Source organism: Methanosarcina acetivorans C2A, assembly GCF_000007345.1.
Lineage (GTDB): Archaea > Halobacteriota > Methanosarcinia > Methanosarcinales > Methanosarcinaceae > Methanosarcina > Methanosarcina acetivorans.
Genome location: NC_003552.1, coordinates 4,671,388 through 4,902,073, shown reverse-complemented (window position 1 = coordinate 4,902,073; position 230,686 = coordinate 4,671,388). Strand labels below are relative to the sequence as shown.

The following is a 230,686-nucleotide window of genomic DNA, read 5'->3' as shown; positions in this document are numbered from 1 at the left end:
AGAGCCCCAAAATCTGTAGACTTTTTCCGTCACTCTCTCGAACTCAAGACAAAACCAGTTGGAAAACTGCCTGTCCATATGATATACGATAACACTTACCTCTTCAAGACAGAAAAAGAAGCTGTGAAATATAAAGAAGTCCTCCCCGAAAACACGCCTGCTGACACGGTACTTGCAGGGGAAATCGGGATTACAAATCAGGCCGCAAAGAGGATGGGAACCATAGGAGTAAGACTTGTAGACGATGATCTCTTCGGTCCTACCGGAGAAAAGTTTTCCTCAACGAACATTATCGGGCGGATACTTGAGCCCGAAAGGCTCATTGGCATCGAAGAAGGAGATGCGATATATGTAAGTGAAGTCGTGCGCAGGAAAACTGATGAACAGGAGAACTGATAACCCGAATATTTGAAATATACTGAATTATATAAAAAGAGATATAAATTAGTTGAATAATGTATGAGAAACTATTACATAAGCGAAATAATGTACCTGATACTTGAGCGGATTCACATGTTCGGATTTATCGCAGGTGAAGTCTCCCGAAGTTGAGGAGAGACAGAAGATGACAGAAATAAAACAAAATGAGGTTACAAAGTACATTGTAATCAGTTCGGATATAGTGCTGCCTGCGGATGCAGCTATGAAAATTTACGAGTCAGAGTATCCGGTCACCGTAAAGGAAACTTGCTTCGGGCTTATTGTAACAGGCCCGGAAAAGGACGTCCTTGCAGTGGTAGAAAAGATCCGGCAGCTGGACAAAAATCATATTTTTATAAAAGATAGGGGATTCCCTGCAGGCGATGAGAGACGCTGCCGAGCAACCAGGGGTGGTGGTCCGAGACCGGGATTCCATTTCCTCAGGGAAGAAGTGGGGATGCTCCCTGCCATAGGTGCTGCACTTGACGAACTGGACGCTAAGGAGCCCGTAAACGAAAAGCATGGGGAGAAACGCAGGCTTAAAGTCTCGGATCTGGAGAAAATTATCGAAGCGGAACTTTCGAGGTGAATTTTTTGGCAAAGGTTTTCATTTATCCTGTAAACAGTCTTATCCTGGCTGACCTGGTTGAGCGTTTCGGGCACAAACCCCTTACCATGATGAACCAGGTGCGAGAAAAAGTTACAAACATCAGCCTTGATTCGCCCCCTATTAATATCACTCCCGAAGACCCTAAAATAGGACTTCGTTACGCTGCAGTTGAAGTGCCTCCCGGAGTAAGAGGCAGGATGACCCTCATAGGCCCCCTTATCGAGGAAACCGAAGCTGCAATCATAGTTGAAAATCCACCTACAAACTTCGGCTGCGTGGGCTGTAACCGTACAAACGAACTGATGAAATATCTGGTTCGCTCAAAAGAGGTCCCTATTCTGGAAGTCAGGTATCCGGAATCGACTGAGGATGCACGGGATTTCGTAAACAAAATCGCAGCGTTTCTGAAGTCCCTGCCTACAGAAAATACCGGGGAAGATGAAAAGGTGGAAGAAAAAGAAACGATAGCAGAGGAGGGTGAAAAATGAGTGCCGATGAAATCGGAATTGTCAAGATTGCCCTTGTATCCTGCGGCTCTGAGTATTCAGGGGTTCAGCCCGAGTTTGAAGCGGCTGCAGCCAGAGTAAATGCAAAATTCATTTATCCCGAAATCGATGTCGCGTCCATAGATACAATAGGCAGGGATTTCGGGCTTGAAGTTGCAAGCGGAGACCTCAGGCTCATGATGGCAAGGGCAAAGGCCGTTGTTGAAGGCCTGACAAAAGTAGACGGGGTCTTTATCACTACCTGCTTCCGCTGTGCTGAAGGAGCTATTGTTAGAAACGAGGTCCGAAGATACATCCACAAGCACTCCGATGTCCCTGTAATCAGCTATTCATTTACTGAACGAACAAGTGCAGGCACCCTGCTTACCCGGCTTGAAGCCCTTACCACGGTTGCCAGGCGCAGGCATCTCCTTGCCAGGGAGGTCCAGGCAGGACTGACGGCCGGGATCGATTCGGGGTCAACCACCACAAAAGCGGTGATCATGAAAGACAATAAGATCATAGGAAAAGGCTGGGTACCCACAACAAAAGTCCTTGATAGTGCTGAAAAAGCCTACTCCCAGGCCCTTGAAGAAGCCGGGGTTTCCAGAGAAGAAATCCAGGCTCTGGGGACCACTGGATACGGGCGTTTCCTTATCGGGAACCATTTCAACGCCCAGCTTGTTCAGGAAGAAATTACCGTCAACTCAAAAGGAGCTGTCTACCTCGCAGACAAGCAAAAAGGCTCTGCAACGGTCATTGATATCGGAGGTATGGACAACAAGGCAATCTCGGTAGAAGACGGAATTCCAGGCATGTTCACAATGGGAGGAATTTGTGCCGGAGCTTCGGGGCGTTTCTTTGAAATGATCTCAAAGCGGCTCGGCGTGGATATTACGGAACTTGGGGCTCTTGCAGTCAAGGGTATGCAGGAAAATGTAAGCATGAACAGCTATTGCATAGTCTTCGGTATCCAGTCCCTTGTAAACTCCCTTGCCCGGGGGGCTACCCCTGAAGATGTCGCAGCTGCAGCCTGCTACAGTGTAGTAGAACAGATCTACGAGCAGCAGTTGCAGGAAGTGGATGTAAAAGAGCCACTGATCCTTGTAGGCGGGTCCTCCCTTATCGAAGGAGTCCCAAAAGCTCTTGGAGACCTTCTCAAGATTGACGTCCTCGTGCCGGCAAACTCCCACCTGATAGGGGCAGTAGGGGCAGCACTTCTTGCATCCGGCTACGTGGAGGAGTGAGGTAAAAATGGATTCGCTTGAGACCTTTGTTGTCGAGTCAGCAATTGAGTCGGAGCAGGAGTTTTACAGGAAGATTATCGAGGATAACCTTGCAAGTCTCAAGCTTGCCCCCGCAATCGGACGAATCAAGGTAGTGCTGAGACCTGAGGATTCACTTTTCCAGATGGCAATCATTCTCAGAGATGTTGGCACCAGGGTTACGACAATCGACATTGCTGATGTGGAAGCAAAACCTGTTGCCGGGGAAGTAATGATTTCTATCAAAAAAGAGCAGTACATTCCGGAACTGCTCGTGAAACTCTGGGAGCGTTACGGAAAAGCGAATATCAGCCAGCCGGACCGCTGGACAGTATCCGTAAGCACGGATAAACCGGCAGAGGAGGCGGCTTTTCTTAAGGAAATGATGGTTGCAGATCCCAGGCACAGGCTTCACGAAAACCTTGTGGAGTTTGCGATTCGTGCTACTCCGGAAGGTTTCAGGGTCCGCTATCATCTCTATAAAGGTAATCGGTTTGTTTTTGTGGCATCTGAGGAAGCATTGAAGCATGAATGGATCGAAGAAGCAGGAGCAATGCTCGAAGAACTGATGGAAGGAGGGAAAAAGTAAGATGGTTGTACTCCTACCCTATCTTTATACCGGCGGGGTCCATAAGCACGGGCTTTTGATCGAATTGATGGAAGACCTTGGAGGCTACATAATTCAGAAAGTAGTTACCGGGACGGAAGTCAATCTTATAATGCTTATCCCTGAAAAAGACCTTGATATTGTAAAAAAACTCGCTGGCGAATTGCTCGGAGTCCTGATAGAAGCCCCTCTTACAGGGGTGGAGATTGCAGTTGTTTCCCCTACCCTTGCTTCCCACCACCTCCCGCATTCGGCCTGTGATGTGGCAGAATACCTCCGCCACCCCGGAGCCAATACCAATATGATAGGGCTCGCCAGGGGAATGGGGCGCAGGGTTTCCCTCTCAATGGACTACGAAAGAAAGCTCATTAACGAACACGATATTGCGGTTTTCTCCTTCGGGTCTTTCAGTGACTGTATTACAAAAAAGAAGCCGAAACTCTTTGAAGGCATTGAGATCCCAATCGCGGTTACCGGAGGGCCTACTGAATTGAAAACCGAAGATGTCCCCGGGGCAGACCTCTATGTCGGAAATATCGGGAGAGTCTCTCACAGGTTAAGACGGACCGAGGAGATTGAAGCGCTCGATAAACTCAACGAAGGGGTTTCAAAGATTGCTTCGGATATTCGCAAGCAGCAGGCAAAAGACCCTCTTGCGGTACTTCCTGCACGGGTCATGAAAGAGATCGAAAACCAGGTTCCGGAAATCCAAAGAGTCCTCTCTCCTGCCCCTCTCACCCTTCAGCTTGATGGACTCAGAGTCAAACTACCGTACGATGAGTTCCATGAGAAAATTGAAAAGCTGGAGTTTGATGAAGGAGTCGTCCTTTCCGAGCTTGCAAATATTACCAGATCAAAAATGAAAAATTATATATTGATAAAAATCAAATCTAAGTCTGACGTTGGTTTTGCAATTTGACCCGGATTCTTGAGTTAAAATACAGCCACTTTACATTTTTACTGGGTTTGTGCCTCTTCACTCATCCTTTAAACTGTAAAGCTTTTCCCGGAAAACGGCGTCTGACTCGGTTTCTACTTTAATGTGTGTGGTGGTTTCTTATGGAACTTGAGGATATTGTGGAAGTTTTAAAAAATGACCCCGAGAAAGTCATCCCGGAACTTCTCGAGGATGTCCGGAAACAGTACGGGGAAGTGCCTTATATTATGAACTTTATGAAAGATCTCCCTGAGATCTTCATCCCGAAAACTATTTATGATAACTCCATCATGCGAGAGTTCAAAAATCTCGATCCGGAAACCGTGGAACTTATTTCCATAGGTGTAGCCTCTGCCCTCCGCTGTGGGCATTGCCTGAAAATGCATATAAGAATCGCAAAAAGAAAAGGCATCCCGAAAGAGAAAATATTTTCTGCAATAATGATAGGGGCTTCCCTGTCCAATGCAGCAGTACTTGCGGAAAGTACAAGGGCTCTTGCATCCGAATTCCCCGGGGATGAAAAGGGAAGCGAAGAAAACGAACATTGCTGTGATCCTGATTGCGAAGTATGCAATATCGCCGGAGCAAACATCAAATAAACAGCGTCAATTCAACAGCGTCAATTCAACAGCATCAATTCAACAGCATCAATTCAACAGCATCAAAATGCCGTAGATTGAACTTTTTCAGGCTCACTTCTTAAAATTTCATTTTAAATTTAATTTTTAAAAAATGTTTTTTAAACTCCAGTTCAAACTAAAAGTTATTTTACAGCCTAAATTCCGGTCCAACATATTATTAAAGTTCAGTGAGTTAATGTACTTATAATCTTAAAGCTTATTTTTTTGACAGATATTTTTCGGGCTTTAATTACGCGATTCATAAGGCTTTAACATGATTAGCAAATTTTATCGGATTCATAAGTCTTATCGAGGCTCATTAGTCTTTATGGAGATTTGTAAACTTTTATCGAGGCTCACCTATAACTAACAAAATATGCATGTACAGCAGTTTTACCTTGTATAAATCGTAACCGAATATAATCATAACTGAAAATAAATTAATTACCTATAATGGAGGTCCTTTTTCATTAATCGAAAAAATATTCCTGTAATCACTTTCTCTACTATCTTATTGCTGATGATATTATTTTTGTCCTCTCCGGCAGCCGGGGAAGATCAGGAGAAGATTCTTGACAAGCCCTGGGATCATTCCCCTATTACAGTGTACATCGACGACAGTAATACCCCTCTTCATTACAGCACCACCTACTATGAACAAATAGAAAAGGCTCTTGCATACTGGGAAAACGGGGGAAACGGTAATCTCGAGTACAGCCCTGTTTTTGAGGTTATCGACTCCGAAGACGCTGACATAAGAATAAGGTGGGTGGAGAACCTGGAAAATGTCGAAGGAGCCCCTTCGGGTGTAGCGGGCTATGCAAAGCCCAGCATTTCCGGAGACCGTTTCGAAGAAGTGGATATAGTCCTTGAGGTTGGAAACTACCAGGGCAGGGGCTGGCGGCAGTATGGGGACGCAACCATGTTCACCATTGCAAAGCACGAGCTCGGGCATGCCCTTGGGCTCGGGCACAGCAATGACCGGGGAGATATAATGTATCCCGAATATGAACTCCGGGATAATGTGAACCCCATTTTGCTGAGTAAATATGGACCCATTCTGCGGGTAGCAGGTTTGGTAGCCCTTGTAGTTCTCATCTTCCTTGGCATAAGCTGGCAGTACAGCCGGAGAAAACGAAAAAAACTTGAAGATAAATACTTCAAATGAGAGTTGAAACTGGGGCAGCAGATCAAACGGGCGGATCAGAAGGTTTTTTGTTTTCAAGAGCAAATCTTCTGAAAAAGTCCTTGAAATAAGCAGGAAGCGTTTCCATTTTGAGAATACTTTCCAGGGAGGTCCAGGCATATTCGATATGTTCAGAACTCAATTTAACTTCAGACATAACATATCCCCCATTAAAGACAATAGCAATAACTTTTTTTTTCGTGAGTTCGAAGGTTACCTCTCCCGCAATTTCTCCTGGAAATATTGAAATTCCGGTTTCCTCCCATACCTCACGTACAACTGCTTCTTTTAAAGTCTCCTTCAGGTTTACCTTTCCGCCTGGCAAATCCCATTTTCCGGGATTGGTGCGGGAGTTTTCCGAGCGTTTGAGCAGCAGGAATTCCCCTTTCTCATTCTGGACAAGGGCGTATACAGAAATGATATAAGGTTTCTCCAGATTCATGTAGTATTATCTAAGATTCCTCTGTCTTAAAGTCTGGCTTTTTCAGGATCTTCACAGTAAAGATCTGATTAAAATTTTCTTTTAATTGATGCTTTAAGGAAAATATTTCTATAGAGTGGTTAAAAACTTAAAGGAAAATGGTAATATCTCCGAAACAGATGAAAACGAATGGAAAAAGAATTATAATCTGAAATCCGGTTAAAATAAATAAGAAACCGGCTCAAAAAAGTAGAAAAAAGATGCATAAAAAGGGATTAATATGGCTGGCTGGACAGGAAAAACAGTATATGTGGATCTTAGCTCCGAAAAAGTTACCATCACCGGTACCGATGAAAAATTAATCCCCATGTACCTGGGGGGCAGGGGACTTGGCGTAAAGTTGCTTTCCGAGCTTTCAGATCCTGATATTGATCCTCTTGGACCTGAAAACCCTCTTATTTTCACTACCGGCCCGCTTACAGGCCTTGCTCCCATGGCTTCGGGTGCAGTCCTTACTTCGAAATCCCCTCTCACAGGCACAGTATTCAGCTGGAACACAGGCGGGGGCTTTGGGCGAGAACTGAAAAAAGCCGGAATCGATGCCCTGGTCATTAGTGGAAAAGCACAGAACCCTTCTTATGTGGAGCTAAGGGGAGATGAGATAAAAATTATGTATGCTGGCCAGCTCTGGGGAAAAAATACCGAAACATGTACTGAATCCTTGAAAAGTAAAGGAAGCGTAGCCTGCATAGGCAGGGCAGGAGAAAAAGAAGTTCTTATCTCTTCTTTTGTCCTTGATTCCGCTCACAGCGGAAGGGGGGGACTGGGAGCTGTTGCAGGCTCAAAGCTGCTGAAAGCTGTGGTTGTAAAGGGAGAAAAAGAACTTTTGCCTGCCAGGCTTGAAAAGTTCGAAGAGCTTGAAACAAAGATGCTAAAGCTTTTTGATGCAAATCCAGTGCTTTCCAAAGGGCTTGCAAACTATGGCACATCTGCGCTTGTAAAGCTTCTGGATTATATGGGGCTTATCCCCTGCAGAAACTTTTCCGGAAAGGGCACTCCTTTTGCAGACCTGTTCTCAGGAGAGTATATCAAAGCCAGCTTCGAGCTTGAGAGAGAAAACTGCCCTGCCTGTCCCCTGGGCTGCAAACGGAGGATAAAGAAAACCCGGCAGCTTCTTCCTGACTACGATTCTCTCTGGGCTTTCGGGTTCAACCTTGAAAACTCAGACTTTGATTCGGTACTCCGGGCAGACAGGATCTGTAAGGATTACGGGTTTGACCCTGTATCCGCCGGGTCCGTGCTTGGCGCCTGTGCAGAATTCCAATCCGGGAAAATAGAACCCAGGGAACTTGAAACCTTGCTTTTGGGAATCGGGGAAGGAAATGAACCGGGAAAAGGAGCCAGAAATTACCTCTCGGCCCGGAAGAGGGAAGACCTCAGTATGGATGTAAAGGGGCTCGAGCTGGGAGGATTTGACCCGAGGGGGATTAGAGGACAGGCCCTTGCTTATGCAACCTCCTGCCACGGCGGGGATTACCTTACAGCCTTTATGGTCGGTCCCGAAGTGCTTGGAAAGCCTCTGCTCCTTGACCGCCTCAGCCTTCGTGGAAAAGCCGGAATCTTACAGGTTTTTGAAAACCTGACTGCTGTGCTGGATTCTCTTGTACTCTGTTCGTTTTCGATTTTTGCCATCAATGAAGAGCTCTGTTCAGCTCTCCTGCGAGCGGGGGCAGGGCTGGAAATCGCTCCTGCGGAACTCCTTAAAGCAGGAGAAAGAATCTGGAACCTTGAGAGAATTTATAACCTGAAAGCAGGTTTTACACGGAAAGCTGATACCCTTCCGGAAAGGCTGTTTGAAGCTGGCAGCGAAGAGAGGGTGGATGGAATTCCCAGGCAGGAGTTTGAAACTGCTCTTCAGGAGTATTACCTTTATCGTGTCTGGGATCGAGAAGGGGTGCCTTCTCCGGAAAAACTGATGAAACTTGGACTCGACTGTTGGAAATAACCAAAAGCAGGCTTCGGACTTTTGAATGTACTGCAAATTCTCAGGAATGATGTTTCTTTAAGATTTATTAGTTCCCTTTAAGATTCCTTTGATATTCCTTTCAGGCTCTTTAAGATTCCTTTAGATTCCTTTTCAGGTCTTTTCCTGTTCTTTTAAATCGTCATATTTGATGTTTAATAAATAATATTTTCCTCAAATTAAGAGAAAATCGGCTCTTCGCTGTTTTGTATGGGTAATTTAATATAACGCAATTAAAATATAATTTAGTAATCACTTCTTTTATTCATATAATTGCAGGAGTTTGATCGACCATTTACAACGAACTTTTTCAGAAAGCTTTGAATATCGAAGATCCCTGGTACATTAAGGATATCGATTTTAATCCCGAATTAAAGCAACTTGATATTTGGATCGATTTTAAAAAAGGATCTAAATTTCCTTGCCCTAAATGTAGTGGTGCGAACTGTTCCATCCATGATACTATTGATAAAGTATGGCGTCACCTCAATTTCTTTGAATATAAGACCTATTTGCATTGCAGAGTTCCAAGAGTTAAATGTGATGACTGCGGAGTTCATCAAATCGAAGTTCCTTGGGCTCGTAAACAAAGTGGGTTTACTCTTCTTATGGATGCTATTATCATAACACTAGCACAAAGCATGCCAATATTAAAAGTAGCTATAATGCTTGATGAACACGATACAAGAATTTGGCGAGTCATAATCTATTATGTCAAGAAATCACGAGCAAAAGAGAACTTTTCAAAAGTTTCAAAAATTGGTATTGATGAAACTTCGTTTAAAAAAGGACATAAATACGTTACTATAGTAGCTGATATCGAAAAATCAAAGGTTATGTATGTTTGTGAAGGAAAAGACTCTTCGACTCTTACCAGATTTAATAAGGACTTAATAAATCATGGTGGGAAACCCACCATGATTCGATCCATTAGCTGTGATATGTCACCAGCCTTCATTAATGGAATTTCAAGTGAATTTCCAGATGCAAAAATTACGTTTGATAAGTTCCATGTAATGAAAATGATGAATGAAGCAGTTGATGAAGTTAGAAAACAGGAACAATCAACGATAAAAGAATTGAAGAATAGTAAGTACTTATGGCTCAAAAATGAAGGGAATTTGAGTGAAAAGCAAAAAGAAAGGTTTCTAGCTCTTAAGAATCAAAAACTGAAAACGGTAAGAGCATATAATGTAAAGTTAAGTCTTCAAGAGTTTTGGGATTCTAAAAATAGGAAAGAAGCTACACAATATCTCAAAAAATGGTATTTCTGGGCAACTCATAGCAGGATAACTCCAATAACTGAAGCAGCAAATACGGTCAAAAAGCATTGGGATGGGATATTGAATTATTTCGACTCAAAGATAACAAATGGAATCCTCGAAGGAATTAACAGTATTGTACAGTTGCAAAAAAGAAATGCAAGAGGATTTAAAAACATACAATATTTTATTAATATGATCTATCTAAAATTAGGAAAACTTAAATTTGGGTTACCCACATGAAATAGCGAAGAGCCAGAAAATCTCACTATTTCGGCAAATTCTCTCTGAAATTACGCTCGGAAAATCAAAATCTCGCATAAGCGTTATATACTGTAGGATAATTAATCGTATTAGTTCTCGACCTGTGAGGTTATACAGGTATTCAGGCAGTAACTACTTTCGAGCTTTTCTATGCAGCGCAGTTAAGCAAAGTATGGATGAACGGGTAGACAGGCTTAAAAATTAGAACAGCCTTCTTATACCACTTCTCCGGAATTTACCCTGAAAAATTCGGCAAATCCGGTATGACGTTTACAGCTTATATAGACATTTCTTAAAACGTATGGGAGAATCACTATGAAACAGCAGGTAGAAGTAAAGGATCTTAAAGAAGGGAAATACGTAATTATTGACGACGAAGCATGTGTTATAAAGAGCATTTCCAAGTCCAAGCCCGGGAAGCACGGCGCTGCAAAAGCAAGGGTTGAAGCTATCGGACTCTTTGACAACCAGAAGCGCTCCTACATCGGTTCCGTTGCAAACAAAATCTATGTCCCGATTGTGGAAAGAAAGAGTGCGCAGGTAATCTCAATTACCGGGGACATCGCCCAGCTTATGGATATGGGAGACTTCTCAACCTTTGAGATTGTAATCCCCGATGAATACAAAGACAAGGTAAAAGAGGGCGAAGAAGTTTCATATATCACAGCCCTCGGAAAGATCAAACTCGACATAAGGACATAAACCTTTTAACGGCAGTGAAAACTCAGGTCAATAACCTGAGTTCTTTTTTTAATAACTAATTTACATCAGGTCAGAGTATGTTTTTACCCAATTCCTTTATAGATGCTCTCGCAGACTATGAATCTGCACGCTATGTTATTTTCGGCGTACCTTTTGACAATACTTCCTCGTATCGTGCAGGTAGCCGCTGGGCTCCGGATGCGATGAGGCAGGTTTCCGCAAATTTTGAGAGTTATAACCCGACTTTCGACATTGACCTTGTGGACCTTCCGATTTATGATGCCGGAAACCTGGAAACCTCAGCTTCGGTTGACGAGACCTTAAGGGATCTTTATGAAGATGTAAAGGGCCTGCTGAACGACGGGAAGCTTCCCATCATGCTTGGAGGCGAACATTCCCTTACCTATTCTACGGTAAAGGCATGTGCCGAGTTTGCAGGAGATGATTTCGGAGTCCTTATCCTTGATGCCCACTTCGACCTCAGGCAGGAGTACAGGGGATTCAAACATAACCATGCCTGTGTGTCCAGGAACATTCTCGAGCAGGTCACGAAGAACCTCGTTTCCATAGGCATAAGGAGCGGCCCGGAAGAAGAATGGGTTTTTGCCAGGGAAAATAACCTGAAATACTACACGGCAGATGATGTTGAGTCAACAGGCATGGTCGAAGTCCTCAAAGAAGCAATTGAATGGCTGAACTGCAGCCAGCTCTACCTTTCCCTTGATATGGATGCAATAGACCCTGCTTATGCCCCGGGGCTCGGCACACCTGAACCGTTTGGTCTCAGTGCCCGGGACGTCAGGACTGCAATAAGGACACTTGCTCCTTTTTCAATGGCTTTTGACATTGTTGAAATTGCCCCCGAATACGATTCGGGACAGACAGCCATGCTCGGAGCAAAACTTATGAGGGAGTTCATTGCCTCCCATGCAAAAAGCTGCACTAAAATATAAGCTGCGTAGAATGTGAGTTTTAGAGCATAAACCTGGAAAATTATCTGGCTTTGCAAAACTCCTACAGTGGCTGGTTAGTAAAACGGTTGCTGTTAGTAAAGTGGTTGCTATTGGTAAAGCGGTTGCTATTGGTAAAGCGGTTGCTATTGGCAAACAGTTTCATCTTTTTGTAAAAATATGGTAGAAAAGGATGAAGTTTCCCATCCCGGGACTTCTCCAATTCGACAGCGTTTAATTCGACGGCGTTTAATTCGACAGCGTTTATTCTAAAAAGTGACTCTGTCACATTCTTTTATCTTTACTATGTACGCCCGCTTTCCGCAGATGTTTTTCAATTTTCAGGATTTTTCATGCTATAGTTTTTTCTAAAAACTACCCTGATTATTCAAACGTGCGTTTTTGAAATGTTCACACATTTCGATTTCGTGTCTCCATCGAAAGCTCCCAACTTCCATTTCATGAAGAGTCGGTTGAGAAAATAATTGCAGATTCTGAAGTTATTCTCCAAAAACGATGGCGAGAAATGTTATTCTCCAGGGAATATCTGCGGAATGTCAGATACACGCCAGATAGCTATGATCTTGTCTATTGTTATGTGCGTGTTTTTTCCGTTCTTTTCAAGAGTGAGCACATTGTCTGCGCAGGCTTCCACCTTTCCATTAAAAATGTCGGGATCTCCACAGTAGACATCCACAACTTCGCCGAGAAGATGCTCCACTATAAAAGACTGCATTCCTTGTACCTCGTGTATTTCATGTATCAAATTTCGATTCTGCTAAATCCAGATCAGTCCCATCTCGGGTACGAATTCTAAAAATACCTGACACCTAAGCAAAAACCTACCCAAGTAAAAAGCCCAGGCTAATTCATCAGTCCTGAGAGTCGTTCAGCTTTAACAGGGTTCAGAAAAAGACCATTAATGTCTTTTCTCTTCCCCCTTTTGTCCCCGTTTATACGCTCTTGAAATTAAGGTTTTAAACTTACTGAGCCCACAAGGCAATAATCTTGTCAATGGCTATATGTGTTAGTTTTCCTTCACTTTCGAGAGTGAGTACATTATCCGCACAGGCTTTTACGGTTCCCCTGAAAATATCTGGCCCACCACAGTAAACATCTATGGCACTTTCGAGGTAGTGCTCCACTATAAAAGATTGCATCATATTTGTTGACTCCTGCTGATATTCTTATTTCTGATAGCTGTTTTTTCTTGTCTATTATCTGTCTACCATTGCTTTAGATATATCGGTTGTCAAACCGAGATCCTGGAAACAGACATCTGTATTTAAGGTTGTCAAACCGAGACCCTGGAAACAGACATCTGTATTTAACTATCTGTTCATTCCTTATAAATTTATTTAAAAACTAATTTTGATTTTCCAGATGCGTTGGCTTTAAACCCCGGTTAAGAAAATTAACTTAAGTACTGAAATCTTAGTTCTTTGCAAGATCGCGGTTTTACCAAAAATAAAATCCTTATTATATGGTTTTTTCTTCAGGTTTATTTGCGTGGAAGAGCTCGGGAAAGCTAAGTTTAGCTGGGAAAAATATTATAATGTCTATTTTTGCGAAAAACAGGGTAAAAACTCAGTAAATACTTAAAAAAATAATTTTTACTGCTTTTCCTGAAAAACCGGAGTTTCTATGTACAAAAAAAGGTTATATATCTTTATTCTCTTGTTTTCTCTTCTGAGAGGTCTTTTTTCTCAGGTAAAGTCCTTCTCTGAATTCTGCAATTCTTTTATATGGTAATGAATTAAGGAATAAGCCCTTTTCAGGGCAGCTCTCATTTCTCGTTGCTCTCATAGAGAAAGATATCTTCAACGCTTGCTTTAAAGAGTCTGGAAAGCTTGAATGCAAGATCGAGAGAGGGATCATACTTTCCTTTCTCAATAGCATTTATCGTCTGCCTTGTTACTCCCACCTTTTCCGCAAGGTTTTCCTGGGTAAGGTCATGAATTGCCCTGTAAACTTTAATATTGTTCTTCATCTCAGCCCCCTTACTTTTTCTAAAGTAAATATGAAATCAGATGTATAGTATAAAAATTCCTTAACTTGGATACTCCGGAAATCCGGCCTGTTATCTTCAACCTCCGTATTCCCTGTTGTAATACATATAAAGCAAGCCATAAAGCGCAATAGCCGCACAACTTGCATATGCCATGAAAAAACCGAGATTTGTGTAGCCCGGATAAGTGTTCTTCATTGCTATAAGGGCTGCTCCTCCGACGGCAAAGCTGAAAACTACTACCTGGAAGGTAATATAGGAAGCTTTCTGGCTGACCTGGCGAACACGCTCATCTTCCACAACACCTTCCACTCTGCTTTTACATAGATATATAGCAGCTGCGCCTGCGAAGAAAATACATACTGCAAGCACCGGGTTTCCTATAGAATATGCAAAACTTAAAACTGCTCCCATAAACATTACAATCAGGAACAAAATTATCGTGAATTGATTCCTTTTCATTTGAATAATCTCCTCATATATTTTTCAGTTATAATTACCTCAATTCTGCGTAGTCTCTTTGTCAACTTTCAAAGACATAATGTAAATATATCTCTACAATATGTAATGTTTATTTTACATTGCGTGGAATAGTTGATACACTATTTATATGTGTCGGAACAAAGAATATTAAAAAATTCTAAAAAATCGGTTTCAAGTGTAAAATTCAGATTGCTGCCTTTATGCGTGTACAGTACTTTTTCATTGTCAGAATCTAGAATCTATTTTTTCAGGTCTTTTGACTTCATTTCAAGGAATGTATTTCTCTAGGGGAAAGGAAATTGAACCGTTTCCTTTGGTCATGCTGAATAATATTTATCTATACCAAATAAACAATTTTATAAAAAATTGAAGTTTCAACTAATCATATTTGAAGGTTTTAATCATTTAGCAGTCCCTGAATAATCTTTTATGTTTTCCTGAGTATTTATTCTTACAATGGAAATAATTTATATAAGATCAACTCCTTATTATAATCGTGGAGGATAAATTTCTAAAATATACTGAAATCGCATTTTGTATTACTGTCATTGTACTTATTCTGATTTCCTGCAGTAGTACGTCTGTTTGATATAAGTTAGCAAACAGATCATATTGCAAGCATATTTCTGCAAATTGATAATATCTCTGGAGTTACGCTTCTTTTTTTATAAAAATAATTGATTTCTTGCTCTATTATACAGGAGTACTTAATTAACACCGGAAAAAGGATTAATACCGAATACAGGACAATACCGGAATACAGGATTATACAGAGAGCTAAAGTATTTGTGAGAAAAAGCACCTTCTCACTCTTTCTCCTCAAAAAGTTCTCTCAGTTCCTCAAGCCTTTCAGGGGGGCTTATTACGAGCAGGATATCATCGGACTTTAGTTCGGTTTCAGCTCTCAGGTCATAGATTAGCTTATGGTTTCTGGAAATTGCAAGGACAGAAACTCCATACCTCTTGCGGATATTAAGGTTCCCGAGGGTTTGGCCGGCAGCACCCGAGTGTTTTCCTACCCTTATGCTTCGGATCTCTACTTCAGAAAAGTCAAGGGAAAGTTCGCAGAGACTTTTCCGGCGCATTTCAGGGCTGCGCAGTATCCTGTAGTGGTCTGCCCGAAGCTGCTCCCCCATAGTTTCAATTTCGCTGAAAGGGACCATGTATCTGTGGAGTACCCTGGAAAAGAGTTCTATGGAACTTTCAAACTCGTCCGAGATGACCTCATCCGCGCCGAGGGAGTAGAATCTGTCGAGTTCGCTCAGGAAGTGTGTTCTTGCAATAATATGGATTTCCGGGTTCAGTCTCCTTGCCGCTTCAATGATCCTCTGTGCGCTTACAGGGTCGCCTGCGGTTATAACAACCGATTTTGCAGTCTTTATGCCTGCATGTTCCAGTACGGCTTTCTGGGCTGCGTCTCCGTACATAATAGGCTCTCCTTTTGACTTTTCCTTCCTTACGGTGTCCGGATTTATGTCGATTATGCGGTAGGGGATCAAAGCTGCCCGGGCAGCGGTTGCAACGTTTCTCCCGTTGACTCCATAACCTATTATGATCAGGTGATTTTCAAGCTCTTTTTCCCTTTTTTGCTCTAAAAACCCTTTGTACCAGCCGGATTTCAGCACTTGGGGGAGAGGAAGCTCCTGAGCGAAAGCCGCAGCTTGGGGGGCCATGCTCATGATGAAAGGGGTAAGTACCATGGAAAGCACCGCCACGTCCAGGAACTCCTGATAGATTTCTGTGGAGAGGAGTCCGTTTGCAAAACCGACACCGGCAAGGATCAGGGAGAACTCTCCTACCTGAGAAAGGGAAAAGCCTACCAGGATCATCGTATTCAGGGGGAAACCGATAAGGAAGGTGCTCAGGGCATTTACAAAAGCCTTGAGAAGCAGCACCGCAAAGGTGGCAGCAAGGATCAGGAATAAGTGCTGCCTCAGGATGTCCAGGTCAAGCAGCATCCCTATGGAGATGAAAAAGATACTCATGAACATATCCCTGAAAGGGATAACATTTCCAAGGGCCTGGGTAGAATACTCGGACTCGGAAATAATCAGCCCTGCCAGGAAAGCCCCGAGAGCGAGGGAGAGCCCTGCCATGGAGGTCAGCCAGGCAACGGAGAGCCCTATAACCACTACGCTCAGAAGGAAAAGCTCACTGTTGCGGGTCCGTGCCACATGATACATAATAAAAGGAACAACATACCTGGCGCTGAGCAAGGTGAGCAGGACAAGTCCCAGGGCCTGAAGGATAAGCTTGAAAAAGCCGTTTTCTTCTCCTGAAACGCCTGCCAGGACAGGAGTAAGGAGGATAATTACCACTGCAGCCACGTCCTGGAAGATCAGGATTCCCAGTGAAGTTCTTCCGTGGGCACTGTAGATTTCTCCCTTTTCCTGCAGGATCTTGAGGACAATTGCCGTGCTACTCAGTGCCACCAGCGCCCCCAGGAAAATAGAAGTTTCCCTGGAACTTCCCAGTAGGACGAAAACAAAAGCAACAGCAAGAGTGTTAATTGAAAGCTGAAGCCCGCCCCCAAAAAGTACGATTCGCCTGAGCTGCAAGAGGTCGCGTAGGGAAAACTCTATCCCTATGGTAAAAAGTAGAAGTACGACTCCTATTTCAGCCAGTAACTCTATTTCTCCGCTCTCTTGAATCAGCCCTAACCCAAAAGGTCCTGCAAGGATGCCCGCAAGTAAAAATCCCACCAGCGGGGCAATCTTCAGTCTGGAAAATGCAAAGACCACAGGGATCGAAAGCCCGAAAATTATCAGGAGGTCCCTCAAAAGCAGTGATTCCATCAATTATAGATTGACTTTTCAATTAATATAAATTTCATTGGTGCAAAGTGGAGGCACTTCGGCAATGGGATATTCCCGGCAATGGCAGAATTCATTCGAGACATATTCGAAAAATAAGGGTAAAAATGGATTTTTGGAACACCAAAATCCTTTTTTGCCTCCTGGTACTTTAAATACCTCCTATTTGAAAATTAAAATGGGATTCTGGCCTTTATTTCCTTTAGAAACAATTTTTCTTTCTACAGGAGTGCTAAAAAAAGAAGTAATTGCTTTTCTTCCTTTTTAATGATATATGTCTTCTTCAAAGGGGGTAGAATCTGGAATACCAGAAGAATTGTAGTTTTAACAGAAGATAAAAGGATGGGAAAGGACAAAATTAGAAATTCTCTTGAATAAGGGGAGATTTTTAAGAATTATTTTCCGAAAATAAAAAACGTTGAAGCTCCTTTTGGCAAAAAAGTATTTAATAGATTAATTAAATCTTAGCATTTACCAATTAAAGACGCATTTTCTTTAAATAAGCTGGAAAAGACTGGATTTAATTTCCTGAACAAAATTCCATGTACTATATTCTGGACATCTGTCCCTTGATTTTTCTTCCAGCTTTCACTGAGGTTTAACCGTGAAATCCAAAATTAAAACCTGTTTTAACGCAGGCGAAATAGAATTTTCAGACTGGAAATGGCAGTATAGAAACAGAATCACCACTGTCGAAGAACTTGAAAAACTGATCCCGCTTTCGGACCCGGAAAAGGCGGATATTAAGAAAGCGCTTGAGGTTTTTTCAATGGCAATATCTCCTTACTATGCTTCTCTTATTGATCCGGAAGACCCGAAATGTCCCATCCGGATGCAGGCCGTGCCTCTCTCAGCCGAACTTCAAAAATCTTCCTGGGAACTTGAAGATCCTCTATGTGAAGACCTTGATTCGCCATCGAAAGAGAGTTGCATAACCCACAGGTACCCGGACAGGGTACTTTTCCTTATTTCAAACCGATGCGGGATGTACTGCAGACACTGCACCCGCAAGCGCAGGGTTGGCAACAGGGAATATGATTATTCGGAAAAAACAATTCGGGAGGGGATCGAGTACATCAGGGAACACCCTGAAGTAAGGGATGTTCTGCTTTCTGGGGGGGACGCCCTGCTTGTTTCCGATGAAAGGCTGGACTGGCTCCTGGGGGAACTTTTTGATATTCCGCATGTGGAAATTGTAAGGATAGGCACGAGGGCGCCTGTCACTCTGCCCCAGCGCATAACTCCTGAACTGTGCGAAATCCTTGGAAAATACCCTTCGGTCTGGCTCAACACCCACTTCAACCACCCAAAAGAGATCACTTCCGAAGCTAAAAAGGCAATGGGTATGCTTGCCCGTGCAGGGATTCCCCTTGGAAATCAGTCCGTACTCCTCAGGGGGGTAAACGACTGCCCGATGATAATCAAAAAACTCTGTCACGAACTCCTGAGGATAAAGACCAGGCCTTACTATCTTTATCAGTGTGACCTTTCCTTCGGGCTGGAACATTTCAGGACTTCGGTTGCAAGAGGCATAGAGATCATAGAGATGCTCAGGGGACATACCTCAGGGCTTGCTGTCCCTACTTTTGTGGTCGACGCTCCCGGAGGGGGAGGAAAAATCCCTGTCGGACCCAATTACCTGATTTCAAGTTCGGATACTGGAGTCACCCTCCGGAATTACGAAGGGGTTATCTGCATGTACCCTGAACCTGCAGAATACTCCGCAGCATGCCCGCAAAAATGTTCCATCTGCGATAAGCACCCCGAGCTTAAAAGTGATACCGGTCTTGCAAAACTCTACGATGAAGAAAATGACATAATCGCTCTTGAACCGGAAGGCCTTGAAAGAAAACAGCGTTTCTGAAAGGAAAAGATTTCGGAAAAATAGGTTCTGGAAGCAAAAAATGTATTTAAAAACTAAGGAGGGGTAGCTACGAAAAAAAACGTTCCCTTAACGCTCGAGATCCATGAAGAGCTTCCGGGTTACTGGGAAAAAGCAGAGTTTAAGGTGCCAGGGGCAGGGGCCGAACTTGTAATTGATTACTATAATCAAAGAATAAAAGTCATGGAGTTTACCGGGCTTTTTGAAGCGCTCTCCGGAAACCTTGAAACTCTTGCCGAAGCCAAGGAAATGGGAAAAATAATCGTATACACACCCCCGAAAAAAGGAAATGATGTCCGTGCCTGCGGATGTGTAGAGGAAGGAATCATCAGAGGATATTTTTCCGGAATGGACTGCCATATTTTCTCAAGCTACCCGGAAAGCTCCAGGGGAATTTCCTTCCAGAAGGAAAAAGAAGACCAGATCCTCAAAAATTGTCTGAGGAAGAAACGAGAAACCGGGAAAAGGCGGCAAAAAAAAGGAGGTTCTCGGAAAATGGAAAGCTGGAGGCAACAAAAAGAGAAAATATGCCTTCCGGAAGGGTATATACTCAGACTCGCAGTCCAGGCGGACGCTTCTGCAATGGCAGCTCTTTACAGGCAGGAATTTCAATTATATCCAGCTCCCCTGCACATGGAAAACTACCTGCTCGAAACCATGGATTCCAACGTCCTTTACCTCCTTGTGGAAAGGCACGGGGAAATCGTGAGCCTTGCCTCGGCAGAAATGGACCCCGAAAAAGCGAGTGCTGAAATCACCGACTGCCTGACAGTTCCTTCCGAAAGAGGAAAGGGATTGATGAAAGAGCTTATCAAAGCTCTGGAAGAAGAACTTTCAGAAAGAAACTTCCTGAGCTCCTATACCCTCTGCCGGGCTTCTTCTCCCGGCATCAACTCCGCCTTTGCTTCTCTTGGCTATGCCTGCACAGGCCGGCTAGTGAACAACTGCAGGATAGGAAAGGGATTTGAGAATATGAACATCTGGGGCAAACTGCTGAAATAAAAGCCTGATAATTACCTGTAATTTACCTGAAAAAAGGGCTTAAGGAGAAAGGTTGATTTGCTGTTGAAGTTGCTCTACTGTTTCCTTTGCAGCTTCTTCGGCCAGGTATTTCCTGTAAGCTTTTAAAGACACAAGCCCTTTTGTAGAGTCCTGCAGGTTCATATCTCCATGTATCAGTTTTTCCCCTTCTCCTGAGCCTTTGTTTTCAAAGATCACCGGCTCATTTCTTTCTTTGAATTGTTCAAAATATTTTGTGTCCTCTCCCGTAGAGGTATAGAAGAACAGGAGCTTCAGATCCGAAGAGGCGTAAAAAGGCGTGTAGAGTCCGTCTTTACTTACATTCACCAGAAGGGCTTGAGAGTCATATTTTTCCTCTACTGCACCAGCTATTGACACCTTCATGCCTGCTTTTTCCAGTTCCGCCTTAAGGCTTTCCCTGAAAGATTTCGAAATGGAATCGTCCCCTTCGACGTAGAGGTAGATTTTTCCCGGAAAGTTAATCATGGGGTCTCCCGAGGAGTAGGCACTTACCCTTGAATTTGTCTGTATCTTACTCTGTGCTGCCTTGAAGTCCAGGATATAAAAGGAAGAAAAGACAATTGCAAAGGCGAGTATGGAAAGGAGGATTTTCTTAGTTCCTGTGTTTTCTGCCATCTCCCTCAAAATTGGGTGTTTATCTTTAAAAAGAAAATGGATCAAAGGAAGTTCCGGGTTTGAACAGGGAAACGAGATTTTCAAAATTGGATACGGAAAATCGTGAAAAAGACCCTGAAAATAAAAGTGCGAAATATTATGTTAATTCGGGAAATTGTGTTAATGCGGAAAATCGTGTTCAAAAAGGAAAATGAGGATTCAGGGTTAAAAATCCGAGGATAGAACCTCCGGAAGCGCCCAGAATCCCGAATTCAGATAAACAGGGTAAACAGCACATAGGACACTGTCATCATTGCAAGGGAGTGCTTGAGCCCAGAAGATATACTCCCTGAGCCCATTTTTCCTGCAACCATCCCGGAGCCGAGACCCTGAAGGAGAGCTGCGTGGAAGAAGAGGAGGGTGTACTCTTTCAGATCAAAGCCTCCCATGGACATTGCCGGGTTGCTGGAACCGTCAAGGGCAGGGAGGAAAAAGGCTGCAAGTACGTATACTATGACCAGGAAGACGCAGAAAGTCACGAAGATGATGAAGACGTAAATGAACATCTCGGCAGAACGTTCCTTTTTGAGGTTTTTCTCAATGTCTGCATCATCCGCAACCGTGCTGATGACCTTATGGATGTCACCTGTTGATTCGCTCGCCTTGGCTATAAGGGTCAGGCTGCGCCGGGTCATGTTGGTTCGGATCCTGGCTTCAAAACGTTTCAGGGCTTCTTCGAGGTTTGAGTTCCAGCGGATATCCGCAACCGTGCATTTGATTTCGGATCTCAATTTTCCCATATTTGACTGGGCTGTAATGGCAATAGCATCGGCAAGCAGAATCCCTGTCCCGTTGATACTTGCAAGTCTTTTGAGGAACTCCGGGACCTGATCCTCAATCTGCCTGATCTTCCTAACTTCTAGTTCGTGGAAGATTATGTAAGGAATGAAAAGGACAAGCAGGGTTACAAAGATATAGTCATCAAGGGTAGATGCGGTTTCAATAAACCCTCCCTCGTATGGCATTTGTTTCAGGAAAGCCGAAGCAAAGTACCCAAGGGCGATTGGGACGCTTATTACAAAAGCGTATACCGGTCTGTCAAGCATAGTTTTTATGGGGTGCAGGATCACATTTTTGACCCTGTTCACCTTTTCATAAAACGCCATCTTTTGGAGCAGTTCCTCGTCCCTTTCTGTCCATGGTTTTACCCTGACATCGCTGAAAGAATCCGACTTAATTCTGGATGTTTTTTCCTCAGGCATCTTTTCCGCATCCCCTGTAAGCATGTCCAGAAAGACCAGGAAGATAGCTGTCCCGAAAGGAATTGCTCCGTATACGAGGATATAGAGGTTGGTAGCTCCTCCGTTGTCAATCATGTTCATGACCACGAGAATGACCATAAGAAACAGGGGTCCTACAACGAATACTGTAATATAAACCTCTGCCAGGAGCCCGAGGGTATCAAGGAAACGCTTGTGTTCCTTATTGGCATTGGATTTATAGAGGTCAGTCTTATTTTTCAGGTAAAGGGTAATGTCTCCTCCACCGGAGACTATTGAAATCAGGCCGTCTACAAGATCTTTGAACTGTTCGGAAGGTGTCCGGTCGGCTGCATTCCATAGGGCGTCCTGAAGGTCTTTTCCGAAATATTCTACATCCCTTATGATATTTCCGAACTCGTGCGAAGCAGTCCCGTAGAGGTGAGAATGCTTCGAAAGCGATTTCATGATGTCAAAGATAGTCATGCCTCCGCCCCTCTGAAGCACATAGAGAAAAGCTGTTGCATGGGGCATTGTTGCATTGATAGCCCGCTTCCTGCTGTCGGCTTTCATGGGAGGGTATGCCATAATAAGCCCGTAGGTAAAGGCGGCAATCATCGAGAAGAAAATGAGCCCGCCTACAATTGTAAGGATGAAGGGGAAATGGGCTTCAATGAGTACAGGAGCCTCAACTACCCTTGTTACCCAGCTCGAGATCCCAAAGGTTGAAACAATACTTTCCGGGGTGGTGCCTTTGAAGAGCTGCTTTCCGATCAGTAAACCTGCAAGCCCTCCGAATATTCCCGCAAGCAGGGAATATAAAATTGCGGTTGAGACGTACTGTTCCACAGGCAGGGGAATCTGAGACTGGCGAAGCTTTATCCTGAACAGGGCATACCTGTCTTCGTTCTCAAGGATTTTTTCTCCGAAGATCCTGAATGCCAGAGTATTTATAGCGTTCATGGATACCCCTTTAACTGTGGTGCAGTACCATATCCCGCAAGGTATCGCTTCCAACCGCTTCCATTACAAGCTGCGGGTTTGTGGCATACATGTGCACTATCAGGGAAACGCTCACATAGTCACGGATCTGTTTTACTGTCAGGTAGGCAAGGATCTGTTCTCTGTTTTTAAACTCAATAAAGAGCTTACTAGGGTTCCAGCCCCTTGCTTTCATGATCTCATTGAGCACATAGGAATCCCCTGCCCGTTTGAAGTTATCATGAACCGGCTCCCAGCGGTAAAGTTCATTGATCCTGAGACTTCCTGACCTTGCATCAAGGCCTGTGATCTCCACAATTGTTTTGTTTCTCCTTACCCTCGTCTCATTAACATAGGTCTGCATCTGGATACAGATGACTCCGAGGGCCTGCATCATCACATGCGGGACATTGATAGGTTCGTTTTCAAGCCTGTTAACCACGGTCTGCACGTCGCTTGCATGCATTGTTGAATAGGTGGTGTGCCCTGTTGACATTGCCTGGAAAAGGGTCAGAGCCTCTTTACCCCGAACCTCACCCACAAGAATATATTCCGGACGCTGCCTGAGGGCGGCTTTCAGGAGTTCGTACATGGACACTTCGCCTGTCCCCCCCACAGTAAACGATTTCCTGGTTGCGCCTGCGATCCAGTTTTCATGGTGGAGCATGATCTCCCTGGTATCTTCAATGGACACTACCTTTGAAAGCCTCGGGATGAAGAGAGAAATCGCGTTCATAAGGGAGGTTTTTCCTGAAGCGGTACCTCCTGCAAAAAGTGCACTGATGTTGTTTTCAATGGCAATCCAGTAGTAAGCCATCATCTCGATGCTGCATGTCCCATACCTGATAAGGTCAATCGGGGTTATGGGGTCTCCTTTGAATTTACGGATAGTGAAGGAACTGCCCCTTGTTGTGACCTCTTTTCCAAGGGTTGCCTGAATCCTTGAGCCATCCGGAAGAGTTGCATCTACAATCGGTTCTCCTATGGAGATATGCTTGCCACTCCTCTGACAAAGTTTAACTACCAGAGAGTCCACTTCTTTTTCCCCAAAAAGGATATTGGTCACGATGTTGTTGTGCTTCCTGTGGTAAAGGTAGATCGGGATTTCAATCCCAGAACAGGAAATATCTTCAATATTCGGGTCCCTAATGAGCGCATTTATCCTTTCGTATCCGATGAAATTTCTCCTGAGGAAATACATTATCTTATGAATCGAGGAAACTTCCAGGGTGCTGTAATACTGGTCCAGAAGTCTTATGCCTCTGTTTATGAGAATGACATCCTTTTCCTGTCCGGATATCGTGTCTTCCTGAGTAAGCACATCTTCCAGATTGTCCCGGACCCTCTCAAGAACGGCTTTTTCATAGGTGGTGAGAGTGGGCTCAACGACATAATAGTATTTCATTTCCAGATTTTCGATTATGCTGATAAAGGCGTAAGGTTCCTCTACCCAGTAGCGTTCGATTTCAGTAAATCCTGCAGGAATTTCATATTCAAGGAGCGGGCCGCAGGTTTCAGGATCATATGGAGGAAGAACCCTGAGCTCTTCATCTTTCAGGCCCCGGACGATCTCTGCAAACTTCTTTTTTGCTCCTTCCGGAGTTTTTACTTCATTAAAGAACTCTTTAAGCTTGTCACTTAATTTTTCGCCTTCCTTGATCCCGGATATGTCACGGCTAAGATCCTTCATGTTCCCCAGGAATCCAGATTTTTTCTTAATTTTCGCTTTCTGGGGAGCCTTTTTTATTTTACCTGAGCTCCGGGTTTTTTTATCTTCTCTTGTTTCCCGTTTACTCTTTAACTCCTCAACCCTACCTTCATGATCTGCGCCTTTCTGGTCTTGAGTTCCGATTTCAGGAGGGAAAATCCCTTTCTTTTCGGTTTCAGGAATAAGTTCAACTTTCTTTTCAGGGACAGTTTCTGGAGAAACCGAAGGTTTTGGCTCAAGGGCAACTTCGGAAGAACCGGAAGGTTTTGTTTCAGGCTCAGAATTTTCCCCCAGAGTTGTGGTTTTTTGAGTTTCCGATACTTCTACAAACAGAGGAGTTTCCGATACGAATTTGCTTGTCGATTCTTCATCTGACTCAATTTCCGGAGAATAACTCGTAAATCGAACATTTTCAAGTATGGGTTTGGTTTTTCGGGTTTCAATCTTTATTTTCATGTCAGGAAGGTCAGTATTCTCTTTTTCAGTATCTTCACCCCCCGCACGATTCTTCATCCAATAAGGGTAGCTCTGTTTATGTGGGGTTCTTTGAGTACCTGAAACTTCCTGAAGAGTGTTTTCCTTATCTTTATTTTCGTTTTCCGTCTGAAGGCTGTCAGTGTCAATTACATTCGGAGTATCTTCATCAGAAGTCCTCTCGACAGGTACATGTAGAAGACTGGACTTTCCTGCCAGAATCTCTTTTCCCCCTCCTTTCTTCATACCATTGTCTGGTTTTTCTGAGTCATCCGGAGATTTCTCATTTTTGGAAACCATAGAAGTCTGCTTCCCAAGGCTTGTCCCCTCACAAAATCCTCTATAGTATAAAATAATATATTGACTATTGTTTAAATTCATTAAGTAAGAATTGATAACTCTCAAATATTATTGATTATATTACTTAATCCTTTTGTGGACTTGTGTAAAGGCTTTTTTTACCTTTTTTTGGCATATAAAGGCAGTATATTGGATATTTAATTTTATCCATAAATAAAAATATCTTTCAATAGTATTACCCTTTTTATTAAAAAATTCTATTTATTTAATATTATTTTTATTCTGTTTTCCGATTGTTATTTGAAAAAATATACTATGTTTTGCGTTTTGAAAACACAAAAATTGATGTTCTAAAAAAGAAACCAGAAGAGGCGAAAAAAATGAAAATAGGAAAACTGAGAGCTGGTTTGGTGGGAAGTGAAAAAATGAATGAGTTGGGCGAAGAAATGGAAAATTGGATTAATGGGAAGTGAAGAAATGAAAGTGTTGGGTGAAGAAGAGATGGGAAAAAACCGTAAACTGGTAGGAATGCAGTTTTTCAAAGGAGTTTTATCCCTGATGAAGTTATTTCAAATCTTATCGGATTCAGACTGAGGCATGTCCTTCTCATTTTAGGGATCCTTATGTAGCGCTCAATATTCCCTGTGTAGGGATTTTCGTCTACCATAAGTCGGAGAGAGCCACTTACCGAATAGTTGGCAAGGTTATGAGTCATCTTGCAGGCGGTATCGTCCATGACAAACATTGTCGTGCAGTCTCCTCTGGTGCTGAGGATAAAGTTCAGGGCATCAAACTGGTCCCTGAAGTCCTGAATGGAAAGCCTCAGGGTAAAAACACCGATATTGTCAATCACCACAACATTGGTTCCTTCGGGCACATAATCTGAAAGTGTGGGTAATTCTATCTCCAGACCTTCGGGGGTGAATCCGAATTTTGAGGTCTGGATCTTCTCGGAACGGTTCTGAAAAGACCGCTCAATTGTGAGCTGACCATTTTCATAATATTTAGTAAGCCCAAGCCCCAGCATTTCTGACAGATCCAGAATATCTTCCGGAAGTTCTTCGGTTGCGACCAGGACGCATTTCTTATCCTCAAGGCATGCTCTGTGCAGAAAATGAATGGTAAAAGTGGTCTTGCCAGTTCCTGTATCTCCGGTTATGAGAAGAACCCTACCCGCAATGTATCCTCCGCCGATCCTTTCGTCAAGTTCAGGTATACCTGATGATATCCGTTTCATTGTTTTGACTCAATCCATTTCTGTAAAATTAACTTAAAAAAACTGAATTTTGAGTTGGTGGTATAGGGTGGAAAATGAACTTTTATTTACAGAGTATAAGGCGAAATCTTATTTAAAATTTGCATACAGATAAGTGAGAAAAATACAGGTCACAACAGAAAATGATGTACAGAGTATAAAATCCTCAAAAAAAGAAGCGACGAGAGGGGGACTCGAACCCCCGCGATGCAGGGCATCATGGGATTAGCAATCCCACGCCATACCGGGCTTGGCTATCTCGTCATTTCAAACTTTAGAAACGCGTCCCCTAAAATGCATTTCATATATTTAACTTTTTCCGGAGAGAAATCCTTCAAATAAATTGTTCTTCCAGAAAAATTACAGTTCTATTATAATACAAGGCTCTTGAAAAATATTAATTTATGTGCTTAGTGATGAGCACACCGCAGGTCGTTGTATCTGGGAGATTTCAGTAGACTGGAATCTCTTCTCCACCCCGCGACCCCGCAAGCGACGGTTGCCCACAGTGAGTCTGCTCCCTTCCGGGCCTCGACCGGTTTCCGCAGTTAGGGTATGAGGACCTGTTTTCCAGCAAGTCCACATACCTGCATCATCCAAGCAGGACGGGGTTTCTCAGTTGAGATCACAGGCTGGAATCCCTTTGACGCATCTTCCATTGGCTTCGTCCCCCGCATATCGGCGATTTCGGGTTACAGGTAACGCCGGGCTACCCGGACTAGCTCATCAGCTATACAAAGAGATTATTCACTTATAAAACTATCCCTCCCGATATGCATTTTAAATCCCCCGTAAAAAACACACTATGACCCTTGAAAAACGAAAAAATCGTCTCCGGAAGGTATTATTTTATAAATATCTCTTAAATATCAGGAAAAGTAGGTTGGAGCACCTGCCAAACTTTAATTATATCTACTGATGAATAAAACGCCTTATTTATTTATACGTCGTTTTTCAAAAGTAATAGGTACATAAAATTCCAAACGGCTTCCAGTATGTTAAACCATCCTGTAAAATAAATCATTGAGGGGAATTTGTATGAGATATGGAGTTGCAATTGACCTGGGAACTAGCGGGTATAGGGCTCAGAAGATTGACCTTAATACCCAGGAAATTAAGAGAACGGTTATAACATTGAGAAATCCCCTTCCCGGAGCGAATGTGATGGATCACATGGACTTCGCAATCCACTACGGGCAGGACCTTGCGCACGGGCTTTCTATAGATGCGGTAAAGAACCTGCTTCAGGCTCTTGACGTGCAAAGCGGAGAGCTTGATAGGCTTTCAGTCTGCGGAAACCCTATCCAGCTATCCATTTTTCAGGGAATAAGCATTGAAGACCTGGCTTATGCGGGGGAACGGAAGAAAAAGAAGTACCATATAGAGGAACAGAAAAGGAATGCGAGAATCGTACCAAGCAGCGAAATTCCCGGACTTGAGGAATTTAACTGTGAAGTTGTAGTCCCGCCTGCAATTAAACATGAAGTCGGAGCCGATGCCCTTGCTCTTATTGTTAAATCGGGCATGCTTGACAGCGACCAGGTTTCGATTGCAACTGATTACGGGACAAACGCCGAAATGGCGCTCAAGGTAAAAGACATTATATACACCGGTTCAGCAGCTGCAGGGCCTGCTCTTGAAGGGCAGCAGATAAAGCATGGGACTCTTGCCTCTCCTTTTGCAATTTCGGATTTTGAATTCGAGGATGGAGCATTGAGGAATTATGTATTGAACGAAGAGATGAAGCCCGATCCCGGAGATCTCGTAGACCCCAAAACCGGAGAAATTCTTGAAGCAGGGCAGATCCAAGCAAAAGGAATTACAGGTACGGGAGTTATTGCCCTTATCGAAAAAGCTCTGGGTCACGATCTGGTTGTACTCCCGAAAATCAAAACTCCAGACGAACTAATTCACCTGCAGAACAAAATAACTTTCTCGGAAAGGGACCTGAAAGAAGCCGGGAAAGCTATTGGTGCAATCCGGGCAGGACATATTACGCTTTGTGCGACTGCAGGTATAGAACTTACAGATATTGATGCAGCGTATATGGCAGGCGCTGCCGGCACATATATGGATGCTAAAAAAGCCCAGAAAATTGGTCTGATCCCCTACTCTACGGGGAACATTGCTCAGCTCGGGAACACCTCTCTTGCTGTTGCGAGGGAAATTCTGCTTTCGGAAGGAAGGCTGTGGGAACTTCAGGACATTGCAAGCCAGATAATAGGCACTCACATAATGTTTGCGACTGCCCCTGAATTCCGGGACGCCTACGTCCTTGAACTTGCATACTGGGAAGAGGGAATGCCCTTTAAAATGTTTAAAAAATACCTGAAAAAGAAGAGTCTTCCGTCACTTGATGACCCCATAGACAACCCTGTGGTGGATAAGCGCGTGGAAAGGGATATCCCTGTCCTTGGGGAAGAAGGTCTGCATGTACTCGAAAGAGTCGGAACCTATATGACCATGGTTGTTGACTGTCCTGAGTGCAAGAAATGCATAAAAGTCTGCCCTAACGATGCCATTACAATTGACGAGGAAAACAGGATTATGATAAGTACCGACCTCTGCGAAGGTGCCCACTGCCAGAAATGTATCCGGGCCTGTCCGCCCGACAAATTTAACTGGGCGAATCTGGAGGTCTTTAAACCTGAACAGGAGGAGTAAGAGAATCCGGATGTCATGGATCAGGACTCAGGTCCTTTTGATATGAAAAGCGTTCTTCTGTCCCGGAACATCGTTATACAGAGTAATGCTGATGCGCGAGTCTATATGGTGGTATTTTAAAGTAACGTCCAGCATTACTCTTGTCATTCATAAATATCGGAAAAAATGTCTGGGACGAGAATCGTTCGTGGTCGGCAAAAATAATAAAGCTTTCAGATTCTCGGACAGGAGAAGCTCTGACAGTGAACGTATGTATATGGATGTATTTTCATATTGGCTCGGAAAGAAAGGGATAAACAGTAGCCAGATTGGTTAATAATACGAAATCCCATTTACTCAAATCTCAAGAAGGGCTGAAAAAACGAGCGAAAGAAAACTCCTGTCTGCGAATTTTAAGTATAAGTGAATCCTTACTTCTTAACAAAAAAGAAGTTTTGGATGGTTGTGCACAGAATAAACACAAATTATATAAATAACCTAATCCTATGGAAATATTGAGGCATCTAATCCACTTTCACACCGAAAATCATCTACCACATCTAGCCCAAACAGATTTTTTAGTTACGCAACGCCGTTTTTTAGATGCCTCACTACCACACAGAGCAACGTTGTCTGGGATACAGAACCATCATATATAAATATTTATATCTTTTTTTTGAAATAAAAATATGGTTTGCGAGCTCATTCCCCAGAGAAAGTGAATTTTGCACTTAGTTAAGCATTAAAGCTCCTGTAAACTCAAAGCTTTAATATCTTTTCTAAAAATCCCCCCTACTTTTTTAATTACATTCAGGTCAGGGCATCAGGAGTATCACTTATAAAATGTATTAGGACTACCGTTTAGGAGTAGTGACCAGGAATAGTTCCCAGGAGGAGTAGCGCCCATAAGAAAATATTCACATGTCCACAAAATCTTACTGTACATCTGCTCTGCTAATTCGGACTTCTGGAAGATTTTGGCCGGAAATGTATCTGAAGTAACCCCCCTCCAGAAAGAATTCCCAAACGGATCTGAAGTAAGCCGGAAAGTCCACGTTTGGACTGTAAGTTGAATTGTATCTAAACGATGAGATTTTAACCGACAGGCAGTTTGGATAAAAACTTTGAGGGAGATTCTGAAAAGAAGGAATGGGGGAATGAATTCTTTAGAAAGAATCTGGAGTCAAACTAGCACAAATTTTATAAATAACCTCTACGTAGGAGTTAATGAGGCATCTAATCCACTTTCACACCGTAAATCATCTACCACATCTAGCCCAAATAGATTTTTAGTTACGCAACGCCTGTTTTTAGATGCCTCAATCACCCAATTTGGATGAAGCTTTTGATGAAGTTCCCTAATAATGATTAAATTCTTCTGATATAAATATTTATATTTTATATCGATTATAATTATGTGAGGAATCAATAGTTTTTCTGGCTTTTACCAAATCGTCTTTATTTCTGTGCTTCTAAATTTCGCTTCTTTCCGGTCCGGAAAGAAACGGAAAAAAGAGAGGAAGAGGTCAGAGGGAATAAGCTTCACGAAGTCTTACAACGAGCGCTTCGACCTGTTCTACAGCTGTTCCTATATACTTATCGGGATTTACGAGTTTTTCGATATCTTCTACACTCAAGTACCTTGAAACGGAAGGAGTATCCAGAAGTACCTGTTTGAAGTGCTGCCCCGTCTCATGGGCTTCCATAGCCGAAGTCCTGACAAGCTCATGGGCTTCCTGCCTGCCTACACCCCTTTTTGCAAGTTCGATCATTACAGCTTCGCCCATGTTCAGGCCTCTTAGCAGGTCCAGGTTCCTGCGGATATTTTCGGGATAGAACCTGAGATTCTCAAGCACACGGATCCCAAGTTTAAGGATATGGTCCGTAAGCACACAGGCTTCCGGGAAGACGACTCTCTCGCAGGAAGAATTTGTAAGGTCCCGTTCGTCCCAGAGGGTGTTGTTAAGGAGTTCAGGTTCAACCATTGCCCTTACGATCCTCGCAAGCCCGCAGATCTGCTCGGACTTGATCGGGTTCCGCTTGTGGGGCATGGTAGACGAACCCACCTGCTTTTTCCCGAAACTTTCCTCAATCTCGGCGATTTCACTGCGCTGCAGATTCCTGATTTCGATGCCGATCTTGTCCAGGGTCGTAACAGTATTTGCCATCCACATCACAAATTCGGCATGCCTGTCTCTCTGGATTATCTGGTTTGAGACATCCACAGCCCCGATTCCGAGGTGCTGCATCGTAAGTTTCTGGATCAGGATTCCGGACTTCCCAAAAGCTGCCTGAGTTCCGACAGCCCCGGTCATCTGCCCCACGGTAGCTCTCGGAGTCAGCTCGTAAAGGCGGTCAAGGTGTCTTGAAATCTCGGAAGCCCAGATTGCAAAACGGAGCCCGTATGTTGTGGGAACGCCTATCTGCCCGTGTGTCCTCCCACAGCAAACAGTGTTCTTATGGGCTTCTGCCTGGTTTACCAGCACCCTGAGCAGGATTTTGAGTTTATCTTCCAGAAGGTCGATTGCGTCCTTTATCTGGAGCGCGGTTGCTGTGTCAAGGATGTCGTTTGAAGTGGCGCCGAAATGGACCCACTTTCCCGCATCTTCCCTGCACTTCTCAGAAATCGCAACAACAACAGCCATCATGTCGTGGTGGATCTCGGCTTCGATTTCGTCAACTCTTTCCGCCTTTACGGAGGGAACGCATTCGGAGATAATCTCAGCCGCTTCTGCCGGGATAAGTCCCATATCCGCTTCTGCCAGAGCAAGGGCTGCCTCGGTCTGCAAGATCTTAGCTAGTCTGTTTTCCTGACTCCATACGTATTTCATTTCTGCTGTACCGTACCGGTATTCTATCGGATGAATTGCCACATCGATCACCTTCCTGGAATCGGGAATTTTATTTTATCCCGGGTCTACCTTTAAACCTTAATTTCTCTTGGTTTTTTAATAGTTTTAATTCAGTTTTTTTTCCTGAATACCCTCAACCTAAATTATCCTTTAGGTTAAATTATCCTTAGCCTTCCTTTAGGTTAAATTATCCTTAGTCTTAAATGATTTCTGGCAGTGTGGAATTCCGGTAGTAAGTTCGTTTGAAGAACTTTCCCAAACGTGATACTGGTTAGCTTAATGTTTCGTTATCTTTCGGAACTGCCAGTATTATCAATATCACTGCTGTTAATAAGTACAATCGCATTACTGTTCCGCAGCCGTAGTTTTCAGCCTGAAGGGTACGGAATAACAACAGAACCAATAAATAAATTTTGAGTATACAGGATTGGGAAAAATCCGGACATGTGAAAGAGAAGAGCAGAAAAGGTAGCAAACTAGCAGGTAGCGTAATTTTTTGATGAAAAACATTATATGTCTTAACATCCTTTAAGCGGGCTATATACCGTATCAATATTAAAAAATAATAGCAGGTGACAAAAATGGCTCGTTTTCCAGAAGCTGAAGAAAGGTTACTTAACAAAAAAATCTGCATGAAGTGTAATGCCAGAAACGCCATAAGGGCAACCCGCTGCAGAAAATGCGGCTACGGTACTCTTCGCGTGAAATCCAAGGAATCCAAGGGAGCATGATCTTTTTTGCAGGTGGAAGCACACCTCCAGAAGATTATTGATCAGGACGGAAAAGTTCATCTTACCCTTATCGACCCGGCTTCCCAGACGCCTGAAAGAGCTGCCGAAATCGCTCTTGCAGCAGTTGAAGGTGGCACTGATGCTATCATGATAGGGGGCTCAACCGGAGCGTCGGGAACCCTATTAGATGAGACTGTAATAAAGATTAAAGAAAAAGTAAATGTTCCTACCATCCTTTTTCCGGGAAGTTCGGCCGGGCTTAGCAGTTACGCAGATGCCGTATTTTTCATGAGCCTCCTGAATTCCAGAGATCTGGGGTATGTGATCACAAACCAGGTACTTGGAGCTCCGCTTGTATACAAAAGCCAGATAGAGCCGATTTCCATGGCATACCTTGTGGTCGAGCCCGGAGGTACTGTCGGGTGGGTAGGGGACGCAAAACTGATCCCCAGGAAGAAACCTGATATTGCTGCGGTCTATGCCCTTGCAGGCAAATATCTCGGCATGCACTATACCTACCTGGAAGCAGGGTCCGGAGCCGATGCGCCTATCCCCCCTGAAATGATCGGGGCTGTCAAAAAAGTACTCGGAGAAAACAAGCTGATTGTTGGCGGCGGGGTCAGAGACGCAAAAACCGCAAAGCTTTGCGCTTCTGCAGGTGCGGATATGATCGTCACCGGCACGATTGTTGAAGAAGTAAAGGATGTAGCGGCAAAGGTGGCTGAGATCGTATCAGCTATAAAAAGCTAAATTCCTGTAATATGAAATCAAGGTGTGCTGCCTGCTTTTAAGAGTCCTATAGGAAATTCTTAAATTCAACTGTTCTTTTTTAATTTCTTTTTATTTTTTCATGTTTTTCCTGGGGAGCGTAAGCTTTCGCTCCGTTCTGAACCTTATTTTTACGAATCTTTGCAAAAAATGGAGGTCATTTCAGAGAGAATATTTGAGACGGTATTTCAGAGAGGATATCTGAGAAAATATTTCATTTCTGGTAAGAATATAATAATTGCCTTCCATAAGAGATTATGGAAAATGGTTCCTTGTAATAATAAATAAGCATAAGGAAAACAGAACAAAGAAGAGGTAAAAATATGGAAGTCAGAGAAGAAGTCCATGAACAGATTCTTGAAATCCTCAAAGGTGCAAAATTTCCAATCAACTCCCTGGAGGAATTAATTGCCGCCTTACCCGAGGGGTTGGACACCACATGCAGTATAGGAGGTGTTGAAGTCACCGCAGCTGAGGCGAAAAGTCTGATTACTGATAAAGATTTTCCTTTCAAAAATGCAAAACAGGTGGCAGACTTAATGGTTGAAAGAGCAGGGCTGTAAACCCTATCTTTATTTTCTATCTTGTTTTCTACGGTTCTGGAGATGGTTGTCCACTATTGCTTACCACTAAATGGCTGATATTCTGTTCCTCCGTACTACTCCATTTCTCAGCTATACTCCGGATTATACTTTCCTCTCAAACTGCCTGTTTTCGATAGGCTTTTCTTTTCCCAAACTTTTTATTTTGGAAACTATCTTTATACTTAAGATTTAATACCTGTCCGATCGGAAATTTACAGGCAGCCGATTGTAATAAATAGTTTTAAAGGAAATACTTGCTCCTATTTTAGTATCATGTTCTACTGACGCAAAGGGATCTGAAAAATGCAAAGGTTCGGCAAAGGCAAATTTTCAATGGAAGAAATATTATCAAGGCCTGTAGAACCTATCGGGGTTCCGGCGTCAACTTGCAATCAATACTAAGAGGTATGATTATGCTCAGGATTTCCAATCTGGTAAAAGATTATGAGGTGCGTTCCGAAAAAAGAAGGGTTTTGGACCATATCAACCTCACGGTGGAGGACGGAGAGATTCTCGGAATCACAGGTAGAAGCGGAAGTGGGAAATCGACTCTGCTCCGTATTATCCGGGGGGTTGAGCCTTTTGATGAAGGAACTGTGGGAGTCGATGGAGAAACTGTGACTCCTGAATCGGGACTTGAAGGAGAACTGCTCCTGAAAAGCGTAACTGCAATACACCTCCAGCGAAATTTTGGGCTCTGGAACGGGCCTGCGATAGAAAATGTAATACGGAAACTGAATTACCTTCGTGTAGGGCATGAAGCCCTCCCTCACAATGAAAATCAGGAGTATGACGATCTCTTTGTCGAGGCTATGGAGTACATGAAGCTTGTGGGACTGGAACATAAAGCCCTCCACTCGACCAATCTTCTCAGCGGGGGAGAAAAGCAGAGAGTTGTAATGGCAAGACAGCTTGCTGCAAAGCCGAAAGTCCTTCTTCTGGACGAGCCAGTAACAATGACCGGACCGGATACAAAGCAGGAAGTCCTTGATGTCATAAAGAGCCTGAAGGAAAAACTGAATATCCCGATCATAGTGGTTTCCCACCTCCCTGAAATCCACGCCTATCTCGCAGACCGGCTTATCTTTCTCGAAAACGGGAAAATCGCAGCCGACGGAGATCCTTCCTGGGTTCTTAAAAACTTCCTTCGTGACATGAAACCAAAGAAAGAGCTTTTTGAGCCCGAAACTAAGGAAACCTGCATTAAAGTAAGGGACATCTCCAAACGTTATTCCATTATCCGGATGGGGGAAGTCCTCAACATCAAAGACTTTTCTCTGGATGTTAACAGGGGAGAGATTCTGGCATTTATCGGGCCTTCCGGAGCCGGAAAGACAACTATTATGAAGTTGATGGAAGGGCTTGTCAAACCAAAAAGCGGATCAGTCGAGTATTTATGCAAGGGGGACTGGGTGGATGTTACCGAGTACAGCAAGAAGCGCATGGAACTCAGGCGGATCATGAGTGTTATGAACCAGGAATTCTCAATGTCCGTAAATTCCACAGTCCGGGAACAGATCCGCTTCAGGCTGAGTATGAAAAAACAGGGTGCAATTGAATACGCGAGAAATAAAGCCAGGGAAATGGGGCTTTTGGATGAGACCCTGGATACTATCTACCGCCTTCCCGATATGCCTGAAGAGGAAAAGACTACGGCACTCAGGGAGCTGAACCTCAATGATACGGTTTACTTCGAACTCTTTCCGTCTATTCCGGTAACTGATGTCGATATCTACGCAAGGCCGGTCTTTGAAGCTCTCGACCTGCCAATGGAAGTCCTTGATAAAACTCCTTACCAGATCAGCGGAGGAGAACACGTCAGGGCTTTTATTGCCCTGAGCCTTGCAACATCTCCCGAATATCTTATGCTTGACGAACCTTTCGGGGACCTCGACCCTGTAACCCTCAGGGACGTAACAAATTCCTTAAAAAGGATCAATGAACTCTTCGGCACGACCATTGTGCTCGTGAGCCACCACATGGACTTTGTCCGGGAAGTTGCCCACAGAGCGGTATTGATCGAAAACGGGGCTCTTGTAATGGATGGAAAACCGATTGAAGTCTGCCAGGAGCTGATCAACAGGAGTAATGCCCCTTACATGGAACACAGCCTGGAAGACCTTGTTGAAGGCAAACTGGAAATCCAGTAAATTTGGGAGTTAATCCCGGACTGCTTTCTTCTTTTTTCCCTTTTTTCTTACTGTCTTTTGCCTTTTTTTTCCTTATTTTCTCATTTCTTTTCTTTCCTTATTTTCTCACTTCTTTTCTTTCCTTATTTTCTCACTTCTTTTCTTTTTCTTATTTCTGACATTCACTCCTAAGTCGATCCCACTCCTCATTTCCGAATTTTATGTACAGGCTTGGAGGAACGAGTGTTTTCTCCAGATCTTTTATTGTTTTTTCAGAAATTGTTTGGGTTTCAACAAGCTCTTTTCCGGCGGATCGGAGCAACTTTTTGTATTTGCCAATCAGAGGTTTTAGCATGATATTTTTCTGGCCCCTGAAAATTTCCCCTTCTCCCCTGTAGATCTCTGCAATCAGTTCGGTGTGAAAAGTTCTTGCCAGCCGCTTGAAATAAAGACTTACTACTTCGAAATTTGTCTGCCCGGGCAGCCCGGCATTTGAAATCACAACAAATTTCGGATACTTTTCATAACGTTTGGAATGCCTGTAGTTGCCTTTTTCGTCCTCCTCAAAGTGAGGCAGAAGAACAGGTAAAAGCCTATCTATGAAAACTTTCATTACAGATGGAACGTTGTCAAAATACACAGGGAATGCAAAGACTACGATATCCGAGGCCATAAACCTGGGACGCAGATCGTCCATGTCGTCTCGAATGATACACTCCCCGGGTGTTTTTAGCCAGCACTCAAATTTTCCCGTGCAGTATCTGATTTTCTTTTCGAAAAGGATAATATTTTCAGTTTCCACCCCGGCTTCTTCTGCTCCTTTCAGAAACTCCTCAACCATGAGGAGAGTATTTCCTTCTCTGCCCTTATGGCTCCCACTGAACACTGTTACTTTCATATAATAACCCCCCATATTGTCTCAAAAAAGTAAAACCTATGAGCCGTTTTCTCTCCAGCTCAAAATTCAAAATTATTCCTCAGACCTTTTATCGGCACCTACAAAGAGAGCCTTCTTCCTAACTATTATTCTCGTTTCTGTTATCATTAATGTTTTCACCGAACTTTTTTCCCACACACCAGGCTCTGCCCAGATGCTCCCCGATTCCCCAGTAGTTATTATCATACATGGAAAAGACGATCGGTTCGATTTTTTCTATATCAGGGATTCCATTACAGAGATATCGATCTTCTGCATAACTCTCCACAATCTCGCCGATGAAAACCTCGTTGGTCCCGCCGAAATCCAGGGTGTCCGCAAGCCGACATTCAAGGTTTACAGGGCATTCCCGGATCATTGGAGCTTTTTCAAGCTTTCCATAGAAAGTTTTGAAGATGCCGGATTTGTCTGCCTTTTTCCCGGAAACTATACCACAGTAATCCGTAACTTCAACCATATATCTGGAAGGGATATTTACGCTGAAGCAATTGTTTTCTCTGATTCCTTCATTTGTATAGTGCATTTTTCCCAGAGTAACTGCGATCATCGGAGGACTTGCCTGAACGATTCCGCAAAAAGCAACCGTAAGGTAGTTTGGTTTTCCGTTCACATCGGCTCCCACAAGGGTAGTGGGCATGGGATAAAGGAAATTCTTGGCTCCAATGGCTTTTTTCTCTCCGGTTTCCATCCTTTCATCCTCCGCAAAGCTTCATAAGCAAAAATTTGAATCCGTTTATTTGAATCCTCTTTATAGAACGTCCCTTCCATTAAGTGGCAGAAGAACACTTTAAAAAATGTATTTTTTATATGTATTCTTCCGATCTGTAATTAGTATTCCGGTTTTTACAGTTACATATATTAAGATATAATTATTCCGGATATAAATGCCTTTATGGACGAGGACAAAAAACGTTTGAGGAAAAAACTACTCCACTAAAGAGACAAAATAGAAGGAGTAAAATACACTGAGAAGGGAAATTTCTGAACTCTCTATTTAATCTCTAATTCAAACTCTAACTCAAACTCTAACTCAAACTCTAACTCAAACTCTAACTCAAACTCTAACTCAAACTCTAACTCAAAATCAAACTCAAACTCAAACTCAAACTCTAACTCAAACTCTAACTCAAACTCAAACTCTAACTCAAACTAAAAAATCTAATTCTTCAAGGTTTGTTTTCACTCATGTCTCAATGCATCCACAGGAGCCAGTTTTGCCGCTTTGTTTGCCGGATAAACTCCAGCTGCAACTCCTACTATGACTGCAACGAAAACCCCTATCTCGAAGACGTAACCGGGATACAGGAAAGGTAGTCCAAGGGCTGTTGTGATTATATAGGCTCCCCCAATTCCAACCGCTAATCCCAGAAGCCCTCCGAAGAGGCTGAGAATAACCGACTCGATAAGAAAGAGGATAAGGATGTCAGTGCTTGAAAAGCCAAGGGCTTTCATGAGCCCTATTTCACTGGTGCGTTCAGTAACCGTAACAAGCATTATGTTCATTATCCCTATAGAGCCCACAAGCAGGGAGATGAGAGCTACTGCAACAAGGAAATTTCGCAGGGTATCAGCAAGCTGGTTTGTTTGCTCAAGGACATCTGCCTGGTTAAAAATGCGATAGGGTTTTGCGTCCTCGTCATCAAGATCCCTTGAAGAGACTCCGAAGTTCCGCGCAAGCCGCCTGTCTACCTCGTCTGAGACTTCTTCCACGTCCTCGATGTTGTCGGACATGGCAAAAAAAGCCGAGAAATCATCTTCTTCGAGCATCTGGTTGATGGTTGAAACAGGGATGAAGATGCTCACATCCCTATCAATTCCCCCTCCTACAAACGAGGTGTTCAGGCTCTTAATGATGCCTTTCACCTTGAACGTTCTGGTCATAGTCTCACCCCCTTCAAGACGCAGGGTAATATCTATTGAACTTCGGGCAGAGATGTTCCGGTCGAATTTTTCATTTGCAACTTTGGAGCCAATAGCTGCGGAAAAGGCGTCCTGGTCTCTTATGAAACTGCCACTTTCCATAGTGATGTTAGCAGTATCCTCATAATCTCCAGTTACTCCTACGATGTCGATATTTTTCTTCTGGGAGAAGTAGGTTGCCACCCCCAGTTGCTGTTTTATGGGGGAAACTCTGCTGATTCCGGGAGTTTTTTTGATTATTTGAAGTTCATTGTTGTAAAAAAGGTTCGGTTCCTGGCTGTAAATAATAATAAAATTGGAACCCTGAGCATTTATCTCCTCTTCAAAGAAAATATTGAAACTTTCCCCAAGAGATATGTTTGCAACTACAGCCGCAATTCCTATAACAATGCCGAGGGTTGTCAGACCTGAGCGGAGCTTCGCACTCGCTATGCTTCCGAGAGAGATACCGATAGCTTGCCTTACCTTCAGCATACGACCCACTATTTTAGAATTCACTTAAGCTCTGAATTAAAGTTCGTTCAGGCATGGAACTTAAGGATCTCTATCACAGAGATCTTCAGCCCTGGGCAATCACCCGTTGGAGCTACATTCCCAAAAAATTCAGCAAAGATTAATTTATAAATATATTCCGAAAGATATTCATATTCTGGTATACCTAAGTAAATATCAATGTACAAATATAATACCTCATTGTTGGAAGAAAAATAATAGCTTATTTTCGGAAGAAAAGGGAGATTTCTATGGGTGCTTTACTCCAGGATATTCTTATGTATAGAGGGGTTAACCGGGTAAACTTTCTAACATTGAATATTAGAACATTTCTTATATATGCTGATGTTATATGATAGAAAATATAAGCATATGTATGAAATATTAAAAGTTAAGATGAAATAATAGATGAAAGTGAAATTTCACTTTAAATATTTTAGATACATTTCCCAGGCACTTTAAACCAGATTTAGAGTGCTGAAAGTTGTCATTTACACCTCTAAGCCTATACTTGATACCCCATTAAAAATCCCGAATGTGCGCTGAAAGGTGCACTATTATACAACACACGGAGGGGGAAGATTCTGATAAAAAATACTGACAAATACCCCGAACTTTTTTCAAGCATTCCACAGAGTGCCCAGCTCTCTGCCATATATAGTGATATCGATGAGCTGACAGAACTGCTTGTTGCCTATTTCAAACAAGGGATTGAAAAGGGAGAGCGCTGCCTCTGGATAGTCCCGGATTCGCTGGCATCTGAAAGTGCAAAAAATGAACTTGAGAAGGAAGGAGTGGATGTAGGGAAATACATTACTTCGTCTCATCTGGAGATTATGCCGGCAGGCACACTTTCTGAAAGTATCCTTTTGTTTGAATCTGCAGTAAAAGAACTTCTGAAAGAGGGGAGTGGGAAATCCTTTTCTGAAGGCTTTTCCGGGTTCAGAACAAATCTCGATGTTAAAGGGACCGAAAACCCCTTCAAAGCCTGTTTTGAAGGGTTAGAAAAAATCCTCGAAGATATCAGTCAGGGTAATGGAAGAAACTTCACATTTCTCTGCACTTTCCCGCTTGAAGAATTATCAGGCAGTGCACTTCTTGAGCTGGTGGAGGAAAAAGGTGTTTTAGTTAATAGAAAAGGCAAATGGGAATATCTGGTAAATACCTGCGATGTAAACGGGCAAAAAGAACTGGAAATCACTCTTCTCAAGGCAAAAAAAGATGCTGAAGCCACAAACAGGGCAAAAAACAGTTTCATTATGAATATGAGCCATGAGCTTCGGACTCCTCTAAATTCGGTAATAGGCTTTTCTGACCTGCTGCTGGAAGGAGCATTCGGGCCCCTGAATACAAAGCAATCAAAGTATGTTAACAACATCCTGATTAGCGGGAAAAACCTGCTGGAAATTATTAACAACCTGCTTGACATCTCAAGGCTTGAAGCCGGGGAAAAGACCCTCAAATATGAGAATGTGGACATTGCAAGCCTCATAGGGGATGTGAGAATGAGTCTCCTCTCGCCTGCCTCGGTTAAGAGGATAACTGTTGAGCTGAAAATAGACCCTTCTGTGGGAAATGTTCGGGCCGATATAACAAAGCTCAGGCAGATCCTGTATAATCTGGTCAGTAACGCCATAAAGTTCACTCCAGCAAAAGGAAAAGTTGTCATCAGTGCCTGTAAAAAAGAAGGGGTTCTTGAAGTCAAGGTTTCGGATACCGGAATAGGGCTTTCAAAGGATAGCCACGAAAAGATATTTATGCCCTTTACACAGGCCGATTCTTCCGCAGCCCGCGGATACGGGGGTGCAGGTCTCGGGTTATACATTGTCCGGAACTTCGTAGATCTTCACGGCGGAAAAATCTGGGTTGACTCGGAGGTCGGAAAAGGAAGTATATTTACCTTCACCCTTCCGGCAGAATAGGAAAATATCCCTCTTTCGGGGAATAATCCGAAAAAGAATAACTCTTCACTTAAAGGGAAAAATCGAAAAAAACTGACTCTACCCCTGAAGCCGGGAATTGACATCCGGGAATCAAATTGAAAACCAGAAGATCAAACTGGAAACCAGGAAATCATATTGAAATTTAGAATCCCAGCTACTTAAAAAACAAGCTGAAATTAAAAAATCCTGCAAAAAGAACCATGGCTGTAAAGGTAGCATGCAGTTGATGCTGCCTGTACTCCCAGGTTCTTCAGCAGCTTATCTGTTTTTCTGTTGCCTTCTTCTGTAAATCAGTACCCCTCCGGCAACAAGGGCGACAATCAGGATACCAGTTGCAAGCAGGCCTGAACTGCCTCCCTCATTTTCCTCAACCGGTTGAATGCGAAGATTGCTTACCAGATTTTCATGTTTGTTTATGCCGTTGCTGTAACTTGCAGAAAGGCTGAGGTTTATCGGTTCAGAGTTCCCTCCTATGTTTTCCGAAGCCGGATCTGCTATAGCATCAAACTCTATTGTGAAAAGCTCGTCAGAGTCCATTGGCCCGATGAAATATTCGGCGGGATAAAAATTTACACCTTCAGCTTCAGGTTTTATACTGACAGAGTTAAGCTCATTGGGGTGGGTGTTTGCTACATCAAACTCGAGGGTAGCTTCGCCGTTTACCAGTTTAAGTGGTTTTGAAGGGATGACCTTTACATTCGAAGAGTCAACTTCAAGCGGAATATTCTTCCGGCTGTTGTAGTCAAAAGAATTGCCTTCAATTGCAAGTTCAAGGTTGTGAGTCCCTTCATTTGCATCCTCGGAAACCATAACGTTAAATGTCAGTCTGATGCTATCCCCCGGACCAAGAAGTCCCATCTCTTCATAGGGGGCATCAAGCACAATTACTTCTTCAGACAGCGGCCTCAAAACTGCAACCTGGATCCTTGCATTGGTATCGTAGTCACTTCCATCGATGGTAACTGTGGGTGTAGTAGCTGTATTTTTAAGAGTTACCGTAACGGTGCCCCTATCTCCGGGCATAAAGACTTCGGGAGAAGAAACGATTTCCGCAAGCTCAACGGTTCCTTTGCTGTCAAAGGTCTCGGTCCCTATCCTTATATCAAAAGTTTTCTCACTCCAGGGGCTTGATTTATCTATCCTTGTCCGGATGTCAATTGTCCTGACCCCTTTCTGAGCGTTCTTGTCCACGAAAAGGTGAAACTCTTTGGATGCAAATTTTTCGGGAGCAAGAGCCCCTACATTCTGCACTGCGTTTTCCTCGGAATCAAGGGTAAATGGATACTCGGGGACTATTTCTATCTCAACATCTTCTGCTCGTTCTCTACCTACGTTTTCTACCTGAACTGTCAGGTCCAGATACTGCCCTATTTTAGCAGGGTAAGGGTTTGTTTCAACTATTGTGACTTTCAAGTTTGCGCTTGCAGTCGCCGCAGAAGCCGGAGTTGCAAAAATAAATGAGACTAAAAGCAGAAATATAACAGCAAAAGTAAACGGGGTTTTTTGTCCTCTCATTTTTATTCATCCTGATTGAATTTCTAAAATTAATTATTCAGGGTTCTCTGGATTACTCTGGATTACTCCGAGTATCCTGTCGGGGCATTATGTAGAATCATGACTTATCTGGCTTATTCCAGAATAATTCCAGCTCATTTTCCCAATCTTTCTGATCTGTTCCGAATTATTCTTGTTTATTCCGAATTATTCTGGACTATTCCATCTTTTACGAGTACTATTCTGTCAGCATACTTTGCAATCTCAGGGTCATGCGTAATCATCACGATAGTCCTGCCATCTTCATTAAGTCTGGTAAACATGCTGAGGATTTCGCAGCCTGTCTTCGAGTCAAGATTTCCTGTAGGTTCATCCGCAAGGAGGATTGCCGGGTCATTGATCAGAGCTCTGGCAATAGCTACTCTTTGCGATTGCCCTCCTGAAAGTTCTCCTGGCTTATGGTGCATTCGGTCCTCAAGTCCGACCATTTTAAGAAGGTCTTTTGCCCTCTTACGCGCATTCACCCCCTCCCTGGTGTTAGCGTAGGTTGGCAGTTCAACATTTTCAAGAGCGGTAAGCCTTGGGATCAGGTTGAATGTCTGGAATACAAAGCCTATCTCAAGCCCCCTGAGCTTGGCAACTTCCTTATCGGATAATGTATTGATATCAAGCCCTTTAATTATGATCTTTCCTTCTGTAGGTCTGTCAAGAAAACCTATAAGGTTCATAAGGGTACTTTTTCCTGAGCCTGAAGGACCCATTATAGCAAGAAACTCTCCTTCCCATACTGTAAGATTAATGTCATGGAGAATTGGAACTTCCATATCTCCCAGAGTATAACTCTTTTTTACATTGATTACCTCTATTACCGGGGTTCCTTTATGGGGATTTCCTCCTCCGCTCCCTCTTTCCGGGCGACTTGAACGGGGCAGTTCGCACTTAATGTGGTCTTCATCTGAATTTCCCCTATCTGGAGTTTCATCAGAGGCAAGCAAGTTTTCTTCCGGAGGCATCTCTTCTTCATTTCCACTGCTTCTGCCTGCTTCCGGATTTGAATCTTCGGGAGAAGAAACTTCATGATCGAGTATTTCAGTTTTCATGTCCACTTCGCCATTCTTCTAACTTTAAATATATTATCCCACTGAGTGCTACACAATATCAATATTTCTTGGTTTTAAGCTTTAAAATGTTTGTTATCTATTTATTTTTATAATCTAAAATCTGCAAAAGAATTAGTTCTCTGTATTCAGTTTTTTAAGGTTTTCGATCCTTTTCTCATGTTTGCTTCGAGGCTTGAACAGAGCTCTATTGTGAGTATGAGATTTTTTATTTTCTTATTTTGTGTCAGTTTATATGGAGCTCATCCCAAAACCTATTTTATCCCTGTATCGGTCAAAATTTCAGAATTATTTTCATTATCTGTGACTCGATTGACTATTTCAGATTCAAGATTCGGAGAGCCGATTTTGAGTTTTGGGATAAGCTCATTGATAAAAAAGCTGAAAAATAGCTGAAAGAAAAGCTGAAAAATAGCTGAAAAGAAAAATTGGAATACAAATACTGGCAGCATAACAACTGGACTATGAAAAAGTTAAAGGATGCTGAAAAAAGAAATATGAAGATTAAGGGTCATTTCTTTGAACAAATCCCTTACTCATACCTTAAAGCATCCACAGGATTCATGTTTGCAGCTTTCCTTGCGGGATACAGCCCTGCTCCTACACCTACAAGGACCGAAACCAGAATCCCGATTTCAATCAGCTTGAAAGGAAATACCGGTGGAAGTTTGAGGGCTTCTTCAATGATGTAGGCTCCAAACCCTCCTATTGCAGTCCCCATCAGGCCCCCGAAGACGCTTACCATCACGGATTCAAGCAAAAAAAGGGATTGAATATTGGAACTGCTGTAACCTACGGACTTCATGATCCCTATTTCTCTCGTACGTTCGGTAACTGTTACAAGCATGATATTCATGATCCCTATAGAACCCACGAATAGTGAGACTAAAGCAAGGACGAGCAGGAAGGAACTTAAGGCATCTCCCAGTGCTCCGGTCTCTTCAAGGACATCTACCTGGTCGATTATGACATAGGGTTTTGAGTCGTCATTCCCGATATCCCTTTGAGGAATTCCGAAGTTCCGGGCAAGCCTTTTATCCACTTCATCCGAAACAGTGCCGATATTTTCAGAGCTTTCGGCCATCGCAAAGAGGGCTCCATAGTCTTCTTCTCCGGTCATCTCATTCATGACTGAAATAGGGATATAAACTATCATGTCCGTACTGCCGTCTCCACCGAGAATAGTTTCTTTTGAATCTTCCAGAACCCCTTTAACTTTGAAGCTTTTTTCTATAAGGGTGCCGTCTTCCTGTCGGAATGCAATATCCACAGTGCTTCGATGTGAGATACTCCTGCCAAATTCTTCTTTTGCAAGGTCATACCCAAGAACGGTAGAGTAAATATCCTTATCAGTCAGGAAACTTCCTTCTTCCATCTCAATTCCCTGGATTTCCTGAAAGTCCCCATTCACTCCCACGATGCTCACGCTTTTAGTATCCGAAAGATAGCTAATTTCTCCAGACACTGTTTTCCTGGGAGAAACTCCGGAAATTCCTGGAGTATTTTCAATCATTTCAAGTTCGCTGTCATAAAATATGTTAGGCTGGTCGCTATATGCAATTATAAAATTTGAGCCAACAGAGGTGACCTCATCGGTAAAAAATTGGTTAAAGCTGGCTCCAAGGGATGCATTTATGATTACTGCTGCAACCCCTATCACAATTCCGAGTGTTGTGAGTGCAGACCGAAGCTTGGAGCTGCTTATACTCCCGGAAGCAATGCGAGTAGCCTGTACAAATTGTATCATATTTTTCCCCCGCAAATATGATATTTAGCAAATCTTCATCTGCTTATTGTTTTTTCTTTTTATATATCAGGAAGGCTGCAGGGATAAAGACTGCAATAACTCCTCCTGCAATTGCAACTGTAGAATTTGTTTCAGCAGGCATGGAGTCAGGTTCAAGTTTCAGGTTTCCTGCAACATTTTCGTGCCTGTTAATCCCATTGTTATAGGTTGCAGTTACATCCATGGTTATGGGTTCTGAAGCATCTACATCCGAGGAATCATCTATCGTTGCGTCAAACTCTATTGTGAAAAGCTCGTCAGAGTCCATTGGCCCGATGAAATATTCGGCAGGATAAAACTTTACACCTTCAGCTTCAGGCTTTATGCTGACAGAGTTAAGCTCGTTGGGGTGGGTATTTGCTACGTCAAATTCTACGGTCGCTTGCCCGCCCACCATCTGGAGTGGCTTTGAAGGAATGACCTTTATATTTGAGGAGTCAACTTTAAGCGGAATGTTCTTCCGGCAACTGTAGTCATAAGAGTTGCCCTCGATTGCAAGTTCAAGATTGTGAGTTCCTTCACTGGCATCCTCTTCGACCTTAACATTGAAAGTCAGTTGGATACTGTCTCCCGGGCCCACAAGGCCCATTTCATAATATGGAGCTTCCAGATTCGTTATTCCATCAGATAGAGGTTTTAAAGTTGCAGCCTGTATTCTGGCATTGGTATCATAGTCCTCGTCATCGATAGTAACTGTGGTTGCGGTGGCTGTATTCTTAAGGGTTACTGTAATGGTACCCTTATCTCCAGGCATAAAGACTTCAGGAGAAGTAACGAATTCTGCAAGTTCAACTGTCCCTTTGCTAGTAAAGGTCTCAGTCCCTATCCTTATATCCACAGTTTTCTCACTCCAGGGCTTGTCCTTTTCGGTTCTGGCGCGAAGATCAATTGAACGAGTTCCTTTCTGGGCGTTTTTATCCACATACAGATAGAACTCCTTTGTAGCAGTTCTGCCAGGATTGAGAGCTCCAATGTTCTGCACGGCATTTGCCGTGGAATCCAGACTGAAAGGATACTCAGGGACTATTTCTATGTCAACGTCGTCGGCTTTGTCTCCTCCGACGTTTTCCACCTGTACGGTCAGAGTCAGGTATTCTCCTATCTTTGCAGGATAAGGATTTGTTTCAACGATCGTTATTTTCAGATTAGCACTCCCTACAGATGCAGAAGCTGGAGCCGCAAAAACGGAGGCTATAACGAGTAAAGAAAAAAAAGCCGCAATAATACGCTCTTTAATCAATTTCATGTATTCCCCACCTTAATTATATTTAATTTCCCCATCTTTTACTAGGACAACCCTGTCAGCATATTTTGCAATTTCAGGGTCGTGTGTAACTATTACTACTGTCCTCCCCTCATTGTTCAAATCCATGAATATCTGGAGGATCTCAGAACCCGTTTTCGAATCCAGGTTCCCGGTCGGTTCGTCAGCAAGGAGAATTGAAGGATTATTGATGAGGGCCCTTGCAATCGAGACCCTCTGAGATTGGCCTCCGGAAAGCTCTCCTGGCCTATGGTGCATGCGGTCCTGTAATCCCATAAGTTGCAGGAGTTCCTTTGCACGTTTTTGCGGATCGTTGCTCCTTGAATTTGCAAAAGTAGGAAGCAAAACATTCTCAATAGCAGTCAGACGAGGAACAAGGTTGAAAGTCTGAAAAACGAACCCTATCTCAAGCCCTCGGATTCGGGCTAGTTCTTCATCTGACATTCTATGCAGGTCCCTCCCCCTTATAAGGATCCTCCCTTCTGTCGGCCGATCAAGACAGCCTATCAGGTTCATAAGAGTACTTTTTCCCGAACCTGATGGGCCCATAATAGCTAGAAATTCTCCTTTTTCGATTTTCAGGTTAATATCTGAGAGTACCGGAACTTTCATGTCCCCAAGCACGTAACTTTTCATGACATTGGAAACCTCGACAACAGGAAACCTATCCCTAGGTAACCTATCCCCAGGTAACCTATCTTCAGGTAAACTATTCTTGTTAATGTTCGCATCCCCCCAATTTTACTGAGATATGATCAGAAAAAATCACTTTGAATTATCTCAATTATTTCTACTCTTATGTAAGAAAATCCATTTTAATCTATGCTCTGTAAATTTCTTTCGAAAGATTCCATTCCAAGTCCAGTTGCTGTCGATTTTTTATTGTCAGCCAGGGCTTTTAAAAGTGAACTTTGAAATTAAGCACTGGATACATTGTTTTAAACTCTTGGGCGACATTTAGTTTCAGACATGATTTGTATTAAAATTTTCAAGCATAAAAATAGGCATATTTTTGAACAGTAAAAATGGACAACAAAAATCGAATTTGGAGATTTTTTCTGGGAGCATAAGGCATTTGAAGAAAATTTATGTTCTCACCCCGATCCCTATCTATGTTATTTTTAACTGCTTTATCTCATACATCAGTTGTAATACTTGATGGAAAAACCGCAATCTCTAAATCAATCAGTTCCAAAAAGTTCTTTCTCGAGCTTGGATAGGCATTCAAATATTTAGATTGAGACCCAAACTATGGTGAAATATTCAAACACATAACAGTATAAAAAATATATACTATGTTATGAATTTACTTCCCTCTAAATCTTTAAGAACTATTATTCGTAAGGATATGTAATTCTATTCAACTTATATAATTTGTTATATATAGCTAAATATAGCCACTGCCAGATAAAAATTGGAACTGTAGATCCCGAAAATCAAGGGAATTCTTCTTAATAATCTCTCTAAGTGGATGACAGAGTGATGAGCTTTGGATGCTTGATAAAGAGGATTATAAGAAAATGTTTCAAGGAAGTGTACTCAACGTGGAGTATACAGGTATTGGCGTGGGGAAAATATGAAATTCGGAGGGAATAAACATGATCTTTGGACTCGATCTCGGCATTCTTTTTGCGATTGTTTTTGAGTTTGATCTCGGTCTGCTCTTCGGCTGGTAATCGCAATTGTTAGATTGAATTATAGTTCAGTCTATGGTACAGATGATGAAACTGGATAATTAAGAAACAAAAGAGGTAATGAAAATGTTCTTCAGTCTTGTATATTCACAGGTCATAAAATACTACGAAGCAACCTGCTTTAAACTTGTCTACTGCATCTAATCAGGTTACATCGTAAAATCATTGGGTCTCTGCCTGGACATTTGTCAAGGATGTCAGGAATTGTTTCTTAGCAATTTCCTTACAGTCCCGATTGCAGAAGGCCGCGTATAACGGGGAATGAACAAAATACAGGAAATGAGTGGAGGGAACTGGAATGTTCTTAAGTATTTCATATTCTCAGGTCATAAAATACTACGAAGCAACCTACCTCAAACTTATTTATTGCTTCTAATCAGGTTACATCGTAAAATCATTGGGTCTCTGCCTGGATGTTTGTTAAGGATGTCAGGAATTGCTTCTTAGCAATTTCCTTACAGTCCCGATTGCAGAAGGCCGCGTGTAACGGGGAATGAACAAAATACAGGAAATGAGTGGAGGGAGCTGGAATGTTCTTCAGTCTTGTATATTCACAGGTCATAAAATACTACGAAGCAACCTGCTTTAAGCTTGTCTACTGCATCTAATCAGGTTACATCGTAAAATCATTGGGTCTCTGCCTGAATGTTTGTTAAGGATGTCAGGAATTGTTTCTTGACAATTTCCTTACAGTCCTGATTGCAGAAGGCCGCGTATAACGGGGAATGAACAAAATACAGGAAATGAGTGGAGGAAACTGGAATGTTCTTCAGTCTGGTATATTCAAATGTCATAAAATACTACGAAGCAACTTGCCTCAAACTTGTCTACTGCATCTAATTAGTATCAATACTGATTAGTATCAATACTGATGGAAAATCAAAAATAAATCGTATAAAGTTGCCTGCGTTTCAGGCAACTTTATCTTTGCAAAAGAAGTCTATAATTGTTCCTTTTTTACTTTTCCTATATTTTCCTAAATATTTCCTATATTCAACCGCTTTTTTTACTTTTTTATGGCTTCTACTGTTTTAATTCACTCTTCTAAATATAAGCAAACTTACCTGCACAAAATTTGGAATTGCATCATAAAGCATCAATTTTAGGAAGAGATACAATATTTTTTAGACATTATAATTTTTTGAGAACCATTATGGGGGAGGAACTGAAGTAGTTTGATGAAATAAATGTGATTCATTGATAGTGTAGTTGTTTGCTACAGTGAAATGGTCTGTCTCAAAATATTCAAACACTATCATTTGTAAGGAACAGTCGTTCTTTACATTATATATAAATTCATAATCTACCTTTATATTGATACTTGCCTTGGGCTTAAAATTAGATATACCAGTCTTAATAAAGATAGACTATCTAATATATGGGCGTCAATCTAATACAAAGTTTCTAGCTATGGAATATGAATTCCATAAAGCCCTTAAGCTTTTTAGCTAGATATCTCTGCAATTGTTTGATGTCTACTACAGTTCAAGGAGAGGTGTCTGGGAGTATAAGCGAAATGGGGGGCTGGAGAAGAGAACCGGTACATCACTGAAAATTGGGGGTCAGTGTCAGTTTAAGAGCTTATCTCAAAACTATGATTTGTTCTTTGAATCTTGGAGTTTGGAGAACCGGTCAAATTTCAGTTAGTGAAGATAATCTGAAAAACTTCAATAATTTGAATAAAACAGGTTTGGGATCAGCTCTACGGGAAATTGTTTGGAACGAGGACGAACAGAATTCCAGGAGTGGAGGGAATTATAATGTTTTTCTATTTAGACTACACAAAGATAACTTTCTATATAGAGGTAGTAAAGCTGAGAATAATTTATCTCAGTGGCTATGGAGCCCTTGACAGGTAAGCTTCATGTTTGAATGTTCAATGGTCAGCCTTTGAATTATGGGGCAGTACGCTTCAGAGCGCCTACTAAATGAAGGGTGGAGGCATCCTTGCTGTCCCATTGGAAACGGCAGTCCAGAACAATCTTACGAGATTAATTGTTCGGAAGAAGAAGTGAATAAGCATAGAACTTCAGCCGGAATAAATCTTGAATAGGGCAATTTTCCTCCTTGGCTTATAACTCAACCTGGAGATTTATTTCGGTTGAAGAACCAAAATATTTAGGGCTGTTAACATATCAAGACTGTTAACAAATCAATTATGAATCATGAAGAGAGACAGATTGATATTTATTGAATCATGAAGAGAGACAGATTGATATTTATTGAATCATGAAGAGAGACAGATTGATATTTATTGAATCATGAAGAGAGACAGATTGATATCTATTTTATATTTTTATGAGGTAACTTTTCTGAAAAACAGATAGCTTTTCCTGAAATCTTCTTTAGGCTGTTCCTGATAACAGGTGAATATTATTTCCAAATATTCGAAATTTCAAAAAAATAAGAAAAAGAATAAGTTTAAAAATGGAAAATTATTTTTTCGTATTTCTTGGTCTGCTGGGATTTCTTGGTCTGCCGTTGCTACGCCCGTTGTTAGAACCTTTTAGGCTTCTTCCTTTTGATTTCTGGGCAAGTTCCACAAAGGGTTTTCTGCCTCTTCTTTTGTTTTTAAAGATTTCGAGCAGAGCTTCAGCCTGGGCAAAGGGCAGGGTTACAAAGGAGAAGTGAGGGAAAATCTCTGCATCCCTCACTTTAAGTTCGCTGTCTCCAAGTTCTTCCTGAATAAAGTATGAAAGTTTTTCCGGACTCATGCCATCGGCTTTTCCCATGGCTATGAAGAGCCTGGTTTTTCCTTTCCTGTCGACATAGGAGCTGGGGCTGGAAATCTCCGTATACATACTTTCGTCGAACTTTTCTTTGAAAGTGTATTTCAAAAGGGCAGCCAGGATTTTCTCTGCGGGGTATTCCTCAAGGAGCCTTTCACTCATTTCGAGGCAGTCCCCGTATTCTTCTGTCTTTATGGTCTCTTCGAGTTCGGCTTTTACTCTCGCCCTTTTGGCTTTAATTACATCTTTTATTTCGGGGATGCGACCTTTCTTCATTTCGGACTTTGAGGTCTTTTTTATGTAAGTGAGCCGCCTGAACTCGGTGGATGTAACAAAGGTGATAGCAGTTCCCTGTTTGCCTGCCCTTCCGGTCCTTCCTATCCTGTGCACGTAAGACTCAGGGTCCTGGGGCAGGGAATAGTTGATAACATGGGTCAGATCCATGATATCGATACCTCTTGCTGCAACATCGGTTGCGACAAGAACGTTTATCTTCTGCTTCCTGAACTTGTTCAGGATTTTTTCCCTTTCCTGCTGGGAGAGGTCTCCGTGCAGGGCATCGGCTTCATAGCCTCTGTCGCTGAGTTTCTGGGCAAGCTGGCCGGTGTCGGTCTTTGTCCGGCAGAAAACGAGCCCGTAGAATTCGTCTTCGATATCGATGATTCTGCTGAGAGCTTCAAACTTGTCGTTTTCCTGAACCTCGAAATAGATCTGTTCGGTCAGCTTTGCTGCAAGCTCCTCTTTCTCAATTGTAACATGCTCGTAGTTCTGCATATACTTCTTGACGATTCCAAGAATTGGCTTTGGCATTGTGGCTGAAAAGAAGAGCATCCTTTTATCAGGACCTGTTGCCTTTAAGATTTCCTTAATATCGTCAATGAAACCCATGTTCAGCATTTCGTCAGCTTCGTCAAGTACGAAATACGCGATATGTTCGAGGTCCAGGCTCTTTCTTTCGAGGTGATCGATGATCCTTCCGGGGGTCCCTACGACAATGTCCACTCCGCTCTTCAGTACGCGGAGCTGCTGGGTCATGGACTGCCCGCCGTAAATCGGCACGACGTGAAGCTTTTTGTCTCCTTTTATGGAGTTGAGCTCCTCTGAAACCTGAATTGCAAGTTCCCTTGTAGGAGTCAGGATTATTGCCTGAACGTATCCTGATTTTTCAGGGATTTTTTCTATAATGGGGGCTCCGAAAGCGGTTGTTTTTCCTGTTCCTGTCTGAGCCTGTCCTATAATATCAGATTCTCCTTTCAAAAAAAGAGGGATGACTTTTTCCTGAATCGGGGTTGGTTCTTCGAAACCTTTCTTTTTGAGGGCTTTCAATGTACTGTCCGAGAGCCCAAGCGCCTTAAATTTTGCTAATTTTTCCATGTACTCACTCTAGAATTTACAATTATTTTTTACAGGTCTTGCAGACTGCAAACCTGTTATTTACATGCTATCTGCCGCATACCCGGCAGTTCCTTTATGGAAAAGCCCACTTATCAAAGCCGGTTACATGATACCGCTGAAAACAGGTAAACACGCCGTACAAATGGTTATCTCCCCGGGATGCGCAAGTTGCCTAAAAGCCAGGGAAATTCCGAATTAATTTACATAAACTTATACAGCAAAAAAATGGATTTCTTGGATAAGTTCCGGACAATTTTGAATTTTTCCCCGTGATACAGGCAAATGAGTAATTAGACCGCGATCTTTTACTCCTGTGGATACTCACTACACCCATTCCCTGTATATAATTCTTTGCTACCTTTCAGGCAGGAATCTCCCGGAATGAACGTAAAATCCGGGGAAAATCCGAAATTGAAGATTTTGTGTTCGGAATCAAAAAAATGTTGTATTTTAACGTATTAATTCCCATAGGTCAGGGCTACTCAGTACCAGCCTTTAAGATGGAGCTCGTCTGTCAGCATTTCCTTCAAAAGGTTCAGCCTGTCAATGGAGTTCCGGATCTGCTCTGGCTTATCCAGCAGCTCTTCACAACCTGTTTCTTCCTGAATGGTCGTAATCCTCAGGAGTTCGGCAAAATTTACGCATTCATCCAGAAAGCTGTTGAACAACCTGCGAGCCTGTACGAAATAATCCGAAGTCCTGAAGTCCGGCTGGAGGGTTTTTTCGTATTCCGCTCTCTGCTTCATCTCTGCAGCCAGTACCCGGGCTTCAACATAGTCCCTGGCGTTCAGACTATTTCCCAAATTCTGCAGGGTTGTTCCTGTTTGCTGGATAAAATACGCAACTTCAAAAGCCCACTGCTTGTCATAGTTAGTTTCAGTTCCGGAGTTAAAAGAAATTGAATTCATCTGCCGGGTTCATCTCCTGTTACGTCTTTATTTTCAGCCTCTGATAATAATAACCTTTCTACTTTGCCCAACCGGGTTCTACCTTTTACTGTTGGATGTTTCAGGAATACGGATATATTTTAATACTTGCACATGAATTTTTTTCTTAGAATTGGGTGCGGAATACAATGGAACTAAAATACGTTGTCAGGGAAGGTGAAATTTCGGATCTGCACAAAGTTGTGGCCCTTTACAGGACTGTTGCATCCCGTTCAGGTGGAATCGCAAGGGAAGCCGATGAAGTTACAGAAGCATACGTCAGAAGCTTCATTGAAAAAAGTCTTGAATCGGGTATTATCCTGACAGTTGAGAACCCCGAAAAGCCTGACACTCTCATTGCAGAGGTCCATACTTATAAGCCCGGAATAAAAGTTTTTGCCCATATCTTCAGTGACCTGACAATTGCTGTACATCCTGATTATCAGGGAAAATGGATAGGGAAACTTCTCTTCGGGACCCTTTTGCAGGAAACAATATCAAAGCACTCTGAGGTAATGAGAGTCGAACTTCTCGTAAGGGAAAGCAATAAAAGGGCTATTGAATTCTATGAGAAGTTCGGTTTTAATATTGAAGGCCGGCTTGAAAACAGGATTTGCGATAAAACAGGGAAACTGGAGGCGGATATCCCTATGGGATGGACCTTTTCTGCATGCTGGCAGCAGGTTTGAAAGACTGTGGGAGCATGAGATAAATCTGCCTTCTCTTTTTAACTTCCACATTTTTTCTGATATTTCTTTTCATCAATTATTTTTGATACCCATCCACGGGTTTTTAAGGTCTGATCTTCAATATTATATGCAGGAATTAATTAAGGATTAGGAATTTATCGAGTTAAGGAGGCAGGACAATGGAAGACGAAAAGAACACTTTGCCAGAAGGAGAACTTCCTGAAAAAGAGGAATCAAGTTCTGAAATGGACGAACAGGAGGATAATGAAGACCTTCTGTACACGCACAAGCCCGAATCTCGCGGCAATGAAATGCGCTGGAACACTACTTTGTGCAGAAGACCCGGGCGTTGACCCCTCAAAGGTTTCTTGAACCTATTTCGGGTCTAAAGGTTTGAGTGCCGACTACTTTTTAACGTCTATGTAACGTCCTGGCGCAACTTCTTTGTGTAACATCGGTTGTGTAACTTCTTCTTGTGTACTACTTGATACATATGTTTAGAACCTATTTATTCTATTTTCACTTCAACCCGGAGGAATTTAAGTGTCATTTTTAAACGAAATGTTGCCTGAAACTGCTGAAGCTTTCGGGCAGATGAGAAATTCAATTTTCAAAGACGGTTTTCTTGACCTCAAAACAAAAGAGTTGATCGCCATTGCCTCTTCGGTGCTCATGCGCTGTCAGTTCTGTGTCGATGTACACTCTCAGAGGGCTGCTGCTGCGGGAGCTGCAAAAGAAGAAATTGCCGAAGCCATATCAGTTGCAATGTTTGTTGCTGCAGGGTCACAAATTGGATGGACGAACGTGTATGGTGAAAATGTATACGATAAGATTTTTGAAAAGGATGGAGAAGAAGAGGACTGCTGTTGTTGCTGTGAGGATTGAAGTCTTTTATCTCCGAAATTCATTTTTTTATTTGCAGTTCTTCGTTGATCTATTGCTTACATGTTTTTATTCCTTTTTTTCTCCTGCATTTGTTTTACAATCTTCAATTTGTTTTACAAGCTGCAAAATATTTGCGAATTCAGGTTTCAATCTGTAGAACCGCCATTTTGAACTGTTATAGGCTTCGACGATCCCGCAGTTTTTCATAATTGCCAGGTGATGAGAAACCAGGTTCTGCCTCTCGTTTAATTTAAATCTCAGTTCACAAACACAGTGATCTCGCTGAGATAGAAAATAAGCAATTTTCAGTCTTATCGGATGCCCGAGAGCGCTGAATACTTCACTGGCTTTTTTAATGTCATTGTCCAGAAAATCTACTTCCTGGAGCATTTTCTCTTCCCATTCCTTTTTTTTCTCGGGGTCTGCAGGGCAGCAATAGCTCATAAATAAAAGAAGTTAAGTTTTCTAAATAAGGATTTTCATAGCAGTTCTGTCTGGTCTTAAGTGTTTTCTTATTCTATTTTCGATCTTTTCCAGAGCCTGGTTTCATTTATATTGATAGGCTTTTTCAAACTTCGCCTCTTATCTGTGAAAAGTATATTACTGTGAAAGTTAGCACTCTAAAAAGAAGAAACTTTTATTCGAAAGCTATAAATATTTCTGTACAAATGAGTGAAATTAGTTCTCTTATCATCTTGAAATCACAAGCCTATTAGCTTAAAAACTAAAAAATTATGCATTGTAAGGCTTCTATTGTCTGGAGAATAGGTATAATTTAAGCAGGACTTTGAGGTATAATAAGCATGTCGAAACCAAAATCTGTCTGGGAAGAGTTCTTTACAGGTAAGAGAAGCGGTGGCCACAGGTCTTCGGCTGAGGAGTTCATTTCCAAGGAGGCCAGGGAAAAACTCTTCCATCTGGATGGAGGGAAAACACTTCTTGACTTTGGTTGTGGGGCCGGTGAGCTTCTGGTTTATTATGCACTCGAATATGAAAGGCTTGTGGGTGCCGATTTTTCCGAATCGATGCTTGATGAAGCAAGTAAAAGAATCAGGGCCAGAAAGTGTGAAAATATAACTTTAATCCTTGCTGACGATAAAACTGTCTGGGAAAAGCTTGATTTCTCCTTTGACCGAATAACTGCAGCCGGAGTGATCCAGTACCTCACATATGAAGAAGTTGATAATTTTATTTCCAATGCATCTGAGCATCTTAATAAGGGAGGTAAAATAGTACTTTTTGACTTACTGGACCCTCGCTTATACCCGTTATGGAAAATAGGGTACTTCTCACGAAATTTTGGGTGCCGTACACTCTTTTGCAAAATAGGATTTGAAGCTTTCACTGTTGTATCCGCGAGCTTAAAAAATCGCCCGAGAGATATTCTAGGATATGCTCATAAACCCTGTACGATAGAAAAGATTGCAAATAAACACGGGTTTAAGATGGAGTATGTGCAGTCCATGTATTACGAGTACAAATACCATGCAATAATGTCTCGTGAGTAATAATGCACTACTGTTGCACTACTATTCAATAATATTTATTGAGTATGGTTATTTCGATTGACTAAAATGATTTCTTTCCGAACTATTCATTATTTGTTCTGTTGGAGGAACTGGTATTTCCCGTGGCACAGTTGATCCCGAAAATCCTGAGAATATTGGTCAGGGTAGTATCACTCTGTTTTTACAGGATTACTCTAAAAATGACAGTATTCCGAATAACGTATTCATAGCCAAACTTCACGGGAATAAGCCTTATGACCGGTTATATTCAGCAATTTACGGGACGCTGAAAACGCAGGTTCTTTCTAATGATTTTTCAAATGGGCTGAAGTATAAAACTACAAAAGACCCCGGTTTATCTCCCTGCGGCTTGTTTCCAGTTGCGGATGCTGTTTTCGGTTCTGGAATAAATAGATGCACGGGAAACTTAGTGAAATATCCAGATATCCACAGGTTTTGTGAAGCTTCTGCTTTTCCGCCTATCCACTACCAGGGACAGCCAAGGCAAACAGGGTCGCTCTACATCTGCAGGCTTACCCCAATGGTTAAATGTACTTATCAGATTTCGATAGATATAAATACGGACAGTCTTCACAATTTTATTGAACTTAACAGCCCGGGTTCAAAGCTGGCAATTCAGGAGACAAATAACGGGATTATATTAAAAAGTTATTTTGAAAGCTCATCCGGTGATATCGGATCTGAAACCATATTTCTGGGGGATTCCGCAGAAAAGCTTGATTTTGAAATTACGTTTGACGGATGCAGCAAGACAAACACGATATTCGCAAAAGACGGAAAATATATCACGACTCCTTTTTATAATTTTGAGAGGCAAAGGCTACCGTATATTGATTTCTCAATCGGGTATCTCAGGTTCACATCTTTTCTCGCTGGAAAAGGAAAATACCTCGATGTCAATATATACCGCATAAGCCAGAGAGCAGACCGAAAATTCATAACCGCAATCGGAGACCGCACTCTTGTTCCTTTCGGGCTTGACGGGCCTCATGTAAGAAATACTACTGAGAAGGGTATACGCTACCTCAACAGCAAAAACAACAGAGGCACAATCTGGTTTGATATAGAGCTTCTTGAGCAGTGCAGTGAGTCAGACCTTGAATACCTGCGCGATCTGGTTGTTAATTGTTCCTGGGATGCAGGAGTACACTACTCTGAAGAATTAAACAGCCTTCCTCATGAGCAGGCCTGTAAAGTAATGGATGAAGGATACTCATATGTTTATGAAAAAATAGGAAGGAAGCCGACAAGCTGGTGTTCCATGAGGAACCGGGACAATATTACACACGCAATTTATGCATATGAAAATCTGGGGATGTTCTGGAGAAACGGAGCTTCGGGAATTCATGCGGAAAGAGATATTGGAAATCTGGATGATGATACCTGGGCATGGTGGGAGCCGGCATTCGGGGCAGGCATGGTTTATCCGGCTTTCACCCACGAACTCGACTTGGAGCCAGCTATAAAATACTCAATCAGCCGCTCAAAATTCCAGAACTGGGTGGATAACTACAATTCAAATAAGATGACCATAGTATCGTTTTTCGAGTACAATCGGATCGGTCGCAATACGTATGATGCCAGTTTTGACATTTTGAAATACACAGAGAACTTTTTCGTGTTTAGTGCCCATACAAAAGGCTTTGATGCTCTGGTAAATGTAAATATAAGTGCCGGAGAAAACACTAGGGTCTGCGATAATACCTTAGAACAGTTTCTCAGTTATAAACTCGAGCAGGATAAGTCAATTACGTTCCGGGTTAAAAACAATCATACTTACAGCGTGTATCTGGATAACGCTGATAAAGAGTGTGATTGTCCCGTAGACTAATATTATCCGTAGACTTATGGCAGTTCCAAGGTATTTTTGCAGACCCTGGTGGTTTGCAGGCAGATTTTTGTTGCCTGACTCCACTCATCCATAAGTTCAGGTATTATTGAATTCGATACTGATACTTCCGGCTTTTTTTGCCAGGGACTTTGCCATAAACCCGCTTTCAAGCTTGCAGAGGTTAAGTACGGCGCAGGGAACCAGGCAGTTTGAGGAACACTGCGCTTCCTGCGCTCTATCGATCACGTAGTTGTTTTTGATATCTAGGGTTTCCATCATGGGAATCTCCATATGCGAAAACTTTTTTATTTTCTCACAGGGGGTTTCGATGTCCACAATAATCTTATCCCCTTTCATACTCCCCCTAATTTTGTGTGTAAAACCGCAGATTGTAGAGTTTACTGTAATTTCTGTCAAGTGCTTGTCTCCTGATGTTTTTCTCTAAGAGCGTGTCTTAAAATTCAATTTGATTATACAATTGGGATAGGACTCATGTATTTGGATTGAAAAACGGTAGAATTGAACCGTTAAATGTCTAAAGTTTAAATTTTAACCATGATGTCTAATGCATTTGATATTATGCATCGAGCGAATAAGTAAGATCTAATTAATTTACGGAGTAAACTTAAGATCAACAATGCGTACTACCCAAATGTAGAAATGATTTGAATTTTAAGACAGCCTCTAAGAGTTTTTCTAAGCAATTTTAGTGTTGCTTTTATGTTCTCTATTATATTCTTGTTTTTCTATTTTCCTTTTTATTATTTTTCTCTGTTTTTATAGCGCAAGTAAGGTCGAGAGGACTCGAATTAGATTTGAAAGTCTCTGATCTAATTAGGCACTTGCTTCTTTATAAAATTCCTCTGAATCCGTTCTGATTTCTTCATAAAATGATGAAAATTTCCACCCGGAGGAAGTTTTATCCTGCTTTTTTCATCAAAAACGCACATGAAATTCTCTGAATAACAGGCACAATAAATGAAAGGTAAAGTACTTTCATATCGTGCGACAAGAAGTTATGTCATGAATTGCTAAGATGCTGCCCTTTCCATTTGGGGTAACCCTACCAGAATGTGCGTCATCAGTAATGATGGGGTGCAAAGCTTCTGGGACAATGTGAGAACCTCAGAAAATCCAATTCAGATAACTTGCTAGGGTAAGGGTTCCATGGGGAACGTAAAGTGAACCATTGTAAGAGTCGTAAAGTACGGCAAGCGAAATTGGATTGATACGCTTGGACCAAAATGGTACGAAATCAGGCTTTAACGGTTGGTATGACGTTCAAGCAAATGGACAAATGGTTTCCGGCTTATAGATGGCCCCTAAAGAACCCATAATTATTCATGACATAGAACTTGGTAAGCCCTATTTGTTCCCTTCAAAAGGGTAGGAACTTCGTAAGGAGCAACAACGACAAAGAGGGTAGAGGATTCAGTAAAAAGCGAATGCCAATCTTTAATGGATTGGATAGGGGTTCAAACTTTGCCCTGATCCGAAAGGATGCAGACTTACAGATGGTGTTTTCTTGTGTGAACGGAAACAAACTCACGAGTGTAAGATACTCAAAGACACCAATAGGTGAGAGGCTTACAGACATTAATGTTAGTGGGCTGTTATCCAGAATCACAAAATCAGTTATGCAAAATAACTGATGCCTGATGCAGAAAGGGTTTGAAAACACTCGAGCCGTATGAAGGGAAACTTTCACGTACGGTTCCTGGGGGAGAAAGGAGGAGTAATCCTCCCGACTTACCCGACAAACAAACATGAAATTCTTCAGATAGCAGATACAAAGGAATGAAAGTATTTTTCAAATCCCAGTATTTTCATTCCAGGGGATTGTCAGATAATTTCTTTCCCTGTTAAAGAATAAACAACTTAAAAACCCAAATATTCGATTCTTTCAAGTTGTCGCGATCGAAAAAAACAGGTACAGCCCGGAGTCGGTGACAAAACTGAATTTCTTTGAAATTTTTCCGGTATGTATCTGCTCATATATTTGCTATGACCCTCTCAAGCCTTTCTTCTATTTCATCTGCGATTCCGATCAATTCCTTGTTTTCCACAAGCTTGAACATTTCCTTCGGCCTGATTGCTGAGACAACGGTTTCATCGCCGTCTGCATACACGATGACATTACAGGGTAGCAATAGACCTATGTTCATTTCACCTTCAAGGGCATTTTTTGCAAATGGCGGGTTACAGGCACCAAGAATTATATAATCGGTGAAATCGTAATCCAGTTTTTTCTTTAAGGTTTCTTTTACGTCGATCTCGGTGAGAACACCAAAGCCCTCCTTTGCGAGTTCTTTCTTTACCTTTGCAATCGCTTCATCGTATCTCAGATTTGTTCGGGTTGTTATGTCATACATGCTAGGTTCCCCATACATATTCAAAGATATGCTACTTACGTTCATTTTGATTCGCAATGAATCAACTTCATTTTGCCCCATATGTCAATTGGATAAGGTAGTATATAGATTTTAAAATCGGCTCTGTAACTAATTGAAGTGTGGTGACACTTTTTCATTAAATATAGGTATTCAAGTTTTTTTGACTTTTCCCGGATTTTTTGATTCTATTCAAATTTTTTCGGGTTACTTTTACAGGGTTTTTCTCTCCATTTCTCTTCTATTATTTTTCTTTTCAATTCCCGCTTTGAATATCAATGAAAATTGATATGCGACTTTCTGTGTTTTATAAACTGAGATTGTAGAATTGAGTGGAGGAATAAAGTGCCATTCATGAACGAAATACTGCCTGATACTGCCGAAGCCTTTGGAAAACTGAGAGATTCTATCTTTGAGGGTGGAGAACTTGATCGCAAGACCAAGGAACTTATAGCCATCGCCTCTTCGGTCCTTATGCGCTGCCAGTACTGTGTTGATGTTCACTCCCAGAGAGCTGCTGCTAACGAGGCAAGCAAAAAGGAGATTGCAGAAGCCATTGCAGTTGCCATGTTTATAGCAGGGGGCTCTCAGCTTGGCTGGACAAATGTTTACGGTGAAAACGTATATGATATTGTGTTTGGAGAGAAAAAGCCTGAGGAGGCTGAAAAAGAGAAAGGGTGCTGCTGCGGAAACTGGAGACGGAACCAAAGAAATAGCTGAACCTTTAAGTTCAGATTCAGCAGTTAGCGACTCGTTAGCTTAATCTCTACTTTTCTGCTTTTTTTCCTCTTCTTTTTTCTACAAGAGCCTCTTCAGAATCTGAATTTTTCCCTGTTCTTTTCCATGATCTTCACAAGAGAAAGCATGACAGGAACTTCCACAAGGACTCCCACAACGGTTGCAAGAGCTGCTCCTGATTCCATTCCGAACAGGATTAAAGCCACCGCCACCGCCAGTTCAAAGAAATTACTGGCGCCGATGAAGGTCGAAGGCGCAGCTTCCCTATAGGGAATTTTCAGGTATTTTGCTCCTGCATACCCGATCCCGAAGATCAGGTAAGTCTGCAGTACCAGAGGGATCGCGATCAGGAGAATATGCAGGGGGTAATTTATGATGTTGTCCCCCTGAAAGATAAAAATAAGAATCAGAGTTATTAAAAGGCCGGCAGGGGTAACCCACTGGATTTTTCGGATTAGCCGGTCTTCAAACCAGGTAATACCTTTTTTCCTTATCACTACCTGCCTTGTCAGCACGGCAAGGCCGAGAGGAATTGCCACATAAAACAGGACCGAGAAGAAGATTGTCATGAGAGGGACCGGAAAATCGGTTGTGACCCCAAGGAGAAACTTCCCCAGTGGAGCAAACAGCACCAGAATAATAAGGTCGTTTACCGAGACCTGAATCAAAGCATAGTTAATATTGGCTCTCGCAAGGTAAGTCCAGACCAGAACCATAGCCGTACAGGGAGCAAGCCCGAGCAGGATCATACCTGCGATATACTGCGCTTGGAGGTCAGCAGGGATCAGGGCTTCAAAGATCATGCGCATAAAGAGCCATGCCACAAAAGCCATTGTAAAAGGCTTGATTGCCCAGTTTACGATAAGAGTTAAAAGGAGAGGCTTTAAATTTGCCTCAACATTCAGGATTTCTTCAAAATTAATCTTCAGCATGATGGGATACATCATAACCAGAAGTACGAATGCTACCGGAATTGAGACATTTGCAATCTCAATGCCACCAAGGGCGTCCGCAAAACCTGGAAAAAGGTAACCAATCGCAGTTCCGACTAGAATACAGACTGCAACCCAGACCGAGAGATATTTGCTGAAGAAATCAAGCTCCCTTTCCTCCTCTTCAGGCATATGCTTCTCCTTCATCCCACTCTTCTTCTTCGAACTCTTTGCTTGCAGGGACGATCAGTACGGGCTTTGTAGTCTTCCGGAGTACGTTTTCGGCCGTGCTTCCGAGTAGAAGGTCCGTTAAAGTTCCCTTTCCGCGGGCAGTCAGCATTATCAGGGTGACATCTTCTATGTCGGCAAACTTGACTATCTCATCGGACGGGATGCCTTCAACGACAAGGTACTGGCTTCTTATACCTTCAAGCCGCTCCTTTATTTTTCGGAGCTTTTCCTTTGCCTCTTCTCTCTGTTCATCCAGCAAGTCCATATCTTTTATGTTATCTATTACATACAGGAACAGAACTTCTTTCACGATCCCTTTTAATTCCTGAAGCTGTTCTATTGCCTTCATTGCCTCTTTTGAAAAGTCGAGAGGTACAAGAATCCTGGAGAACGTCGCCCGGCAGGTCTTCTCATAAACCTCCTTTCCTTCTTTCATAGCTCCATACTTTTCAACCAGCAATATTTTCTTTGAACTGCGCGCTATATATTCCGTAGTTCTTCCGAGAAGCTTCCCCTTTATGAAGCCTTCAGTGGTGGCTCCCATTATTATTGCATCAACCTCTTCCCGGTCTGCGATCTCCGTAATCGTCCTTCTGACGTCTCCTATCACTACCAGAGGTTCGGTTTCAAGTTCGAGTTCCCTGGCAAAATTTGCATAATCTTCAATCCTGTCTTTTGCATTCCGTTCAAACATAGGGGCAAGCCCCTGGCTTTTATGTATGTCAACTACATGCAGCAGGATAACTTTCTTCAAGCCGGCGTTTTTAAGTTCCCCTATGCAGCCGAGCAAATCTTCCGTTTCGATGGTAAAATCCGCAGGAACAAGTACTGTGTTTATCATCTGCTGACAAGGCCCCCCTTTCGCTCCAGTTACTTTCCAGGGCTTACTTTTCTGCACCCTGTAGCTTTCTGCTGACTTCAGTTTATAATTATGGCTTTATTACTAATAGCTTGATGCACCGAAGTAAAAAAAGAAGATCTGTTTTTAAATGGGGTGGCATTTCAAAAGGAGAACGATTCTCAAAAGAAGGATCGTCTTCAAAATAAAGAACTTTTTTAAGCGAAAAAATGCGGGAATAAGCTTCTGCCCAGAAATTCAAGATATTAAGGGTTCAGAGCCGTATCCTTAATCCTAAGAAAAACCTCAGACTTCATCAAAATCGATACTGAGGCTTCCTGCTTTTTTTGCCAGGGACTTTGCTATAAAACCGCTTTCAAGCTTGCAGAGGTTAAGCACTCCGCAGGGCACCAGACAGTTAGAACAGCATTTTGCCTCTTTGGCCCTGTCTATCACATAGTTATCCTTGATATCCATGGTTTCCATCATGGGAACTTCAAGATGCGAGATCTTCTTTATTTTTTCACACGGAGTTTCGATATCCACAATAATGTTTCCGCCTTTCATGCTCCCGCGGAGTTTGTGTGTAAAGTCGCATATTGAGGAGTTGACAGTAATTTCAGCCATATGAATACCTCAATTCGTTTTTGATTTCAACTTTCAGGTATCTGGACAGCTATTAATTAAGCCTTTCCCATACTCCTGTGTCTTCATGGTAAAATAACTCCAGTCCTGGTCTGCCCGGTTCAGAGTCTTCATTCAACCCATTTCCGGATTTCTTTTTCATCAGGGACTTTGCCTGCAAGCTTAACTTCTCCATCAACCACGACTGCAGGAGTTACCATCACACCGTAGTTCAGGATTGTTTCAATATTCTCAACTTTTACTACTTCGGCTTTCTTTCCGGTTTCAGCAAGGACTTTCTCGATAGCTTCCTTTGTTTTCTTACATTTTGCACAGCCTGTACCAAGGATTTCAATCTTCATATTTTTCACCTTCGTTGATTTCAGAATTTTGATTTTAGAATTTGGATTGTAGGATTTGAGGTTCAGGATTTAGGGCAGAACAACATTAGCATTGTCCAACGTTGGTGTTACAGCAGTATGTTAAACATGTATCCCGTAAAGATGATCGAAAGCGCCACAATTGAAACAAAGATTGCAATCAACTCCTTCTTCAGCACCTTTTTGAGGATAACCATTTCAGGCAAAGATACGGCTGTGACCGACATGAGGAAGGCCAGCGAGGTTCCTATGGGGAGCCCCTTTCCAATCAGGCTTTCCATAATGGGGATCATGCCCATGACGTTTGAGTACAGGGGGACCCCGATAAGGACGGCAAACGGAACTGCAAGCAAATTGTCCTTCCCTGCGTATTTTTCGAGGATGCCTTCCGGAGCATACCCGTGGAAGATACCCCCAATGCTGACTCCTATTATCACGTAAATCCAGACCCTTCCTACGATGTCTTTAACACCTTCGAAAGCAGTTCTGGCTCTCTCTTTCACAGTCATTTTTTCTTGTTCGGATGCCTGTTTTCCGACTTTTATTTTGTAGACGAATTCTTCAACATATCTTTCAAGCTTCAGGAAGCCGATCATATAGCCTCCGAATACTCCGAGTACAATCCCCGAAACGACATAAATTACAGTTGCTTTCAAGCCAAGGGTTGCCCAGAGGACGGCTACGGCTGCTTCGTTTACCAGAGGGGAGGTAATCAGGAAGGAAAAAGTTACTCCAAGAGGAACCCCTGCCTCCACAAACCCGATAAAGAGGGGCACTGAGGAACATGAACAGAACGGAGAAACCGTTCCTATCAGAGAAGCTATCAGGTGGTAGCGAAGTCCTTTCTTTCCCCCGAGCACCTTTCTGGTTTTTTCCGGGGTGATATAAGTCCTGAGGTAGGAGATCGCAAAAATCATCACGGAAAGCAGGACGAAGATTTTTAACACGTCATATATGATGAAGTTGACACTGGCTGCAAGGTGAGTAGTCGGTGCAATCCCGAAAACCTCGTATGTCAGTTTGTCTGCAATCCATTGCAGAGGATAAAAGATATCAGCCATTTTAAGTTCCTTCCTTTCTGTTTATTTTTGCTCGTTTTGGATACTCAGTTCTCATCCAATTGAATCAATATATATTGATATATTGTTTTTTTGATATAAACCTGTCGCTTTGATGAAGCTTTTTATGAAAATACTTGAGTCAGGACCCGAATCTCTTATCACAGCAAAATCTCAAAATAGGTCGGGTTCAATATCTTATTCTATATATTCCGTATATTCTGAATACAAAAAAGGACTTTCACAGTAAGCTGGGAGAAAATTTTAACTGAGGTTTTAAAATGGTTATATGTTCTATCTGCGGGAAGGATGAATATTCGTTGCTGAAAGTAAAGCACAGAGAACTTGGCACAGTAAAGCTCTGTTTTGAATGCTGGGAAGTGGAGAGAGGAAACCAGAACATTCTTCCTTCATGCAGGGGCGACTGTGACTGTTGCCGTTATTAATCCCGATCTTGATCTTCCCCGGCACATACGGGCTCGTATGGAATTTGGTACGTGGGAGTTGATATGCGGGATGGGATTGATGCGGGAGTTGCCTGATTATTGGAACGGAACTGAAATAAGGACTGAAAAATAGTAAGGATCCATAAAAAGGTCTAAGAAATGGAAACGGGCTGAAGGACAAAAAGGACTAAATTATTAAAAAAACTCCAAAAATGGCTAAATTACTAAAAAAGCGCCAAAAAGGACTAACGGACTGAAATGAAACTTATTCTTCTACTATTTTCATAATTTCCCGGATTTTTTCATTATCTATGGAATAAAGCCTCATTTTTCCGTCCTTTCTGACCTTAATGATGCCCCAATCCTGCAGTTTTGCCAGGTGCATCGAGGTGTTGGACTGGGTCTTGCCTATGAGGTCAGGAATCTCACAGGCGCATCGCTCCCCTTTAAGCAGGACCTTGATGATTTTGTACCGCGTTTCTTCACTTAAGGCTTTGAAGAGCTGTACGTTTTCTTCATCGCTCATATCAATGAATAATGATATGTTTGGATATATAGTTTTCTGAATTTTGATTGGTGGAAAATCGGTGAATTTTAGCAGAAGATGAAATCACAATATAAATTACGATAAAATGAAGGCAAAGATAAGATGAAAATTACGATAAAATGAAGATGAAAATAAAATGAAAATAAAATGAAAATAAAATGAAAAAAGGTTGGGATTATTCGGACTGCAGGATCTCCAGAACTTTTCCAAGGACTTCTGCGACCTCTTCGTCCTTAAGATCCCTGTCTTTTGTTTTCTTAATTCCGAGGTCGGAAATTACTATCTGGCGGTCAACCCTGAAACCTGCCAGTTCCATGGTTTTGGTTGCGCAGTTTACCGGGCAGCCGTCGATGGTCATAATCCTGTCGGAAGATTCGGCGGATTTCATGAGTCCGGGAGCTCGAGCACCTATACCTACGGTACACATCAGGTTTCCTATTCCCTGTTTTTCGAGTTCGATTGCAATTTTATTTGAGAGCTGGCCGACATTTGCCGCTCCCACACAGGGGAAAATTGCCACATTTGCCGAACCACACGCACATTTTGTTTCTTCTGCCATTTTTTTCACACTACCTTAATCTGGTTTTAATTCTCAATTTTAATCATCGATTTCGATTTTCTATTTTAATTTTCAATTTCAATTTGGATTTCTATTGGTTTTTCAGGCCGTTTTGTTGTCTGTTATTTTGTAATCCATTTCTTGATGTCTTCTACACTCGGGACCTTGCCTGCTATTTTAACATCGCCATCAATCACAAGGGCAGGGGTGACCATGACCCCGTATTCCAGGATTTTGTCAAAGTCTTCTACCTTGACGATTTCCGCATCCACGCCCGTTTCTTTAACGGCTTTTTCTGCCAGTTCTTTGGTCTTGTTACACTTTGCACAACCTGAACCCAGTACTTCGATTCTCATTGTTTCACCTTGTTAATTTGATTCTGTTAATATGGTACTTTATATAGTAGCTTTATATGGTTATTTAAAACTCATTAGGACTCTATCTTATTTGATTCGACCGAACTCCCTTCATGCGAACATGCTCCCGAAAACGTAGCCTGAAAAGGTTGCAATCAAAACTACAAGGCAGATGTAAGTCATGCCTTTTTTTACGCCCATTATCCTGTTGATCACGATCATGTTAGGAAGGCTGAGTGCAGGGCCTGCAAGGAGCATGGCAAGGGAAGGGCCTGCCCCCATTCCGAGCAAGGTCAGGGCTTTGATGATTGGCACTTCCGTGAGGGTTGAGAAATACATAAGGGCTCCTGCTATGGAAGAGATGAAGTTTGAAGTCAGAGAATTTCCGCCCACAAAAGCTGCTACATACTCTTTGGGGAGCACAACGACCGCAATCCCTGCGAAGAACACTCCCAGCAGGAGCAGGGGGGTAATTTGCTTTATCAGGAACCAGGTTTCTCCCATCCAGCTGTTGATCTCTTCTTTTGAGAACCACCTGTATGAGAGATATGCAGTAAGTCCGATCAGGGGAGCCCAGGCAAGTATCTGGAACGTGTACTTCCAGCCCCAGGAGGACATCAATTCTGGGGCTATGAGGACGACGATGAGCAGGACGAAAAGTTGAACGCTGTGTTTGTGCTCTGCTTCTCCGAAGGTTTTTATGGGCTTTCTTTCCGTGTCTTTCCTTTCATAGGCAAGAGACATTATTATGCCCACAAGTACGGAAAGGGTCACTGCTGCAAAAGCCCGTGCTGCTCCCAGGTCATATCCCAGGATCTTTGCAGTGTAGACAATTGCAAGGATATTGATTGCAGGGGCCGAAAACAAAAATGTGGTTGCAGGGCCTATACCTGCTCCTCGCTTGTAAATTCCTGCAAAAAGGGGAAGGACCGTGCAGCTGCAGACCGCAAGTAAGCAACCTGAAACCGCAGCTACCGTATAAGAGACATATTTGGGGGCATCCGCTCCGAAGAACTTCAACACCGATTCCTTGGAAAAGAGGGAGGCAATCGCACCAGCCAGAAAAAAGGCCGGTACAAGGCACATCAGCACATGGAGCGCCAGGTACTCCTGCACGGACTGAAGCCCTACTGATATGAGATAAGTGAGATAATCAAGAGTCATTTTTCCACCAGGGAGGATTTTCCAGATTTATCCTGTTATTTCAAATCTATTTGAAAAAACCTATATAAAATTTCCTATTTCAAATATATTTGAAATAATTTTCCTTTCCAGTCTATATTCACCCTCGTGTTTTCAACTCTTTAAACCCAGTTTACATTCTTCTGGAGTTTAAGAGCTGATGTTGCTGTTTATTCTCTTCAAAACTGCTGTTTATTCTTTTAGGGCTGTTGTTGTTTATTCTCTTCAGAACTGGATTTTCGGTAAAACGGCTCCCTTGACATTTATGGTCTGATAGACACCTTGATAATTCTTCTCGAAGTCTCAATTATCTATTACTGGCCAAGAAAGGAGGATGCTGCATGATTGAGCTGGGAGTCTCCCTTTGTCCTTTTTTCCTGGCCGCCCTGTTTGAAATAAGAGGCGGATATCTGATCTGTTTGTGGTTAAGGAATAATATGAGAGCAGTATTCGGGCCTCTGGGTAGATTGATGTTAGCTGTCTGCGGAATCATTCCAACCTTTCAGCCATCACATTTCGGCAGAGTTTATGCTGCACACGGAGGGATTTTCATTGTTTTCTCTCTGATCTGGGATCTTTTTGTCGATAAGAAGATACCTGACAGATATGATCATAGGGGTAATAATAACGTTTGTGGATGTTTTCATTATGTTTTACGTCTCTCGCTAATAGGTCGATACAGTGTCATCAGCTTCTGTAATTTTCAGACTCCCCGGCAAAGAATATCTGATTTCTTTTTGTCAAGATCCATAAAACACAATTTTTACCTTTTCTTCTGTAACCAAACCCTCGGTAATTATTTCGTCTAACTTCGGCCTGATCTTAGCAATATTTTCTTCTGTATCAGCAACTTCAATGAGTATTGGCAGGTCGGTTGATAAGCGAAGTATAGAGGTCGTATGAATGTAGCTCTGTTTCCCAAAACCTGTAATTCCTCTAAAAACAGTTGCTCCTGCTATTCCTTCTTCTTTAAGCATCTCAACTATATGCATATATAGCGGCTTGCCTTTGTGTTTATCAGACTCTCCTATGAATATCCTCAGTAGTATTGCTGACGACTCTTTTTTCATTTAATCCCCCTCAGGTATGCGGCTAAATTCAAGGCTGAAATCTTTCCTAAATATACTGCAAATATGGAAAATAATACCGTTGCCACTATATTCATTGTTAATTGCATTAATTTTGAACTTTCTAATAATCTGAATGATTCGTAACTAAATGTTGATAATGTTGTAAAGGCACCTAGCAAACCGATTGTCAGGAGTATTCTTGTTTCTTCGCTAAACAGTCCTTGGTATTCAGAAAGATACATGACCAAACCTAAAAAGAAACTCCCCACGATGTTTACAACCAAAGTACCTAACGGAAAATTAACAAAACTGTTCTGCACCCACCCACTTAAGGAATATCTCAGGACGGCGCCTATAAAACCACCTATGCCTATTAATAGAATTGTATACATGTCAACACCATGATAGTTGTGTAGAAGTCATCAGCATAAGCGGTTTTGACAATTATCAGGGTGGACCTCATCACCATTGTTACAGAGGTTTAATGATGGTGAAATAGTTTACGCAAAAATAATGGTCTGTACAAAACTTTACTCTTTCTCTTTGCTTATGCAAATTTATCTCTAACTATGTCGTGCTTAAGGCTTGTAGCTTTCCATTTTTATAGAGTAGAGATCTTTATCTCATAAAAACCGAATAAGGCGGAAAGAATCAAACATGGTTCAGCTATTCAAATCAATAGATTTCGGAATGATAACTCTGAATAGGTCGAAAATGGAGTATGGATTAACCTGGTAAATCCGTATGAAAGAGAAAGCTCTTATGTTGCGGAAAATATGTGCCTTCCTGTTGAACACATTAAAGCTGCCCTTCTTGATGAAGAAGAACATGAAAGAATAGAAGTCGAGGTGATGCACTGCTGTGTTGATAGATACTCCTGTGCCAAATCTCCTAATTTCAAAACTTTTTATTTTCCTCTTCCTTTTCGAATAAATACTTCCTGTTTATAGAATCCTTACCTTTTGCCTTCCTCACCCTTCTCTTTTTCTTCTTTCTTTCCTGTTCTCTCCCTTTCTTCTCCGCATCTGGTAATTTTTAATTTCATATTCTTGTGATTATTTGCTAATAAAAACGAAATATATATGTATTACAATTAATTAAATAAGAAAAGTAAGGTATTTTATGTGAATATTTTTGTTTATGTACTAATTTAGCCCGCGACCCCGATGCGTATCATATTTTCCGGAGCAGTATATTAGATGACTGAATATACGAAACTGCATAATATTTTCAAAAGGATAGGGTGGGAAGAAGTTGAGGGTTTTTCTGAGCTGAATAAAATCTTCATTATTGCGTCACTTGCACAGGACACACCGCTGATGTTTCTTGACGAACCCACCACAGCCCTTGATTTTCAGAACCAGATGCATATCTGGGAAATCATGTGTGAGATCGCAGAAGAGGAAAAAGCAATCCTAGCCTGCAGCCACGATCCCAACCATGTCGCGTGGTTCTGTGACCGTGTAGTGGTCATGGCTGATGGCACTGTTATCTCAAATGGCAAGCCGAAGGAGGTCATTACAGAAGAGGGGCTGGGCAGAATTTACGAAAATACCTGTACTGTCCGATCAATGGCTGACACTCAGATGGTTATTCCCCTCTGTATTGCTGCCGGCGACTGCAGTGCTTCGGAAAAAACGACGACGATCTGATAAAATGACAATGATCCATATGCTGCTCACGAATTCAAGGTCAGCAGCCAAGTTATACAGAGTCTGGAAGGAGAAAAAAGAAATGGATATTCACGAGATTGACTGGAACGAGGTCTGGAAAGACCTCCACGAGCAGAACCTTTCCAGAAGAAGGAAAGGAGAGTGTGCATCAATATGGGAATCCCGGGAGAGTGCCCTTGAATTTCTCGAGCGTTCAAACAAAAACCCTCAAAGAGTTGCCAAGGTCTTTTCCGATCTGGGAGTAGGACCTGCTTCCAGAGTGCTTGATGTCGGAGCCGGGCCTGGAACCCTTGCAGTGCCTCTTGCCTCCCGCTGTGCCCACGTGACTGCCGTGGAACCTGCTGCAGGCATGGTTGAGGTCATGAAGGAGTTCGCCCAAAAAGAAGGGGTTGAGAACCTGGAGATCGTTTCAAAGCGGTGGGAAGACATCGACCCTGCAGAACTTTCGGGTCCTTATGACGTCGTATTTGCTTCATACTCCCTGGGAATGCCGGACATCCGTGCCGCCGTGGAAAAGATGTGTAAACTGGCAACAAAGCGCGTTTGTCTCTACTGGTTTTTGGGAAGTTCCCCCTGGGAACAGTGGATGATTGACCTCTGGCCAGCCCTGCACGGTCAGGAATACCGTTCCGGGCCAAAGGCCGACGTGCTTTTCCATGTCCTCTATGACATGGGAATCTACCCGAATATGGAAACGTTACAGTTGTTGTATACCCGCACATTCCCCGACTTTGATGCGGCTGTCGAGAACTTCAAGCGGGAATACCATGTTGAGACAGATGCCCAGGAAAAAATACTCAGGGAATATCTCTCTTCCGTCCTGAAGAAAGAAGGAGGCGAATTCGTTCTTTCCGAAAATTCAATGCGCGTAAAACTCTGGTGGGAGGTGGACCAGTGCGCTTAATTCCCTTTTTTGCCCTCGTCAGTGTACTCCTTACAGCTCTTCTTGTCTCGGGATGTGTCGACACTGCGGAAACTTCTTCAAGTTCCGACCTCTCTGATTCCTAACTCTCCAGTTCCGCTTCCTCTGGCCCCGATTCATCCACTCTGGTGCAGTATCGCACGGTTACCGACATGCGGGGAAAGGAGGTCGTTATCCCCTCAGAACCGCAAAAGATTGTTGCCATCAGCAGGTCGTTAATTGATACCACGATGTATACCTTCGGGGTAGAAGACCGGATCGTAGGAGGTAGCGTGTATGATAAACCGCTTCAGACGGGCCAGTACGTGTGGAAAGGAACCGATTATACGGTGAACACCTGAATAGGTAAAATCCTCAACCCAGGGCTTGACAACGTTACGAATGTGGGAGGTTTCGGTGTTTCCTATGGTCCTCCTAACGTGGAGACAATCGCATCCCTCAACCCTGATCTCCTCATTCTCCGGTGCCTTGAGGATCAGGACGAGAACACGGAGAAGTTTCTCCCAGATAGAGGCATAGAGGCGATGGAGAGGCGATGGGCATCTCTGTTGTGGTGCTGAAGTACCTTCCTGTTACGAAGAACCCAGTGTGGAAACCATGTACTAAGAAATAAGGCTACTGGGTGATGTTTTTGGAAAAGAGGACGAAGCAGAAAAGATCGTGGAGACTGTCAGTTCGCATGTGGAGTTCATTCGCAGCCGGACGGCCGATATCCCTGAGGAGGAGAAAAAATGGGTGCTGTACTTCGGCGCTCCTACATGGGCTAAAGACAAAGGTGGGGCAGGTTACGCTTTCGGCTCAGGATCAACCGAGGTGGCTATGATGGCAGAAATTATCAATTCCTGCAGCGTGTATATCGAACCCGGCATGAACATGGTTTCCGCTGAGCAGATACTTTCCCTTGACCCGGACAAGATCATTTTGTGCACCTGGAGTGGATACCACCCGCGCCAGCTCTATGAAGATTCCCAGTACAGCACCATCCAGGAACTTCTGGCACTCCGGGAAGTTTACTCTCTCGCAGCCACACCCTGCAAATCCGAAAGGCTCGAATTTCCGATCAACCTGATGATCGAGGCAAAAGCCGTTTATTCCGGGTGCTTTTCCGACGTGGAACTCGAACCCTGGATACGGGACTATCTCGTTGAGCTCTACGGCACCAACGAAACCAAAACGGATGAACTCATGGACGCTCTGATGCTGGAATATCTGGAGATTGTCTGACTCTGCTTCCGAATTACGGTGGCAATAATGTCCGGAAAATTAAACCTTGATCATCAGGTTCTGAAAATTGCTTCGGAAAGCAATGTTGGGAAATCAGGTCTGGTAAAAAGTTTGTGAAATTTAGCCTGCAGTTAAGGAATGGGAAGTAGAGGGGGAAAATAGAGAAAAGAATACTTCATTCTTCTCTACTTTATTCCGTTATCCATTTCCTGATTTCTTCAGGGGCCGGCATCTTGCCTGCGACCTTGACATCCCCGTCAACCACAAGGTCTGGAATGATCATGATTCCGTAATTAAGGATCTCATCAAAGTCTTCACCTTGACGACTTAGGCATCCACGCCAGTTTCCTTTACGCCTGTTTTTTGTTAAGTAATTAGGTCAAATTTGAAATATGTTCTGCATTGCTCATGTCACCAGGCTTCCGTAGATCAAACCCGAAAAGGTTGCGATCAGCACAACCAGGGAGATATAGAGTGCCGCACACTTCGGCTTCATGATCCTGTTGGTTACGATCATGTTTGGGAGGCTGAGGACCATGCCTGCAAGGAGCATTGCCAGGGAGGGGGCCTTTTCCCATGCCGAGCTTCGACGCTGCTGTTCATATCAATAAAGGCATCCGTGTATGAGTGTGTTTTTATTTCCCCGCTTCTTTTTTCGCCTCTTTTGCCACGTTTTTAATCATTTCCCCGACCATCGTTGCTTTTTCGCAGTGAGACGCTTCTTTTGGTTTGCAGTTTATGAGGACGCTCATCAGTTTGTCCGCGGTCTTATAAAATTTCATATCTTCGAGCCTGACCAGAACGTCGGACAGGTTTTCGCTAAATTCCCTGCATTTTTCGTGGTCGCAGACTGCCTGCTCGTGCAGCCGGCTCACCCGTTCCAACTCCTCGATAACCTCACGTGGGAGCTTTTCAGCCATATAAAACAGTCCTGTACGGTGAACTTATATTATTGAAACTTTTTATCTTCCGGGCTAAGGTAAAAATACACGTTAGAACCTGTAAAGTCCGTTAAATGTTTTAAAAATTGCAGTGCCAGTCAGCACTTATTAAAATGTATGATGTCAATTATTTAAAAAGTATATGCCTGCCTGCAGTGTTCCATCAGATCCTCGATAAAAGCCGCATAAAAGTTCTCCGGAACTGTAATTTTTCTTCTCCCTTTTATTGCTCTGGCTTCGAGGTCTTCCTGACAGGCGTAAACTGTGCACCCTGGCAACTCCTGTATTCCTGAAAGCAGGTGATATACTCCGTCTCCTGCAAGGTAGAGCCTGGCATTTCCTGAGCGAGCAGCCAATTTGAGGCACAGCTCCGATCGTGTACTGAAAGGAGGTTTTGTCAGCAGGAATACATCATGTTCTTCTCGTTTCATATTATTGCTCCCGTCTATACTTAAGCAAACCCCTGTTTTCCCTGTCGATAGATGTCGATTTTTAATGAGTCACTTCTTTAAAATAAGATCACACAGTCCGAGTTTTCCATTGCTTCGAGAAAGTCCTCTTCATCGGCAAGTTCGATGGTCTCTATCAGGGTTTCCTCAAAAAGTCCCCTCTCAACCAGTGAGGGTTCGTGCACAAGTACTTTTAACTCTCCATACGAATAGAGAATATCCGAAAGGTTCGGCAAACCAAGTTCTGTGCTGTCCTGCCCAGCAGTTACAAGATAAACCCCGTCTCCGTAAAGGCCAAGAGTCACATCCATCCTGTCAAGGCTCACAGCAGCCGCATTCAATGCTCCAAAGGCTTTTTCACTGCCGTATGGGGCGGCATCCAGCAGATAGAAAACTGATTCCATCGTTTAAACCTCGTTTGTTCAAACCTCGTTTCGGTGAGTTTATCTTGACAGTGAGATTACTCTATCACTCTTGCTCAGCATTTCAGAGAGTTCATAAAGACTGGAGATTTTTATTCCGGGAATGTAGTCTCTGCAGTTACTTTCGTTCTCAAGGCCTTCTTCTGCAATATAGCCTCTTGCAGCGGCACATCGGGCACATGCTCTGATTACAGCCCCTTTCTCTGCGAGTCCGATGAAAAGTTCGCCTGCGTTAGTAAAAAAGGAAGGTTTCTGGCCTTTTTTGGGGATGTGCACCGCGTCCAGGTACAGGAATATGTTCACCTGATATTGTTTAAGCGCTTCTTCAGCAAGTTTGAAGGCAATTTCAGCGTATTCGGATATATAAGGGCCACCAGTAAGCACTATGGTCAGCGTCTTCAAAATTTCCTCCAAATAAATAATGTTTATTATTAGGGTTTAGATGTAATCGGCCAAAACCTGTAGACGCTCCTGATTACCTGTGTATTCCGGTTCTTTAAGGAGTGTACACCTGTCCAGAGCTACCTGTCTGGCCATAAGCTTGATGGCAAAGCTGTAACACCCCTGTTCGCCGCACTTGCCACAGTTGGTCTGGGGCAGGTATTTGTACACCTCAGTGAGATCGACTTTTACCTTTTCCCTGGGGGCTGGAGCTACACCTTTTGCAATAGCTTCATTGATAATGCTCTTCAGGCTTTCAAGTTCTTCTTTAGCTTCATTCTCGTTTTTAATCATCCTGATAGAAACTTTTCCACTACCGTAAATAGTTATGATAATTTCTCCCTTTTGAATTATCAGGCTGTCTTTTCTATCCGAATAATTACTTCTGGGAAAGAGGGGCTCAAGGAGTTTCAAGATTCCACCCAGCGGTGGAGTCATATTCGCACTCACTCTGAGTCTTGAGGAATCGGCCATACAGGGCGAAAGCTGTCTGATCCTTGCAATCTCTATTGGTTTTGCCTGAGAGAATTCTACAGTTTTCTCCTCAACCTTTTCTGTTTTATTCTTAAGGAAACTCTTGCCATATTCGCTTAGCTTCACAGTTTCTTCTTCTAATTCAATCAGGCCTGCCTGTTGCAAAATCCTGAGGTGAAAGTCAAGTGTTTCCTTCCCGATTATCTCTCCTATTTCCCCGGTACTTCTACAGCCGTTTGCCAGGAAGTTAATTATCTTCCTCCTGGTACCGTTGGCCATAGCAAAATTTACGAGTTTTGTCTCATTCGGGTTTTCCGACACCTTTAACACCTGCTGAAGCTATTTCTGCTAGCAACCTCTTATGAAGCTATTTCTGCTAGCAACCTCTTATGAAGCTATTTCTGCCAGCAACCTCTTATGAAGCTATTTCTGCCAGCAACCTCTTATTATGGCATACAATTCACAGGCTTCGCTCCAGTCCCTGCCTCCACAATCCCTGAATTAAATTTGCCTGCACCGATAAAACAGAATAAATTTTCAGGTAATTTTAGCGTACTTGGAATATAAGGACTGCCGGTCAGCACTATGGTTAATGTATTCAAAGAACCTCGGTTAAGGTGGTATTTTTCAAGTAACTGCAGTTCAGGTACCTGTAACTCAAATATATGCACTCAGAACCTGAAGGTGTTCGAGGTTGGTTGCATAGCCTGGTTCTTTGAGAGGCATGCACTTTTCCAGGTTTGTTTCCCCACTCATGAGCTTTATGGCAAAGGTGTAACAGCTCTGCTCACCGCACTTCCCGCAGTTGGTCTGAGGCAGGTATTTGTAGATCTCCATGGGTTCGACCCTGACTTTTTCTCTGGGAACCGGGGCTACACCTTTTGCTATTGCTTCATTGATAATATCCCTGAGGTTCTCAAGGGCCTCTCTGGCTTCATCCTCGTTTTTAATCATCGTCATGGTGACTTTTCCGGTGCCGTAAATAGTAGTAATAATTTCTCCTTTTTGCGTTATCAGAGCACTTATTCTGTCCGAATATCTGGCTCTGGGAAAGAGGGGCTCAAGAACCTTCAGGGTTCCTCCCAGAGGAGGAGCCATATTTGCGATTACCCTGAACTTTGAAGAGTCAGCTATGCAGGGCAAAAGCTGTCTGACCTCAGCAATCTCGACCGGCTTTGCCTGTGAGAGGTCTGCATTTTTCTCCTCGCCTTTGTCTTCCTTCCCTTTAAGGAAATTTCTGCCATACTCACTTAGCTTTACGGTTCCTTCTTCGATCTCTATCAGGCTCGCCTGCTGCAGAACCTTGAGATGAAAATCGAGCATTGTCTTCCCGATCTCCTCTCCTATTTCCTCCGTACTCTTCTCACCAGCCTCCAGGAAGTTCATTATCTTCCTTCGGGTGGCGTTGGACATTGCATTATTTACCAGCTTTATCTCGTTCGGATTTCCCGGCATCTTTACCACCTGCAAGAATCCTGAAAAATTTCCCCGCATTTTTTCCTGGTGCTCAGCGCTATCAGGTATCGTGAATCTCAAAAATAAAGTCAAATTCTTCTAATCAGTATGGAGCCCTCAAATTTTTCCAATCAATTATGGAAGCTTTAAATTCTTCCAATTGGTTATGAAGTCCTCTAATTCTTCTATTTAATTATTGGATTCACTTATTAAAAACCCGAAAGCCGGATATCAAAAAAGATTGATATGAAAGTTGAGATCAGCTTATTTGGCATGAAAGTCCATGCATACTTTCATTTATTGTGCCTGTAATTCAGGAATTTCATGTGCGTTTTACCTGTTCTCTATTTTTTCCTTTTCATATTGTGTCTATATGCAGCTTATCTTATCTGGCTGTACGAGTCTTCTCAAAAGAATCCTGGAAAGGTTGTTAAACCACTCAGTAACTAGTACATCGATTCCAAATTATGGGAAGAATTGGACTTTGAAATCAGCACTGGTCAATGTTTTTTCTATGAGAAAACCACAAGCGGACAAGAATAAACACGAATTGAAAATATTTGTGTTCACTTGTTTTTATTCATGGTTTATTGAGGATATATGGAATCGATGTACTAGTTTTCTATCAGTTTTATCTTTTCAGAAAACAACCTTGCCGGGTGATTCATGGGCAGGGATGATATTTTAAATATCTCACCTTTTTGTTCATTTTCACTCAGTCTACCTTTCAAACCTTCAAGGTATTTCATGAATTCTTCAGGGTCACTTTCTCCTTCAAATTTGATTATCAAAAGAGTGACCGGGTTAGTAAACGGCACTTCATAGCCGGTTTCTATGTTAGGGGGCATGAAAAATAAAGAGCCTTCCTTCATATGGTAGCGTTTTTCTCCACTATTAAGTACCCATTCTCCTTTTGCTGTATATATAATGCTCTCAGTGGGGTGTGTATGGGGCTCACAGTACTGATCCGGATACATAACAATGTAATGCGCCGAACCCTTGTTTCCGGAGATCAAAGGGCCAATTTTGCCCTCGAGTGTCTCGACACCCGGAGAGTTTTCTATCGAGTCCAGAACTGTCAATTTTTTCATGTTCTTCACTCCTCTTCGAAAATTCGGATCTCTTTCTAATTTTTTCTGCCTGGAGTATTACAAATTTAGATATAAAGATTACTAATCTTTACTTTTTCATTCTTTGTGGTGATTAAATTTTTAGAAATTGTATTAAATAGTAATCTTTTTAAATTAACTAATAGCACTATTAATTAAAAAATAAAGGAAATAGCTACTATGAATGTTAAGTTCTCTTTCCATTTAACTCTTCTAATTATGTTTGCATTAACTGTCGTTTTCAGTGGGTGTATTTCTCAAAGCTCTCCTGAAGAAACCTCAATTAGCGAGGAAAAAAATACCGTAACGGTTCAAGATTCTGCTGGAAGATACGTTGAAGTCCCATATCCTGTAGAGAAAATTGTGGTTTTATGGGATAATCCGCCTGAGGAACTACGCTCCCTGGGTGCAATTGATAGAATCGTTGGAATCGATGCGGAAACAAAGAAAAAAGTTGACAGTGGTTTTTTCCCTGAACTTGCAGATGTGCCGGTTGTTGGAACCTGGGACGAACCTGACTACGAGAAGATAGCAGAACTCAATCCGGATGTCGTCATCATGCTATCGAGTTATCCTCCTTTACCGGATGATGTTCAGAAGAAACTGGAGCCTTTTGGGATTGCCGTAGTCGGACTGGATTTTTATATGGTGGATAGCTGGGAAAGAGAGGTCAGAACCCTTGGATTCATGCTTGGTGAAGATGAAAAAGCCGATGAATACATACGCTTTTTCACTGACGAATGGGCAATGATAAAAGAGCGGACAAAAGACATCCCTGATGACGAAAAAAAGAAAGTTTACTTTGAAGGGCTTGATCCGTATTTGACCTACGGTGGTGCAGATTACGGGTGCGGGATTCCCGGGATGGTTAGAGCTGCTGGAGGAATAGACCTCTTCCCTGAAATATCAGCTTACTCTTTTGAAGTTGATCCGGAAGAAATTTCCCTGAGAAACCCGGATGTGATCCTGAAAGGTACTGCTTCGGGATATTTGAGTAACGCATCTGAGTTTTCGGAAATTCAGCAGGGAGTGGCAAGCAGGCCGGAACTTACGAATACGAATGCTGTAAAAAACAGTAACGTATTTGTTATAAGCTGGGAAGTTGCAGCAGGTTCCAGAAAAAAGTTTGGCCCGATGTATCTTGCAAAAGCCCTATATCCGGAAAGGTTTGAAGATTACGACCCCGATCTTGTAACTCAAAAATATTTTGAAGACTATCAGGGAATAAATTATCAGGGGATTTATTTCTATCCCAGCCTGAACGCCAGCCTGAACGAAACTGAAAATACAGATCTTCAAAATGTTTCCGAAAGTTAAGCCCGGTGTCTGATCATCAAAGATTTTCATATCCGATCATGTCTATAAAGGAAGAATATGCGAATCTGTCATTAAAAGAAGAATATTCGGGCTTTATTGCACGGAAAACTTCATTCCTTCTTGCCGGTTTCATATTTCTTTTGATATTAGTTACGTTTGCAGTTACAGTCGGAGCTGCTGAACTTGGCATGAAGGATGTTTTTTTTGCAATAACCGCCCGCTTTTCTTCCCTGAATGTCAGCGACTTTACTTATGGAGTGGTATGGCATCTGCGGCTCCCTCGCCTTTTCCTGGGAGTTGTTGCCGGAGCCGGACTTGCAGTATCAGGCTGCGTTATGCAGGGGATTACACGAAATCCTCTTGTGAGTCCTTTTACAATCGGCATATCCTCAGCAGCAGCTTTCGGAGCTTCATTAGCGATATTTTTGGGTTCAGGGCTTGCCAGCGGAGGGCAGCTTTTTGTAGTGGCAAATGCTTTTGTTTTTGCTCTTGTTTGTGCTTTCTCGGTTTTTGGGCTTGCAAATCTGAGAGGTTCTTCACCTGAAACCCTGGTACTTGCAGGCATTGCAATTTCGTACCTGTTCAGCGCTCTGGCAGCTGTCCTTCAGTTCTTTGCATCTGAAGAAAAACTGATGGCAATGGTTCACTGGAGCTTTGGTTCTCTCACAAATTCAGATTGGGATTCGATTGCAATCATTTCATGCACAATGCTTTTTACTTTTCCGGTTCTTATGAGATATTCCTGGGACTTAAATACCATAATGCTTGTTGACGACGGTACTGCAAAAAGTCTTGGAATTCACGCTTCAAGGGTCAGGACAACCCTTCTCATAATATCATCATTAATTACGGCCACGATAATATCTTTTACCGGGATTATCGGTTTTGTAGGCCTTGTGGCTCCCCATGTAACTCGTTTTATTCTCGGAGGAGATCACAGGTTTCTTTTGCCCGGCACCTGCATTGCAGGTTCGATTCTGGTGATTATGGCTGACATTACCGGAAGATGCCTTATTCCTCCGATAGTCTTTCCACTGGGAGTTGTGATTTCTTTTGTAGGCGTTCCCATGTTCGTATACCTTCTGATAACTGAAAAAGAGGAGTTCTGGAAATGAAGGAGAAAAATATCTCATTTTACGGCGAAGTCAAGCTTTCGGGAGTTTTAAGGTATCCTGAGAATGGGCTTGAAGGAGAATGTTTTCCTGCCGTATTGCTGAATCACGGTACACTGGAACAGGACAGGGATGGCAATACTCTCACACATCCGGATGGCAGGAAAGTTCACAGCAAAAATTTTTTCCTTGAAATGTCCAGGCACCTTTGCAGGGCGGGCATTGCAACGTTTTCATGGGATAAAAGGGGAGTGGGAGGAAGTGAGAATGGAGAAAAAGATAGCTTATCTCTCGTAAAAGATTCAAGAGCAGCTCTCGATGCATTGAATGCTCAGGATTTAATCGATGCAAACAGAATTGCGGTTTTTGGGCAGAGTGCTGGAGTTTATACAACCTGCCTTCTTGCAAAAGATGACACCCGGCCAAAAGCCTACATCCTATCAGGAGGACTTTACAGAGACTGTAGTGAAATGATTGCTTTTAATTATCTAAGGCCTGTGGAATATGCCAGAAAAAGTCCTGAACAACTGAAATGGGTTGAAGAAAATGACCTTTTTGGGCTGGTTTTAGGTCTGAATTTATCGTTGAGGAAAGAAGCCATGAAAGCAGGAAAAAAAGAATATACGGTAGCATACAAAGGGAAAAAATGGATAATACCCCTGGATACGCTGTTTTTGAACCCCGATTTTGCTCCTCGGAAACAATTTCGTCACATCAGCAGACCTGCACTTGTAATTCACGGAGAACACGACCTTAATGTCCCTCTTGAAGATGCATATATGATTGAAAGTGAACTTAGAGGTCGGTGTTTCCCTATTGAGCTTGTTATAATCCCGGGTGCTGATCATAGCTTTCAGAAAGTACCGGAAGACAAAGAGGAAAGACTCAAGGAAAGGATGTCTCTTGACTGTTTTAAAAGGCCTTACAATGAGGAATATTTCAGGGCGCTTGTGAGGTTTCTTAGCAGGTATCTTTAATGCCCGGGTGTGAACTTCAATGCTGGAGCTGAAAAATCTTTCTTTTGGGTATAAGGAGAAAAAAACCCTGAAGAACATCAATATGCATGTTAACTCAGGAGAAGTTGTTGGCATCATAGGACCTAACGGAAGCGGGAAAAGTACGCTTCTCAAATGCATGAACCTTATTCTGAAGCCCAAAGGACATATCCTTCTGGAAGGGGCAGAACTTCAAACTCTTAACCTCAAAGAAATTAGTAAGATAATAGGTTATGTGCCCCAGAGCATTCAGGTTTCCTCCTTTCCGATAAAAGTTTTTGATGTCGTTTTGCTTGGAAGAAGACCGTATATTAGATGGAACGTTAGGGACAGAGATCTCGATTTTGTTTCAGAGATCTTTTCTTTATTAAACCTGGACGATCTGAGCATGAGAAATTTCAATGAATTGAGTGGTGGAGAAAAGCAAAAAATCCTTCTGGCAAGGGCTCTGGCTCAGGAACCTAAAATCCTTCTACTTGATGAGCCTACAAGTAATCTGGATGTGAAACATCAACTTGAAATAATGGATGTCATTCGAAATCTATCCCGAGAGAAATCCCTTGCAGTTGTGATTGTTTTGCATGATCTGAATCTTGCAAGCAGATACTGCGACAGACTCGTTCTGCTCAATTCGGGACAGGTTTTCGCAACGGGAACACCTGAAGAGATTCTTATTAACTCCAATATAAAAACGGTTTATAATGTAGATGCCGAGATTAGTTATAGCAAAAAAACAGGGTCAATTACAGTCCTTCCGATTTCATGATTTAATTTTCATAAAATCTCACAACAAGTGAGTAAACATAAAAAATAGTCTAATCCCCATACTCTGCCTGTGAGAAGCTTTCATCCCCGCAGCTTACTGCGGGGAGTATTAAACTGAAATAAACCTGTTATAAAAGGCTTTTTCTTCAGGAACTTCCCTGTTAGGCATCATTCACTATGTATGGAGATATCCTCATTTTAACAGGTTATAGGATTTTATCAGTGAATCGCATCGTAGGCGCATTCGCCATGCATTGAGATATCCAGCCCTGCCAGCTCTTCTTCATCCGAAACTTTGACCGGAGTTATTACGTTTATGAGCATCAGCATAATGTAGGTAAATATAAATGCATAAATTGAAGCACCTAAAACAACTGAAAGTTCTTTGATAAAGAATGCAGTGCCACCGTAAAACAGTCCGTCGGCTCCTACCGGATTTATGGCAGTTGAAGCAAAGATTCCAAGTAAAATTGTCCCTGTTACTCCTCCTATTCCGTGAACACCCCATACATCCAGGGCATCATCCCATTGCATCCTGTTTTTAATATGTACTGCAAAGTAGCAGGCAATAGCTCCGAGGATGCCCATTAATGCAGCCACATGCATGGAAACAAGCCCTGCTGCAGGAGTAATTGTCGCAAGCCCTGCAACAGCTCCGGTCATAAGCCCAACGAATTTTGGTTTTGTTTCCCTTAACCATTCTATTATCATCCAGGTAATAGCTGCAAAAGAAGCTGCAATGTCGCTGTTCAGGAATGCAAGGGCTGTAATCCCGTCCACATTGAGTTCGCTGCCTGCATTAAACCCGTACCATCCGAACCAGAGAAGTGCAGTTCCGACAGCCATTAAGGGGATATTATTTGGCTTTGAATCCTTATATTTCCTCGAGCCTACATAAAACACTGAGGCAAGGGCTGCAAATCCGGCTGTCGCATGAACCACGATTCCACCGGCAAAGTCGATAACCCCCATTTCGGCAAGCAGGCCGCCTCCCCAGACCATGTGTACAAAAGGATAGTAAACAAAGAGCTGCCAGACGACAAGGAAAATAATGTAAGCCTTAAAAGTAATCCTGTTTGCAAATGCTCCCGTAATCAGGGCCGGGGTAATGATTGCAAACATCATCTGGTAAGCTACGAAGACGAGCTCGGGGAACCCGGCATCTCCAAACATATCCGTCGGGGCAATCCCGTTCAAGAACATTTTGTCCAGGTTTCCTAGGATTGCACCTTCTCCTCCGCTGAAGCAGAGAGAATATCCTACGAAAAACCATAAAATGGTTGTCAGCCCGAGAGAAACAAAACTCTGCATCATTATTCCTAAAATGTTTCTCTTACAGGCAAGTCCTCCGTAAAAGAATGCCAGACCAGGGGTCATGAGCATCACAAGACTTGTCGCAAGTAGCATAAAGCCTGTTGAACCAGTATTTATCATCTTTTCATCCCATCTTTTTTTATATGATAACTAGGAAGCCTCAAATCCCTTACCCCCTTCCTACTTTATTCTACTTAATTTTTTCGACTTTCTCAAATAACTATATAAGCATTAAAATAATTCTCAAAATATAACTAGTTCAAAAAAGGCTGAATAATACCGAAAAGACAGAAAAAGATCAGGAAAAGCCTGGAATAATTGACTATAGGAAAACTCATTAGATTGACCAAAAAGGTATTAGTTTCAAGGAAGATGTCTTGGTTTCATGAAGTTGATCCTTTTCTATCCATGAAACCGAATTAAAAATCAGAAAGGTACAGGTGGGTTTACCTGTACTCAAATGTTATATGCTGCTTCTCCGTGTTGTGTCCGGTCAAGCCCGATATTTTCTTCGCTCTCGCTTACCTTGAGCCCGATCGTCTTGTGGAGTACAAACCCGATGATAAGGGTGCAAACACTTGCGTAAACAAGCGTGGCAATAACGCCTTCTACCTGGAGCATCAGTTGCTCGGAGTTGCCGAGAAGGAGTCCTGAAGACCCTATGCTTGCAAATACGCCTGTCAGAATTGCCCCGCTAATTCCGCCTACTCCGTGGACTCCGAAAGCATCAAGAGAATCATCATAACCTAATCTTCCCTTGAGCATTACAGCCTGGTAGCAGATAAAGCTTGTAACCACACCTATCGGAATTGCTGCCATGGGGGTAACAAACCCTGCAGCCGGGGTTATGGCAACAAGCCCTGCCAGGACGCCTGTTGCAAATCCGAGGGCAGTAGGGCGCCCCAGGTGGATCCATTCCAGGGTCATCCAGACAAACCCTGCAGCTGCGGGGGCTACGAGGGTTGTAATGAATGCGAGGGCTGCAATTTCATTTGCAGCAAGAGAGGAGCCGGCATTGAACCCGAACCATCCGAACCAGAGGAGCCCGGTCCCCAGAAGAGTCAGGGTGACATTGTGCGGTTTTATCGAATCTATGCCGTACCCTCTCCTCTTTCCAAGGAAGGTCAGAATTGCCAGTGAGGATATGCCTGATGTTATATGGACTACCGTTCCACCTGCAAAGTCAAGGGCTTCTCCTGTGAGGAACCCACCGCCCCATACCCAGTGGCAGACCGGTGCATAGACAATGAGTCCCCAGAGGGCGATGAATGCGATGTATGATTTGAACTTGACACGTCCGACAATGGCCCCTGAGATAAGGGCAGGGGTAATTATTGCAAACATTCCCTGAAAGGCAATAAATGCATATGTGGGAATTGTCCCTGTTACCGAGTAAGGGTCAATTCCTTTCAGGAATACGTGTTCCAGGCTGCCTATGAAACCGTTTCCGCTCCCAAACGCAAGCGAGTAACCAATTATTACCCATTCGAGAGCCATGACACCCATTGCAACAAATGAATGCATCATGCTGCTCAGTACATTCTTACGCTGAACCAATCCGCCATAAAACAGTGCGAGCCCTGGAAGCATTAATAATACAAGGGCAGAGGAAATCAATACCCATACGGTATCTGCTGCTACGATTGCCATTTCTATCCACCTCAAATAGCAACAGGTCCGCTTTCGTCCGTACGGATCCTTATAACATCTTCAAGCGGGAGTACGAATATCTTGCCACTTCCTATATGCCCTTCACTGCCCTTTGCTCCGCTCTTTATCGCTTCAATCGTAGGATACAGGAATTCATCGTTTACGGCAATTTCAATCTTGATTTTCTCAAGAAGGTCTGCTTCAAACTCCATCGCCCTGTATATTTCCAGCTGCCCTTTTTGTGCACCATAACCCGAAACCGAAGATACTGTCAACCTATTAACTTCAACTTTCTGAAGTTCTCGTTTGACCGCATCAAGCTTTTCAGGTCTTATCATTGCAATTATGTACTTCATCGCGACCACCAACAGGTACCCTCTATCCCATTTCATAGTATTTAAGAATATTGTAATTGATATTGATTATTTATGTAGTTTGGAATGACATCCACAAAACATGCGAAATTTTCCTCATCTAACCCGGATATCAGCTTTTATGTTGCCTGAATACCTCTTTTTCAAGCCCTTTCCATCAGAGAACTTTTATTCCTTCAAATCAAATCCAGAGGTATGTTCGGAGAAATTGGAACTGTAAGAAACGAGGCAGATGAAAGTTCCCTGCAAATTCTCTCCCTTTTCAGGGAAAGCATAAGTGAAGTCCGCCTTAAAGAACCTGAATCCGTATCAGCGTATTTCAGCCAGGACTACTCCCATTATATTGTGGTGCATACTCCCCTGAATTTCCGATTCCCTGAAAAACGTGAGGCATGGAACTTGCGTTTTTGTCAGGGTGTCGGAGTTTCGGTTGTGGAGCTTGTCGTAGCCGAAACCGGGAGCGCTTACGTGCGGGGTCTGATGGCGGTTAACGGGTCAAAGATCTTCGCTATCCTTCCCTTTACATCAATTGATGCAGATAAAGCAAAAAATGCGAAGTTCCCTGAAGATCGCATGGCACAAGTGAGGGCTCAGGTGCTCCCTTCCGTGTTTCCCGGAATAAAAGGAGAAACCATCCTTGATATCGGTAGCGGTTTCGGAACCCTTACAATGGAGCTTGCAAAAAACAACCCCGAATCACAGGTTTACGGGATCGACATTCACGATTCTCTCACCGGGCAGTCCCAGATGAATGCAGAAGTCCTTGGGATCCCCAATGTGCAGTTCAAAACCGGAAGCGCCTATGCCTTGCCTTTTGAAGGGGACTCTGTGGATGCTGCTACCTGCTTTTTCATGCTCCACCACCTTGATGACATTAAATTCGCACTTTTCGAGATTAAACGGGTGCTGAAAAAAGGCGGATTATTAACTGCAGTCGAACCGCTTGCGCATCAGCACCATCACGGTCCCCAGCTCTCGGAAACCGCCTGGATAGAGCTTTTTGAGGATGTGGGTTTCAACGCGGAAAGTGAAACTCCGGAAGGTGCAATCGTTCTGAAAGCTGTAAAAAGAGGATAACCAGGAAAAATAATATAGGTTAGGAGAAAACAATTTCAAAAATGGAGCGGAAGGCTTTCCAGCATACAAATCTGGATCTTGTGATCTTTCAATTCATTTTCACACTTCTCCGACCCCTCTCACGTATCTGCTCCTCTGTGAAGAGTCGATTTTAAAGTTTTGTGACTTATTGAATCAGTACATTTTTTACTGTAGATGTGTTGTATTTTTATTCAGACATCTGTGTACAATATTTTAGGTTATTTTGTAAAAACTGTTTATAAATTCCACAGTAAGACTTATCTACTTCTTCTGTGCACACATATGAATCCTTTTTATACATAGCACATACCGATATGTATTCGCATTTGGTATCAAATAGATCAATTTTCCCGAATACAGTGTTAAAAAAACTCATGTGTAGTTATACCTTCACAATATATTTATACACTTCTCTCTGTATCCCCTCATAGTTCATTATATAAGACTTTCTTCAGGGAAGGGGGGACACAAGCCCTAAAAGGTTGCCCGAAATGTGAGCAGGAACCTGGATATTGTACGCTCCAATCTTCGCCATTTCTCTCTCAAAACAGGCATCCCTAGCAAATGGTGATAGATATCAGTATTTAGTATCGATATTTATACGTTGATAGCAGACTTTTTTCATGTCGCGATCTCCACGGTACACGAATTTCATCCTTATTGCAGTTATGCTTGGGGCGTTGCTTCCAGCCGCCGGATGCCTTGAAGAACATGAAGTTGCATCCGCAGGCCTGAGCAGCGCTACGATGTCTGTCAACCTGACGTACTACACAGAACAGCTACCTCCATATAACTACATGGAGAACAGTATGCTGCAAGGCCTCTCCGTTGATCTCCTTGAAGAGATTACAGAGAAGATGGGGAAGAAGGTGACACGGGAGGAGGTACACCTGGTCCCTTGGACTGAGGGATATCAGGCTGCTCTTAACGGGAATAATACTGTTCTCTTCAGCATGGCAAGATCCCCCGAGCGGGAACAGTTCTTCAAATGGGCCGGGCCCATCTATTCTGACAGATACGTTCTATTTGCCAAGCGAGACCGGGGGATCACAATAAAGAACCCTGAAGATCTGAAGGGATACAGGATCGGGGTGATCGCCGACGATATCGCGACCCGGCAGCTGCTCGATATCGGAGTAAACCAGAGCCAGATCGCGCCCGAAAGCAACGTGTCCGCAATCATTGCCGGACTTGAGAACGGGGACATCGACTTATGGGCATGTCCCGAGGACGCAGGCAGGTACTTTACCGAAGAGCTAACCGGGAGCTATTATTCCTATACGGTTGTGTATCAATTAGAAACTCAGGATCTCTACTATGCCTTCAGTAAAGACGTGCCTGATTCGGTCGTCCAATCTTTCCAGCAGGCACTCGATGCCGTCAAACGGGAAAAAGACGTTGAGGGCATCAGCACTTATGATCGAATCCTCGGGAAATACATTCCATCGATCGGCCTTGCCCGACTAAATTACCTGACCGAAGAATGGGCTCCTTTCAACTATCAGGAGGACGGGAATGTCACCGGTATTTCTGTCGAGATACTCGAGGCGGTCTTCAAAAACATTGGCGTAAACCGCTCAAGGGCAGATGTCCGTATTGTCCCCCTTGCGGAAGGTTTCCAGATAGCGCAGAACAACACCAGTACGGTGCTTTTCTCAATCGTCCGCACCCCCGAACGTGAGCCCTTCTACAAGTGGGCCGGACCTTTTACCAGGGCAAATTTTGTTCTCTATGCACCGGTGAGCAGTAATATTACAATATCCTCTCCGAAAGATCTCAACCAGTACCGGATCGGTGCTATCCGGGCCTCAATCGAAAATGACCTCCTCGCCAGCCAGGGTGTGAACGAATCGCAGATCATCAATGGTCAAACCCCTGAAGACCTCTTCCGGATGCTGGAAGAGGGCCAGATCGACCTGTGGGCAACGGGGGACCTCGCCGGCCGACATCAGATGTTACGTACTGCAGAAGATCCCAACGCGTATGAGATCGTGTACACTCTGAGTGAGAACGACTTCTACTACATCTTCAGTAAGGATGTCCCGGACACACTTGTCAGCGCTTTCCAGCAGGCTCTCGATACAGTACGAGATCAGAGGGACGAGCAAGGTGTCAGTGATTATGAGCGGATCATCTACCGGAATCTCGGGGTCGGATGTGCCCCGCAGACATTTACTGATGACACGGTGATGGAGCTTGTAAACACAACTGTCAAAGCAATCGAGAAGAATGCTTCCGATACTTTCCGGCGCATCAATGCCGGCGAAGCTCCGTACCGTGACTCGAAAGATCCGGGCCTCTATGCCTTCGTCTACGATACGAATTTGACCATCGTTGCTCATGCGGACAACATTCAACTTGTCGGCACGAATTTCAGGGGCAAGACCGATGTTACCGGTAAACCGTTCCGTGATGAGATTTTAGAAGGGGCACTGAAAAACGGGACTGGATCGGTGGATTATGTCTATATGCATCCGGTCCAGACGAACCTGTATTATAAGACCGCCTACTACAGGTTGACCCGGGGAAGTGATGGGAACTCCTATATTGTCTGTAGTGGCAATTACAAGCTGTGCCAGAACCAGTCGGAAGCAATGCCTGCTAATAACTCCACCGCATCTCCTGAGGAACTTGCTGCATTCGTCGAGAAAGCCTTCGAATATGCGCATGAAAACGGACAGGAAGTTGCTCTTCGTGAGTTCAACAACCAGGCCGGGCAATTCGTTGACGGGAAATTCTATATATTTGCATACGACACAAACGGCACCACGCTGGCTCTCCCCTTCCAGCCCGAGATCATCGGGACTAAGCGGTGGAACGTCACAGACACTAACGGCACCTTATTTATCCAGGACCTGGTCGACACTGCTCAGTCCGGCGGAGGCTTTGTCCGATACTTTTATGCAGACCCCGCAGATAACTTCACTGTCAAACAAAAACTCAGCTACGTAATGATGGTGAACCAGAGCTGGATCATCGGGTCTGGCATTTACGATCCGCAGAAGGATTCGGCAATCGTGAGGGCAGGGACGGATCCACAGGTAAGAGAGAACCTTAAATCCTTTGTTGGGGAGGCAATTGAGTATGCCAATACAAACGGAAAGGATACCGCAATCGAGGAGTTCAACGACCGGAACGGGGCGTTTGTTCGCGGCAATCTCTATATCTATGCCTTCGATTATAACGGAACGACCCTGGCGCTCCCCTATCAGGCCCAGCTGATCGGAACGAATCTATCCGAACTCCAGGATCCCTACGGGGTGAATTACACCAAAGTCGAGATCTTCATGGCTCAACAGGGAGGAGGGTTCCTGTTTTACCATTACTATAACCCTGCCCGCAATATGACTCTTGAACCAAAAATGAGCTACGTCCAGAAAGTCGACGATACCTGGTGGCTCGGAGCCGGGACTTACACAGAGGATCTGAACCGGATTACCAAACGAGATTAACCAGCAGTAGATTGTAGACAGCGCTTATTTCCGGGGTCTGATGGCATTAATGAGTCAAAGGGCTATGCTATCCTTTCTATCTGTATAAATAAACACAGAAAAAGAAAAAAAAGCAGAATTTCCTGAAGCCCTGTGGCCCTTGTGAGGGCACAGTTTTTTCCTGCTTTATTATTTCCAGACATAAAAGGAGAAAACATCCTTGATCTCGGCAGCGGTTTCGGAAGCCTTACAATGGAACTTGCAAAAAACAACTCGGATGAATGCAGAAGTTCTTGGTGTGCCGAATGTGGGTTCAGAACAGGCAGCGCTTATACCCTGCCTTTTGAGGACTATTCGATCAATGTCACTACATGCTATTTCATGCTCCATCACCTGGAGGATGTTAAGTTCGCTCTTTTTAAGATCAAGAGAGTGCTGAAAAAAGACGATCATTAATTGCAGTTGAGCCGCTGGCACATTAACATCACTATGAGCCCCAACTCTCGGAAGCTTCATGGATGGAGCTTTTTGAAGATGTGGGTTTTAACACGGAAAGTGAAAATCCGGAAGATGCAGTTGTTCTGAAAACCATGAAAAGAGAATAGTATTGAGAAAAGTATGTGAGAGCGACAAATCCGGTTCAATATAGCAATCAGGTTTTTGGTACTGTGGAGTCTACAGGGAATTAGAGTTTTTCCAGCTAGGGTTGAGCTTATAGATTGTTCATCCCTCATAGACTAGACAGTAATCGGAATAGAAAAGTTCTAATATTTATTCGTTTGAAGTTCCAATGAAAGTAAAACTGCCCATAGGCACTCTGATCTCTTTTTTTGCTCTGCTGTCTGCATTAGCACGGAGCATATCGGCAGCATCTAAATATCGTTTATGGCTATGATCAAGAAGCCATGTCATACACACCTCTACTGAGGCACCTTCGGGAAGGAGTTTACCATTGGGAGTGTTTATCAGGACTTTAAGATCACCTTGATAATTAGCGGGTACCGTGGCTTCCATTAAGGCAGTTTGGTATTTTCGTGAGATTTTAATACCATCACTTTGTATGCACTGTAATTTTGAATCATTACACTTAAGAGCTACTACTGTGCCTTCTGGCACTTTATTACAGTGGGCTTCAAAAGCAAATTTTTCCGGTTGACTATCTTGATTATAGAACTTAAGTGTTGACTCAATAGATTTTTGTGGATCTACATTATGCCATCCGGCTGCCCCATTATGTCTAATCCAGGTTGCGGTATCCCAGTTTGAATTAATGCTTTTTAAGGGATCGTTTTTTGTAAAGAAATCAGACGTTATCGCAGCAATGAGACATAAATGATTTGTAGTTTTAGGAGTAAAAACAAATGCTTCACTAACCCCACGAACACCTTCAGCCATTGGTCCCGTTTTTCCTCCCAAAAGCAGTATATCCCCCTCTTTAGCGCTTTTGGCATCGGTCAACATTTGTATCCAAGAGCTAGGAGGTGCATTAAATCCAGCTTCAGTATAGAACAACTGTATTTGTGGATTTGTAATGTCTCCTTTGAAATTTAGGTTTTGACAACGAACATAGATATAATTTTTATCAACTTGCGGTGTTTTCCAATATTCATTGTTCCAATTATTTATCAACGCATCAGTTGAAGGAACACGTGTATTTTGGTTACATACTACGTCAATACTCAAAGTATAACTGCTTGCTACTGGAATTGTCCCCGAGTCGGAAAAATTCTTCCGCACCAATATGCCCTTCCATAGAGACATGGCACCACTAGCATACCGGTTAGCCAAATCACGATCAATTGCTAAACCTTGCACCATGTTTTTAGCGAGCATAACAGGATCCATAAATGTTCCGTTCCAGTATGTATCCGCGTATACTCCACTCATAACATTTGCAATATCTTGAAAAGTTAACCGTGCATCCATACGATCATGAATAGCATACATTGCTTCTGAGTCGTTTAGAGGGTTATCAGGGTCGTTATAATACTGAATTGCTGCATCCCACATTTGTTTAATGGTTTTTATAGGTGTAGCACCCACTAAAGTATTTTTAACTTTTAAATCAAGTTTAAGATCTATCATTCAAAATTCACCTCTTACGTTATAACCTAAGTCTAAAGTTCATCTATGGCAATGTTTTCTGCGAATTCGCTCTACGTAGTGTGCACAGATTTTATCACAAAACCTGTTCATTTTTCAAATCTCGTGGACACTTTATCAGTGTAGAGTTTCTACTCCGTCATTTTAGAGGATTTGTAATTTTATAGAATAATGAACACACTGCCTTATGCGAGCGTTTTGTGAATATAGCTAGAAACATATACACATGTAAAAATAGGTTATCTGCATATCGTATGTCCGGGATGTACATGAAAACACTAATGAAGCGAATAAGAGGAATAGAATCATGAGGTGTAACATTTGAAAAGACGCCGCGTTGCCACCACCATTTCAGAGAAACATTGGGGATTATTAAAAAAGCACGCAGAAAAATTTGAAACACAACAAAAAGCCCTGGAACTAGCATTGGAATGTCTGGAAAACAATTCAAAACAGTGCCCGGAATTAACTCTTGAACAAAAATTTTGGCTGGGTTGTGAATCGATAGGTTCGGTTTGTTGTGTCCAAAAAGGAGCTTTAAAAATACTGATGGAAACTGCCAATTTTGAGCGATTTAAGGAATATGTGACAAAAAACAAACCCATAGAATGTGTAGTAGAGTTCTTTCTTCAGAAGTCTCTTAAGGAGTGCAGTCTGAAAGAAGTTGTAGATGGGCTAACGGTTGTTTTTAGAACATCACACCTGTTTGATACAGTAGACTGCAAGGACAATGGCGACTACTATTTGCTGGCACTAACTCATAGTCTGGGTCTTAATAATTCTAAATTAAATTTAACAACATTCAAAAGTTTATTTGAATCATACGGAGTCGATACCGAGAGTAGAATCTCCGAAAATACAATTTTTATGAAGGTATTTAAAGATAAATAGTTCGTAACTGGTGGCGGATCGAAAGACAGTTCGGCACCCGAATCCGCCGGCTCTTACGCAGGTATCTGAGTGTTTTTCTTCTCAACCCGGGTACGTTTGCAGTATTATGAGGAGTAAAACGATACATGTCAGCCCTGTTTCAACCATGAAGCCCTCCACGCAGGTTACTCGAAGACCGAGTTTTCTCCCGAATAGGGCGATATTTGTCGGAAGAGACGTCTTAACATAACCAATTCCAAGGTGTAGTACCCGGGCAATGAAGAGCATCTCAAGACACTGAAGAACGGTTATTTGTTCTATTACGACTATTGTGCCAGCTGCCGAAAGGACGGCTATCTGACTCAAAAAGCTTGCTGCAAATACAATTACTGCAGCATCCGGCAGTCGAAGGGGGTTCATGAGGGGTTGAAGCGTCTCTGCCGAGTACTCTGCCAGGCCCAGGTTAAGGATGATAATGAATAAAAATGTCGTTGGAACCAGGACAAGGGCAACCTTTCCGAACTCATGAAAACTTTTTTGAAGTACAGCTCCTGCTCTGGCTATGCACCCGGTTTCTTTTTCCTTCTCTTTTTCCTTTTCCTCTGAAATGGACAGTTCGGTATTATCTCCATGTTCCGAAGGATTTTTAAAAAGAATTTTTCTACCTATGAATATTCCGGCAACTGCAATACCAGCGAAAACCAGAAGTTCTAAAAAGAGGAGCAGCAATCCGATTTCATAACCAAGTACTGCGAGTGCAACAGGTGCTTGAAAAAATATTGCACTATGAAGCCCTTTTGGTAGCTGAGCGATCAGGACTGTCACAATGACGTCCCGCTCTCCGAGAATCCGCTTATGAAAGAAGGAAGAGAGCATGCCCATTCCCGACCAGGAGTTTAAAAAAAAGAAGGTGAGCACAGAAGAGCATGTTTTTGGAAGGCGGGCCATTTCCGTGATAGACGCCATGGGGATGCTGGTGTATTCTAGATACCGGGTTGCCCTCAGGAGATTTGATAGAAAAAAGCCGATAAATATCATCGGGAGCATTATCGAGAATAGCTTCATAGCTTCGGAAAAAATTAGGGAGTAATCCATATCCGGCTCCTCAAGAGGGGCATTACACTCTTAATTTAATCAGTCTTAATTTAATGAATGTATGGAAATCCGGAAGTTTCAATCCTCACTGACCGACCTGCAGGCAACCTTATGGATACCGCCTCTTAACCGGACCTCGCCAATCCGGCATTCCTGTCTGGCTGCTGTGCACCTCCCCGCATACGGACAACCTTCATCCGTGGGCTGAGATGCCTCAGGGTTTTGATATTCTGTTGTTTCACCACAAAAAGATGAGGCATTAATAAGTTCCTCTGTGTAGGGGTGCAGAGGGTTCCGGATCACGTCATCTGTCGGCCCCTCCTCTACAATCCTTCCCCGGAGCATCACCGCAATCCGGTTACACATCCATTTTACAACTTCAATATCATGGGATATGAGCACACAGGGTATCGAACGTTCTTTCTGTACTTTCTTTATCAATGTGAGAATTTGTGCCTGTACAGATAGATCAAGGTTTGATGTGGGTTCGTCTGCAACGATCAGTTTTGGGTTGAGACTAATTGCACGGGCAATGACTATTCTCTGAATTTCACCACCGCTTACTTCATGAGGGTAGCGATTCAGGATTTCCTCACGTATGTTCATATTCTGAATGATTTCCTGTACGGTATCTTCGATCAAATCTCTCTCCCCGGAGAGCTTCAGACCTTCCACAAGGGAATCTCCAATCCGCATCCTTGGGTTAAGCGAGGCTCTTGGGTCCTGAAAGATCATCTGGAGATTTGGCCAGTATCTCTGCAACTCTGATCCCCTGAGGCGTGTGATGTCGAGATCGCCAATTGTCACTCTTCCTCCTGTTGGATCCAGCAGGCGTACAAGCATCTTGCCCAGGGTTGTCTTTCCACACCCACTCTCTCCCACAATCCCGAAAATTTCAGTGCCCTTAATTGAAAAGCTCACATCCCTTACAGCATGCACTTCTTCCCTGTGTATTAAAAAACCACTGGTGTAGGTCTTGGAAAGGTGTTCAACTGCAAGCATAATGACACCGAACTCCCCTCTTCTCTCCGCATATGTTCTCTCCTCGTATATCCGGATGGTGCGTTGCACACTTCTCTTTTGCATATGGGCACCGGGGATGGAAACGACATCCGGTCGGGAGTTGTATCAGGCTCGGACTCATACCCGGTATCGAGTACATTCCCCTTGAAGGCATCGAAGACATCAAGCCCTGTGTGTAGGGGTGCCTGGGGTTGTCGAGTACGTCCTTTGCAGGCCCCCTCTCAACAATTTCACCTGCATACATCACCGCAAGATTTTCACAGATCTGTGCCGCGCCGATATCATGGGTGATCAGCAGGAGAGAACGCCCTGCGGTAATGCGATCTATCAGCTTCACGGTTTTGTTCCTGAGAATCGTGTCCAACCCGGTAGTTGGCTCGTCTGCGATGAGGAGGTCCGGATTTTGTGCAATGCCAATCGAGACCAAAACTCGCCTGTTCATCCCTCCTGAGAGTTGATGCGGATATCTGTTCGATACCTGCGGATCAAGTCCAACCGAGCTAAGGAGATCGAAAGCTTTCCGGTAGAGTTGTTTTTTATCCCGGGAACCTCCATTTGGTTGTATTGCTTTCCGAATCTGGCCCTTAATTTTCATAAGAGGGTCAAGGGAGGAGAGCTGTTGTGGGATCAAACCGATCTCTCCACCTCTGATCTTAACCATCTGGTCCTGCCCTGCACCCAGCAGATCTTGATTGTGAAAAATTATCTCCCCGGATACTCGTGCATTATATGGGAGGAGCTTTAGTATGGTCTGGGCAAGCACAGACTTGCCGCATCCGGATTCTCCTATAATGGCCATTCTTTCCCTTTCCTTCAGGTCAAAATCAAGGCCGTTCACTGCCTGTACCGGACCATTTGCCGTGAGAAATATTGTATTCAGATCTCTGACACGTAGAATGGGCTCTTTGCCTGTTTCACTGGTAAATTCAGACGATAAGTTATCCATGTTCTCTGTTCCCGTTCATTGAAAATCAGTTTTCTCTGCCCTCATCGGATCAATTCTCTTTTTCAACCAGTTACCCAGGCAGTTGAATGAGAGGACTGTAATAATGATGCACAGTCCCGGGAAGATCATCGTCTGCGGTGCGGTCTCCATAAAAGCGATACTTCCCTGAATCATCGCTCCCCACTCCGGGGTTGGGGGCTGGGCCCCGAGGCCGAGGAAGCTCAGGCCTGTGATATGAAGAATTGCGGATCCCACATCAAGTGTGGCGAGGGCAAATACAGGGGAGAGTACATTCGGGAGCACATGTTGCCTGATAATGTAGTATGAATTTCCCCCCATGAGCCGAGCTCCTTTGATAAAATCCTTCTCTTTTACCTGGAGGACAGATCCCCGTATAATTCGTGCATAACTTACCCACCACATCACCGAGAGTGCGATTACTATGTTGAAGAGTGAAGCCCCAAATAATCCGACCAGAGCTATAGAAAGGATTGTCCCCGGAAATGCCAGGAAGAGGTCTACAATACGCATGATGGTTTGATCAATAACACCTCCAAAAAATCCGGCAACTAAGCCTATGAAGGTACCGAGTATGGCACCGACGGCAACTACGGAGAGGGCAGTTACCAGCGAGGTCTGTGCCCCATAGATCACCCGGCTAAGAATATCCCGACCGTGATGGTCTGTTCCAAATGGGTGGTCTACTCCTGGTTTTGCAAGTCGGTTGTCAAGATCTACAGCATTCGGATCATGGGGGGCTAATGCACCTGGAAAGATAATCATTACTGCAAAGGCAAAGAGAGCCATACAGCTGATGACCACCTTTATACTCATACGTGAGGACTTGATCTGTAGGTAATGACAGCTCTGTTCTCGGTGACTGCTCTGTCCTCTTCCATACAAGCTGTTACCCATGAATGTTTCCTCCCGGTTTCATCCTTGGATCGATGCACACATACAGAATATCAACGAGAATATTGACGATCACAAATATCAGAGCTATAAGGAGCACAAATCCCGCAATGACAGGATAGTCTCTGCTCATTACCGATGTCAGAAGAAAGTTCCCTATTCCTGGCCACCCGAAAATTTGTTCGATGATCACAGTGCCGCCAAGGAGTGTTCCGATGTCGAGTCCTGCCTGGGTAACAACAGGGACGGAAGCGTTTCGAAACGCATGTTTCACCACAACCTCTCTTTCCCTCAGGCCTTTTGCATAGGCTTCGAAGACATAGTCTTCGGAGAGGGCGTCGAGCATGCTCTCTCTTGTTATCCTCAAAATTCTTGATATCTGGAGAAAACCGAGGGCCATTGTTGGAAGGATAAGGTGTTGTATCCCTCCATATCCGAATGAAGGGAGGATATCAAGATGGATCGAGAATATGAGGATGAGCAGCAGTGCAAGCCAGAAAGAAGGTATTGAGGTTCCCATCGATGCGATGAAGTTGCCAAATAGATCAACCGGGGAATGTGGCCTCATGGCTGACAATACACCAATGCTGGTGCCCACTACCAGTGCAAGCATCATCGCCGTCACCGCAAGGATGAATGTTGCCGGAAAACGGGTAGTAAATTCTTCCAGAACCGGATCACCTGTTCGGAGGGATATACCAAGGCTTCCGGAAAACAGGTTTGTCATCCAGGCAGCGTATTGTTTTAAGAAAGGTTGTTCAAGCCCGTGGCCGTTCATGAAAAGTAAAACAGCCTCTCTTGTCGGCTCATTTCCGGTTTCCTGTGTTAAAATGATCTCGGCCGGATTTCCCGGTGCAAAGTACATTATCGAAAATGCGAGAATTGATGCAAGAAAGATGGTTAGAAGGGCCCATGGTATCCTTCTTGCTAATAAGATAGGTATATCTCCGGCCATAATACACCTTCTTAAGGTTCGATACTAACCGTACTCAGGTCGAGTCCGTAGATCGAAGCAGAGAACGTGAAGCCTTTCACAGCCTTTCTATACGCAGCGATTTTCTCAATGTCATACAACGGCATACAGGCATACTTCTCCTGAATATACAGGTATGCGGCGCTATAATCTTCATCTGCACCGGTAGCGATGGCTGTTTCGATCAGCTGGTCGAGCTCAGCATCATGATAAGATACCGGCCATGACCCCCAGGTAGAGTGATACTTTCCGGTAAGCGGTCCTTCGGGCAGCCCGGGAACTCCCCAGCTGTGGTGCAGATACATGTCATAGTTGCCCTTTTGACGTTCTTCTCCTGCGGCACCGCTTTCAAGCACAAGGATATCCACTTCGACCCCGATCTTCTTCAGCTCACTCTGGATATAGACGGCAATCGAGTCGGAGTTTGCTTCACCCTGCGGAACGATATAGGTAAGTGTCAGTTTCTGTCCGTCCTTTTCCCGAATTTCATCGGCTCCGGCAACTACCCATCCTGCCTGGTCAAGGAGGTTCTTTGCTTTCTCCGGGTCATAGGTATATTCCGTCCCTGCAAGGTTGCTGGCCCATGGGTACGCAGGGGATACAACCGAATACGCAGGTTCTGCAGCGCTGGCGAGGAGTTCTTTAACCATCTTATCCCGGTCAAGCCCGAGGTTGATCGCCTCCCGGAGACGAATATCACTAAGCGCCCCCTCTTTACAGTTCAGTTCCACAACCTGATATCTTCCGTAGGACTGCTTTTCGACGATGATATCCGGATCGTTCATCATCTGGGGGATCTGCTCATATGGGACCGTTGAATGGTGGTCCGCCACTCCAATTATATCCACATCACCTGCACGCAACGCCGATACACTGGCATAGCTATCAGGAATTACCCGATAAGATATCCGGTCAATTAGCGTTCCTTCACCTGAGGCCGGATCATGTCTCACAAATTCTGCACTCTGTGCCTTTACATAGTTCTCAACCTCGAACTTCCCTGTCCCGATAAAGGATACGATCTCTCCATCGTTACTCCAGGCAGGTTCGACCGATGTTGGTGCGATGACATGGCTGTTCGACTCCGATGAGAGCGATTTGATGAAAGCTCCATATGGCTCTTTCAGAGTGACCTGTATTGTATGTTCATCGACCTCACTTACATCGGATATCTTTGAGAATGCGATATCGTTCTTCCTTGGCCCCTGACTGCACCATTCCAGGAACCATGCAGCAGAACTCGCGTTCCATTGCGTCCCGTCGTGGAACTCTATTCCCTTATTGAGTTGGAAAGTATAGGTTAATCCGTCATCAGACTCGTTCCATGAACTGACAAGATGGCCGGGAATAGTTTTTCCATTGGCATTGATGTCGAGGAAGACATCATACACATTCATCTTCATCTCTATTCTCGAATCAAAATCAGCGGGTCCGGCAACGATAAGCGTCTGAATGTTGTCTTCTTGGACATTGTCTTCTGTCTGAGCACTCTGTCCTAAACATCCCGCAGTGATAATCATCGCTCCGACAAAGCAGCAGAGTGCCAGGAATCTCAGGGGTATAAAACTTATTCTCTTCATCTTCAATCCTCTTTTGGTTTTTCAGCTGTGTAGCAGAACTGACCGTGCCCATGTGAAATTCTATATGGGTAGGGCATACGTCGGCTTTTCAGGGTTTCAATCTCGTGCATGGGCTCGGCGAAGACATGAGAGTATCCGACAGATTTCAGAAGGTCTAAAATGACTCCGGGTTTTACACCCCCGTTATATGGAAGGTTTACAGCCTGTCCTTTACTTCCAAGAGTGCGCCAAGGATTCCTTCTCTCTGAGAGGAGTATCCAGAGGTTCAAAACCTGTTTCTGGAGCGCATCTTCTCGCTCGTTGCGAGGCACGTGAAGGAAAAAGCAGAGCTTTCCTCCGGGCCTCAATACCCGCATCCATTCACGTACTGCAATATCCGGATGCGGAAGTGTCCAGAGAACCGCCCTGTTGACGATGGCATCGAAGGAGTTGTTTTCAAAACCAAGTTGTTCGGCATCATCCTGATGAAAATCGATTGATAATCCTCTCTCTTTTGCCTTGGCAGACGCACGAGCGATCATCTCCTCGGAGAGATCGATTCCCACAACCTCATACCCCATATCGGCAAGCATTAGTGAGAGAAAACCTGTTCCTGAACCAATATCAAGGATTTTTTCGGCATCATCCAGCTTTGACCTGAGGAGCCCCTTCCATGCTTCTTCCTCCTCTTTGCTGGCAGTATAATGGCCAGGAGATTTATCGAATGTTTGAGAACGATAATTCCAGAAATCTCTGATTATCTCTTTGTCTTCGTTCATCTGTCACCCTCCAGAAGGTTAAAAGTAGCTATAGTTGCAAGCTGGCCCCGGCCATAATACCCATTAATTCTCCTTTCAGAGTCTCCATGAATCAATATCTGGGGGCTCTGGGAACCTGTGCTAAACCTCTTTTTGTTCATCCAGTTCGACTGTTGTGATGCTCTCATGATGAGCATTAGAAGCGTGGATTACCCTGAGTCTTCCCTGAGAAAAATAGCTTACCAGGATAAGAACCTCAATCCAGGCATCTTCCGGGTTTCGGTTGTTATATCGGTCTCCATAATCGATCTCCGGATGGCATATACACTTCATTTTCGCCTCTTCTCAGGCCTATCAGTTTATAATGTGCTCATTTCAGGCTACAGATCGATATCCCTGTCTTTAATTTGCATCACGTTTATGGTACTATATATTGTCCTTTTCATGTTACTATTTGCTAAGTTAGTGACTTAATTGTATTCTTAGTATAAGTTACTATTGATTTTGTGTTACTAAATATTATTTTTACAACTCTATTTATTAATTGAGCTTATCTGGTCAGATTTTAATATCTATAATCTAACTTGACAATTTCATGTACAATCCTCTGAAAAAAGATTTCACATAGAAAAAAAAACACTGATTTAAAGTGCCAACTTTTGTTTGGCACAAAAGTACGTTTTACACGCTTTGCAATATCGTCTATGCAAAAAAAGCAAAGGAATTTGCAATCTTTCTGCGGGAAAGGGTGCTCTCCTTTTTCAGAAGTAACAAGAACTACCTCTGTATACAGAATAGGTTTGTACAGGTTATGAAATTGTAATTTTGTTCCAGAGTAACTCACTGTTATAACTTATGAATCAATCTTCTTGAGCGAAACTTACCGGTTTCTCTCCTATATTATTTCTCTTGAGCTCAGCGAAAAGAACCTCATACTTCAGAGCCGCAAATCTCAAAACTGATGTGGATTCTTGTGAATAAATGTGGGTAATTATGAATAAATATGGTTAGTATGAATAATTATAAGTTAGTATACTTAATTATGGGCTAATATGAATAAATGTAGATTAATATAAATAAATATAGGTTGCTATGAATGGATGTAGATCACTGTAAATATATCTAATTACCAGAAAACTTCGATTTCCTTGATCTCAAATCAAAACTCAAAGAAGAACTCTACTACTCTACTCTCCCATTCTAAATTTGTCCTCTTGAGCGAAGCGTAGCGCAGCGAAAAGGACTGCGGGCTCCCGAGTCGCAATTCGGGCGAGTCGCAATTCGGGCGAGTCACAATTCGAGAGTCAGAAGATGATCATATCCGAGGCTCTGAGCCTGACCATGCATTCGTCGCCCGTTCCTATTTTCAATGAGTCAAAGATGTGGTTTGCAACCTCTACCTTCAGGACGTCTTCGCTGTTTTTGAGAATAAGAGACATGACACGGCTGGTGCCTTTGTTCACCACGTTCATTATTATCCCATCAAAGAGATTTTTCCTGTCTTCCTGGCGGATAACGTGCATATTTTTCCTGTCCACAAGCTCGATATTCTCGGGCCTGATACCCCAGCTGACTCTGTCCCCTGCTTTGCGTTCTATATAAGGGGCGGTAATTTCCGTTCCGAGGGACCACAGGAAGGTGCACTCGGCTCCGTTTCCGTGTCTTCCTACCACGGCATTATCAAAGAGGTTTGAGAAGCCCACAAGTTCGGCCACATAACGGGTTTTTGGGTGGTAGAATATGTCCTCAGGGGTACCTATCTGCTGTACCCTGCCGTCTTCAAAGACTGCCATCCGGTCTGCCATGGTAAAAGCCTCGACAGGGTCGTGGGTGATGAAAATTACAGGAATCTTGAGTCTTTTCTGGATATCCCTCAGTTCTTTTCTCAATTTAAGGCGGACTACGGTGTCCAGAGCTGAAAAGGGCTCGTCCAGGAGCAGGACTTCCGGGTTTGGGGCAAGGGCCCGGGCAAGGGCAACTTTCTGTTTCTGCCCGCCTGAGAGCTCATCAGGGTAGGCAAACTCAAGTTCTTCTATCCCCACAAGGCCCAGCATCTCGTTTACCCGATCTGTTTTTTCCATGGAGCTCAGGCCTTTTAATCCGAACTCGATGTTCTGGCGCACGTTCATGTGCGGAAAGAGGGCATTTTCCTGAAACATGTACCCTATTTTCCGTTTCTGAGGGGGCAGATTCACTTTTTTCCTGCTGTCAAAGTACACGGTACCGTTAATCTTTATAGTTCCTGCGTCCGGGTTCTCAAGCCCTGCAATGCAGCGGAGAGCCGTGGTTTTACCTGAACCGGAACACCCGAACAGGACCACAAAATCGGAATTGGCATCAAAGCTGCAGTTCATTGAAAAGCTGGGGTTTTCACCTTTCTTTTTCCTGTTTTTCCTTCCGTAGAATTCCTTTTCAATGCCAACTTCAACAGTCATTCCCTACTCTCACCTTTTTTCATCGTTCTCCCAGTTTGCTGGTGGCTGCAATTGTTATGAATGACATGACAACAAGGATAAGCACAAGCAGGTTCGCGAGCTCATTATTTCCTGTCTGGTACGCTCCGTAAATAGAAAGAGGCATGGTGCTAGTCTTTCCCGGGATATTTCCTGCAACCATGAGGGTTGCTCCGAACTCTCCTACGGCCCTTGCAAAACTCAGGACGCAGCCTGCAATAATGCCTTTCTTTGCAAGAGGCAGGGTTATGAAGAGTGCAGTTTCGAACTCATTTCTCCCGAGAATACGGGATGCTTCCTCAACGTTCCTGTCTACTGCCCCGATGGCTGCGGTGGTGGTCTTTACCATCAGGGGCAAAGATACTACAAAAGCTGCAATGGCTGCTGCCTGCCAGGTAAAGAGGATTCCGCTCCCCGTAATTTTGGAGAAAATGCTTCCTATAACTCCGTTTTTTCCCAGCAGGATAACTAGAATGTACCCGGTTACCGTAGGGGGAAGAACCATTGGCATGGTAACCATAACGTCAGCTAATCCTTTCCCCGGAAACTCCCTTTTTGCCAGTACATAAGCAATTAAAATTCCCAGCGCTGTCACAAAGAGGGTTGCAATGACGGAAATCTTGAGGGTTAATAGAAGTGGTGTCGCGATTATTTGAAAGATTTCCATCAAATCCCTCCCTTTTTTATTGTTTTTCCGGCTCTGGGAACCTTAGATCGCTTTCTTTTTTCTCATTCACATTTACTGTTTTTCATTCTCTATCAGGAGTTTCTGAATTCCGGGAGGCATTACCGGAAGACGTTATGAAGCTGAAAAGCCTTATTTGACGTGATCGGAAGTATCAGCTTTTTGTTTTCACTCTCACTGCGCTTCCTCTATGCAGTCATCTCCTGCTCCCTGACCGGCATATGCAGCCGGTTCTACCTGTACAGGTGCGGTGAAGGTGTCAGTAGCTTCAAGGATGGTGTTTGTGATCCTGTCCAGAAGTTCCAGGGCTCCCCTGTATCCGACAGTAAGGATACGCTGTGCTCCTACCCTGTCGTGGATTGGCAGGCCAACCCTTACAAGGGGGATATTGCGTGCCTTGGCAATGTATCTCCCGTTTGAGTTCCCTATCAGGATTTCAGGGCTGCATTCACCGACAGCATCATTGAGGGTGTCAAAGTCAATGCCGTTCAGAACCACAGGTTCCAGTTCCGGCCTGATCTCTTCAAAGATTTGTTTTATTCTCTTTTCAAAGTCCCGGCTTTTGCTTCCGGTAGCTACCAGGACGGGGTTAATCCCGAGTTCCAGCATGAAAGTCGTCAGACTAAACACAGTGTCCGGGTCTCCGTAGACTGCTGCCTTTACTCCGTAAAGGTACTTGTGCACGTCCACCATGGAGTCGAGGAGTCTTCCCCTTTCTTTCTGGTATTTCTCAGGGATTGGGCAGCCAAGGATGCGGACCAGTTCCGTAAAGAAAAGGTCGTTGTTTAAGAGTCCTATGGGTATGGGCACATTGTGTCCGGGAACCCCGTGGGAAGCTTCAAGGTATTTTACAGCCAGATTCGTGCTGACAATCCCCAGACCTAGGCTTGCTTTGCTGTTGGGCATGTCAGCAATCTCGGAAAGTGGAGTGCCTCCGGGTGCTATTTTGGGGAGTTCTTCCCCCAGGGGCGCATCAAAGGTCTCGGAAATGTCCGGGAGGAAGATGTAATCCCCTGCAGTCTCTGCAAGGATTTCTTTGAGTTCTCTCACATCAGCCGGGGAGATGCTCTCAACCGGGATAAGGTTGAGTTTGCCGTTTGAAGCTTCTATCGCATCAGTTTCTTCTTCCATGTCAGGCTTTTTTGCTTCCCTGACATTTGCCTTTGCCTTTTCTTTTTCCAGGATTTCCGTATACTCCATAATCTCCATGTTTTCCATGCAATCCATAAGCTCGACGTCTTCCGGGCTTTTCGATTCTTCCGGGCTTTCAGGCTTTTCCGTAAACTTCCTGACAACGGCGTCCAGGGCTTTTATATAGCCGCTTACATGGCTTTCCCCGTAGCTGGGGGTGGAAACGGGTATGATTATGATATCTTTTTCGAGATCGTCTCCGATCCCTTCTTCCTCTTTAAATTCCCTGATTATCGCAGGGACATCATCGCCGATTGTTTCGGCAAGACAGGTGGTTGCAACGCCTATTACTTTCGGTTTATATCTGTTGATGACGTTTCTAAGTCCCTTCTTCAGGTTTTCCCTGCCCCCGTAGACTGCTCCTTTTTCGCTGAGGGAGCTTGAGGCGATATCTACAGGTTCCCTGAAGTGGTGGGCAAGGTGCAGACGCATATAGGTGCTGCATCCCTGGGAGCCGTGGTAGAGGACCATGGTGTTTTCGACCCCTTTAAAGGCAAGGGCACTTCCCATGGGCTGGCACATTACACAGGGGTTCACGGTTGCATAGTTTCTTTTAGTCATTTTATTGCCTCCTCTATACCTCACTCTCAACTGCAACATCTGACCTGGAGCGCAAAAACTCCGGTTTCAGGGCTGCACCTTTACACTTCTTTACATACGGTTTTTCGGAAGTTTTTTCTTCAACGGTGGCTTTTTCCTGTCCCAATTCTACAGTGGCTTTTTCCGGTTCCACAAATTCGGGCTCAAGGGTCCTCTGCCTGACTGCTTTCCAGACAGGGCTGTTAATCGAGGCATCCACTTCCTTTGCGAAGTTTACAAAGCCGTCAAAGCCTTCGAACTCCACCACCCTGTCGTGGTTGAAGTCGCAGAAGGCAACTCCCAGCTTGTATGCGATAAACCTCTCTTTAACGCCTGCAACCATCAGGTCGGCTTTCTGTTTCACGAGTAAGTCTGCAAGTTCCAGGGGGTTTGCATCGTCCACGATGACCGTCCCGTCCCTGACTGAATAGCTGATCTGCTCATAGTCTTCCTTTTTCCCGGTCTGGGTCCCGATGATTACCACTTCCATGCCGAGTTCCGCAAAACCTTTGATAAGCGTGAGGGCTTTTGCAGGGCCTCCCATATAGATGGCGGCCTTTTTCCCTTTGACTCTCTCTCTGACCCGGGAAATTTCAGGCATTATCCGGTTCGTTTCGGTCTCCAGGATTTCTTCTGCTATCTTTTTCATCTCTTCGGAGCCAAAGTATTCCGCAGTCTTCCGAAGAGCAATGGAAATATCTTCGATTCCGAAGAAACTTATGGTCTGGTATGGAATCCCGTACTCTTTCTGCATCCATTTTGCAAGGTAGGTCATTGACCCGCTGCACTGGACGAGGTTGAGGTCTGCTTCCGCTGCCCTTGAGATGGATTCGGCAGTCGAATCCCCGGTCATGGAGACTATGACTTCGATTCCCATCCGTTCAAAGAGAGGTTTGACGAGCCAGACGTCCCCGGCTACGTTGAAGTCTCCGAGGATATTGATCTTTGGCCTGTTGACTTCAGGACCTGCATCGGGCTTCTTTACTTCCGGTTTTTTGATAAGCTGCTTTAAGGCGTCGCAAGCAGCCTTGTATCCGTCAGACTTGTTACCTTTGAAGCCTTCGGATTTTACAGGGATTACCGGGATATTGTGCTTTTTACTTGCTGTCTTGCAGACCGATTCCAGGTCGTCTCCGATAATTCCTACAATGCATGTGGAATACACGAAAATGACCGGAGGATGGTAGATGCCTACCAGCTCGTCGATCGCGTTTGAAAGTTTTTTCTCTCCTCCGAAGACAACATCGATCTCCTTCATGTCCGTACTGAAACTGCTGCGGTTAGTTTCGACCCCGCTGGACTTTGCCCCTCTTATGTCCCAGGTATAGCCTGCACAGCCTATAGGGCCGTGGACCAGGTGGACTGCGTCGGTTACGGGGTTTAGGACAACCCTTGCCCCCGAATATACACATGCCCGCTGGCTGATGGCTCCTGCAAGAGAGTTATTGTCGCAAGCAAGGGGAATTACATCCCCCTTTTCCTGCTTTCTGGTGATGTACGGTTGCCTTTCTTCGAGAGTATCCACTATCCCGGTTAATTCTTTCATCTCTTTCACTCCCCTCTGCTTCTGTTTTCAGAATTGCAGCGGCGGTTTTCCACTTTTTCAAATTTTTAATTTATCAGTTTGTATATCATCTCTGAGATGTGTTCAGATCACTACCTTTATATTCAGGCTTCTCTCTTACTGGATGGTTTCAAGCAACCAGTCAGGTGCGTCTCTATCTTTCCTGTCAAGCAGGGTATTTCCTATGCGCTCCACCAGTCGTGCAGCTCCAGCGTACCCCATGATCGGGAAATAGTGCAGGTTTGCCCGGTCCATAATCGGGAAGCCTACTCTGACCAGGGGCACATCCTCTGCCCTTGATATGAATTTCCCGTATGTGTTGCCGATTAGGAGGTCCACGGGCTTTCGCTTGATGATCTGGTGGAGCATGAAGAGGTCCCCTCCCGAAATGATATCGGCGTCCGGGTACTCGGAACCTATGAGTGCTTCGATTTCTTTTTCAAATTCAGAGTTCTGAGTGCCGGTGAGCACCACACTAGGTTCCATGCCCATTTCCAGCACAAGGCTCGTGAGGCCTGAAAGTATATCAGGGTCACCGTAAATGGCTACTTTCTTTCCGTGGTAATGGGGGTGGGCGTCAGTCATCATGTCAACAAGTCTTCCCCTCTCGTCTTCAAGTTCGGGGGGAATCGCTACGTTGGCAAGTTTTGCTGCATTCATGATGAAACGATCGGTGTTTCTGATCCCTATGGGGGTGGGCCCTATTTTTGCCGGGACTTTGTAGCGGCTTTCCAGTATCTTTGCTGCAGCCCCGCCTGCCATCCTGCAGAGGGCAATCGTCCCGAGGGAATTTGCGGAATCTTCTATGTCTCCTATCGGTGTCCCACCTTTGGGGTAGAAGGTATGTTCTTTTGTCAGGGGCGCATCAAAGACGTCAGTGGTGTCCGGGAAGACAATACTGGAAATTCCCATTATCGAGAGTATGCGTTTGATTTCCCTGATGTCTGCAGGTTCTACAAAGCCGGGGATGATGTTAAGTTTCCCGTTTGGCTTGCTTTTGCTGGCAAAGGTGGTTACGAAAGACTTTACCATGTTGTCATAGCCGGTTATGTGGGTACCGACATAACTTGGAGTGGAAGCTGCACAGATTTTGATGGACGGGTCAATAAGCTCTTCAGCGCTCACATCTTCTAAGATGACTCCAACATCGTCTCCAATAGTTTCTGCCACGCAGGTAGTGTGAATGGCGATTACTTCAGGCTGGTATACGGTTGTAAGGTTGACGAGAGCTTCCTTCAGGTTTGCAGCTCCTCCGAAAACGGCGGTTCCTTCGGAAAAACTGCTGGTAGTCGCCAGTGCAGCTTCTCTGTAGTGCCTGCTCAGGCACATACGCAGGTAAGAAAGGCAGCCCTGGGATCCGTGGCTGTGGGGCATGCAGTTGTGCACACCGAGAGCCGCATAAACGGCTCCTATTGGTTGACAGATTTTTGCAGGGTTGATGGTGATGGCTGAACGTTCCACTTCTTCACATGGGGTATAATCAAGCATTTTTTACACCTCTTTACTTTTTTGTTTTTACTCCGCTCCTTCACCTTTCCACGGCGGGTTTATGAACCTCCAGGTGGGGCTGTGAATAGCCATATCAATATCCCGTGCGAAATTCAGGACTCCGGAAAAGCCTGTGTAACGTCCGCTGTAATCATAGGAGTGAATTTGCCTTGAGGGGACTCCTATTTTCTGAGCCCAGTACTTGTCCTTAATCCCGGAACAGAATATATCGGGTTTGAGGGCTTTTACGAGGAATTCGGTCTCATGGTGGTTAAGGTCGTCAACGACAATAGTCCCATCCTTCATTTCGGGGAAAAGTCCCTCGTAGTCCATGAGCCCGATTTTCTCTTTCAGTTCTGTAATTCGTTCAGCGTTAATGGAAGGCTTGAAGTTTTCTTCTCTTTCGTAATGTACATCCTCAAGAATGGACCCAAGGGCTTTTTCCTTAATGTGGGGAATGATCTGTCTACCTTCATAGTCATCCCTGTGGGCGAACTGGTAGCCTGCAACAACAACCTTCATGCCGAGTTCTTCAAAGAGGTTTATATAGTGGTGGCTCCTTGAGCCTCCGGCATAGATGAAAGCGGTTTTTCCCTGGAGTTTTTCCCTGTATCTTTCGATTTCATCCGCGTATTTTGCTTTTTCTTCAGCAATAACTTCTTCTGTTTTCCGGGTAAGTTCTGGGTCGTCAAAGAACTCTGCCATTTTTCGCAGGGATTTTTCAGTTCCTTTCGTACCGATGTAATTTACCTTCAGCCATGGAACTCCGTATTTTTCTTCCATCATCCTGTTAGTGTAGTTGATAGAACGGTGGCAGAGCAGGATACTGAGTTTTGCCTGATGGGCCTGCGAAATTTTGTGGAATGATCCGTCTCCGGTTAAACTTGAGATAATTCTATATCCTATTTTTTCGAGGATTGGCTTGATTTCCCAGAGGTCCCCTCCTATATTGTACTCCCCGAAGATGTTTATGTCAAAGGGAGTGGGGTCCTTGATATCCTCGGTCCCTATCAGGTGTTCCATCAGGGAGTTGCTTGCAATGTGGTGGCCTGCCGACTGGCTGACTCCCCTATATCCTTCACAGCGGGCGGGGATTACCTTGATTCCATGCTCTTCTTCGGCTTCTCTTGCAACAGATTCGATATCGTCTCCGATAAGCCCTACAGGGCAGGTTGCACAGATTGTGATAGCGCCCGGATTGAAGATTTTTACAACCTCATCAATGGCTTTTTTGAGCTTTTTCTCTCCTCCAAAGACGATATCGGTTTCCTTCATATCCGTGCATACGGAGTAATTCATATAGTTGTCTTCGCCTTCTTCTGCCTTTGCAAGGTTTCGCCTGGTACCCCAGGTGAAGTAAGCACAACCTATGGGGCCGTGAACCAGGTGGACCATATCCTTTATAGGCCCGAAGACCACACCCTTGGTCCCTGCAAAGGCACAGCCACGGTTTGTGAGGATTCCGGGAATTACTTTATCGTCGGCTTCAATGTGCTGTTCGGCGGCACAGTCCCTGACAACTATGTGTTTTCTTCTGTCCCTGGCAGCTTTTTCCGGGAGCACCTTCAAAATGTTGTCAACAATCAGTTGTTTGTCTTCAATTTCCGCTCCCATTCTTACATCAACTCCTTGCTTATGGTCGCTTCACCGCTTTCTCCGGTTCGGATGCGGATTGCTTCAGTGATGTTTGACACGAAAATCTTTCCGTCTCCTGCATTTCCGGTCTGGTTAACCTCTATGATTTTCTGGACCACTTCGCTTACGTTTTCATCATCCACAACGACGGTGAACATACGTTTTGGAATGAAACGAATGCAGGTCTCGGCTTCCTTTTCCGGATCTGGTAGTGGTGGATTAAATTCAAAGCAGAGCCCTCTTTGTTTTCCGCGGCCCATGACCCTTCTTACGGTAAACGAAGGAAAGCCGCATCCAAGCAGGGCATTCTTTGTTTTCTGGACCTTGTTCATCCTGATTATTGCCGTAATTTCTTTCATGGGGATTTCCCTCCGAAAAGCCGGTTTTAAAGCCCGGCTTTTCCCGTCCTTATGGTGTATGCTTCTTCCACGGGGTTTACGAAGATCCTTCCATCCCCATACTTCCCGGTTCTTGCAGCTTCCATTATGGTCTTTATAACTTTGTCCTTGTGTTCGTCTTCGACTACCATCAGAAGCATGGTTTTCTGCAATTCGTCATAGTGGATGTCTGCAATGTGAATCCCTTTTTGCTTCCCTCTTCCGAAGACTTCCATTTTTGTAAGGGAAATACAGCCCTCTTTTTCCAGGCACTCGACAACCTTTGATTCCATTCCCGGTCTTATGACTGCTCTTATCATTTGCATCGTTTTCATCTCCTCTGGGTCTTAACAGTTACAGCTCAACGATTCCGAATTCTACCATCATAGCTTCTAACTCTTCCATCGGGAGTGGGGTTGGAACCACGAGTTTGTTGTTGTTCTGGACGTTGTCTGCAAGGGTGAGGTATTCCTTTGCCTGGTCGGATTCTCGATCAAAGTCGATTACTGTCTTTCTGTTGATTTCTGCCCTCTGGACGATGTTGTCTCTGGGCACGAAGTGGATCAGGTGACTTCCCAGTTTCTTTGCGAATGCTTCAAGGAGTTCACGTTCTCCATCTACTTTCCTGCTGTTACAGATGATGCCTCCGAGACGGGCTCCACCTTTAGCGAATTTGGCCAGACCTTTGCAGATATTGTTTGCTGCATAAATTGCCATCAGTTCTCCACTGGCCACGATGTAAATTTCCTTGGCTTTTCCTTCGCGGATAGGCATGGCAAAACCACCGCATACAACGTCACCAAGCACGTCGTAGAATACATAGTCAAGATCGTCAGTGTAAGCTCCCAGGTTTTCGAGCAGTCCGATGGAGGTGATAATACCTCGGCCTGCGCATCCTACCCCCGGTTCAGGACCCCCGGATTCTACACATTTGATGCCTCCAAAGCCTGGCTGCAGAACAGTATCAAGGTCGATTCCTTCGTCACCTTCGCTTCTAAGAGTGTCAAGTACGGTCTTCTGGTTCAGGCCTCCAAGCAGCATTCTGGTAGAGTCTGCTTTTGGGTCGCACCCTACAAGAAGAATATTGTTCCCCATAGTCGAGAGGGCCGCAGTAAGATTCTGCGTAGTAGTTGATTTTCCAATGCCGCCCTTTCCATAAATTGCTATTTGTCTCATTTTTTCCTTGCTCCTTTATTTTCGTCGGCTACCGGAAGCCGGTAACCGTTGTACTATCTAATTGTATATATAATTAACCCTTGATTTAAGATACTTATTTGTTGACTTTTTGCTTGCTTTTTAATAATTATTGGTTCACAATTCGTCTGAATTGCGGTGCTGAATTTGGATCATGGGGCTCTTTCGAACTTCCAAAATCCCTTCTTTTTATGTTCCAGTTCCTTCACCCCGTTATGCTCGGAAGACGGTAACCGTTGTACTATGTAGTTCTATTTAAATCTTTCTACACTTGGGCATGTTCCTTCTTTCTTATCTATTTGCCAGACAGAATTTTGAACCTTTATTTTGAGGGTTACACTACCTGATTGTGGGGATTAAAACACCTGAAACAGCACTATTCGTTTCTTGGCTTCAGGAAAGGATTAATAAACAATTCCTCAGTAAACTGCAAAGACTAAAAATAAACAACAGTGAGACCTTTTCATGATTCCAAAAGCCTCTTACGATGTCATCGTTGTGGGTGCGGGCCCTTCAGGTTCCACCGCTGCCCTGCATTCCGCAAAGAATGGGGCTTCTGTCCTGCTTCTCGATAAAAAAAGAGAAATTGGAAACCCCATCCAGTGTGCCGGTTTTCTTCCGGATGCCTCGGAAGTGCAGGCCCTGCTGCCTGAGGCCAAGCTGCCTGAAACCCTGAAAAACTATCCCGACTCCTGCGTACTGCAGCATATCAAAACCCAGCGGATCATCCCCCCAAACGGCAATGTAAAAGAGTTTGCCGTCCGGGGCAGAGTCCTTGACCGCCGCCGCTATGACCAGTTCCTGGCTGAGCAAGCTGCTGCGGCAGGGGCCGAACTGATGGCAAAAACCAGGGTGACACGGGTGGAAGGTACAAAGGTTGAAACTTCAGGGGTCTTCGGGAAACATATCCTGAAAGCAAAGGTGGTTATTGGAGCTGACGGCCCTAATTCTCTTGTCGCAAAATCAAAAGGTCTTGCCATGAAACCCGAATCAAAGGAAACCTCTGTTGCCCTTGAGTACCAGGTCCGGAACGTTGATATTGACCCGGACGCCCTTGAGATGTATTTCGGAAAAGATTATGTCCCGGGCGGTTATGCATGGATTTTTCCGGAAGGCGAGAGGCGGGCAAACGTAGGAATCGGAATCCGAAGTGGAATGGCCGAAAAAGGGATTTCTGCAAAAGATTACCTTCACCGTTTTATGCGGGATCACCCTCTAGCCGCCCCGAAGCTGAAAAACGCTATTATAATGAATGTCGTTGCAGGCATTATTCCCATAAATGGAGCCCCTGCAAACACTGCAACCGAAGATACTCTGATCGCAGGGGATGCCGCCGGGCATATCATCGCAACAAACGGTGGGGGGATCCCTCCTGCAATGATTGCCGGAAAAATTGCGGGAGAAACTGCAGCTGAATTTGCCGCCGGGAAATGCAAGCTTGAAGCTTACGACAGGCGCTGGAGAGTTCAGTTTGGGTCGGCTCTAGAAACTTCGGTACAGGCGAGACAGATCATGGACGGGATCATGAAATCTGATGCTCTGATGAATGCGGCTTTCAAGTTTATTTCCCCTGAACAGATGAAGGTCATGCAGTGCGGAAAACTTCCCGGACCTGTAAAACTCGGGCTTCAGGCCCTGAGCCGCGGAAAAAAGTAATGGTGGTTCTGGCAGTCAGGCAAAATCAGCCCTTCAGGCAAAATCGGCCTGTCAGGGAATTTTTCCGGAACACTTTTTCGTTTTTTAACTTTCTGTTCCCTCAGCTTTAGGTTCTTCTCCTTTCTCCCCGTGAGTTTCCGATGAGCCTTCTTTCTCCTCTTCAACCGGCTTTTCTGCTGCCCCGATCTTCCTCAATTCTGTTTCTGCATCTTCTTTATTGTATTTTGCCTCCGGATAGTTGGGTCTTATCTCAAGCGCTTTGTCAAAAGAGGCAATGGCTTCTTCATACTGCTTGAGCATCACAAATTCAAGCCCTCTGAGGTTCCAGGCTCCTGCAAAATCGGGCTTTAAAGCCAGGACTTTATCGAAGTACTCAATCTTCTTTTCAGGGTCAGTTTCAGAAACAGCAAGTCCGTACCATTCTTCTACGGTTTTTCCTTCGAGTTTCTTTTTGAACAGTTTGTCCAGAAATCCCAATAGCATCACTTCCCATTAAATATATGCGGGGTCGGTAGAAATAGCTGGTGATGCTTATCGACCCCATATTTTAAAAACAGATGTAATGAGATAGTAAATATACTGAAAAGAGCGTTTTCCCTGCTGAGTTGTTGTGGAAATTCCATGCCGGTCGGGATTCTTATTATCTCTTTTTTTAGGTGGGTTCAGTCGTCCAGGAGGTACAGGGAAAGGAAATATTTGTGTAAAATCAGTGCCTGTAAACAGGATTTAATGGTAAATGTTTATTTTCCTCCGTGAGCGAGTTTGATGGAGGGGTCTTTTTTGTGTCCTCTTATGTCGCTTCCGCATGGAGGCGGATTTTTCTGGATTTTGTTTTTCTTCGAGGTACCGGATTTTCAGTTTTTTTCATCATGTTCCCGGTTTTAATTCGGTTTCCTTCATCTTTTTTTCCAGATTTTTCCTGTTATACTTTGCTTCCTTGTACTTTGGGCAGATTGAAAGAGCCTTGTTGTAGCATTCCATGGCTTTTTCATACTCTCCCATCCCGGCATAGGCGTTTCCGAGCACGGTCCAGCCGCCTACGAAATTCGGTTTTAACTCTACTGTGTTTTTGAAGTATTCTACCTTTTTCTCAGGGTCTTTTTCCATTGCCCCGAGTTCAAACCAGTCATGAGAATTCTTACCGTCTATCTTTTTCAGGAAAATCTTTTCAAAGGAACTGGAAAGTCCCAAAGCCTCACCTCATTTTTCACTATTTTTTTATTTGTTCTCTTTCTATATTTATTCAACCCTATTTTTCAACCCCTCTGGTTTTTCACTTCTAATGTATAAGGTTTCTTATATTTCTCTGGAACAGGATTCTTTGATTTTTTGAGCTCTCTGTAGAAAAATATATAAGGTTCCAGAAAGATTCCCGAAGAAACTATCAGATAATAGCTGTCAGAAGATAGCTTCCGGAGAAATGATTTCAGGAAAAAAGTAGAAAATTGAAATCAAAAACAAAAAAGTTTGAAATGAAAGTTTGCCTGCTTATATTGAAAGCAGGGCACTTTCATTGTAAAGGCTTTCAAAGTCCGAGCTTATTTCCAGTTTTGTAATGTTGCCCAGGGTAGTTACGTTGTATGCCACTCCACGTTCGCTCGAGTTTGCCTGATAAACTGCGATCTTTTCATCTACTTCAGGTTCAGGGTTAAGGTAGATGGTTGTCTGCACGTAACTTCCGTCATCCAGCTTTTTGAGATCCATGTAATACTGTTCTGCAGGAATATCCGTGGAATTTGTTTTTGTGACTACTTCTTGGTAGATGCTTCCTTCCGGATCCGCCTGGCTCAATATCTGGTCGTATTCCGAGCTGGAAGTTGCATTTCCTTCAAGGACGCTGATGACGTTTGCCACACTCTGGATGGGGCCTATGATTGAGGGGCTTCCGACAACGTTCCAGATGTTGTAGGTCCCGTTTGTCCGGTCGAGGATCTGGTACCCTTCATATGGCATTGTCGATGTGTTCTGGAGGGGTACGTCAATTTTCTGCTCAGGAATCTGGTGCAGCTCAAAACCGCTTTCATCGGCATAACTTGCTCCGTATCTCTTCGTAACATCAGCTCCATAAGAGAAGGAAGCATTCATGGTCTGTCCGTTTCCGAAGATAGCTTCCAGGGGAGTTCCTTCGGTTTTTTGAAGGTCGACATATATCGCATTCGTCACTCCTTCAGGTGACATTTCCAATCCGTCGATAATGGAATTAAAATCGTGCTGGACGTGTTTGCCTGGGATCTGAGAGAACTGGACTGTGACATAATCTGCTCCGGTTTCCGAAGTCGTTACGTCATTATCATCGTTTTTATTATTGCCCGTAGCCGTGAAATATATCATAAAAGCTGAGAGAAACATTGTTAAGGCTAGGAAGATAGCCAGATATTTCTGGTTTTTTGTTGCAGGATCCTTTCGTTTCATAAATGAAACCTCATAACATAAGGTAAATTATTCTGAATGTAAAAAACACACATGGTATCTAAATCTATTGTCATAAAAAAGTTTTCGCATCCTATTTCCGAAAAATGAAAAAACTTGTGGGATTAATTGGAATCCTAGTCCTAAATTTCCTTTTTAAAAGGCTCGATTTGAATTTCCGTTCAGTCCAGAGTCAGGATCTTGAGCATGTTTGTGCCTCCTGGTTTTCCGGAAGCAGGTCCCTGGGTGAAAACTACGAGCTCTCCGCTTTTTGCAAATCCCAGTTCCTTTGCCTTTTCCGTGGTCTCCGTTTCCCAGTTTTCAGAGACTTCTTTTACTATTATCGGATAAACCCCATAGGACAAGGCAAGGGAGCTACAGGTTTTCGGGAAGCGGGTGAAAGCCAGGATCCAGGGTTCAGGCTTGAAGCGGGAAAGCCTGCGCGGGGTTGCTCCGCTTCGGGTTGGGGTGAGTACAACGGCTACAGGAAGCTTTTGCAGGGCTTCGTGTACCTGGAGAGCGATTACCTCGTCCACTGACATTTTCTGTGCCGTAATTCCCTTGAGCATTGTGTCAAGTCCCCACTTCGTTCGGGAGCGCCAGTTTTCTGTTGTTTTTGCAATTTTTGCCATCATCTCCACAGTTTCCACGGGATAGTTCCCAACTGCGGTTTCTTCCGAGAGCATGACCGCGTCCGTCCCGTCAAGGATGGCGTTGGCAACGTCTGTAGCCTCCGCCCTTGTAGGCCTGATGTTGTCGGTCATGGAGGCCAGCATGTGGGTTGCAGTAATTACGGGGATGCTCAGGAGCTTTGCACTCCGGATGAGTTCTTTCTGGACCGAAGGTACTTCTTGGATAGGAATCTCAACTCCCAGGTCTCCTCTGGCAACCATCAGGGCATCGGTTTCCTCAAGGATCTCTTCTATATTCTGGACCGCCTGGCTCCGTTCGATTTTTGAGACAACGTATACAGGTTTTCCCATGGTTGAAGCAAAATTCCGGACTTTTCGGATATCTTCGGCTTTTTCCACAAAAGAGATGCTGACTGCGTCAACTTCTTCGTTCAGGGCAAACTCAAGGATTTTGAAGTCATGTTCCGTCACAGAGTCCAGGTAAATTTTTGCCCCTGGCAGGTTCAGCCCTTTATGGGAGTAGAGTTGTCCTCCGACCATAACTTCGCAGACTACATCTTTTCCCGAGATTTCCAGGCAGAGGAGCTGGATAAATCCGTCACTCAGGTAGATAAGGCTTCCCGGGGAGACGCTCTCAGGGAGCTGTTTGTAGTTGACCGGGATGCGGTCCTCGCTTCCAGAAGTCTCGTCAGTGGTAAGGGTTATTCGGTTCCCTTTATGGAGCATAAGCGGCTCTTTTTTGAGCTTGCCTACGCGAATTTTCGGGCCTGGGAGGTCGGCAAGGATAGCAACTGTCCTGTCAAGCTCTTCTGCAACCTTTCGGACCCTCCGGATAACTTTTCCGTGGCTCTCGAAGTCTCCGTGGGAAAAGTTAATCCTTGCAACGTTCATTCCCGCAAGCACCAGTTTCCTGAGGACTTCCTCGGAGAAGGAAGCAGGGCCTATGGTGCAGACGATCTTTGTTTTATGGTCAGGGATTTGCATATTTTCACGGCCGTTTATATTCACGTTTATATTCACTGCCGTTTTTAGAACTGTTATTTTCGATTGTTATTTTTAGCAAACTTACGCTGCTTATTGCTGCCTGCTTACTTCCCCCTGTAAATCTTCAGGGCTTCTTCAGCGCTTGTGTCTTCCACGGTTATGGCGTAGATTGCGTTGCACATGCGGACAGCTTCATCCAGGGATTTCTGGTGGATGTTTCTTCCGGTTGCATTCCCCTGAGCCCTGGAGATGTGGATCTGGTCGTGGAGCTTTTTGAGGAAAGCTTCGGCTTCATCGCTTGAACCGCCAGCACAAACAACTTTTGTGCGTCCGGCTGCTTTGATGGCTTCTTTGAAAATCTCGGCGGATTTTTCTCCTTCCTTTTTCGGGTAATTGACCTTTACAAAGTCAGTCCCGAGACAGGCTCCTACTCCTGTTGCCCCTGCGATCAGGTGCGGGTCCTTTTCGTCTTTTACGGCAGCTCCGCGGGGATAAATCCAGAGTACTGAGACCATCCCATGCTGATGGGCGTCGTAAACTACCTGGGCGGCCTGCACAAGCATTTCGGCTTCATACTCGCTGCCAAGATAAATTGTATACCCGACCCCAAGGATATTGAGCCCGCTGTTTTCCTTAAACTCAGCTACCTGGTCGACATCATACCAGAGGTTGCTGAAGGGATCTGCTTGGGAAGTGCCAACGAGATGGGTCTTGGAGTTCACCTTCACGAGATAAGGGACGTCTTTATAGTCCATGCCATAGCGGGCAATCAGCCCGAGCTGGGTTGCAAAAACTCCTATTTTGGACCGGGCTGCAATCCTGAAAAGGTGTTCAGGATCAGCATCGTCTTCAGGAACTCCTTCTTCAAAAAAGTCATCATTCAGGTGCTCTACTTTCTGGTCTCCTGCAAAAAGCATGAGCCTTCCGGTGCCTTTTGTAATTTCCATGTAGTTTTTCACGTATGTCTCACGCATTGCTTTCGGGACGTCTAAAGGTACGATTACGCCTTCTTCGTTAATTGAAACCATATATATAAACCTCAGTCTGATTGAGTAACAGTCAATTGGATGGTAAGTGGTACCAGAGGATTTGGTTGAAAGGTAGGTAGTAATGAATAGAAATGATTTATCTAGTTATTCTTTTCACCATATTTAATAATTTTTTCAGTTGTTCTGCTGGTACATTGCATCAGGCTTTCCCTGCTCCAAACTTCCTGATGCTTTCCCTCCCTATCTGTTGTTTAAAAAGTATTCTATTCAGAATTATTAAGCGTTTCGGAGATTTTAAGACTGGATAAATTACAGGCTTCAGGTACTAAAAATGAATCGAGCATACAAATCCCAGGGTATGAAATTAGAATCTGAAAAAAAGTGGCAAAAGGAATCAAAACAAAAACGCGATATTTAAAAAAATTGATATTTAAAAAAGTTGTATTTAAAAAAGTGGTGAGATTTATTACGCCGCTTGCAGGGCTCGAACCTACGACATTCTGGTTAACAGCCAGACACTCTACCAACTGAGTTAAAGCGGCTTTCGGGTTGGACGCTTTCGAATTTGGGTTTTTTTCCTTAAAACCTCCTTATGCAGAAGATTCTTTGGATATAATTTTTATGGGTCTTTATGGATTTATGGGCCTGACCGGATTTGAACCGGTGACCGCTCGGTTATGAGCCGAGCGCTCTAACCTGACTGAGCTACGGGCCCTCCCTGTCGCATAGCGCTTCAATTATGTTAGTAAGGCTTTAATAATAAACTTTTTGCATGTGTTTCTCTCTTTTAGAAAAAGCGCTATAGTTTATGCAAAAGTTTTACGCCGCTTGCAGGGCTCGAACCTACGACATTCTGGTTAACAGCCAGACACTCTACCAACTGAGTTAAAGCGGCTCATGTGCTCGGGTGTGTTATTTGTTGCTCACCCTGTCGCGAACACTCCTAAAGCGATAATCTTATTTATATATTTCGCTTGAGGCTTCTTTCACAAACTGTAACTGGGGAGGACTTATAATAAATTTGCCTTTAGTTGGGGTTTTCGTCCGTTGCTATGTTATTTTACCAATGCTTTTATTTAATTTCCTCTTGACTTGCTTTTCATTCATTTATTATCTTTGCTTTATAACTTTGAGGCCAATGTTCGGTATCATTGAGTTCAATGCTAATCTAATTTTTATATTTGTTTTATAGCCTTGAATTTGATATCCATTCAACTAACGGATTTATATGACCCATATTTTATTTTTTCTATATATCCTGGCTAGCTTTTTATATTAGATTCTCGGCTTCCCTCTTCTTTTCCTTTCTTTATAAATACCTATTTGCGAGATAAACCTTATATCCTATTATGAGTAATATAATGAGTAGCATTTTACAGCTTTTGGTGGCGAAATCGGATAGGATTCATTTTAAGCAGTTTAAGCCAGTTTAGCTTAAAACTCCTTTACTTAAAGGCCTTTCCGGGGGATTCCAACCAGTATGAAGCCTCTTCCGGCTTTATGTAAAATTTTAGTATTAGGGGTTTAGGTTCAGTTGCTCGCTTTACTGTTGGGTATCTTATCAGTTTCTTTCTGAAATTTGAGACACTCTTCGGTCCCGGTCGCGCTTCTGACTGTTTGACCTCATAGGTTAAAAATGGAGAATAAGGGGGCTTATTCACGAAACATCTAAAAATATGTCCAAAATGTAACGGTAAGCTTGAAATGAGTGCAGATGGTGGAAGACAGTACTGTCCTATTTGCAAGTACTGGACAATAACAGGCACTGCAAGGCTCGACTCAATCATGATATATGACTGAGGAGTCCTGCATGGTAAATTTTGATGCCCCTACGTTTTGCATCGAGTGCAAGGCCTGGCTGAAACGCCAGGTAATAGGTTCGAATGTTTTCTACTACTGTAGGAGCTGCGGACGCGTGAGTTCTGAGGTCTGTCTCTCTGGGGGGAGTGGCATGCATCATTCACAGAAGCCGTTTGCCCAAAGGGCGTCTTCTGTAACTGGACTGGAGGTTTCCGAAAACGCTCAGAATGCTATAGTGGAGAGCTAATCTTAAAAAAGTTTTTTTCACGGAAAGTTAGAATACCCAAATTTAGTTTTTCGAAAAAGAGCCTGCAAAGGCTCTTAATTTTTACTTTTTTACCGCTGTAATGTTTTATCCCTGGATATGTGAAACTATTTCAGTATGTGTAATTCTCAGTATGTGAAACTATTCCTGGATATGTAAAACTCTTCATTCTTCATTTCAAAGGATAATGGTTCTTTTTCCTTATCTCTTAGCCGGAGGTACACCGGATATTGTAAACCAGCTTTTGAATAAACTGCGCCGGTCGTTGAAATCTCCTGCATAAAATGAAGAGAAAGGAAGGTAAAAAAGAAAGGTTGAGTTTTGCTGAAAAGCGGTTTCCTTTTTCACTGCCCGGCTTTAAGCAATTTGCAAACGTTTTCCACTTCGGACCGGAATTCATCCTGGGTGACTCCGAAAAGGCCTGCAAGATACATGGCACCTCCGGCACCTGCACCTTCCTTTATCGTGCCGGTTTCGTACCTGTGAAGTCCTTTCAGGGATGATTTTCCAAAACCGGGGTCAGCAATGTAGACTACCGGTACTTCCAGAGTTTTTGTGAGTTCTACGAAGTGTGCGGATTTATCCTCTACTACGTAACGGGTTGTCGCGATTGCGAGCTTTTCGGTGTTAAAGCCCAGGTGTTTGATAATGGCATAGACCGCTGCCATCTGAGTTCCGCCGGCAAGGACAACATCGACCTCCGTGCCCTGAAAACCTGCCACAAGACCGATGACCGCAGGCATCATGGGATCTCCCATGCAGGCAATGGCTTTCATGGGCTCATCTTTCAAGCTGCCAAAGGTCAGGCCTGAGGCTTTCATACCTTCTTCAACGACCTGCTTTTTGAGCTCGAGCGGGTTTTCATCAGCACTGCTGCTGACGTTTCCGTTATACCCGAGTGCATTTAATACTCCCATCGCTGTTGTTGTGCCACCAGGTATGCTCTCCCCGATAACTACGTGGTCTATCTGGCTTCTGAGCCTCTTGGCAAGGAATTTTGCCCGCTCGTAGATGCCCTGTACGTCCCGCACTGCAATAGGCTCCCGTATGTCTTCTCCGGGCTTTGCTTTCAGGTCAATGCAGGGGACTTCCGGGGTCACGATCAGGCCGGAGTTGATAAAATGGTAAGGTGCCTCTGTCAGTTTCAGCGCCGAACGTGTCATTATTGCAGGGGTAGGGGTATCATAGGGAGGAGTCATGGGAAGAACTGGTACGCTGATAATGTTTCCTGTTTCTATAAGTTCCGCATCCCCCGCCGGTGTATAATCCGTAAGTTCAGCCGTTTTCCCTGCTGCTGAGAGCTTCGGGATATGTGCGGTTTTGGTATTGGAAAGCACGCATAAAAACATTGGTTTTTTAGGCTTTTTCGTTACTTCCGGGTCGATCCAGGCCATATTATATCTCCTCTATGAAATCGTAGATAGGTGTGTACAAATAAATTGTAGATAACTCTCAAATTAATGTAATTTCAATATGTAATTTCAATATGTAATTTCAATATGTAATTCTCAATATGTAATTCTCAATATGTAATTTCAATATGTAATTCTCAATATGTAATTCTCAATATGTAATTTCAATATGTAATTCTCAATATGTAATTCTCAATATGTAATTCTCAATATGTAATTCTCAATATGTAATTCTCAATATGTAATTTCAATATGTAATTTTCAAACTTAAATAATCCTCAAAAATTCATCTGGGATTGGGTTTTACATAAATCCGTCAGTTTCGTATACGGTATTGGGGGGTGAATTGGTGTAAATCTACTCGAAGTCTAGTGAAGAATTCTTTTACTTAGTATTTAATATTTATCTGCAATCAATTATAATTTGATTCTACTCAAATTAACTTTACTTTATTTTACTCTAATTTCGCGGTCTGTAAGTTTGTCGCTGTGAACTTTCTAATAAAGATCAATTGATTAATGACATGAGTTCCCTTCAATGTAGAAATATGGTACTGTTTCCGGAAACTAAGGGATAAAAATAGATATAACTTCTCTGAAGGAGAGCTTTATCAGGAAATGCTGCCAGTTTTTTTAAAATGAAATATAAGGGTTTGCAGTTTTCCGCTGCACCACCCTTATCTCTGTAAGCTCGAATTCTTTAAGGGAAGAGGGATAAGAAAAAGCCAGGAATATGGGATTCTTCCCCATATTTTTTCTGTCGAAATTTATGAAAGAGCGTTTGCAGGGCTCAGTAGGCTCAGTATGTTCTCGCAACGTAAACGCGGGTTTCGGTTTCTGCTCCGCAAACAGGACATTTCTCCTTTCCTTTTCCTCTTGGGGTCAGGGGAATTCCCAGGATACCTGCGCCTATCCGGTCTTCCATTGCAAGCCCGCACTCTTTTTTACCGCACCAGGGAATTGTTGCAACCCCTTTCTGGATCTTTTCCTTTACTTCTTCAAGTTCGGTGCAATCAAAGATGCGGCTTTCGAGTCCGACTTTGGCTTTTTCATAAAGGCTGTTCTGGATTGCTTCAAATTTCTGAAGCACTCCGGTCTCTATCTCCGGAAGGGGAATCTGTTCTTTTTCCCCGGTGTCTCTCCGGACCGAAACCGCGACATTGTTTTCCAGGTCTCTAGGTCCGATTTCAAGTCTGAGGGGCACGCCTTTCATTTCCCATCTGTAATACTTTGCTCCGGGGCGCAGGTCGCTTGCATCAATTTCAACCTTAACCCCCGTTTTCTTCAGGCGTTCCTGAACATCCCTGCAGGCTGCAAGCACTTCTTCTGCTCCTTTCTTGAAAATGATCGGGATAATGACCACCTGAACAGGTGCGATTTCAGGAGGCAGGACAAGCCCTTTGTCATCTCCGTGGATGGAGATTGTGGCTGCAATAGACCGCTCCGAAATTCCGTAACAGGTCTGGTGTGCATAGCGCTGTTCGCCGTCAGGGGCTTCGTACTTTATATCGAAAGTCTTTGCGAAGTTGTCGCCAAGGTGGTGGACGGTTCCTATCTGAAGGGTTCTTCCGTCAGGCATCATGGCGTCAATGGCATCGGTGTAATCAGCGCCCGGGAACTTATCCCAGTCTGGTCTCCTTGAGCGGAGCACAGGAACTGCCAGCCTGCGGTAGATCTCGGTGTAAAGTTCAACAGCTTCCTTTACCTGGGCTTCCGCATCTTCCCAGGTGGCATGCACGGTATGGGCTTCTTTAAAAGAAGTAATCTCCCTGAGCCTTATCAGAGGGCGGGTATGCTTTGTCTCATAGCGGAAAGTGTTGACTATCTGGTAGAGTTTGATAGGGAAATCTGCATGAGACCTGACCCACATCTTGTACATAGGATAAATGGCAGTCTCACTTGTGGGGCGGAGCGCCAGGGGGATGTCAAGAGAGTCTTTTCCACCATGAGTGACCCAGTATACCTCATTTTCAAAGCCTTTGATGTGCTCGGCTTCTTTCATAAACTCGTTTTCAGGGATCAGCAGGGGAAAAAGGGTTTCCTGGTGCCCACTGTTATCGAGAATTTCCCTTATGATATTGTAAGTACTCCTCCTGATGGCAAAACCGAAGGGGTACCAGACATAAAGCCCCTTTACAGGGTAACGGACGTCCATTATTTCTGCCATCCACAGGAGTTCGTTATACCAATCGCTGAATTCCTCTTTTGGAGGGAGTGCTGCTTCTTTTTCGCTTTCTGCCATACCTTCACCGTATTATCGTGATTTCAGTTAATTTTTGTGATAATTCGTATTATTAAGTGCCTCAGTCAGAAAATAACGCATCATTATCCCGGTATTGTATTATTTGTGCCTTAAACGGGACTTCGTTCCGCATTATGGATATTGCTGCGTATTATGAGATGCTGTGAACCTTTTGCGGCATCCCTGCTGCTTTATGTGGGTGGGAAAGTGCCTGCTCAGCCCTTGACGTGATTGCCTTTATTGAAATAAAAGTAAATAACTATATGGGGGCACTACCCCCAAAATCCTGGTTGGGCTGTTAGAAAAATCGGAAAAAAGAATTAATCTCCTCCGAGGGGCTTGACGTTGTCCGAAACGTCGTGTTCAAGTTCGGATTTGTCAACATCGAAAACTATCATGCCTGTATTAAGCTTTTCAGCCTCTTCCTTTGAGAGTTTGGTAGCAACAGCTTTTTTCGAAATAATTGCACTGTTTCCGAGGGGGTCTTCTACGATGACTGTAATTGTTCTCTTACCTTCGATTACTTCATCGAGCATGCACAGGAGTTCCTGGCTGCGGGCAAATTTTTCTTCATCCTCCTGTACCCATTTGCTCGCGGTCATAAGGACCTTCTGAACCCTCTGCAGCACACCTTCGATGTTCGTTATATACGAATCAGAAACCGTACCGGGCTCGACAATAATTCCCATCTCAGGAATGCGGATCGTTCCTGAGGTTGAGCGGATGACTCTTGCTTCCAGGTCTTCCGGGCTCTCAACTGACAGCTTATAGCGCATGGGTTCTTTGCTGGAGAGAATCATTGTATCTGCAAAACGGAAACTGCACTGGCATCTTGCAGTTATGTACATGACCTCCCCGAAATAGGGAATGTTATCTCTCTGCCATTTCATTACAAGGTCGCTCTGACACAGAGGGCAGGAGATCCTTGTCTCAAAGTTTTCTCTCTTAAAATGATCCTGATTCAATATTTTCCACCAATAATCTTTGATCTGTCGATTTTAATGCCTGTAGGAGTTACGATCACAGTGTTCCCTTTGACACCTGCAATATCTCCGTGGACATCGACAACAACATCTTTCAGCTCTTTTAAAACCCTGTCCCTTAGCAGGTCGTCGCCCCTGATGTTTGAGATGTCTACCATAAGGATGTTCCCGTTGTAAATCTCCTGCTTGAGTGCGGATACCTGGTTGATGCTTGAGACTTCTGCAATTTTTACGTAAGTCTCTGCAGGCTCGTCCTCCAGAACTTCTTCATATTTGCTGAGGTCAATTTCAGTGTAATCTTCGGCACTGGTTGAGCTTTTTACATTGCCGCCAAGGATCTTGTCTATGAGTTTTGCCATTTATGCACGCCTTTTGTATTTTTTTATATTTGGATAGTACTGACCTATATTGGGATCTATATTAATTAATTTTGCTATTATAAAGCCACAATGGTTCCCAACTTTTGTTCAGGAGTTTTTTTCGTTTGCTGCAGGAACGTTTTCTTTCCAGCGGAATCTTTCTTCAGAGCTCTCTTAGAATTCAAAATTAAGAGCTCTCTGAAAAACTCAAAATATAACTCCCTTAGAATTCAAAATTCCAGAGTTTATCTCCTACATGAGTTATTGACTTTATGGCTTTTCCCGAATCTGCATCAACCATCTGCTGCCCTTCCATAAGGGCTTTTCCTATTGCAAGAGCTTTCCTGTGAGTCTCTTCAACTATAATTACTAAGTCTCCCTCTTTTATTTCAGGGTCAGCTTCCAGAATTCCGGGAGCCATAATATCCGCTCCGTTTGAAACGAATTGAATAGCTCCTTTGTCTACCACAACAAGACGTTTCTGAAGCTCCATCTCAAGAGCCCCGCGGACCGTAGGGAATAGATGCCCCTCTACTTCAAACAGAAGGGGTTTGCTGTCCATGAGGATCAGGGAAAACTCGTCCAGAGTAACCTTTTCCAGAGTTTTTTTTTCCAGCTCTATCATTTCTTCCCCGAAAGTGGACTCAAGGTCTTTTAACATCTTATTCTTTACATTTTTCCTCAGCTGAACTCTCGACTTTACTTTCAATCAATCACCTGATTTCAAAAGGTACGCTTATTCATAGGATAGGGTTTTTGAGCCTTTTAAAGCTTATGTGAATTCTCGAAGGTTCCTGATGCAGGATCTACAGTCTCTCCGCAGAATATTTGATCTTCTTTTCCGGTTTTTGTCCTTATCTTATGGCTTTTGCTCTTTGTTCGCGGTTTTTATTCCAACTTTACGAAAAGCATCATCAAAAGCACCAGGGAGCTTCCGAGGAATACCTTTTCATAGCCTAAAAGCTCTATAAATATACTCCCAAAAACGGGTACTATCCCGAGCCCTGCATAGATCCCCGTATTAAAGATCCCCATTGTAAATCCGCTCGAGCTTATTCTGGACATGGCAGTAACAAGTCCTATAATTGCCGCTCCTCCTCCTGCACCAATAAGGAAGAAGGCCAGTAGAGGGGCTTTTACCGAGAGCAGAATGCCTGCAGTTGCAAGGACCAGGCCTGTCCTTACTATCTTCTTATAATCTGCACCTGTTCTCCCTGCAGCCAGAGAACTCAGCATTGCAGCTACATATGAAGCTGCAATTGCAAGCCCCAGCTCCGGTTTTGTCAGGAAGTCCGCACTGTAGTCCGCGTAATTTGCAGTCAGGATCCCTGTTGTTCCGTAGAGGAGAACGGAAATCCCCCATATCTTCCAGATCCTGCTTTCAGAAAAAGCCTGTCTGAATTTTTCCAGGTAGTTGGCAGGCTCTAAGTTCATTGGGCTTTCAGGCTTCTTCCCTAATGGCTCTTTATGGTTTGAGGTGCCGGATTTTTTCTTTCTCCCACCGGAACTGTCTGAATGTACAAGTTCCCAGGCTTCCGGAAGAAGCAGGGCAAAGGAAAAGCCTGCAAGGACGGTAAAGATATTTATTGCAGTTTTGATTCCCATTTCCGCAAGCATTCCGGAGAAAAAAACTCCTGCAGCAAGTCCGGCGTTTAACAGGAAATTAAATTCTCCCATACTGCGCTGGCTGTCTTTCCATTCCACAATCATGGAAAAAGCCGCAGGGAAAAAAGCTCCGCAGCCCAGGCCCTCCACGAATCTTGAGATCCCGAGAATCCACAGGTTGTCAGAAAATGAAATAAAAAGCCCCGAAATAGCGGTAAGTGTGATTCCCAGGCCTGCTACCTTCAGGTTTCCTATCCTATCGGCAAGGATTCCGAATGGTAAGAGTGTGAGAAAAGCCCCTATAAAGTATCCGGAATAAAGCAGGCTTGAGATGGCAGGGTTAGCGTTGCCCTCTCCTGCAAGTTCGGGAAGGACAGGAATTACTGCATTTGAAAGGCCCTGGATCGCAAAGACTGAAGAGTAAAGTATGAGTTTTTTCGAGTTCATGGTTTTTTTCTGTTCAGTATTATTTTCTTCTGGTATTTTTTCCGGCAAGTTATTTTTTCTAATCAGATTTTCTACAACCTGATTTTCCTGCAAGCTTCAGATACTTTTCTGTTTTTTCCTCAATCTGTTTTTTTTGGGGATAAAAGAGTACTGTACGGGGTAGTTTGCCGAAGCCCTGGATGTGGGCACACCTGTATATTGTGCATTTTCAGTCTTTTAGTAGAAGGGCTCCTGCCAGGATAAAGCCGTTTACGGCAAATATCTTTTCAAAGCTCAGGAACCCCGTGAGGAACCCTGCAGCGATCGGGAGCAAGGACAGGCCTGCGTATATGGTTGTGTTAAAAAACCCCATTGCAAGACCTCTATAGGCATCCATTCTTGCGACCGCCAGGGCAAAACCTACCATTGCAATTCCTGATCCGCCTCCCAGGCTTGAAAATCCCAGGAAGGGGTATTTGATTGCAAAAAAGGCACCAAGGGCTGAAAAGGATAGGCCTATCCCGATGATTACCTTTTCCTTAATTCTAAAACGCCCGACCAGAAGAGAAGTGACCATGGCACAGATATATAGGCTTGCAATAGCGCTTCCGAGCTGGGTTTTTGTCAGGAATTCAAGGCTGTAGTCGGGATAGTAGGCTATGAGAACCCCTATCGCTCCGTTGAGCAAAAAAGAACTCAGCCATATCCCCGAATTCTGACGGTTAAGGAGTCTTGCAACTTCGCTGAAAGAATGTTTGAAATGGTCTTGGAGGGAATCTGGCAGTAAATCTGTTTTCTCTTCTTCTACGTTCGGGTTAATGAGTTCTTTGTATCTGGGAAAAAGCGGAATGATCGAAAGCAAAGCTATGAAAGTGAATATGAGAATAGCTCCTTTCAGGTAGGTATCTGCCAGCAGGCCTGAAATTAGAGCTCCTGAAGCCAGTCCGGCATTGAAAAGAAATGTGAATTCTCCCATGCAGCGCCCCGGATCTTTGCACTTTGAGAGTGTAGAAAATGCAGCAGGAAAAAAAGCTCCGCATGCAGCGCCTTCCATAAACCTGGAAATGATGAGGATCCACAGGTCTTCGGAGAAAAAAATGATTAGCCCCGAGATGGCTGTAAGAATAATCCCAAGCCCTATGAACCTGAGGTTCCCGACCCTGTCAGCCATAATCCCGAAGGGGAGCATTGTCGCAAGGGCTCCCAGAAAGTACCCTGAAAAGAGAAGGCTTGAGGCAAATTCCCCAAACGTACTGTGATAAAGAGCTGCAAGTTCCGGGAGGATGGGAATTACAGCATTGGAAAGCCCCATAATTGCAAAAACTGCAACATAAATCAAGCGCCTGTCAGGGTTCATAGAATCTAAAACCCGCAAACTCGTATAAGTTTCTTATCGTGGCCGCTCTTCGGGGTGTAATTTCTCTTTCAAATTTCTCTTTTGATATATGCAGGTTCTTCCAAGAAGTGTGAAAACCGTAACATCTAAGGTTCTTCTAAGAACTTATGAAAGTCTTAATATCTAAGAATATGTATGAAAAACAGAAAATTCTGGGCAATGTTTCTATATGATATTTTTGATATTATATTAACTCGAATGAGTATGATATTTTTAATATTATATTAACTCGAATGAGTATGATATTTTTGATATTATATTGACTCGATGAGCATGATATTTTTAATATTATATTAACTCGAATGAATATGATATTTTTGATATTATATTAACTCGAATGAAATGCATAGCTATTTATATAATTAATTTGAATAGGTGATATGTGAGTAATGTGAGCGGGAAACTTTTTTCACATACCATACCCCCCACTCCCCATATGACCCCCCACTCCCCAACCCGCTCACACTACTTCTAACCTTACTCTAATTCTCCACCTATTTTTCCGTTTTTTTCAGACTAAACTGCTTTTCGTTTGCTTTGAGGGCCTTTTGGCAAGGTCTACCGCCTCTGTTATTCTTCAATTATTTCGCGGTTATTTGTTTTCCTGCCGTCTGCTGCTGTTATAAATACGATGTATGTTACTTGCACCTGGGAAGTTCACCTTCTTAACTTATTTTGTCTTGAAATGGCTATTGATTTCTTAACTATTTTTAAATTTTAATCTCTTTATCTTTATCACTTCGAATATAATAGGATTGCCTATTTATATTATCTTTTCTATTTTTATCTTTCTGTTTACTATTTTTTGGAGCTTTAATTATCTCTATAATGTCTGTTTTTTCCTGGAAAAAGCAATTTTCAACATTGAACTATTGGATAATTTTTCTCAAATGATCTGAAATTCTTTGAAGCACTTCTTTTCAGCTATAAAAACACAAGCCTGCTCTCTACAAATCCGGCAGTTTTTGCCAGGATAAATGATTGAAAAATAAATTTCTGTTCACGAGTGTGTTTACATAAAATAAATGACAAGTTGCTGATAGGGGGTGAACTCCTCGAAAGTGCAAATAGGCTGGTAAAAATCAAAAACGAACAAAAAATTCGATGAAAATTCAATGAAAATTCGATATAAATGAGATGTGAAATTGGGGAATGGATTCCCCGATTGGGGATTCCAGATTACTCTCTTCCCTTAGAATAGCCCGCTGTGTATTATCAGGGATGAGAAGAGAATTGCCACCATGTTCACGACTTTAATCAGGGCGTTAAGGGCAGGTCCTGCAGTGTCTTTGAACGGGTCCCCTACGGTATCCCCAACAACTGCGGCTTTATGGGCTTCTGAGCCTCTGCCACCATGATTCCCGTCTTCAATCAGTTTTTTTGCGTTGTCCCAGGCTCCTCCTCCGTTATCCATCATGAGGGCGAGCATAAACCCGACTACAATAAGCCCTATGAGGAGCCCTGCGAGCGCTTTCGGGCCCAGGATGAGGCCCACAAGCAGGGGCACAAGTACGGCAAGGAAGCCGGGCATTGCCATCTCATGGAGGGCTGCTTTTGTCACGATGTCAACGCAGCGTCCGTATTCCGGCTTTGCGGTTCCTTCCATAATGCCGGGGATCTCCCTGAACTGCCTGCGGACCTCATTTACGACCTCAAAAGCGGCTTTTCCTACCGCGCTCATCGTAACCGCGCTGAATACGAAAGGCAGGAGGGCGCCGAGCAGAAGCCCTGCAAGTACCACAGGGTCATCGAGGTTCAGGGACTGCCCCCCAAGATTTACCTTGCTGCGGTAGTCCGCAAAGAGGGCAAGTGCGCCCAGAGCTGCCGAGCCTATTGCATATCCTTTGGTAACAGCCTTTGTGGTGTTTCCAACAGCATCGAGGGCATCCGTAACCTTTCTGACCTGAGCCGGGAGGTTTGCCATCTGGGCAATTCCACCGGCGTTATCAGTAATAGGGCCGTAAGAGTCCAGAGCAACTATCATGCCTGTGGTTGAGAGCATTGCAACGGCTGCAATGGCAATTCCGTAGAGCCCTATCCCCGCATCTGCTGCGCCTCCCACAATGAAGTAGGAAATAAGGATGCCTATTACAATTACTACAGTGGGCACGAGTGTGCTTTCAAAGCCTATTGATAGCCCTGAAATAATGTTAGTTGCAGCTCCGGTTTCTGAAGAGGCTGCGATTGTTTTTACTGGTCTGTAGTCTGTGGAAGTGTAGTATTCCGTAATAATCACCATAAGCACCGTGATTATGATGCCTACGACAGTGGCGTAGAAAAGCCTGATGTCTCCCATAAGAGAGTTGGTTACGAAATAGAAAGCAATCAGGCTGATAATTGCAGAGCCGCCTACACCCTTGTAGAGGGCTTGCATGATCTTTCCTTCTTTTCCTATCTTCACGAAGAAGACAGATATAATGGATGCAAAGATCGCAACAGAACCAAGTACTAATGGGTAGAGTATGGCATTTTCGTAAGTGCCGATAATAAGGGAACCAAGCAGCATGGCAGCCAGAGAAGTGACCACATAAGTCTCAAAGAGGTCTGCTCCCATTCCTGCGCAGTCTCCCACATTGTCTCCCACATTGTCGGCAATAACTCCTGCGTTCCTGGGATCATCTTCCGGAATCCCGGCTTCGACCTTGCCTACAAGGTCTGCCCCGACATCAGCAGCTTTTGTAAAGATTCCTCCGCCTACACGCGCAAAGAGGCTGATAAGACTGGCTCCGAAACCAAATCCTACAACCAGGTCCACGTCCCCATAGAGGATGTAAAAACTACTTGTACCGAGCAGTGCAAGCCCTACTACTGCAAGTCCTGTTACAGCCCCCCCGCGGAATGCAACTGACATGGCTTTCTCAAGCCCGCTTGATGCAGCATGAGCAGTCCTGATGTTTGCCCTGACCGAGACGCTCATACCTATATAGCCGGCAGCAGCCGAACTTATGGCACCTGCCAGGAAACCGATAGCTATTTTTAGCCCATCATCAAGCAAAAAGAGAATCAGGAACGAGAGAATGATCGAAACCACTGCAATCGTTTTGTACTGGCGATTTAGGTAAGCCATAGCTCCTTCCTGAATTGCTCCGGCTATTTCCTTCATCCTCTTATTGCCGGCATCTTCCTTCAGGATGCTTTTTGCGAAAAAAGCAGCGAAGACAAGACTTATAACGCCTGCTAAAGGAGCAATAAATATTAAACTTTCCATAAATTTCCTATCCTTTGGTTTTGATACCCATTCACATTAATATGTTTTTTATGATCCCTTCAAGAATTCCTATCCTCTAGCTTCAACTTCCCTCTCATTATCTCTAGAATTATTTCTATACATGTATTTCTTCTAATTTTATCATGATTTTTACGTATCAATTTAGTATTATGCTAAAGTATTTTTTTAATTGTTAAAGCCTCATTTTAGACGAAAGCGTAAATAGTTATTTTTTATATAAACTTTTGCGCCATTTTACTCCCTCAAAGTTCTTTCAATCCCTTAAAATACGACGACTTTATCCCGGGATTGATATATAATGGAACCCAAATCCACAGAATTGAGACTACCGGAAAGGACAAAAACATGCTGAGAAAAGGGTTTATTAAAAAATTATATTCTAAAGGTGTCAGTGATTTTTTCAGACTTCTTTTTTGATGCTTTTTTGACACCTGCAGTTCCAGCCAATTTCCTCTAAATAAATGGGGATAAGGTTGAAAATGCGAAAGAAGAGGCTATGTTTCCCTTTCATTCATTTCTTTTAGATATTTATTTATTCTACTAACAAGGTAATAAGTTACCGTGTTCCCTCGCCTCGGCGAGAAAGAATTCGGGTTTTTGCCCTGAGAGCAAGGGCTAGGAACCAGATCTAAACGGGGAAGTTTTGACTTGAAGAATTCGCCGATATCGTAAGCGATGTCTCATCAAGATGAACCGCCTGAATAATAGAAGTGTTTAACCCGCAAAAATCGTCAAATCAAAAGGAGCTGTTTAAAAAAAACAAACCGATATCAAAAAAGAAGGAAAAATCGCAATCTATAAAACCAGCGGTATATTAATGTCGGGTGGATTTATATAGGGTTGTGTCAATTTGCAACGAAAATTTTGTTGCGTAGGGACTGAAATCCTCAGTTCCTCCGAATCTTCAACGGAAGATCGAGTATCAATTTATATACAAAGACTCATTTATTATCACCAAAAGTACTTTGGAGGAGTACTTTTAATTTGCTTTCCGGTAGGATGGTTGAAATTATGGATATGTTAATCTACCTTGCACCAATATGTGCCCTTATTGGTCTGATTTTTGCAGGTATATCCTACAAAAACGTCCAAAATGAAGGCGCAGGTAATGATCTTATCAAGAAAATTACTGCGTCGATTCACGGTGGAGCTATGGTCTATCTTAACAGGCAGTACCGTGCAATCGCCGTATTTGTCGTTTTCCTTGCAATTATAATTGCGTTAATTCTGCCAAACGGAGCTCTCACTGCAGCATGTTTCGTTTTCGGCGCAGTGCTTTCCGCAACAGCTGGCTATGCAGGGATGCTTACGGCTACTATTGCAAATGGGCGGACCACAAATGCTGCCACCAGAGGCATTGGTCCTGCTTTTAGGGTTTCATTTGCATCCGGTACCGTTATGGGAATGAGTGTCGTGGGTCTCGGTCTCTTTGGGCTGTCTCTTTCATTTATTATTCTTGAAAGTGTTTATACAGATCTGGATCTGCTTACTATCGTAAACATTGTTGCGGGCTTTTCACTCGGAGCTTCGTCTATCGCTCTCTTTGCCCGTGTAGGTGGGGGAATCTTCACCAAAGCCGCTGACGTGGGTGCAGATCTTGTAGGCAAGGTCGAAGCCGGGATTCCGGAAGATGACCCGAGAAATCCTGCTGTAATTGCTGACAATGTCGGAGACAACGTCGGAGACATCGCCGGAATGGGGGCTGATCTCTATGAATCATATGTAGGCTCAATCCTTGCAACGATGCTTCTTGCAGCATCAACAGCAGCAACTACTTTTCCCAACATCCCGGTTGAGAATGTTATTCTGGTTCCGCTGATTATTTCAGCTATTGGAATTCTCGCATCTATCGTAGGTACTTTTTTTGTCCGTACAAACAAGACAGAGTCTTCAGCAATTCATATGGCATTTAATATGGGACTGATTGCTGCAATCATTCTTACGGTAATTGCTTCGTATTTCGTTACATCCATGCTCCTCGGGGAATACGGACTTAACGTCTTCTTTGCAACGGTTGCAGGGCTTGTCGCAGGTTTCCTTATCGGGCAAATCACAGAGCACTACACGTCATATGACAGAAAGCCGACCCTCAGGGTTGCAAATTCCTGCCAGACAGGCTCAGCTACCAATATCATTACGGGTTTTGCAAAAGGCATGGAGTCAACTCTCTGGCCCGTTGTCATTATCAGCATTGCAATTTATATTGCGTTCCAGCTTTCCGGCCTCTACGGTATCGCTATTGCAGCCGTCGGAATGCTTGCTACACTCGGGATCTCCCTCTCGGTCGATGCATACGGCCCTGTAGCTGACAACGCCGGCGGCATCGCGGAGATGTCCCACCAGAAGGAAGAGGTGCGCCAGATTACCGATACACTTGATGCAGTAGGAAACACTACGGCAGCTATCGGCAAAGGTTTTGCAATCGGGTCCGCAGCTCTTACCGCACTTGCCCTCTTTGCTTCATATGGTATTGCAGTGGGGCTCAGCGCCATCGATGTCATGAATCCGAACGTCTTCATAGGGCTTACAATAGGCGCAATGCTTCCGTACCTCTTCTCCTCGATGACCATTCTGGCTGTCGGAAATGCGGCAGGTGAAGTGGTGGTTGAAGTGAGGAGACAGTTTAGAGAGATTGCAGGTTTGATGGAAGGCAAAGCTGATCCGGATTATGGCAAATGTATTGCAATCTCGACACACTCTGCTCTTAAAGAGATGATTCCACCAGGACTCCTTGCAGTTATTGCTCCTCTTTTAGTCGGGCTTGTACTTGGTCCCGGAGCTCTTGGCGGGCTTCTTGCAGGCTCTGTAGCTTCCGGTTTCATGATTGCAATTACAATGTCCAACGCTGGAGGTGCGTGGGACAACGCAAAGAAATACATCGAACTCGGAAACTTCGGTGGAAAGGGTTCAGACGCTCACAAAGCAGGTGTAACCGGCGATACTGTAGGTGACCCTTTCAAGGATACTGCAGGTCCTGCAATCAACATCCTCATTAAGCTCATGAGCATAGTGGCTGTTGTGTTTGCACCCTTGTTTATGTGATTTCCTTAATTCTCCCTTTTTTTTATTTTTTTAGTACTATATTCTATTTCCTGGTCTTCTTTTCCAGTGTTCTTTTGCTTAAACTTGTGGAGGTTGCTGTTCTTTGTGGATGGTTATCTTTGTTTTGGATTACCTTTTTTGCTTGAATACTTGAAGAATGTGCCCTTTCTTCGAGTATTTCAAATCTTTCCGGTTTGATGGTTCGTATATTAATCGTCCAAAGTTTAAGCCCCTTTACTACCAGGGAGAAACGTCAGGAACAAAAAAAGCATAGCATCAGCTCTTCGTCCCTTCCTGTCCCATAGGCAAGCCTCTTTCTTATTTACACTATGATAAGTTATTCACACACAGATTTATTTCACACACTATCGGCTGTCCCACACGATGGTTATTTATGTGTCGAATAGCCAAAAAGGAATACAGTTTCCTATTTGAAAATAATAGTATAAAAACCTTTAGGTTCTATCCTGTTTTATTCGTTTTTCCGATGGAATTTGCTGTGTTTCATCAAAAATAAAGTCCTGAACAGGGTTCAGCGACATTTTCAAAAATTTTAATTCACGTGTTAAAAATTGGAAATTAGATATTTCTTTAAGATTCTGTTTTCTGTTTTAAACAGGGTAAAAAAAGCCTTACGGAAGGAAGAAAAATCTGTTTTTTGAAGTCGTTTTTTGGCGGGAAGGAGAGTTCAGTTCACTCCCCTTACCTGAAGCAGCTGGAATTCGATCTCATCAGGAACTGTAGCGAGGAAGACAAAGGTGTTATACCCCAACTTCTGTACTTCTTTGATTGCCTGTGCCTGGGTCTCGTTCAGGTCTCTTGAGTCGCTTACGATACAGAACGACTTCCTGTTTCCGGTATTTACAAGGAAATTAAAGGTCTTTCCATGGGTGTTGAGGAAGGTGACAAGGTTCTTAAGCTCATCCCAGGTATTGCACATGTGGATGTTCTTGGACCCCATATTTTCCACATACCAGTCCCGGCTCACATAAGAGTAAGAAGCATACTGTTCGTTCAATTCATCATAGGATTTGATGATTTTGTTGAGGTCTTTCCTAAGGTTTACCCATTTCCAGTTCTGTGTTGTGAAATAGCGGGCTGCCACTATCTCAAAGATTGACTGCTTATCTTCGGTTTCGAGTTTCATTTTCTCACATCGCTATTTTGTCTGCTTCCAGTGTGCTCAGAATACGTCATCCTGGGCATAACTCCGGTTAAAGCGCAGGGCAAGTTCGGCTTTTTCCAGTTCTCTTCCAAGGTATGCCGCATGGTCCAGGCGTGAGACCAGCTCGAGTTCAAGCAGCGTATCCATAACTTTTCTGGCACTCTCTCCTGCAACCGCTGCTTTCTCGTGTTCGGCTACAATAAGTCCACCGTTTCCGCTTATTCTGTCCGGCACAATCCGGATTCGGATGGGGCCTGCAGGGTCTACACGCCAGTTCTTCGAGGCTCTTGCCGTGACTACTTTCTCAGGGAGAGGGCTGTCAGGACGTCTTCTTTTTTCCTTTATACAGAGAAGATCAATGCCGAGGTCTTTAGGGGAGCTTTCCCTGATCCTGCAAAGTTGCATCATCTCGGAGGCTTTTTTTAGCTCTCTTATGGAGCCCTGGGCTTTATCACTGTATTCGGGGGTAAAAAGGATGCTTGCTCCTGCTTCTGCTCCTATCCCGCAGAGTGTGGCATTTACTCCAATGGTGTCCACGTCCATGAGTTCCGTTACATTGCCAGCTCCGAAGAATAACGGCAGCTCCGGGTACATTTTGTGAAACTCATGGTAGCGTACAATAGATTCGGTTATATTGTGGCCTACCGGGTCAAGGACAGGGTCGGCTATGATTTTTTCAATCCCAAGCCTGCGGGCAGCCTCGATATTTCTTATCAGGCTTTCCAGGCTGTTTCCTTCATCAGGGATTACTACTGCTGCAACGCCTGCCCCTGCAACCGCCGGGCCTGCAGTTTCCATGTTCGTGCCGTTAAGACTCAGGATAAGTTTTGTTCCTGCTTCTATTCCTTCCTTTATCAGTTCAGGATCAAGCGTATCGACACTAATCGGGATGCATGTGAGGGCTTTTGCAAGGGACACTGTTTTCCTGATCTGTCCCGGGAGAGTGTTAAGGGTAGCTCCGAGGTCGATAATATCTGCTCCCCGGGCGATAAAAGCTTCGATTCTTATCGCTAGGTCTGCAGGATTCATTTCCGCAGCTCCTACGATTTCTCCCATTACCTTCATGCGGGAATTTCCTCCAAGCTTTACCTCCCCAAGGGTAAGGGAGGGATGAGCTTCTTCTTCGGCTTTCCTGACAAGCTCAAGCGCCATCTCTTTTCTAACATCTGCGAGGAGCTCACAGGCAGGAATTTTTTCGGAAAACTCAATCTCCTCTGCAAAATGGAGCACGAAGCTGAGATCATAGGCATGTTTCGGGCCAAGCCGGATTCTGCAGTCCAGTTCTTCCGAAGCTTTTGAAAAATTTCCTGCGACAAGCCCTGGAAGCAGAATAAGATCATACCTGCTTGAAAAACCTGCATCCAGAAAGGCTTTAACCAGTTTTTTTGGTGTTATGAATGCTGCAATATCAATATCTGCTACGAGGACGTCTGCTTTTTCTCCAGCTGCTTTCCTCACGGTATTTTCCGCAAGCCGCCCTGTTGCAATCAAAATTTTCATGTTTTTTAGATAGAGCCGCTAATAAAAAAGAGTATCTGTTCGATGATCTCTTAAAAAAATGAGTGCCCGGTCAGGAAAAATCCGTTCTATCTATTTTGGGGAAGTTTTTCCCAGTAAAACTCCGGTTGCTCTCCGGAAAAGTCCGGAGAATAACCTGAGGGGAGCTCGGAAACCTGCTAGCCCGAGCATTTGTATGTATCGGTTTAATTTATGAAATCAATAATCGATTCTTCGTGTTTTTTTCTGAGAGGTCCTGCTGTTTCTCCTCTTCTGCCGGGGGATAATCTCCCGAATCTCTTTTCTTGGATAGGTTCAGCCTCTGCTCTGGACTCGAAGATTCCAGCTCCTGCCTGAGGGCCCAGGATCTGAGCCGACTGGACGCCGGTCATGATTGCCATTACCCTGACCCTGCCTTCATAATCTTCTCTGATTCTTGCGCCCCATATTACATTGGCACTTGAGGAAAGTTCGTAGGTAAGCATAGAGGCAATTTCCTCTGCTTCCTTCAGGCTCAGATCAGGCCCGCCCGTTACATGGACAAGGCTACCGGTTGCCCCCTTGTAATCAACGTCAAGAAGGGGGTGGTTCAGAGCAGTCCGCACAACTTCCGTGCTCTTGTCCTGGCTCTTGGATTCTCCAACAAGCATTACGGCAACTCCGCCGCAGCTCATGATGGTCCTGATGTCGGCATAGTCAAGGTTGATGAGGGAAGGTACTGTAATGGTCTCAGTTATTCCTTTTACTGTTTCGGCAATTAACTGGTCCATTACTGAGAAAGCCTGGTCAATGGGAAGGTTAGGTACGTAGTTAAGTAGCCTGTTGTTGTCCAGGACAATTACTGTGTCTGCTGCTCTGCGCAGGTCTTCAAGTCCTTCTTCGGCTTTGAAGATGCGGGCTCTTTCTACCCTAAAAGGGCTTGAAACCATGCCTACGACGATTGCTCCCTGTTCTTTTGCAACTTCTGCTACGACCGGGGCAACTCCTGTTCCTGTACCTCCTCCAAGCCCTGCTGTAATGAAAACAAGGTCTACATTCTTCAAAACTTCCTCAAGAGTCCCTCTTGCAAGTTCTGCAGCTTTCTTTCCGGTTTCCGGATAACCGCCTGCTCCCAGGCCTCTTGTAAGAGTTTTTCCTACGAGGATCTTCTTGTCAGCCCTTACATTATCAAGGTGCTGCTTGTCTGTATTGATGCATACTGTTTCTGCGCCTTCGATTCCTATGTTGTAGAGCCGGTTTACGGTATTGTTTCCTGCACCCCCGCATCCTACAATCATAATTCGCGGCTGCCCGAATTCTTCTATGTCTTCTTCGGAGGAGGAATTTTTTCGGTATTCCTTCTCTTTTTCGCTGAATTTCATTGCTTCCTGTACTATAGATTGCAATTTATCCCCTCGGCTGGATTTCGTTTATCATGTTATCTTTATTTTTTTCTTTTGACTCCCCACCCTCTATATCGGGGGGTAAATTTCTGTTTATATAGTTAAATTGGGGATAACCTGTAAAAACCTGGTAAAAGATTTTCATCCGTTATCTTTAACAAGTTGGTACTCTTCTGAATTTAAACATTTCGGACATATTTAAGCAGTGCTTTTAAATCGCATATGAAGTTTAAATATGTCACCCATAAATTTCATATATTCTACCTTTTTCTGCCTTTTTCCCTGAGTTATCAGGGGAAAAAGTGCGGGAACTTACACAATGTTTATATACAGTAGCATAAAACTTTCTCGAAAGTCTCGTTTTTCAGGAAAGCCATCCTGATCATGCATGTCAGGGCAATTTTTATTTTCTTTATTGCACATTATTTTGCGATTCTGCTTCCCTTAAATTATTGGATGTGTAGTCGCCACACTACTTTTTCGTTGAGACCTCCATACTGAGATATTTTCAATTTAATGAAACTGTTTATATTATTACTTTTAAGTAGAATTCTCATCTTAAAAACTTTTTCGGTATCTTTCGAAGATTTTAAGGCGCCTGTTTATTTTTTCCAGTAGTAAAAGATAACTGCACATGAGTGTTTATATAAATTTAAGTTAACTCTTCTGAATTTCGGATTTCATCCTAAAGTTATTTTTTTCCGGAAATTTCTTTATTCTTTTATTCAGCTTGTAACTCCTGGATACACTGTTTCCTCTTATATCAGGCAAAATAAGGAGTTTAGCATTTCTCCATTATCCGATTATAAAGGTTTCAAACTATTACATCAATATGATACTTTTTATATTGCCCCTCCGAAATGCCGGGAAAGCTTTAAGGCTGCAAAACTGTTTTTACTTTAGGTTACTTCACTTGAACTCTTTAGCAAACTGCACTCAGGAAGAGTCATAACTCAGTCCTTACCTTCTCAAATCTTTCTGAATAGTTCCCACTTCTTTCGGTTCAGGAGCCAGAAACGTGTTAAAAGCATTAATTTTTGATATGGACGGTGTTCTCGTCGATTCCATGCCTTTCCATGCAGCAGCTTGGAAAAAGGCTTTTCTTGACATGGGTATGGAAATCAGGGATCAGGATATCTATGAAATTGAGGGTTCAAACCCCAGGAACGGACTCCCCCTGCTGATCAGGAAAGCCCTTAAAGAGCCCGACGCTTATGATTTTGAAACTATTACTGCAATCTACAGGCAGGAGTTTAAACGAATTTTCGAACTGAAAGCTTTCGATGGGATGAAAGAATGCCTTGAAATGCTTAAAGCCCGTTTCCTGCTTTCGGTAGTCTCGGGTTCGGATCGCCTGATCGTTAACGGAATCCTTGACCAGCTCTTCCCCGGTATATTTGATATGGTGGTTACCGGAGATGATGTCCTTAATTCCAAACCTCATCCGGACCCCTTCCTGAAGGCCGTTGAACTTCTTAAGGTCGGGAAAAATGAGTGTGTCGTGGTCGAGAACGCTGTTCTGGGCGTGGAAGCCGCTAAAAGAGCCGATATATACTGTATAGGCATCCCTACATATGTGGAGCCTTCAAAGCTCGACAGGGCGGATCTGATAGTAGGCGATCACAAAAAGTTAATGGAACATCTTCTTAACCTGGAGTAATCTCTCCAGTCTTTGTCTAAAAAAAGAGGTTGTGAACCCCTTTTGGGGTCACAGTAGCCTTACAGTCTCGAGGTTTGTGAGGGCACGTGTCTCGATCTTAAGTTTCTTGTAAACGGAACTTGCAAGGTCCACGCAGGCTTTTTCGTCACCGTGTTCGGTGAACACTCTTTCCGGACGAGGCTGCATTCTCTTGATATACTCCATAAGCTGCCTCCTGTCCGAGTGGCCCGAGAAGCCGTCTACTACCTGCACTTCCATGTTCATTTTCAGGATTTCGGTGCTTCCGTTCTTTCCTGTCATGGGGATTTCCTTCCACCCCTTCTGGATCCTGCGTCCTACAGTCCCATCAGCCTGATAGCCCACAAACACAAGAGTATTGCGTGGGTCCTCGGCAAAGGTCCTGAAATAGTCCATAACAGGTCCTCCGTTCATCATGCCCGAGGTTGAAAGAATCACACAGGGGTGTGGGTTCTGAATGATCTTCTGGCGGGTTTCGTGGGAATCAACCGGCTTGAAGCATTCGGACAGGAAGGGGTTCTGGCCTTTCTGGAAGATCAATTTCCTCAGGTCGTTGTTAAGGTACTCGGGATGGGTTGCATGGATCGCAGTGGCTTCCCAGATCATTCCGTCAAGGTAGACCGGGACTTCAGGGATAAGCCCTTTCCTTATTGACTCTTCGAGCACGATCATAACTTCCTGGCTTCTGCCCACGGCAAAAGCAGGAATAAGCGCAATTCCTCCGCGTTCAACTGTATTCTTTACCACCATCTGCAGATGCTTTTCAGCGTCCTTAAGTGCAGGCTGGAATGCGTTTGAGTTCCCATAAGTAGCTTCACTGATGACGGTTTCAACTCTGGGGAACTTGTTGACCGCAGGGTCAAAAAGCCTGGTCTTCTCATATTTGTAGTCTCCCGTAAAGACTACATTATGGAGCCCGTCTCCTATATGGAAGTGGGAGATTGCCGAGCCCAGTATATGACCTGCATTGTGGAAAGTCAGTTTTATGTCAGGGGCGATGTCTGTTACTTCCTCATAGTCCAGAGGTATGGTGTGTTTGAGGGTCTTTGCTACCATCCCTGATTCGTAGGGGATCTTTTTCCCTTCCTTAGCTGCCACGTCGATGTAGTCAAGCTGGAGCAGCACCATGAGGTCTCTTGTGGGCGGCGTACAGTAAACAGGTCCTTCATACCCATACTTGAAAAGCAGGGGGACAAGTCCCTGGTGGTCAAGGTGGGCATGGGTAACTATTACGGCATCTATCTGATTTAATGGAAAAACTTCAGGAACATAGAGGTAAGGAGTCATGTTTTCGTCCGAACCCACATTGACTCCGCAGTCGATCAGGATTCTGGACTCAGGAGTAGAAAGCAAAAAACAGCTTCTCCCTACTTCTTTACATCCCCCGAGAGCCGTAACCCTTACCCACTGGTCTTTTGAGGTACACTCCCTGTGAATTTTCCTCCCCACGGTTTTCAGGATTTCTTTCCTTTCTTTGAGGTTGTTCCTCATAAACTCCCTTATATTTTTCACTGTACGGGACTTAATAGGAGGTGTCCGGACAACTTTGGGAATCCAGCCGATCTGCTTTGTAATCTCTCTCAGGGTTGCACCGTGTTTTCCGATTACAAGCCCGGGCTTTTCGGCTTCGATGATTACTTCTCCGGAATCAGGATCAAAATAGTAGCTCGAGATTACGGATTCTTTTGGAACAACTTCTTCAATTATAGAAATAGAGTCCTCAGGAGTTGCAAGTACCCTTGGGTCAGGCCGCATGGCAATCCGTGTTCTGAGTTCTTTTGCCAGGTTGCGGATTATATTCCCGTCGTCTGCGAATTTGCGGGGTTCTTCAGTGTACAGGACAAGCTGAGGACCTTCGAATTCGACGTCGGTAATTGTAACTCCTGCAGGTAGATTTTTCTCAATTTTATGTTTGAGGTCTAATAGCACGTCTTCAATAGGCATTAAGAATCTTCCTTTTTGTCAAAAAATCAAAAAGTATCTGGATGTCGAAAAAAATAATATTTGAAAAAGGTGTTAGTTTATATATTGGAGTAAAAAACCAACAATTTAATTATTTTTAGTTTAATGAATCTCTTCTGGATTTTACTTCTTCAGGATCCAGTCTTTTGAATGCCTCCTTTGTAATTACGACTACATCGATGTTTTCTCCAGAAGCTGAGTCTCTTTTCATTGCATTGTGGATTGCCCTGATCGCAAGATCGAGACCTTCTTTTACAGCTATATCCTCTTTGTACTGGTCTTCCAGTACGCCGTAAGCCATGGGAGAACCTGAACCTGTTGCCGAGATCCTTGTCTCTTCAATACTTCCTCCCATTGCATCCAGGGAGTAGATTGCAGGTCCGTTCTTGTCAACTCCTCCGATAAGGAGCTGAACCATCATAGGATAGTAGCGGTTAGCATTCAAGAAGTTCGACATTAAAGTGGCAATTCCTTTGATTGTCATGGATTCGTTCCTGCGCATTTTGTAGAGCTGTGACTCCACACTTACCAATCGCACAAGCTGCTGGGCGTCCCCTACCGAACCGGCAGTAGTCATCCCTACCAGGTCATCGATCTGGTAAACTTTCTTTGCAGTTTTGCTTGCGATGAAATGCCCCATTGTGGCTCGCTGTTCACTTGCGAGCACAATTCCGTCGGTACAAACTACTCCTACGGTAGTTGTGCCCTTTAGATATTTGTCATCATCCATAAACATACCCTCATAATAAGTTAAAAATGAGAAAATGTCGCTAAAAAAATATTTTAGTTGAGGTGAGCATTTTTAGCTTAAATCGCAGGATTTAGCAATCCATTATCTCATATTAATATCGCTATATATAAGTTTTCCTCCTCCTTTTTCTAAATGCGTACGCATTTAAAATCGGAGCATTATTTGACAAAATTATTTTTCTGTTTTTCTATATGCCGGATGTCTGACTTCTTTTCTATCCGGAGAATTTAGCGGGAAAGTCCCTCTACTTCTTCAGCGAGTTTTTTTACCCTCTGAACCACATGTTCAGATATATTTCTTTTATTCATGAGTTCCAGTCTTTTGTTTATTGTTATCCTCTTCGTTCCTTTTACAAGGTTGTCGGCGTGTGCAACGATTTTTTCCTCCAGTCTCCGGGGGAAATAGTCATCTTCAGGAAGTCCCAGTTCCTTTGCCTCTTCTTTTGAAACTCCGGCTCCTATGTGCCGTTTTATTATCTCGGCAACTTCAGGTTCGACTCCTTTGCTTTGAGCCAGCTTAAATCCCTCTACTGCATGGGAAATTCCATGAGTCCGGCACCTTCCTAAGTCATGTAAAAGAGCCCCTATTTCTACAAGCTCCGGATTTACATTATTTCCGGCGGCTTTCGCCTTTGCTGCGATCTCAACTGCCAGGGAGGCTACTTCCTTGCAGTGTTCGATTACATTTGGGGCACAGCCTACCTCTTCAAGCAGCTTTATTGCCTGGATTCGGGTAGTCAAGACAGATCCCTTATACGGAACTCAGGGCGTCCACGCGCTTTTTCAGGGCGCTCACAAAACGGGAATTGTCGTAATAGACCAGGTCTTCGCCACACATGGGGCAGAGAAATTCCGTTTCAGTTGCTTCATCAAAAAGAAGGCGAACACAGCCCTGCGGGCAGACATAAAACACGTTATTTTCCTCAAATTCAAGACGGGTTTTCAGGTTCCTGAGCAGCTTTTTCTTTTCCCTCATGAGCTGATGCTCTACGTCGGAAAAGTCCAGATGCCAGAGATAAGTCAACCATCCGCTGTTTGAATCTCTTTCTCTGCGGCAGATTGCAAATTTGTTTTCGTAAAGTATGAAGAGGGTTCTTCTCACGGTATTTAACAGAACTCCGGTCTTTGCCGCAATTTCTTCATCCGTGACTTCGCCTTCGGGCATCTCTTCTATCATTCTAAGCCCTTCTTCCCCTACAAGGCTAATGAGATATCCTCTAATTACCTTGTCATTCAAATCTACCAAAGTGTTCACCTCGCAAATCCCTTATATGAATTGGGCATACCAGTATTAAAGTTTACATCCTGCCTTTTCTCAAAAAGAGCTCTCTTCTCTGGAAAAAGCTGTACTTTCGCAACTGAACCTTATGCTTCTCCAGCAGGGTTCAGGTTTTTTCTTTCTTCTTTTGTTCGATTTACAATAAAAGTCTTTATTCTCTCTGCCCCTCTTTCAAGAGATCGGACTGCCTCGTCTCTTGTTGAGGCACATGCAAACAGGGAAGTAAGAGGCCAGTCGGGCTCAGTAACAGTTCCCATGGAAGGAATATCAGTGCTTTTTTCCCTGAGAATGACGTCCATGAGTTTTCTGTCTATAAAAAGCTCTCGATCCGAGTAAAGAACTCCTCTTGCAGCAAAATGTTTTGCCTCAGGTTTTTCCGGAAGTTCCCCTCTGAAGCAGCCGATATGGGCTTCGAAAAGATTAATTCCCGTCGCTATTTCTATGGTGTCCAGGCTGCCCTGGAACCTTGGGTTTACTTCCAGCACTACAGGGCCCTTTTCCGTGACCAGGAAATCTACTCCATTTGAGCCAAGAAGCCCGAGTTCGAGTACCAGTTCTTCAGCAAGGGCTTCCATTTCCTCTGCGTGTTCTGTCCTGAAAGGAGTTACGTTTCCGCAGTAGGCAAAAGGCAGCCTTGAGAGCCAGGGTGTCCCAATCAATTGTTCGTTTACAGCAACTGTCAGAGCCTGACTCTTTGTGGAAAGCAAAGAAACGCTTGAAGGAATTCCTTCCAGAAAATCCTGTATTACAAGCTCCTCTGCTGCAAGCCCCGGGTCCAGCCTTGCCAGTTCCTCGAAAGCAGCCAGCAGTTCCTGCCTGTTCCTTGCAACCCTGTTAAATATCCCTCCTCCGCCTGAGGAAGGTTTGAGAATCACAGGGTATTCGACGATATCAAGCTCTTCCGAGGAATAACATTGAGGGTTAGGCATTCCGAGGGCTTCGAGCTTTTTTGCAAGGTGCAGTTTGTTTGAAGCTTCCTTAACCGCGTCGGGACTGCTGGCAAGTACGGGGCAGGGAAAACTGCCCTGGTCCAGCATCTCCATTCCCGATCCAGGGACGATGGCATCAAAGTCAAGCCCGAAGGTGTTCATTTTAGCTATTATCCAGCGAGGATCGAGCTGACGGAGTTCGCTTGAAGTCCTACACTCAAGGAACGCTGATGCGTATGCACATCTCTGCAGGTCAAGATCTCGAAAAGCGTCTATTGAGCAGACTTTGTAGCCTGCCCTGCTTGCGGAGCAGACAATATTTCGCGTATCAAACCCAATTGCAAGGATGTTCTGCATGTTTCTCCATTTTTCATTTTTCCTGTGGTACCTCGGAGTTTGCCAGGGCAAAGACTCCATATTCCGTTTTCAGGACAGGGATCTCACTTCCTGCTTCTGCACTGAAGAATATCGGCTTTTTTATTGTAACGGTTTCATAGGTATCAGGGTCAAGCACAAGAATTGCATTTTCTTCGATTGAAACCAGAACCGTATAAACTGCATCCTTTATATTTGCAATTTTTTCTGCGCCTTTGAGCTCTTCCGGGGTTGAGATAAACCTGGAACCATCTTCAAGGCTGATCCCGTTGACCTTTTTTCCTGAGCTCCTTATCTGGATATTCCTTCCCCTGAATCTTATCACGTCTCCGGGTCTGAACTCCGGAAGGCGCATGGAAAAAGTAATCCTGTAGAGGTTTTTTCCGTCTTTCATGCCGACCAGGGATGGGGATTCGGAGAAACTGCCTCCAAGTTCGGAGATGATTGCCCTGCAGACCTGTCGGCTGGCATTCATGGAACCCATATAAAGGTCGATACCTTCTTTCTGCTCCTGATAGTCACTTATAAACGCCAGTCTGTCCCCTTTTTTCTTCATGCTCTCCATGGCTTCCCTGGCAATGGTAGAGCAGCGCCTCTTTTCTTCTTCCGTAGGGAACCTGCCCGCTGCCCTGATCTGGATGATTGCTTCAAAGTATCCTCCGGACTCGCGGCTGCACATATCGCAGGCTATCCGCTGAACCCTTACTTCTGTCTCAGCCTCGGCATGGACTGGTTCTTCTCTTACGATTGCATCTATTTCGGCTCTCACCCTGTACATGTAAGGCGTAACTTCCTTTGGTTCAAGGTAGAGTTCCACATCTCCGGCTTCGTTGTGGATAAAAAGGGCGTTTTCTACGGCTTTCAGCACCACTTCTTCTATATTGCCTATATCTTCCCAGCGGCTCCTATGGAAGTATGCTCCGCAGCTGGAACAGATTCTTACGTGGAGTACAAGAGGCAGTTCGATTAGTTTGAAGGTTTCAAAGAAACAGTCTCTGCAAACGGAATCAAAAAGTTTATCGCATTCTTTGCCGCATTTCGGGCATGTAATGGAATTCATCTATAATCCTTACTGCTAGTCTTCTTGGAGTAGTAGGTTACCTGATTTAGAAAATAAAGTATCTGCAGGAATAATCAGCAGTTCATCTGTTAAGCTCTCTCATGCTATTTAAGAATAGCTGGATCTGCTGTTTTTACTCATCAGGTAACTGTCTGACATGATATGCCAGTCCGCTATATCAGCAAATCGCTGCATCCAGTTCTCTAAATGCTAAAAAATCCATGGTTTAGAAGCAGATCAAATTGTTTTTTTCCTTATATAAGCATTTGTATAATTTTTCCTTGTGCCGATGTTTTGTTTTAAACTCTGTTTTGTTCAAAGCATCTCACAGGATTTTACCGTTTTTTCCTTTGGCTGTCTTTTCAAACTCCACCATAAACGAAAAATTTGAGATCCCATCTCTAAAATATCTTTTTTAAGATTTACTTTAGTTGTGCCTCCATGCCTCCAGATTACAGGGAATTCTTTAACCTTAAATTCCCGAGCCTGTGCAAGCACCATAAGCTCAGTATCCCAGAACCAGTGTTCATCCTCTACATCATCAATCAGTTCAAACAACGGGGCCTTTTTAAAAGCTTTAAACCCGCATTGATGGTCGTATAACTTTGAGTGCAAGACAGTGTGCACCAGAAAATTAAATCCCTTGCTTGCTATTCCTCTTTTTAGGGGCCTTTTGACATTGCTTTGAGGCATCATTCTTGAGCCTGTCGCAAAGTCATATCCTTCGATTGAGATTGATTCTATCAGCTCTTTCAGGTGGCTCATATCGGTTGCAAGGTCCACGTCAATGTAACAAAGGACGTCGCCTGATGCAGACTTAAAAGCTCTGTTTAAGGCTCGGCCTCTTCCCTGTCGAGAATCCGAGTGAAGGTGACTTATGCAGTTATGTTCCTGAGCAAGTTTCCCTGCGATTCTATCTGTCCCATCAATGCTCCCATCTTCTGCTATAATTATCTCAAAAGAAGAGGTGATATCCCTGAGAGTTTCTGCAGTTTGGTTTACTGTTTTCTCTATTCTTGTTACCTCGTTATAAGCAGGCAATACCAGCGAAACCCTTGTAATGTTAACACCCGAATAATGTTTAAATACTGGTTATTTATTCTTGCTTGAATACTGGTTACTTATTCTATGTTGTACCTCTATGGGCTAACATTTGTCATAATTTCTATCAATATGGATCGCTCCATTCTATTTATATCAATTTATTTTCATTTTCTATTATGTGTTTTTTATGCGTTTACTTTTTATTTTTTATATTAATTCTCCGATTTTTTGAACTAATATCCCTTAATAATTGTGTGAATCGAATGTAAAAATACCCCCTTCTGACCGATTGTTTATCTACTCTTGTCACCAAAACATTGTTGGTGGCACTAATGGTCTTGAAAATCCCAAAAGAATATCTCTCAACTTTTAATCGCCAATTACAGACTCAACTTTACAATGAACTGATGCAGGATTATTCCTTTCCTCGTGCTGTTTGCAGATCTCTGTCTGAGCTCTTCATGTCTTACATTGACCTATATTTCAGCAGTCAGCGCAAAGAAGGCCAGATTATCTTCCATGGAGTTTCCAAAGACGTTCCTCCTGGCGTACCAGTTAATGAGATGAATCTGGTTTCTGTCATTATCACTATCTACGACCCTGAAGACTGCAAAGTTAAGAACCAGCGAGAGCTGCTGGATAAACGGATCATGCGCATAAGTAATGAAGCACACACTCAGGGCGCTTTGCTCACCCAGGCTGACATCGCAATTCTTCTGGGAGAGAGTACAAAGACAATTTCACGACATATAGAAGCGCTGGAAGAGAATGGAGAACTGGTTCCAACCAGAGGAAAATGGAAGGATATAGGTCCCGGAGTAAGCCACAAAAAACGGATTCTGGAGCTATATCTTAAAGGGTACGAATATACTGAGATCGAGAGAAAGACCCAACATAGTGGCGAAGCCATAATGCGTTATGTAAAGGATTTTGCAAGAATACTGGTGCTGACTGAAGAGGGATTCGAAGATGAAGAACTCAGGATCATAACAGGGCTTTCTGAAAAAACAATTCAGGAATACAAAGAGCTGATTGAGACTTATTCTACCGAGGAATATCAGGAACGTTTAGACCAGCTTCATAGCATTTTTGGAAAAAAAGAGATCAGCAGAATGAACACGGAAACAGGTCCAAAAAACAGTTCGGGGAGATGGAGAAGATGAAAGTACCTTCAATGATTGAAACAAAGGTAACAAGCTCCCTGAAAGGTTCAGTTCTGGATCTGATACAAAATGATTACCAGTTTATTGCAGGTGACAAAATTCAGGAAATGTTTGCCAATGATCTCGTGGAAGTGGTGAGGAAATCTTATAGAGAGCCATGGAAACTGGAAGTTGGACAGATTTTGTGGTATGGAGCAAAGGCTTCAGAGAAGCCGAATTATGGTAAAAACAGTAAGAAAACACCATTAACACCAATTGTTTTGACCTTGATTTCCAAAGATGACCTGGAGATGAAGAAGGAAGGGTATTCAGATAGAGAAATAATGGAAACAAAAGTGGTTAGGATATTTAAAGAGGCATATGAACAGGAAGCACTGCTAACACATTCTGATATGGCATATCTGCTAAATGTTTCCACGGGTACGGTAAGCAAACAGGCAAAGGAGTATATGCAAAGAACAGGCGAGATATTGCCAACAAGAGGAATCATACATGATATTGGTAGAGCAGTCACTCACAAGAGGATTATACTAAACTTGTACATAAAAGGATATCAAACACCGGATATTGCAAGAATGACAAATCACACGCAGGAAGCGTGTGATAGGTACATTAAAGCATACAAGAAGGTAGAAAAGCTTAGCAAAAAGATGAAAAGTGAGGAAATTGCACAAATTCTGGGAATGGGAAAATCCCTAGTAGAAGAATACATAAGAATTTTAAATGAGGAGGAATGAGTGATGGGCGAAACAAACTACGGCAAGTGTGAGTGCCTATCGGTCAAATGGGGGTTTAGAAAAATAATAATATGGTTGAAATATGAAAAATAAAACTGGAAATCTACGCGGGTGAATGAATAAAGACTCCAGAATCTATACGGATAACAAGAACTAATAATCATACGAATTTTCAGGTCAAACTTACATACTAAAAAGTCAAAGTAAGAAGTCTACCCATCTGGAAGTGAATCCTTAAAGAATTACCTGCGGTTTTTACTGAAGTCTAACATTTATTTAAAAAGAGAATAAGTACCGTGTCAGATAGACACGGTGCTTCAGGTTTAAAATCACATCGTATTTATTTTATTTAGGCGGCCAGTTCTTTTCCATCCATCCCGGGATACGGCCTGAGTCCATTGGGCCTACTTTGACATTTGCACCGAGCTTGTCCTCAAGGTCACCCTGGAGGCGAGCTGCCAGTCCCGGAGTAACTACAGTGTTGTGGTTTACGGCTGTCTTGAGGTCAAAGCCTGCCTTGTCAAATGCATCCTTTACCTTGTCAGCGGTCAGCTGTCCACCTGCAACTGCTGCTTCCACACCTATCCCGTCGGTGTCAACTGCAAGTAACCAGCAGTCAATGCCGTTGGACGAGATATCGCTCTCCACAGTGTAGTATGTGAGTGCGAAGTTTGTTGTAAAGAGCACCGGGGAGTCTGCTGTCGGGCTTCCGACCTTGTACATGCCTCCGTCCACGGAGACAGGTGTCCTCGGGTCAGTGTAGATTGTCTCTGCCAGGTGTACCTCAGGCAGGGTTGCATATGGCTCCAGACTGTGGAGAATCATTATGTCTCCGTACCTGATCGTAAACACCGAAGCCATCACGGTTTCCCAGTATGATGCACTAACAGGGTCTGCAATTCCAGCCATCCATGCAGTGAACGGGAGAGCCATTATCGGGTATGCGATCTCGGTATCTCCCATAATTCCCGCTCTCCTTATCTTCAGGAAGTTGGTGAATGTATCCTTCAGGCCCTTTCCTGTCGGGTAGGTTCCGGGGTCAAGCACAATGTCCTTAATTCCTGCCTCTGCATATGTCTTTGCAAGGGTCTTGAGGGCATCAAGGTCATTGAAAGCTGACACAACCACAGGGACCTTGTACTCAATTGCGAGTTCTCCTACTTCCTTCCAGTTGTCCTTGTTTGCGGCATAGAGCAGCGGTTTCAGGTCCTTTGCTGCTTCCAGTCCTGCCTTCAGGACCGCAGGGTTGAAAGAACAGAAGATCATGGGCAAGCCTGCTTCAGCTACCTTCTTTACAGCCGCTGCAAACTTTGCCGGATCATTGGAAACAGCTCTGATAGCCACCCCATCGAGGAGCAGGTTTCGGCCTACATAGAACTTTCTGAAGTTAGCGATGCTGTTAACTCTCTCAACAAGGGCAGCTTCATCCATATTGTCTGCCACATCGAAGAACATCTTCGTCTTATTAAAGAATGTGAGTTTGTGGCGGTACAGGACATCGTCCCCACCAATATTGACTGCCTTCTCTCCTACTCCTATGGTTACCTGGCGAATTTCCGGTGCAAGGAGCCTGTCGAGTTCTGCAAGTTTCTTTGCAAATTTCTTCTCCTTAATAAGGGGTGGACAGTCTGATGTCTTTCCTGATCTGTCTATCAGCTTGGAGGCAAAAGCCATACATGTAGCTTCACCACACTCTCCACAGTTTGTCTGGGGCAAGTACTTGTAAGCTTCTAATGGGCTGTTTATTTTCATGTTTTACACCTCCGCTCCGATCCAGTTAGCGACATCAACCTGCTCTGTGTCGATCATACCGAATAGGGTCTGGGTTATCTGTTTCAGGACAGCAACCGATGTTGGGTGCATCATCATGAAGAGATCGTTTCCTGCAATTGCAAGTGACAGTCCTGTAACGATTTCCCATATCGGACCTCTGTACTCTCTCGGGCCCCAGTCGGAGTCTTCCTTTAGTGGGGAGCTGACCATCCATGACTCACGGGCACCCCATGCGTTTGTGGTCCCTGAAGACATCGGGAATGTCAGTTCGTCGTCACCCATTAGGGCTGCAAGTCTGATACGCTCCATGTTGGTGTAAGCGTAGTCGAGACCATATCCGAGGGCTGCAGTGGTCGGGTCCATGATGATTCTGTCTCTTGGGACGTTGCACTGCTTCATGAGTTTCCTGTTTAGTTCCTTCTGGGCGTTCATGTCCAGCTGTGTCCAGGAAAGCACATCGTGATCGTATTTTAGTGCTGCTTCTGCTATTGCTGCATAGTCCAGGTTCAGGCTGGCCGATGCAAGCAGGCAGCGCTCTCCTTCCGAAACTTCTGCTGCTCTTGCCAGTACTTCTGGGTCCTTCTGTGGGTTCCCTGATCCGCCGATGGCAATTGGCACATCAACAGCCTGGAGCACTTCTTCTACTGTCTTGGCTGCTTCCTTTGCAGGAGTGTCTTTGATAAGCGGGTCTGTTGAAATCAGGTGTATGGTGATCATGTCAGCGTTGAATTTCTCAACGTTCTTCTTTGCCCATTCTCCCGGGCTGTCCATGACTTCATCATAGTTCTCCTTGACAGCTTTTGCAAGCCCTATCCTCATGTCGAACACGTCAATAGTGACCTGGTTCCTGTTCGGCATTGGTGCGTCAAAGTAGAACGGAAGGGCTTTCTCTCCACCCAACATCACTCTCTTTCCACGGCTTCCGCCGTCTGCCGAGGTGTTGCCTATAGGCACTTCCTGGATCTCGGTTGCCCACTCAGCGATGTTAGCAACATCGAACTTTGCAGGGATTAGATCCTTCAGTTTCGGGGCTGCCAGAGCAGGGGAAACCGCCGGAGCTGCTGGTGCGCCAATTCCCACAGGGTATCCGAACATGCCTGCAAGTCTTGCGAAGTGCTGGGCAAGTATTGCGCTCTCCTGCCCAAGAGCTGCGGCAAGCATCGGGTCAAAGCCGCCTCCGAGTCCACCGAGATCTATCTCAATGTCCCCTTCAATAGTCACACCTTCGAGGGCTTCTACATCCATCCCCGCGAACATGTTTGTTATATCAGATAACTTCATTTTCTTTGCCATGTAAACCTCACCGTTTCCGTAATTTGTCCGTTTTTACGAGTGACTGTATAATAAAGGATGTAATACAGGATTTGTTTCCACTTTTTCCCTTTATAAACAGGGATCGGGGCAGGAATTTCCCTGTCCCGTTACTCTTATTACTTTAAATGCCGTTTCAAGCTCTTAAACTGGCCCTGGTCTCCTCACATTTGATTCAGGTATGGTTCAGCATCATCCACAGGTTCAAACTTATGGGCTCAGTACCCCAGTTTTTGTACTATTTTTTCGATTTCCATTGCAGCAACCGAATCATCCGTTATTTCATAGAGAGGTATTCCCTTTATGTCCATTTCCTCAATTTTTGGATCTAATGGTATCATACCTATCAGGCTTAGTTTCAACTCCTCTGCCAGTTTAGTGAGCTCTTCGCGGTTAGCATCTGTAACTTTGTTTGCAATAACGTGAATTCTTCCCACATTTGAATCCAGTTCACTCACCAGTTCCCTTATCCTTTCAGCAGTCCGAAATCCCCTTCGTGAAGCGTCAGTTACTACAATAAGGTCATCTATGTCCCGGATAATCTTTCGGCTGAAATGCTCAAGCCCTGCTTCCGCGTCAATTACAACCACCTCATAATTCGTGATCAGTTTGTCCATTATTCCGCGTAGCAGGTTGTTTACATAGCAATAGCATCCTGAGCCTTCCGGCCTTCCCATTACAAGGAGGTCGTATCCCGGCATCTCTTCAATTATCTCATAGACCTTGCTTTTAAGTATTGACTCTTTGTTCATATCGGGGTTATCAGGTCTCGGTTTTGTAATCTCGGCCTGTAGAAACTCTTTTGCATCCCCGATTGTTTTTACATTCTCACATCCCAGGGTTTCAGGAAGGTTAGTATCTGCATCCGCATCAACTGCCAGTAGAAACTTCCCTTTTTTGGAAAGGTAGCGGATCAGAAGAGCCGCTACCGCTGTTTTACCAGTCCCACCTTTTCCCGTTATTGCAATTACTTTGGTCACAGCATACCCCTTTTTATTGTTTTTCGGTTTTAGGCAATTGCCTGTCGTCACTCAGTTATTTCTTTTCCTTCTTCTCGCTGATGATCATCTTGTCAATGGTGATCTTTGCGTTCTTGAAGGTCAGCTTAATTCCGCCGCTTGAACCGCCTGACATCATTGGCATTGCAGGCATCTGGAAGCCGGCTGCTGGCATCATCATTGGAGCTGCTGCAACTGCTACTTCCTCTTCTTCTTCCTCTTCTTCCTCTTCTTCCTCCTCAGCTGCTGCCCAGGTAGCAACTACCGGATGTCCCTTCTCCTGGAGGAAAGCCTTCAGAGATTCAATGTCAGTGGCATCGTTTTCGGTTGCGATCTTGTCTTTGAGGTCTTCAGGAATGGTTTCGGCAATCTTGTCCTTCAGCATCGAGGGGAGCCAGACAACTCTGTTCCAGCCGCCATCGGCCTGGATGAACTTCGGGGAGTAGAAATAGTTTATACCGATACCCAGGAACCCTACGATCTGCTTACCGCCACCGGTCTGGCCGGCCATTGTTGAGAATCCGATCCCGTTAGGTGCCATTCCCTGGTATTCCCTGTTAACCCAGCCTATACCGTCTACTTCAGGGATATAGAATCCGACTACTTCGAAGCATCCACAGGAGGTGTGAGGGGCATCGAAGAAGGAGTGGAGTTTGATCTTGTCGAATTCTCCGGCTGAGAGTTTCTTTGCAATATCGTTGACCCCGGTGTATTCACCCTTCTCGGCATCAATCAGGTCACCCTTGGTGATTTCAAACTGTGGGCCTTCGGGGTCTACTTTTGCTGCTGCTCGGCCGTCGAACCAGTTGATTGCACCACAGAGGGAGACCCTGTCAGGGGAGACAACACAAACGTTGGTCGGGGCAAAGGACTGGCAGAGGGTACATCCGTAGAAGACGTCCACATCTTCATCATGGAGGTCCTTTGTCCTCTCGTCTCTTGCCTTGAAGATCGCCTTTGCTTCTTCAAGCTGCTTTTCAACTTCAGCCTGTTCGGTGTAGAATGTCACCTGCATCTTCTCGATGAAGGGCAGTTCTGTCTTGAAGAGCATCATGACGGCCTGTCCGAAGGGCTCAAACGAGTCCATCTTTGCAGCGGTGTCCTTGGACACTCTCATCCAGACATCGTACCTCTGGTTGAGGTGCATAATGCCCTGGCAGTAGTTGATGAAGTCGTGGACACGCCTTTCGACTACAGACTCAAGGTCAGGCTCTACAAGTTCTCCACCTATGTTAAAGATCATTGCCCAGGGGTAGGTCTTTCCCTCTTCCATTTCTTTGAGGTCAGGACCGACGATTGTTACTTTATCGTCTTCAATCTCATCCATAGGCTTTGCACGGACAAGTTCGAGACCGAGGGATTTCGGGCCCCCAAGTTCGACGAACATTCCTTCTTTCCTTACTCTTTCTCCTTCAAACATTGGGGAAATCTCAAATGGGAATTCTGCCATTATATTTCGCCTCCTAAATCAAAATCATAATGCATCAATAAGCTCATCCAGGGCAGCATAGTGGTCTGCTTTGCTCAGGTTTCCGAAAGACATCGTTGCGTTCTGGATGTAGTTTCTTTCAATTGCAATTGCTTTTACGGTGCTGAAGTTCTTTGTTCCGGACAGTACCTGGTTGATGTAGTACTTTATGTGTCCCAGGACGATGAGGGTGTCATATGTTCCGTTGCCATCAAGGCCGGGCCAGTTCGGGTCTGTTACGTAAAAGCCGAGCTGGTGCAGGTTGATGTACTTTGCATCCACATCCTTTCCCACAAAGCCTGGCATAGAACTTCCTGTCGCTGCAATCGGGATATTTGCCTTCTGTGCAATCTTTACCGCCCTGTCCAGGAGTTCAGGATCAAGAACTTTGGTCCCTACCACAAGAAGTGGTCTCTTTGCCTTTGAAATCAGCTTGGCTGCGATCTCTGGGGTAGTTGTCTTGGAAGTTGTCACTCCGTAGCTGGTAAAGAGTTTTGTGTTCTTGGTAGTGTCTACCATTTTCAGGCCTCCTTGCAAAGTCTCTTGAGGTTAGTTGGCTGTGCGGAGACATCGAATTTGATCTTCGGACCGGAGATGATCTTCTTCCTCTTCCAGTCAATTTCCCAGCCATGCTCTGCCTCGAGCCTCTTGAGGAGCTCTTCACGCTTGGCAAGTGGGAGGTCAGCTTCATTCCTGACGAACTTCCACCAGTCTTCGGGCTCTACACCGAGGTACTTCTTGGAAAGCTCCATCCAGTGGGTCAGCTTTATGGACCTGCCCATGTTGTTATCGGATGGGCGAATACAGGCTTTTGCCATCATCGGGATTGCTTCCTGCCAGGTCTCTGCAGTGGTCAGGAGGAATTCAGGTGCTGGTGGGATGGTCATCTCTGAGCCGTCTCTGCCGTCGTAGACTTTCCACTTGGACTCATCATAGTTCTTGGCAATCAGGGCTCTCCTGTACTTGGAGCTGTGAGGGCCGAGAACTGCAGGGATACCATATATATTACATCCGGTACCGATTGAAGCTGCCTTCTGGGAGTATGCACCCCAGGCAAGTCCGCATGCACCTACACGGTTGAGAGTGTAGTCTGCAATTTCTGCCAGGTTTCCTGCAAGGGTTCTCTGGGCAAAGATTCCGGCAACTTTCTCTGCGGCTCCACTGATGTGTGCATTGGACACACAGGAACCGGTGTTAAGCAGCCCTCCACCTGCGAATGTACCAGGGTACTTTTCATAAAGGGTCTTGCCGTCCTCATCTTTGAACATACCGATGTCCATTGCGGAACAGCCGCTTACTGCGAGGAGGTAGTTTCTCTTCAGGAACTCTTCGGCAATGAGATAGACATCTTTGGTACCTGCCGGATAGTTCGGGCATCCGATAATTGCGATGATACCTGGGGTAGTTCCCATAACGAGGTTCAGGCCTTCTTTCCTGATTTCTGCATCACTTGCCTGTCCTCTGCCTGATCTGACCCATCCTTTCTCTTCGCTGATGGATTTCTGTGCAGCCTTCTCAAGCACATTCAGGATTGGAATTTCCTTCTTACAGACCTGCTCGCAGCGGCGGCAGCCGATACATACATCGTGAAGGGCTTCAAGATACTCGTAGCTTCCCTTAGCTGCATATTCCAGGGCTTCCGGGATATCGAGTTCTTCCGGACATGCCAGCATGCATTCTCCACACTTGACACACTTGTCGATGTATACCTTGAATTCCTCGTCAGTCGGGATTGCTGTAATACCTTCCGCATCACGGATTGGAGCCATTACTTCGGCAATCTTCGGGATGAGTTCTCCGAGTTTATCATAATCCAGCATCACACAACCCGGAATTGCTCCTGACTTGATCTCTTCAACTATCGAGTCTACATCAGCATCCGTACGGTCCGGCAGGCCCATCATGATCTTTTCGTTTGATGCGATCACAGGGATCTTGAGCTTCTGGGATTCTGAAAGGACATCACCGCGGACGCACTGTTCGTCCACAACAATGACATCAGGCATTCCGGAGCGGATAACCTTCAGTTCTTTTGCTAGAGACCCTACGATCTTTGCGTACGGAGCTCTCCTGTCGGCTTCCTTGTACCTGGTCATGTCGAATGCGGTACAGCAAAGTCCAGCGATTTCCATCTTGTCGGTCAGATTATTTTCTTCCATGTAGTCCATGATGTATGTTACACCGGCTACGTTGTGCCCGATTGCAACAATGAGTGGTTTGGACTTGTCAATGGATCCCATACCGATTTCAATAAGCGGGGCTTCGGGGTCAGCTTTCGGGAAGTCATATGCTGAGACCTGAGCGATATCGGAGACTTCCATCCCAACGTGGTCAAGGCTGCCGCTGAAAAGGGCTTTTGAATCATAGTCAATTTCTGCGCTTTCCTGACCTGCGTGGATGGTTGCAAGGAGCTGGGTGAGCTGTTCTTCGACATACTCCATCGGGGCTCTGCATTCTCCGAGGGTCTTTGGGCTCAGTCCTGTGCAGATTGTGACGTTCGGGGTCAGGACGTTTGATTCCCCAAGGTTAAGGGGGAGATCTTCACCAAAGACTTCAATTACATGGTCAAGCAGGTGGCGACCGTGGGCAGCGTGGCAGGCTGTACCTGTAATTACACGAAGGAAAAATTCTCTCCCGGTTTGTCCGGCCATGTCAATACCACATGCCCCTCTTTTGTTTCCGGAGAGGTCACATGGTCCATAGGTACAGTAACAGCACTGGTCACACATAGGGGTCAGGACAGGTTCGTAGCGGTCAAGAAGAAGCAAGTTCCAGCTTCTGTAGGATGCCAGACCTGCCATAGCAGTGGGGCCCATCGGGCCTAACTCTTTTGCTTTTTCTTCAGCAGCCTCCTTTGCTGCCCCTACAATATTATTAATAGTGATCTGAACGGATTCCAGATCTTCTATAGAAAAACTCCCGGTAGTTAGTTTGCTCATTTGAGCTTTACCTCCTAAATTTGTTTAAAGTCGACTTCGCCATGGCGGCTGCTATTTATGCGGCATATTCTTAATGATTATACATTATATACCTTACCGTCCGCCTTAAAGTTACAACCGTTTAAATGGCATTTTCTGGCAAAACGTTTTTAGCTCTCGATTTGAACCTCAAACGTCATACCAACATTTTTTCAAATAAAGCCGTTTTTATAGGGAATATTTCCTTCCAAAAGTCGTTTTTAGGGCTTAATATCTCTTCTAAATTCTTTTTTACGCCCTATATCTTAAAAAAACCGTTTTTGCCAACGATTGAGACCTTAATCTTGAGCAGAGGTCGCTACCGATGGATAATAAACACTAATTAAAAGTCTAAATGTACCAAATCTATATAACATTTTCTAATTTGTAACACCCTATTTCGTGATGGGTAAAGTGGAATGTAGAGGCACACTATTCGTAAAAAAAATCTCGAAGATCAATTTCGTGAAAAATAGTCTATAGGCTTTATGTTGCCGTTTTTTTGATTTGACCTTCTTCAGCCTCTATATTTTTTTTCGTCGATTTTAATATTTGTTATTTATTATTTCTTTTTTTCATATTAAAAACAAATAATTATATAGATTTTTCCTACTCAAAGCTCAAATCTGGCACAAATAAAATTCCAGTAATCCCATACCAGATTTTATTATATTATTCATTATTATTTTTAAGTTTATTATACTTCTTTTTCTAATGAAAATATCAAAACTTATTTATATCGGTACGTTCCCAAGCTCAATTTACACAGTAAACGCTGTAAACCGTTTTCATGATTTTTTTCAGGAGAAGAAGAAATATGATTTTCCCTCTTGAATATTATTCGATAAATTCTTTGATTTGAATAATATCCATCACAATTTAAACAGAGTTTCAATTTTGATTTTGACCCCAGGTACTATTAATATATATCCTATATCATAGATATTATGGAATTCTGCCATGAAATTGAACGGATTAAGATTCAGGATTGCCTGTTTCCAGAGTTGGGGTTTTAGTTAGTAAGGTTTGCTGGGAGTTGTATTTGATCCCTCTGTTGATCAGAGTTTTCAATACAATATTTGAAAAAAGTTTCCAAACATAAGAACTTCGAAATTTATGACCGAGCTTTTGGGCCTGGTCAAAGGTTGAACTTTTCTGGCGTCAGCCTTTTCAGAGAATGGGCCCTGTTATGTACCAATTTATGTGCCTGTTATTTGTTCCTGACCTTATGTTTGGACAAGCTTCTTGTGTTTGGACAGCATCTTGCGTTTGAATAATATTCCCTGGTTCATTTTGAGATATTCTGAGTAGCCTCTTATTAACCCGCCTTATTATTCAGGTGATTTTATTCATAAATTTTATACTGGATTAAAATTGAGAGTAATTGGAACATGTTTGATAATGATATACCATATGAGTCACCATATGAGTCTCGAGGTGGAATGACCGGCAGAATCAAAAGTTCAGTCTCTACAAGCCCGTCGATGGCAATTATTTTCCTGTGCGTAATTTCTTTCTTTCTGGAAATGCTTCCGGGTATAGGTCCTCTCTATATCAGTGCTTTTCAGTTTGATCCCGGCTCTCTTCTGGCAAGGCCGTGGACGCTTGTTACATATATTTTCCTGCACACCGGATTGTGGCACCTTTTTTTCAATATGCTTGTCCTGTACTTCTTCGGGACTGCCCTTGAGAGAAGGGTGGGAAATAAACAGCTCCTGGGGATCTTTTTTACTGCAGGAGTTTTATCTGCAATAGGATATGCCTTCTTAAGCCGACCCATTTTCAATATCTACCCCGGACCTATGGTTGGGGCGAGCGGGGCTATTTACGGGGTTTTTGCCGCCCTTACTGTCCTGGAGCCGAACATAAAGGTGTATGTTTATTTTGTCCCCATGCGTTTAAAACACGCCCTCTTGCTGTTTGCTGTCTTTGATTTTCTGATGGTTAATTCGTCGGACATGATAGCCCATACCGCTCACCTGAGCGGGCTCTTCGTAGGGCTCTACATGGGTTTCCGCATGAAAAAAATCCATGAAAAATATATGAGATCGAGGTACGATGGCAGGTGGTGAGGCTGGAAGGAGCGATTTTTTCTCAGGATAGGTATTATTATCTACGTCCCACCCCCGGGGAAAAAGTCCCGATCCAGATTTTAAATTTCAGGCGGGTCTTTGCAGCCTGGTCTCACAAGCTGAAAAACACTCTCTATTTTGAAAAAGCTCCCGAAGAGCTTGAAGAGGAAGGTCTGAAGAGGGTAAGGGAAATTGTCCTTCTGCAGGTCTATGACTGGTTTGCGGGGAGAGAAGGGCTAGTGGAGCTTACGGAGCCGGAGTTTGAACAGTTTATGGAGGTCTATGAAGCTTTTCTCCGGCAGTCAGGAGAAATCCAGTATAGCAGGCAGAAGAAGGGACGAAAAAATGAAAATTTCTTTGAACTTCAGGAATCTCTTTGTATCATTCGAGAAGTTCGAAAAGGCCTTTTTTCCGATAAATTATAATTCTATAAAATATATCTCGTGTGTTATAGTTACATCGTTTAATTTTGAGGGGTTCTAATTCATATCTCACGACTTCCCTTTTCCAGAACATATCAGATTTTCAATCCAGTCTCTCGGAGAAGCAGAATTGGAACCTTTTATTGTCAAAGTATGCAAATGTTTTACTACAGAAAAGCAAATATTTAGATATCATCAGATTATTACCCGAACTGTTGGGCATCAGACTTCAGACATTAAATACCTGGCTGTAAATTTATGCCTATGAACACCAGAACTACGAAGGTTAAAGCAAAATCTCAGTACCGATAGATATAGAGGGAGAAGGGATTGCTGAAACTCTATTGCCCTCAAGGATAAATTCTCCCCGAGAATCGGGAGCAATAAAAATAAAAAGATGCAGGTAAAAGATGCAGGTCGAGTAAAAAACTGTAAGGATCATAGAGGACATTGATAATGAAGCCTGTAAAAAGCGGACTTGATTCCATTTCTAGATACCTCCGTACCAAGAAAGAGGTCGGCAGGAGGAAAATAGGACTTCTGGTGGATGGACCGAATATCCTCCGAAAAGAGTTTGACGTAAATCTTGAGGAAATAAGGGACGTTCTGAAGGACTACGGGAATATCAAGATCGGACGCGTTTTCCTGAACCAGTATGCCTCTGACAAGCTTGTCGAGGCTATTGAAAACCATGGCCTTGAGCCTATCATCTGTTCCAGTGATGTGGATGTGCGCCTCGCGGTTGAGGGCATGGAACTGGTCTACAACCCCAACATAGATACTCTTGCAATTGTGACCCGAGATGCGGATTTCAAGCCGCTCCTGAATAAAGCAAACGAACACGGGAAAGAGACCATTATTTTCGGGGTTGAGCCCGGATTTTCCACCGCGCTCAAGAATTCTGCGGATTATGTTATTCTCATGGACAAAAACCACATGAGCGGTTATGATGACGAGGCCGATGAGGAAAAACTTGACGCCTCGGAGTTCGAAGAATATCCGGAAGACGAACACGAAGAATCTGCGGAAAAGATCTGATTTCTCTCTAAAGATCGTTTTTCTCCACTCTTTACGGATAATCGACGTTTACTCCCAGGATCTGTTTTTTTCCGGCAGAAACATCCCTTGCTATTTCGGCACAGCCGATTGCAGCGTGCCACTTCCCGAGGCTCAGGCACTCCTGATCCAGATGAGTGCAGATCTTTTTCTGCACATACTCTACTTCTCCGACCGAGCCTGCAAGAAAGACCGTGCCGGTAGTTCCATAATCTTTCATGAGGAGTTGCATGGAAGCGATTTCCATGGCTGCAAAAAGGGCTATCGTATCAAGGGCAAGCAGGGCAGGCTTTTCTCCTTTCCCGGCTGCCTTGAGCAGTTCTTCCCTGTCTTTATACGGAGTCATCTTCAGGGTCCCTGCTTCTATAAAAGCCTGGTTTGCGGTCTGGAGCCTGTCGTCAACGTTTCTGATCGCCTGCAGGTCAAGAGGTCCGTGGTGAACTCCCGGAGCGAAGATACAGGCGTCAATTGCCCCAATTACCTTTCCTGCAACAACTGCCAGGGTTACGGTATTAGAACTGATATCGGAAACTACGAAGTCTTCATAGCCTAGACAGAGGATGTGGTATGCAATCCCCAGCTTTTCCGGGCTTGTGAGATGGGAAAAGACCTTCATTCTCGGGTCAACTCTACTCCCTGAATGAAGACCGGGAATTGCTATCGCCGGAATTTCGGAGTTCCGGACTGCATCAAATACCCTTGTGCCTCCACCTGTCTTTTTTCCTGCGCCTTCTATACTCTGGAGCCCTCTGCCTTCAAGTTTCCTTACATCCTTTATTGCAGAAAAGCCATCTCCCATGGAGTAGGTCAGAGCAACCAGGTCGATATCTCCAATCCTGATCCCAAACTCTCTTTCAATGGCTGCCAGAATTTCTTTTTCTGACATTGCAGCCGCTTCAGCTCTTCCGAGTTCAAAGGTCAGGACCTTTTCATCCTCAATAAGTGCAAAACGCATTGCAGTTGTCCCGTGGTCAACCCCTATGAATGTCAAACAGTCACCTCTCCTTCAACGCCTCAGAGGGCATTTTTTAAGATCTCATTTAATTCGTTCATGATTCTGTCCCCCTCCTCAGCTGTACCGACCGTTGTCACCAGCCTTATTTCCTGAAAACTTCTGCCTTCAGATAACAGTAGCCTCAGGTTCCCTCTGGCATCAGCTCGCAGGACTTTTCCGGCAAGCTTCCCACCTGCGACACCTTTTACGGAAATTACGGACGGAATTACTTTTTTTATTTCTGGGTGCTGGCTTACAAGCTTTATCAGTTTTTTTCCACTTCTCCCTCCAATAACGGTAGTATGAGTTCCACCAAGTTTGTTCTTTGAAGGGTTTTGAGCGTTTTCCTGTAAGCTATCTTTATTCTCTGTCATTTTAGTCAAACCGCTGACCTTGCTTTTTTCAGCCTTATTCCTGTTTACGTCATATAGCCAGACTGCCTTTTTCTTCTTCTCAGAAAAGTCCTTTTCTGTTTGTTCTTTTTATATTTATAATGTGTATCTATTTACTCAGTGGAGAAGTAAACAATTTCCAGCAAATACTTCAGGCTAGCTGTGTCTCCTGGCTATAAAATTTTATGTAAAATGATTGCCATTCACGCAAGAGCCTGTAAAAAGAGAGTTTCCAGATTGCTCAGACATATAATATGCTTGGCTCTGGATTATCATAATATGTCTGGCTCTGGATTATTTTTCTGGTTTTTTCCTTGAGCGCTTTCCCGAAAAATCGGGGTTCAATCAAAATCAGATCTTTTCAAGTTCCTTCATGCCGATTAGCTTTATGCTGTTTTCTTCCAGCGTTTTTATCGCCCTGTCAATTTCATTTACCCGGACTATGAGAAGGGCTTTTTGGTCTCGGGTAACAAAAGCATAGGCATAATCAAGGTTGATATTCGCTGCTCCGAAAACTTCCGCAATCCGGGACATGCTGCCTGGGACATCTTCCATTTCAATTCCCAGAACACTGGTTTCTGAAACTGTGAATCCGGCCTCATGGAGTACACTGTGCGCATAGTCTGACCTGTCAACAACCATTCGGATGATTCCGAAGTCTCCTGACTCGGCAATGGTAAACGCCCTGATATTTATGCCGGCGCTTTTCAATTTATTTGCCACGCTTGCAAGTCTGCCAGGTTTGTTTTCCGCAAAAAGGGAAATTTGTTTTATAATTTTGTCTTCCATTCAAGCACCCATGTCCTTTTATCCCATATTTCCTTATCTTTTATCTTTTCCTTTTACGAATTAAATAATATCGAATTGAGTGAGATACTTACTTTTTCTTCTTCCCTGTTTTTTCAGTTCCTTCTTTTAACCTCTTTTTTCCTCTCTCAATATTTTTTCCTCAGTGTATAATATAAGTTTCTGTGTAGTATTTTAAGTTTACATGTTTATTGTTTTTCCAGCATAAAGGCCCTTTCCGAATTCCGTTCGAGCTTATAAGAGGAGCTTAAAAGAGGAACAGAAATCAGGAATCTCCGGAGGGAAGCGGTATTCTACAGTTTTTTCCGGGCATTCCCTTTCTTTTTCTTAAATTTCTAATTTCTTGCTTTAATCTTCAACTTTCAAACTAAGAAAACTTCAGATCTTCCGCTTATCGATGACTTTCTTTGATTTCCCTTCCGAACGCGGAAGAGAGCCGTGTTCCACAAGCTCGACTTCTACTGCAAGGTTCAGCACGCTCTTTAATGCGCTTGCAACCTTCTTTTTGAGGGCCATCATGTCCGACATCCGGTCACTGAATGCAGACTCATGCATTTCGATCTGGACCTTCATTGAGTCGAGAGGCCCTATCCTGTCCACGATAATCATGAAGTGGTTCCCGACTTCCGGGATATTCATCAATACCGATTCGACCTGCCCGGGGAAGACATTTATTCCGCGCACGATGATCATATCGTCCGAGCGCCCGCTGATCCGCGTGATCCTCGGATGGGTTCTGCCGCATTTGCAGGGCTCCGATAGTTTTTTGGTAAGGTCCTTGATCTTGTAGCGGATAAGGGGATTTGCTTCTTTTGCAAGGGTGGTGATTACGAGTTCCCCTGTTTCCCCGTCAGGCATAGGCTCTCCGGTTTCGGGGTCCAGAATCTCAACCAGGAACAGGTCTCCCCATATGTGGATGCCGCACTGTTCACCACATTCTGTAAAAAGGGGGCCGCTGAGTTCCGAGGTCCCATAGATATCATAGGCTTTAATCCCGGATTCGTCTTCTATTCTCTTCTTGAGTTCCTCAGACCAGGGCTCAGCCCCGAAAAATCCTTTCTTTAATTTTGTGTCGTCCCTGATACTGATACCTTCTTTCCTCGCAGTTTCAATCATGTATAAGAAGTATGAGGGGGTGCAAGCGATGGCTGTCGTACCAAGGTCTTTCATGAGTTCAAGCTGGCGTTCGGTGTTTCCCGAACTTGTGGGGAGTACGGTTGCTCCCAGTTTTTCACTTCCATAGTGAGCTCCTAGCCCGCCTGTAAAGAGTCCGTACCCGTAGCTTACCTGGAGGATATCGTCTTTTCCCATCCCGACGGAGGTGAAAGCCCTGGAAAGAGATTCCGCCCAGTCGTCAATGTCCTTGTGGGTGTACCCGACCACTGTCGGTTTACCCGTGGTACCCGAAGAAGCGTGGAAGCGGGCGAGCTTTGAGTTGGGGACGCAAAACATTCCGGTAGGGTAGGTGTCTCTGAGATCCTGCTTATATGTAAAAGGCAACTTCCTGATGTCTTCAAGAGTCTGGATGTCTTCCGGGCGAACGCCGTGTTCGTCAAACCTTTTTCTATAAAAAGGAGAGTTCTCATACACATAATGTACGAGTTTCTTCAATTTTTCTTCCTGCAACTTTTTCAAGTCATCTACAGGCATTGTCTCGATTTCAGGATCCCAGTATTCTGGCATTTTTTCACACTCTTTGTTCTTTATATTGAGACCTTTTAGTTTCAGGCCGCGTCTCTTTCGACCTTCTTTTGTGTATATTTTTCATTTCATGTCCCTTTAAGGTCATGCTGTAATAGTGATGTATTATTTTATACATCTCTCATTTTATACAGGTTTTTCGTACCGGAAGATTGAGGTAATTACGGGAGGATACGAACTTCCGGTAGATTCGGTAATGTGAAGGTTAGTTGGATTCTCATATAAATAATCGTTGTTGTTATTGAATATTAGAAAAGATCTTTTTCAAATTAAGTTGAGAAAATAATTGTAACTATTCATCTATACCTTCGTAAAAGCAATTTTTCCTCGTTTCGAGGAAAAATTGGATATAAATTGAATACTATTTCATTTCGTTATCATGCTTACACGTGAAGAGATCCTTGAAATTTATGAAGCTGGTCCTGAAGCAGTTATTGCTGTAATCCAGAGACTTGAGTATATCATAGAGAAACAAGCTTCTCAGATTGCTGAACTTGAAGAACGTGTAAGAATTTTAGAGGCTCGTTTGAATCAAAACAGCCAAAATAGCAGTAAACCTCCTTCTACTGATGTTTTTTGTAACGAAAAACCAAAACCTAAGAGTCTCCGTAAGAGTAGCGGCAAAAAAGCCGGTGGTCAAAAAGGTCATCCTGGAAAAACTCTTAAACTGGTTGAAAACCCTGATTAGATAAAATACCATTCGCCGGAATACTGCGATCATTGTGGTCATCATCTTGAAGATACTGAAGTTCAGGACTATGAACGTAGGCAAGAAGCTGAAATTCCTCCTGCCCAAATCATATTTACTGAACATCGTTGTGAAATCAAGAAGTGTCCTCACTGCGGGAAAGTTAACAAAGGTTCTTTTCCAGAGTCTATAAAATTCCCTATTCAATATGGTCCTCGTCTTTTAGCCTCAATTCTGTATTTGAGGAACTATCAATTTATTCCATATGAAAGGATTTGTGATTTGGTAGAGGACTTCTACGGCGTACGTATCAGCCCTGCTACCATAAAAAGGGCGGAAATAGAATGTTTTCAGAACCTGCAACCTTTTGAAGAAGCTGCTATGAAACATCTATTAGCGTCTCATACTGCTCATTGTGATGAGACAGGGATGAGAGTTTTAGGGACGAAATGGTGGCTTCATGTTGTCTCAAACAATTTATGGACCTACTATTTCCCACATCCAAAAAGAGGGACAGAAGCAATGGATGCTCTGGGATTTCTTCCGCAATACAATGGGGTAGCAGTTCATGATGGATTTGCTTCATATAACAAGTATGAATGTGAACATGCTCTGTGCAACGCTCATCTTAAACGGGAACTTACCGGGATTGAAGAGAATTTTGAGCAGCAATGGGCTAAAGAGATAAATGAACTACTCAGTGAGATGAAAAAGTATACTGATGAATGTAGGGAGATGGAAATTCCAATAGATCCAGAAAAAGTAAGGGAACTCGAGGGAATATACGATGCAATAATGCAGGGAGGAATTGAAGAAAATCCACCGCCTGATCCCTTAAAAGAACAGGTGAAAAAGAGAGGAAGAAAAGCACAAACAAAAGCAAAGAATCTCCTTGATAGGTTCATACTACACAAGGAACAGATTCTGCGATTCCTCAATAACCTGAGAGTTTCGTTTGACAACAATCAAGCGGAAAGAGATATCAGGATGATGAAGCTACAACAGAAAATATCAGGAACTTTCAGAAGTATAGAAGGAGCGGTAGCTTTCTGCAGAATTAGGGCTTACATATCATCAATTAAAAAGAATGAACTCAATGTCATGGATGCTATTCTAGCGGCGCTCAATGGAGCGCCGCTATTAGCCTGAGAATTACGGCATTGCTCAAAAAACATACTTTTTTATCGGTGGCTGAATAGTTACAAATAATTGGGAAAATATGCCTACTTGGAAAGATGTTCCAGTTGGAAAATTACACTGAATTTGAAAAACACTTGGCTGAAAAAATACACCGAAAAATATTATACCATACAGGAAAGGAGAAATATACAGTTTAATTATAGTTGTTCTAATAGTTTAGCTGTTCTAAAAGTTTTGTTCTAAACCGCTTCTTACTATTCATCTTACTATTCTATTCTTCTTCATTGAATTCGATTTCATCCTCGGAAATCTCTGTTGAGGTTGTTCCAAGGGAGTTTTCAAGGATTTTCTTTGTCATCTCCCTACATTTATGCAGTACTTCTTCCATGTTGGCAATTACATCTATTCCCGCAGCACCCGAATGTCCGCCTCCGGTGCCGTTATATTCGTTACTGATATCTTCCATCAGCTGGCCGAGGTTAACTCCGGCATTTACGGCATCGCGTTTCGCCCTTGCACTCACCCTGACACTTTCTCCTTTGGTAGTGGCAACAAAAGCCACATCAGCTCCGATGTTGATCAGCATGGAAGAAGCAGAGCCTCCGAAAGAACTTACATGAGAAGAGGCTATAAGCATGTCTCCTACTCTATCGAGTTCAACCCTGCTTGCTGCTTTCAGAATAGCGATGCGCATAGAGATGTCCTGGGGGGTGGCAGCCATGAGGTCCAGTACTTCTCCGTATTCAACGCCACTGGCTTCAATTATTTTTGCCACTGTTCGGAAGGTGTCGACAGATGCATGCTTGAAATGCCCGGTATCGGTTACGATTCCTGTGAGCATGCCGATTCCCACCCTGCGGTTAATCGGAGCTCCCATTGCTTTTAAAATATCATAGACTATCTCTACAGTTGAGGTTGTGTTCCTGTGCAGGTAAAATTCTGCGTTCTCGGTGAGGGCGGTGGTCGTATGGTGGTCGATTACGCAGTAACTGGTAAGCTCGATGTCGTTTAGTTGCGCCTTTGTAGAGGTGTCAACAACAACAACAAAACCATAATTTGAAGGGTCTGGCTTATCCACTACCTCTATTCCGAGCCTGTCGATCAGGACGGATGCCACACGGTTGCAGCCGTCTACAAGTCCGACCGTACCTCCGAGTGCCTCAGCAAGGGCAAATGCACTGCTAACAGCATCCGGATCTGCATTCCTATGACACAAATACAAAATGTTTCGATAGTCAAGGAGCCGGTTGAAAAACTCCACTTCATCAACTTGCATTGTTCACTCTGGCTACCGTTTTTTATAGGTATCGAAAATCCCGGAGCTCCGGGATTTCGGCACAATCTCCGTTATAACTATATTATGTCCTGTATTCTATCAATGCAAAAGAAAAATAAAAAGTTATTGTGCTTTGGGGCCAAGTGCCTGCTGGATCTGCTCCTGAAGTTGTTTGAAGCGGGTAGTGAGCCTTTCTTCCTGTCTGGAAATAGACTGAAGTCTGAGTGAGAGTGTTTCTTCTCTATCTTTAAGTTTTGAAACGGACTCCTCTTTGCTCGTTTTTATTACCAGTTCTCCGACATTCCGGTAGACCACCGCATCGTCAGCCAGTTTTTCTAATTCTTCGAGAGCCATTTTGGACTCTTTCTGCATAGCTTCAATCTGAGATTTCTGCATAGCAAGAGCCTGAACCTGCTGTTGTACCTGCTGAAGCTGTGCTATCTGGTTCTGGATTTGAGGAGGTAATTCTGAAGTCATATAATTTTCACCTGAGTCCTCAATAAACCTGAAGGGATTTTAATGTTTCTGTCCTTACAGCTTTCGAAAATAATCCTCACCGCCAGAAAAAGGCTTAAAAGCCCCTGCCAAAAACTTAAACAACAAGTTCAACTTAAATAAGGGCATTCAAACAATCAAATTAATATAAAAAAGATAGGAAAGGCATATTACGGGTATGTGTTCATTATTGGTTGAGCATGTTTGATTTTCTATATATGTATTAAAACCATTGACTAAAGAGCCTTAGAAGTCTTTCAATAAAAGATATCATAAATGGACATTTATAATATGTCCTATTTAACAGATATATTCGCAAATAAACTGGATGAACTCCAAACTTAACAGGCAGCCACGAGAATTATTGCGTTCATTCAGACTTATACTCAGATTAACCAGTGTTCAGAGTAACTACGATTCAGATTAAATCAGGATTCAGGAGATTTTCTTATATGGCAGAAGATATGGAAAAAAGCGCAAACCTCGAAGAAATAAAATCCCTTCTCGAAGTGTTCACAAACGCCCATGGGATTTCCGGCTCTGAAGATGAAGTCCGGAAACTTCTTGAACAGGAGCTCAAGCCATATGTTGACAGTATGAGGAAAGACACCATGGGGAACCTTATTGCTATTAAAGAGGGAAAAGGACCCTCTGTAATGCTGGCCGCCCATATGGATGAAATCGGGCTGATGGTCAGGTATATTGATGAGAACGGGTTCCTGCGCTTTGTCGGGATAGGAGGCTGGTTTAGCCAGACTCTTCTGAACCAGAGAGTCATCGTACACGGCAAAAAGGGCTCTATTTACGGAGTTATAGGTTCAAAACCTCCCCATGTGATGAAAGACGAGGATAGAAAAAAGCCCGTGAAACTTGAGGATATGTTTATTGATATAGGGGCAAAGGATAGAGAGGACGCAGAGAACCTGGGAATCGAGATAGGCACTACGGTTTCAATCGACCAGGAATTCATGCCCCTGGCAAACGGGAAGGTTACATCCAAGGCTTTTGACAATCGCGCAGGAGTTGTAATTCTCCTTGAGGTCATGAAACGGCTTCACGAACGCAAAATAGAAGCAAATGTCTATGCCGTGGGCACGGTTCAGGAAGAAGTGGGACTTAAAGGAGCAAAAACCTGTGCTTTCGGGCTCTGTCCGGATGTAGCCCTTGCCCTTGACACCACCATTCCGGGAGACCATCCTGGTATCAGCAAGACGGATTCTGCCCTGGAGCTGGGAAAAGGGCCTGCAATAACTGTAGCAGACGCATCTGGAAGAGGACTCATAGCCCATCCCCAGGTTCTCAAATGGCTCCGGGAAACCGCGGATGCAAACGAGATCCCGTATCAGCTGGGTGTAGGTTCCGGCGGCACTACCGATGCTACGTCAATCCATCTTACAAAGGAAGGTATTCCTACAGGTACGGTCAGTATAGCAACCCGCTATATCCACTCCCCGGTAGAAGTTCTGGATATGGCAGATATAGAAGCGTGCGTGTCTCTGATTGTAAAGTCAATAGAAAATGTAAAAACATACTTCTAAGGCTCTCAGTTTCTCTAGATTTGCTCGTTCAAGCGGACTATTTTCCGAGTTGAAGTGTTTGCACCAAAACAGCACCAGTAGAGTTGCATTACCAGAACTGGCGCTGTGAAGCATTCTTTTCGTACTCAATGTTTTGCAGGATAAGTTCCTGATTACAATTTTTTTTGTGTTCTTCATATTATTTTTAACTTTTTTTCATCCAACAGATTAAAAAAACTGGAAGAATAAAAGACTCCTGCTCAAATTCCGGTTAATAATTAAAATTAAGGCATTGGTAGTTAATTATAGTTATATATTATGAAAACCTATATTTCTGCATGAACTGCCCAAGATGCAAAAGTTCCAATCACACAAAAAACGGTATAGTTTGTGGACGTCAACGCTACAAATGCCACGATTGTGGATATAACTATTCAGTAGAGACAAAATCAACTGCTAGCCCCACTGTTGTTAAGAGACAGGCTTTGCAACTTTATCTTGAAGGATTAGGCTTCCGCTCAATAGGACGATTTTTAGGGGTAAGTCATGTTTCTGTCCAAAAATGGATAAAGAACTTTGGTCAGGAGATAGAGGAGCTAAAAAGCGAAAATGAGCTATCTATTGTTGAACTGGATGAGATGCACACTTACATCGGTAACAAAAAAATATTGCTGGATCTGGATTGCTGTTGATAGAGTTGGGAAAAAGTTCATCAACTGCTCTTTTGGTAGCAGAGGAACGAAAACTGGACAACTACTCTGGGAAAAATTAAAGAAGAAAGAGATTGGAGAGGTGATGACTGATCACTGGAGGGCATATGCAGAGTTTATTCCTGAAAATATTCATACTCAATCCAAAGCAGAAACGTATACAGTTGAAGGATATAACGGCATATTAAGGCACTTTCTGGCAAGGTTGAGACGAAAGACAAAGTGTTATACGAAGAGTCTTGAAATGCTAAAGTACTCTGTTCTTCTATTGATGAAACACAGAAATAAAGAGTTATCTATATTTAGTTAACAATACCAAAATTAAAAATTACTGGTGTCACATCAACCATCAAAGATGTAATAATTCTCAGCAGCTTCAATTGGTTTTAGAAGACATTTTGCTGTTGACACAGCACAAGGTTTTGTAGTTGGTTATTGTTTGTGATAAGATTTTTTGGTCAAAGCCTTTAGATCTCTAATATTGATTTTGATTAAAGGTCGGATTCTTTTTGCGAATTAAGAATCGCAATAAATATATGTAAAGATCACTATATTCTGAAAATACGTGGAAATGAATTAATATATATACGCCTGCTCATGTGTCAAAATTAAGATCATACCAAACGAGTCGAAGATTTTCGTTTGTTAATCTGGATTGGTAAATAAAAAAAGAAACATTAATGTGTAAAAATACAATTGGGGAATATATTTTAAGACATCTCTACGGATGTGGGGATAATAATTGAATCTGGGGGGCCTTTATATTATTTGCAGGAGGGTAAAAATCGAAGATAAAGAAGAATGGAATAATGTTGTTAAAGAAAGTCCTAACGGGACTTTTTATCATACTTGGGAATGGAACGATGTTATAGAAAAAGGGTTAAACTCCGAATCTTTATCAGTAGTAGTAGAAGACGAGGAAGAAAATAAATTAACCGGGATCTTTCCATTTTTTGTCAGAAATCTTTTTGAAGATTACAGGGTTAATAAATATTTTCCAAGTATTTCAAATAATTTTCAAATAGGTTGTTCTCCTCATCATAAGTTATATAGTTTTGGAGGTCCCTGTGTCCTTCCCAGTGTTACCAATAATGAAGAGATTTATAAGTTGATGTTCGATTTTATTGATTCATATAGCAAAAACAAAAAAAGCATTACTGATCATTTGATATATCCTTATCATAGTTGTCTGGATTCGGCACTAATTCAAAACGGATATACCAAGACAGGAATCAAAAAAACTGCTATAATAAATATAGATAAGGATCTCACTGAAATATGCAAAGGGTTCAAAAAACAATTCAGTAGAGATATAAAAAAAGCTTCAAAAAAAGGGATAATTATATACGAAAGTCAGAACTATGAGGAAGATATAAACCTTTACTATAATCAATTCCAGAAACTATTAATTGACAGAGTTATTGAAAGAACTGGGAATTGTTATTGGAGAGTATCATACGCCTTGGTGCCATATTCGTATTTTGAAAAACTCCGTGACATCCTTTTTCCGAAAAAAATGGCAAGATTATTCTTTGCAGAATACAATGGAGTAAAAGTTGGAGCATTAATAAACTTTTACTATAAGGATACGATATATCTGGGTCACACCACGGTATTGAGAGGCGAATACAACGGTCTCAACGTTTCTAAGCTCTTAATCTGGCATATCATAGTGGATGGAAAGAAAAACGGCTTCAAAAATCTTGACGTATCAGGCCTTCACCCGAATGAATTACATGGTCAATATCAGTTTAAAATGGGATTTAACGGTCAGGTCAAAGAAATAGGAATGTACAATAAATCGTACAGATATAATGAGATTAAACATGCAAAAACAATTGTTTATAAACATGCAAAAGCAATTATTATTGAACTTAGAAAACTAAAGTAATCATTTTTTCAAATCTTGTCCTTTGATCTCAACACGAAAATAGTAGGTGTCAATCCAAAACAGAGGACTGCCCTGTTATCAGCTTTTATAGCTTAAACGCCTCGCTCAGATCTGTAAGTGCTTCTCCCGGCATCTCAATACCTTCATGTGAGTCTCTCGTTTTCGATCTTCAAGAGAGTCGCTTCTAAAGTAGCTTCTTATTATTCCAATGGGATCACAACAGGATTCAACGCCCTTTTTTAGATTTCAGTAAATGAAATTCTAATTACATGTTTGGCCTGGTCCGAAATCGTTTTTTCGAGTGGTAAGCTTTTAAAATAAATATATTGTTAACTGGAAACTTTAAGGTCTGACTTATATGTGCATGTAAAAAAGAGGGTTTATAGATTATAAGGTTTGGTTCGTTTTTAGGGACTTACAAAGTACAGATGTCTCCGATCCGGAGAGTACATATCCAGCTCTATCTTTATCCGCTGGACCAGGTCACAGCAGCATGAGGTTGCAATCCCGTAATATTTTTTCAGGATCCTGCATAGCTCACGTGTCGTGATGCCGTCGTGGAGATATTCGCGAATGGTGCAGAGAACGTCTCGTACAAAGTCTTCAGCTGCTACAGATTCTCTTACTTCGATGTTTTCCATCGCATATTTGGCGGCACTGTCCGGATCCTGGGACGAGGTTTCCAGAAGAAGCGCGATTTGGTGGAACGCAGGGTTTCTACATACAGGGCAGATTGTTTTCACGTACATTTGTATCAGACCAGATATCTTTGCCCGGAGGAGGGGCAATAAAAATTTGGAAGAAAATTATTTAAAAAATTCTATTATAGTTTATATAGCTGTATGTAGGAAAAATAGTAAGTTAATTAATAGTAAACATTATACTGCTAAACAGTTTTCTCAAAAACATTTAGTTTTTGCTGATATTGAATCGTGCCTCAAAGTCCCTTCTCTGTTCTTCAGTCATCCAACCGTTTTCTTTTTTCGTTTGAGTAGTGCCTGTTGTTCCGACAGCTGTTTTTTCCCTGGGTGCTTCGAGTTTTATACCCAGTATTTCTTTTTTCTTCAATTCGAATTCTTCTTGAGTAATTATACCATCGTCACACAGTTGTTTATATTTTCTTATTGTGTCTGCCCCATCGGTTTGAACTGCGACGGTAATTGGCTGTGAAAAACTTGTCATTCTATTCTCGATCTCTAATTTCATTCTCTTGGCAAGTTCATTATCCTTCTTAGCAAACATTACAGTGTTTTCATCGTTAACAGCGCCATCTTTACCCAGTAGGCCGCGCCTACTTTCAACGCCTCCGGACAAAGTAAACTGTATGTAGCCATTGATCAGGCCCCCTTCCTTTAACTCTATTCCTGCAATTTGTTTTATATAAATCGTTTTGTCTCCTTTAAAGAATCCCTGTGTTAATTTCGAACGAATGCCCTTCCTTTTGATAATTATTTTATCTCCGTAAAGTTCAAGTTGACCGTTTACACCTTTCAGTTCCATCAATATCTCTGTCATATTTTTCAACCCATGTCCACTAATAGAGAACTCACTCAAGCGTTTTAGTGTGAATTCTATAAAATTAATCAGGGGTTACTTAAAAATTTCACAAGGAGTATCTATATCGCTATAGTGACTATATGTAAATATTTCAGCAAATCTATGTATATTCAGGCTTTCCTTAAGATCTCTATTTTGAGTGATAAAATAAAATATAACCCCTTACTGTGGAGGAAAGGGGGATACAAAGTATAGATGTCGGCGATCCGGGCAATACATCCCCATCTCAATTTTCAACCGGGACACCAGATCGCAACAATAAGCAGCCGCAACCCCGTAGTACTTTTTTATGACTCTACAAAGTTCCCTGATGGTGATCCCGTCACATACATGCGGCTTCAGTCCGTGAAGTACCTCACGGGCGAGCTCTTCATCCGTAACCGTGTCCGTTACGTTCACGTCCTTGAGTGATAGATTCTTTCTTGTTTCTTCAATTCTGACCTGGACATTGTGAAAATTATTGCTCCCGCAGACGGGGCATTTTGATTTTATATACACTGTTTTAAACCCTCCCTAAAGAAGAGGGTACGTGGTTTGTAAATATAAAAAATATTCAAGTTGGATGAAAGTAATAAAAATATCTTTGCAAAAATCTATTTAATCATAAAGGGTGGCGAGAGAACTGGATTTGAGATAAAAGAGTGAATAAATGGGAAGCATTAGTTTCAAGTCAAAAGTAAAATGTGTATACTTTTACTGTAAAAGGTAAAAAATGTAAAATTTACAGTAAAATAGTAAAACAGGCATCATGAGAACTTGTAAATTTTACAGTAAAATTGTAAAACGGTATCAAGAGAAAGTGTAAAATTTACAGAAAAAATAGTGAAACGGCATCAATGGAGCTTGTAAAAGAGCTATAAATCTAATTAATTTTACATTTCTTAGTAAAATTCAGTGATATGGTTCAATTACCAAGAATAATTGAGAAAAATAGACAATGATCGAAAATTCGGCTACATCTTCAATCTTTTTGAGGGAAGAATTTACTTCTGATTAAACAATTGATGCTTAATATATTTGTTGAAAGCTTTTTATAGAAAAATTCAAAAAACATACATAATATGCGTATTGTTTTGTAACTTGTGGATAAATATGATGAGGTTATCAACTGTGGACTTATGACTTTGAATTTACAGCAAATTTGCGACACTGCCTAATAAATGCTGTATTAGTAATTTTTACTATCTCTTTTTCCTTGATGTCTACAGGTAATAAAAAGAGAGGGATGTTAATTTTAACTGTCTCTTCATCCCTCCAGTTTTGAGACCAGCTTACATATTATCCGTTACGTTGTTGATGAATTTGCTCCATTTTTCATGAGGTCATTTGCTTTCTTTTTCATTTGTTAGTTGGTTTTAGTGTTACATATTATCTTGTGATTGTTTAGATTTTTTTATATATGGGATAACTATACCGATAATAGCAACTATGACTCCGATAATAGCAACTATGACTCCGATAATAGCAATTACGACTTGTAAGGGTCCCCACACAGAAGAAGGTGAAACTTCCTCAATAGCTTCATTTGTTCCAGCACCATTAGATACTATTAACGTTACATAATAGTTACCTGGCTCAGCATAAGTATGAATTGGGTTTTGTTCAGTAGATGTATTTCCATCGCCAAAGTCCCACAACCAAAAAGTAGGTTCTCCTTTACTTGTGTCGATAAAGGTGACAATCAATGAGTCATTGACCGACTCTGCACTACTAGTAAATTCTGCAACTGGTGGTTGTGCGGGTGGTTGTCCACTTTTCACTGAGATATAATTTGACTTTGTAATAGTATCCCCGCCAGCACTATTAGTAGCAGTAAACTTAACTGTGTAAATTCCTTCATCATAATAAACATGTATTGGATTTTGGTCAGTAGAAGTTGACCCATCTCCAAAGTCCCAGTACCATCCAGTTGCATTTTCCGATAGGTCTGTAAACTTCACTGGAAGAGGAGTACTACCACTAGTTTCACTACTGTCGAAATTAGCTGTCGGTGACATCGATTTAACAAATTGAAAAACGCAATGATAGAATGAGTCAACGACATAAACGTTATTCGAAGAATCTACAACAATACCTACAGGATTTTGAAATTTCCCATCACCATTTTCTGGAGAAACCCATTTTGTCACATATGAACCTGTGCTATCGAACTTCTGAATTCTCCGATTACCTGTATCTGTTACATATATAGCCCCTGAAGAATCGATAGCAATACCATGTGGAGATCGGAATTGTCCATCTTCCTGTCCAGGAGTGCCCCATTCTGTGAGATAAGTACCTGTGCCATCGAACTTCATAATGCGACTATTGCCTGAGTCGACAACATAAATATTTCCAGAAGAATCGACAGCAATACCTTCTGGGTCATTAAATTGATTTCTACTCGCACCCTTGGAACCCCATTGTGTTAGGTAATTTCCGTCTTTGTTTAGTTTCACAATTCGATTGCTACGGCTATCTGAAACATAAACATTATCCAAAGAATCTACAGCTAAATCAACAGGATAAAAACTCAAACCGTCACCAATTGTAGAAGAATCACATTGACTAATGTATACACCTGTACTGTCTAATTTCTGAACACGGTGATTGTTATAATCCGCAACGTAAATATTCCCCATAGAATCTACAGCAACTCCATTAGGAGTGTAAAATTGCCCGTTTCCACTGCCACCTGAACCCCATTTGTCAATGTAATTAAAATTTTTGTCAAATATCTCAATACGATTATTGCCAGTATCAGCAACGTAAATATTACCTGACGAATCTGTAGTAGCGTACTTTGGAGAACTAAATTGATTAGAACCAGTACCACTAGAACCAATTACTTTTACAAAATTATATGATGCAGCATGTGTGATAAATGCACTCATTATTCCAAGAAATAAGATAATCAAAAAGATTACAGAAATCTTGAGTACATTAGTGTTTTGATATTTCATCTTTTAACACCTTTCTATCATCTTTCATTTTTTCCTTTTTTTCAATAATCATTTTGTTGTAACTGCACTAATTACACGATCAAAAACGATCAAGTTGAATATATTAGCAAGTTATATTTTATAATAAGAATATATTTCATAATATAGTCAAGCATTAATTGACATTCACATTACTGTAATCTGTATAACGATAATAAATCTTTTTATTTGAATCTCATTCTATTTATCTTCAGTTAGCATATGATCTGTAACAAATGTAGTACTTTTGATGCATTTATTTGTAAACATTTTAATTAAGAACCTATCCGAAAAGTCAGTAATGCATGTAAAAAAGTCACAGAGGTCTATAATAGTAGGGCATCCTCTTCGGTTTTGTATATTGCTAATGGTAAGTTACAGTAGGTCACAACACTTTTCGGATAGGCTCTTAGTTGAATTTACCAAACGGTTAGGTTATTCTATTCTAGGGTTTATATTGGTTTTTCTGGGAATAATTTATGTTTTGTTTGGACATAGTTCACTATACACAATTATTGGCCTGATTGTTGGGCTAATTGGCTTGGCCATGATATCATACGGAAAAAGTAGGTGGGACTGAAAGTTACATTAAAGCTGACACATCTCTTGGTAGTATCTGGTGCCTTGTCTTTTCGGAGTTGTCCTGCGACCTTCATGCTTTCTTTGCTTATCCGCTCTAAAAATAAGTGCCTTTGAAGTACCTCTACTACGAAAAAACTCATCGCATTTTTTTGAAAAACATATAGTTAGTATATCTACATAGGTATAATATGGAATACTTATTTATATCAACAGTTTAACATAAATACATGTGATTGAAACCGATGAGTGAATAGGTCACGGCAGACATATAAAAAAGAAATGAAAGCAGTTGTTTTGTTGGGATTCGTCATGTTTTTTAATGAGTTTACAAAGTATACTATAAATCTATTAATAGGAATGTTTTTGTTTTTTGTAGGCGCTAGCTATATTAGCTTTGGTATAGTATACGATATGCCGTATGTAATTATAGGTATAGTTATTGCATTTTTAGGCATGGCTTTTGTATTATATGCCAAGAATGGTCGACCATAGCAATTCATTCAACAATAAAGTGATCTGTCTTAGGAACCTCGTCTTTTCGGAGTTGTTCTACGACCTGCAGGCATTCTTTATATACTCTGAAAGAAAGAAGGTTGGGCAAATTGTCAAATTATATTTATATGTTAAACTAGTATGTATTAAATATGAATAAGTTCGGGGATGCACTCATGCGGAGAATCTTCATCAGGTTTTGAATTTTTAGAATCAGAGCCTTTCAATTCTCTGGTTTTTGCAAAGCACTCCTTTGCTTATTCATAGCGGCCAGCTTCAATACTTAAAAAAGACGTGTGGGTATGGGGTGTATGGGGGGTTAAGAGTTTGTTTTGAAGCTAGCCGCCTAAATGATAGTAGTTACATCGTAATAAAATTATCTACCAAAAATATGAATAAGTAATAACAACTGATAGAAATTTGAAGATTCAGTAAGATCTCATCTATGGCGTCACAACTTCGATGGGTCCACTTCCATATGTTTTTCTCAAATGAAATAAAGCGGAAATTCCACAACGAGGAAATTTCAGTAGCAATATAAAAATATCTCTCAAAAGCTGTAACGCTTGAAACCTTAGCGTGGTATTAAAATGTAGAGTTTCTTCGTGTATTATATCTTTCGTTGATCTTTCCTTTTTTATACATACACATTAAATCATAATTCATATCAGTGTTTTTAATAGCACTCTTTGCTCCTCCAAATTAATATCTATTATATTCCGGCAAATATATCTGTAATAACATACTAACCTTTTTTGACGTTTTGTTTTATCCCGAAATTATTTCGCGCTAAATATGTCGGTTGTAATCCCTTATCTTTTGTGAAACTTAATGGAAAAAAGATACGTTGGATCATTGCTCAAAAATCGAAAGGTGAATCTACCTCGACGATAGCTGAGATCCAGGGGATCTCAGCCCGTCGAGTTCAGCAGATCTACAAAGAATACGTTGAAACTGGTCAGCTTCCTCAAGTTGGCATTAATCTTGGAAGACCAAAGAACCCCTTATCCTCCTCTGATCAGGAATTGATTGACCAAACTTACTCTGATTATAAGTTTGGAGCCTGTTACCTTGAGATTCTCATCGAAGGCAAATATAATCGTAAGATATCTCATAACAGAATCCATAACTATCTACTTAGCATGGACCTTGCCAAGGAAAACCGAAAAAAGAAACAGAGAAGAAAATGGTGTAGATACGAACGCGAACACAGCATGTCTGCTGCACACATCGATTGGCATGAGAATCCCCTGTTAGGACTTCAAGTCTGTGCCATTCTTGATGATTCATCAAGAATGATAATTGCAGGTGGAGAGTACGTTCATTGCAACACGGAGAACACCATTAAAGTGATTGATGAACTTGTTAAAGAGTACTGGGACATATACCCTTTAAGAGAGCTCATTATGGATCATGGAAGTGAATTCGGAGCTCACAGGATTAATAAGGATGGTTCATGGGATAGTGACTTTAAAAGATGCATTGAAGAACTTGGAATCAAACCAATACTTGCAAGGGTAAGACATCCTCAGACAAACGGAAAAATAGAGAAATGGTTCGATACATATCAAAGGTTTAGAGGAGAGTTTGAATCATTTGAAGAATTCGTACAGTGGTATAACAAGAGGCCTCATGGAGCTTTGAAACTTGAACAGTTAGAATCGCCACAGGAAGCATTCTGGAATAGATTACCAGTTGAGGCAAAGTTCAGAATAGGAGTGAGATTGTTTGGGTGGTGAAAACATGGACAAGAGGAAAAAAGTTTCAAAGCGAAATTATTTCAGGACAAAACACCTTTTTTGACGTTTTAATAGTTATATATATGGAGTGTTGTTAGTGGATTTCATAGATCAAATTAAAGTGTTAGCTGCTAAAATTCCGAAACTGTCTGAAAGCATAAAAACTGAAGAAGCCACAAAAAATGCCCTTGTTCTGCCTCTTTTAAACATATTGGGATACAATGTCTTTGATCCCACCGAAGTGGTTCCAGAATTTACGACTGATTTTGGTACTAAAAAGGGTGAAAAAGTTGATTATGCTATAATGCAGGAAGGGGCACCGATTATACTAATTGAATGTAAAAATATCGATGCCGATCTCGATAAGGAACACGCATCTCAATTATTCAGGTATTTTAGTGTGAGTGAAGCAAAAATTGGAATCCTCACGAATGGCATAGTATATCGTTTTTATACGGATATAGATACCCCAAATAAGATGGATGATAAATCGTTCATGGAAATAAATTTACTGGATATTAAAGAGCCTTTAATCAACGAATTAAAACGATTTAAAAAGGAGTCCTTTAATGCTGAAGATTTAACGAATGTGGCATGTGAATTAAAGTATACGAAAGAAATAAAGCTCATTCTTGCGAACGAAATAAACAACCCTTCAGAAGAATTTGTTAAGTTCTTTGCTAAGAAGGTAAAGGAAGGAGTCTTTACCCAATCGGTCCGTGAAAAGTTTACTATAATTACAAAGAATGCACTTAATCAATTTATAAATGATCGGATAAACGACAGATTGAAGTTTGCCATGACCGAAGATTCGGTTTCATCCACATCAAATACAAACGATGAAAACGAAAAAATCCCTCCATCTGTAAACGATATAATAACAACCGATGAAGAGATTGACGGGTATAATATTATCAAATCTATTCTTAGGGTGACTGTTGACCCCAAAAGAATTGCCCTAAGAGATAAGAAATCATACTGTGGCATTCTGCTGGATGATAACAATAGAAGACCAATTTGCCGTCTGTACTTCAACACAAAACAAAAGTATATTGGATTATTTGCAGAAGGCAAAAATAGTGAAGAAAAAATCCCTATCATAGACTTAAATGATATCTATAACCATGAGGACAAGTTGAAAAACACAATTAGTTATTACGAAAATGGAAATCAGTGAGGAGAATTTATATCCTCCTTAAAAAACGTTTTCATTCTAATATATACTCACGTGGATAATCTTCGTCAGATTTAGAATTAGAATTAGAGTCTTCGAGTTCCTTAGCTTTTGCGAAATATTTCTTTGCCTCTTCATATTCTCCGGCTTCAACCAACGCGATGCCTGCTTTTGTAAATGCCTCAGCTCTTTCTTTTGGAGTTCGTGGAACTTCCTCTAAGAGCTCCCTGCCTTCCTTATGCTGGATTAGGATAGAATAGAGTTCTGCCATTTTCTTTTCTTTTTCTCGCTGTTCTTCACGAACAAAAAACTGAGTAAGTGCGAAAGAAACAATGTCGCTCTGGCTAGAAAACTCTCCAGTTCCAGCGAGGTCATCAACCTGCTTCCCTAATCGTGGAGATACTGTAGTATTCAGAGCGACTTTTCGTCTTTCTATCTTTGCCATATTGCAATAGTATTGTAGATAACTATTTATACGTTTATGAGATAATAGGTATATTGCAATAGGAACATTATTATTGCGACATTGAGGAAGAACATGAAATCAAAAACCGTACTCGGAAAAGGATGCACACTGTGGAGAAACAACTCAGCCCCGTTTCCCTATGAGGTTGCGGAAAAGCTCGGGCTCAGACCTGGAGACAAATTCCAGTACGTCTATTGTGGCGATCACATAGAAGTTGAAAAATTGTAAAGGTGTAAAAAAGAATGGTTGTTAGGAAAAGTAAAATTTCGTCAAGCTTCTCATATTCAGGCTGGCTGATGGTGCACTCGAAGAAATGGTTGATAAAAAAGTATTTGCAAGTCGTTCTAACGCTGTCGAAACTTCAGTAATTTTGATGCACTTCGTTCTCCATGCAAACACAATCCTGCCAGCAGCAGCACAGATGGGGATAACTCCACTCCCAGGGGGGCTGGGCAATGACCTTCAAACCATCAGTCAAAAACTGCGAAGCGAGGGGATGCAGTGACCTGATCGAGGTAGTGCAGTATGGCCGCAGGAGAAGAGTTTGCCAGCTAACCAAACACCCCTCGGGAGAATATCGTATCCCTGGAAACTTTTCTGAATGCCCTCGTGAGAAGCAGGAGGCTTGATGACTATGGAAATTACAGCCTTTGACATAATAAATGCATACGTATGCGAGGACCAGAGGAAACTATACAACGAAATAGACGACGATAAACCATGTGCTGCGAGAAAATGTTTTGAGACCTGCCCTTTGTGGGAGGGACCATGTGAAGTGGAATTCGGTGAAATTGAGTATGAGGATTTTCCGGAGGGAGAGTGATGTCGAACTGGTACAACGACGAGATCGTATTCCCAGTCCAGGAAAGGCTCGACAGGATCTCGAAACTCAGCCCTCCTGATTCCGAGGTCCAGGTGTTGATCCACGAAATCAACGCGATCCTTGACAGCTCCGGGACAGAGCATCCCGATCACCTGGCGGAGGTAGGGCAATGAGCTGGTCAGCAAAACGTGCCGGCTTTGAGTCAGGGAGTTCAGGCAACTCCAGCTGGGGAAAGTCCAGGACGCACAGAGTTGCTTACCTCTCCGACTTCTGGCAGTGGAGAGCAGGCCTGCTGGCCAGCCTGGCAAGGGAGAATATTCCTGTGAAGCAGGAGCCGGATGGAACCATTGTTGCGAAGTTTGGAACTGAGTACAGGGCAATGACCCCGCAACAGCAGCAGGAGAATTACGACACTCACGTTGACAAGCTGCTTGGAAAGGAGGAGGCTGCATCCACATGACACAGGGTCCGGATATCCATACCGTAACTGAGGCAAAACAGGCCATGCGCAGGCTTGAGAAAGATATCATGTCAATCATCACCGAGTTTGAGGATGAGTACGGCATCACAGTACAGGATATAGGAACTGGAGTAAGTGAAAAACTCACGGAAAATGGGACACGTACCAGGACGAGTTCAGTCCGGATCTACGGGGGGATCTGAGGTATGATCCGGTTCGATCCTGAGACCGAGGAAAACCTCAGGATCCTAGCAGCAACCCCAGAAGCGGAGATCCAGGGATATAAAGCTCAGGGCAGGATGTATGCTGTGACCACGATCACAATGGCCAAGCTCTGGGTGTCAGAATCAGAAAAAAACGCGGTACAGGACTGCCGGAAAGTAATCCCCCCACAACATACTCCCGGCAACATCCCATAGTTGGTGACACAAGCTGCCAGAGTTAGAACTCCTCCCCAGAAAAATAACCCCAGCAGTATTTCGTTGGTAATAGAAAAAAGTTGGATTTTCAAATATTTCAATTCACAGGAAACAAGTGTCAGAACAAAACATCATGCCGGTGACCGGGGGAGGACTCTTTTCTCAGATCCTGTATCATACCTCGATTCCACCACCCACACACCCCAGTTCAAGCCTGGGCACCGGCACAAATCCTGATGAACATACCCCCGGCTTCCCTGCCTGGGTGAACCACGTGCCGTAACTGGACGTAAGATCCTGTCTCCCCTCGATGATCTTTCAGGTTCGATTCCTGAATACGGCATCCGGGACCACCCGGACACAATAAAAAACAAAAAAAATTCTGGATGAGACAACAGCATAAATAAGTTTAAACCTGCTGGCCCCACGGGCGGTTTCAGGGGTCAGTTGATAAACGGAAAAACGGACCACTGTAAACCATAGTCTACCCCCGTCCCGGGATAACCGGGACGGGGCACGTGTAGCCCTGTAGTGTAGCCAGGCCAATCACTCTTGACTTTGGATCAAGAAACCCCGGTTCAAATCCGGGCAGGGCAACGGGGTTAATACACTAAAAAATTTGGAAGTGAAGTTGTGATAGAGAATAAAACATCGGAAAGTAGAAACAACGAGCAGTCGGACTGCGACTGCGCAGAATGTAGCTGGATCGATGAAGAAAACATGATAACTGGCACCTTCCGGATGCCTAAAGACCTCTACGAGAAAATTGAAAAAGCACGCGGGAATGGAATCGAACAGTTGTCGTGTGAAAGCAAGTCTTCTGAGGTTTTCTACGGGCGCCAGGTAGCAGCCGGTGTACTTCACAATCTTGAAAGACAGAAGGCAACCCGGGCGCTGAAAATAGTCGTCAGGAGTGTTGTCGTGAACAGTATGACCAGCGGTGAGTTGCGTGACGAAAAATGTGACGGTAAGATTTGATCTCCGGGAGGACGTCCCGGCTGATGTTGGGAATGTGTACATTGGAAAACAGGTCCGGAAGGAGTATACACTGGACCATGTTCCTGCAATATTGGAGCATATTGCCAAGAAAATAGCAACTGCAAAAAAGACAACCGGACAGGAATCGGTCGCTTTGTGTATCTTCGGATCCACATACGTTCCGGTTTTACTGGCCATCGTCGCAAACTTGCGGGGATGGGACGACATCACTTCAATTGAGTATGGGAATCCACACACTCTGCCGTGTGTAGTACATCCCCTGAATGGATTGTAAAGGAGTTGTTGAAATGTGTGATGATGTTGAAGTAAAAACCAAGTGCAGGAGATGCGGTGAGGATATTGTCGCGTTTTCAAGCGAGGTCCGGCCTCTATGTTCTGACTGCGCCAGGACTGAACAGATGGAAATGAGGAGGTGTCTGGAGTGAAAACCGCTCATAACATCGAAAAGCATGAATTGCCCGAGGATATCCTGCAAACATTCGAGCCTATCATCGAAAAGCTGGCCTTCGAACTTGCAGGCAAATACCAGGAAAGTTTGCGACTCAATGGGATGTATATGCCGGCGCTGGCTTTTGAAAAGCTGGTTAGCAAGCTTGAAAGCTCTATGTCTATAAAGGTTGCCTTCGCTTCAGTAATTACCCCTAAAAAAATAGAAGATTGGGACATTGATATTTTGCCTGAAGTGCAAACTCGTTTTGAAGTGATAGAACCTGAGCTAGTCTCTGATCCGAATGCTCCTGAAAACGAAGTAATATTTGCAGAGGGTTCTAATCGGCTGCTGCTCGGAGCTGGTGAAAATCTGAAGCGAGAGTCTGAAGCAGTTAACAAGTTGCTTGAGAACCTTCAGGAGCCCATATCAGACATTCCTGCAGCTGTACTCTTTGATATGCCGGATCTTGAGAGACAAAAAACCCAGACTGAAATCCCCAATAAAACTTCAAAAAAGAGAGGATCCGGAAAGAAACAAAAGCCTGTTTTTATCAAAAGAACGCCTGAGACTGTGGAGGCTGATCTATGACGGACACAGCAACCAAGACTGCTTTTTCTGCTCGTGAAAAGATCGAGATGGAGGATTTCCTCAAAGAAAAGGGGTTCATGTTCGAAAACCGCAGACTCCGAAAGCCTGGAACCAAAGAGATCCTGAAGATAACAGTCGGCACGAAGCGCCTGGATAAAGAGAAGTTCGGCCAGACGGTGATCGGCATAAACCTTGATGCTGAACGAGACCCCTGGTTTGTAGCTTCAAGCTGGGAGCAGTCGCAACTTCACCAGGTGCCGATCTCGGAGATACCTGATGATAAGATGAAGCTTGCTGCTGCCGCGTATATATCCACAGCGATGAAAGAATTTAAGAATCTCGCTCAGACTGAAAAACCCGAAGAACCCCATCCTCTCCCGAACCCCCCTACCTGCGATCCCGAAAAGGTAGAGCCACCCAAACAAGAGCTTTCGGAAGAAGTTAAACTCCCTGTAGAGCAGGTGGGGCAGCCAGCTAAACCCCCTATTGAAGCAGCTGCTCAACCTGCTATTGAACCGGAGCCGTCCCAGCTGCAGATTATAAAAAATGTCACTCAGGACCGCGTGGAAATTATACGGAACTCAAAGGGATATAACTGGGAAATCTCTGTGCATGACGACGACGTTTTTCGGGCAATCGACAGAGCAATCATTGCAGATCTGCGGCTCAGAACTCAGTTCGGAGGAGATGCCTGATGCCTACTCGACACGCCCCTGAGCTGGCAGCTCTCATTGAGAAGAAGCGAAATTCTCCCGGGGCCCGGTTTGTGTACGAGATCAGGAAACAGTTGAAGGCCAGGGAAGTGAAAGCGTGAGTGAAGAACTGCAAAACATCAAGGCGGCCACCTGCGATGGACAGAGCTTCACTCAGTCAGGAAGTATCTCACTCCCTGATTTGAATCTTTCTATAGGTGACCTGGGGGGTGGGATTATGACTGGGGAAACCCCTTCGAAGACTTGCCGGCGTTGTCACAGAGCACTTAAGGACGCTGCCAACATCAAAAGAGGATACGGTCCGGTGTGCTGGGCAAAAGTCCGGCAGGAAGACGAGAAAGAGGAGCAGCACCCTGAGCCCTGTAGTATTACGTATCCGGGGCTTGCCAGGTATACTCAGAAAAAGCTCTGGGAAAGGGTGCTTCAGAGCGAGAGGAAGACCTGCAGCTGCGGAGAACCTTTGAAAAACGGAGAGTTGCGCTCCTATGACCACGACGGTGGCTGGCACCTGAAAGGATATTCAAAGCCACAGTGGCCATATGTGCGGTGCCCAAAGTGCGGATATGAGCTGTCGGTCTGGAAGCTCAGGATAGACATCTCTGATCTGGAGATCCTGGGAAAAGAAAGGGCTGCAAGGCAAACGGTTTTGCAGGGGGTTTGAAATGACCCTTCCTTCTTTTTTGGATCCGGATTTCATTCCGAAATCCCCAGGGGTGATCATCACCCGGAAACCTGGACTAAACTGGGTCGGGGTGGAATCGTGAAAGCGGCATCAATAGAACCGAACACCCGGGCCTCCAGGAATGGGAAAAAAATCGAAAAGCTTGTTATGAGGCTTCTTCCAGGAGTTGTCTTCGGGGATGGTAAATTCGATGCAAAATACAAGGGAAAGCACCTTGAGATTAAGTCATGCGTTGAGTCTGCAATAGATCGCAGTCATCCCAATACCCAATGCAGGTCTGGTAGATTTTTCTTTAAGGAAGCACAGCACGAAGCTTTGACGGAGGCAGGTGGAGAGTATCTTTTTTGTGTCCATTCAGAAGAAGATCCTGCGGACCCTATAGATCCTGTAATTTTTGTCCGCGTGCCTGCAGAAAAGATCCAGTTGTCAGCGTTTTCTGATGGTAAATCCGTTGCGTGGACGAAGGTTTTCAGGATGGTGATTTGAATGCCCTGTGATAATTCAAAGTACCAAAGCTCTCAGGTGCCAGATCAAATTGAAAAGCTCAGGAAGGAGCTTGAGAGACTTAAAGGAGAACTTCGGGTACTTGACGGAAGGCATGAAAATACCCATACAGGTCCAGAGTCGTTTTTTCTTCCCTGGGATTTCTTCTTGGGTCCTGAAAAATATCTTCCTCAGTTCTTGAGGGAAGGTTGGCAGGAAGTTCAGAAGATCGTCAGGATCTGCAGCTCTGAGCTTGCGCAGCTTACGAAAAAAGTTCACGACTGGGAGATATGTTGCTCTCGAAATGAATCGAATATTCTCCTGGAGGAATGTTTCTGGATTGTTTAAATGGGGAATTTTCCCCTGTTATTTTTTCAAGATTTCTGCAAAGGTCTAGGGGGTGAAGATCTTGTGATCTAATACGTACGTATAATACGTACAACTAAAACCCCCGAAACCCCCATAAAATACGTATCGGCTGAACGTTCAGCTTTGTTGTATGAGCCGAGGCTCTATTATCCTACGTACTGTACGTACGTACAGTACGTATAAGCTGAACAGAAAACCCCCTATAGACTATTTCCAAAGAAAATAAACCAAAAATACTAAAAACGTGATCGGTGGGCATTCTTGGCTAAAGACAAAGTTACAACTGCTGTAGACTTACGAATAAAACTCGCATATGAGATGACTTTTGAATCTGGTAAAGCAGTTTATAAAGATCTATTAGAGGAAGGAATGCTCAGACGACTCGAAGAGGTGAACCCAATTCAGGCGTGTGAATTGAGAATAGAACGGTTAAAAAGATCGTTAGAAGAAGAAGAAACGAAGCTGGCTAATTACAGGCTTCTTGACCAGATGTCTAAAACCGAAACAAAGAGACAGACTAAGAATGTAGATCCAAGTCTTGAAAGATTAAGACTTGAGAAATTTGAAAAATGGAAAGAGTCTCTGGCTATCCAGGTTAGTAACGGGAAAATTGACTGGAAAACGAATATGACAATATTCTTGTTCGATTCTCTTTCGGAAACCAGGGAATGGGTTCTTTCAAAATTAAAGGAGGCCGATCTCCTTGACTAAAGACAACGAAAATAAACACGCCCAGATGATAAAAAGGTTTTTCAAAGACTACTGCTGGACCGATATCCTTGAACTCGCTAATATGTACCCGGATACTCGATCTCTATATATTAACTTCATCAACGTCGAAAAATTCGACAGATACCTCGCCCGTGATCTACTTAACAACCCCGGAGAACTAATTCCAGAATTCGAGACAAACCTAAAAGAAATAGATCTCCCCGTTGATAAAATCCTTAAAGATGCCCATGTAAGGATTATGAACGTCCCCACCAGGGTTCCCATAGGAGAGCTCAGAAGCAAACACTTAGGAAAGTTGATATCTATTGAAGGGATGGTCAGGAAGGCAACAGAAGTCAGGCCAAGGATTACAAAAGCGGCTTTCCAGTGCTTAAGGTGTGAACACATTACATTCGTGGACCAGCCTTCTTTCAAGTTTGAAGAACCTTTCTCCGGCTGTGAGAACGAAACCTGCGGGAAGAAAGGCCCATACAAAGTCAGGATCGAGGACTCGATCTTTGTAGATGCTCAGAAACTGCAGGTCCAAGAACCCCCTGAGGACCTTAGAGGCACACAGGCACAGAACTTGGACATCTCAATTGAAGAGGATCTGACGGGCTTAATATTACCCGGAGAGAGAGTGATCTTAACAGGGATCCTCATGAGCAGGCAGAGGACGATAAGGGATGGGAAATCAACTTTCTATGACATATTCCTCGAGGTCAATTCCATCGAGCGTATGGGTACTGCCTTTGACGAGATTGAAATCACGCCTGAAGACGAGAAGAAGATCCTCACTCTTGCTAGGGACCCGGCAGTCTATGATAAGGTTATCTCTTCAATAGCTCCTCTTATCTACGGCATGGATGACGTCAAAGAGGCCACAGCCCTACAGCTCTTCTCTGGCGTTCCGAAAAACGCTCCGGATGGTTCATACCTCAGGGGAGACATCCACCTGCTCTGTGTGGGGGACCCCTCAAAAGGCAAAACCAAACTCATGAAGTCTTCACAGGCCAGGTCCCCAAGGGCGGTATTCACAAGCAGAAAAGCTACAACTGCCGGAGGCCTGACAGCCATCGTCACAAAAGACGAAAAATTCGGAGAAGGTAGGTGGGCGGTTGAAGGCGGTGCCCTTGTGATGGCAGACAAGGGCGTTGCCTACGTCGACGAAGCCGATAAGATGAGACAGGGTGACAGAGATGCTTTACACGAGGCCATGGAGCAGCAGGAGATAAACCTGGCCAAAGCCGGCATCATCGCAACCCTGAAAACCCGCACTGCTGTATTCATGAGCGCAAACCCGAAGTACGGAAAATTTGACACTTACGAGGGCCTTGCAGAACAGATCAATATGCCGCCCTCTCTACTATCCAGGTTTGATCTCATCTTCGTTTTGCTGGATACCCCTAACGCTGTAGAAGATGCGAGAATATCGGAGCATGTGTTAGGCACTCATACCGCAGGGGAGATGCGGCAACAGCGTGAAACGGTCTCTGATTCCGCCTTCTCAACTGAAGAACTGGCTGAAGCTTCCACACACGTTAGACCCGAGATCCCTCCGGACCTTTTCCGGAAACACGTCGCCTATGCAAGGAGGAATATCTTCCCTGTTCTGACGACAGAAGCCAGGGACCACATACACCATTTTTACCTGGACCTTAGGAAAACGGGACAGTCAAGTAAGATAAAATCGATACCAATCACCACACGGCAAGAAGAAGCCACTGTACGGCTCGCCGAGGCCTCTGCAAGGGTAAGGTTAAGCCAAGGGGTTACACTCGATGACGCAAAACGTGCGACTCGGCTGATGCTTAACTGTCTCCGGACTGTGGGTATTGACTCTCAATCCGGGGAGGTCGATGCATCGGTCCTCAATGGTGGATCATCAAAGAGCCAGCGGGATGTAATTAGGATGGTAAGAGAGGTCCTCCAGGAGCGCGGCAGGAAATATCCCGCAGGTAAGGTACCTGTCCAGGATCTTTTCAACGAAGCAGAGCAGCATGGCATCAAAAAAGAGAGGATAGAAACAACTCTCAAAAAAATGACCTCAAAGGGAGATGTCCTGATGTGGGGCAAGGAGCATGTAAAACTCGTGGCATAATATTTTTTTATATTTTTATTTTTGCATCTTTTATTAACGGCGTTAACAATATGAACTTTTAAACTAATTTATAAATAGATCTTCATGTCAGCAGCTCAGAAAAAGAAGAAAACGAAAAAGAAAACAACCCGAAAACCTCCGGTTTGGAAATGGACTCCATTGAGGAAGAAAGCTGCATTACTGTTATCACTCGGCACTAAAAAATATGAGGACGTCGCTTCTGAAGTGGGGGTAAATGAAAGGACCTTATATGACTGGAGGCAATCTCCCATATTTCTGGAAGAAGTGGACCGCCTCACTCTGAAAAATGAGCTCGCAACCCGGGCAGGCCTTCTCCGCGAATGCCTAAAAGGCCTTGACCTGAAAAAGGATCACATCGAAGGCGATAAGAACACTCACCTCCATTACGTGCAGGCTATCGCAGAGCTACAGGGTCTGACAAAGCAGAAAGTAGAACTGTCCGGAAACATGGGTATGGAACATTCAGGTGGAGTCGTGATGTACTTCCCGGACAATGGCCGGGATCCGGATGTCCCTAAACCTGAAAAACCAGCTGAAAAACAATAAAATCGCTTTATTAAAGAATAGCGGATGTGTGTTTTATGGATGAAAATGATGATTACTATTTATTAGCAGAGCTACATGGTAATTTTTTAAATATTTATGATGCATTTCACAAAATTCCTATGGAAGGTAGCCCTGATTCAGAAAATGCAGAAAAAGTGCAAGAAACTGTGCAAGAATATATTAATTACCTTAATGATCATAAAAGAATTATTGAAAGTTTAATTAACAATGCATATAATTTTTTATAATTTGATGTATAGATGAAAGAGATAAAGCCACAGCCGGGCCCCCAGGAAACTTTTCTCTCCTCTCCAGCAGATATAATTTTATATGGGGAGTCAGCCGGGTCGGGAAAGTCCTGGTGTCTCCTTTATGAACCTCTCAGACATATCCATGTCAAAGGTTTCACTTCTACAATTTTTCGGAGAACGTACCCTCAGATTAAAAATGAAGGTGGTCTGTGGGATACTTCGCAGGAGATCTATCCCTACTACCCGAAAGGGTCAGCAATACCAAGAGAATCAGATCTCCTATGGTATTTCCCTGTTTCCGGAAACTCGATTAAGTTTGCGCATCTGGAGCACGAGAAAAGCAAGCACAACTATCAGGGCGCACAGATCTGCTATATCGGCTTTGACGAACTCTGCCACTTTTCCGAAGGCCAGTTCTTTTATCTCCTCTCCAGGAATCGCTCAACATGCGGTGTCAAGCCCTATATGCGGGCCACATGCAACCCGGATCCTGACAGCTGGGTTGCAGACTTTATTGCCTGGTGGATTGATCAGGAAACAGGATATCCCATCCCTGAAAGATCCGGTGTGATCAGGTATTTTGTCAGGCACCTAGATCATATCTACTGGGCTGACACCAAAACTGAACTCCGGGAGCAGACCAAAGACATAATCCCGGAAGAAGATTTCCATCCTCAGTCCTTTACTTTTATTGCAGCGAAGTTGGAAGACAATCCAGCCCTTACCACGAAAGACCCTGGGTACAGAGGAAGACTCCTAGCTCTTCCTCTTGTGGAACGCGAACGACTTCTAGGTGGCAACTGGAAGATCAGGCACACTGCGGGAACTATGTTCCGGACGGATTGGTTCACGTTTATTGACCGCTCAGAGGTTCCGGAAAAGATGAAAATATTAAATATCGGCGAACCAGAAATCTTATCCCTCGATAATGAATACCGCAAAAGGAAAGGAAAAATGCGAAAGGTCCGCTGGTGGGATACAGCGGCAACAGAACCAAGCTCTGAAAACAAGGACCCCGACTGGACTGCAGGCCTGCTTATGGGAGAGCTGGACGGAAGGTTCTACATCTTGGACCTGAAGCATGATAGGAAATCCCCGGCAGGCGTGGAAGAAATGCTTAAAACTACGGCTGAAACGGACGGTAAAGAAGTCGATATAGGGATGGAGGTAGAGCCAGGATCTGCAGGCAAGAGGGAAGCTGATAGGCTCAAACGAACTATATTTTCAGGGTACACATTCAGAGGAGAACGCAGCACAGGCGATAAGGTGACCAGGGCAAAGCCATTCTCGGCAGCATGTGAAAATGGCCTGGTCTATGTGGTGCGTGCCCCCTGGAACCATGAGTACCTTAACGATCTGATCAATTTCCCGAATCCGAAATATCACGATGACTGCGTGGATGTCTCAAGTGCGGCTCATGAATACCTGACTCGGAAAGGACTAAAGAAAATCAAGGACCTCTCTGCCATGGTCCAGACCAGAAGAAGATAATTTTCTGAAAATTCTTTGTTTTTTCTTAGAAAACAAATATTTTTTATATATTAACGCCGTTAACATTATAAAAAACGAGGAAAAACATGACTATTTTCGAATCTTTCTCACTGGAAGATATACTTGCTTTTGGTGCAGGCCTAGGGGCTTTCGCAACAACACTCTACTTATACGCCCGCCGCAAAGGATTCAAACTCCTTTCTACCGAACTTGAGCAGCTGCCTGCTCAACTTGAGATTGCTCAGGAATCGCTGGAAACTCTGAAAAATGAGATCAATACCGCAAAGGGAAACATCTCGCTTGCAGAACTTGCTGATATCGTATATACGGCTGAGCAGTATTCTAAGGGTGGCTTCACTGCAGCCGAGGCAGAGACCCTGGGTAAGAAAATCATCGACGCCGCAGCAAGTAAGTGAGGTCCATGGTTGAGTTCAACGCAGCTGCAGATCCGGGTACCTTTCAGAAGAAGAGAGTCGCCGCATCTATTACAATGCTCCGAAAAAAGGAAGAAAAAACAGAGTTCGGTGGCTACATAAATTTTGATCAGAACAACCGCTTCACCAGGTACCAGCAGCTGGCCAGATCCACATCCCACGTATCAGTTCCAATTGAAAAACTCGGTCTTTCTTTGACAAAAGGGATGCAGTTTGACGGCCGCAGCGCCCGAGCTGTCAAACAGGTAGAGGAAATCGCAAAAAAAACAAACCTCATCGGCCAGTTCCAGACTATCGGCAGACTACATCCCAGGGACGGGACTTACATTGCCATTCCTAAAGGCAACACTCCAGAAACTTTCAGACTAGAACCGCTTCTTCTATCAGCTACCACTCTTCTTCCGGAAGGCCTCGACAAACTTTCAACAGATGATATGCTGCAACCCGAAATTGAAAAAATCATGATTAATGAGGGAGGGAAAAACCCAACAACTCTAAAACCGGAAGACGCGGTTCTCGGTGTCAACGGTGAATGGGATTTCGTCCAGGAAGATATCAAGAAAAGACAGACCTACGGGTTGTATGGAAAATCTATCCTGGAACCTCTCGAACTAACAATCCAGAACTATCTCTCAATCAATTTTGGTTATGTTCAATTCGTAAAAAAATACGGGGCTGGCCGCTATCACATCGATTTTGAGGCCCTCGGAAAATTGGTGGAAAACGACCTGATAGAACCTGAAAAAGCGCAGGAACTGGTCAACAAATTTCTGGACAGTCACCAATACCTGGAAGAAAACGAGGACATGGCTACCTTCGGGGTGAAAATCAACCCACTGGATGCAAAAGGAGCCCTCGACGTCTTGGCGTACAAAGAAAGTCTCGAAGTAGATCTCGCAATCGGTCTGTTCCAGAGTCCGGTTACGATGGGGAAAGCAGAGGGTACGACCTATGCATCGAGTTACATTGTCGAAGATGAGCGGCTCATGGGCCTTGAAGGCCTCCAGAAAACAGTCACAAATATAGCTAACCAAGGGGTCAGGAGACTTCTCACTCTTATGCGGAAAGACCCTGACCTTGTAGAGGTCCAATTCGAAGAACTCAGCCGGATCAAAATGTCAGCACAGGAAGTTCTCGAGTGGTACAACAGCGGAGTGATCTCAAAGCAGGCAGCTCTGAAGTGGGGCGGATTCAAGGAAGATGATATCTCAGAGGACTAAAATGGACGATAATGATACAGGTCAACTTCCTTTCATCGAGTACAGGAAAAACACTACACCACATATGAGTGGCGTCGATGAAGTATATCTTGTAGTTCGAGGACCTACCCTTGATGAGTGCAGGAAGCATTTCGACGAAATCCTGGAAAAAACAGATGTGAAAAAATAATGCTCCTTGACTCCTCTGAAATCCGGAAGCTCGAAACAAGCTTCCTTCTTCTTTTCGAAAAAACTCTTTTCAAGGGCATCAAAGGAAGGCCTGCACACTCTTACCTGAGATCAGTCAAGACCCAATTCAAGTCGAAAACTTTCCAGGTCCAGATTGACAGAATTATCAACGACGTCTACCTACGCTCAATAGATTATACTGACAAACGACTCGGTATCAAGAAGAAAAAAGCGAGCAAAAGTGCCAGCTTTTCTGCAGCTGCAGCAAAACCTCTCCCCATCACTGAGGAAGCTGTCAGACAGGCATCAAGCCTCTCAAAGGAAGTCACCGAATCTGTTATCCGGATCCTCAAGGACGATGGCCTTTATCTGGAGCATCCGAACAAACTGGAGAAAAGAGTAAGGGATATATGGGGAAACCAGAAACACAAGGCCATCAGGTTCACCAGGACCTTCACAGCTGACGTAGCCACTAATACAGAGCTCTGGCGATATCAGGACTCCGGGATAGACGACCTGCAGTTCTATGCGAAGATCGATGATAAGACAAGCCCACAATGCAGGATGCTGCACGGCACAATTTTCAGGGCAGATTCTCCCGAGGTCCGGAGGTACAGGCCACCTCTGCATTTCCACTGCAGATCAGATCTGATCCCTGTCCCCGTCACCCGGAAAGTGGATCCAAAAATGCGGTTCGAGAACAGGAATTTCAGCAGGTCAATGGACCAGAAGTTCAACCCCCTTGATGACCGGGTTGATAAGGATCTCATCGACAAAACGTTTGAGGATATCGATACCTTCAACGAGAAATACCGAATAGATCAGTTTATCCTGGACGAGGATCTCGAGGCTAGGCTGCAGAAGTTGAATGTTCAGGTCCTGACCGAGCTGCCATCAGGGAAGAGCAGAGAATCAATTATAAGAGACTACGAAGTAGATATTAAAAAAAGGAAAACTGAGAAGGCAATTCTCTTCGACGAAAAAGGAAATATTCTGCTAGAAAAAACAGGTGGAGTGGACTACGTCTCATTCACAGATGAGGAGGTAAAACTTTTTGAAGGGACTTTCATGACTCACAATCACCCGAGGTCAAGTTCTTTCTCAATGCAGGATATAAGTTTAGCATGCAGGTCAAAGCTAAAGGAAATAAGAGCAGCTGGGAAATTCCGGACTTATATCATGAAGGCAAAAAATGGAGAAAACTTGTATCCAGACCTCTGGTATAAAAAAATAAGCGATGTATACGAGTATCATAACTCTGAAGTAAGACGAGAATTCCTGCGTAAAATTGACAATGGAGAATTGAGTATAGAAGATGCTGAACTTCTCCATTCCCATGAAGTATGGACAAGAGCAGCAAAGGATATATCAGATCTTGATTATTCATACATAGAGGAGAAAACATGATAGGTATAGATGACAGTGAATTAAGCAAGGTAATCTACAGTCCTGTCTGTCTTCCCTGCAAACATTTCAACAGAAAGGCTTATTCTGAATCAAACGAAAAAATATGTGAAGCTTTCCCAGATGGTATCCCAGATGAAATTTGGCGAGGCGACGACGACCATAAAAAGCCTTATCCCGGAGATCACGGGATCCAGTTCGAACACATTTGAAAATCATCACCACACAAAAAACAGCCTGAGCCTGAATATGATCGCCCGATGTACTGCGAAAATACGGTTTCCAGAGGGTTTGAAAAAACCCGCACATGGCACTAACTGGTGTAAATTTGTGCCTGGGGCAATGATGGCTAATCACTCTTTTTATTAAACCAGCTTATCCCAAACCAATTTTATTTCTCCATCAATAAGAATTTCAAAATTTCATCCTTATGTATAGCCAACCATTAGGAATTTGGATATGAGTTTTAAGTTTCTCCATTCTGGCTGGCAAACTATTCTAGTAAATTTATCTATACGATCTCAAGTCCGTAAAAACTTGATTAATATATATACATAATGAAACAAATATCAAAATAAACACAAAAAAAGCATAAAAGAAACCTTCGGAGCATTCTTGAGAGATCATGAGTGTACAAATCCCTGCAAGAAACGATTCGACTATAAGAACCAGGCAATTTTCGTATCCTGTAAGGGCTTTTAATTCATCAATGCTTTCAAGATCCAACGTTTCACGTAAAGTGGAAATTATTGAATTAAATCTATTTACTCTATCTTCTTTATGATAGTTTTTTGTGTCAAAATTAATATCTTTTTCATGCTGTTTATACCAGTTCTCATACTCTTCTGCAAACTTTAGCTGTTTTTGTGTAACGACTTCTTTTTGTTTTTTGTATCGATCAGATATTGAAAAAATTATAGTTCCCGCTATCGCTAATGTGAAATAAAGAGACGCAAAAGAAAACTGATTTCCTCCCAACCCATTTAAATTAAAAAAATTATTAGGCTCAAAACAAGATATAAAACCTATGAACATATTGGTAAGAGATTCATCCTTCGTTTGTAATATCAGTGAAAGAACCCAGAGGAGAATCGCATAGGCAAATACAGATATAAGAATAACAAATGAATTAAATTGTAGTCCTAAAATAAACTTAAGAATTAACTTCTTCAAGCCAATTTTTATAAATGGGGATTTTTTGTATTTCAAGTAAATGAACGCTAAAAGGTACACTAAAATAGTAGGTAGTACAAGAATTAAAACTGGGGACAAATAATAACTAAACTGTATTTTGATCGATTCAAAAGAAAAAACGTTACTTAAAATTTCATTTAGGAATTTTAAATTTCTTGGATAGATTAATATGAAAAAACAGTAGCAGTTAATGTAGCAAAAATAAAATTGTACCAATTCTTTATATTTGTACCCCTAAAATATAAGTTCTGAAGTAAAATTTCTTCGTCAGAATGCTTTAAGTTGTCTCGAAGAGTGCCAATTATATTACTTTTTTTATCATTATTTATTTCATTCTTTGAGATCTTAGAGCCTAGATTCGGCAGGTTAACGTAATTAGAGATAGATATTTTCATATTTCTCTCCCATTAGACCCAGTATCTTCCAGTGAATCTCCTCCATATTCAATATTTCTGACTTCATTTGTCCTTTGTTCTGAGAAATAAGTTCTGTAATTCCCTGAAAATTGAAAAATATCCATCTCATTGTAGGTCTTTTTGTTGGTTTCCCTTTTTGATCTGGAATCGTTTCATTTTCTTCTTCTAATTTTGTCCTTAATTTCCATTCTGCAATTGAATAAATCATTAAGCAGAGAACCATTATCATAGTCATCGCTTCAATTCTCTTTTTGTTCTTGAGGTAAACTTTCGATATGCTAAAGGTGTTACTTTTCAAGAATCTGAATCCTTTTTCCACGTTATCCTGCCCTTTGTAATACTTCAGCATATCCTCAGGAGAAAGATTGATATCATTACTTGCAAGAATAAAAAGTCCCATTTTATCCATTTCATTTAAAACAAAAGCATCATTAACCTTTATGATTCCATTAATCCTGCAATAAGTCTTTAATTGCTCATCTTTTGAAGGTCTGCCTCTTTTCCCCAACTCACGTTTTTTAATGGATTTCACATCTACTTTTTCAAATGAGACAGAAGGGAAATCTTGAATCCATTTTTCTGCAGCTTTTAATGCATCCTCTTCGCAAAAAAAGTCCTCTCCTTTCAGTTTTTTAAAAGACTTCTCTGCTTTTTCAACCTCTTTTTCAAGCTTCGTCCTGAGAGTTTGCTCTTTCTTCTCTTTCATCTTGTGAGAAAGCAGCAAAACCCACTTTTGTTTGACTCCACCATATTCCACAAAGGTTTGATAAAATGAGTATCTTTCGTCGCTTTTTAGCGTTTTCAGGTTCAGATTTGCAGTTAGCAGTTCCTTTGCCTCGGTAATTGTTGCGGGAACACGACTGATCCAGAATGACTTTCCCATGTTCTTGATATTATTGTCTGTGTAAAAGGAACTATCAGCGACGTAGTAAACTTCGCTTTCAGGTCTTAAAACTGATTTGAGAGACTGGATCGCTTCCAGAATTGTGTTTTTGTCGGAAGAATTTCCTGAATGTGTGTTCATGAAAAGAGGTATCCCATGCTGATTAACAATCAAGCTAAGTACAAATTGTTTGAGGTCCCATCTTCCGTTTTTGGGAATTCCAAAAGTAATGTCAATAGACTCAGTTTCTTCGTCATCATAATCCCCATAAACGCTGACACTTGTAGTGTCAGCGTGTAAACAATGAACAGGAATAGGTAGATGAGTCATGATGTGAAGAGCAATTTCCGTAAACAGTTTTGTAGGGCCATATTTTACGATTCTGTCAAGAGTCTCTCCGATAACGTATTGATTCAGATCCTCTCTTGTTATACCGTCTCCGAAAAGCCTTTCCGTAGAAATGTTTTTAAAAAAATCAGGAAACAGGTACAGACGTTGCCCTACGAAACCAAGACCATTGAGCAACATGGCAAGGATGCAGACTGAGTGAGGGACAGTATGATCCCTTTCTTTGGGAAGTTTTTCATCGATCAGATTGTCAACCTCAAGTTCTCGGAACACTCCAACTATCAGACCAAGGTGACCTAAGAACCTTGTACGTTTTAGGGAGGATTCAACTCTTCTACTGCTGTCTTTTTCTGCCATGGGAAAACCAGGACAAAGATATAAAATTAATAATATTAAGATATTTGTTTACCTGCCGAATCTAGGTTAGAGTATACGCTTAAAAAAGATTTTTCTGATGAGTTTAAAGTATTAGCGATTTTTGTGATTAAAATACTAAAAAATGAATAAAAAGTGAATAATGCAATGTAATTGTAGGGTAAGAAAAACGAGACAATCAATGAACCTATTAGAAGTATTATTAACTTTTTATCCCAAGAAATCATTGTATTTTTAATATTGCTACATCTAAGCATCTCGATCCGTCTCAGCCTTCAGAGTTTCATATTTTGAATTGTGCACTCCGCGTTTTAAATTTTGTCACAATAAAATATAGTTGCTACATTGAAAGGTATTTGATTGTAGACAATATATAGAACCGATCTTTTAATTTCACACTGTCATTTATAACATGCCTGAATGTTTTTCAAACTCTCACAAACGTATAAACACAAATAAATTTATATTTGTTAACACCGTTAACACTATAAACGATGACTGTTCTGATCGAGGGAACGACGTTCCCTTTGGACAAGAAAAACGCTAACGACTGGGGCGTGCCCACGTCAGAGGCAGACAACGCTCTCTCTTCTCTCAAATCTGCTGTGGTCCGGATCTGCTCTCGCGCATTTGCTCACATCTGCGACATAGTAGAGGATCCTAGCTCGGAAATTGGCAGGGTAGCAGACGCCTGGAAGGAAGGTAACACCATCGTGGCCAGAGCATCGATTACTGACTCGATCGCCGAGCGGAAGATTTCAGAAGGGACCTGGGAAACACCTGGTCTGTGTATGCCCTTGGAGATGACGATGGGAGTGGCTGGATAAAAAATATCGAAGTCAGGTCAATGACTCTTGTCCGGAATCCAGCCTGGAAGGAAGCACAGTGGTCGGTTGTAGCTTCAAAGAAGGACCCGGGTAAAAAAGAAATCCGATTCATTTCTCGATTCAAAATTTCAGCATCAAAAGGGGGTATAAACATACCTGAAAACGATCCAGAAAACAACCTAGATGCCACTAAAATGGCAGCACTCGAAGCTGAGAACAAAAAACTCAAGGAAGATATGGCAGCATTGACAGCTTCTTTTGAGGAGCTGAAAAAGAACTACGACAACGCAGCAGTAGCTGCAGCCTCAGGAATACCTGCAGATAAATTCCAGGAAATGGTTGAGACTAGGTCAAAGGCTATCGCCAGTTCCATGATGGAAGCCTGGAGGGAAGATCAGGCCAAGAACGCAGCTACGCAGAGATACACAAGAGCAGCAATGTCAGCTGGCCTTGAGCCAGACCTGAACCTTATTAAGAGTCTGACTGCAGGTCAGATCGAAGATCTCGCTGCATCGTATGAAAGTATAGCTCCTGCAAGTGTATTCGGTAGCGGACCGCAGATCAAGTATCCGGCAAACAACGGTCCGAAGCAGAGCTGTGTCGGCAGATGGAATGAAGCTGAAAAGAAATGGGAGGACTTCTGATGGTAACTCCTTTCAAAGGAATCCAGGCCCCTAACAACGATGTTGTGATGGGCGGAGAAGAGCCTCTTGAGTATCTCACAGCAGAAGGGGCCACAATAAAGCCGGGTCACCATGTGAAAAAAGGATCTACCGACGACCTGATAACACCTGGCGACGCCTCAGGAAACTCAATCGGTTGGGCAGGATACGGAAAAGCCGGAGTGTTCAAACCAACTGATACGACAACAGCCTACGCAGCAGGAGATCTCGTGCCAGTACATGAGAAACCGGGCCTTCCTGTGAAAGCATGGCTTGCTTCTGGGGAGACTGTTGTCAAGGGGCAGCCTTTGAAGCCAGCTGCGAATGGGGAGCTTGCAGCAGCAACCGTAGGGACGGACGATATCATTGCCAGGGCTGCAGAAGATGCTTCCGGGAATGTACAGTTCATGATCAAATCAATGATCTGAGGTGAAAAACGATGTCAAACGCACTTTTTGAAGTTTCGCGGACAATGGATACAATCATCCACCCACCGCTCAGGCAGATCAACAAGGCAAGGAAACTCGTCAACGTCGTTCCAGGGGAAGGAATCGGAGAGCTCAGTGTAGATTGGATAGAGTTGGAGGCGATGTCGGATGCGATGATAGCCTACAGCTTCAGTACAGGAGCAGAAGATACTGTTGACTTCTCTTTGCAGAACAGTAAGATTCCCCTGATCTGGAAAGATTTCACCTTGGACCGCAGGCTGTACGAGGCGATGAGGAGAAAGAACACTAACGTCGACGCTTCCGCTGCGTTAGAGGCAGCCTATACGGTTTCCTCAGCTGAAGAAATGATGATACTTCGAGGTATCACAAGAAACGGGACTACCTTTGAAAAGAACGGTTTGTATGAAGGAGCCGGCCAGGACTACAGCACACCCAAGGCTATTGGAACTTACGGTGGGATCCAGGATGCGGTTACCGATGTGTATGAAATGATGGATGACTCTGATGTCCCGACAGACAGCCTGCGTTGGAACCTGTCAATGTCTCCAAACATCTACAACAAAGTGAACAAAAGCCGGAGTGCTAACGACGTTAAGGAAATGAAAGATCTACTCGAGCTCCTCGGGACTCCAAACAATCCAGGTAACGTGTTTAAAAGCAACACACTCCCGAGTGTAAGCACAACCGGATCTGCACTTCTCACACCAACCCCGGATACCGGTAGCCAGTACTTTGACTACTACCTTTCAGCTGAAGTCCAGACTGAACTAGGCCAGGACGGCAAACATCCAAGAACCGGACCTATTTCCGGAAGAATATTCGAGTCTGGAGTTCTCCGGATCCGGAAGAATGCAGTAATCGGAAAGATGACTGCACTTTCGACGGCAGCTTCAGTATAAAGGTGATCGCATGGTTCAGAAATTCAACGTGGAAGTCATGGTACATCACCTCAGGATCGGCGACAACACATACAAAAAAGGTGAAAAAGTTACGTTCACAGTCGATGAAGTGAAGCGCCTTGGTCAGTCTGTCAAGATCCTTGCCGAGGTCCCTGAACAAAAAGAACATAAGGCCCAGAAGGTAGCTGCTGCACCAGCTGCTCGGGCGACAGCAACCACACCAGCTACAGCCAAGAAATCTGGAGTATCCGAACAAACTGAAGAAAAGAAGTGATCCCTATGGTCCTATGTTCTGTGGAAGAAGTTCGTGTTGAGGTGTCTCCTAGATCGTTAACGAATGCCGATATCGCGAATATCATCGCGAGGACCTCACGGTCCGTGGCTACCCAAACGGGTGGGAGCGCAGATGCTTCAGACAATGATCTCCTGAACTTGGCCTGCATCCACATCTCTGCAGCTGCAGTTCTCCGCAAGATGAGAGTGAACGGAGAACTTGCAGCCCGGGTGAAGATCGGAAACAGTGAGCAGCAGAACACAATTGACAAGGACATCCAGGACCATGAAAACCAGGCAGCCATATACATGAAAAAGTACCGTTACTCCCCGGGATACAGAGTTCCATACGGGCGTTCAGGGCCCAGGACAGTGAACAAAACGGACTGAAAAAACATGAACTCGCTGACGCTTGGAATGATCCACACCTGCAACGTACTGAGTATCTCCCAGGACCAGAAACTGGAATTTTCGAATGGTTCAGTAGCTTTCACAGTTGGAGCTCTCCTGACGGGAGCAGACTCGGCAGCTACAGGAACCATCAAGGAGATATTTCTCGAGTCCGGATCCTGGGCAGTCTCTACGGCTACAGGCCATCTGATCCTCTCAAACGTTTCCGGAACATTCCAGGCAGGCGAATATATTCACGATGAACATGGGGGGGCCTCATCTGCCTCCGGACCGGCCGAGCCAGTGACTGACGGGGTAGGAACTCCTCAACTCACCACAACTTCCAGACACTGCCCGTCCTGCAGGTTCTCGCAGGCTAACCAGTCCGGAGGTACAATCCAGTCTCAGGATAGCGGAGATTACATTGTCGCCGAGCCTCTTCTATTCCTTCCTGTTGAAGCTGTGATCCAGGAAGGAGACTTTGTCTCAAGCAATGTTCCCGGGTACACAGGTCCTTACAAAGTCATGCATGTTGGAGCTGAGTATGAGCTGTTTCTGAACTCAAGCGGAGATCCTGAAATCGATCACCTCGAGGTCGAACTGAAGGTGGTGAAAAAACGCAGTTGATATTCACATGCCCAGAAGAAGAGCAAAGAGAGCTCATCAGGCAGGGCAAGGTCAAACCTGTACAATTCATCTTTTCAAAGGAAGAAAGAGGAAAACTCCTGGCTGAAGGAAAGCTTGCCTCGGTAGACGGGCAGCTGCTCATCACCGCTGAGGGAGAAGATCTTTCTGAGTTAATTTTCTCCGGGAGGGTGAAAGCGCTCGAATATAACATGTCAGTAGAGCTGAAACACCAGTTGCTGCTCGAAGGAAAAATGATTGCTATCATAGAGGTGGATGGTCAGCAGGTCCGATGGAATCCAGCTACAGAACCGGATCCCAGGATCAAAGGCAACGAGAACGGAGGAGGGCGTAGAGGAAAAGGAGGGTTCCGATTCAGCCCATATTTCCATAAGAAAGGAATTTTCCTTCAAGATGTTGCGAAGCTTGGCATGATCAAGGCAATTGATACTGCACACAGACAGATCGTTCAGGGCTACGATCCCGAAGCATATGTTTACGAGGACCCCAGACTGCTGGATCTAAGTGCTTTTTTCAGGTATTTCATTGCCGAAAAGTTCGGAGATGATGCAAGAAAACTGAAGTTCATGTATCAACTGGCTGACATCATTCTCTTCCTCATGAAAGAAGATGTGTACTACCGTGCACGCTTTTTCTCACTATTCAAAGATATCCCCAGGCACGAACTCACCGAGCCGGAAAAGGAGAATATTCAGAGATGGCACTGATCGGCTGGGTTCTGAGTTTTTTCCTTGCTCTGAAAAACACATTCGATGAATGGGAGAAGGAAATGAAGCAATTCGCTGAAGAGCATCCAGTCGGAGCTGCAGCGATGCGAATGTATGAAGATCAGTACTACAGAGGTTTCTGAGATGTCCGACCCGGTCTACATCACAATCGAGCAATGTGAGAAACACCGTGAAAAGCTGCAGGGTTCCCTCTGTGATTCGATCAGCAAGGAAAGGGAAGACAGGAAAGAGGATCAGGACAGGCTTGAAAGAGGCATTGAGCGGCTTGAAAACCGCATGGACCGGATGAACTCAAAACTGTCAGCGGTCGTGATCGAGCTCCTCATCGGGCTTCTCCTCGGGATCCTGGCATACATCGGAGGGAAAATCTGAATGGCTGACGTGTTCCGGGTCGATGTCAAAGGAATCAAGGAACTGCAGGCAAAGTTCAGGCAGATCGACTTCGAGATGCAGCAGATCCTTTCTCAGGCCACCTCAGCCGGAGCTGCAGTCGTTGTTCGTGAAGCTAAGATCAATGTGGGCCGAGGACATCCTGACTATCCGGAACGGATCACTGGCGCTACCATGCGAAACATCCGCGAAGTCAGGAAAGAGAAGTCTGCAACCAAGTGTGTTTCTCAGGTCGGAGGTACTCTCGAGCATATGATGAGGCTCGAAAAAGGTTTCATGGACACCGACCGCATGGGACGCAGATTTCACCAGCCTCCGAGACCATTCCTCAGGCCTGCGCTGGACGAGAACGAGGAGGAAATCAAGAAGGCCTTCGAAGAAAAAGTGAAGCAAGTTCTGAGGAAATACGGATGACGATCATCGACGAGGCAGTCCGAACAATTCTGATGAACGATGCAACTGTCACGGGTTTCGTAGGGACCAGGATATTTCCAAAGAAACTACCTCTTACATGCACTTTCCCTGCAATTTCAATCCACAAACCGTCAAACCCATACAATCAGATTTCGAGATCCCCGAGGTTTCAGATTTCCTGCTGGACTGAAGATTATCTGCAAGTGCAGCAGCTCTCCAAGGCTGTTGAGGCTGCCCTGGAAGGATTTTCCGGGATTGTCTCAGGCATTGAAATTATCAGAATTATCCCACTGGACGCTCCGGATCAGGACGAGGACCTCCCTGGAGTCTATCACATCCCTTACGATTTTCGAGTAATATTCAGGAGGTAAAAAATGGTAAACTATCAAACCGGTGTGAAGAACCAAAACACTATCCGCTTTGGTTCTGCCAAGATTGAGGTCGGTGAAACGGAATCAACTCTCATAGATCTCGGTATTGCAGAAGGCATCTCTTTCACAGAAGAGTTCGAACCAATAGAGGTCAAGCCGGACAATGGTCCAAAACTAACCCTCGGTACCAAGAACCATATCGCAACCGTTGCGTTCTCCATGATGGAGTTGAACCTGGAAAATCTCTACCTGATAAGAGGTGGGATTGACACAAAAACAAACGTTGCAGGATCCGCAACCCCTGTCACAGATGAAGAGCACATCCTTTCAGGTGTCGAGTTTGCTCGTCTGGACCACAAGAACGGTGACGGGTCCATCGTTACTTCCGTCACTGTGGTGGATGCTTCAGACAACGCCTGTGTCCAGGACACAGACTATATTCTCGCTCTCGATCCAGAGGGGTACACCTGCATAGCAAGGGTAGCGGGGTCAACTGTTCTCACGGATGGGGATACGGCCAAGGTAGACTACACATACACGCCAAACGCCTCAATCGAACTCAGCTCAGGCGGTCTGAACACGATCAACCCGCGGGTGGCAAGACTCACAAACACAAACGCAGCCGGGAAAAAGTTCGAAGTGACGGTATACAAGGCCTCTAACAAGAATGGGATCAAACTTGAATTCCCAGCCGACGACGCAGCAGACGTTATGAAGCCGGAGATCACTCTGGAAGGAGTTGTCGATACAACTCGCACTGCAGGAGATCAGTTGTTCAAGATCGTGGACGAGCAGGGGGTCCTGGCATGACTGAAGACATTCTGAAAGACTTTGACGTCTTGGAGCCTCCGAAACGAACGGCTAAGATCGGAGGAAAAGAAGTTGATGTTTCGAAAGTTTCTCCCCGGGTAACAGCGCACTTCCTTAGAGTTCTAAAATAATGGGGAAACAATGCGCTCGATGAAACACAGGGGATGGACCCGGAGATGGTAGAAGACATTGCAGACGTCGTCTCAATGATCTGTAAAAAATCTTCTCCGGAAATGACAAAAGACTGGTTCCTGGACGACATCGACATTGTTCCCTTTATGGAATTCGCAAAATTCATTTTCGAGCCGATGACGGCAAGACTGAAAGAAGTGGGGTCAAAAGGGTCTGGAGCTGAAGCAAAAAACTTACCATCGCAGATATCGTCGCCCAATTAGGCATGATGTATGCCTGGGCAACTCCCGAGTACGTCCTTGATAAAATGAGCATGGAACAGGCAATTCTGTTCTACCAGAAAGGCATGGAAGCAAAAAAAACAGACGCAGTAATCTTCTGGGGAGTTCTCGGGCAAGCCTTACGGGGAAGTGAAGGTGAAAATATCCAGGGACTTGAGAAGTTCAAGGAGCTGCACCCGGACGGGATCCTGAAGGACGGTGCCTGGGAAGTTAGCAGGTGACTTTATAAAAACGGTGAAGTGGGGGAATTATGACCTGGGAGAACTGGGTTCAGAAAGCTCTCCTCTACGAAAACGGAGAGCTTAAAATCGTTTCTGAAGTCGAAGAGAAACAGAAGTATGCTGACACGATAAAGCAGCTAGACGAATTGAGACGACAACAAAAACGGTGAAGTGGGGGATATGTCAGTCGGCGAGCTCGTAGTCTCTATCATAGGGGACATGAAAACCCTTAGCCAGGCTTTCACTAAAGTCCAAAAAGAGATAGGGGACGTCGGCACGAAATTCAAGGCAGCTGGCGCTCAAATGAGTTCGGCCGGCTCGGCGATGACTTCTGCAGTAACGGTCCCGATAGCTGCTATTGTTGGGTCTGGCGCCCTGCTTGTGAACTGGGCTTCCGACGTTGAAAAGTCTCAGGGACAACTCAGGGCATCTCTCGGGCTTACAGCTGAAGAGGCAGAGCGTTTAGAAGAGACGAGTATCTCCGTCTGGAAAAACGGATACGGAGAGTCGCTGGACGAAGTTAATGCGGGAATCGTCTCGATTCGGCATAACATGGCAGGGCTGGCGGATAATGAACTTGAATCCGTCACGACCGGGGCGCTAACGATTGCCCAGGTATTCGAGCAAGACGTTGACGAAGTTACTGCAGCCGCAGGCGTCCTGATGAAAAACTTCGGGATATCCGGAACTGAAGCTCTGGATACTATTACTGTAGGCTTTCAGAAAGGAGGGGACTTTTCTGGCGAACTCCTTGACACCCTCCGAGAATACGGTCCACAGTTTGCCAGCATTGGTCTGTCAAGTGAGGAATTTCTTTCCACCCTAATTGCCGGGGCTCAGGCAGGGGCCTGGAACCTCGACAAGGTCGGTGATGCTGTCAAGGAATTCAACGTCAGAGCTCAGGATGGCAGCGACACCACGGCAGCAGGGTTTGAGGCAATTGGGTTAAATGCGGCTGATATGGGTGCAAAAATAGCAGCTGGTGGTGACGCTGCAAAAGAGGCGTACATAGCAACAGTGACAGCACTCATGGCAATGGATGACCCTATGCAGCAGAATATTGCTGGAGTTGCTTTATTTGGCACTCAGTGGGAAGATGTCCGTTCTCAGGTCATTGAAGCCAGTGCAGCGCAAATAGAAAGTATCAAAGATGTATCTGGCGCAACGGCAGCAGTCACGAAAGAGATGGACGATTCCAATCCTATGCTCGCCCTGACAACGGCGATGAGAGAGCTACAAGCCGCTATGCTTCCTGTAGTGCAGGATCAATTAATCCCTCTCGTTCAAAACGACCTTCTCCCTATCCTTACAGACACTCTCGTCCCATTTCTCCGTGACGCTGTAATCCCTGTGTTATCTCTGCTGCTCCAAGGGTTTGCCGCACTGCCCGAGCCGATACAACTGCTCATAATAGGTGCGACAGCTCTGGTCGCAGCCCTTGGACCCGTCCTGATGATTGTGGGTTCGGTTTCATCAGGCATTGGAGCACTTGCAGGGCTCTTTGGTGCAGGTGGTGCCCTGGCCGGAGCAGGGGCTGTGATAAGCGGGCTCATAGCCGGACTTACTGCGCTGGCAGGCCCCATCCTTATCGTGGTTGCAGCAGCTGCAGCTTTCTATTATGGATTCACTCACTGGGAAGAAATTTCCGAAATCGTTTCTGATGTTCTGGGCTTCATTGAGGATGCGCTCGAAGATGTCTGGGGCTACTTTACCGGTCTGGATATGGCCGAGAAAGGCGGGGACATGTTCCGGGAATTTGTTGACGGAATTACCGCAGTCCTGCGAAACCAGCCTAAACAGATTATTCAGCAAACTCTCACAGCTGTCTGGCATTACCTCACGTCCTTCAGCCTTGTGCAGCCCGGGCAGAACCTGATAGTCACCCTGGCGCAGGGAATCGCTACCGTGGCAACACTTCCGATGAGGATGTTCCTTGACGCTCTGAACCAGATCTCTCAAGCGATTTTCGGATTCGATCTGTATGATGCAGGAGAACAGCTGATCTCATCGTTTTCCAGTGGAGTTTTCGACACTCTTTCCAAACTGTACGATTCTGTGATGGAAAAGGTAAACTCCATAAAATCACTGCTAACCGGGGCTAGCAGCACTTCAAGTTCATCGAGCTCGTCAAAATCGTCCAGCTCCTCCGGACTGACGTCCGTTTCAAAGAGCGCTTCGAACACTGCTGTAAAAACCGCATCGAGTAGTGTTCTCAGCGCAGTCTCAAGCGTGGCGTCAAGTGCGGTCGATGCTGGTGCTTCACTAATGTCAAACATTGCGTCTGGCATTACTTCCTCGGCTTCAACTGTATATAATGCGGTCTCGTCTGCCCTATCTTCTGTTAGCAACCTCTTGCCTCATAGCCCTGCAAAGGAAGGACCTCTCGCAGAGCTCCCGAATTGGGACGCCCTCTTCGCAGCTCCCGCCGAGACCAGTCTGGAAAACATGCAATCCAGTGTCCAGGCAGGCCTGCAGAACGTATCCCAGGTGATCAACAATACAACAAGCCAGGCGACTACCCAAAACAACTACGGAGGCAATACTATCAACCTGGGACCGAACACGATCGGATCCGAAATGGACCTGGAGCGGATCTTTGAGTATGTTTCAAAGCAGTTAGCTTCTCAGAAAAGAGCGAGAGGGTCCTGATGACAGTCACTTTCGATGGAGCTACAGTCAATGTGATCGGTACGAAAAGCTACGGGTACAGCATCATTGCTAATGCAACTCAGCTCTATAACGGAAAAACATACGCTGAACTGTCCCCTGAGACCTCTCCCTTCCCGAAAGAGTTTGACTGTTACTGCACGAACATTTCTGAAATCACAACGCTTGCAGGAAAGATAGGGTCATTCTGTACCCTGGTCATTGACTCTGATAGTTTTACTAATTGCTACATCTCCAAGCTCGGGGACATCAAAGAAGTCGAGGGAGACTTCCCAACTGGAAAATGGACTTACACTATTGAATTTTCGAGGCATACCGCATGAACGCCGAACTCAAAATTTCAGGAACCGGAACTATCCAGGTAATCGAAAAAAAACAGGATGAGGTAGACAATGGCAACATGTACACTGGTGATAACGAACGCAGGTAAAGAAGCTCTTGCCCGTAGAGCTGTCGGAGTAGAAGCTACCGCCGAATTTGACTACATCGGCACCGGGACAGGATCTTCTGCTGCAGCAGATACAGATACTGCACTGGAATCTGAGAACAATTCTAATGGGGCAGTCCGGACACAGGGCATTGCCACATATCCGGAAAACTACAAGGGCAGAGTTGTCATCACCCTTACAATTACCGGGAATGTAACCATTCGGGAGATGGGTATTTTCAACGCAGCTTCCGGAGGAACACTCCTGGCAAGAGGAATTTTCACAGAGGACCAGAATTACACCGCAGGTCAGCAGGTCCAGATAACCGGAGACACCAATTTCACGTCTTCATGAGGTGTTAAAAATGGTACTTGTAAATATAATACCGGTGGGAACTTCACCTTACTATACAGTTGATGATGAAGGCGTAATTCATATAACCCTAAAGGAAACTTTGCATAGTTACTCTGATGGGAGTAACCCTCAGCATGAGTTCACAGTAACAGTTGTAGAGCAAACCTTACAGGGTCTAAAAAATGCGCTTTCTCTCGCTATGGATGATGCGATAGATTATTTCAAGAAAGAGATAGACGCTATTGAATATAGAGAGCTTGTTCTTTCCGGTATGGCTGCAATAACAATTGATAATCCTTTGTTTTCGGCAGATACGGACACATATGAAAAAACTCAAAAAGTATCTGACGGTAATGGTGAAATTATCATTTCAGATACAATAAAGATTACAGAACAAACAGATCCTGTATATCTTGTATCTGCCTATGTGATGGATGCAGGAGAAACAAGGGACGACGCTATAGGAATAACAGTTTTGTGGAACTCAAATACAGGACACTCAAAACTAAAAGAAGGCCTTATATCTAAATTCAGAGAGATTAAAGATTCGTCTAGTACATTACTTGAAGATATAAAGTCTTCCATAGGGGTTACGTTGCCAAAAACTATATCGTCTGGGAACGGTGAGACAGAATGACAATAGGGACACCTGTTACTAAAATCATAGATAACGTTACCCTGTCTGCTTCCTCTAACCAGGACTCTGACGGTATAGATCTTTCCTCTGCGTTTGGTCTTTCGATAGGGTATGAACTTACATTTGATGGATCAGCTACTGGAGATGTAACACTTGAAGCCTATTCTGACCCAGACGGGGCAAGTTCTAGCTTCAGTATAGGAGCAAACCAGGATTACTTTTTCAGGAAAACAATACCGGTAGATGCAGGTAATCAAGCATCGAATGTAATCCCAATTCCTCCAAATGGGAAGTATGTTAAAATAAGGTTCGTTAATGCAGATGGCACATATTCAGTAACCGGTCTGAGCGCATGGAGTCATGTTAAGACAGGATAAAGTGATGTAAGATGTTTCCTCAATATTCGTGTTGGGATTCTTACGGACTTATCAAACTTGATTCTGTTGTTTCCATAGACGGACTACAGGTATTAATCTCTGTACCTAAACAGCCGGAGATGCAAGACGACGGCGCAGATCTCCGTTTTTGCACTCCCTATGGCGAGGAGATAAAATACGCTATCGAAAGCGTAGAATCCACATATTTTTCTGTATGGGTAAAGTTGCCAATCGGAATCGGAGAATTCCTTTTCTACTATGGAAATCAGGAAGCAGAATCTGAAAGCTCTCCAGATGATGTGTTTGATGAATTTTTTGATAAAAACTCGACTTCTGGATGGGATACGTCAAATATTGCAGTAACAACATATGGAGAGTATCTTAGGTTTTATAATCCTACATCTTCTTTAGTAGGAGGCGCACAGAGGTACGATCTTGATCTTCCTTCAAAATATATTATGGAGATACGAGCAAACCAAGTATCTATCCTTAGTTTGACATTTCTATAAAAATAAATACTCTTATTTTCGTTATTGGTTTGATGAATCTAAAAACAAAAATAAGAGCATTCCCTACTATTCCTAACAAGAATATATGTGTTCCTATCGGCTCGATGCTTGCTGTCCAATACTTTTATGAAAAACTTAATTTCTCTGATGTTTTTGGTAAGCATAAAAGCCGAGGTTTAGATCTCAATAGTTTATTAATAGGCTTGGTGAGCTACAAGCTCACCGAGAATTTTAGCATTAAAGAAGCTGGCAAATGGTTAAATCAGAAAGAAATTCTCGAGATTTTGAATCTCGAGAGTTTTCATGAAAAGGTTCTTTACAGAACACTTGAGATCCTGGGGCGCAACAAAGAGGAGATTCTTTCTGATATTTTAGGCAATCTATTTTCCGTTTATGATTTTGAAGAGACAGATATAAACCTTGACTGGACAAGTATAACTCTTTACGGCACAAAATCCAAGCTTGGAAAGTTTGGATATAGCAGAGATCATAGACCTGATAAGCTTCAGATAACAGTTGGAGTAAGCGAACTCAAAAAACCAATTAACATACCCATTGGAGTTACAGTAAACAAAGGAAATGTTCTTGATCTGAAACATTTTCCTGAGACGTATAACAAGGTAAAAAGTAAACTCAAAAAAGGATCTCTTATTGTTTTTGATAAAGGCGCTAATACAGTTGAAAACATAAAGCTGATACAGGAAGATAAGATGACATATCTTACTTCCATGAAACTGAATTCAAGTGACGATAAAATCATTGAGAAATTTGATGTAACTAAAGCAGAACAGATAGATTCTGAGAAAGGAATTTATGGGATAAAAATAGTCAAGCCAAATAGCATTAAGTATTTCTATTTATCAGAATCATTACAAGAAAAACAATTGGAAGCAAAGGCAAGAACTGTTCTGAAGAAGTTACAGGAAGCAAAAGAGATACAGGAGATAATTGTCAAAAATAAAAAGCTTCCCAAAAAATTCAGAATAAACAATGAGTTGATTGAGATTGACTATTCTTTTAAGACTAAGCTCGAAGAGCTTAGTGATGATGAAGCGATAGAACTCCTAAAGAGTTCCATAATTAATGGAAGAGAAGGATTTTTCTGCCTTATATCAAACAAGAATTTGACACTTGAAAAGGCACTGGAAATATATCGAGAAAAGGACTCTATAGAGAAAATATTCAACTCGCTTAAAAACGAAATACAGATTAAGCCGTTAAGGGTTTGGTCAGAAAATAGCATTCATGGAGCTATTATGATAGAGTCGTAAAAGTAGCTAATGGTCAGCCATCATAAAAATTTCAGCGCAAGATTTTGCACTTCATAAATATCCTCCAATTTTTGGAGTAATTTTCATCAAACCAATTCATTCTTTTCATCCTTTTCTTTCAATTTTTCATTCTTTTTACATATTTTATGATGCTAATTGATAGCCACAGCTATTCATTGTGATAAATCTTTTTACGTTGACCACAATTGCACTCATTGTTGCTTGTATATTCATCTTTGGAAGTCCCCAATATTTTGCCCTCACCAATCCATGATATCTTTTCATTTCTCCTTGCTTTGGTTCGATATGAGCTCTTTGTTTCATATCTTCCTTAAAATGATCAGTTTTATTGTATTCTCTTGCTATTTTTAGTAGCTCATAATGTTGACTGATGGTAATCGTCCTTCTTTTCTGGACAGTACATTTTTCCTTTAATTTGCAGTTTCCGCAATCATTTTTATTAAAATAGAACGTGATTGTTTCAATCTTTTTATTGTGATTCCATACCATTGTCCTGCATCCTGCAGGACATGTAACCCCATGTTCCTCGATTGTAAATTTGCTTTGTGGAAAAACCCCCTTATTAGTTTCCTTTTTAAAAGGAGCTATAACAGTTATCCCTTTGAGCAACAGCTTATTCCTGTTGTCAACTTCTCCATAAGCGGTATCTCCAACCACCTCACTTGCATTAAATCCATGTTCTATCATTTCATCAATTAAAGGGATAAGTATGTCTCCATCATAGGAATTACCTGGAGTTGCATTTATGTTTTTTATGAATCCGTCTTCCGACATAATTGAGTTTACTTTGTATCCCGTAAACTTTTTCTTATCTGATTTAGCACCATGTCTTGCATCTTTGTCAACAAGGCTCACGAGTCTGTCTGCAGTTTCATCTTTTTTTTTACGATTTTATTTTCATTTTCTTCTACGTTTTCATAAAGAATCCGTTTCAGTTGCTTATTTTTTTCACTTACTTTTCCCCCAATACATTCGGATTTCTGGTTGATCTCTCTGGCTTTTTTAACCAGTTCGACCAGCTTGCTTTCTTTTTCTTCAGGCCTTAACTTGTACACCTTTTTATCATCGTTGGCAATTTTTTCCCCACCAAGCTCCTCATATAGATCGGGATCTATCTCCTGAATAGCTTTCATTACATCTTTAATTCCCTGTCTTAACAGGTTTATTGTACCTGGAATTGCAATGTTTGCTATTACATGAGTAGCGTCTACATACGCTTTACCTTTAGCATATCCAGCACTTTCGATTTGCTTTAATAGCCTGAAGAATATCTCTTTCCATTTATCTTCCCCCAGAAGATCTCTGAAACGTCCAAGTGCACTATGATCATAGGAAGAGTCGTCAAGATTCAGACCAATGAACCATTTTACCATTATATTATAGCGTGCTTCGTATTCCATTTCTCGATCTGAGTAATTATAGAGAGATTGAACAATAGCTGATCTAAACATGATTTCAGGAGTGTTCGTTACAGGTCTACCCATATTTTCTGAGTAAAGATTACGACATTCTTCATTGATGAAAGTGAAATCTACTGACTCATTAATTTTGTAAAGAAGATGGTCTTTTGATACGAGTTTCTCATAAATCTCAGGGCCATAAATGAAAGTAGTCTGCTTTCCTTTTCTGGGAGAAAACATATTATCACTCAAAAAGTATGTATTTTATGTGATGAAAGTGTTAGCAATATATAAGTGATTTGATTTGTGATAAAAAAGAAACGGAATCTGCAACATTTTATCATAAATTTAACAGTCCTATACTTTTACGACGCTATCATTATACTGGGATTTATTGCTCAATTATTCATATCGCTGATGCGATATGAATTTGAGGAAATCAAGCACAAATCCACAAAATTCATCAAAAAAAGCTTGAAAAATTTGACACTTACAATAAAGTTCGTGAAAAATGGACTCAGAAATTATATTTTTGCTAATTTTGATAAGATCAATAGTTTAATTGTAACAAAAATGGGCACTATTCCATAGAATTTATTATAAAATTAGATGGATTCATAACCTTGTGTCAAATTAGTTTGAGCTAAGAATAGGATAGATTTTCAATATCAATTAGTGGATACTGTCAAATTAAGGATCTATAGGATCATATGATCAAGTAGCTCTGTATCTATGCGATGGATCTACATCAAACAGAAAGATAGCTGCAATAATCCCAGTACGTGATTCTCAATCATACTGGAATTACAGAGAGTCAGGAACATGGAAGACAGGAGGGTCATATTCCGAAGGAGAGTACATATTCAGATGTGTGGCTGACGATTCCGATTCATCTACAGGCTCAAATTATTATCTTTTTGACACTGATTGGAATCTGCAGAGTTCGCAGGAAAATAAGGCAATCGGTGTTGGAACTATCACAGATACAGATGGAATATTTATTGGTGACACTACCTCTACAGGATATTGTGACCTCCGAGTATCATATATTAGATTCAGAAAGTATGTTTCCAGCCCTCCAACAGCGTCTTTAGTATGCGTATATCCAAATTCCCAATTTGTCCCTACCGAACCACTTGTTATAGATGATTACTTAGACGCTTCTGGAAATATAATTGTTTCAGGTTCTGGAAATGCTGATGTCCTTACAGATGCCGGCACTGGAACCGGAACCATTATAATTTCAGGGGACGGAGAAATTTCAATATTGAGAGATGTTCTTTCAGGTTCCGGAACGGTCATTTTTTCAAGTTCTGGGAATTCTTCTCTCTCACTTGACACTCTTTCGGGGGAAGGGTTTGTTGCTGTTTCTGCTTCTGTTCTCCCACTTCAAAAAATTATCAACATTGCAAACGCAATTGGTACTGCAACAAAAATCTCAATCACTCGTTCAATTTCGGATGCCTACTGGAGAATGTCAATTTCCTATGCAGGTGAAATTGACATTGACGAGTATTCGCACTGTTACTGGAACGCAACTGACAAATCTGGCAACCTGAATAGGATATTCTATGGAGTTGTTCCGGCTCCGGATCTTGCATATACACACGCGAGAAAGTCAGGCAGTATTGAGGCGTTTGACTATGGGATTTACCTGGCAAAACAGTACATCCCCACGGATGCGCAAGTAATGTCTCTGACGGGATCCCGCACTACATGGGATCATTGGATCTCTTATCTCCTCGAAGAAACCGGTATTGTCCCGTACAAGATTTCAGTTCCAACAGCAGGAAACAAGGAAATTTCCCTGACTGCGAAAACTTCCAAGCTATCTGCGATACAGGAAATTTGTGACTGGTGTTCGTACATTTTCTATGTATACTGGGACACGGACCCCTCCGGGGACCTTGAAGCCCGGGCGTATTTCATTCCCGAGGACGATATCGACGATTCCGAGAACGGTCTCGGATTAACTGCCGAGACAATCAACTGGGAAGAAGACCTTCTTGTTGATATCCCTAAGATAAGTGTTTCAGTAGAAGAAAGGATTAACAGGGTAAGGGTTAGGGGCTGCGATGCATCCGGAAACTGGTATGCGGCCGTTCAGGAGAGTGCTGCAGTGACTGCAGGCGAAGAATGGCCAAGAGAGTATATCGAGGAACCCTCATCATTTGCCGGGTCACAGACTGCAGCTGATTCTCGGGCAGCAATTCTGTATGATTATTTTTCAGTCAGACCGGTAACGGTTGAATTAAATTTCAAAAAACGGCATGATCTGCGCTTATATCAAAAAATTCAATTCACAGATTCACGATTTCCAGATAGTATCACGAGTCTGGGCTGGCTCCGGATTACGTCGATTACGTACAGTCTGGAAATGGCGAATGAAACGGTCTCGGTGACTGCCCAGGTGGAGAGGAACAACGCTATCAGAAGATCTATTTCTATCAATGACGATTTGCTTTCGACTATATCCTCCCTGATCGAGACCGGGCTGGATAGCCTGTCAGAAGCTGAAGCCGGGACCGTAACTTCCGTGGACGGTTCAACAGTAACCATGGAAACAAATTCCGGAAAAACAGTGACTGTTGAGGTAGATGACTGATGGCAGAGTCGGGAGACAGAAGGGCGTTCATCCAGACGAAAACGGGATTTCTTTCTTGGCCGTTGAAAACTTCTTTTGCGGTGGGTGACCGTGTTATCCTTGTTCCGTCTTATCGGGGCTATGAGGTCCTCGAGAAACTTTCTGGGCCGGTTCCAGGTGATAGGGTGCTGCTTTTTCCGCAGAAAGCCGGTGGGTACGTAGTGGCATCACAGACGCATTTACCGATCAAAGTTTGTGACTATTGGCACAGATCCGCGGCATATATGGGTGAAGTTGTAGACCTCGGAACTTTTATCTTCTCATGGAACGGATATGGACTTATATATCTTTCATCGAGCAAAACTGTAGCCGCAAATCTGTACGTGGATGACGCGATCAGAGCGATCACCCCACATGGTACGCTGAATTTTCAACAAATAGGATTTAATCCATTCGGAAATGAGCAGTTCTACGGCCTTGCAAACATTACGAGCATTTGCAGAGCTGGAAACAATAGCGTGACTGTTCAGATATACGATAGGTTCGGTCAAGGTTTAGGATATTACCCAGACGAACTATGGCTCATCAAGGTTTAATATCGTGATTATAATGGCAAAACGCCCTCAAACAATCACCCGCTGCGAAAAAAAGGAATGCCCTCACCTTTCTAGGAAAGGACCCCGGGGATTTTGCGAGCTGGCGGGAAAGAGTCTTGTGAAAATTTCGCAGTGTCCTTTACCAAATACTCCACCTCCTGAGGGTTTCAGGCCTTCTGTTCGCCGTTGTACGAGCCAGAAATGCGAAAAACTTGTAAAAGATAAGACTTCCGGAAAGTGGATCTGTCAGATATCGGGAGATCCTCCGTTGTGGATGAGGAATTGCCCGAAAACTGACTCATGTGATTAAGCGTAAAAACCTCCGATCCTTTAGCTGTGTAGCAGTTCGCTTACGACTCCGAGGATTTTCCCTCAGCGGCCACGTTCCATAGGTCCCGGAGCTCTTTATTCTTCATCAGCTGTTCAAGGATTTGCGCCATTGCATCTTCACGCACCTGGACTTCCTGCACTGCCTGCGGATCGAGAGGCAGGCCGCACTGAGCGCAAAATGATGAAGTAGGCCCATTCTCTTTTTTGCAGCGTGTGCATATCCGGCTGGTAAGTTTTGGCATGGTGTCTTCTTTTTTCTTTTTCCCGTAGATCCCGAGGATAGCATCATCAATCTGCTTTCCTGAAAGATGAACATATGTCCTGGGCATCTCTGAGCCCTGAGCCCAGCCAAGGTGCTCTTCCATCTGAGCTTCTGTTAGATATTGCGCGAGCTCAGTACTCCTCGAATGCCGGAAAAGGTGAAGATGGATTCGCTTTTCTATACCTGCTGCTTTTGCTATTTTCTTGAGCGTGTACTGAAAAGCTTGATATTGCATCTGCTCTCCTTTCTTTACTCCCTCCAGATTGATGAATACGAAAGCTTCAGACTTCTCTTTATAAGGATGTACATCCAGCCAGGCTGCCAGATACGATGCTGCAAAAGTCACCCTTACACGCCTGGCCCCGGTCTTCCCTGACACCACAACGACGGCACCATACTGGTCGAATGTGATGTTCTTGATCTTAACGCCCCCGAGTTCCCCTATCCTGCACCCGGAGTCGTACAGTAAAGCGATGATAGCTTTGTCTCGGGCGTTGCTTGCGGCCTCTATCATCCGCTTCACTTCATCCTCGGTGATCATGTATTCCGGCAGCTTCTGATCACTGACCTTCTTTGAAACTTTTATCCATGCCGCCGGGCTCTTATCCCCCTTCAACCATTTAAAGAAGCGTCTGATGATTACCTTGTAATCTCGTTTTGTCGATGCTGCGAGCTCAGATCTTTCAAAATCAGCAATTATTTTCTGGACATGGTGCTCGTTCATTTTTGAAAAACTTACTGAGGATCCACTCGCGATCTTATCCAGGACGAATAGATATTTCAGGACTCTGAGGGACTTCAGGCCCTCTGAAAAAAGGTAAGTTTCAAACTTCAGAATGAGGTCTCTGTTTCTCTTGGGGTAGTCTGCAGTCCGAATTTTCTCCTCTAATTTTGGAAGCCAAATATCGGTATAATATTCGTGTATACTCATAGTCTCTACTCTCCTTAACGCCAGCCAAAATAAAGGCTGAGTTAGCCGGGTGAAAGTAAAAGCACTAATAAGTCAGACCGGATTGTTAACTGGAAACTAAAAATACTATGGTCTACCTATTGAAGAAAAGTTTCGGAGAACCCGGGAGTAAATTCGGGAATATTCCCGGATAGAATGGGGTTTCTGAGATAAAATATATGTACGATTATAGTGAAATGAGTGCTGCAAAATAGGGTACAATTATATAATATTAACAATTTTATTTTTCCCCTGTTCTGCAAAATGATCTATTGAAATAAAAACCAAGACTGAGGGATTATATTATTCGAAAACATCCACTTTCTGGATACTACTTTGAGAGACGGTGAACAAACACCTGGCGTAGCCCTGACCAGAGAGAAGAAACTCTTAATTGCCCGGGCCCTTGATGAGATGAGAATTAATGTAATCGAGGCCGGCTCTGCAATTACTTCTGCCGGGGAAAGGGAATCAATCAAGGCCGTAGCGAATGCTGGGCTTGATGCCGAAATCTGCAGCTACTGCAGGATTGTAAAAATGGACGTTGACCATGCTCTTGAGTGCGACGTCGATTCGATCCACCTTGTAGCTCCAGTTTCGGACTTGCATATCAAAACAAAAATCAAAAAGGACCGGGATACAGTAAGGCAGATCGCAGCCGAGGTTACCGAGTATGCCAAAGACCACGGCCTGATCGTAGAGCTGAGCGGAGAAGATGCCTCGCGTGCAGACCCGGAATTCTTAAAAGCCATTTATTCCGACGGAATAGATGCCGGAGCTGACAGGTTATGTTTCTGCGATACTGTAGGGCTCCTGGTGCCTGAAAAGACCACCGAGATTTTCCGGGACCTGTCTTCTTCCCTGAAAGCCCCGATAAGCATTCACTGCCATAATGACTTCGGTTTAGCAACTGCAAACACGGTTGCTGCACTTGCGGCAGGAGCAAAGCAGTCTCATGTGACAATTAATGGTTTAGGGGAAAGGGCCGGAAACGCCTCGCTTGAGGAAGTCGTAATGAGCTTGGAGTGGCTCTATAAATATGATACCGGTATCAAGCACGAGCAGATATACCGGACTTCAAGGCTTGTAAGCCGGCTTACCGGAATTCCCGTATCCCCCAACAAAGCCCTTGTAGGAGGAAATGCGTTCACTCACGAAGCAGGAATCCACGTGCACGGACTTCTGGCTGACAAGTCAACCTATGAACCGATGAGTCCCGAATATATCGGACGACAGCGCCAGATCGTACTTGGAAAACATGCAGGAAGGAGTTCCATCACTCTCGCCTTAAAGGAAATGGGGCTTGAGGCTGATGAGGCCCAGACTGAAGAAATCTTCAACAGAGTCAAGCAGATGGGCGACCAGGGCAAGCATATCACTGATGCAGACCTGCAGACCATCGCAGAAACCGTGCTTGATATTTACAAAGAACCTATTGTAAAATTGGAAGAGTTCACCATTGTATCTGGAAACCGGGTTACTCCAACCGCTTCCATAAAGCTCAATGTAAAAGATAAAGAAATCGTACAGGCTGGAATCGGAAACGGACCCGTGGATGCTGTGATCAATGCTATCCGGAGAGCTGTAAGTTCCTGTGCTGAAGACGTCGTCCTTGAAGAGTACCATGTAGACTCTATTACCGGTGGAACTGACGCTCTTGTAGAGGTAAGAGTAAAACTTTCCAAGAACGGAAAGGTAATTACTGCAAGCGGGGCAAGAACGGACATTATTATGGCCTCTGTAGAAGCCGTAATGAACGGGATGAACCGCCTTATCCGGGAAGAGTAAGTCACAAAAGGATGCGGAACTTCAAAGGTTTCTCAGGAGGACTTTTCTGTCCTCTCCTCTTTTTCCTGTTTGAAGAAATTTTTGAAACAGGGGATCTCTGGCACTCTTAAATCCCGGAGAGACCCTCATCCATATATAACATGATTGATTATGATGTATTTACTAAACCAGTAATAAAAAATGTGAGTGTGAGAGATAAAAAAGTATTTCTTGTAAACACACCCTTAACTGGAAAGATACCCACCTGGGTATATCCAGTTAAACTAAGAGATAAGTAAGGAGATAAATAATGACAACCGGGTCAACAGAAAAAGTCAACGGCGCAAAGGCTCTAATAAAGTGCCTTGAAAAAGAAGGGGTTGACACGCTCTTCGGGTATCCGGGAGGGCAGATCATTCCTTTCTACAACGAACTCTATGATTCAGATCTGCGCCACATACTTGTACGTCACGAACAGGCAGCAGCTCATGCTGCGGACGGGTACGCCCGTGCTACTGGAAAGACCGGGGTCTGCGTTTCTACTTCAGGTCCCGGAGCAACTAACCTGGTAACAGGTATTGCCACCGCATATATGGACTCAGTGCCAATTGTAGCCTTAACCGGCCAGGTACCAAGGCCCCTTATCGGAAACGATGCTTTCCAGGAAGCAGATATTACCGGCATCACTCTGCCAATTACCAAGCACAATTATCTTGTACAGGATGCAGAAGAAATCCCGAGGATTGTAAAAGAAGCCTTCCATATCGCTTCCACCGGAAGGCCTGGCCCGGTATTAATTGACCTTCCAAAGGATGTACAGAATATAGAGATTGATTTACAATATCCTGACAAGGTAGAACTCAGAGGCTATAAGCCCACTTACAAGGGTAATACCCAGCAGATAAAACGAGCCGCTGAAGAGATCGCAAACTCCTGCAGGCCCATAATCTATGCAGGAGGAGGAGTAATAAGTTCGAACGCGAGTGCGGAACTTGTTGAGCTGGCCGAGACTCTCATGGCTCCGGTTACCACTACCCTTATGGGGATAAGCGCTATCCCGACCGAGCATCCCCTCTATGTCGGAATGCTCGGAATGCACGGGTGCAAATACGCAAACTATGCAGTCCAGGAGTCCGATCTTATTATTGCTGTGGGCGCAAGGTTTGACGACCGGGTTACCGGCAAGCTCGAGTCTTTTGCCCCCAACGCCAGGGTTATCCATATTGATGTTGACCCTGCCGAGATTTCCAAGAATGTGAAGGTCCATGTGCCTATTGTCGGGGACGCAAAGCAGATACTCAAGTCTCTTATCAAATATATCCAGCGCTGCAATTCCGCGGAATGGATTGAAAAGATAAACCAGTGGAAGAAAGAATACCCTCTTGCCTACAGGTATGTGTCTTCGGATACTATAATGCCCCAGTTTGTTGTCGAGCAGATTTCCGAAGTCTGCAAAGATGCGATCATAGTTACGGAAGTCGGGCAACACCAGATGTGGGCAGCTCAGTACTTCAAATACCGCAAACCCAGGACCTTCCTTACTTCAGGCGGGCTCGGTACAATGGGATATGGGCTTCCTGCAGCCATGGGAGCCAAGGTCGGAAAGCCGGATAAGACCGTTATCAATATCGCAGGCGACGGCTCTTTCCAGATGAACTCTCAGGAGCTTGCAACTCTGGTCCAAAACGATATCCCGGTTGTTTCCGTGATCCTGAACAACGGTTACCTGGGCATGGTCAGGCAGTGGCAGGAACTCTTCTATGACCGGAGGTATTCCCACACCTTTATCAAGGGCAGTGTTGACTTCGTAAAGCTTGCCGAAGCCTACGGTGCGCTCGGACTGCGTGCGGAAAAGCCGTCTGAAGTCAGGCCTGCAATCGAAGAGGCTGTAGGGTCCGGAAGGCCTGCTGTTGTTGAAGTGATTGTTGAATGTGAAGCGAATGTCTATCCGATGGTGCCGGCAGGAGCTGCAATTAATGAGATCATCGACCTGGAGGAGCACTGATGAAGCACACACTTGCAGTCCTTGTGGAAAATAAGTCAGGTGTGCTCTCCAGAGTTGCCTCCCTTTTCTCAAGGCGCGGATACAATATAGACAGCCTGGCTGTGGGAGTTACCGAAGACCCTGATATTTCGAGAATAACCATTGTTGTGCATGGGGATGACCATGTGCTCGAACAGGTAACAAAACAGCTCAACAAGCTTATAGATGTCATCAAGGTCTCGGATATCGGGGGCGATGACGCAGTTGAGCGGGAGCTTGCCCTTATCAAGGTCTCGGCGGATGTGAACACAAGGGCAGAGATTATCCAGATTGCAAATATCTTCAGGGCCAGGATAGTGGATGTTGCCCCGAAGTCCATGACCGTTGAGGTAACGGGGGACGAAAGTAAAATCCAGGCAATCGAAAAACTTCTCCGCCAGTTCGGGATCAAGGAAATGGTCAGGACAGGCAAGATTGCAATGGTGCGAGGACCAAAGAAGGTTTAAATATTAAGGGCAGGTAATGAGAGGTAGCAGCTCAATTCTTTTTCACAGATTGGGGCAGCCGGAAGCCTTTTCGAATCCTAAAGGTCTTCTAATAAACTTTCCGGGTTTCCGGCCTCCCCTTATATTTCAGAAGGCTGTCCGGATCCAGAAACATTAACTTTTCGGAAATCAGTTTAATTCTCGGGGAAACCTCTGTGTTTAAATTCAGGTACTTCCCTGAATAATGCAGGGAATTTTCATTAAAAAATTAAGGAATATATCAGGAATATATCAATAAAACGGATCAGTAAAATCAATTAGTAAAATTAATCAGTAAAATCAGTAAGGACAATTCAGTAAAATCAATCAGGAGAATTAAGGAATGGCAACGATAATTTATGATAACGAAACAACTTTTGATGCACTTAAAGATAAAACAATTGCTATAATGGGCTACGGAAGCCAGGGTCATGCACACGCCAGAAACCTGCACGAGTCCGGGCTCAATGTTGTGGTCGGGCTCAGGAAAGGCAGCTCCAGCTGGGCAAAAGCCGAGTCTGACGGCCTGAAAGTTATGACTGTTGAAGAAGCTGCAAAAGCTGCAGACGTTATCATGATCCTCCTACCTGATGAAAAGCAGGCATCTGTTTACTATTCTCAGATTGAACCCAGCCTGGAAGCCGGCAATGCCCTTGTTTTTGCCCACGGCTTCAATATCCACTACAACCAGATCGTGCCTCCGAAAGACGTTGACGTCTTCATGGTCGCTCCCAAAGGCCCCGGACACATTGTCAGGAGAACATACACAGAAGGCATCGGAGTGCCGGGCCTGATCGCAGTCTACCAGGACGCAACCGGAAAAGCAAGAGACCTTGCTCTGGCCTACGCAAAGGGTATCGGCGCAACCAGGGCCGGAGTTTACGAAACTACCTTCCGTGAAGAAACCGAAACCGACCTTTTCGGAGAACAGGTTGACCTCTGCGGAGGACTTTCCGCACTTATCAAGACCGCTTTTGAAGTGCTTGTGGAAGCAGGCTACCAGCCTGAAATGGCCTACTTCGAAACCTGCCATGAAGTCAAGCTCATTGTCGACCTTATCTACGAAGGCGGGCTTGAGAGAATGTGGCACTCCGTTTCCAACACTGCCGAATACGGTGGCATGACTGTTGGTCCGAGGATCATCAATGAAGAATCCCGCGAAGCTATGTACGAGGCCCTCGCAAGGATCCAGAACGGGGAATTTGCAAAGGAATTCGTCCTTGAAGGCATGGTCAACCACCCAGTACTCAAGGCCATGGAACGCCAGGAAAAGGAACACCCTCTTGAGGTTGTCGGCAAGGAAATCCGGGCAAACATCCCCTGGCTCAACAAGAAGATTGATGACGACTGAGCTTTAAGTTTCTTTTTTTCGGTTTCAGGCCACCTATCGGGTGGTTTGGCAATTTCTTTTTTTCGATTTTTTCTGTTTTTCCAGTTTTTTCTGGACTTTTTCTGACTGCTGGTCCTTCATTAACGGGTTGATCTATTCCGAGACCGGAGCCAGAAGCTTTCAAATTTTCTTCTCCGTGCCGGCAGGGTCCTGGCCGCCTGCCAACCAGGTAAAAGTGACCCTAAAACTCGACACTGTAGTTGAAAGGGACCAATATTGAATCTAAGGAAACGACTCAGGGATGAGAGGCGGTTTTCCTTTCCCATGAAAACGTTTTTCAATTATGTTTTATAACCTGATTTCAATCTTTTAACAGAAAGTTCATAAATCTGAAATTGAAAATTCAACCCGGAGAGAAAATATGCCAGTAACAGGAGAAAACAAAGTCATTGACACTATTCTCAACAGAAGGAGTGTCCGGGAGTTTACGGACAGACCCATCAGCAAAGAAGAAATCAACACGATCCTCAATGCAGGCCGCTGGGCTCCTTCCGGTTTGAACAACCAGCCCTGGCGCTTTGCAGTTGTCAGGAACCCTGAAACCATCCAGAAGCTCTCGGAATGCACACATTATTCCGGCATCGTGGCAGGAGCCGCCCTGCTTATCGCAGCTTTCCTGGATACAGAACATTCGTACAACAGGACAAAAGATATCCAGGCGATAGGAGCTTCCATCCAGAACATGCTCCTTGCCTGCTGTGGACTCAGCTTGGGGGCAGTCTGGCTAGGGGAAATCCTGAACCAGCATGAAAAGGTTAATTCAATCCTGGGCTGCTCATCAAAGCTCGAACTTATGGCAGTGCTTGCCATAGGAGAACCCGCTCCCGGAAAAAGAACTTCTACACGGAAAGCCCTTCCGGAACTTGTGTTTGAAGAAAAATACGGTCAAAAGTGGGAAGAATAAGGTCCTGAACTAAATACTAAAACATCGAGCTCATCCCAAAACCAATTTAATTCTCACATCGATAAAAGTCTCAAAACCATTTTCATGATCGGAAACTCGATTTATAATTTGGAATTTGAAATTTAGAAACAATTTTGAGTTTTGGGATAGGTTCATCCTGAACTCAATATGGAACCTGAAATCTTTGAGTTAGCCTGCAGCAAGTTTATTTTGATCAACTTTCTTTAAGAATATTTATAATTTGATTGAGGATTAAATTTATAAGCTATTTGGCACTATAAACAGCCAGTTAACTGATCACATTCCTGTAAGTCAGTTAACCGGGCGTAACTTTTTCACGATGAAGGTCTGTGGTGTAGAGGATATCACTGGAGCCTCCGGAGCTCCGAACCTGGGTTCGATTCCCAGCAGACCTGCTATTGAATTTTTCCTGCTGAACTTCTATAAATTTAGGCTGCAAATTTTTGAAAAGGATATGGGTTCCAATTTTTATTCTGTCTCCTATCTGACCTCTTTTGCTCTCTACTCAGTGGTTTCAATTTCATTTCTGGCTAACCATCTGAAATTTTTTGGGATTTATTCTTATCTACGGGCAAAAAATATAATAAGAGAGTAGAAGTTAATATATACAAAAGAGAAATACAAATGAAAAATCTGGAAGGTTTACAGCATGACTCACGGATTTAATCGGCGCTCTCTGCGCGTAGGAAGAAGAAAACTTTCTTTAGTACAGTTAATTTTGATCGCGATAATACTGTATTTCCTGCTTCGGATTCTTCTACCACTTGTGTGGACCTTGTTTGTGATCGTTGCTTTAGTTGTACTTTTAAAAGTGGTTCTTGAAAACTTTTAATTTCTATTGGCATCTTTTTTTTATTTTATTTGTCCCTCTTTTATATCACTCTATCTGACTATTTTTATTCATACTTTCTATATTTGTAGAAACATTTATCTTCTAAAACTCCAAACTAGTTATTGTTTTCTGGAGAATGTTTCCTTATATAAATGTCTGAATTTCTATAAATTGTCGTTTCATTGCGGGAAACACGAATCTCTGCAAGTTTAATTTTCCTTTAGTACTTTGGGGGGTTGAAATATGGACACAAGAAAGAAAGAACTTCTGGGAGGAAGTGGTCTTGTTCTTATGGGGCTCTTTTTAACAATAATTTTTTCAGGATGTGTAGAGAACGAAGTTTCTGCTGCAGAGGTAGATAATAAAGTTTCTGCTGCAGAGGAAATCAATACTTCTTCTTTACTTATTAATAGAGCTGAAAACAGAAGTATATCCGTAAAAGAAGATATGGGCTCAGGTACCTATATCACTGCGAAAATGAGTCTGGACGCTTCCGAAACAGATTTCGAGGAAGCCTTAAAGATTCTTAATAGTGCCTCTTCGGATTACGAAGAAGAAAGACAGGATATTAAGAGATATAAAATTTTAGCTGAAGCTGGTCTGGATAGGGTTCATTCTCTACAGAGTTTTATCATAGCTATGGAACATTTCGATAAATCTTTTGCATACATGTATTCAGAAGAATTTGACTCGAGTAAAGAAGAAATAGACAAAATGAACGAAGCTTTAAATGATTCTGCTGTTTTATTAAGTTCAGCAAAAGAAAAAGTGTTTATGCTCGATCTTGATTCAGTACCGGTAGAGGAGAAGAGTTCCATTGTTCTGTTAAGAGATGATCTGGAAACCAGCGAAATTATGTATGCGGAACTCAGGGCTTTAATGAGTGGGATGTATCCTTATATGGAAGGGTTCAACTTTTTTTCGAAGGGACTTGAATATTTTAAGGCCGAAAGCTGGGGTGAAGCCGCCGATGAATTCGGAAAAGCTTCCGAGAAATTTTCCGAATCCCAACAGATTCTGGAGAAGCTAAAAGATTCGGAGTATTCAGAAGTTTCTGTGGGAGTTATCCAAATATGCGGATTTTTGGCACAACTCAAAGAAGACTTGCCACACCTTGAAGCCGGCTGCAGATATATGGAAACAAGCCATTATGCTCAGGCGGATGAGGAATTCAATAAGGTTTCTAACCATTACGAATGAGCAAATAATAGAAACCCAGCAAAAGAAGGTTGAGATACAAGAAATAAAAATTAGCAAGAGAAGAAATTCTAGTGCTTCGATTCCCAAATAAATCCACTATTTGGAGAGGGATTTGTTTGCCATGAGATAGATTTTGAAGTTCAGGTTTATGGCTCTAATCTGGAATCGATCCACCAGTTTTTCTTTTGTCTCATTACAACTTTATATTTATCTTGCTATTTTCTCACTTTTCTTTCAAAAACGCATCAATTGCTTTTGCAGCTTTTTTACCTGCGCCCATTGCACTGATTACGGTTGCTGCGCCTGTGACCGCGTCTCCGCCGGCAAAGACTCCGCATTTGGAGGTTGCGCCGGTTTCCTCGTCAGCAACAACAGTGCCCCGCCTGTTCTGTTCAAGTCCTTCTGAGCCTTTGAATATGATCGGGTTCGGGGAGGTGCCTATAGCGATGATCACAACGTCAGCCTGGACAAGGAACTCCGTGCCTTCTACGGGAACAGGGCTTCTCCTTCCGGACTTGTCGGGTTCTCCTAGTTCCATTTTTATGCATTCGACACCTGTAACGTTGAACTTTTCGTCCCCGAGGATGCGGACAGGGTTTGTAAGGAGCCTGAAAATTATGCCTTCTTCTTTGGCGTGTTCGATTTCTTCCCGGCGGGCAGGCATTTCGTCTTCTCCGCGGCGGTAGACTATGCTTACCTCGTCGGCGCCAAGGCGGAGGGCAGAACGGGCTGCATCCATCGCTACGTTTCCGCCTCCAAC

The 230,686-nt window shown here is 43.6% G+C and carries 227 protein-coding genes, 6 tRNA genes, 1 other RNA gene, 3 pseudogenes and 1 riboswitch (2 of these 238 running past the window's edge); of the genes and pseudogenes, 118 read left to right on the top strand and 119 right to left on the bottom strand.

The window, feature by feature from the left end; translation table 11 throughout:
- The 8 genes from MA_RS20855 to MA_RS20820 form a co-directional block, all read left to right on the top strand.
- On the top strand, positions 1-396 hold the end of the coding sequence (locus MA_RS20855; RefSeq protein WP_011023892.1) for a methyl-coenzyme M reductase-associated protein Mmp3. Its footprint begins 1,182 nt before the window's first position; 396 of the gene's 1,578 nt are visible here — the last part of the coding sequence; its start codon lies beyond the left edge, outside the window; the stop codon is at positions 394-396.
- Between the two features lie 169 nt (positions 397-565).
- Entirely contained in the window at positions 566-1,009 is a 444-nt protein-coding gene (locus MA_RS20850; RefSeq protein ID WP_048065869.1) for a methanogenesis marker 6 protein, read from the top strand.
- 5 nt (positions 1,010-1,014) lie between these two features.
- Positions 1,015-1,518 (top strand): methanogenesis marker 5 protein, encoded by a 504-nt coding sequence (locus MA_RS20845; RefSeq protein WP_048066559.1) that lies wholly within the window; start codon positions 1,015-1,017, stop codon positions 1,516-1,518.
- Entirely contained in the window at positions 1,515-2,762 is a 1,248-nt protein-coding gene (locus tag MA_RS20840; protein WP_011023889.1) for a methanogenesis marker 15 protein, read from the top strand. Before MA_RS20845 ends, MA_RS20840 begins: the two co-directional genes overlap by 4 nt.
- Positions 2,763-2,769: 7 nt before the next feature.
- The gene (locus MA_RS20835; RefSeq protein ID WP_011023888.1) at positions 2,770-3,369 is read left to right on the top strand and encodes a methanogenesis marker 17 protein; all 600 of its coding nucleotides are present in this window, start codon (positions 2,770-2,772) and stop codon (positions 3,367-3,369) included.
- 1 nt (position 3,370) lies between these two features.
- The gene (locus tag MA_RS20830; protein WP_011023887.1) at positions 3,371-4,306 is read left to right on the top strand and encodes a methanogenesis marker 7 protein; all 936 of its coding nucleotides are present in this window, start codon (positions 3,371-3,373) and stop codon (positions 4,304-4,306) included.
- A gap of 140 nt (positions 4,307-4,446) precedes the next feature.
- Positions 4,447-4,923: a carboxymuconolactone decarboxylase family protein gene (locus tag MA_RS20825; protein WP_048065868.1), complete on the top strand. Its 477-nt coding sequence runs from the start codon at positions 4,447-4,449 to the stop codon at positions 4,921-4,923.
- A 541-nt stretch (positions 4,924-5,464) separates the two neighbouring features.
- The gene (locus MA_RS20820) at positions 5,465-6,112 is read left to right on the top strand and encodes a matrixin family metalloprotease (protein WP_048066558.1); all 648 of its coding nucleotides are present in this window, start codon (positions 5,465-5,467) and stop codon (positions 6,110-6,112) included.
- A gap of 22 nt (positions 6,113-6,134) precedes the next feature.
- Here the strand turns inward: MA_RS20820 and MA_RS20815 are convergent, their stop codons facing one another.
- Complete coding sequence (locus MA_RS20815; RefSeq protein WP_011023884.1) at positions 6,135-6,572, bottom strand: NUDIX hydrolase; 438 nt, start codon at positions 6,570-6,572, stop codon at positions 6,135-6,137.
- A 259-nt stretch (positions 6,573-6,831) separates the two neighbouring features.
- Here MA_RS20815 and MA_RS20810 point away from each other — a divergent pair, with 259 nt between their 5' ends.
- The 4 genes from MA_RS20810 to speB all read left to right on the top strand — a co-directional run bounded on the left by MA_RS20810 (position 6,832) and on the right by speB (position 11,755).
- Entirely contained in the window at positions 6,832-8,556 is a 1,725-nt protein-coding gene (locus tag MA_RS20810; RefSeq protein ID WP_011023883.1) for an aldehyde ferredoxin oxidoreductase family protein, read from the top strand.
- Positions 8,557-8,867: 311 nt separating this feature from the next.
- On the top strand, positions 8,868-10,079 hold the full coding sequence (locus tag MA_RS20805; RefSeq protein ID WP_011022377.1) for an ISL3-like element ISMac21 family transposase: 1,212 nt from the start codon (positions 8,868-8,870) through the stop codon (positions 10,077-10,079).
- 336 nt (positions 10,080-10,415) lie between these two features.
- Positions 10,416-10,802, top strand: coding sequence for a translation initiation factor IF-5A (locus MA_RS20800; protein WP_011023881.1), 387 nt, complete (start codon positions 10,416-10,418; stop codon positions 10,800-10,802).
- 77 nt (positions 10,803-10,879) lie between these two features.
- Positions 10,880-11,755, top strand: a complete 876-nt coding sequence (gene speB, locus MA_RS20795; protein WP_011023880.1) for an agmatinase — start codon at positions 10,880-10,882, stop codon at positions 11,753-11,755.
- A 526-nt stretch (positions 11,756-12,281) separates the two neighbouring features.
- Here the strand turns inward: speB and MA_RS20790 are convergent.
- From MA_RS20790 to MA_RS20770, 5 genes are all read right to left on the bottom strand, one after another.
- Positions 12,282-12,488: an MM0924 family protein gene (locus MA_RS20790; protein ID WP_048065867.1), complete on the bottom strand. Its 207-nt coding sequence runs from the start codon at positions 12,486-12,488 to the stop codon at positions 12,282-12,284.
- A gap of 247 nt (positions 12,489-12,735) precedes the next feature.
- Complete coding sequence (locus MA_RS20785; protein ID WP_048065866.1) at positions 12,736-12,915, bottom strand: MM0924 family protein; 180 nt, start codon at positions 12,913-12,915, stop codon at positions 12,736-12,738.
- Positions 12,916-13,538: 623 nt separating this feature from the next.
- Positions 13,539-13,742: a helix-turn-helix transcriptional regulator gene (locus tag MA_RS20780; protein WP_011023878.1), complete on the bottom strand. Its 204-nt coding sequence runs from the start codon at positions 13,740-13,742 to the stop codon at positions 13,539-13,541.
- A 96-nt stretch (positions 13,743-13,838) separates the two neighbouring features.
- Positions 13,839-14,222: a DUF2178 domain-containing protein gene (locus tag MA_RS20775; RefSeq protein WP_011023877.1), complete on the bottom strand. Its 384-nt coding sequence runs from the start codon at positions 14,220-14,222 to the stop codon at positions 13,839-13,841.
- 827 nt (positions 14,223-15,049) lie between these two features.
- Positions 15,050-17,038 (bottom strand): cation:proton antiporter, encoded by a 1,989-nt coding sequence (locus tag MA_RS20770; protein ID WP_011023875.1) that lies wholly within the window; start codon positions 17,036-17,038, stop codon positions 15,050-15,052.
- A 64-nt stretch (positions 17,039-17,102) separates the two neighbouring features.
- Here MA_RS20770 and MA_RS20765 point away from each other — a divergent pair, with 64 nt between their 5' ends.
- The 3 genes from MA_RS20765 to ablB all read left to right on the top strand — a co-directional run bounded on the left by MA_RS20765 (position 17,103) and on the right by ablB (position 19,940).
- A complete protein-coding gene (locus MA_RS20765) occupies positions 17,103-17,324 on the top strand; it encodes a hypothetical protein (protein WP_048065865.1) in 222 nt (73 codons plus the stop codon).
- Between the two features lie 336 nt (positions 17,325-17,660).
- Positions 17,661-18,920, top strand: coding sequence for a lysine 2,3-aminomutase (gene ablA / locus MA_RS20760; protein ID WP_011023873.1), 1,260 nt, complete (start codon positions 17,661-17,663; stop codon positions 18,918-18,920).
- 144 nt (positions 18,921-19,064) lie between these two features.
- Complete coding sequence (ablB, locus tag MA_RS20755; RefSeq protein WP_011023872.1) at positions 19,065-19,940, top strand: putative beta-lysine N-acetyltransferase; 876 nt, start codon at positions 19,065-19,067, stop codon at positions 19,938-19,940.
- A gap of 39 nt (positions 19,941-19,979) precedes the next feature.
- On the opposite strand, the gene MA_RS20750 is transcribed toward ablB, so the two are convergent.
- Positions 19,980-20,594, bottom strand: a complete 615-nt coding sequence (locus tag MA_RS20750; protein WP_157860363.1) for a hypothetical protein — start codon at positions 20,592-20,594, stop codon at positions 19,980-19,982.
- Between the two features lie 59 nt (positions 20,595-20,653).
- On the opposite strand from MA_RS20750, the gene MA_RS29565 reads away from it, so the two are divergent.
- On the top strand, positions 20,654-20,788 hold the full coding sequence (locus MA_RS29565; protein WP_281085536.1) for a hypothetical protein: 135 nt from the start codon (positions 20,654-20,656) through the stop codon (positions 20,786-20,788).
- 57 nt (positions 20,789-20,845) lie between these two features.
- Here MA_RS29565 and MA_RS20745 read toward each other — a convergent pair whose 3' ends face one another.
- Positions 20,846-22,795 carry a type II secretion system F family protein gene (locus MA_RS20745; RefSeq protein WP_048065864.1) on the bottom strand — a complete coding sequence of 650 codons (1,950 nt, stop codon included), beginning with the start codon at positions 22,793-22,795 and terminating at the stop codon, positions 20,846-20,848.
- A gap of 10 nt (positions 22,796-22,805) precedes the next feature.
- Positions 22,806-24,503: a type II/IV secretion system ATPase subunit gene (locus MA_RS20740; RefSeq protein ID WP_048066556.1), complete on the bottom strand. Its 1,698-nt coding sequence runs from the start codon at positions 24,501-24,503 to the stop codon at positions 22,806-22,808.
- Between the two features lie 1,112 nt (positions 24,504-25,615).
- Between MA_RS20740 and MA_RS27605 the strand changes: the two genes are divergently transcribed.
- Entirely contained in the window at positions 25,616-25,768 is a 153-nt protein-coding gene (locus tag MA_RS27605) for a hypothetical protein (protein ID WP_157860362.1), read from the top strand.
- Between the two features lie 65 nt (positions 25,769-25,833).
- Here the strand turns inward: MA_RS27605 and MA_RS20735 are convergent, their stop codons facing one another.
- From MA_RS20735 to ffs, 3 genes are all read right to left on the bottom strand, one after another.
- Entirely contained in the window at positions 25,834-26,532 is a 699-nt protein-coding gene (locus MA_RS20735; RefSeq protein ID WP_011023868.1) for an RAD55 family ATPase, read from the bottom strand.
- A gap of 197 nt (positions 26,533-26,729) precedes the next feature.
- Positions 26,730-26,814, bottom strand: a tRNA-Ser gene (locus MA_RS20730).
- Positions 26,815-26,964: 150 nt separating this feature from the next.
- An RNA gene (gene ffs, locus MA_RS26045) (signal recognition particle sRNA) lies at positions 26,965-27,279 on the bottom strand.
- Between the two features lie 309 nt (positions 27,280-27,588).
- Between ffs and MA_RS20725 the strand changes: the two genes are divergently transcribed.
- Complete coding sequence (locus MA_RS20725) at positions 27,589-29,214, top strand: methylamine methyltransferase corrinoid protein reductive activase (protein WP_048065863.1); 1,626 nt, start codon at positions 27,589-27,591, stop codon at positions 29,212-29,214.
- A gap of 1,505 nt (positions 29,215-30,719) precedes the next feature.
- On the opposite strand, the gene purB is transcribed toward MA_RS20725, so the two are convergent.
- Positions 30,720-32,066: an adenylosuccinate lyase gene (gene purB / locus MA_RS20715; RefSeq protein WP_048066555.1), complete on the bottom strand. Its 1,347-nt coding sequence runs from the start codon at positions 32,064-32,066 to the stop codon at positions 30,720-30,722.
- A gap of 560 nt (positions 32,067-32,626) precedes the next feature.
- Between purB and MA_RS20710 the strand changes: the two genes are divergently transcribed.
- From MA_RS20710 to MA_RS20695, 4 genes are all read left to right on the top strand, one after another.
- Positions 32,627-32,776, top strand: coding sequence for a 50S ribosomal protein L40e (locus MA_RS20710; RefSeq protein ID WP_048065861.1), 150 nt, complete (start codon positions 32,627-32,629; stop codon positions 32,774-32,776).
- Between the two features lie 6 nt (positions 32,777-32,782).
- On the top strand, positions 32,783-33,526 hold the full coding sequence (locus tag MA_RS20705; RefSeq protein ID WP_011023864.1) for a geranylgeranylglyceryl/heptaprenylglyceryl phosphate synthase: 744 nt from the start codon (positions 32,783-32,785) through the stop codon (positions 33,524-33,526).
- A gap of 341 nt (positions 33,527-33,867) precedes the next feature.
- Positions 33,868-34,107 (top strand): MTH865 family protein, encoded by a 240-nt coding sequence (locus MA_RS20700; RefSeq protein ID WP_011023863.1) that lies wholly within the window; start codon positions 33,868-33,870, stop codon positions 34,105-34,107.
- Positions 34,108-34,541: 434 nt separating this feature from the next.
- The gene (locus MA_RS20695) at positions 34,542-36,278 is read left to right on the top strand and encodes an ABC transporter ATP-binding protein (RefSeq protein WP_048065860.1); all 1,737 of its coding nucleotides are present in this window, start codon (positions 34,542-34,544) and stop codon (positions 36,276-36,278) included.
- Between the two features lie 148 nt (positions 36,279-36,426).
- Here the strand turns inward: MA_RS20695 and MA_RS20690 are convergent, their stop codons facing one another.
- The 4 genes from MA_RS20690 to MA_RS27600 form a co-directional block, all read right to left on the bottom strand.
- A complete protein-coding gene (locus tag MA_RS20690) occupies positions 36,427-37,155 on the bottom strand; it encodes a flavodoxin family protein (protein WP_011023861.1) in 729 nt (242 codons plus the stop codon).
- A 118-nt stretch (positions 37,156-37,273) separates the two neighbouring features.
- The gene (locus MA_RS20685) at positions 37,274-37,882 is read right to left on the bottom strand and encodes a flavin reductase family protein (RefSeq protein ID WP_011023860.1); all 609 of its coding nucleotides are present in this window, start codon (positions 37,880-37,882) and stop codon (positions 37,274-37,276) included.
- 491 nt (positions 37,883-38,373) lie between these two features.
- Positions 38,374-39,588: an ABC transporter permease gene (locus MA_RS20680; protein ID WP_048065859.1), complete on the bottom strand. Its 1,215-nt coding sequence runs from the start codon at positions 39,586-39,588 to the stop codon at positions 38,374-38,376.
- 47 nt (positions 39,589-39,635) lie between these two features.
- Entirely contained in the window at positions 39,636-39,794 is a 159-nt protein-coding gene (locus MA_RS27600) for a hypothetical protein (protein WP_157860360.1), read from the bottom strand.
- A gap of 354 nt (positions 39,795-40,148) precedes the next feature.
- Here MA_RS27600 and MA_RS20675 point away from each other — a divergent pair, with 354 nt between their 5' ends.
- Entirely contained in the window at positions 40,149-41,528 is a 1,380-nt protein-coding gene (locus MA_RS20675; protein ID WP_394295995.1) for an ATP-binding protein, read from the top strand.
- Between the two features lie 279 nt (positions 41,529-41,807).
- On the opposite strand, the gene MA_RS20670 is transcribed toward MA_RS20675, so the two are convergent.
- The 7 genes from MA_RS20670 to MA_RS20630 all read right to left on the bottom strand — a co-directional run bounded on the left by MA_RS20670 (position 41,808) and on the right by MA_RS20630 (position 53,937).
- Entirely contained in the window at positions 41,808-43,064 is a 1,257-nt protein-coding gene (locus tag MA_RS20670; RefSeq protein WP_048065858.1) for a COG1361 S-layer family protein, read from the bottom strand.
- 176 nt (positions 43,065-43,240) lie between these two features.
- Complete coding sequence (locus tag MA_RS20665) at positions 43,241-43,867, bottom strand: ABC transporter ATP-binding protein (RefSeq protein ID WP_193589536.1); 627 nt, start codon at positions 43,865-43,867, stop codon at positions 43,241-43,243.
- Between the two features lie 826 nt (positions 43,868-44,693).
- On the bottom strand, positions 44,694-45,908 hold the full coding sequence (locus MA_RS20655; RefSeq protein ID WP_048065855.1) for an ABC transporter permease: 1,215 nt from the start codon (positions 45,906-45,908) through the stop codon (positions 44,694-44,696).
- Between the two features lie 43 nt (positions 45,909-45,951).
- Positions 45,952-47,193 carry a COG1361 S-layer family protein gene (locus MA_RS20650; protein WP_011023854.1) on the bottom strand — a complete coding sequence of 414 codons (1,242 nt, stop codon included), beginning with the start codon at positions 47,191-47,193 and terminating at the stop codon, positions 45,952-45,954.
- Between the two features lie 12 nt (positions 47,194-47,205).
- On the bottom strand, positions 47,206-47,847 hold the full coding sequence (locus MA_RS20645; RefSeq protein WP_011023853.1) for an ABC transporter ATP-binding protein: 642 nt from the start codon (positions 47,845-47,847) through the stop codon (positions 47,206-47,208).
- A gap of 3,493 nt (positions 47,848-51,340) precedes the next feature.
- The gene (locus tag MA_RS20635; RefSeq protein ID WP_011023852.1) at positions 51,341-53,008 is read right to left on the bottom strand and encodes a DEAD/DEAH box helicase; all 1,668 of its coding nucleotides are present in this window, start codon (positions 53,006-53,008) and stop codon (positions 51,341-51,343) included.
- Between the two features lie 503 nt (positions 53,009-53,511).
- Positions 53,512-53,937 carry a hypothetical protein gene (locus MA_RS20630; protein ID WP_048065853.1) on the bottom strand — a complete coding sequence of 142 codons (426 nt, stop codon included), beginning with the start codon at positions 53,935-53,937 and terminating at the stop codon, positions 53,512-53,514.
- 167 nt (positions 53,938-54,104) lie between these two features.
- Between MA_RS20630 and MA_RS20625 the strand changes: the two genes are divergently transcribed.
- The 3 genes from MA_RS20625 (at position 54,105) to MA_RS20620 (ending at position 55,529) form a co-directional block, all read left to right on the top strand.
- The gene (locus MA_RS20625; protein ID WP_048065852.1) at positions 54,105-54,644 is read left to right on the top strand and encodes a GNAT family N-acetyltransferase; all 540 of its coding nucleotides are present in this window, start codon (positions 54,105-54,107) and stop codon (positions 54,642-54,644) included.
- Between the two features lie 179 nt (positions 54,645-54,823).
- The gene (locus MA_RS27595) at positions 54,824-54,997 is read left to right on the top strand and encodes a hypothetical protein (protein WP_157860359.1); all 174 of its coding nucleotides are present in this window, start codon (positions 54,824-54,826) and stop codon (positions 54,995-54,997) included.
- Positions 54,998-55,187: 190 nt separating this feature from the next.
- Positions 55,188-55,529 (top strand): carboxymuconolactone decarboxylase family protein, encoded by a 342-nt coding sequence (locus MA_RS20620; protein WP_011023849.1) that lies wholly within the window; start codon positions 55,188-55,190, stop codon positions 55,527-55,529.
- A 66-nt stretch (positions 55,530-55,595) separates the two neighbouring features.
- On the opposite strand, the gene MA_RS20615 is transcribed toward MA_RS20620, so the two are convergent.
- Complete coding sequence (locus MA_RS20615) at positions 55,596-55,973, bottom strand: ArsR/SmtB family transcription factor (RefSeq protein WP_011023848.1); 378 nt, start codon at positions 55,971-55,973, stop codon at positions 55,596-55,598.
- 359 nt (positions 55,974-56,332) lie between these two features.
- Between MA_RS20615 and MA_RS20610 the strand changes: the two genes are divergently transcribed.
- Together MA_RS20610 and MA_RS20605 are read left to right on the top strand one after the other, a co-directional pair.
- Positions 56,333-57,037 (top strand): class I SAM-dependent methyltransferase, encoded by a 705-nt coding sequence (locus tag MA_RS20610; RefSeq protein WP_011023847.1) that lies wholly within the window; start codon positions 56,333-56,335, stop codon positions 57,035-57,037.
- Between the two features lie 430 nt (positions 57,038-57,467).
- On the top strand, positions 57,468-58,889 hold the full coding sequence (locus MA_RS20605) for a hypothetical protein (protein WP_226990673.1): 1,422 nt from the start codon (positions 57,468-57,470) through the stop codon (positions 58,887-58,889).
- 96 nt (positions 58,890-58,985) lie between these two features.
- Here MA_RS20605 and MA_RS20600 read toward each other — a convergent pair whose 3' ends face one another.
- Together MA_RS20600 and MA_RS20595 are read right to left on the bottom strand one after the other, a co-directional pair.
- The gene (locus tag MA_RS20600; RefSeq protein ID WP_011023845.1) at positions 58,986-59,306 is read right to left on the bottom strand and encodes a DUF6951 family protein; all 321 of its coding nucleotides are present in this window, start codon (positions 59,304-59,306) and stop codon (positions 58,986-58,988) included.
- Positions 59,307-60,880: 1,574 nt separating this feature from the next.
- Positions 60,881-61,261 carry a DUF302 domain-containing protein gene (locus MA_RS20595; RefSeq protein ID WP_048065851.1) on the bottom strand — a complete coding sequence of 127 codons (381 nt, stop codon included), beginning with the start codon at positions 61,259-61,261 and terminating at the stop codon, positions 60,881-60,883.
- 363 nt (positions 61,262-61,624) lie between these two features.
- Between MA_RS20595 and MA_RS20590 the strand changes: the two genes are divergently transcribed.
- Entirely contained in the window at positions 61,625-61,999 is a 375-nt protein-coding gene (locus tag MA_RS20590; protein ID WP_011023842.1) for a carboxymuconolactone decarboxylase family protein, read from the top strand.
- A gap of 92 nt (positions 62,000-62,091) precedes the next feature.
- Here MA_RS20590 and arsB read toward each other — a convergent pair whose 3' ends face one another.
- The 5 genes from arsB to MA_RS20565 form a co-directional block, all read right to left on the bottom strand.
- On the bottom strand, positions 62,092-63,141 hold the full coding sequence (gene arsB / locus MA_RS20585) for an ACR3 family arsenite efflux transporter (protein ID WP_157860358.1): 1,050 nt from the start codon (positions 63,139-63,141) through the stop codon (positions 62,092-62,094).
- A complete protein-coding gene (locus MA_RS20580) occupies positions 63,134-64,021 on the bottom strand; it encodes a universal stress protein (protein WP_048066553.1) in 888 nt (295 codons plus the stop codon). The genes arsB and MA_RS20580 overlap by 8 nt, the downstream gene beginning before the upstream one ends.
- A 303-nt stretch (positions 64,022-64,324) precedes the next feature.
- Complete coding sequence (locus MA_RS20575; RefSeq protein WP_011023839.1) at positions 64,325-64,645, bottom strand: DUF6951 family protein; 321 nt, start codon at positions 64,643-64,645, stop codon at positions 64,325-64,327.
- A 128-nt stretch (positions 64,646-64,773) separates the two neighbouring features.
- The gene (locus tag MA_RS20570; RefSeq protein ID WP_048065850.1) at positions 64,774-65,004 is read right to left on the bottom strand and encodes a thioredoxin family protein; all 231 of its coding nucleotides are present in this window, start codon (positions 65,002-65,004) and stop codon (positions 64,774-64,776) included.
- A 107-nt stretch (positions 65,005-65,111) separates the two neighbouring features.
- On the bottom strand, positions 65,112-66,083 hold the full coding sequence (locus MA_RS20565; protein ID WP_011023837.1) for a permease: 972 nt from the start codon (positions 66,081-66,083) through the stop codon (positions 65,112-65,114).
- A gap of 278 nt (positions 66,084-66,361) precedes the next feature.
- Between MA_RS20565 and MA_RS28100 the strand changes: the two genes are divergently transcribed.
- Entirely contained in the window at positions 66,362-66,526 is a 165-nt protein-coding gene (locus MA_RS28100; protein ID WP_162829684.1) for a hypothetical protein, read from the top strand.
- A 265-nt stretch (positions 66,527-66,791) separates the two neighbouring features.
- Here the strand turns inward: MA_RS28100 and MA_RS20560 are convergent, their stop codons facing one another.
- The 4 genes from MA_RS20560 to MA_RS20545 form a co-directional block, all read right to left on the bottom strand.
- Positions 66,792-67,052 carry an ArsR/SmtB family transcription factor gene (locus MA_RS20560; RefSeq protein WP_011023836.1) on the bottom strand — a complete coding sequence of 87 codons (261 nt, stop codon included), beginning with the start codon at positions 67,050-67,052 and terminating at the stop codon, positions 66,792-66,794.
- Positions 67,053-67,248: 196 nt separating this feature from the next.
- Positions 67,249-67,632: a putative zinc-binding protein gene (locus tag MA_RS20555; RefSeq protein ID WP_048065848.1), complete on the bottom strand. Its 384-nt coding sequence runs from the start codon at positions 67,630-67,632 to the stop codon at positions 67,249-67,251.
- A 122-nt stretch (positions 67,633-67,754) separates the two neighbouring features.
- Entirely contained in the window at positions 67,755-67,988 is a 234-nt protein-coding gene (locus MA_RS20550) for a thioredoxin family protein (RefSeq protein WP_011023834.1), read from the bottom strand.
- A 111-nt stretch (positions 67,989-68,099) separates the two neighbouring features.
- Positions 68,100-69,152, bottom strand: coding sequence for a permease (locus MA_RS20545; protein ID WP_011023833.1), 1,053 nt, complete (start codon positions 69,150-69,152; stop codon positions 68,100-68,102).
- Positions 69,153-69,511: 359 nt separating this feature from the next.
- On the opposite strand from MA_RS20545, the gene MA_RS29680 reads away from it, so the two are divergent.
- Entirely contained in the window at positions 69,512-69,979 is a 468-nt protein-coding gene (locus MA_RS29680) for a YnfA family protein (protein WP_011023832.1), read from the top strand.
- Here the strand turns inward: MA_RS29680 and MA_RS20540 are convergent.
- Positions 69,911-70,240, bottom strand: coding sequence for a DUF190 domain-containing protein (locus tag MA_RS20540; RefSeq protein ID WP_011023831.1), 330 nt, complete (start codon positions 70,238-70,240; stop codon positions 69,911-69,913). The genes MA_RS29680 and MA_RS20540 overlap by 69 nt on opposite strands.
- The gene (gene crcB, locus MA_RS20535) at positions 70,237-70,632 is read right to left on the bottom strand and encodes a fluoride efflux transporter CrcB (protein ID WP_011023830.1); all 396 of its coding nucleotides are present in this window, start codon (positions 70,630-70,632) and stop codon (positions 70,237-70,239) included. Before crcB ends, MA_RS20540 begins: the two co-directional genes overlap by 4 nt.
- Positions 70,633-70,646: 14 nt before the next feature.
- Positions 70,647-70,716, bottom strand: a riboswitch (Fluoride riboswitch).
- A gap of 723 nt (positions 70,717-71,439) precedes the next feature.
- Here crcB and MA_RS20530 point away from each other — a divergent pair.
- Together MA_RS20530 and MA_RS20525 are read left to right on the top strand one after the other, a co-directional pair.
- Positions 71,440-71,892: an ABC transporter ATP-binding protein gene (locus MA_RS20530; protein WP_011023829.1), complete on the top strand. Its 453-nt coding sequence runs from the start codon at positions 71,440-71,442 to the stop codon at positions 71,890-71,892.
- An 82-nt stretch (positions 71,893-71,974) separates the two neighbouring features.
- Positions 71,975-72,817, top strand: coding sequence for a class I SAM-dependent methyltransferase (locus tag MA_RS20525; RefSeq protein ID WP_048066550.1), 843 nt, complete (start codon positions 71,975-71,977; stop codon positions 72,815-72,817).
- 100 nt (positions 72,818-72,917) lie between these two features.
- On the opposite strand, the gene MA_RS29030 is transcribed toward MA_RS20525, so the two are convergent.
- On the bottom strand, positions 72,918-73,064 hold the full coding sequence (locus MA_RS29030; RefSeq protein WP_226990671.1) for a hypothetical protein: 147 nt from the start codon (positions 73,062-73,064) through the stop codon (positions 72,918-72,920).
- Between the two features lie 380 nt (positions 73,065-73,444).
- Between MA_RS29030 and MA_RS29025 the strand changes: the two genes are divergently transcribed.
- Positions 73,445-74,059 (top strand): ABC transporter substrate-binding protein, encoded by a 615-nt coding sequence (locus MA_RS29025; RefSeq protein ID WP_226990900.1) that lies wholly within the window; start codon positions 73,445-73,447, stop codon positions 74,057-74,059.
- Between the two features lie 190 nt (positions 74,060-74,249).
- Here the strand turns inward: MA_RS29025 and MA_RS29020 are convergent, their stop codons facing one another.
- The 9 genes from MA_RS29020 to MA_RS20480 all read right to left on the bottom strand — a co-directional run bounded on the left by MA_RS29020 (position 74,250) and on the right by MA_RS20480 (position 79,332).
- Complete coding sequence (locus tag MA_RS29020; protein ID WP_248698059.1) at positions 74,250-74,342, bottom strand: thioredoxin family protein; 93 nt, start codon at positions 74,340-74,342, stop codon at positions 74,250-74,252.
- Positions 74,343-74,465: 123 nt separating this feature from the next.
- Positions 74,466-74,612, bottom strand: coding sequence for a hypothetical protein (locus MA_RS29015; RefSeq protein ID WP_083755962.1), 147 nt, complete (start codon positions 74,610-74,612; stop codon positions 74,466-74,468).
- A gap of 82 nt (positions 74,613-74,694) precedes the next feature.
- Complete coding sequence (locus MA_RS20510) at positions 74,695-74,979, bottom strand: hypothetical protein (protein ID WP_011023825.1); 285 nt, start codon at positions 74,977-74,979, stop codon at positions 74,695-74,697.
- 152 nt (positions 74,980-75,131) lie between these two features.
- Positions 75,132-75,431 carry a sulfurtransferase complex subunit TusB gene (tusB, locus tag MA_RS20505; protein WP_011023824.1) on the bottom strand — a complete coding sequence of 100 codons (300 nt, stop codon included), beginning with the start codon at positions 75,429-75,431 and terminating at the stop codon, positions 75,132-75,134.
- Positions 75,432-75,508: 77 nt separating this feature from the next.
- Positions 75,509-75,853, bottom strand: coding sequence for a DsrE family protein (locus tag MA_RS20500; protein ID WP_011023823.1), 345 nt, complete (start codon positions 75,851-75,853; stop codon positions 75,509-75,511).
- A 39-nt stretch (positions 75,854-75,892) separates the two neighbouring features.
- On the bottom strand, positions 75,893-76,273 hold the full coding sequence (locus MA_RS20495; protein WP_083755961.1) for a DsrE/DsrF/TusD sulfur relay family protein: 381 nt from the start codon (positions 76,271-76,273) through the stop codon (positions 75,893-75,895).
- A 36-nt stretch (positions 76,274-76,309) separates the two neighbouring features.
- On the bottom strand, positions 76,310-77,107 hold the full coding sequence (locus MA_RS20490; RefSeq protein ID WP_157860357.1) for a (Fe-S)-binding protein: 798 nt from the start codon (positions 77,105-77,107) through the stop codon (positions 76,310-76,312).
- 336 nt (positions 77,108-77,443) lie between these two features.
- Complete coding sequence (locus MA_RS20485; RefSeq protein ID WP_048066548.1) at positions 77,444-78,241, bottom strand: (Fe-S)-binding protein; 798 nt, start codon at positions 78,239-78,241, stop codon at positions 77,444-77,446.
- Between the two features lie 614 nt (positions 78,242-78,855).
- Entirely contained in the window at positions 78,856-79,332 is a 477-nt protein-coding gene (locus MA_RS20480; protein WP_048065846.1) for an AraC family ligand binding domain-containing protein, read from the bottom strand.
- 237 nt (positions 79,333-79,569) lie between these two features.
- Between MA_RS20480 and MA_RS20475 the strand changes: the two genes are divergently transcribed.
- From MA_RS20475 to MA_RS20460, 4 genes are all read left to right on the top strand, one after another.
- The gene (locus MA_RS20475; protein WP_157860356.1) at positions 79,570-80,667 is read left to right on the top strand and encodes an iron ABC transporter substrate-binding protein; all 1,098 of its coding nucleotides are present in this window, start codon (positions 79,570-79,572) and stop codon (positions 80,665-80,667) included.
- A 140-nt stretch (positions 80,668-80,807) separates the two neighbouring features.
- A complete protein-coding gene (locus MA_RS20470) occupies positions 80,808-81,782 on the top strand; it encodes a FecCD family ABC transporter permease (RefSeq protein ID WP_248698058.1) in 975 nt (324 codons plus the stop codon).
- Entirely contained in the window at positions 81,779-82,756 is a 978-nt protein-coding gene (locus tag MA_RS20465) for an alpha/beta hydrolase family protein (RefSeq protein WP_011023816.1), read from the top strand. The genes MA_RS20470 and MA_RS20465 overlap by 4 nt, the downstream gene beginning before the upstream one ends.
- A 19-nt stretch (positions 82,757-82,775) precedes the next feature.
- The gene (locus MA_RS20460) at positions 82,776-83,540 is read left to right on the top strand and encodes an ABC transporter ATP-binding protein (RefSeq protein WP_011023815.1); all 765 of its coding nucleotides are present in this window, start codon (positions 82,776-82,778) and stop codon (positions 83,538-83,540) included.
- Positions 83,541-83,758: 218 nt separating this feature from the next.
- Here the strand turns inward: MA_RS20460 and MA_RS20455 are convergent, their stop codons facing one another.
- The 3 genes from MA_RS20455 to MA_RS20445 form a co-directional block, all read right to left on the bottom strand.
- Positions 83,759-84,973: an ammonium transporter gene (locus MA_RS20455; protein ID WP_011023814.1), complete on the bottom strand. Its 1,215-nt coding sequence runs from the start codon at positions 84,971-84,973 to the stop codon at positions 83,759-83,761.
- A 336-nt stretch (positions 84,974-85,309) separates the two neighbouring features.
- Positions 85,310-86,503, bottom strand: a complete 1,194-nt coding sequence (locus MA_RS20450; protein ID WP_048065844.1) for an ammonium transporter — start codon at positions 86,501-86,503, stop codon at positions 85,310-85,312.
- A gap of 11 nt (positions 86,504-86,514) precedes the next feature.
- The gene (locus tag MA_RS20445; protein ID WP_048065843.1) at positions 86,515-86,859 is read right to left on the bottom strand and encodes a P-II family nitrogen regulator; all 345 of its coding nucleotides are present in this window, start codon (positions 86,857-86,859) and stop codon (positions 86,515-86,517) included.
- Between the two features lie 213 nt (positions 86,860-87,072).
- On the opposite strand from MA_RS20445, the gene MA_RS20440 reads away from it, so the two are divergent.
- From MA_RS20440 to MA_RS29010, 3 genes are all read left to right on the top strand, one after another.
- Positions 87,073-87,954: a class I SAM-dependent methyltransferase gene (locus MA_RS20440; RefSeq protein ID WP_011023811.1), complete on the top strand. Its 882-nt coding sequence runs from the start codon at positions 87,073-87,075 to the stop codon at positions 87,952-87,954.
- Between the two features lie 644 nt (positions 87,955-88,598).
- The gene (locus tag MA_RS20435) at positions 88,599-91,427 is read left to right on the top strand and encodes a cache domain-containing protein (protein ID WP_011023810.1); all 2,829 of its coding nucleotides are present in this window, start codon (positions 88,599-88,601) and stop codon (positions 91,425-91,427) included.
- Positions 91,428-91,568: 141 nt separating this feature from the next.
- The gene (locus MA_RS29010) at positions 91,569-91,862 is read left to right on the top strand and encodes a class I SAM-dependent methyltransferase (RefSeq protein ID WP_226990670.1); all 294 of its coding nucleotides are present in this window, start codon (positions 91,569-91,571) and stop codon (positions 91,860-91,862) included.
- Positions 91,863-92,177: 315 nt separating this feature from the next.
- Here MA_RS29010 and MA_RS20425 read toward each other — a convergent pair whose 3' ends face one another.
- A complete protein-coding gene (locus MA_RS20425) occupies positions 92,178-93,491 on the bottom strand; it encodes a hypothetical protein (protein ID WP_011023808.1) in 1,314 nt (437 codons plus the stop codon).
- 339 nt (positions 93,492-93,830) lie between these two features.
- Between MA_RS20425 and MA_RS20420 the strand changes: the two genes are divergently transcribed.
- Positions 93,831-94,400, top strand: coding sequence for a hypothetical protein (locus MA_RS20420; RefSeq protein WP_011023807.1), 570 nt, complete (start codon positions 93,831-93,833; stop codon positions 94,398-94,400).
- Positions 94,401-94,481: 81 nt separating this feature from the next.
- On the opposite strand, the gene MA_RS20415 is transcribed toward MA_RS20420, so the two are convergent.
- Complete coding sequence (locus MA_RS20415; protein ID WP_048065842.1) at positions 94,482-95,255, bottom strand: hypothetical protein; 774 nt, start codon at positions 95,253-95,255, stop codon at positions 94,482-94,484.
- On the opposite strand from MA_RS20415, the gene MA_RS20410 reads away from it, so the two are divergent.
- On the top strand, positions 95,254-95,469 hold the full coding sequence (locus MA_RS20410; protein WP_048065841.1) for a hypothetical protein: 216 nt from the start codon (positions 95,254-95,256) through the stop codon (positions 95,467-95,469). The genes MA_RS20415 and MA_RS20410 overlap by 2 nt on opposite strands.
- An 83-nt stretch (positions 95,470-95,552) precedes the next feature.
- On the opposite strand, the gene MA_RS20405 is transcribed toward MA_RS20410, so the two are convergent.
- From MA_RS20405 to nifH, 16 genes are all read right to left on the bottom strand, one after another.
- Positions 95,553-96,476, bottom strand: a complete 924-nt coding sequence (locus MA_RS20405) for an ABC transporter ATP-binding protein (protein ID WP_052279211.1) — start codon at positions 96,474-96,476, stop codon at positions 95,553-95,555.
- Complete coding sequence (locus tag MA_RS20400) at positions 96,463-97,443, bottom strand: ABC transporter ATP-binding protein (protein ID WP_011023804.1); 981 nt, start codon at positions 97,441-97,443, stop codon at positions 96,463-96,465. Before MA_RS20400 ends, MA_RS20405 begins: the two co-directional genes overlap by 14 nt.
- Before the next feature lie 15 nt (positions 97,444-97,458).
- Complete coding sequence (nikC, locus tag MA_RS20395) at positions 97,459-98,250, bottom strand: nickel transporter permease (protein ID WP_226990669.1); 792 nt, start codon at positions 98,248-98,250, stop codon at positions 97,459-97,461.
- 100 nt (positions 98,251-98,350) lie between these two features.
- On the bottom strand, positions 98,351-99,310 hold the full coding sequence (locus tag MA_RS20390) for an ABC transporter permease (protein WP_011023802.1): 960 nt from the start codon (positions 99,308-99,310) through the stop codon (positions 98,351-98,353).
- 11 nt (positions 99,311-99,321) lie between these two features.
- Positions 99,322-100,908 (bottom strand): ABC transporter substrate-binding protein, encoded by a 1,587-nt coding sequence (locus tag MA_RS20385; RefSeq protein WP_048065840.1) that lies wholly within the window; start codon positions 100,906-100,908, stop codon positions 99,322-99,324.
- 2 nt (positions 100,909-100,910) lie between these two features.
- Complete coding sequence (locus tag MA_RS20380; protein WP_011023800.1) at positions 100,911-101,666, bottom strand: class I SAM-dependent methyltransferase; 756 nt, start codon at positions 101,664-101,666, stop codon at positions 100,911-100,913.
- A gap of 120 nt (positions 101,667-101,786) precedes the next feature.
- The gene (locus tag MA_RS20375; protein ID WP_048065839.1) at positions 101,787-101,978 is read right to left on the bottom strand and encodes a hypothetical protein; all 192 of its coding nucleotides are present in this window, start codon (positions 101,976-101,978) and stop codon (positions 101,787-101,789) included.
- A gap of 971 nt (positions 101,979-102,949) precedes the next feature.
- On the bottom strand, positions 102,950-104,080 hold the full coding sequence (locus tag MA_RS20370; RefSeq protein ID WP_011023799.1) for an ABC transporter ATP-binding protein: 1,131 nt from the start codon (positions 104,078-104,080) through the stop codon (positions 102,950-102,952).
- A 19-nt stretch (positions 104,081-104,099) separates the two neighbouring features.
- Positions 104,100-104,765: a molybdate ABC transporter permease subunit gene (gene modB / locus MA_RS20365; RefSeq protein ID WP_048065838.1), complete on the bottom strand. Its 666-nt coding sequence runs from the start codon at positions 104,763-104,765 to the stop codon at positions 104,100-104,102.
- Positions 104,766-104,957: 192 nt separating this feature from the next.
- A complete protein-coding gene (locus tag MA_RS20360; RefSeq protein WP_011023797.1) occupies positions 104,958-106,535 on the bottom strand; it encodes a nitrogenase component 1 in 1,578 nt (525 codons plus the stop codon).
- 13 nt (positions 106,536-106,548) lie between these two features.
- Positions 106,549-108,099 carry a nitrogenase iron-molybdenum cofactor biosynthesis protein NifE gene (gene nifE / locus MA_RS20355; protein ID WP_011023796.1) on the bottom strand — a complete coding sequence of 517 codons (1,551 nt, stop codon included), beginning with the start codon at positions 108,097-108,099 and terminating at the stop codon, positions 106,549-106,551.
- 135 nt (positions 108,100-108,234) lie between these two features.
- Positions 108,235-109,605: a nitrogenase molybdenum-iron protein subunit beta gene (gene nifK / locus MA_RS20350; protein ID WP_011023795.1), complete on the bottom strand. Its 1,371-nt coding sequence runs from the start codon at positions 109,603-109,605 to the stop codon at positions 108,235-108,237.
- 27 nt (positions 109,606-109,632) lie between these two features.
- Positions 109,633-111,219 (bottom strand): nitrogenase molybdenum-iron protein alpha chain, encoded by a 1,587-nt coding sequence (nifD, locus tag MA_RS20345; RefSeq protein ID WP_011023794.1) that lies wholly within the window; start codon positions 111,217-111,219, stop codon positions 109,633-109,635.
- Positions 111,220-111,221: 2 nt separating this feature from the next.
- The gene (locus tag MA_RS20340) at positions 111,222-111,599 is read right to left on the bottom strand and encodes a P-II family nitrogen regulator (RefSeq protein WP_011023793.1); all 378 of its coding nucleotides are present in this window, start codon (positions 111,597-111,599) and stop codon (positions 111,222-111,224) included.
- Positions 111,600-111,625: 26 nt separating this feature from the next.
- Positions 111,626-111,943, bottom strand: a complete 318-nt coding sequence (locus MA_RS20335; protein ID WP_048065837.1) for a P-II family nitrogen regulator — start codon at positions 111,941-111,943, stop codon at positions 111,626-111,628.
- Between the two features lie 28 nt (positions 111,944-111,971).
- Positions 111,972-112,793, bottom strand: coding sequence for a nitrogenase iron protein (gene nifH / locus MA_RS20330; protein WP_011023791.1), 822 nt, complete (start codon positions 112,791-112,793; stop codon positions 111,972-111,974).
- A gap of 483 nt (positions 112,794-113,276) precedes the next feature.
- On the opposite strand from nifH, the gene MA_RS20325 reads away from it, so the two are divergent.
- Positions 113,277-114,467, top strand: a complete 1,191-nt coding sequence (locus MA_RS20325) for a geranylgeranyl reductase family protein (protein ID WP_011023790.1) — start codon at positions 113,277-113,279, stop codon at positions 114,465-114,467.
- 84 nt (positions 114,468-114,551) lie between these two features.
- Here MA_RS20325 and MA_RS20320 read toward each other — a convergent pair whose 3' ends face one another.
- From MA_RS20320 to MA_RS20235, 16 genes are all read right to left on the bottom strand, one after another.
- A complete protein-coding gene (locus tag MA_RS20320) occupies positions 114,552-114,950 on the bottom strand; it encodes a tetratricopeptide repeat protein (RefSeq protein ID WP_048065836.1) in 399 nt (132 codons plus the stop codon).
- A 384-nt stretch (positions 114,951-115,334) separates the two neighbouring features.
- Complete coding sequence (locus tag MA_RS20315) at positions 115,335-115,658, bottom strand: tetratricopeptide repeat protein (protein WP_011023788.1); 324 nt, start codon at positions 115,656-115,658, stop codon at positions 115,335-115,337.
- A 297-nt stretch (positions 115,659-115,955) separates the two neighbouring features.
- Entirely contained in the window at positions 115,956-116,879 is a 924-nt protein-coding gene (locus tag MA_RS20310; RefSeq protein ID WP_011023787.1) for a hypothetical protein, read from the bottom strand.
- A 179-nt stretch (positions 116,880-117,058) separates the two neighbouring features.
- A complete protein-coding gene (pyk, locus tag MA_RS20305; RefSeq protein ID WP_048066546.1) occupies positions 117,059-118,492 on the bottom strand; it encodes a pyruvate kinase in 1,434 nt (477 codons plus the stop codon).
- Between the two features lie 104 nt (positions 118,493-118,596).
- A complete protein-coding gene (locus MA_RS20300; RefSeq protein WP_048065835.1) occupies positions 118,597-119,520 on the bottom strand; it encodes an aldolase in 924 nt (307 codons plus the stop codon).
- 430 nt (positions 119,521-119,950) lie between these two features.
- Positions 119,951-120,023, bottom strand: a tRNA-Asn gene (locus tag MA_RS20295).
- Between the two features lie 98 nt (positions 120,024-120,121).
- Positions 120,122-120,196: transfer RNA gene (locus MA_RS20290), tRNA-Ile, on the bottom strand.
- 107 nt (positions 120,197-120,303) lie between these two features.
- Positions 120,304-120,376, bottom strand: a tRNA-Asn gene (locus MA_RS20285).
- 1,514 nt (positions 120,377-121,890) lie between these two features.
- Positions 121,891-122,940, bottom strand: a complete 1,050-nt coding sequence (cobT, locus tag MA_RS20275) for a nicotinate mononucleotide-dependent phosphoribosyltransferase CobT (RefSeq protein WP_011023783.1) — start codon at positions 122,938-122,940, stop codon at positions 121,891-121,893.
- An 816-nt stretch (positions 122,941-123,756) separates the two neighbouring features.
- Complete coding sequence (gene proS / locus MA_RS20265) at positions 123,757-125,199, bottom strand: proline--tRNA ligase (protein WP_011023782.1); 1,443 nt, start codon at positions 125,197-125,199, stop codon at positions 123,757-123,759.
- 320 nt (positions 125,200-125,519) lie between these two features.
- A complete protein-coding gene (locus tag MA_RS20260) occupies positions 125,520-126,164 on the bottom strand; it encodes a ZPR1 zinc finger domain-containing protein (protein ID WP_011023781.1) in 645 nt (214 codons plus the stop codon).
- Complete coding sequence (gene sepF / locus MA_RS20255) at positions 126,161-126,541, bottom strand: cell division protein SepF (RefSeq protein WP_011023780.1); 381 nt, start codon at positions 126,539-126,541, stop codon at positions 126,161-126,163. The genes MA_RS20260 and sepF overlap by 4 nt, the downstream gene beginning before the upstream one ends.
- A gap of 223 nt (positions 126,542-126,764) precedes the next feature.
- Positions 126,765-127,250 carry an RNA-binding protein gene (locus MA_RS20250; RefSeq protein ID WP_011023779.1) on the bottom strand — a complete coding sequence of 162 codons (486 nt, stop codon included), beginning with the start codon at positions 127,248-127,250 and terminating at the stop codon, positions 126,765-126,767.
- 179 nt (positions 127,251-127,429) lie between these two features.
- Entirely contained in the window at positions 127,430-128,593 is a 1,164-nt protein-coding gene (locus tag MA_RS20245; protein ID WP_048066545.1) for an MFS transporter, read from the bottom strand.
- A 208-nt stretch (positions 128,594-128,801) separates the two neighbouring features.
- Complete coding sequence (locus MA_RS20240; protein WP_048065833.1) at positions 128,802-129,929, bottom strand: MFS transporter; 1,128 nt, start codon at positions 129,927-129,929, stop codon at positions 128,802-128,804.
- Between the two features lie 1,231 nt (positions 129,930-131,160).
- Complete coding sequence (locus tag MA_RS20235) at positions 131,161-133,176, bottom strand: sodium-translocating pyrophosphatase (RefSeq protein ID WP_011023776.1); 2,016 nt, start codon at positions 133,174-133,176, stop codon at positions 131,161-131,163.
- 1,032 nt (positions 133,177-134,208) lie between these two features.
- On the opposite strand from MA_RS20235, the gene MA_RS20230 reads away from it, so the two are divergent.
- Positions 134,209-136,239 (top strand): sodium-translocating pyrophosphatase, encoded by a 2,031-nt coding sequence (locus tag MA_RS20230; RefSeq protein WP_048066544.1) that lies wholly within the window; start codon positions 134,209-134,211, stop codon positions 136,237-136,239.
- A gap of 688 nt (positions 136,240-136,927) precedes the next feature.
- Here the strand turns inward: MA_RS20230 and MA_RS20225 are convergent.
- From MA_RS20225 to ftsZ, 3 genes are all read right to left on the bottom strand, one after another.
- Entirely contained in the window at positions 136,928-137,386 is a 459-nt protein-coding gene (locus tag MA_RS20225; protein WP_011023774.1) for a hypothetical protein, read from the bottom strand.
- Between the two features lie 36 nt (positions 137,387-137,422).
- Positions 137,423-138,904: a dihydropteroate synthase-like protein gene (locus MA_RS20220; protein WP_011023773.1), complete on the bottom strand. Its 1,482-nt coding sequence runs from the start codon at positions 138,902-138,904 to the stop codon at positions 137,423-137,425.
- Between the two features lie 203 nt (positions 138,905-139,107).
- Positions 139,108-140,286 carry a cell division protein FtsZ gene (gene ftsZ / locus MA_RS20215; RefSeq protein WP_011023772.1) on the bottom strand — a complete coding sequence of 393 codons (1,179 nt, stop codon included), beginning with the start codon at positions 140,284-140,286 and terminating at the stop codon, positions 139,108-139,110.
- A 1,015-nt stretch (positions 140,287-141,301) separates the two neighbouring features.
- Here ftsZ and MA_RS20210 point away from each other — a divergent pair.
- Positions 141,302-141,943: an HAD family hydrolase gene (locus MA_RS20210; RefSeq protein WP_048065832.1), complete on the top strand. Its 642-nt coding sequence runs from the start codon at positions 141,302-141,304 to the stop codon at positions 141,941-141,943.
- 48 nt (positions 141,944-141,991) lie between these two features.
- Here MA_RS20210 and MA_RS20205 read toward each other — a convergent pair whose 3' ends face one another.
- The 7 genes from MA_RS20205 to MA_RS20175 all read right to left on the bottom strand — a co-directional run bounded on the left by MA_RS20205 (position 141,992) and on the right by MA_RS20175 (position 149,357).
- Positions 141,992-143,905, bottom strand: coding sequence for a beta-CASP ribonuclease aCPSF1 (locus tag MA_RS20205; protein WP_011023770.1), 1,914 nt, complete (start codon positions 143,903-143,905; stop codon positions 141,992-141,994).
- Positions 143,906-144,020: 115 nt separating this feature from the next.
- On the bottom strand, positions 144,021-144,653 hold the full coding sequence (psmB, locus tag MA_RS20200; protein WP_011023769.1) for an archaeal proteasome endopeptidase complex subunit beta: 633 nt from the start codon (positions 144,651-144,653) through the stop codon (positions 144,021-144,023).
- A gap of 248 nt (positions 144,654-144,901) precedes the next feature.
- Positions 144,902-145,414 carry a TIGR00295 family protein gene (locus tag MA_RS20195; RefSeq protein WP_011023768.1) on the bottom strand — a complete coding sequence of 171 codons (513 nt, stop codon included), beginning with the start codon at positions 145,412-145,414 and terminating at the stop codon, positions 144,902-144,904.
- 10 nt (positions 145,415-145,424) lie between these two features.
- On the bottom strand, positions 145,425-145,919 hold the full coding sequence (locus tag MA_RS20190) for a transcription factor (protein ID WP_048066543.1): 495 nt from the start codon (positions 145,917-145,919) through the stop codon (positions 145,425-145,427).
- 119 nt (positions 145,920-146,038) lie between these two features.
- Positions 146,039-147,298 (bottom strand): ATP-grasp domain-containing protein, encoded by a 1,260-nt coding sequence (locus tag MA_RS20185; RefSeq protein ID WP_011023766.1) that lies wholly within the window; start codon positions 147,296-147,298, stop codon positions 146,039-146,041.
- Positions 147,252-148,316: a 60S ribosomal export protein NMD3 gene (locus MA_RS20180; protein WP_011023765.1), complete on the bottom strand. Its 1,065-nt coding sequence runs from the start codon at positions 148,314-148,316 to the stop codon at positions 147,252-147,254. The genes MA_RS20185 and MA_RS20180 overlap by 47 nt, the downstream gene beginning before the upstream one ends.
- A gap of 315 nt (positions 148,317-148,631) precedes the next feature.
- Complete coding sequence (locus MA_RS20175; protein ID WP_226990668.1) at positions 148,632-149,357, bottom strand: dolichyl-phosphate beta-glucosyltransferase; 726 nt, start codon at positions 149,355-149,357, stop codon at positions 148,632-148,634.
- A gap of 335 nt (positions 149,358-149,692) precedes the next feature.
- Between MA_RS20175 and MA_RS20170 the strand changes: the two genes are divergently transcribed.
- Complete coding sequence (locus tag MA_RS20170; protein WP_052279092.1) at positions 149,693-150,523, top strand: DUF1670 domain-containing protein; 831 nt, start codon at positions 149,693-149,695, stop codon at positions 150,521-150,523.
- On the top strand, positions 150,511-151,260 hold the full coding sequence (locus tag MA_RS20165) for a DUF1670 domain-containing protein (protein WP_011023763.1): 750 nt from the start codon (positions 150,511-150,513) through the stop codon (positions 151,258-151,260). Before MA_RS20170 ends, MA_RS20165 begins: the two co-directional genes overlap by 13 nt.
- Positions 151,261-151,605: 345 nt before the next feature.
- Here the strand turns inward: MA_RS20165 and acsC are convergent, their stop codons facing one another.
- The 6 genes from acsC to cdhA all read right to left on the bottom strand — a co-directional run bounded on the left by acsC (position 151,606) and on the right by cdhA (position 159,749).
- Positions 151,606-153,012: an acetyl-CoA decarbonylase/synthase complex subunit gamma gene (gene acsC, locus MA_RS20160; RefSeq protein WP_011021046.1), complete on the bottom strand. Its 1,407-nt coding sequence runs from the start codon at positions 153,010-153,012 to the stop codon at positions 151,606-151,608.
- Positions 153,013-153,015: 3 nt separating this feature from the next.
- A complete protein-coding gene (gene cdhD / locus MA_RS20155; RefSeq protein WP_011023762.1) occupies positions 153,016-154,326 on the bottom strand; it encodes a CO dehydrogenase/acetyl-CoA synthase subunit delta in 1,311 nt (436 codons plus the stop codon).
- Between the two features lie 236 nt (positions 154,327-154,562).
- Complete coding sequence (locus MA_RS20150; protein ID WP_011023761.1) at positions 154,563-155,324, bottom strand: carbon monoxide dehydrogenase accessory protein CooC; 762 nt, start codon at positions 155,322-155,324, stop codon at positions 154,563-154,565.
- A gap of 55 nt (positions 155,325-155,379) precedes the next feature.
- The gene (gene cdhC / locus MA_RS20145; protein ID WP_011023760.1) at positions 155,380-156,792 is read right to left on the bottom strand and encodes a CO dehydrogenase/CO-methylating acetyl-CoA synthase complex subunit beta; all 1,413 of its coding nucleotides are present in this window, start codon (positions 156,790-156,792) and stop codon (positions 155,380-155,382) included.
- Between the two features lie 24 nt (positions 156,793-156,816).
- The gene (cdhB, locus tag MA_RS20140) at positions 156,817-157,329 is read right to left on the bottom strand and encodes a CO dehydrogenase/acetyl-CoA synthase complex subunit epsilon (RefSeq protein WP_011023759.1); all 513 of its coding nucleotides are present in this window, start codon (positions 157,327-157,329) and stop codon (positions 156,817-156,819) included.
- Positions 157,330-157,331: 2 nt separating this feature from the next.
- Positions 157,332-159,749, bottom strand: coding sequence for a CO dehydrogenase/acetyl-CoA synthase complex subunit alpha (gene cdhA, locus MA_RS20135; RefSeq protein ID WP_011023758.1), 2,418 nt, complete (start codon positions 159,747-159,749; stop codon positions 157,332-157,334).
- Positions 159,750-161,209: 1,460 nt separating this feature from the next.
- On the opposite strand from cdhA, the gene MA_RS20130 reads away from it, so the two are divergent.
- The 3 genes from MA_RS20130 (at position 161,210) to MA_RS20120 (ending at position 163,299) form a co-directional block, all read left to right on the top strand.
- Positions 161,210-161,839, top strand: a complete 630-nt coding sequence (locus tag MA_RS20130; protein ID WP_226990667.1) for a rhomboid family intramembrane serine protease — start codon at positions 161,210-161,212, stop codon at positions 161,837-161,839.
- The gene (locus MA_RS20125) at positions 161,833-162,264 is read left to right on the top strand and encodes a hypothetical protein (protein ID WP_011023756.1); all 432 of its coding nucleotides are present in this window, start codon (positions 161,833-161,835) and stop codon (positions 162,262-162,264) included. Before MA_RS20130 ends, MA_RS20125 begins: the two co-directional genes overlap by 7 nt.
- Positions 162,265-162,717: 453 nt before the next feature.
- Positions 162,718-163,299, top strand: a complete 582-nt coding sequence (locus MA_RS20120) for a TIGR00288 family NYN domain-containing protein (RefSeq protein WP_048065830.1) — start codon at positions 162,718-162,720, stop codon at positions 163,297-163,299.
- Positions 163,300-163,330: 31 nt separating this feature from the next.
- Here the strand turns inward: MA_RS20120 and MA_RS20115 are convergent, their stop codons facing one another.
- The 4 genes from MA_RS20115 to MA_RS20100 form a co-directional block, all read right to left on the bottom strand.
- Positions 163,331-164,308, bottom strand: a complete 978-nt coding sequence (locus MA_RS20115; RefSeq protein ID WP_011023754.1) for a methanogenesis marker 12 protein — start codon at positions 164,306-164,308, stop codon at positions 163,331-163,333.
- Between the two features lie 23 nt (positions 164,309-164,331).
- Entirely contained in the window at positions 164,332-164,685 is a 354-nt protein-coding gene (locus MA_RS20110) for a DUF2103 domain-containing protein (protein WP_048065829.1), read from the bottom strand.
- 369 nt (positions 164,686-165,054) lie between these two features.
- Positions 165,055-165,492 (bottom strand): ACT domain-containing protein, encoded by a 438-nt coding sequence (locus MA_RS20105; protein ID WP_011023752.1) that lies wholly within the window; start codon positions 165,490-165,492, stop codon positions 165,055-165,057.
- A gap of 396 nt (positions 165,493-165,888) precedes the next feature.
- Positions 165,889-167,193, bottom strand: coding sequence for a phenylacetate--CoA ligase family protein (locus MA_RS20100; protein ID WP_011023751.1), 1,305 nt, complete (start codon positions 167,191-167,193; stop codon positions 165,889-165,891).
- 397 nt (positions 167,194-167,590) lie between these two features.
- On the opposite strand from MA_RS20100, the pseudogene MA_RS20090 reads away from it, so the two are divergent.
- A pseudogene (locus MA_RS20090) lies at positions 167,591-169,048 on the top strand (IS66-like element ISMac8 family transposase).
- A gap of 262 nt (positions 169,049-169,310) precedes the next feature.
- On the opposite strand, the gene MA_RS20085 reads toward MA_RS20090, so the two are convergent.
- Together MA_RS20085 and MA_RS20080 are read right to left on the bottom strand one after the other, a co-directional pair.
- Positions 169,311-170,315, bottom strand: coding sequence for a DHH family phosphoesterase (locus MA_RS20085; RefSeq protein ID WP_011023750.1), 1,005 nt, complete (start codon positions 170,313-170,315; stop codon positions 169,311-169,313).
- Positions 170,316-170,438: 123 nt separating this feature from the next.
- Entirely contained in the window at positions 170,439-170,792 is a 354-nt protein-coding gene (locus MA_RS20080; RefSeq protein ID WP_011023749.1) for a prefoldin subunit beta, read from the bottom strand.
- 470 nt (positions 170,793-171,262) lie between these two features.
- Here MA_RS20080 and MA_RS20075 point away from each other — a divergent pair, with 470 nt between their 5' ends.
- From MA_RS20075 to MA_RS20065, 3 genes are all read left to right on the top strand, one after another.
- Positions 171,263-172,348: a M42 family metallopeptidase gene (locus tag MA_RS20075; protein ID WP_048065828.1), complete on the top strand. Its 1,086-nt coding sequence runs from the start codon at positions 171,263-171,265 to the stop codon at positions 172,346-172,348.
- A gap of 317 nt (positions 172,349-172,665) precedes the next feature.
- Positions 172,666-173,347 (top strand): IS1 family transposase gene (locus MA_RS26020; RefSeq protein WP_085984857.1). Its coding sequence is split into 2 segments (ribosomal slippage): positions 172,666-172,986 and positions 172,988-173,347, totalling 681 coding nucleotides; the frame shifts between segments, so codons are not numbered across the junction.
- Between the two features lie 432 nt (positions 173,348-173,779).
- Positions 173,780-174,928: a lipid II:glycine glycyltransferase FemX gene (locus tag MA_RS20065; protein ID WP_011023745.1), complete on the top strand. Its 1,149-nt coding sequence runs from the start codon at positions 173,780-173,782 to the stop codon at positions 174,926-174,928.
- Positions 174,929-175,335: 407 nt separating this feature from the next.
- Here the strand turns inward: MA_RS20065 and MA_RS20060 are convergent, their stop codons facing one another.
- From MA_RS20060 to MA_RS24820, 4 genes are all read right to left on the bottom strand, one after another.
- Positions 175,336-175,677, bottom strand: a complete 342-nt coding sequence (locus MA_RS20060) for a hypothetical protein (protein WP_048065827.1) — start codon at positions 175,675-175,677, stop codon at positions 175,336-175,338.
- 160 nt (positions 175,678-175,837) lie between these two features.
- On the bottom strand, positions 175,838-176,443 hold the full coding sequence (locus MA_RS26015) for a DUF4429 domain-containing protein (RefSeq protein ID WP_083755959.1): 606 nt from the start codon (positions 176,441-176,443) through the stop codon (positions 175,838-175,840).
- A 204-nt stretch (positions 176,444-176,647) separates the two neighbouring features.
- Positions 176,648-176,983, bottom strand: a complete 336-nt coding sequence (locus MA_RS26010) for a hypothetical protein (protein ID WP_011023742.1) — start codon at positions 176,981-176,983, stop codon at positions 176,648-176,650.
- Between the two features lie 863 nt (positions 176,984-177,846).
- Complete coding sequence (locus tag MA_RS24820) at positions 177,847-179,427, bottom strand: PKD domain-containing protein (protein WP_011023741.1); 1,581 nt, start codon at positions 179,425-179,427, stop codon at positions 177,847-177,849.
- 1,913 nt (positions 179,428-181,340) lie between these two features.
- Here MA_RS24820 and MA_RS20035 point away from each other — a divergent pair.
- Both MA_RS20035 and MA_RS20030 read left to right on the top strand, forming a co-directional pair.
- On the top strand, positions 181,341-182,258 hold the full coding sequence (locus tag MA_RS20035) for an IS481-like element ISMac4 family transposase (RefSeq protein ID WP_011020628.1): 918 nt from the start codon (positions 181,341-181,343) through the stop codon (positions 182,256-182,258).
- 97 nt (positions 182,259-182,355) lie between these two features.
- On the top strand, positions 182,356-183,435 hold the full coding sequence (locus tag MA_RS20030) for a type I restriction endonuclease (RefSeq protein ID WP_048065824.1): 1,080 nt from the start codon (positions 182,356-182,358) through the stop codon (positions 183,433-183,435).
- A gap of 31 nt (positions 183,436-183,466) precedes the next feature.
- Here MA_RS20030 and MA_RS20025 read toward each other — a convergent pair whose 3' ends face one another.
- A complete protein-coding gene (locus MA_RS20025; RefSeq protein ID WP_011023738.1) occupies positions 183,467-183,877 on the bottom strand; it encodes a tetratricopeptide repeat protein in 411 nt (136 codons plus the stop codon).
- A gap of 93 nt (positions 183,878-183,970) precedes the next feature.
- Between MA_RS20025 and MA_RS27585 the strand changes: the two genes are divergently transcribed.
- From MA_RS27585 to MA_RS19915, 27 genes are all read left to right on the top strand, one after another.
- A complete protein-coding gene (locus MA_RS27585; RefSeq protein ID WP_157860354.1) occupies positions 183,971-184,126 on the top strand; it encodes a hypothetical protein in 156 nt (51 codons plus the stop codon).
- A 227-nt stretch (positions 184,127-184,353) separates the two neighbouring features.
- Positions 184,354-184,527, top strand: a complete 174-nt coding sequence (locus MA_RS27995; protein ID WP_162013102.1) for a hypothetical protein — start codon at positions 184,354-184,356, stop codon at positions 184,525-184,527.
- 5 nt (positions 184,528-184,532) lie between these two features.
- A complete protein-coding gene (locus tag MA_RS20015) occupies positions 184,533-184,721 on the top strand; it encodes a hypothetical protein (RefSeq protein WP_157860353.1) in 189 nt (62 codons plus the stop codon).
- Positions 184,721-184,894, top strand: coding sequence for a hypothetical protein (locus MA_RS27580; protein WP_157860352.1), 174 nt, complete (start codon positions 184,721-184,723; stop codon positions 184,892-184,894). Before MA_RS20015 ends, MA_RS27580 begins: the two co-directional genes overlap by 1 nt.
- Positions 184,891-185,181 (top strand): hypothetical protein, encoded by a 291-nt coding sequence (locus MA_RS20010; RefSeq protein ID WP_048065821.1) that lies wholly within the window; start codon positions 184,891-184,893, stop codon positions 185,179-185,181. Before MA_RS27580 ends, MA_RS20010 begins: the two co-directional genes overlap by 4 nt.
- Entirely contained in the window at positions 185,178-185,384 is a 207-nt protein-coding gene (locus tag MA_RS20005; RefSeq protein WP_048065820.1) for a hypothetical protein, read from the top strand. The genes MA_RS20010 and MA_RS20005 overlap by 4 nt, the downstream gene beginning before the upstream one ends.
- Positions 185,385-185,387: 3 nt before the next feature.
- The gene (locus MA_RS20000; protein WP_011023736.1) at positions 185,388-185,600 is read left to right on the top strand and encodes a hypothetical protein; all 213 of its coding nucleotides are present in this window, start codon (positions 185,388-185,390) and stop codon (positions 185,598-185,600) included.
- Positions 185,601-185,715: 115 nt separating this feature from the next.
- Positions 185,716-185,883 carry a hypothetical protein gene (locus tag MA_RS27575; RefSeq protein WP_157860351.1) on the top strand — a complete coding sequence of 56 codons (168 nt, stop codon included), beginning with the start codon at positions 185,716-185,718 and terminating at the stop codon, positions 185,881-185,883.
- Between the two features lie 239 nt (positions 185,884-186,122).
- Positions 186,123-186,197 (top strand) — tRNA-Gln (locus MA_RS19995).
- A gap of 36 nt (positions 186,198-186,233) precedes the next feature.
- On the top strand, positions 186,234-186,578 hold the full coding sequence (locus tag MA_RS19990) for a hypothetical protein (RefSeq protein ID WP_048065819.1): 345 nt from the start codon (positions 186,234-186,236) through the stop codon (positions 186,576-186,578).
- Positions 186,550-186,873: a hypothetical protein gene (locus MA_RS19985; RefSeq protein WP_157860349.1), complete on the top strand. Its 324-nt coding sequence runs from the start codon at positions 186,550-186,552 to the stop codon at positions 186,871-186,873. The genes MA_RS19990 and MA_RS19985 overlap by 29 nt, the downstream gene beginning before the upstream one ends.
- 13 nt (positions 186,874-186,886) lie before the next feature.
- Positions 186,887-187,024, top strand: a complete 138-nt coding sequence (locus tag MA_RS27570; protein WP_157860348.1) for a hypothetical protein — start codon at positions 186,887-186,889, stop codon at positions 187,022-187,024.
- Positions 187,021-187,617: a hypothetical protein gene (locus MA_RS19980; RefSeq protein ID WP_048065817.1), complete on the top strand. Its 597-nt coding sequence runs from the start codon at positions 187,021-187,023 to the stop codon at positions 187,615-187,617. The genes MA_RS27570 and MA_RS19980 overlap by 4 nt, the downstream gene beginning before the upstream one ends.
- Positions 187,614-188,312, top strand: coding sequence for a hypothetical protein (locus MA_RS19975; RefSeq protein ID WP_011023733.1), 699 nt, complete (start codon positions 187,614-187,616; stop codon positions 188,310-188,312). Before MA_RS19980 ends, MA_RS19975 begins: the two co-directional genes overlap by 4 nt.
- 115 nt (positions 188,313-188,427) lie before the next feature.
- Complete coding sequence (locus tag MA_RS19970) at positions 188,428-188,991, top strand: DUF6011 domain-containing protein (protein ID WP_011023732.1); 564 nt, start codon at positions 188,428-188,430, stop codon at positions 188,989-188,991.
- 99 nt (positions 188,992-189,090) lie between these two features.
- Positions 189,091-189,498 (top strand): hypothetical protein, encoded by a 408-nt coding sequence (locus MA_RS19965; protein ID WP_011023731.1) that lies wholly within the window; start codon positions 189,091-189,093, stop codon positions 189,496-189,498.
- A complete protein-coding gene (locus tag MA_RS19960) occupies positions 189,499-189,843 on the top strand; it encodes a hypothetical protein (protein ID WP_011023730.1) in 345 nt (114 codons plus the stop codon). It abuts the gene before it with no gap.
- Positions 189,844-190,125: 282 nt separating this feature from the next.
- Positions 190,126-190,575, top strand: a complete 450-nt coding sequence (locus MA_RS19955) for a hypothetical protein (RefSeq protein ID WP_048065816.1) — start codon at positions 190,126-190,128, stop codon at positions 190,573-190,575.
- A gap of 25 nt (positions 190,576-190,600) precedes the next feature.
- Positions 190,601-192,676 carry a minichromosome maintenance protein MCM gene (locus MA_RS19950; RefSeq protein WP_048066539.1) on the top strand — a complete coding sequence of 692 codons (2,076 nt, stop codon included), beginning with the start codon at positions 190,601-190,603 and terminating at the stop codon, positions 192,674-192,676.
- Positions 192,677-192,760: 84 nt separating this feature from the next.
- Positions 192,761-193,243, top strand: a complete 483-nt coding sequence (locus MA_RS19945) for a helix-turn-helix domain-containing protein (RefSeq protein ID WP_011023727.1) — start codon at positions 192,761-192,763, stop codon at positions 193,241-193,243.
- A gap of 35 nt (positions 193,244-193,278) precedes the next feature.
- Positions 193,279-193,491, top strand: a complete 213-nt coding sequence (locus MA_RS19940; protein WP_048065815.1) for a hypothetical protein — start codon at positions 193,279-193,281, stop codon at positions 193,489-193,491.
- 12 nt (positions 193,492-193,503) lie between these two features.
- A complete protein-coding gene (gene terL / locus MA_RS19935) occupies positions 193,504-194,985 on the top strand; it encodes a phage terminase large subunit (protein WP_011023725.1) in 1,482 nt (493 codons plus the stop codon).
- 86 nt (positions 194,986-195,071) lie between these two features.
- Positions 195,072-195,401: a hypothetical protein gene (locus tag MA_RS19930; RefSeq protein WP_011023724.1), complete on the top strand. Its 330-nt coding sequence runs from the start codon at positions 195,072-195,074 to the stop codon at positions 195,399-195,401.
- 5 nt (positions 195,402-195,406) lie between these two features.
- Positions 195,407-196,639, top strand: coding sequence for a hypothetical protein (locus tag MA_RS19925; RefSeq protein ID WP_011023723.1), 1,233 nt, complete (start codon positions 195,407-195,409; stop codon positions 196,637-196,639).
- 1 nt (position 196,640) lies between these two features.
- Entirely contained in the window at positions 196,641-196,808 is a 168-nt protein-coding gene (locus MA_RS27565) for a hypothetical protein (protein WP_157860347.1), read from the top strand.
- Positions 196,808-198,214 carry a phage head morphogenesis protein gene (locus MA_RS19920; RefSeq protein ID WP_011023722.1) on the top strand — a complete coding sequence of 469 codons (1,407 nt, stop codon included), beginning with the start codon at positions 196,808-196,810 and terminating at the stop codon, positions 198,212-198,214. Before MA_RS27565 ends, MA_RS19920 begins: the two co-directional genes overlap by 1 nt.
- Positions 198,211-198,423: a hypothetical protein gene (locus MA_RS19915; RefSeq protein WP_048065814.1), complete on the top strand. Its 213-nt coding sequence runs from the start codon at positions 198,211-198,213 to the stop codon at positions 198,421-198,423. The genes MA_RS19920 and MA_RS19915 overlap by 4 nt, the downstream gene beginning before the upstream one ends.
- A gap of 295 nt (positions 198,424-198,718) precedes the next feature.
- Here the strand turns inward: MA_RS19915 and MA_RS19910 are convergent, their stop codons facing one another.
- Together MA_RS19910 and MA_RS19900 are read right to left on the bottom strand one after the other, a co-directional pair.
- Positions 198,719-199,420: a hypothetical protein gene (locus MA_RS19910; RefSeq protein WP_048065813.1), complete on the bottom strand. Its 702-nt coding sequence runs from the start codon at positions 199,418-199,420 to the stop codon at positions 198,719-198,721.
- 360 nt (positions 199,421-199,780) lie between these two features.
- On the bottom strand, positions 199,781-201,409 hold the full coding sequence (locus MA_RS19900; protein ID WP_011021085.1) for an IS1634 family transposase: 1,629 nt from the start codon (positions 201,407-201,409) through the stop codon (positions 199,781-199,783).
- A 512-nt stretch (positions 201,410-201,921) separates the two neighbouring features.
- Between MA_RS19900 and MA_RS19895 the strand changes: the two genes are divergently transcribed.
- From MA_RS19895 to MA_RS19795, 24 genes and pseudogenes are all read left to right on the top strand, one after another.
- Positions 201,922-202,254, top strand: a complete 333-nt coding sequence (locus MA_RS19895) for a hypothetical protein (protein ID WP_011023719.1) — start codon at positions 201,922-201,924, stop codon at positions 202,252-202,254.
- Positions 202,215-202,898, top strand: a complete 684-nt coding sequence (locus MA_RS19890; protein WP_048065810.1) for a hypothetical protein — start codon at positions 202,215-202,217, stop codon at positions 202,896-202,898. The genes MA_RS19895 and MA_RS19890 overlap by 40 nt, the downstream gene beginning before the upstream one ends.
- Positions 202,898-203,344: a hypothetical protein gene (locus tag MA_RS19885; RefSeq protein ID WP_048065809.1), complete on the top strand. Its 447-nt coding sequence runs from the start codon at positions 202,898-202,900 to the stop codon at positions 203,342-203,344. Before MA_RS19890 ends, MA_RS19885 begins: the two co-directional genes overlap by 1 nt.
- Before the next feature lie 11 nt (positions 203,345-203,355).
- Positions 203,356-204,264: an encapsulin gene (locus MA_RS19880; RefSeq protein WP_011023716.1), complete on the top strand. Its 909-nt coding sequence runs from the start codon at positions 203,356-203,358 to the stop codon at positions 204,262-204,264.
- A gap of 10 nt (positions 204,265-204,274) precedes the next feature.
- Positions 204,275-204,538: a hypothetical protein gene (locus MA_RS19875; RefSeq protein WP_011023715.1), complete on the top strand. Its 264-nt coding sequence runs from the start codon at positions 204,275-204,277 to the stop codon at positions 204,536-204,538.
- 5 nt (positions 204,539-204,543) lie between these two features.
- Positions 204,544-204,927 (top strand): hypothetical protein, encoded by a 384-nt coding sequence (locus tag MA_RS19870; protein ID WP_157860346.1) that lies wholly within the window; start codon positions 204,544-204,546, stop codon positions 204,925-204,927.
- Positions 204,928-204,933: 6 nt separating this feature from the next.
- The gene (locus tag MA_RS19865; RefSeq protein WP_011023713.1) at positions 204,934-205,554 is read left to right on the top strand and encodes a hypothetical protein; all 621 of its coding nucleotides are present in this window, start codon (positions 204,934-204,936) and stop codon (positions 205,552-205,554) included.
- Positions 205,551-206,279 (top strand): hypothetical protein, encoded by a 729-nt coding sequence (locus MA_RS19860; protein ID WP_011023712.1) that lies wholly within the window; start codon positions 205,551-205,553, stop codon positions 206,277-206,279. The genes MA_RS19865 and MA_RS19860 overlap by 4 nt, the downstream gene beginning before the upstream one ends.
- Positions 206,270-206,422 (top strand): hypothetical protein, encoded by a 153-nt coding sequence (locus tag MA_RS27560; protein WP_157860345.1) that lies wholly within the window; start codon positions 206,270-206,272, stop codon positions 206,420-206,422. Before MA_RS19860 ends, MA_RS27560 begins: the two co-directional genes overlap by 10 nt.
- Before the next feature lies 1 nt (position 206,423).
- Positions 206,424-206,672 (top strand): hypothetical protein, encoded by a 249-nt coding sequence (locus tag MA_RS19855; protein WP_048065807.1) that lies wholly within the window; start codon positions 206,424-206,426, stop codon positions 206,670-206,672.
- Positions 206,673-207,104: an HK97-gp10 family putative phage morphogenesis protein gene (locus tag MA_RS19850; protein WP_011023710.1), complete on the top strand. Its 432-nt coding sequence runs from the start codon at positions 206,673-206,675 to the stop codon at positions 207,102-207,104.
- Entirely contained in the window at positions 207,101-207,475 is a 375-nt protein-coding gene (locus MA_RS19845) for a DUF3168 domain-containing protein (protein WP_011023709.1), read from the top strand. The genes MA_RS19850 and MA_RS19845 overlap by 4 nt, the downstream gene beginning before the upstream one ends.
- A 3-nt stretch (positions 207,476-207,478) precedes the next feature.
- Complete coding sequence (locus MA_RS19840; protein WP_048065806.1) at positions 207,479-208,285, top strand: hypothetical protein; 807 nt, start codon at positions 207,479-207,481, stop codon at positions 208,283-208,285.
- A complete protein-coding gene (locus tag MA_RS29560; RefSeq protein WP_282679116.1) occupies positions 208,282-208,416 on the top strand; it encodes a hypothetical protein in 135 nt (44 codons plus the stop codon). The genes MA_RS19840 and MA_RS29560 overlap by 4 nt, the downstream gene beginning before the upstream one ends.
- Before the next feature lie 45 nt (positions 208,417-208,461).
- Positions 208,462-208,680, top strand: coding sequence for a hypothetical protein (locus tag MA_RS19835; protein ID WP_157860344.1), 219 nt, complete (start codon positions 208,462-208,464; stop codon positions 208,678-208,680).
- A 2-nt stretch (positions 208,681-208,682) separates the two neighbouring features.
- Entirely contained in the window at positions 208,683-208,919 is a 237-nt protein-coding gene (locus MA_RS19830) for a hypothetical protein (RefSeq protein ID WP_011023706.1), read from the top strand.
- A 29-nt stretch (positions 208,920-208,948) separates the two neighbouring features.
- The gene (locus MA_RS27555) at positions 208,949-209,089 is read left to right on the top strand and encodes a hypothetical protein (protein ID WP_157860343.1); all 141 of its coding nucleotides are present in this window, start codon (positions 208,949-208,951) and stop codon (positions 209,087-209,089) included.
- Positions 209,090-209,099: 10 nt separating this feature from the next.
- Entirely contained in the window at positions 209,100-211,568 is a 2,469-nt protein-coding gene (locus tag MA_RS24815; protein ID WP_052279210.1) for a phage tail tape measure protein, read from the top strand.
- On the top strand, positions 211,568-211,909 hold the full coding sequence (locus MA_RS19820; protein ID WP_011023704.1) for a hypothetical protein: 342 nt from the start codon (positions 211,568-211,570) through the stop codon (positions 211,907-211,909). The genes MA_RS24815 and MA_RS19820 overlap by 1 nt, the downstream gene beginning before the upstream one ends.
- Positions 211,910-211,978: 69 nt before the next feature.
- Entirely contained in the window at positions 211,979-212,368 is a 390-nt protein-coding gene (locus MA_RS19815; RefSeq protein ID WP_162013101.1) for a phage tail protein, read from the top strand.
- A 10-nt stretch (positions 212,369-212,378) separates the two neighbouring features.
- Positions 212,379-213,005, top strand: coding sequence for a hypothetical protein (locus tag MA_RS19810; RefSeq protein ID WP_048065804.1), 627 nt, complete (start codon positions 212,379-212,381; stop codon positions 213,003-213,005).
- Positions 213,002-213,382, top strand: coding sequence for a hypothetical protein (locus MA_RS19805; RefSeq protein ID WP_048065803.1), 381 nt, complete (start codon positions 213,002-213,004; stop codon positions 213,380-213,382). The genes MA_RS19810 and MA_RS19805 overlap by 4 nt, the downstream gene beginning before the upstream one ends.
- A gap of 119 nt (positions 213,383-213,501) precedes the next feature.
- Positions 213,502-213,891 carry a DUF2341 domain-containing protein gene (locus MA_RS19800; protein ID WP_157860342.1) on the top strand — a complete coding sequence of 130 codons (390 nt, stop codon included), beginning with the start codon at positions 213,502-213,504 and terminating at the stop codon, positions 213,889-213,891.
- A 32-nt stretch (positions 213,892-213,923) separates the two neighbouring features.
- Positions 213,924-215,153: pseudogene (locus MA_RS19795) on the top strand (IS1634-like element ISMac23 family transposase); the annotation flags it as partial.
- A gap of 153 nt (positions 215,154-215,306) precedes the next feature.
- Here MA_RS19795 and MA_RS19790 read toward each other — a convergent pair.
- Together MA_RS19790 and MA_RS19785 are read right to left on the bottom strand one after the other, a co-directional pair.
- Positions 215,307-216,038: a transposase gene (locus MA_RS19790; RefSeq protein ID WP_011023699.1), complete on the bottom strand. Its 732-nt coding sequence runs from the start codon at positions 216,036-216,038 to the stop codon at positions 215,307-215,309.
- Positions 216,035-216,835 (bottom strand): transposase, encoded by an 801-nt coding sequence (locus tag MA_RS19785; RefSeq protein ID WP_011023698.1) that lies wholly within the window; start codon positions 216,833-216,835, stop codon positions 216,035-216,037. Before MA_RS19785 ends, MA_RS19790 begins: the two co-directional genes overlap by 4 nt.
- A 126-nt stretch (positions 216,836-216,961) precedes the next feature.
- Between MA_RS19785 and MA_RS19780 the strand changes: the two are divergent.
- From MA_RS19780 to MA_RS19770, 3 genes and pseudogenes are all read left to right on the top strand, one after another.
- Positions 216,962-217,174 (top strand): annotated as a pseudogene (locus tag MA_RS19780) (IS1634 family transposase); the annotation flags it as partial.
- Positions 217,175-217,454: 280 nt separating this feature from the next.
- Positions 217,455-219,188, top strand: a complete 1,734-nt coding sequence (locus MA_RS19775) for a hypothetical protein (RefSeq protein ID WP_011023697.1) — start codon at positions 217,455-217,457, stop codon at positions 219,186-219,188.
- Complete coding sequence (locus MA_RS19770; protein WP_011023696.1) at positions 219,188-219,763, top strand: hypothetical protein; 576 nt, start codon at positions 219,188-219,190, stop codon at positions 219,761-219,763. Before MA_RS19775 ends, MA_RS19770 begins: the two co-directional genes overlap by 1 nt.
- A 350-nt stretch (positions 219,764-220,113) precedes the next feature.
- Here MA_RS19770 and MA_RS19765 read toward each other — a convergent pair whose 3' ends face one another.
- Positions 220,114-221,286, bottom strand: a complete 1,173-nt coding sequence (locus MA_RS19765; protein WP_011023694.1) for a site-specific integrase — start codon at positions 221,284-221,286, stop codon at positions 220,114-220,116.
- A 318-nt stretch (positions 221,287-221,604) separates the two neighbouring features.
- Between MA_RS19765 and MA_RS19760 the strand changes: the two genes are divergently transcribed.
- From MA_RS19760 to ilvC, 4 genes are all read left to right on the top strand, one after another.
- On the top strand, positions 221,605-223,092 hold the full coding sequence (locus MA_RS19760) for a (R)-citramalate synthase (RefSeq protein WP_193589535.1): 1,488 nt from the start codon (positions 221,605-221,607) through the stop codon (positions 223,090-223,092).
- A 289-nt stretch (positions 223,093-223,381) separates the two neighbouring features.
- A complete protein-coding gene (locus tag MA_RS19755) occupies positions 223,382-225,076 on the top strand; it encodes an acetolactate synthase large subunit (protein ID WP_011023692.1) in 1,695 nt (564 codons plus the stop codon).
- On the top strand, positions 225,076-225,561 hold the full coding sequence (gene ilvN, locus MA_RS19750; RefSeq protein WP_011023691.1) for an acetolactate synthase small subunit: 486 nt from the start codon (positions 225,076-225,078) through the stop codon (positions 225,559-225,561). The genes MA_RS19755 and ilvN overlap by 1 nt, the downstream gene beginning before the upstream one ends.
- Before the next feature lie 361 nt (positions 225,562-225,922).
- Positions 225,923-226,930 carry a ketol-acid reductoisomerase gene (gene ilvC, locus MA_RS19745; protein WP_011023690.1) on the top strand — a complete coding sequence of 336 codons (1,008 nt, stop codon included), beginning with the start codon at positions 225,923-225,925 and terminating at the stop codon, positions 226,928-226,930.
- Here the strand turns inward: ilvC and MA_RS27550 are convergent.
- Positions 226,905-227,093, bottom strand: a complete 189-nt coding sequence (locus MA_RS27550; protein ID WP_157860341.1) for a hypothetical protein — start codon at positions 227,091-227,093, stop codon at positions 226,905-226,907. The genes ilvC and MA_RS27550 overlap by 26 nt on opposite strands.
- A 237-nt stretch (positions 227,094-227,330) precedes the next feature.
- On the opposite strand from MA_RS27550, the gene MA_RS19735 reads away from it, so the two are divergent.
- The 3 genes from MA_RS19735 (at position 227,331) to MA_RS19725 (ending at position 229,926) form a co-directional block, all read left to right on the top strand.
- Positions 227,331-227,873, top strand: a complete 543-nt coding sequence (locus MA_RS19735) for a nitroreductase family protein (RefSeq protein WP_011023689.1) — start codon at positions 227,331-227,333, stop codon at positions 227,871-227,873.
- Positions 227,874-228,217: 344 nt separating this feature from the next.
- Positions 228,218-228,289 (top strand) — tRNA-Arg (locus tag MA_RS19730).
- Positions 228,290-228,969: 680 nt separating this feature from the next.
- Positions 228,970-229,926 (top strand): hypothetical protein, encoded by a 957-nt coding sequence (locus MA_RS19725; protein WP_011023688.1) that lies wholly within the window; start codon positions 228,970-228,972, stop codon positions 229,924-229,926.
- Between the two features lie 223 nt (positions 229,927-230,149).
- Here the strand turns inward: MA_RS19725 and gltA are convergent, their stop codons facing one another.
- Positions 230,150-230,686, bottom strand: the 3' portion of a protein-coding gene (gltA, locus tag MA_RS19720) for an NADPH-dependent glutamate synthase (protein ID WP_011023687.1). Its footprint extends 873 nt past the window's final position; the window shows 537 of its 1,410 coding nt (coding positions 874-1,410); the start codon falls outside the window, past its right edge; it ends in the stop codon at positions 230,150-230,152.

What these genes read in the sequence shown, in the direction of transcription:
- MA_RS20850 (WP_048065869.1), top strand. Translation starts at nt 566, where the DNA reads ATGACAGAAATAAAACAAAATGAGGTTACAAAGTACATTGTAATCAGT.
- MA_RS20840 (WP_011023889.1), top strand. Translation starts at nt 1,515, where the DNA reads ATGAGTGCCGATGAAATCGGAATTGTCAAGATTGCCCTTGTATCCTGC.
- MA_RS20835 (WP_011023888.1), top strand. Translation starts at nt 2,770, where the DNA reads ATGGATTCGCTTGAGACCTTTGTTGTCGAGTCAGCAATTGAGTCGGAG.
- MA_RS20830 (WP_011023887.1), top strand. Translation starts at nt 3,371, where the DNA reads ATGGTTGTACTCCTACCCTATCTTTATACCGGCGGGGTCCATAAGCAC.
- MA_RS20825 (WP_048065868.1), top strand. Translation starts at nt 4,447, where the DNA reads ATGGAACTTGAGGATATTGTGGAAGTTTTAAAAAATGACCCCGAGAAA.
- MA_RS20820 (WP_048066558.1), top strand. Translation starts at nt 5,465, where the DNA reads ATGATATTATTTTTGTCCTCTCCGGCAGCCGGGGAAGATCAGGAGAAG.
- MA_RS20815 (WP_011023884.1), bottom strand. Translation starts at nt 6,572, where the DNA reads ATGAATCTGGAGAAACCTTATATCATTTCTGTATACGCCCTTGTCCAG.
- MA_RS20810 (WP_011023883.1), top strand. Translation starts at nt 6,832, where the DNA reads ATGGCTGGCTGGACAGGAAAAACAGTATATGTGGATCTTAGCTCCGAA.
- MA_RS20800 (WP_011023881.1), top strand. Translation starts at nt 10,416, where the DNA reads ATGAAACAGCAGGTAGAAGTAAAGGATCTTAAAGAAGGGAAATACGTA.
- speB (WP_011023880.1), top strand. Translation starts at nt 10,880, where the DNA reads ATGTTTTTACCCAATTCCTTTATAGATGCTCTCGCAGACTATGAATCT.
- MA_RS20790 (WP_048065867.1), bottom strand. Translation starts at nt 12,488, where the DNA reads ATGCAGTCTTTTATAGTGGAGCATCTTCTCGGCGAAGTTGTGGATGTC.
- MA_RS20785 (WP_048065866.1), bottom strand. Translation starts at nt 12,915, where the DNA reads ATGATGCAATCTTTTATAGTGGAGCACTACCTCGAAAGTGCCATAGAT.
- MA_RS20780 (WP_011023878.1), bottom strand. Translation starts at nt 13,742, where the DNA reads ATGAAGAACAATATTAAAGTTTACAGGGCAATTCATGACCTTACCCAG.
- MA_RS20775 (WP_011023877.1), bottom strand. Translation starts at nt 14,222, where the DNA reads ATGAAAAGGAATCAATTCACGATAATTTTGTTCCTGATTGTAATGTTT.
- MA_RS20770 (WP_011023875.1), bottom strand. Translation starts at nt 17,038, where the DNA reads ATGGAATCACTGCTTTTGAGGGACCTCCTGATAATTTTCGGGCTTTCG.
- MA_RS20765 (WP_048065865.1), top strand. Translation starts at nt 17,103, where the DNA reads ATGGGATATTCCCGGCAATGGCAGAATTCATTCGAGACATATTCGAAA.
- MA_RS20750 (WP_157860363.1), bottom strand. Translation starts at nt 20,594, where the DNA reads ATGGCAGAAAACACAGGAACTAAGAAAATCCTCCTTTCCATACTCGCC.
- MA_RS20745 (WP_048065864.1), bottom strand. Translation starts at nt 22,795, where the DNA reads ATGAACGCTATAAATACTCTGGCATTCAGGATCTTCGGAGAAAAAATC.
- MA_RS20740 (WP_048066556.1), bottom strand. Translation starts at nt 24,503, where the DNA reads ATGAAGGATCTTAGCCGTGACATATCCGGGATCAAGGAAGGCGAAAAA.
- MA_RS20735 (WP_011023868.1), bottom strand. Translation starts at nt 26,532, where the DNA reads ATGAAACGGATATCATCAGGTATACCTGAACTTGACGAAAGGATCGGC.
- MA_RS20725 (WP_048065863.1), top strand. Translation starts at nt 27,589, where the DNA reads ATGAGATATGGAGTTGCAATTGACCTGGGAACTAGCGGGTATAGGGCT.
- MA_RS20710 (WP_048065861.1), top strand. Translation starts at nt 32,627, where the DNA reads ATGGCTCGTTTTCCAGAAGCTGAAGAAAGGTTACTTAACAAAAAAATC.
- MA_RS20700 (WP_011023863.1), top strand. Translation starts at nt 33,868, where the DNA reads ATGGAAGTCAGAGAAGAAGTCCATGAACAGATTCTTGAAATCCTCAAA.
- MA_RS20695 (WP_048065860.1), top strand. Translation starts at nt 34,542, where the DNA reads ATGCTCAGGATTTCCAATCTGGTAAAAGATTATGAGGTGCGTTCCGAA.
- MA_RS20690 (WP_011023861.1), bottom strand. Translation starts at nt 37,155, where the DNA reads ATGAAAGTAACAGTGTTCAGTGGGAGCCATAAGGGCAGAGAAGGAAAT.
- MA_RS20685 (WP_011023860.1), bottom strand. Translation starts at nt 37,882, where the DNA reads ATGGAAACCGGAGAGAAAAAAGCCATTGGAGCCAAGAATTTCCTTTAT.
- MA_RS20680 (WP_048065859.1), bottom strand. Translation starts at nt 39,588, where the DNA reads ATGCTGAAGGTAAGGCAAGCTATCGGTATCTCTCTCGGAAGCATAGCG.
- MA_RS20670 (WP_048065858.1), bottom strand. Translation starts at nt 43,064, where the DNA reads ATGAGAGGACAAAAAACCCCGTTTACTTTTGCTGTTATATTTCTGCTT.
- MA_RS20665 (WP_193589536.1), bottom strand. Translation starts at nt 43,867, where the DNA reads ATGGAAGTTCCAATTCTCCATGACATTAATCTTACAGTATGGGAAGGA.
- MA_RS20655 (WP_048065855.1), bottom strand. Translation starts at nt 45,908, where the DNA reads ATGATACAATTTGTACAGGCTACTCGCATTGCTTCCGGGAGTATAAGC.
- MA_RS20650 (WP_011023854.1), bottom strand. Translation starts at nt 47,193, where the DNA reads ATGAAATTGATTAAAGAGCGTATTATTGCGGCTTTTTTTTCTTTACTC.
- MA_RS20645 (WP_011023853.1), bottom strand. Translation starts at nt 47,847, where the DNA reads ATGAAAAGTTACGTGCTTGGGGACATGAAAGTTCCGGTACTCTCAGAT.
- MA_RS20635 (WP_011023852.1), bottom strand. Translation starts at nt 53,008, where the DNA reads ATGGAAAAATTAGCAAAATTTAAGGCGCTTGGGCTCTCGGACAGTACA.
- MA_RS20630 (WP_048065853.1), bottom strand. Translation starts at nt 53,937, where the DNA reads ATGAATTCAATTTCTTTTAACTCCGGAACTGAAACTAACTATGACAAG.
- MA_RS20625 (WP_048065852.1), top strand. Translation starts at nt 54,105, where the DNA reads ATGGAACTAAAATACGTTGTCAGGGAAGGTGAAATTTCGGATCTGCAC.
- MA_RS27595 (WP_157860359.1), top strand. Translation starts at nt 54,824, where the DNA reads ATGGAAGACGAAAAGAACACTTTGCCAGAAGGAGAACTTCCTGAAAAA.
- MA_RS20615 (WP_011023848.1), bottom strand. Translation starts at nt 55,973, where the DNA reads ATGAGCTATTGCTGCCCTGCAGACCCCGAGAAAAAAAAGGAATGGGAA.
- MA_RS20610 (WP_011023847.1), top strand. Translation starts at nt 56,333, where the DNA reads ATGTCGAAACCAAAATCTGTCTGGGAAGAGTTCTTTACAGGTAAGAGA.
- MA_RS20595 (WP_048065851.1), bottom strand. Translation starts at nt 61,261, where the DNA reads ATGTATGACATAACAACCCGAACAAATCTGAGATACGATGAAGCGATT.
- arsB (WP_157860358.1), bottom strand. Translation starts at nt 63,141, where the DNA reads ATGCCTGAAGAGGAGGAAAGGGAGCTTGATTTCTTCAGCAAATATCTC.
- MA_RS20580 (WP_048066553.1), bottom strand. Translation starts at nt 64,021, where the DNA reads ATGATAAACACAGTACTTGTTCCTGCGGATTTTACCATCGAAACGGAA.
- MA_RS20575 (WP_011023839.1), bottom strand. Translation starts at nt 64,645, where the DNA reads ATGGCTGAAATTACTGTCAACTCCTCAATATGCGACTTTACACACAAA.
- MA_RS20570 (WP_048065850.1), bottom strand. Translation starts at nt 65,004, where the DNA reads ATGAAGATTGAAATCCTTGGTACAGGCTGTGCAAAATGTAAGAAAACA.
- MA_RS20565 (WP_011023837.1), bottom strand. Translation starts at nt 66,083, where the DNA reads ATGGCTGATATCTTTTATCCTCTGCAATGGATTGCAGACAAACTGACA.
- MA_RS28100 (WP_162829684.1), top strand. Translation starts at nt 66,362, where the DNA reads ATGGTTATATGTTCTATCTGCGGGAAGGATGAATATTCGTTGCTGAAA.
- MA_RS20560 (WP_011023836.1), bottom strand. Translation starts at nt 67,052, where the DNA reads ATGAGCGATGAAGAAAACGTACAGCTCTTCAAAGCCTTAAGTGAAGAA.
- MA_RS20555 (WP_048065848.1), bottom strand. Translation starts at nt 67,632, where the DNA reads ATGGCAGAAGAAACAAAATGTGCGTGTGGTTCGGCAAATGTGGCAATT.
- MA_RS20550 (WP_011023834.1), bottom strand. Translation starts at nt 67,988, where the DNA reads ATGAGAATCGAAGTACTGGGTTCAGGTTGTGCAAAGTGTAACAAGACC.
- MA_RS20545 (WP_011023833.1), bottom strand. Translation starts at nt 69,152, where the DNA reads ATGACTCTTGATTATCTCACTTATCTCATATCAGTAGGGCTTCAGTCC.
- MA_RS29680 (WP_011023832.1), top strand. Translation starts at nt 69,512, where the DNA reads ATGATTGAGCTGGGAGTCTCCCTTTGTCCTTTTTTCCTGGCCGCCCTG.
- MA_RS20540 (WP_011023831.1), bottom strand. Translation starts at nt 70,240, where the DNA reads ATGAAAAAAGAGTCGTCAGCAATACTACTGAGGATATTCATAGGAGAG.
- crcB (WP_011023830.1), bottom strand. Translation starts at nt 70,632, where the DNA reads ATGTATACAATTCTATTAATAGGCATAGGTGGTTTTATAGGCGCCGTC.
- MA_RS20530 (WP_011023829.1), top strand. Translation starts at nt 71,440, where the DNA reads ATGACTGAATATACGAAACTGCATAATATTTTCAAAAGGATAGGGTGG.
- MA_RS20525 (WP_048066550.1), top strand. Translation starts at nt 71,975, where the DNA reads ATGGATATTCACGAGATTGACTGGAACGAGGTCTGGAAAGACCTCCAC.
- MA_RS29020 (WP_248698059.1), bottom strand. Translation starts at nt 74,342, where the DNA reads ATGATCATTCCAGACCTTGTGGTTGACGGGGATGTCAAGGTCGCAGGC.
- MA_RS29015 (WP_083755962.1), bottom strand. Translation starts at nt 74,612, where the DNA reads ATGCTCCTTGCAGGCATGGTCCTCAGCCTCCCAAACATGATCGTAACC.
- MA_RS20510 (WP_011023825.1), bottom strand. Translation starts at nt 74,979, where the DNA reads ATGGCTGAAAAGCTCCCACGTGAGGTTATCGAGGAGTTGGAACGGGTG.
- tusB (WP_011023824.1), bottom strand. Translation starts at nt 75,431, where the DNA reads ATGAAACGAGAAGAACATGATGTATTCCTGCTGACAAAACCTCCTTTC.
- MA_RS20500 (WP_011023823.1), bottom strand. Translation starts at nt 75,853, where the DNA reads ATGGAATCAGTTTTCTATCTGCTGGATGCCGCCCCATACGGCAGTGAA.
- MA_RS20485 (WP_048066548.1), bottom strand. Translation starts at nt 78,241, where the DNA reads ATGCCGGGAAATCCGAACGAGATAAAGCTGGTAAATAATGCAATGTCC.
- MA_RS20480 (WP_048065846.1), bottom strand. Translation starts at nt 79,332, where the DNA reads ATGAAAAAATTGACAGTTCTGGACTCGATAGAAAACTCTCCGGGTGTC.
- MA_RS20475 (WP_157860356.1), top strand. Translation starts at nt 79,570, where the DNA reads ATGTTTGCATTAACTGTCGTTTTCAGTGGGTGTATTTCTCAAAGCTCT.
- MA_RS20465 (WP_011023816.1), top strand. Translation starts at nt 81,779, where the DNA reads ATGAAGGAGAAAAATATCTCATTTTACGGCGAAGTCAAGCTTTCGGGA.
- MA_RS20460 (WP_011023815.1), top strand. Translation starts at nt 82,776, where the DNA reads ATGCTGGAGCTGAAAAATCTTTCTTTTGGGTATAAGGAGAAAAAAACC.
- MA_RS20455 (WP_011023814.1), bottom strand. Translation starts at nt 84,973, where the DNA reads ATGATAAATACTGGTTCAACAGGCTTTATGCTACTTGCGACAAGTCTT.
- MA_RS20450 (WP_048065844.1), bottom strand. Translation starts at nt 86,503, where the DNA reads ATGGCAATCGTAGCAGCAGATACCGTATGGGTATTGATTTCCTCTGCC.
- MA_RS20445 (WP_048065843.1), bottom strand. Translation starts at nt 86,859, where the DNA reads ATGAAGTACATAATTGCAATGATAAGACCTGAAAAGCTTGATGCGGTC.
- MA_RS20440 (WP_011023811.1), top strand. Translation starts at nt 87,073, where the DNA reads ATGTTCGGAGAAATTGGAACTGTAAGAAACGAGGCAGATGAAAGTTCC.
- MA_RS20435 (WP_011023810.1), top strand. Translation starts at nt 88,599, where the DNA reads ATGTCGCGATCTCCACGGTACACGAATTTCATCCTTATTGCAGTTATG.
- MA_RS20425 (WP_011023808.1), bottom strand. Translation starts at nt 93,491, where the DNA reads ATGATAGATCTTAAACTTGATTTAAAAGTTAAAAATACTTTAGTGGGT.
- MA_RS20410 (WP_048065841.1), top strand. Translation starts at nt 95,254, where the DNA reads ATGCCCATTCCCGACCAGGAGTTTAAAAAAAAGAAGGTGAGCACAGAA.
- MA_RS20415 (WP_048065842.1), bottom strand. Translation starts at nt 95,255, where the DNA reads ATGCTCTCTTCCTTCTTTCATAAGCGGATTCTCGGAGAGCGGGACGTC.
- MA_RS20405 (WP_052279211.1), bottom strand. Translation starts at nt 96,476, where the DNA reads ATGCTTGCAGTTGAACACCTTTCCAAGACCTACACCAGTGGTTTTTTA.
- MA_RS20400 (WP_011023804.1), bottom strand. Translation starts at nt 97,443, where the DNA reads ATGGATAACTTATCGTCTGAATTTACCAGTGAAACAGGCAAAGAGCCC.
- nikC (WP_226990669.1), bottom strand. Translation starts at nt 98,250, where the DNA reads ATGGCTCTCTTTGCCTTTGCAGTAATGATTATCTTTCCAGGTGCATTA.
- MA_RS20390 (WP_011023802.1), bottom strand. Translation starts at nt 99,310, where the DNA reads ATGGCCGGAGATATACCTATCTTATTAGCAAGAAGGATACCATGGGCC.
- MA_RS20385 (WP_048065840.1), bottom strand. Translation starts at nt 100,908, where the DNA reads ATGAAGAGAATAAGTTTTATACCCCTGAGATTCCTGGCACTCTGCTGC.
- MA_RS20380 (WP_011023800.1), bottom strand. Translation starts at nt 101,666, where the DNA reads ATGAACGAAGACAAAGAGATAATCAGAGATTTCTGGAATTATCGTTCT.
- MA_RS20375 (WP_048065839.1), bottom strand. Translation starts at nt 101,978, where the DNA reads ATGAAGTGTATATGCCATCCGGAGATCGATTATGGAGACCGATATAAC.
- MA_RS20370 (WP_011023799.1), bottom strand. Translation starts at nt 104,080, where the DNA reads ATGACTGTTGAAGTTGGCATTGAAAAGGAATTCTACGGAAGGAAAAAC.
- modB (WP_048065838.1), bottom strand. Translation starts at nt 104,765, where the DNA reads ATGGAAATCTTTCAAATAATCGCGACACCACTTCTATTAACCCTCAAG.
- MA_RS20360 (WP_011023797.1), bottom strand. Translation starts at nt 106,535, where the DNA reads ATGACTAAAAGAAACTATGCAACCGTGAACCCCTGTGTAATGTGCCAG.
- nifE (WP_011023796.1), bottom strand. Translation starts at nt 108,099, where the DNA reads ATGAAAGAATTAACCGGGATAGTGGATACTCTCGAAGAAAGGCAACCG.
- nifK (WP_011023795.1), bottom strand. Translation starts at nt 109,605, where the DNA reads ATGCTTGATTATACCCCATGTGAAGAAGTGGAACGTTCAGCCATCACC.
- nifD (WP_011023794.1), bottom strand. Translation starts at nt 111,219, where the DNA reads ATGGGAGCGGAAATTGAAGACAAACAACTGATTGTTGACAACATTTTG.
- MA_RS20340 (WP_011023793.1), bottom strand. Translation starts at nt 111,599, where the DNA reads ATGAAAGAAATTACGGCAATAATCAGGATGAACAAGGTCCAGAAAACA.
- MA_RS20335 (WP_048065837.1), bottom strand. Translation starts at nt 111,943, where the DNA reads ATGCAAATGATAAGAGCAGTCATAAGACCGGGAATGGAATCAAAGGTT.
- nifH (WP_011023791.1), bottom strand. Translation starts at nt 112,793, where the DNA reads ATGAGACAAATAGCAATTTATGGAAAGGGCGGCATTGGAAAATCAACT.
- MA_RS20325 (WP_011023790.1), top strand. Translation starts at nt 113,277, where the DNA reads ATGATTCCAAAAGCCTCTTACGATGTCATCGTTGTGGGTGCGGGCCCT.
- MA_RS20320 (WP_048065836.1), bottom strand. Translation starts at nt 114,950, where the DNA reads ATGCTATTGGGATTTCTGGACAAACTGTTCAAAAAGAAACTCGAAGGA.
- MA_RS20310 (WP_011023787.1), bottom strand. Translation starts at nt 116,879, where the DNA reads ATGAAACGAAAGGATCCTGCAACAAAAAACCAGAAATATCTGGCTATC.
- pyk (WP_048066546.1), bottom strand. Translation starts at nt 118,492, where the DNA reads ATGCAAATCCCTGACCATAAAACAAAGATCGTCTGCACCATAGGCCCT.
- MA_RS20300 (WP_048065835.1), bottom strand. Translation starts at nt 119,520, where the DNA reads ATGGTTTCAATTAACGAAGAAGGCGTAATCGTACCTTTAGACGTCCCG.
- cobT (WP_011023783.1), bottom strand. Translation starts at nt 122,940, where the DNA reads ATGGCCTGGATCGACCCGGAAGTAACGAAAAAGCCTAAAAAACCAATG.
- proS (WP_011023782.1), bottom strand. Translation starts at nt 125,199, where the DNA reads ATGGCAGAAAGCGAAAAAGAAGCAGCACTCCCTCCAAAAGAGGAATTC.
- sepF (WP_011023780.1), bottom strand. Translation starts at nt 126,541, where the DNA reads ATGGCAAAACTCATAGACAAGATCCTTGGCGGCAATGTAAAAAGCTCA.
- MA_RS20245 (WP_048066545.1), bottom strand. Translation starts at nt 128,593, where the DNA reads ATGAACTCGAAAAAACTCATACTTTACTCTTCAGTCTTTGCGATCCAG.
- MA_RS20240 (WP_048065833.1), bottom strand. Translation starts at nt 129,929, where the DNA reads ATGAACCCTGACAGGCGCTTGATTTATGTTGCAGTTTTTGCAATTATG.
- MA_RS20235 (WP_011023776.1), bottom strand. Translation starts at nt 133,176, where the DNA reads ATGGAAAGTTTAATATTTATTGCTCCTTTAGCAGGCGTTATAAGTCTT.
- MA_RS20230 (WP_048066544.1), top strand. Translation starts at nt 134,209, where the DNA reads ATGGATATGTTAATCTACCTTGCACCAATATGTGCCCTTATTGGTCTG.
- MA_RS20225 (WP_011023774.1), bottom strand. Translation starts at nt 137,386, where the DNA reads ATGAAACTCGAAACCGAAGATAAGCAGTCAATCTTTGAGATAGTGGCA.
- MA_RS20220 (WP_011023773.1), bottom strand. Translation starts at nt 138,904, where the DNA reads ATGAAAATTTTGATTGCAACAGGGCGGCTTGCGGAAAATACCGTGAGG.
- MA_RS20205 (WP_011023770.1), bottom strand. Translation starts at nt 143,905, where the DNA reads ATGCCTATTGAAGACGTGCTATTAGACCTCAAACATAAAATTGAGAAA.
- psmB (WP_011023769.1), bottom strand. Translation starts at nt 144,653, where the DNA reads ATGGATGATGACAAATATCTAAAGGGCACAACTACCGTAGGAGTAGTT.
- MA_RS20185 (WP_011023766.1), bottom strand. Translation starts at nt 147,298, where the DNA reads ATGGAGTCTTTGCCCTGGCAAACTCCGAGGTACCACAGGAAAAATGAA.
- MA_RS20180 (WP_011023765.1), bottom strand. Translation starts at nt 148,316, where the DNA reads ATGAATTCCATTACATGCCCGAAATGCGGCAAAGAATGCGATAAACTT.
- MA_RS20170 (WP_052279092.1), top strand. Translation starts at nt 149,693, where the DNA reads ATGGTCTTGAAAATCCCAAAAGAATATCTCTCAACTTTTAATCGCCAA.
- MA_RS20165 (WP_011023763.1), top strand. Translation starts at nt 150,511, where the DNA reads ATGGAGAAGATGAAAGTACCTTCAATGATTGAAACAAAGGTAACAAGC.
- acsC (WP_011021046.1), bottom strand. Translation starts at nt 153,012, where the DNA reads ATGAAAATAAACAGCCCATTAGAAGCTTACAAGTACTTGCCCCAGACA.
- cdhD (WP_011023762.1), bottom strand. Translation starts at nt 154,326, where the DNA reads ATGGCAAAGAAAATGAAGTTATCTGATATAACAAACATGTTCGCGGGG.
- cdhC (WP_011023760.1), bottom strand. Translation starts at nt 156,792, where the DNA reads ATGGCAGAATTCCCATTTGAGATTTCCCCAATGTTTGAAGGAGAAAGA.
- cdhB (WP_011023759.1), bottom strand. Translation starts at nt 157,329, where the DNA reads ATGGTAGACACTACCAAGAACACAAAACTCTTTACCAGCTACGGAGTG.
- cdhA (WP_011023758.1), bottom strand. Translation starts at nt 159,749, where the DNA reads ATGAGCAAACTAACTACCGGGAGTTTTTCTATAGAAGATCTGGAATCC.
- MA_RS20130 (WP_226990667.1), top strand. Translation starts at nt 161,210, where the DNA reads ATGACCGGCAGAATCAAAAGTTCAGTCTCTACAAGCCCGTCGATGGCA.
- MA_RS20120 (WP_048065830.1), top strand. Translation starts at nt 162,718, where the DNA reads ATGAAGCCTGTAAAAAGCGGACTTGATTCCATTTCTAGATACCTCCGT.
- MA_RS20110 (WP_048065829.1), bottom strand. Translation starts at nt 164,685, where the DNA reads ATGACAGAGAATAAAGATAGCTTACAGGAAAACGCTCAAAACCCTTCA.
- MA_RS20105 (WP_011023752.1), bottom strand. Translation starts at nt 165,492, where the DNA reads ATGGAAGACAAAATTATAAAACAAATTTCCCTTTTTGCGGAAAACAAA.
- MA_RS20100 (WP_011023751.1), bottom strand. Translation starts at nt 167,193, where the DNA reads ATGCCAGAATACTGGGATCCTGAAATCGAGACAATGCCTGTAGATGAC.
- MA_RS20085 (WP_011023750.1), bottom strand. Translation starts at nt 170,315, where the DNA reads ATGCAAGTTGATGAAGTGGAGTTTTTCAACCGGCTCCTTGACTATCGA.
- MA_RS20080 (WP_011023749.1), bottom strand. Translation starts at nt 170,792, where the DNA reads ATGACTTCAGAATTACCTCCTCAAATCCAGAACCAGATAGCACAGCTT.
- MA_RS20075 (WP_048065828.1), top strand. Translation starts at nt 171,263, where the DNA reads ATGGCAGAAGATATGGAAAAAAGCGCAAACCTCGAAGAAATAAAATCC.
- MA_RS20060 (WP_048065827.1), bottom strand. Translation starts at nt 175,677, where the DNA reads ATGTACGTGAAAACAATCTGCCCTGTATGTAGAAACCCTGCGTTCCAC.
- MA_RS26015 (WP_083755959.1), bottom strand. Translation starts at nt 176,443, where the DNA reads ATGACAGAGATATTGATGGAACTGAAAGGTGTAAACGGTCAACTTGAA.
- MA_RS24820 (WP_011023741.1), bottom strand. Translation starts at nt 179,427, where the DNA reads ATGAAATATCAAAACACTAATGTACTCAAGATTTCTGTAATCTTTTTG.
- MA_RS20025 (WP_011023738.1), bottom strand. Translation starts at nt 183,877, where the DNA reads ATGGCAAAGATAGAAAGACGAAAAGTCGCTCTGAATACTACAGTATCT.
- MA_RS27585 (WP_157860354.1), top strand. Translation starts at nt 183,971, where the DNA reads ATGAAATCAAAAACCGTACTCGGAAAAGGATGCACACTGTGGAGAAAC.
- MA_RS27995 (WP_162013102.1), top strand. Translation starts at nt 184,354, where the DNA reads ATGACCTTCAAACCATCAGTCAAAAACTGCGAAGCGAGGGGATGCAGT.
- MA_RS20015 (WP_157860353.1), top strand. Translation starts at nt 184,533, where the DNA reads ATGGAAATTACAGCCTTTGACATAATAAATGCATACGTATGCGAGGAC.
- MA_RS27580 (WP_157860352.1), top strand. Translation starts at nt 184,721, where the DNA reads ATGTCGAACTGGTACAACGACGAGATCGTATTCCCAGTCCAGGAAAGG.
- MA_RS20010 (WP_048065821.1), top strand. Translation starts at nt 184,891, where the DNA reads ATGAGCTGGTCAGCAAAACGTGCCGGCTTTGAGTCAGGGAGTTCAGGC.
- MA_RS20005 (WP_048065820.1), top strand. Translation starts at nt 185,178, where the DNA reads ATGACACAGGGTCCGGATATCCATACCGTAACTGAGGCAAAACAGGCC.
- MA_RS20000 (WP_011023736.1), top strand. Translation starts at nt 185,388, where the DNA reads ATGATCCGGTTCGATCCTGAGACCGAGGAAAACCTCAGGATCCTAGCA.
- MA_RS27570 (WP_157860348.1), top strand. Translation starts at nt 186,887, where the DNA reads ATGTGTGATGATGTTGAAGTAAAAACCAAGTGCAGGAGATGCGGTGAG.
- MA_RS19975 (WP_011023733.1), top strand. Translation starts at nt 187,614, where the DNA reads ATGACGGACACAGCAACCAAGACTGCTTTTTCTGCTCGTGAAAAGATC.
- MA_RS19960 (WP_011023730.1), top strand. Translation starts at nt 189,499, where the DNA reads ATGCCCTGTGATAATTCAAAGTACCAAAGCTCTCAGGTGCCAGATCAA.
- MA_RS19950 (WP_048066539.1), top strand. Translation starts at nt 190,601, where the DNA reads ATGATAAAAAGGTTTTTCAAAGACTACTGCTGGACCGATATCCTTGAA.
- MA_RS19945 (WP_011023727.1), top strand. Translation starts at nt 192,761, where the DNA reads ATGTCAGCAGCTCAGAAAAAGAAGAAAACGAAAAAGAAAACAACCCGA.
- MA_RS19940 (WP_048065815.1), top strand. Translation starts at nt 193,279, where the DNA reads ATGGATGAAAATGATGATTACTATTTATTAGCAGAGCTACATGGTAAT.
- terL (WP_011023725.1), top strand. Translation starts at nt 193,504, where the DNA reads ATGAAAGAGATAAAGCCACAGCCGGGCCCCCAGGAAACTTTTCTCTCC.
- MA_RS19930 (WP_011023724.1), top strand. Translation starts at nt 195,072, where the DNA reads ATGACTATTTTCGAATCTTTCTCACTGGAAGATATACTTGCTTTTGGT.
- MA_RS19925 (WP_011023723.1), top strand. Translation starts at nt 195,407, where the DNA reads ATGGTTGAGTTCAACGCAGCTGCAGATCCGGGTACCTTTCAGAAGAAG.
- MA_RS27565 (WP_157860347.1), top strand. Translation starts at nt 196,641, where the DNA reads ATGGACGATAATGATACAGGTCAACTTCCTTTCATCGAGTACAGGAAA.
- MA_RS19920 (WP_011023722.1), top strand. Translation starts at nt 196,808, where the DNA reads ATGCTCCTTGACTCCTCTGAAATCCGGAAGCTCGAAACAAGCTTCCTT.
- MA_RS19915 (WP_048065814.1), top strand. Translation starts at nt 198,211, where the DNA reads ATGATAGGTATAGATGACAGTGAATTAAGCAAGGTAATCTACAGTCCT.
- MA_RS19900 (WP_011021085.1), bottom strand. Translation starts at nt 201,409, where the DNA reads ATGGCAGAAAAAGACAGCAGTAGAAGAGTTGAATCCTCCCTAAAACGT.
- MA_RS19895 (WP_011023719.1), top strand. Translation starts at nt 201,922, where the DNA reads ATGACTGTTCTGATCGAGGGAACGACGTTCCCTTTGGACAAGAAAAAC.
- MA_RS19885 (WP_048065809.1), top strand. Translation starts at nt 202,898, where the DNA reads ATGGTAACTCCTTTCAAAGGAATCCAGGCCCCTAACAACGATGTTGTG.
- MA_RS19880 (WP_011023716.1), top strand. Translation starts at nt 203,356, where the DNA reads ATGTCAAACGCACTTTTTGAAGTTTCGCGGACAATGGATACAATCATC.
- MA_RS19875 (WP_011023715.1), top strand. Translation starts at nt 204,275, where the DNA reads ATGGTTCAGAAATTCAACGTGGAAGTCATGGTACATCACCTCAGGATC.
- MA_RS19870 (WP_157860346.1), top strand. Translation starts at nt 204,544, where the DNA reads ATGGTCCTATGTTCTGTGGAAGAAGTTCGTGTTGAGGTGTCTCCTAGA.
- MA_RS19865 (WP_011023713.1), top strand. Translation starts at nt 204,934, where the DNA reads ATGAACTCGCTGACGCTTGGAATGATCCACACCTGCAACGTACTGAGT.
- MA_RS27560 (WP_157860345.1), top strand. Translation starts at nt 206,270, where the DNA reads ATGGCACTGATCGGCTGGGTTCTGAGTTTTTTCCTTGCTCTGAAAAAC.
- MA_RS19855 (WP_048065807.1), top strand. Translation starts at nt 206,424, where the DNA reads ATGTCCGACCCGGTCTACATCACAATCGAGCAATGTGAGAAACACCGT.
- MA_RS19850 (WP_011023710.1), top strand. Translation starts at nt 206,673, where the DNA reads ATGGCTGACGTGTTCCGGGTCGATGTCAAAGGAATCAAGGAACTGCAG.
- MA_RS19845 (WP_011023709.1), top strand. Translation starts at nt 207,101, where the DNA reads ATGACGATCATCGACGAGGCAGTCCGAACAATTCTGATGAACGATGCA.
- MA_RS19840 (WP_048065806.1), top strand. Translation starts at nt 207,479, where the DNA reads ATGGTAAACTATCAAACCGGTGTGAAGAACCAAAACACTATCCGCTTT.
- MA_RS29560 (WP_282679116.1), top strand. Translation starts at nt 208,282, where the DNA reads ATGACTGAAGACATTCTGAAAGACTTTGACGTCTTGGAGCCTCCGAAA.
- MA_RS19835 (WP_157860344.1), top strand. Translation starts at nt 208,462, where the DNA reads ATGGTAGAAGACATTGCAGACGTCGTCTCAATGATCTGTAAAAAATCT.
- MA_RS19830 (WP_011023706.1), top strand. Translation starts at nt 208,683, where the DNA reads ATGATGTATGCCTGGGCAACTCCCGAGTACGTCCTTGATAAAATGAGC.
- MA_RS27555 (WP_157860343.1), top strand. Translation starts at nt 208,949, where the DNA reads ATGACCTGGGAGAACTGGGTTCAGAAAGCTCTCCTCTACGAAAACGGA.
- MA_RS24815 (WP_052279210.1), top strand. Translation starts at nt 209,100, where the DNA reads ATGTCAGTCGGCGAGCTCGTAGTCTCTATCATAGGGGACATGAAAACC.
- MA_RS19820 (WP_011023704.1), top strand. Translation starts at nt 211,568, where the DNA reads ATGACAGTCACTTTCGATGGAGCTACAGTCAATGTGATCGGTACGAAA.
- MA_RS19815 (WP_162013101.1), top strand. Translation starts at nt 211,979, where the DNA reads ATGGCAACATGTACACTGGTGATAACGAACGCAGGTAAAGAAGCTCTT.
- MA_RS19810 (WP_048065804.1), top strand. Translation starts at nt 212,379, where the DNA reads ATGGTACTTGTAAATATAATACCGGTGGGAACTTCACCTTACTATACA.
- MA_RS19805 (WP_048065803.1), top strand. Translation starts at nt 213,002, where the DNA reads ATGACAATAGGGACACCTGTTACTAAAATCATAGATAACGTTACCCTG.
- MA_RS19800 (WP_157860342.1), top strand. Translation starts at nt 213,502, where the DNA reads ATGCAAGACGACGGCGCAGATCTCCGTTTTTGCACTCCCTATGGCGAG.
- MA_RS19770 (WP_011023696.1), top strand. Translation starts at nt 219,188, where the DNA reads ATGGCAGAGTCGGGAGACAGAAGGGCGTTCATCCAGACGAAAACGGGA.
- MA_RS19765 (WP_011023694.1), bottom strand. Translation starts at nt 221,286, where the DNA reads ATGAGTATACACGAATATTATACCGATATTTGGCTTCCAAAATTAGAG.
- MA_RS19755 (WP_011023692.1), top strand. Translation starts at nt 223,382, where the DNA reads ATGACAACCGGGTCAACAGAAAAAGTCAACGGCGCAAAGGCTCTAATA.
- ilvN (WP_011023691.1), top strand. Translation starts at nt 225,076, where the DNA reads ATGAAGCACACACTTGCAGTCCTTGTGGAAAATAAGTCAGGTGTGCTC.
- ilvC (WP_011023690.1), top strand. Translation starts at nt 225,923, where the DNA reads ATGGCAACGATAATTTATGATAACGAAACAACTTTTGATGCACTTAAA.
- MA_RS19735 (WP_011023689.1), top strand. Translation starts at nt 227,331, where the DNA reads ATGCCAGTAACAGGAGAAAACAAAGTCATTGACACTATTCTCAACAGA.
- MA_RS19725 (WP_011023688.1), top strand. Translation starts at nt 228,970, where the DNA reads ATGGACACAAGAAAGAAAGAACTTCTGGGAGGAAGTGGTCTTGTTCTT.